Here is a 230,686-nt window from a genome sequence, read left to right as displayed (position 1 = left end):
GTGCTCCCGTTACCCTCGGCCGACTCGCCCTCGGCGGGCTTGCGCCGCCTGCGCCTGCGGCGTGCGGGCTTGTCGGCCGACTCGGCGTCGCCCTCGCCGCTGTCGTGCGGAGTGTCGGCCTCGTTGCCCTCCGCCGCATTGTCCGAGGAGCCGTTGTCCGTCGCGTCACCGGCGGCCTTGCGCCGCCTGCGCCTGCGGCGTGCGGGCTTGTCGGCCCCCTCGGCGTCGGCGGACGTCTCCGCTACCGGTCCGGCTTCGTTGCCGGTGGTCTCGTCGCCGGTGCCGTTCGGTTCGACGCCGTCGATCGGCTGACCGGCGCGCGTGCGCCTGCGGTTGCGCTTGCGCGGTGCGCGGTCGGGGCGCTCGACCACGACCCCGTCCGGGTCGCGTTCCGGCTTGGGCTTGCGGATCATGCCGCTCACGCCCTCCGGAATACCCAGGTCCGAGTACAAATGCGGCGACCGCGAATACGTCTCGACCGGATCGGGGATACCGAGGCCGAGTGCGGTGTTGATCGCCGACCAGCGGTTCAGCTCGTCCCAGTCGATCAGCGTCACCGCGACGCCGGTGCGGCCGGCCCGGCCGGTGCGGCCGATCCGGTGCACGTAGGTCTTCTCGTCCTCCGGGCACTGGTAGTTGACGACGTGCGTGACGTCGTCGATGTCGATGCCTCGGGCGGCGACGTCGGTCGCGACCAGCACGTCGATGGTGCCTTTGCGGAATTTGGTCAGCGCCTTCTCGCGGGCGATCTGACCGAGATCGCCGTGTACCGCGCCGACCGCGAAACCGCGCTCGGCCAGCTCGTCGGCTACCTTCTGCGCGGTGCGCTTGGTGCGTGTGAAGACCATCGTGGCGCCCCGGCTCTCGGCTTGCAGCACGCGGGCGATCAGCTCGCTCTTGTCCAGGGCGTGTGCGCGGTAGACGAACTGGGCGGTCCGGTCGTGCACGGCGGAGTCGTGCGGCTCCTCGGCCCGGATATGTGTCGGGCGCGTCAGGAAGGTGCGCGCCAGTGTGATGATCGGGCCGGGCATGGTCGCCGAGAACAGCATGGTCTGGCGTTTGTCCGGGACCATGCCGAGAATGCGCTCGATGTCGGGAAGGAAGCCGAGGTCGAGCATCTCGTCGGCCTCGTCGAGCACGAGCACGCCGATCTTGCCGAGGATCAGGTGTTGCTGGTCGGCGAGGTCGAGTAGTCGGCCCGGGGTGCCGACCACCACGTCGACGCCCGAGCGCAGTGCCGCGATCTGCGCCTCGTAGGGTCGGCCGCCGTAGATGGACGCGACGCGCAGCGGGCCCTGGTGATTGCTCAGGTATTTGCCCGCGTTCTCGAGGTCCTGCGTGACCTGGATGCACAGCTCCCGGGTCGGCACGATGACGAGCGCTCGCGGCGTGCCGTCCAGAGGTGTGGTGCCGGATTCGGCGGTCGCGATCCGGTGCAGCAGCGGCACACCGAATCCGAAGGTTTTTCCCATGCCGGTGCGGGCCTGACCGATGAGATCCTCACCGCCGAGCGCCAGTGGGAGGGTCAGTTCTTGAATCGCGAAAGTGCGTTCGATGCCGATCTCGCCGAGCGCGCGGACGATTTCCTCGCGAACTCCTAATTCGGCGAAAGTCGGGGCGGTATGCGTGGCGTCCAGTTCGGCCGTCAACAGGGTGTCCGCCAGTCCGGGTTCCTGATCGACTGTGATCTTGCTCAGGGTTCGTGCCTTCCTCGTAATCGCGTCACGCGCGCACGAGGTGGGGCGGGCCGGGCGGCCCGCGACAACCACGTCTCCGCCTGCGATACTCACCCGGCCACGCTCCGGATGTCGGCGCCTGCCATGAAAAACGGCGGCTACCTGGAAAGACATCGGCGCGGCGCATTGGTGACGCGGATCTGGTGCGCGCACATTTTCCTGTCCAACGAAAACCTCGCACCCGAAACCGGTCGGCGGTCGTAGCGGCGTCCCCGCGATGTGCGCGGGCGCGGCGTCCAGCAACTCTATCGAGCGAAACTTTCCGTTGTCCGCAGTGATTGTAGCGTGATAGTGTGCGCGGCTCGAATTGCCGTCACGGCCCGCCGTCGAATTTTCCGGAAACCGAAGTGCGCTTTCGTCGCGTCAGTCGCCGACGTACGCTGCGCCACATGGCAATTCATCCGGAGCGGCAAATCTGGACGCCCCTCGAACCGCTACACGATGTGGTGTATTTCGGTGCCGGTGTCAACGGGGCGGGCGTCGGGCTCGGGCTGCGCCTGATTCCGTCGCCGAACCCGATCGGCATGGGGGAGCTGTCGACGCAATCGGGAGTTGCCTGTAACCGTCGGTACCGACCTGTGGGAGATTCTTCGCTGTGACCCTTGCCGATACTGTCACCATCGCCGCACGTAACGCCTGGGCCCTGACGTTCGGCTCCGGAATCGAGCAGCCGGACCCGACGCCGTCCACGGTGCTGTGGGACCAGCCGCATCGCCGACTGCGCCGGTTCGAGGCCGCGGACGGCGGCGCGGCGGATGACGATGCGGCCGTCCTGCTGGTTCCGCCGCTCGCCAGAATGGAAACGATCGACCGCTTCATGGCCGAGATGCCGGGCTATCCCGGCCGTTTCTACGGTCAGCTGTGGGGCAGGCTGATCCTGAACAACGACATCGGCCGCGGCGTCGTCCGGCTTGGTACCCGCCGCATCGAGCTGGCGCAGGTGACCGCGCCCGTCCTGCTGGTCGGCGGGCCCGCCGACGTGATCACCCCCGCCGCCGCCGTCGAAGCGGGTATCGGCACCCTCACCGGCGCGGCCACGGTCCGTTACGAGACGGCGCCGGGCAGCCACCTCGGCATCCTGGCCGGACCGACCGCCCGCGACACGACATGGAGCTACCTCGAGAAGTTTCTGGCAGAGGCCGCATGATCCGCGCCAAGTATTAGGCTGGGGCGTATGGGAGCACAGTCACCTGCCGCGCTAGGTGTTACGTCGACCGACCCAGCAAACCTCTCCATCCCCGTGAGCCATCCCGGCGTGACCGATCTGTTCGCGGTCCTCGCCTACGGCGAGATCTCCGCGTTCTACCGGCTGGCCGAGGAGGCCAAGTTGTCGCCGACGCTGCGGGGCAAGGTGGCGGTGGCCACGATGGCCGCCGCCGAGATGGAGCACTTCAAGACGCTCCAGGCCGCGCTGGCCGAGCGCGGCGCCGACATCTTCGACGCCATGGCGCCGTTCGTGCGGGCGCTGGACGACTATCACGCCTCCACCGATCCCTCGACCTGGCTCGAGTCGATGGTGAAGTTCTACGTCGGCGACGGCATCGCCGCCGACTTCTACACCGAGATCGCGGGCGCGCTCACTCCCGACGTCGCCGCGGTGGTCCGCGATGTGCTCGCCGAGACGAGACATTCGGAGTTCGTAGTCGAAGAGGTGCGTCGCGCGGTCGTCCGCAATCGCTCCGAGCGTGACCGTCTCACACTGTGGGGCAGACGCCTGCTCGGTGAGGCGATCACCCAGGCCCAGTACGTGATGGCCCAGCGCGACGAACTCACCGAGCTGGTCCTCATCGCCACCGGCGACCTCAACGGCATCGCCGAACTCTTCGAGCGCATGCAGGCCAGCCACGCCGAACGAATGGCGGTGCTCGGTATTTGATTTGCAGCGCCTGCGGGGCTGCGTGTTCGCGGCCCCTTGATGGCTCGCGTCCGAGCGACCGCCGCTGGCGACTTCGTCGCGGACGCGTCGCCCGCTCGGACGCGAGCCGGGCCGCGAACGGGCAATGCTGGATCTCGAAGAATGCTTGGTCTCGCTATTCTGCTGCGGTCGTTGGGTTTTCGCTATGATCGCGTCGGCCCGAGGTCGGTGCCCCTGTGGCGCGCGGTGATGCCTATTCGTTCACCGCTCGGTTGGGGACCAGCCGCAGGCCGGGCGCGTGTGTGCTGGTGCGGTCGGCGAGCCAGACGATGAGGCTCTGGTCGCGGTCGGCCTCCAAGGTCTCGAACGGCACGTCGACCGGCCCGTGGACGGGATGGTCGAGGTGCAGCGTGCCGGAGATGTGGGCGCCGACCCGGTGTGGCTTCCAGCGCTGCGCGAAGTCCGGGTGGCGGTGCAGCGCATCGATCGTCTCCAGCAGCGAATCATCGCCCGGCCAACGGAGTTTCGCACGGGCGAGCGCGGCGGAGAAGATGTCGGCGGCCTCGTCCCAGTTGCGCAGGACGCGCCGCGCCGCCGGATGCATGAAGGTGTACCAGGCGAGGTTGGGCTGTTCGTCATGGTCCAGCAGGCCGAGCGGGGCGACGAAGTCGACCCATGCCTGATTCCAGCCGAGTACGTTCAGCCGACGGCCCACCACGAACGCGGGCGTGGGATGCAGGGCGCGCAGGATGGTCTCGATCGTCTCCGCGACCTTCTCATCGGCGGATTCGCTTCCAGGGCAGCGGGATTCATTGCCGGAGGCCAGGGCGAGCATGCTGAAGTGGTGGCGTTCGCCGCCGCGCAGCAGCAACGCGTCGGCCAACGCGTCGATGACCGCGACCGATGGGTTGGTGTCGCGACCCTGCTCCAGCCGGGCCAGATAGTCGGCGCTGACTCCCGCGCGGACAGCGACCTCTTCGCGGCGCAGGCCGGGTGTCCTGCGCCGTCCGCCCTCGGGCAACCCGACGTCCGACGGCCGCAGTTCGGCGCGCCGGGCGATGAGGAATTCCGCGAATCCGTTCCTATCCATGTGCCCCATCGTGCCTTTTCCTGGGATTGTTAGCCGCGCCCTGGCAAGTCCAGGATAACCGCGGTCTGGTTAACGGACCGCGGTCCGGCAATCGTCGAGAGTATGACAACTTCCTCGGAATCCCGCACGGCGACCCAGACGCTGAAAACCGGTTCGTGGGCGCTGGACGCCGCGCACTCCTCGGTCGCCTTCACCATTCGTCACCTCGGCATCTCCAAGGTGCGGGGTGGATTCACCCGGTTCGAGACCGAATTCGTGGTCGACGAGTCCGGCGCCGCCACCATCGGCGCGACCATCCACCTCGACTCGTTCGACACCGGGAATCCGGATCGGGACGCGCACATCCGCACCGCTGACTTCCTCGATGTCGCCAACCGTCCGACGCTCACCTTCCGCACCGCCCACCCCGTGGCCGTCGCGGAGACCTTCGAGGTCGAGGGCGAGGCAACGCTCGGCACGATCACCAAGCCGGTCACCCTGGAGGTCGAGTGGGGCGGGGTGCAGGACTTCGGGCCGACCGGCGACCGGCACGCGGGTTTCTCCGCGACCGGCACCATCAAGCGCACCGATTTCGGCGTCGGCGGCCTGATGCCCGGCATGCTCAGCGACACCGTGAAGATCGAGCTCGAGATTCAGCTCATCGAGCCGAAGTAGGACCTGCGGATCGTCTGCCGGGACGGTGTTCGCGAAAGGCGAACACCGTCCGGCCCAACCGGACAGACTGATCTTCGAACACCCGACGTCACGACTGATTTCGCAGGTACATGGGTAACTCGTCGGGTACGCCCGGAACTGGAGCGGTCCCAAACGCAGGACCTGAACGGGTCTCTGGCGGCACTCACCAGTACGGCCTGAATACTCGGGGAGGCGGACTGGCACTAGCCTGGGATCGACAACACAGGACTCTTAGTTCGGAGGTTGGCCGTGGAGGTCAAGATCGGTATTTCGGATAGCCCGCGTGAGCTGGTGATCAATAGCGCGCAGAGCCCGGACGAGGTCGAGGCGGTAGTGTCCGGTGCGCTGAGCGGTGAAGGCGGCGTCGTATCGCTCACCGACGAGAAGGGCCGGAAGTTCCTGATCCAGGCCGCGAAGGTCGCCTACGTCGAGATCGGCACCGCCACGGGCGGCCGCGTCGGTTTCGCCGCCGTCTGATCTTGGTCTCCGGCCGATACGCGTCGAGCCCCTGTTCCCGATTGGTGGGGAACAGGGGCTCGTTCGTCGCTGCGCAGGCTCAGCCGATCGGATGCAGCGGCACGTGCTTGAGGCCGCCCCAGGCGAGCGAGACGGTGGTGTCGACCGCCTCCTCCTTCGGGATCGGCCGATCGGCCTCCAGCCAGTAGCGCGCCGTGAACTGGCTCGCACCGACCAGCCCGACCGCCAGGATGCGCGCACGGTACGGGTCCAGACCCGAGTCGTGCGCCACCAGGTCGAAGACCGCGTCCACGCAGGCCTCGGTGGCCTGCTCGACCCGGCGCTGCACCTGCGGCTCGCTGGTCAGGTCGGACTCGAAGACCAGCCGGAAACCCTGCATCTCGTTGTCCACGAAGTCGAAGTAGGCCTGCACCGCCGCGCGGACGCGCTGTCGGTTGTCGGTGGTCGACCGCAGCGCCTGCCGCACGCTGGACACCAGCATGTCCACATAGTTCTGCAGCACCGCGAGGTACAGCTCCAGCTTGCTGCTGAAATGTTGGTACAGCACCGGTTTGCTCACGCCCGCGCACTGCGAGATCTCGTCCATGCCCGCGGCGTGGTAGCCGCGCTGAACGAAGACTTCGCTTGCCGCCGCGAGTAGTTGCAGACGTCGCTCGTCGCGCGGAAGCCGGGTACCGCGTTTGGCGGGTGCCGCTGCCCGGGACGACGATCGGCGGGACGTCATCCGGTCCACGAGGTCAGTCATGTCGGCTCTCCCAGTCGATTCCCCGGCAAAAGGGATGTGCACCGGGTTATCCCATGAACGATACCCGGTAGTTGCCCGCCCGCAGCTCGGGGTCGGGCAACTCATGCCACCCGGTGAGAATTGTCGCATCGAGCCGGCCGGCGAAATTCCTCGTCCGTGGGGACTCGTCCCCTGTGACACTCTGGTTTGTGTGTCCGACGGACCGGAGAGACCATCCGGCGGGAGGCGCGGAGCGCGCCGCCCCGCTGGCTCCGGCGCGTCCGGTTCCGTAGTGTCGGGCCCCATGGCGAGAACCGGGCCAGACGCGCGATCGGGTGAAGCGGCTCGACCCGACGTCGCGGCACGGTCCGGGACCGGTGGCGGATCACCAGGCCGGGGCGGTGGGTCCGGCAACCGGACGCGCTCGGCTCGAACCCCCGAACCCCCTGGGCAGCAGTCTGATTCGAACCCACTGCGGCGCGACGGCGACAACGTCGAGATCTACGATCCGCTCGGCCTCTACGACACAGACGACCGATCCCACCAACCGCTGCGTGCCCGCTGGGACCCCATCGCGTCGGACGACGGCAGAGTGCGGGGCCGCCCCGAGCGGGATGCGAAGAAGCAAAGCGCACTCGGCAGATTCGTCTCCACCTATGGCTGGCGGGCGTACGCGCTCCCGGTGCTTTTCGTAATCACCGTGCTTGTGGTCGCGGATGCGATCCGCAGCACCGACACCTCGGAAGGCGCGGGCGGGACTCCCGGACTCGGACAGCTCAGCCCGCACACCGCGACCGCGGGCATTATCGGCGCCCCGCCGGGGGACGGGCACTTTCCCACCGACCTGCCGACGGGGGCGCTGCCCGAGGGGGGCGCGTTCGCCGTCACCGGCGCGGGCACCTGGCGCGTGGTGCCGGGCATCACCGCCCAGGTCGGCACCGGAACGAACGTCTTCCGCTACACCGTCGAGATCGAAGACGGCGTGGACACCTCGGCTTTCGGCGGCGACGAGTCCTTCGCCACAATGGTGGACTCCACCCTCGCCAATCCGAAGAGCTGGGCGCACGACCGCAAGTTCGCGTTCCGCCGGGTCGGTCAGGGCGCCGCGGACTTCCGCATCTCGCTTACCTCGCGCGAATCCAGCCGCAAGGAATGCGGTTTCGATATTCCGATCGACACCTCCTGCTACAACGCCGACAGCCGCCGCGTGGTGCTCTCCCAGGTCCGCTGGGTCCGTGGGGCGCTGGCCTTCGAAGGCGACATCGGCTCTTATCGGCAGTACCAGATCAACCACGAGGTCGGCCACGCCATCGGCTACCACCACCATCAGCCGTGCGAGACCGATGGCGGACTGGCGCCGGTGATGATGCAGCAGACTTTCGGCACGTACAACGACGACATCGCCGCCCTCGACCCCGACGGCGTCGTGCCGATGGACGGCAAGCGCTGCCGCTTCAACCCTTGGCCCTATCCGCGCGGGTAGCTAGATGCTTGTTCGGCAGTGCCTTCGGCGCCGCGAACGGGGAATGGTTGGTCTCGCCGCGATCCCACATCGGCCCAACTCCCGCTGGGAATGCGTTCACAGCTCCGAGGGGCTCGTGCCGCCGGTGACCGCTCCGCGACGGCCAGGGCGGTTATCGCTGCGGGGTGGTGATGCGGGACGATGTGCGGGGAAGAACGGTTCGGTCGGCGGTGTTGCACAGGTGAGCAGCCCGTAAGGGGCCAATTGCCGCTGCGATCGGCCAATGCGATTCGAGGAGTCCTGGACGTGTCATCACCGAAGTCTCTGCCGCCACTTGTCGAGCCGGCCGTGGAGCTGACCAGGGACGAGGTCGCCCGCTACAGCCGTCACCTGATCATCCCCGATCTCGGGGTGGACGGGCAGAAACGTTTGAAGAACGCCAAGGTGCTGGTGATCGGTGCCGGTGGGCTCGGCTCGCCTGCCCTGCTGTATCTGGCGGCCGCGGGTGTCGGGACCCTGGGCATCGTCGAGTTCGACGAGGTGGACGCCTCGAATCTGCAGCGTCAGATCATCCACGGCGAATCCGATATCGGCCGCCCGAAGGCCGACAGCGCGCGTGACTCGATCCTGGAGATCAACTCCGGCATCGACGTGGTGCTGCACAAGATCCGCTTGGAGCCGGATAACGCGGTCGAGCTGTTCGGCGAGTACGACCTGATCGTCGACGGCACCGACAACTTCGCCACCCGCTACCTGGTCAACGACGCCGCGGTGCTGGCGGGCAAGCCTTATGTGTGGGGTTCGATCTACCGCTTCGAGGGCCAGGTCTCGGTGTTCTGGGAAGACGCGCCCGACGGCCGCGGCATCAACTACCGCGACCTGTACCCCGAGGCCCCGCCGCCGGGCATGGTCCCGTCCTGCGCCGAGGGCGGTGTACTCGGTGTGCTGTGCGCGTCGATCGGGTCGGTCATGGTGACCGAGGCGATCAAGCTGATCACCGGTATCGGCGAGCCACTGCTGGGCAGGCTGATGGTGTACGACGCACTGGACATGAACTACCGGACGATCACACTGCGCCGCGATCCGGAGCGCCGGCCGATCACCGAGCTGATCGATTACGAGGCGTTCTGCGGCGTCGTGTCCGAGGAGGGCCACGCGGCCGCGGCCGGGTCCACGATCACCGCCCGCGAGCTCGAGGAGTTGATCGACGCCGGCAAGGAGATCGAGCTGATCGACGTGCGCGAGCCGGTCGAGTGGGACATCGTGCACATCGAGGGCGCCAAGCTGATCCCGAAGGACCGCATCCTGTCCGGGGAAGCACTATCCGAGCTACCGCAGAACCGTCCGATCGTGTTGCACTGCAAAACCGGTATCCGCTCCGCCGAGGCGCTGGCCGCGTTGAAGAACGCCGGTTTCTCCGACGCCACGCATCTACAGGGCGGCATCATCGCCTGGGCCAACCAGATAGACAAGTCGCTGCCGGTGTACTGAGCGGTGTTTGTTACGCAGCGCCTCCGGCACTACGGCCCGACTCGGGTTCCAGGAGCCGGGGTTCCGCTGGTTAATGGAAGTGGAACAACCCGCCGGTGCCAGCGATATTCCCGCAAAAACCTGGTCTGACCAGCAGGCATATTGTTTTCGTAGGATGCTACGGCGACCCCGAGTTGTTGGCAATGCTCCGGCTTCCGAGCGTAGCGAGATCGAGCATTGTCTGTTCGCGGCCCGGCTCGCGTCCGAGTGGCCGCCGCGTCCGCGACGAAGTCGCCAGCGGCGGTCGCTCGGACGCGAGCCATCAAGGGGCCGCGAACACGGCGCGCCGAAGGCGCGCCAAAACCGACACAGCGTACGGTACGGCCGTGACTTCTGTGGAACCACCCGAGCACGTGCGTGCCACGTTCGGTCTGCGCGAAGTGACCCCGGTTGCGCTGGGTGACTGGGACGGTGGCTGGCGCTTAGGCGACGTGGTGCTCAGTCCGGTCGCCGATCACGCGCGCGCGGCGTGGTCGGCGAAGGTGCGTGAGACGCTGAAGGTGGACGGGCTGCGGGTGGCCCGTCCGGTACGCGCGACCGACGGTCGCTATGTCGTGTCGGGTTGGCGGGCGGATACCTATCTGGAGGGCACTCCTGAACCGCGCCACGACGAGGTGGTGTCGTTGTCGCTGCGACTGCACCAGGCCACGGCGACGCTGGAGCGGCCACGTTTCCTGGTGCAGCCGCCGGTCGCGCCGTGGGTGGATGTGGATGTTTTCGTCGCCGCGGACCGCGCCGCCTGGGAGGCGGTGCCGCTGCGCAGCCTCCGCGCGGGCGGTGTGCCGCTGTCTACCTCGCCGGACGGCCAACGCAGTATGGAGCTGATCGGTCAGCTCGCCACGCTGCGCAAGCCGGTGCGGGCGCCCGCGCAAGTGGTGCACGGCGACCTGTTCGGCACTGTGCTGTTCGCGGGCTCCCACCTGCCCGGCCTCACCGACATCACGCCGTATTGGCGGCCGGCGCCGTGGGCGGCGGGCGTGATCGTGGTGGACGCGCTGGCCTGGGGAGGCGCGGACGAAGGGTTGCTCGAGCGCTGGGCGGATCTGCCGGAGTGGTCGCAGATGTTGTTGCGGGCGGTCATGTTTCGGCTCGCGGTACATGCACTGCATCCGCGCTCGACTCCCGAGGCGTTCCCTGGTCTCGCGCGCACCGCCGACATGGTGCGCCTCATGCTCTGAATTCGGAATACCTGCTGTACGGAATGGTTGTGCGCGCAGCACGATATCGAATCGCGCGGAGCCCGACGCCGCGCCTGCCACCCGTGATAAGTTTTGCGCAGTATCGCCGCCGTGGGTCTCTGCTGGGCTGGAGACCAGCGCGGCCCGCGACGAGGGGTGAGGACGGCGGCAGGTGAGAATTCAACCGAGGCAACAGATTCTGGATCTGTGGCGATCCGTGCTGACCCAATCCTGGAACGGCGCCGAGTGGCACTGGGATGGTCGCGAGCCCGCCAACTCGATCAGTGATTCCGAGCAGTTGCTGTGCCTGCTCTATCCGGCGACCGAGATCGAAAGCCTGGCACTGGATCGTCCGGACAGCATGGCCGACGATGTCAGTTCGGTGCTCTCGCCGTTCGGCGGTCAGACGAAGATCGGCACCGTCATAGTCACGTTGCTGGAGGACTACATCCTCCGCAACACCCAACGCCTTGGACCGGACTTCGAACCGGACAGTGCCGGCGAACCGGACGGTGATCCCATCTTCGCCGCAGGCAGCTACCTGCGCTCCGCCGACGAGCGGGAACCCACTGCGGCGCAGCGGGATATCGAGGTCGTCGACTCGTACTCCATGTCGCTGACACTGTGTCTCGCGGGGCTGCGCTTCCTCCGGGTCTACGAGGGCTGGGTGCGCGCGGAGGCGCGCGGCAGCCTCGCCGAACGGATCGAGAAGCTCACCGCCAGGCTCAGCACCCGCCTCACCGCCGCGATGACCGGTCTGGTGCGCAGTTTCGTCGTCACGACCGTCGAGCCGAAATCCGATGCCGGACAAGTGATGCTCGGCATGCTCAATCAGAACGACCTGCCCGAGAAAACGGTCGCCGAGGGCATCACGCACAGCCTGCAGCGGGTCCGCGCGCGGCTGCGCAATGACATCACGCTCGGGCAGACGCCGGACACCGAGCTGGACGACGAGGATCTGCTGTTCGAATGCGGCTGGAGCTGGGGGCTGGTCCGCGAGGCCGCGCCGGTCGGCTTCGTGGACAGCGACATCGCCAGAAAGCCCGGCGTCGCCGATCCGCGCCCCTACCTGTATTTCACCGTCATCGCGCTCGACGGCATCAACGACCTGATCTCCCAGCGCACCAGGGAACTGGACCTGCTCGACGAGCAGCAGTACCGGCTGGCCGAGGCACTGCGCATCCGCTGGGACTTGACTCAGCGCTACTGGTCGACGGTCGCCCGATTCGGTTCCGGTTCGTGGCCGCTGGAAGATATCCCGTGGCGCACCTCCGACGGCGAGGAATCGGACTACTTCAGTCTCATCGTGTCCGCCGTGCTGATCCAGGACCTGGTCGCCCGAACCGCTTCCGACGACGACTTGACCAGAGCCGTCTCGATTTTCGACGAACTGGCCAGGCGCGGCCGGATCATCCGCAGGACCACACGCGACGATCCCGCGGTCGAGTTGCACGCGCCCGGCGTGCGATTGTCCTTGCGCGGCAGTGAAACCGTGGACAACGGGCCGCTGTTGCACTGGGAGGTCTCCGATTTCGCCGCAGTGCTGTTGAAGCGCACGTTGCAGGCTGCCCGTCTCTCCGGTGACATCACCGCCCGCGACCGGCTGATGGATCTGGCCAAATCGACGATGGATCATCTGGAAGCGCGAATGATCAGCTCCGGAAGGGCGTCCGGGCTCTGGGACGATCCCGCCGGAGTCTTCGGCAACGGGACGCAGCGGGAGAGCGATCCGTCCTGGTACATGACAGAACGCGTGATCGAATGCTTGGTCACCGCGGACCGGACGTTCCGCGAGCCACCGCTGACCTCCCGCGCGATGGTGGTGCGCGCGGTCGAACTGCTCAACGAGGCCGAGCACCTGCTCAACCAGGAAATGCTCGGCGTCAGTATCGAGGACTTCTCGGAGAACCGGATCACTCTGGACCGGGTGGAGGAGCACCTCGAGCAAGCCAGGCAACTGGTGGTTCGCAGACAGGCGGGCACCGCGTTCGTGCTCGCCGCCGACGCGCTACGCGAGCTGCACAAACTGGCCTATGCCCGCATGGACGCGACAAGGAGCACGTAATCGCATGATCGTGTTCGCGACCTCCGACAAGGGCGGCACCGGACGTTCGGTGACCAGCTGCAATCTCGCCTACCGCTTGTGCCTCAGCGGGATGAGCGTGGTCTATCTCGATTTCGACTTCGGTTCGCCGACCGCGGGCGCCCTGTTCGAAATCGGTTCCGTGGAGCGGGGAACTCCCGATGGGGACGGACTGCACGAGTATCTGCTCGGGAAGAACGGCATCGCCCGGCAGATCGACGTGCGCGCCAGGACCGATCGCAGTGGCCTCCGCAAGATGCGGACCAGGACGGGACGGCTCGTTCTGTTCCCTGGTGACGAAGGCGGCGCCGAGTTCGACAGCATCAACGACGGGGTGGTCAAGCGCTGCACGGAACTCCTCGTCGGCCTCGAACAGGAATTCAAGGTCTGTTTCGTAGACCTGAGCGCGGGCCGCTCGCTGGCGATGGAGCTGGTGCTGCGCGCGACAGCGGCGCCGCAGCTGGCCTCGAAGACGGTGCGGTGGCTGGTCTTCCACCGCTGGACTCGCCAGCACATCCTGGCGGCGAGCGGATTGGTGCACGGTCCGCACGGGTTGCTGGAGACCGGTGGACAGTGGAAACACGACCCGAAGAAGCTGCTCGCAAACATTCGCTACGTGCGCACCGCGGTGCCACAATTGAACGAGATGACCGGTGGTCCCGGTGCGGCCCAGGTCAAGTGGTTGCAAGAACAGAACGGAGCATTGGTCACGCTGGCCGGGAAGAATCGGCTCGGTGCGACATCGCTGCTCGGCAAGACACCGGTGGAGCCCGTGCTGCAATGGCGCGAGCAGATCATTCTCGACGCCGACGTGGCCAACAGCATCGCCAACGAGGACACCGCCGCCGCCTTCAACCAGCTCGCCGGTCGCCTGGTGCACGCGGCCACCTGGGAATAGAACCGAACTCGCCGCTGCTTCCGAAAGCGCCATCCTAGAAGGGTTTTCGATCCCCGTGGACTACGTAGCAGGCTATAGCGAGGCGACCGAGCGTACGCGGATCGCCCAGGTTCCGTTGTCCCACCTGTCCATCGAGGTGGGGCACTTCTACATGAACGATCTCAGCAACGGCGAGGATCGCATCCGCGCACAGTTCCGCAAGATCGCTCCACTGGTCACGGCCCTCACCGCTGCCGCTCAGGCCGAGTTCGGGCCGCGCGCACGGGTGAGCACCTGCTTCCTGATCGATGACTATTTTCGGCACGACACCGACCCCACCGAGATTCTCGGCAAGTTGCTCAGCGCCGCCACGCAGTGCGGGGTGACCATCGACTATCTGGCACGCGAGGCGGGCTGTTGGGAGACGCCGTCCGGCTCGACCGGTGAGCGCCGCATCCAATTGGCCGAAATGGTCGCCGCGCGCATCGTGGCCGAGCCGCCGGAGGGCTCGACCGGGCGTCGTCCGCCCACCGCGGAGTCCGGCTGGCTGTGCAACGGGCGCCGCGCTTCCGACGACGAGCCGGGCCAGGCCATGCATCGCCTGCCGTACGAGCCGCCAGAGGAGTTCGGCAGGCGCGAGCATTCGATCTTCCTCGACGTGCAGATGTGGACCAAGCAGACCAAGAAGGTGAACGGGCGGGCCGAGGTGCACACCAAATGGTCGTGCCCCTTCCTGGCCTCGATCTGGCAGCTGCTGCGGCTCGGGATGCTGCGCTACGACGGCGAACCCATCGTGGATCCGCAGCTGTGGCGGCCGGAGGACGGCTGGCCGCAGCAGTGGTGGGAGATGCCCGCCGTGGTGAAACTCAATCCGCAGGCCAAACCCTTCGCTGCCTACCGGTCGCTGTCGCTGCTGCCGCAGCGGTACCTGGGTATCGAACACGCGGTGCGGGTAATCCTGGATCACATCGATCTCGAGGAAGAAGTGGTCGATCAGGTCATCGCGCGGGGCACCGTCGAGGACGTCCCGATCACGGTGCCACGCAAGGTGACCGAGCGGATGAGCCACCTGCTGCTGGATGGATCCTGATATGGGCGAAGCATCGGACTTCGGTTCCGACCCCGATCGGCCCTCGCGCGGCAAGCGGCTGCGCCAGCGGCCTGCAGTGCCCCGTGGTCGGCGCGCGGCCCGGCAGCCACACCTGGCTGGAAGGACCACGCGCGCAGTCCCCGAAAGGTCACCGACGCCAGCACCTGCCGGTACCCGGCCGCTGATCCTGCTCGGTGAGGTCCGCACCTGCCTGGTGCCGGATTCGACGGCGCTGAGCCGCGACATGCTGGAGGAACTGCTCGCGCTGATTCCCGGCGAAAAGATGCCGTGGCGCGAGCGGCCGACGACCCTGGCCACCTCGCCGACCATCGCGGTCGGGGTCGATTGCCAGCTGGCCACCCGGCCGCGCGGCGGCGTCCGAGCGGTCGGGACGGTGGCCACCAATGCGGTGGTCGTCGGTGGACGGGTGCTGCAGAGTTCGGCGCACACCACGGTCGTTCCCGCCGAAACACGTCAGCGGCAGACCTGGTCGCACTATCTGACCCGGGTCGGGGTGATCGAGGTGATCTCCAAGGTCACCGACGCGACCAGCGGTGAGCTGGGCGACTGTTTTCTCGCCCCTGGCGAGCAGCCCGACGGCACCTTGGATCTCGCCTCGATCAGTCAGCGGCTGCTCGCCAGGATCCGGATGGACATGGGGCTCGATCAGCACGCGCCGATGCAGACGCGGACAGCGCGCCTGCGCTGGGCCGCGCGGATCGCCGACGTGCCGCAGCCGATCCTGAGGTTCCAGTTGCAGGACGAGCTGGTCCGCACCGTGCTGGTGACGGTGCGCGACGAGTCGGAACTCGCGGTGGCGCGCCGCTTCTGCGAGGATCTCGCGCTGCACGACTGGCTGCTGACTGTCGCCCGCGCGGTAGTCGAGGAGGCCGATCTCCACCCGCCGTCCAGCACGGAGTCGGCCGAAATCATCGCGCCGCTGCTCACGCATCTGGCGCACCTCTGGATGCCTGGTGCGCACACGCCCGGGGCGCTGCGCGGCCTATGGGAACAAGTGGAGCACAACCCCGGCTTCACCCGGGAATGGCAGGCGCAGGTGGGCCAGCTGCGCGACCGGATGTCGGCGGCGACCCTTGCTGCCATGCGCCCCTCCAAGATAAACACACCGGATTGAGCGCAGGTCCGCTCACAGCCGGAACCATCGACGGACGAGTAGCGCGAAAAAGACCGAGGTGGCGACGATCCCGGCGTACGACTCGATGATGAGCAAGACGTGCCCGGCCCGGCTGACCTTTTCGATATCGCCGAGACCGAGCGGATTGAGGAAGTTGATCAGGCACATGTGCAGTGATGTGGTGATCGAGATGGGTGTGCTCAGCCACAGCGCGACGGTGAACACGAGCAGTAGTGCGGCGATCCAGACGAGCAGCCGGAACGGCCGGTAGCCGTAGCCACACATCAGGTCCGAGGCCCAGCCTGCGCTCCGGCGCCAGGCCGGATGGATCGCCGTCCTGCGCGCTCTGGCCAGCGCGAGGCCGCAGCGGTCCTGCGCATCGATGTCTTCATTGAGCGCGTGCAGACCAGAGGCGCGCAGAAAGGCCATGGCCGCGTGCCCGGGGAGGAATGTCTTGGCTCTCTGACCGGGCAGCTCGGCCGAGAGGAGGCGATGGCCGAGCTGCTCGTAGGTGTCGGCCAGCCGCATGTTCTGGGTGCGGCTCAGGCGTAGCGGGCCGCGCAGCTCGACCTCCGCGGCCAGCAGCGCCATCAGCAGTTCGATATGCGCCCGCTGCAGGACCTCGTCCATTGCGGTGGTGGTGTCGTCGGCTGCCGCGTAGATGTCGGAGAAGAGCAGGCTGTCGCCACGATGCTTGATCTTCGAATGATCGAAGGCGGTGACCACCTTTTCGACGTGACTGTTGAACGAATCCAGGAGCGGCTTCTCGTCCGGCCGTCTGGTCCCGGCGGTCAACTCGTCCAGGTAGTCCGCGACTTCCTGGGCGTAGCCCGTGGCGTGCTGATCGATCCAGATGTCGGGTGAATTCCCGAACTGCACGTGGGTGACCGGGTCTTCGAATTCGGTCATCGATGTTCCTCCCCCGGGCCTGCGCGTCATTGTGACGTGATACCCACCATACAACGCTCTCCCAATCGAAAAAGGTTGGTAGACACCGGCCTTCTCGGACGTCCTCCACTCACGTCGATACTGCGTCCGTGTCGGTTCTCGCGTCATTCGGGCCGTTTCACCCACACGAGTGGGTCGCACCACATCAGCAGCATGCCACCAGCCACCGACGACAACGCCCGACATCAACCTCACCGCGGCATCGGCCCTAGTCCGAGCCTGGACTGCGCTTGCGCCAGATGCCCGAGGTCGGATCGGTGATCGACGGTGTACTGGGGCGGTGCTGGATTCGATGCACCAGAATGTCGCGCGGCTCGCCCGCTCCGAAGTAGCGTTCTTCGTGCCCGGCCCAGACGAATCCGGACTTCTTGTACAGATTCGACGCCGATTGATCAGTAGGCCGGACAGTGAGGAACACTTCTTCCACCTGGGCGGCCCGGCACCGGGCCAGCGCGCCGTTCATCAACGCCCGCCCGTAGCCGTGGCCACGGCATTGCGGTGCGACCGCGAGCCCGATCACCCAGGCGCACTGCGGCGAGCCGAGCGCCACCATCGCATAGCCGCAGACCGTGCCGTCGAGATCGGCGACCACCCACTGTGATCCGTGCAGATCGAAGAGCTGGCGCAGCGCGAAGTACGGGTACGCCAGTTCGGCGAACTCCATCTGCTCCAGCGCGGCGATTTCCGCCAGGTCATCCAGCTGAGTAGACCGGAACAGCGGCGCCCCAAGACCTTTCGTGATGTCCACATGCTCACCTCTCCCCGGCAGTGAGTCCAGCATTCAGAGTAGAGCGTTCACGTGGTTCTCGGGCAGAGACGGGGCGAAAGCCTCACTTGGTGAGATGAACTCACGCAGTGCGGCTTTCGGGTGCCAGGTGGGCTGGTACCGCAACGGCGCTGAGGTGAGTGGATCGCTCGTCGCCGGATGCGGGATAACCGGGGCCGAGTGCTGTAGCTGCGCTGTAGCGAAGCCGGCAAGGAGAACGTTGGAAGCGGCCGATCTCATTGACGATCAGAGCGGGCAGGACGAAATTCATTGCGGGCGGCGCAAATTGGGGGGTTGACAGCACCCCCTTAGGTATCTCACCGTTGTACACGTAAGTGTTGTGCACCTATATGGTGTGCACCTCTCTGATGGTAAGGAGTCGATTTCATGAAAAGGTCCAAAGACAAGGCATCCGCTCAGCCCACCAGTCAGAACCGCGTCGTGATCAAGATTCGGCGTTTGGACAAGAAGGAAACGACCGACGGCTGCCCGTCCGGCGGCGCGTAGACGTCACCACAGGCTGAAACCTCCAGGTCGACCTCGTCGAGCTGCTCGATTGCCGCCTGAAGCACGCGGGGCCGCGCTGCCACCATTCGATTCATCCAAGGAGATGCGGACAGTCTGGCTCCACATGCCTGAGCGTTGTACACCTGGATGTTGTGCACCTACAAAATCAAATGAGGAGCAAGATTTATGAAGTCTGAAGACAACGCACCCGCTCAGCCCACGACCCGTGATCGCGTTGCGATCAAGATTCGACGTCTGGACAAGAAGGAAACGACCGGCAGCAGCTCGATAGCGGGCGGCGATTAGCCATACCGCGGGGTGTGCCTCCATTCGGAGTGCCGTGTGGAGGTGCACCCTACGTGTGTTTGGTCAGTAAGAGAACCCGTACCTCGGCGAGTGAATTCATATCGGGAGTCCCTTGATGGATGGCAACATACGCTTCCTGGACATGCTGCGGCCGCGGGTCAAGCCGGAGCATGTCCCGTACGTCACCGTGGATGGCAATGTCAGGATCGGTGCTACGGTCCATGGTGTCGGGGCGGAGATCGAAGATCCTGACGGGTGGGTTCGGGTCCTGGTTGGCGGGCTGGACGGAACTCGGTCACCTGACGAGGTGCTCGCCTTGGTGAAGTCCAGTCATGGGGATGTGCCTGTGGCTGAGGCCGCCGACGCGATGCAGCAACTTCTCGACGCCGGTTTCGTGGAGGACGCTGGTGCCCCTGTCCCGGCGCAGCTGTCCGAGCGGGAGCGGGAACGCTATTCGCGCGGTATGGCGTTCTTCGACTGGATCGACCAGACACCCCGCTCGAGCCCTTGGGATATCCAGCTTCGGCTGAGCCGATCCCGGGTTCTCCTGATCGGCGTCGGCGGTACCGGCGGAGCTGTTGCGCAAGGGCTCGTCGCGTCCGGCGTCGGGTATCTGCACTGTGTCGACTCCGACACCGTCGAACTGTCCAACCTCAACCGGCAGGTCCTTTACCGTGAGGATGACATCGGTAAGCCCAAGGTCGACGCCGCGATGGGGCATCTGCGTGCCCTCAACTCTGATGTGGAGGTCACGGGTGAACGGCGGCAGGTCGATGGAGAGGCCGACATCGCCGATCTGCTTCGGCCCGGATACGATCTCGTCGCGCTCTGCGCGGACCAGCCGCGCCCGATCCGTAGATGGGCCAACCGGGTCTGCCTGGCCGCTGGCATGCCCTGGGTGACCGGCGGCTATCACGGCCCCCTCACCTCGGCTGGCCTCTATATCCCGGGGCGGGGGGCTTGCTGGGAGTGTCTGCACGATCAGGAAGTCGAGCAGGCGGATATGCGCCTCCCCGCGGGGGTGCCTTTGGAAAGCCTCGGGCCGCAACTGCCTTGGCAGCCTGTCAATGTCGTGTCTGCCGCTATTACCGGCAACCTTCTCACTCACTTCGCGCTGGCCGTGCTGACCGGTGCGCCGCCGATCGAGCCGGGCTTTCGGTACGGCGTGAACCTCGCCATTGCGGGTGAATCGGTCCTGGACCGATACGACCGTCGACCGGACTGCCCGACCTGCGGGGATACCCCGTGACCGAGCCGCGCGTGGCCGCCGATGTCCTGCCGGCGAGCCGGATCCGTCTGCATGATTTGGCGATCCGCCCGGATCGCGGGGAATGGATCGTGGGCCGATTCGAGACCCGCCAGTTCGTGGCGCTTCCGAAGCCAGGCGCGGTCGCGATCGACCTGCTCGGTGCAGGGCTGACCGTCGAGCAGGCCGAGGTACGGCTGGCTGACGAAGAGGGCTGCGAGTTCGATGTCCTGTTTTTCGTCCGAGAACTGATCGAGCTGGGATTCGTGGCCGAGATCGACCACCGCCCCGTGCCATTCGAGGTGCCGCGGCCCGCGTCCTTTCCGCGAGTGCGCCCCGAGCACGTCCGATTCGCGCTGAGTCCGGTTCTGCCGATGTTGTTCGGCTGCTTGCTGCTGGCCGCAGTGGTGGCACTCGCCTTGCGTCCCGACCTGCTGCCCAGCTTCCAGGACCTGCTCTGGAGTCCACAGGGCAGCCTCGTGCTGGCCCTCAGCTTCGTCGGCGGATGGTCGTTGATCTTCGTCCATGAGCTTGCGCACTTTGTCACCGCGCGGGCCACGGGTGTCCACGCCCGGATTCAACTGGGCACGCGGCTGCAATTTCTGGTGGCCGAGACCGATATCAGTGGGATCGAACTCGCCCCGCGCAGGCATCGACTGACCGCCTATTCGGCCGGCATGGCGGTGAATCTATCGGTCGCCGCGATAGCAGTCTTGCTGTTGGTGGTGACGGACGAGACCGCAATCATGCATAAGGTCCTGGCCGCGGTGATGTTGCTGGCGTTGCTGGGGTTGCCGTTCCAGCTCTTGGTGTTCATGCGTACGGACGTCTATTTCATCCTGCAAGACGTTACTGGCTGCCGCGACCTATTCGGCGACGGCACGGCGTATGCGCGTTACATTGGGAATCGATTGTGGGGTGCCATTACCGGGCGTGGGCAGCCTCCGAAAGACCCCAGCCGCCACCTGCCCGTACGCGAACGTCGCGTGGCGCGCGTCTACAGCGCTTTCCTGGTATTCGGAACGGCGCTCTGCCTGGCCGCGATGGCGGCGTTCTCCATACCCGCCGACGTGACACTGATCTTCCGTGCCGTGACCAGGCTCGGCCCCGACCAGCCGATGACGACCAACCTGGACAGCATCGTCGTCCTCCTCGTCCTCGGCACGGCGCACACGCTCTGGGCGGTGACATGGTGGCGAAGGCGCCGGTGAAGCTGGCGCCCGCCGAACGACATTTCGCCTACCCGGAATCGGCGACCTTCGGCCAGGCTGTCGACGCGGCTCGGGAGGCGCTCGACGCTATGTTCCGTGCAGATCGAAGAGCTGACGCAGCGCGAAGTGCGGGTACGCCGGTTCCGCGAACTCCGTCCGGGCGCGATTGTCGTCGGCCCGTCGCGGCACCGAGGCTTTCGGCCCCGGCGGGCGATCGCGGTGACGCGATGCCCGCGGGCCAGGGCCTGGGCGACGACGAGCCGTCCGGTGCGCCCGGCGGCGCCGACGACCGCAATGGCGGCCATCAGCGGGCGGGCCGGCTGGCCGGTTGGAACCTGAAGGAGATGGCCTCCATGAGCGGTTTGCGCTGGGTCTTCTGCACGGCCGCGATCCGCCACCGGCCGTCGATGCGGACGATGGTGTAGGTCGCGAGTTTGCCCAATTTCTTCGGCGTACCCTTCGCGGATTCGCCGCGGGTCACGACCACGGCGGTATCGGCGCCGTAGCGGCGGATCTCGACGATGTCGACGATGAGCTGCGTGCCCTTCAGGAAGCTGTCGAACAGCGCCTGGTGCGCGCTGCCGATCTCCCGGCCGCCGTGGTAGACGGTGCCGACGTAGGTGATGTCGGTGGCGTCCTCGGTGAAGCAGGCGCCGTAGGCGTCGCCGTCTGCCCGGTTCCAGGCGTCCTGGCTGCGTTCGATGAGTGCGCGGATGGCGGTGCGGTCAGTGTCGGTGGTCATGGCGGAGTCCTTTCGGGCTTTTCGAGTTCAGTCGGAACCGAGCAATGCGAGCCCAGTTCGTCGGGGAAGCAGTCAGGGCCCGCAGCGCTCGGGCCACCACCTGCTGTGGCGATTGCACCAGCCAGGACGGCACATCCGCAGCGGTCTGCGAAGCGGTGATCGTGACGACGGGGCACAGTGCCATCACCTGCGCGCCGCGTGACTTCTGTTCGTGCCAGAGCGTTTCCGAGAACGAGGCGACGAACGCCTTGGACGCGCTATACACGCCGGCGCCTGGTTTCGGGACGAGTCGAGCGTGGACGACACGTCATGGGGGTCTCCTGCTGTAGCCTTTTCTTCTCGGAAGAGACTTCTTCCTTGAAGAACTATCTTCACAAACGAAGAGATTAAGGATGGGAGCCGCCCGTGTCAACATCGCATCGCCAACCCGACCCAAATGAGGTCTACCGCCGCTATCTGAGCTCGGTGGTGCTGCATGCCCAGGCCGGCGCCAGGGCATGTGACCTCGGCGCCACCGATCTGTACGCGCTGAACATCCTGGAGCTGAGCGGCGCCATGACCCCTGGTGAACTCGGCGCCCGCGCCGGGCTCACGACGGGCCCGACCACCAGGCTTATCGACCGGTTGGAGGAGGCGGGTTACGTCCGGCGGGCCCCGGATCCGGGTGACCGCCGCAAGGTCATCGTCGAGCCGATCGGAAAACCGGCCGGTCTCGACACGGTGCTGGCACCGGCCCGCCGCAAGATCGGCGACATCATCACCGGCTACTCCGCCGAACAGCGCGAGGTGCTGTTCGACTACTTCGCCCGCGCCGCCGAGGCATTCCAGCAGGCCGCCGACGAGATGGAACGATAGCGGCGAGATCCGCGCCCGGATCGGCGGCGACGCTCATTCGAGTTGTCGCACGAAGAAGCCCTGAACGGCTGTGCGACAACAGGGCTGGGTGGAGTATCTCGAAGCTGGATAAATTATGTTGGTGTACGCGAGGATTCGTGGTTCAGGAAGCCGGGTGCTGTGCTGATTGCAGCCGCACAGAGCCGAGAGCGAGAGCGGTAGCGGTGGAAGGGCGGGGTCATGGCCCACATCTGGGTGACGGTATGTCTGCCACCCGCCCTGTTCCGCCCGGCGGCAATGAATCCTACCTGGAGGCACTCCCTGACAGCACTGTGCTCGTACGGGTGTACTGCCATGGTTAGCGTTCAGGGGCGGTGACGTGGACATCCGGTGTTCCGCTGCATCTGCTCTTGCCCGTTGCGTGGATTCGTGAAGGCTGGCGACACCGTTCCCAAACGCCCTGTACTACCGCTGATAGCGGAGCTCACCTCGGCACGCGCTGTTCTGCCGCTTCGGGGCAGATGAGGCACTTGGCGGCCCGTCAAGTTGGTCGACAGAAAAAGGGTTGGGCGAGATGTCGTCCGGTTGATAGTCTCCGTGAGTCCGCGACATCACGCGAGGAGGTGAGACCCATTAACGCAGTATCGATTGGGTGCTCCCCATCTTCTTCACGGTTGGGCGATTGACTTAGGTGTCGCCGGGAGCGCCTCAACAAGGCAATCCCGAAAGGCAACAATCTATGCATTCTGTGCATTTCACTGCGGAGACATCGTCGAACGGTGTCGTCGAACGCGACTTCACGGTGGGTGAGGTTCCCGGCGTGCTCTTCTCGCCCGCATCCGGCGCCGATCACGCGCCCCTGGTGCTGATGGCGCACGCTGGCGGCCAACACAAGAGGGCACCGGGAATCGTGGGCCGCGCACACCACTTCGTGACCGGCTGCGGTTTCCACGTCGCCGCTATCGACGCGCCCGGACACGGCGACCGGCCGCGAACAGCGGAGTTCGAGCAGCACGTCGCCGTCCTACGGCAGGCTCAGGCGGCGGGCGAGCCGATCGGCCCGATCGTCGTCGGTGTGCACACCTACCTGACCGAGCGTGCCGTGCCGGAATGGCGGGCGACCCTGGACGCTCTGCAGGAACTGCCGCAGATCGGCGCCGACGGCCCGATCGGCTTCTGGGGCATCATGCAGGGCACCGGGATCGGGGTGCCGTTGACGGCGGTCGAACCCAGGATCGCCGCGGCGGTTTTCGGTGTGCTGGGCCACGAGTCCCTCACCGAGGCGGCGGGACGAATCACCGTCCCGGTCGAGTTCCTGCTCCAGTGGGACGATGAGCTGGTCGACCGCCAATCCGGTCTCGCGTTGTTCGACGCCTTCGCCTCGAAGGAAAAGACGTTGCACGCCAACGCGGGCGGGCATGGCGAGATGCCCAGGTTCGAGGTCGACAGCGCGACCCGGTTCTTCGCCCGGCATTTCGGCCGGGTCGGCACGTCACCGGCCTGACGTGACAGGTATCGGCGTCCGGCTTCGAGCCGGTCGCCGATACCGCTGTCGCATCTCGTCTTACGTCAGACCCAACATGCACGCTCATTCGCATTATGGGATGTTCGAGAACGCCTGCATCCTGAGACGGGAAGCGCACCCTGATCTACTGCGCCGCTGGAGTATAGGCCCGGTTACAGCTCAATGTCGCCGATCTGTCACTATGGGCGGCTGTCCGATCCAGACGGCGCTGGTCTGACCGGGATGTCCTGCAGGAGGCATCACTATGGCCAGGACCGATTACGGCGAGGCGACCGCCGCAGTCTTTCGGAGGAGAGTCATGTCCTTTCCCAAGCTTCCCCAGCCGGAGCCCGGTGAAGTGCTCTTGGTCTGTACGTGCTACGAGGACGGCAAGGCACTGTGGGGCGGGCTGCTTGACGAGATCGCGGGCCGTCGGGAAGGCGATGTGCTCGTCGTCGGGGGCAGCGGGGTGCGGCTGCGACTGATCGAGGACTACGGGTGGGACTTCCTGCACGGCGGAAACGTCCCTGCACTTGTCGCGGACGACGGCCCGGTGCCGCCGGTCGTAGTCTTGGCAGACATTCCGGTGGTGTACGGCGGGGACGGGCCGTTGCTGGTGGACCTGGCGGCGATACCCGGGCGCGGCGTCCGGGTCCCGTCGGCCCGGCTCGGTGAGATCCTGGCCGACCTGCTGGGCGGCGCACTCGCGTTCGACCACCTGGTGCGCAACATGGACGTGTGCGGCATGTATCAGGGGGACGGCGGTCGGCCGGCCTTCCCCGCGCCGCCGGCTCCGGCGCAGCGGCCCTTCCCGGCACTGCCCTCCACCGCTGATGTACTGCTGGTCCGTACCTTCTTCGACGACGAGGAGGGCTGGCGCGCCCTGCTCGACGAGCTGGGCGGGGCCGACGAGGAGGGCTGGGTCGGCGCAGACCTGGACCCGGACGAGATCGACGTGGAGCACTATCCGCTGACGGCATTCGTCGTTGACGACCGAGCCTTCGAGGGCATGCTTCCGGGTCATGTCCCAGCGCTGGTCCCACCGCACAAAAAACACACCGAGGAGCACACCACGCTGGTCGTGCTCGCCGATGCCAGGACCTTTGCCGAGCCCGGCCGACCACTGACCGTTGTCGACCTTTACGACACCCCGGGGCAGCCCGCCGTCCTTCCCTGCCGCATGGTCGGATCGATGGCGTGCAACCTGGAGATCAGCAACATGGACTTCTACGAGTTCGTCGCCGTGGAGGACACGGAGCCGTGGTGGGAGGCCTCCTGAAAGGGCAGCGATGCTGCCCGCTACGGCGCGACTGATCGATCTGGCCTGGACCGCCGGGTCACGCTGGCACGTGGAAGAAGCGTCTCAACACAGGCCGCCGCTGGGTCTGCAATTCCGTCATCGAGCGGCGAATGAGGTCGTCCCGAGGCACGCCATGCGTATACGCCAGTTCTGGGGTACACGCCGGCACCAGACCCGGTGCGCCACCGGAAAGCGTCGGTTCAGGTCCTCATGGTGTCCGTAGCCGGGCTATGGTGGCGTAGTTGCCGTCCGGATCCAGCGTTATCGCCGCCGCCCACGCGTGCGCCGCGACGGCACGCCGATCGAACAGGGCGATCCAGGTGTCGGTGGACTGTCGTGTGTCGTTGACCCAGGTGGGGGTTGGGCCGAGTTCGGGTAGGTGGGTGTAGGTCAGTGCGGTGTACGAGTATGCGCGGGCATCGAAAATCGTTGCCGCGCACATCTCGTCGGCCCCGGCGCGTTCGTTCAGCCTGCCCGCCCTCGCCGCCTGTATCGCGTCCTCGGGTACGCCATCGGTTCCGGTGAACATCTCGCCGACCGTCCGGTACGCCAGCCCGAACCCCCACAGGCGGCCGGGGAGTCTTCGCATCAGCCATTCGGCCGAATCCAGGATCGGGGAGCGCTCGGCGTCAGGATCGAGGACTATCGTGGTGTGGGCCATCTCTTGTGTGATGAGGTTGTCCGCGCTGGCGAATCCCCAGAAGTGAATGGTGTCGATATTCGGGTCGGCCGTGTCGGCGTTGCGTTCGGCCATCATGGTCGTGAGTATCGCGTCGATCGTGGCACGGGGCGGGTATCGGATGGTGGAGCCTGTCTGCGTCGGTTTCCGCAGTGCTTTCGGATTGTGCCGCGGTCGATTGCGTCGCTTGGACATTATTCTCTTTCGAATAGGCGACCCGCATCAGGTCGCTGGTGCGTTCAGGCGAATTCGCCCGCCGCGCGCGGCGGGCGGGGCAGGACAGGGAGGTCTGCGGCTCTGACGAGTGACACACCACGGAGGGGCCTACTCGCGTTTCGGCGCAGTCATGTGCCACTCGTCGGGCTGCGGGCGCCGCTTGGGGGCAACAACGCCTCCCAGAATTGCGCGCGCACCGCGTCCCACAGCCGGAAGTGGCGCGGGAACCATTCCCGCACCTGCGCCAGATCCGGTAGCTCGCGCTCGTCGAATGCGACAAGCCCGCACCGCCCCAATGGAATCGGGACGGTGCCGCCGTTATTGCGCAGCCGGTAGGCGGGCGTGGGGTCGGCGTCGTCGCGCAAGAACAGGATTTCGATGCGATGACCCACCAGTCGCCAACCGGTGTGCGTGTTTCCGATCGTGGTCCGATGCAACCGTTTTCACCTCCGGCACGATTCCGGTGGTGTGGCCAACTCCGACAGTCGTTTCAGCACCTCTTGCAGCGTGTGCGCGACCAGGCTCCAGTCGGCGCGGCCGGGCTCATCCAGCGGCGGGAACTGCACGCCGCGCGCGGCGGCGCGTTCGCGCGGGCTCACCGTCTGCGGCGTGAGCCGTCCCGCCGATACCAGCGTGTGATACGCCGCCGCTTTCCACACACACCGTTCGACTCGGCAGCTGCGATGCACCCGCATCTGCTCGTGTGCCAGCCGCACATCAGCGCGGCCACAGACCTCGGGCGGGGTGAGCAGGGCATCCCGGTTCATCGCCCCGCTACCTTCGCGATGGTGTGAGTCGGTGCGGTGACCCGTGCCCACGTGCCCGGCGGGCACACTGTTTCCAGGTCGAAGTCCTCGCAGACCCGCGCGGGCTGGTCGTCGACGTGGGCCAGGTCGTAGACCACGATCGCGGCCACGTCCAGTCCGGCCGCGACAGCCAGCACGAACCCGATCGGGTCGGCATTGTCGCGCGGGGGAGTGACGGTGTACACGTACTGATAGCCCAGCGAGCGGGCGTGCTGTTGGACGGCGACCGCGTGTCGGGGCGCATGCAGCCCCGACACCTCGCCCCGCACAAACCCCACAGCCTTCGGCCGGGTGCAGGTATCGGGCGAATTCGGTTCTGCCAATTGCGTTTGCGAACGTTCGGAGTGCTCTTTCGTGTCGTTGGTCATGCCCCTATGCTGCGGAGAGTGCTCATGAAGGCGGACTCGAAATCGTCAGGGCACGGCAATCCATGCGTACACCCTGAGAGTTTCCCGAGTTCGGCGCACGATGACTCTCGCCGTGGGAAAAGCAGGTCACATCGTGAGAACAAGGGGAGGACACAGCGGAGTGGTGGGTACGAAGTCAGACCTCAGCAGGACGACGCTGCCGCGTCGCCAGTTGGGCCGGGCGCTGCGCGACGCGCGTCAGGCCAGCGGCCACACCCTCGAACAGGTAGCCGAAGTTCTGGAGATCAGCCGGTCCACGCTCAGTCGGCTGGAACTCGGCCAGAACGAGAAGGTCAAGGTTCGAGATGTCGAATTCATCTGTCAGTACTACGGGCTGCCGGAAGATCGGACAGAGTATCTGAAGTCGCTTGTGGCACACGCCAGTACGAAGGTGTGGTGGCAGGACTACCGGCACCTGATTCGACCGGGATTCAACACGTATCTCCAATTGGAGGTTGCGGCAACCGAATTGCACTTCTTCCAATCGCTTGTCATACCCGGACTATTGCAAACTGCCGACTACGCACGGAACGTCGAAGCGTATACGGCGAATGACACCGTGGACGAAGTGAATCGGCGTGTAGCTTTGCGAGTGCAACGATCGGCGATACTTACCCGTCGACATAAGCCAGTGCGAGCCGAATTTCTGCTTCATGAGACGGTGCTGCGTACGGTTGTCGGCTCTGATCGGACCATGGCTTCGCAACTTCGGCATGTTGCAGACATGGGGACCCGGGACAACGTCTCGATCCGAATCGTTCCGTTTACTGCTGGCTTCCCTGCAGGTTTGGCGATACCGCCGTACATCACGATCGACTTCCCGCATAGTGAGCCGCCTGTCGTCTACATCGAGGGTGCAATAGGAACAATGATTTTCGAGGAAGACGACGACATAAGACGCTTTCGGTCGATTCACGACAAGCTCCGGTGTGCTGCGCTGGAAGAGCAACCATCGAGAGACCTCCTCCGAAACATAGCAAGGAGATACGAACAGTGAGCATCCAACTATCCGGCGCGAAGTGGTTCAAGTCGAGCCGCAGTGGCGGCGGCGAGGCGTGTGTGGAAGTCGCGTGGCTCGACGCCGGTTCCGTCGGTGTCCGTGATTCGAAGAATCCGACCGGTCCGGCGTTGGTGTTCGCATCGGGCGAGTGGGATGCTTTCGCCGCTGGCGTGAAGGACGGAGAGTTCCACAGGCTCACTGGCTGATCCGAAGCGATTGGCCTCGGAAGTAGAGACGAAGTATGGCGGGTGCGGATCGACCTGTCCGACCGAGTATGACGCGCCGTTACCCAGAAACCCTCATTGAGGTGTCTGTCCTTCCGTCCTTCTATGAACCGCAGGCCCGGGACGCTGGCTTAGTCGCGGCCAAGCCAGATCAGCGAGTCGTCTGCTAGAGTTGCCGCAATCTGAGCCGTCACGGGTCGAGAGGGTGGGGATGGGGCGCCGAATTACGTTGATGCTGCTTGGTTTACTGCTTGCATCGGGTGTCGTTGGGTGTGGGGACACCACGAGTGGGTCACCCACCACAAACACCACTACCACTACAGCCAAGGCCCTGTTCAACCCGTGCACGGGGATTTCCGATGATGCGTTGCGGGCGGCGGGAGTCGATCCGGCGACCGAGGAGGCTGGTATCGGTGGAGTGCACCAGTCCGGTTGGGAGATCTGTAGCTGGAGGGGACCCAAGTACTTCGTCACGGTGTTTTCAACCAGTCGCACCGTATCGGAGTTCGAGCGCAAACCTGGGAACGTCGAATTCGAGGATGTGACAGTCGCGGGTCGTCAAGGTCGGCAATTCAGGGTTGAGGGCGCATCGAAGAATCTCGATTGTGACGTACTGTTCGCCGCGTCCCAGGGAGTCGTGCAGTTGAGGGTCCAGAATCGGGCTGGCCAGGATAATCTTGAAAACCCGTGTACGGTCCTGTATCGCGTTGGTGATTCGATTGTGCCTGCATTACCGCGTTGATCAGGGAGGGATCATATGAGTGAGGACAATGCATCGGTGTGGAGTCGACTCGCCAACCAAGCCCGCGCCGGAGAACTGTATTTGGACGACGAGAACGCCGCATACCTTTGTGCGACAGCGTGTGACAAGCGCATCGCCGATCTGGAGCTCGTGCGCAGTTTGGCTGGTAACACCCAGAACGTCTCCGGTTTCGGCGACTTCAAGATGGCCGACGATCTGAAAAAGAAGTTCCTGAAGCAGGCAACAGGCGAAGATAACTCGATTGACAGGGTCATTCTCGAACACATAGAGACCGTTAAGAACATGCGTGAGGTCATGGCGATCTCGTTCAAGCACATCACTGGTCGGGACATCGTGAACGCGGCCCAAATCGCGAATACCACCGAGCAGGTGGGCTGATGGGTAACCCGTTCAGTAACCCGGCGGTCGAGGACTTGGGTTTGACCGTGCTCCGAAATGTCACGGACTGGATCTTCCACGTGCAGCCCGATGCCGATCCGTACGCTGTCCAGGACACATACAACCAGCAGCGGGACGGCGTGCGCAGCAGGGCTGCCGGTCTCGGCTTCCAGGGCGAATTCCGGCCGAGGGAAGTTCTCGATGCGGACGAGTTCGAAAGGCACGATGTTGCCACGCTGCGCAGCAAGGTCGACCAGATCGATCTGCAGGCGGTAAGCGACCTGGTGTCCGCTTGGAACACCATCGCCGATCGGCATCAGACGTCGCTGGAAAGCTTCACTCAGGCGATGGCCCGGGCCACCGATGAGAGTGTGTGGCGGGGCGAAGCACGCGACGCGGCGGCGAGCGGGGTCCGCGACTACGCCGCCCAGGGCGGGCAGGTCACGAATGCGGCCCGGCTGACCAGTAGCAAGTTGGCCGAATTGCAGACCGGGTTGGAGCCGACCAAACAACTGGTCCCGCATGCACCGGAACATCGCAGCGGAGTGGATAACGCGATCGGCCTTCTGGCCGGGCGTAGCTGGCGCAACGATGATGTTGCCGAGCACAATTCGAAGACCGAGGCATTGCGGGTGCTGCGCACCGTGTACTCCCCGGTCGTGATGGAGTCCGATACAAATGTGCCCGTGATACCCCGTCCGGCACCTGCCACGAATCCGGGCGCGAATCCGGGCGGCACCAACAACGGTGGCACGAATGTCGGTAGCGGAAGCCCGTCGGGCACACCGTCACCCGGCTCGAATCCTCTCGGCACGGACTCCTCCGACGACTCGACCACTCCTTCGAGTACCCAGTCCACGGACGTCGGGACACCGCAGTCGACCAGCACCGATCCCGCGTCCACGACACCGGCTGCGACGACACCCGCCTCGACCACCGCGCCCAGCACCCCCGGCAGCCCGCATCTCGGAACGCCGGGCAGTCCAGGAAGTCCCATCGGCCCGGGCGCCCCGGTGCCAGGCCCGGGTCGTTCGATTCCGGGTACACCGAACAACTCCAGCGCGACCCCGGCCGCCGCGCGGTCAGGAGCCGCTACTGGCCGTTCCGGCATGGGTGGGATGCCGGGCGGGACGGCGCCTGGCGCGCGCGGCGGAAAAACCGATGACGAGTCAAGCAAGGGCATTCCGGACTACCTGATCACGCAGGAAAACGGAGATGAGCTCACCGGGCTGGATGATATGCCCAAGACGGTGCCGCCGGTCATCGGCGAATAACCCGACACGATAAGGACATCCCCATGCCCGGAGTGCGGAGCTTGCCGTTCACCTCGCTCGAATTCCGGACTATGAGGGAGTCGCCTGCCGCGAAGTGCTGCTCTATCCGTCGCAGTACACGACAGCCAGTTCATCGAAACTGCCCACATTCGGCATCGACTCGGTCGGCGCCTCGAATAGATTGGAAAGGAGTATGTATGGCCTCGAATCAATACCTCTATGGCGACGATCCGGATGATATGGATGACTATCAAGTTCCGAATGGAAACTCCAGCGAAGTTGTGTTCACGCCGCCACAAAGATCTTCTCTAGTTGACGTGGAAGTCGGTGACGATCGCCTACCGACAAACATCAAGTTGAGCCGTCGATGGAAAGACGCATTCGAGCCATCGCAGTACGGCAAGTCGATCATGGACGCCTATCACTATGCAGTCTATGAGCTGGCAGTTCGCCTTGTCGAGAACGGCATACGACCGCGTTCGAGTTGGCCATCCTTACGTGAAGTCGTACCACTGCTCTTACAGCAGCGCACCTATGACGAATTCCATGCAGTATGGAACAGCCTGTACCTCGATACTGCATACACGGTGCACGGCCCCGGATACAACCAATATGACGAGCCTGGTCTAACAGTCACCGCCACGCGGTCCACCCTTCTTTCGATCGCCATCGACACAAGCTGGGCAACGACTGTACACGGGACCGCCATTGCGCAAGACATCCTGGAATGCTGCGATCAGGTTCGAGCGAAGAAGGCAAAACTGGTCCGGGATATCTACCTGGATCAAGAGACCGACCAAGAGCTGACGGATCGCTTGGTCCGGCATGAACAACAATTAATGCGAAATGAAATCTGATGACCGAGCTAAAAGTAGAACTCCAGCTTCTCGAGAATGCGTCCAAGGCGTGGATCACTGATGTTGCCCCGGGATTGCGAAATGCGGCCACATCGATTAATGAGCTGAAATAATCGGCGATACAGTTCGGGCTTTTCGCTGGCGCATGGAGCTCGTATTCCCTGGCGGCCGCGTACATTCAGGACCGTCTGTGGGAAGGGGCTGCTGCGGCTGAGCAGGTTGGAAACGCCCTACACACTGTAGCAAGCACCTACGAACAACAGCAAACAGAACAAGAGCAAAGCACTCACAAGCTCGCTGGAGAAATGGATTTCACAATATAATGGGCGATACCACAACCAAAGAAGAACTGGATGGAATCGTCGAGAGCTTCAGGGCGAAGGTTGATGAGGTCAAAAAGCAACCGGCTAAGCTGAACGATAAGTTCGACAAGCTGAAATGGGCGTGGACGCAAGCCTACTGGATGTATACCGATGTCAGAGATGAGGCGCAAGAAAATCTTAAAACGCTGCTGGAGAAACTCGAAGAAGCTGCTGAAGGAATAGCCGCTCCGTTCTTGTTCATAGACTACGCGGCCAAGTGGCAGCAGGTGGGAAATAGCGTCTCTCAGGTCAATAATCGTCAAAACGATTCCAAAGTAAACATGGAAGGGCACTGGGACGGAACTGCGTATACAAAGTTCAAAGAATCACGCAACTATCAGGCGACCGCTATGACCAATATAGCGGAAATGTGCCAAAAAGTTCACGCGGAACTGCTTACTCTAGCAGCTGAAGGTCGGAATTTCTACAAGCAAATCATCGACAAATTGGCGACACTGCTTGCCCAACTGGGAATTGCCTTGGGGGGGATAGCATCCGTTGCCGGAGCCCCCTGGGGGATAGACAAGTTCAACGACGCCATAGTTACTGCCGTTGAACTTGTCGCCGGGGCTATCACAAGCTTCTTCGAACTTCAATCGAAGGTGTTTATATCGTCGAACGAACTCAAGAACATAGTCAACCATCCACCCGGATTTCCTACTGGAACGGACGGCAAGGATCACTGGCCGGATTCGGTTGCCGATGGATTCGATGATAAAGATGAATGGAAATTGGCCCAGTGACCGTGGACTCTACATCCAATTTTATTTATATAGATCCCGAAAGCGAGACAGTCAAGTGTGCCAAGAAAGCCACGTCACGCCGGTAGTTTTTTTCGCTCGATATTCTTTGTTGAGAATTGCCTCGATCGCCGTGGTTACTGCTGCCTCGGGCGCACTCATCGGCTGCAGTTCGGACAATAACCCGAGCGCGACGATGGTTCCGATTCCTAAGCCGCCGGTCGGAGCAGTCGAGTGCGTCGCTGTGCAGGACGCGGTGTCGCACGATCAGGATGAGAAGCAACTGACGGCGGTAATGGCGAAGATGCAATTTCCGGCTGGCACGTGCTTTTTTGCAGCGGACATGGACGACATTCATGATCAGCCCGGGAAAATATCCGTCCGTGTCGACCTCACCGTTCCCGGCTCAACCGGTCCTGACGATCTTCGCGCAGCCGCTACCGATATCGCTCATGCGCTGAAAGGCGCCGAAGTCGCACAGCGCACAGCCGAACTGTCTGTCACCAATTGGGGTTCCAACCATCCGCCGTATCGAGCTTTCCTCAGCGACAAGAACTTCCAGAGCCATCGGTGGGACGGAACTCCCTCTCGGCAGTCTGAGCTGGCGATATGGGAAGTCGACCTGTGCGCAGGATGCACGCGATGAGGGAGGCTCGCGGGCAAGGGAGAACAGCAGGTCGTCTGCCAGAGTGGGCTCATCCTGAGCAGTCTGTGACACCCCAGCGCGATAAGGACATCACCCATGCCTGAAGTGCAGAGCTGGCGGTTCAGCGCGCTCGAATTCCGGACCCTGTGGGAGTCCACCGGCCGGGACGTGTTGCCCTATCCGTTGCAGCACCAGCACACGACGGAGTTCCGGTCGGAAAGTCTGCGGTTGCGGCAGACGGCGGCGCAGTCGCTGCGCCCGCAAATCGGCGATGATCTGCTGCGCGCGGTCGAAGTGCTGCTGGCGCCGGAGGCTCGGGTGGAACTCGCAGGGTTCGTCGGAGCCCGCCGGGACCGCAAGCTGCGGGCGCATGCCGGGGTGTACTACCAGCACGGTGCGGTCGCGGTGCAGGAACCGGGTCCGGACCACGAGAACGGCGGTGATGTGATGTTGACGTTGCTGCCCACAGGTGAGGTAGCGCGGGCGGTGGTCGATGTGCTCCCCGGTTGCGCCGCGGGGCGGGGTAAGCAAGTGGAGGTTTCGGCTGAGGAGTTGGGGCGGCCACGGCCGCCGGTTCGAGATACCTGGCGGCCGACACCGCGGGAGGAGTTCGAGCAGTTCTTCACCCGCGCGATGACCTTGATCGGCCACGTCGGTGTCTACGCGATGGGCAGCGTGGACAATCGACATACACACGGTCGCAAGGATTTTCAGGTCAACGATGTCGAGAATGACGGCCGCTATGTCACGTTCGGCACCCACACGTTGACCATCAAACCCACCACCGCCGAACGGATCACCGCCACCTTGCAGCAGATGATCGCCCGGACAGTCACGGAAGTGCGCGACGGCGTTCACCTGCCGTACTGACCATCGTGCCGGGATGGTGATGACGGATGCGCTGGACTGGGGTGGCGCGGACGACCACAATCCTGGCCTTCGCTCGGCGACGATCTCAGCTGATGCCTGAATCCATTCCTGCCCGGGGTGATCCAAGCGATCGACCACGGCGGGGGAACAGCCGGGCACGACCTCGCCGGTGCTAGATTTCGGCGAATGTGCTCCAAGACAAGGCTCATCGGGGGTATCGGCCTTGCGGTGGCCGTCGGGGTTTCCGTCAGCAGCTGCGCTTCGGCCATTCAAATCTTCGGATGACGACCGTCGTTGGCCTCAGTCCGGGTCGGTCCATGCCCGAGTGATGTTCCAGGACCGTGTTACCTTTCGAGCCAGATCTCTTCCATGTTGCCGGTGGCGTCTTCGGTGTGCTTCACGCGGAAGACGGACACGGTGCGGCCGGTGTAGTCGAGGGGTGCGACCTTCCCGAGGGCGAGGTCGCACAAGCCTTCCCAGTCGAAGACGTCGACGGCGGCATTCATGTCGATATCCCCTTCGGACAGTTCCTCTGCGGTGATACCGAAGGCGGCGGCCACCTCGGTTGGGGATCCGTTGTAGTCCCAGTCGTCTTCTCCGTGCCAGCCGGCGGCGAACAGTCGTGTCCCATTGGGGTGGATGATCTTCCAGGCGCCGTAGGTCATGTTGTAGTCGATGGTGCACGAGGCGATGATCACAGCTCCGGGGAAGCGCTCAGCGAGAGATTCCGCTTCTTCCTCGACCGGGTAGATGCCGTTGCAGTGCACTAGGCCGGGGTCGGTGATCGCAGTGACGTTTCCCCAGCATCCGACCTGCACCAGTTCCAGGTCCGCGCGGGTGCCTGCGGATACGCCATCGGTCGCGGGGACAGTTCCCAGGTCTTCGAGGACAGTGTCGATGGTGCCGAAGGACTCAGCGAATCGGCGGGCCTCGGCCGGGACATGAGCAGGGAGATCGGTCGCGTCCGCCAGGAATTCGGGGTGGACGATGGTCAGGCCGTATTCGCCGTTGCGGACCACGTCCGCGTCCGAGGGGGCGTCCCAAAAAGAGGATTCCGTCATGTCCGCCACATTATCTTCCGCTTCCCCACCTGGAGATAGCACGAGGGGACTGCGGACACGTCGGGCGGTCCAGGCTGCATTGTTCCGGCATCGATCACCGCAGCCGTGGCCGAGACCGCCTTTCGTTCGTCCAGAGTGGCTGCTTCGCCCCTTCGGACCGGAGTCGAGCGATCTGGCCTTCGGGAACAAGTTTGATGATGTCGTTTCGTGAGGTGATGAATAGTTTTTGGAAGATCGCGGCCACCTGCGCGTCCCTCGATCCGTTCTCGGCGCTCGGCCGACATACCGTCCGAGCTTAGTCTTCCGGTACACCGCCAGCTATCCGGAGCAGGTCGGGTCATCTGTTGGCGCGAGCAAGCCATCTTGCTATCGGCCATTCTTCGCGATCAACGACACCGGTTGTCGCTACGGATCGCGCGCCACATCCTGGCCGGCTGTTTGCTCGTATTCGTGACCCTCTGCAAACTGGCGGCCCCAGCTCAGGAAGGCTGCCGCTGCCCGGGTACCTATGGACTACCGATGCGGCGCTGCCACGTAGTCGGCCATGCTGGCCTCGACTCGATTGACCGCTAGAGTCACCGAGTCGGCACGATGTGCGAGCCGACCGGTGACGATCTGTCAGAACGTTGCGAGGTTGAGACGAATGTTGCTCTACACGCTGTGCGAGGGGGCGGAGCGCTCGGGGTTGCGGATGGCGCCCATTCGGACCGGGGGCGGCAACTCATGAGTGTGAACCTGCCATTGGCGTACGGGTACATCCGGTTGGACCTTGCCGGACATGTGTTGACCACGTGCGAGCAGCGGATGCAGGCCTTCGCTCGCGAACAGGGATACCAACTCGCGGCTGTCTTCCACGAACGGGCGCCGCGAGACGCGACCTTGCCGCAAGCATTCATAGATCTGATAGATGAGTGTCGCCGCGCAGAGGCACACATGGTGTTCACGCTGTGCGGGCACCTGGCGGGGATGGCGACGCCGCGTACGTGCCTGCTCGACGTGATGGCCGCTCGCGGCCGCGCACACGTCTGTGAGTTGCCGGTGTGACGGTGCACCGAAGCTATCGGTATCGGGGTGCTCAACGAAACACTGCGGCGTTTTCCGTAACCCACTGACCGAATGGCCTGGCAGGTGAGCCGGTGATTCGTGCGACCGTATCGCGCACCTCGAGCAGTTCGTCGTTGACATCCCCGCCCGTTAGGTCGAGCACCGCATCAGCCGCCTCTTCCCCGAAGACCGCAATCATTTCCGTCCGGGCCTGCTTCCGGCTGATCTCGGCGAACGGTACTTGCCGGCCCAGTGCCGCAGCGATAGTCGCGACCTGCTGGCGGGCAGTCACGTGCTCAGGACCGGTCAGGGCATACCGTCGGCCGCGGTGACCGGACTCGGTGAGCGCCACCCGCGCCACCGAGGCGATATCCGCGGGATGGATCGTGGGCAGCCCGACATCGGCGTACGGCACCTGGACCGGGCGGCGCTCACGGATCGCGGCAGCCCACAACAAGGTGTTGGAGGCGAACTGCGTCGGACGCAGAATTGTCCAGTCCATACCGCTGGCCTCGAGCAACCGCTCGACAGCCAGGTTTTCGGCAGCGGGGCCGAGGTGGGGATGAGTCTGGACGGTAATGGACGACACCAGCACCACATGCTCGACACCTGCCCTGCGGGCGGCGTCGAGGATGTCGGCATCCGATCCGAGCCGCGACACCAGAAACATCGAGCGCACCCCCGCCAAGGATGACTTCAGCGAAGCGGCGTCGGTGAAGTCGCCCTCGGCGACCTCGACCCCCGCTGGGAACGAGGCCAGGGCACTGTCGCGAGTGAGACCTCTCAGCGGCCCTGCACCGCACTCGTCCAACTCCTTGAGTAGGGCACGTCCAATATTTCCGGTGGCTCCCGTTACGAGAATCATGAGCGACTTTCTCCCGTCCGCAGTGATCAACTGGCGGATACGTTAAAACCTCAATTGGGATCGAGGTCAAGGAGACGAGATCGGCGGGGGTGATCGTGGTGGACGCTCCGACACGCTCGGCGAGGCAAGACACGACGAAACCGAACGTCCGCCGTCGTCCCGGTGCAGGCCGGGACCCGTTGCCGGACCCGGGATTACACCCGGGCGACTCGGCGGACGTTCGGTCTCTGTGCGGTGGGCGCGTGCCTGCCGGAAGGTCTCGGCGGCCATTGCGCTCCGTGCCCCGCGGTATGTGGATCGCGAGACACACTGCGGCGGTTACACGTTCGCGTAGGCCAGCGAAGGGACGCGCTGGATGGCGAACGAGGACCGCAGGTAGAACCACCACGTGACGCCGGCCATCACCAGGAACGCCCCGGCGTAGGCCCAGAACGCGGGCGCCATGCTGTGGTAGTGCGTGTTGGACAGGCGAAGAGCCTGCTGCAACAGCCAGCCACCGGAGGCGCCGACCGCGCCGATGACGCCGATCGCGGCACCTGCCTGACGCTTGGCCGAGGCGGCGGATTCGGTCAGGTCGAGACCGTGCTCGGCGGCGTACTTCTTGGACTCCGCGCTGAAGATGGTCGGGATCATCCGGTAGGTCGAGCCGTTGCCGACGCCGGTCAGCACGAACAGCAGCAGGAACGCGATCAGGTACAGCGGGAAGCTCTTGATTTGCAGCGCGGCCATGATCAGCGCGACCGAAACCGCCATGCCACCGAACACATACAGGGTGATCCTGGCGCCGCCGACCTTGTCGGACACCCAGCCGCCGAACGGACGGCTGAACGAGCCGACCAGCGCGCCGAGGAAGGCGAGGTTGCCGAGCGTGGTGATCCAGCCGATCTTGGCCAGATCCGGGAAGTTGGCTTTGATCAGCGTCGGAAAGGCGAAGGAGAAGCCGATGAACGAGCCGAAGGTGCCGATATACAGGATCGCCATCACCCAGGTGTGCCGATTGGTGAGCGCGAGCCGGTAGGACCTACCGTCGGACTTGGCGGTGCTGATGCTGTCCATATAACGCAGCGCACCGAACGCGGCGGCGAGGATGAACGGCACCCAGACCAGCACCGACAGCGTGATGCCGAAGCGGTAGCCTGCGGGGTCCTTTGCCATGATGTGCGTGCCGAGGGTGATCACCAGTGGCAGCACCAGCTGGGTCTGCGCGACGCCGAGGTTGCCGCCCGCGGCGTTGATGCCGAGTGCCGCGCCCTTCTTCCCTTCCGGGAAGAAGAAATTGATGTTGGCCATCGAGGAGGAGAAATTGCCGCCACCGACGCCGGCAAGTGCGGCCAGCACCATGAACACCCACATCGGCGTCCCGGGCTGGTTGACGAAGTAGGCCAGTCCGAGGGTCGGCGCGAGCAGCATTCCCGCGCTGAACACGGTGAACGCCCGGCCGCCGAACCTGGGAATGGCGAACGTGTACGGGATCCGCAGGGCCGCGCCGACCAGGGTCGGCGTCGAGGTCAGCAGCAGCGCGTTGCTCACCGCGGTCGGGTTGCCCTTGCCGAGTCCGGCCAGGAAGTCGAAGCCCGCGGCGCCCATGCTGGTGACCACGGTGCCCCAGATGACCCAGACGCTGAAGCCGAGGTTTTCGGCGAACACCGAGAAGAGCAGATTCTTGCGGGCGGTCTTCGCGCCCCCGGATTCCCAGAATTCCGTGTTGTCCGGGTCCCAGTGGTCGAGCCAGCGTCCGCGTTTGCGGTACTCGAAAGTCGTTGTCGGCGACTGCTGGCCGGTGGCAGCTGCTACGGCGGTCATCGGCTTCCTCTCGATTCGGCTCGACCGGCCCTCATCGCGGCGAAAGCGCCGCCGGCGGCTGTCGAGTGCCTAGCTACGGTCGAGACAAAGGTATGAGCCGGTTGTTGCGTACCGGTGGCCCTCCGTGACGTTCCAGGCAAATCCGACTCACATCGGGAATATTCCGATGGTGACCACTTGGTTACCTGGTGTCCTCGCGAGCCTCGATTTCGCCGTTATCGCGCGTCCGGATACTCCGCGATCAAGGAGTTGAGAAAGCACCTTGCCGCCGACGCGGATCGCTCGGGATCGCCATCGATCACCGCGTGCACCAATTCGGCGTGCTCTTCCGGATAGGAGTCGCCGGACTTCAAAGTCCGTGCACGGATTACTTGTTCGATGATAGGCAGCAGCGAATCGTAGAACTCGAGGTACACCGTGTTGTGGCTCGCGACCACGATCGCGCGGTGCAGTTCGACATCCGCGGCGATCGCGGCGGTCGGGTCGTCCTCCCATACCTTGTCGCGTTCGCCGAGCAGGCGAAGCAGGTTCGCGATGTCGGTGTCGTCGCGGCGGCGCGCCGCCAGCCCGGCGGCGGTGGTGTCCAGTGCCAGGCGGAGCTCCAGGATGTCGCGTTCCTCGGCGTCGGCGAAGTATTTTCCCAGAGTGCCACCGAGATCGGAGGCTGCGATCACATAGGTGCCCGAGCCTTGCCGACGTTCCAGCATGCCCGCGTGCACGAGGGCCTGGACGGCTTCGCGCACGGTGTTTCGGCCGGTGCCGGTGAGCTCGGTGAGCTCTGGTTCGGTGGGAATTCGGGAGCCGATCGGCCAACGGCCGGAACGAATTTCGGCACGCAGCTGCTCGGTCACCTGAGCGATGAGGCTGGTTCGCCGGACGGGTTGCACTCCGACAGGGTACCGCCCGTCACAAACCGTTGCCGCTCATCATCCGGTCATCCTATGATTTGTCGGTGACTGCGACCCTTCCGGATACTCAGGCTCGCCAGGAATCCGTCCTGGTCGAGCGCCGTCGACGCGCGCTGACGGAGGGCCGCCTGCTGGTCCTCGCTGCCATTGTGATGTCGGCGCTCACCCTACGGGTCGCCGTCACCGCGTTCAGCCCGCTCGCCGAGCGGATCGGTGCCGAGATCGGTTACGGCACCGCCGTGGTCGGCGTCTTCGGGATGATCCCGACCGCCATGTTCGCGCTGTCCGGACTGCTGACCCCGGTGCTGGCCCGCCGTCTCGGGCTGGAGCGCACCGCGCTGACCGCCATGCTGATGGCGGGCGCGGGCATGCTGATCCGGGTGCTGGCGTCCGGCACCGGGGAACTGCTCGCCTTCTCCGCCCTTGCGCTCGCGGGCATGGGCATCGGCAATGTGGTGATCCCGCCGCTGCTGAAGCGGTACTTTCCGGATCGCCTCGCCGTCACCAGCTCGCTGTACATCATGATGGTGCAACTGGGCACCGTCGTGCCCGCGTTCACCGCGGTCCCCCTCGCCGACGCGCACGGGTGGCGGGTCTCCATCGGCGTGTGGTCGCTGCTCGGTTTCGCGGCGGCGGTGCCGTGGCTCGGGGTACTGCGCGACCGGCGCGGACGCGACCGCACGGACACGACGGCCGCGCCCGCACCGCGCACCGGACGGGTCTGGCGCTCGCCGATCGCCTGGGGCATGTCCGGCATGTTCGGTATGACCTCGCTGACCACCTACGCCATCTTCGCCTGGCTGCCGAAGATTCTGAGTGAGGCGGGCGCCGGTGCCGGGTTCGGCGGCGCGATGGTCGGGCTGTTCGCCGTGGTCGGTCTGGTCGCGGCGCTCACCGCGCCGACGGTGGTCGCCCGATTCCGCAATCCGTTCTTCGTCGTGGTGGCCTGCGCGGTGTTGTACTTCGTCGCTTTCGCGGGGCTGCTGATCGCGCCGATGGGCGCGACCATCCTGTGGGTCGTGCTGCTCGGCCTCGGCCCGAGCACCTTCCCGATGGCGCTGACGCTGATCAACCTGCGCACCCGCACGGCGGGCGGATCGGCCGCGCTGTCCGGTTTCACCCAGGGCGTCGGTTACGCCGTGGCGTGCGCCGGTCCGCTGCTGTTCGGCATCCTGCACACGGCGACCGGCGGCTGGCTCGCACCGTTCGCGCTGCTCGGTGTCGCGGTGCTTGTCCTGTTGGCGGGCGCCTGGCAGGCATGCAAACCGCGAATGCTCGAAGACACCTGGTGATATTCGACGGTGCGATTTCGGTGCGCCGCAATCTCACCGCTCGGGTTGCGTGGCTGTGCGAACCGGAGCATGCTCTGCGCGTCACATCTCACCGGCTGCCGAATTCGGAATCGGCCATTTGTTGACGCACGGAAATCGTTGTGTCACATGCCGGAAACATTCGCCGGAACTCACCCTGGGGCGCGGGTAATCGTGAGCAACCGTTGATTTGACGGTCATTTCGCGCAGCATTTCGGCAATACCCGTTTTCTACCGTGGGGGCCAACCGATTTTGGGAGGCCCTGTTGAGCACGCTGACGCGTAACCGCTTGGGAGCGCTGGGACGGACGACGATCCGGCGGCCGCACATCGAGCATTGGGATGCCGAGGATGTCGCGGCCTGGGAAGCGGGCGGCAAGGACATCGCCAAGCGCAACCTGATCTGGTCGGTCATCGCCGAGCATGTGGGATTCTCGGTCTGGTCGATCTGGTCGGTGATGGTGCTGTTCATGCCGGCCGACAAGTTCGGCATCGACGCCGCGGGCAAGTTCTTCCTGGTCGCGATGCCTACGCTGATCGGCGCGTTTCTGCGGATTCCCTACACCGTCGCGACCGCGCGGTTCGGCGGGCGCAACTGGACGGTCTTCAGTGCCGTCCTGCTGCTGATCCCGACGTTGCTCACGCTGTACTTCGTCAACCAGCCCGGTACGCCGTATGGGACGTTCCTCGTGGTCGCGGCGTTCGCGGGGTTCGGCGGCGGCAACTTCGCCTCTTCGATGACCAATATCAACGCCTTCTACCCGCAGCGGCTGAAGGGCTGGGCGCTCGGCCTGAACGCAGGCGGCGGCAATATCGGCGTTCCGGTGATCCAGCTGATCGGCCTGCTGGTCATCGCGACGCTCGGCAACGGCTACGCCTCGCTGATTTGCGCGGTCTACCTGGTGCTCGTCGCGCTCGCCGGTCTCGGCGCCGCGCTGTACATGGACAACCTGCCCAATCAGAAGGCTGATCTGTCGTACATGCTCACCGCGCTGAAGGTGCCACAGTCCTGGGCGATCGCGTTCCTCTACATCGGCACGTTCGGCTCGTTCATCGGCTACAGCTTCGCCTTCGGCCAGGTGCTGCAGATCAGCTTCAAGGCCGGCGGCGACACCGTCGCGCAGGCCACACTGCACGCCGCCCAGATCGCGTTCGTCGGTCCGCTGCTCGGTTCGCTGGCCCGGCCCTACGGCGGAAAGTTGGCCGACCGGATCGGCGGAAGCCGGGTCACCCTGTTCGTGTTCGGCGCCATGATGGCGGCCGCGGTGCTCGTCGCGACGGCCAGCACCATGGCCGACCGTAACGGCGGTGTGGCGAGCGGCCCGGTGATGACCGCTCTCGTCGTCGGATTCATCGCGCTGTTCGTGCTCTCGGGTATCGGCAACGGATCGGTCACCAAGATCATTCCGTCGGTGTTCGAGGCGAAGTCCAAGAGCCTGGACGGCACCACCGCCGCGCGGGCCGCGTGGTCGCAGAACACCTCCGGCGCGCTCATCGGTTTCGTCGGCGCCATCGGCGCGCTCGGCGGCGTCGCCATCAACCTCGTGCTGCGCTCCTCGTACGCCTCCACTGCCTCGGCGACCACGGCGTTCTGGGTGTTCACGGCCTTCTACGTGGCCTGCGCGCTGGTGGTCTGGGCGGTCTTCCTGCGCCGCCCCGGTGCGCGCGCCGTCGCCGCCGACCCTGATGTCGTGGTGCAGGCCGAGGCGTTCGTGCTCGACGCCGAGGCCGCCCGCTCGGCCCGGTCCGCCGGCTCGTCGCCCCGCGCCTGACCTTCGATCCAGTCCAGGAGGACCAACAGATGAACCCCACAGTCGATCGCAAGACCGCGGTGGTCGTCGGCCACGGCATGGTCGGGCACCGGTTCGTCGAGGCGCTGCGCTCGCGTGACACCGAAGGCAGGTGGCAGGTCGTCATCCTCAGCGAGGAGCAGCTGCCCGCTTACGACCGGGTCGGTCTGTCGTCCTACGTCGGCACCTGGGACGCGAGCGCGCTCGCGCTGCCCGGCAACGAATACGCCGGTGACGACCTGGTCGAGCTGCGACTCGGCCAGCGCGCCGAGTCGATCGACCGCGCGGCGCGCAAGGTGACCACGTCGGCGGGTGACATCCTCGCCTACGACGCGCTCGTGCTGGCCACTGGCTCCTACCCGTTCGTGCCGCCGGTGCCGGGCCACGACCACCCGCAGTGCTTCGTCTACCGGACCATCGAGGACTTGGACGGCATTCGCGCGGCCGCCGAAGCCGCAGGACCCGGCACGTCGGGCGTGGTGGTCGGCGGCGGGCTGCTCGGCCTGGAAGCCGCGAACGCGCTGCGACTGCTCGGGCTCACCCCGCACGTGGTCGAGTACAACACCAGACTGATGCCCGCCCAGGTGGATGAGGGGGGCGGCGCCATTCTGGAGCGGCTGATCACCGATCTCGGCTTGCGCGTGCACACCGGTGTCGGCACCTCCTCGATCGAGGCGGCCGGCCAGGGTGTGCAGGTCACGCTGTCGGACGAGTCGGTGATCGAAGCCGGGCTGGTGGTGTTCTCCGCCGGTGTCCGCCCGCGCGACCAGATCGCCCGCGACGCGGGCCTCGAGGTCGGCCCCCGCGGCGGCATCATCACCGACCTCGGGCTGCGGACCTCCGACCCGAACATCTGGGCCATCGGCGAATGCGCCGCCGTGGAGGGCGTGTGCTACGGGCTGGTCGCGCCGGGATACAGCACCGCCGAGATCGTCGCGGACCGACTGCTCGGCGGCGCGGGCGAATTCCCCGGCGCGGACATGTCGACCAAGCTCAAGCTGCTCGGTGTCGACGTGGCCAGCTTCGGCGACGCGCACGGCAGCACCGAGGGTGCGCTCTCGGTCGTGCTGCACGACGCGGCCAAAGGCACCTACGCCAAACTCGTCGTCTCCGACGACGCGAAGATCCTGCTCGGCGGCATCCTGGTCGGCGACGCCTCCGCCTACTCGGCGCTGCGCCCGCTGGTCGGCCGTCCGCTGCCCGCCGAACCGGCCGCGCTGATCTCACCTGCCGGCGCGGAGCTCGGTGCGGACGCGCTGCCGGACGACGCGCAGATCTGCTCCTGCAATAACGTGACGAAGGGCGCGATCTGCGGGGCGATCGCGGACGGCGCCTGCGACATCCCCGGCATCAAGCAGTGCACCACCGCCGGAACTTCCTGCGGCGGTTGCGTTCCCATGCTCAAGAAGCTGCTCGAGCAGTCCGGCGTGGAGATGTCCAAGGCGCTGTGCGAGCACTTCGAGCAGTCGCGTGCCGAGCTGTTCCAGATCGTCCAGGTTACCGGCATCCGCACCTTCTCGGCCCTGACCGCCAAGTACGGCAAGGGAACCGGCTGCGACATCTGCAAGCCGACCGTCGCCTCCATCCTCGCCTCCACCTCGAGCGACCACATCCTCGACGGGGAGCAGGCCGCGCTGCAGGACACCAACGACCACTTCCTGGCCAACCTGCAGAAGAACGGCACCTATTCGGTGGTGCCCCGGATGCCGGGCGGCGAGGTCACCGCCGAGCAGCTGATCACCATCGGCGAGGTGGCCAAGGAGTTCGGCCTGTATGTCAAGGTCACCGGCGGCCAGCGCATCGACCTGTTCGGCGCGCGCGTGGAGCAGCTGCCGCTGATCTGGAAGCGGCTGGTCGACGCGGGCATGGAATCCGGCCACGCGTACGGCAAGTCGCTGCGCACCGTGAAAAGCTGCGTCGGCTCCACCTGGTGCCGCTACGGCCAGCAGGATTCGGTCGGCATGGCCGTGCTGTTGGAGAAGCGCTACCGAGGCCTGCGCTCGCCGCACAAACTGAAGCTTGCTGTCTCCGGCTGTGCGCGCGAATGCGCCGAGGCACGCGGCAAGGATGTCGGTGTGATCGCCACCGAGAACGGCTGGAACCTGTACGTCGGCGGCAACGGCGGACTCACCCCGAAGCACGCGGTGCTGCTCGCGGGCGACCTCGACGACGAGACGCTGATCAAGTACATCGACCGCTACCTGATGTTCTACATCCGTACCGCCGATCGTCTGCAGCGCACCGCGCCGTGGCAGGAGGCGCTCGAAGGCGGTATCGAATTCCTCCAGCAGGTGATCTGCGAGGACAGCCTCGGCATCGCCGAGGATCTGGAGGTGGCGATGGCCCAGCATGTCGCGGGCTACCGCGACGAGTGGGCCGCGGTGCTGGAAGACGAAGAGAAGCTGTCTCGCTTCGTCTCGTTCGTCAACGCCCCGGAGGAGGCCGATCCGACGATTTCCTTCGACGAAACCGGGGAGCGGAAGGTTCCCGTCCTGCTTGGACTTCCGGAAGTGCCTGTTGCCACGCCGGGGAAATGACCGCTTAACCGCACGGAAACAGAACGTCGCTACGAATGAGTATGGCGTTTGGAGGATGACACCGATGACCGTGATCGATACCCCTGGCATCGCTGCAGCAACCACCACTGGGTGGACGCAGGCATGCCGGCTCGACTACCTGATTCCCGGCCGCGGCGTTGCGGTGTTGCTGAGAGGCGGCCGACAGGCCGCGCTGTTCCTGCTGAACGACGGCATGCTCTACGCCGTCGGCAATATCGACCCGATCGGGCGGGCCGCGGTCATGTCGCGCGGTATCGTCGGGGATCGCGGTGGCGTGCCCGTCGTGGCCTCGCCCTTGTTGAAGCAAGGGTTCTCGTTGGTCGACGGGCGCTGCCTGGACGACGAATCGGCGATGCTGCCGGTGTACGCGGTGCGCGTGGACGACGGCATTGTTTCGATTTCCAACGAGCCGGTGCCATCCGGGCTCGTCTCCTCGGATGGATGACGGCATGACAACTCTTGACACGGGCGCCTGCCTGGCCGGGTTCACGGTCGGCATCACAGCCGCCAGACGGGCCGAAGAATTCGCCACGCTGCTCGAACGGCGAGGGGCGGGCACCGTGTCCGCACCGGCCATCCGGATCATCCCGCTGGCCGACGACACCGAGCTGGAGCGAGTCACCAGGCAGCTCGTCGCCGATCCACCTCGGATCACCGTGGCCACCACCGGCATCGGTTTCCGCGGGTGGATGGAGGCGGCAGAAGGCTGGGGACTGGCCGAGGATCTGCGTGGCACGCTCGGCGTCACCCGGCTGCTCGCGCGCGGCCCGAAGGCGAAGGGTGCCATCCGCGCCGCTGAACTGCGTGAGGAATGGTCGCCCGCCTCGGAGTCCTCCGCGGAGGTGCTCGACCACCTGCTCGCCGAGGGCGTGGAGGGCGTCCGGATCGCGGTGCAGCTGCACGGCGCGACCACCGAGTGGGAGCCGGTGCCCGACTTCTGTGAGGTACTGCGTTGCGCTGGTGCGGATGTCGTGCCGGTCCCGGTGTATCGCTGGGTTCCGCCGGACAACCGGGGGCCGATGGATCAGCTGATCGAGTCCATCGTCACTTCCAGCCTGGACTGCGTCACCTTCACCAGCGCGCCCGCGGTCGCGTCGATGTTGATGCGCGCCAAGGAGACCGGGCTACTCGAAGGTCTGCTGTACGCGCTGCGCGGCCGGGTGCTGCCCGCGTGCGTCGGGCCGATCACGGCGGCGCCGCTGGAAGAGCTCGGGGTGCCCACCTCGATGCCGGGCCGGGCTCGGCTCGGTGCGCTGGCCCGCCACGTCGCCGAGGAACTACCGAGGCGCGCCAACCGAATCCACGCCGCGGGTCACAACATCAGCGTGCGGGGCGCCTGCGTGGTGGTCGATGGTCAGGTGCGCCAGCTCGCGCCCGCGCCGATGGCTTTGATGCGCTCGTTGGCCAGGCAGCCCGGCCGGGTCGTCTCCCGCGAGGACCTGCTCGCCGCGCTGCCCGGCGGCGGCGACGACACGCACGCGGTGGAGACCGCCATCGCCCGCCTCCGAGCCGGGCTCGGCACGCCGAAAGCGATTCAGACCGTGGTCAAACGCGGATACCGGCTCGCGCTCGACCCCGCGGAGTGCATCGACAACAACCCACGGCCTCAGGCGGCAGGAGGCCCGCAGGTGCCCGGTGTCGGAATCCCGACCCGGGCACCGCGGTACATCCAGGCTGCGGGGAGCTGGTGACCTCGCCCGCCCTGGTGCTGGTGGCCCACGGCACCCGAAGCACCAAGGGTGTGCAGATGATCGCGTCGCTGGCCGAAGCCGTGTCGAAGGAACTCGGTGCCGGGATTCCGGGGCCTGGCACCGACACAGGCGAAGCACCATGGGTGCGTACCGCTTTCGTCGACGTGCTCGGCCCTTCACCGTCGGAGGTGCTGCGCGATCTGGTGACGCCCGCCGGGGAAGCCGTTCCCGCGGTGGTGGTTCCGGCGTTCCTGGCTTCCGGTTACCACGTCTACCAGGACGTGCCACGCGAAGTGGCCGAGAGCGCCCATCCCGCGGTGGTGGTCACGCCGGCCATGGGACCCGATCCGGCGCTGGCGCGGATCATGAGAATGCGCCTGCACGCCGCGGGCCGGCAGCCGGGTGACGCGGTGGTCTTCGCCGCGGCGGGCTCGTCGGATGCCCGTGCCCGCCAGGACGTTCGGCGTGCGGCCGGGTTGCTGGCCGAACGCCTCGGCGTCCCGGTCCGCATCGGCTATGTCGCGACCGGTGCGCCCCGCATACCGGAGGTGGTCGCCGACTTGCGTGCCTCGGGGGCGCGACGGGTGTTCATCGCCTCGTACCTGCTGGCACACGGCCTGTTTCAACAGCGTCTGCACGAAGCGGGCGCCGATGGCGTCGCCGAACCCATCGGCGTGCACCCGGCCGTTGTCCGGCTCATCGCCGACCGCTACCGGGCCGCCGCCCGCGAGGTCGTCCGGATACGCGCTCGCTGAGTTCGCACAGCCAGTCTTTCCGGGCAGATGGTCACGTGGGCGCGGCGGTCTTCGCATCGAGAGCCGGCACAGTCCAGGAGGCGCGAGTATTCAGCGTCGAGGCGTCGCTGGTGCTGGTGCTCCGGTAGGCATCGCCGATCGCAGCGAGTTCTTGTTCGGACAGCACGTCTTCGATCCGGGCGAATCCGTTCGGGGCCCGCTGCGCCACCGTCCGCAAGATGCGCTCCGGCCCCAATTCCCGGTTGGCCAGCACGATCGCGTTGACCGTCTTCCGCCGCGCACGTTCGTAGTCGGCCAGCGCGGTCGGCGTGTCCAGCGCGGTCGCCAGGTGATACGCCAGCACCCGCGCGTCCAGGATGGCCTGTGATCCGCCGTTCGACCCGATCGGATACATCGGATGTGCCGCGTCGCCGGCCAAGGTGACCCGGCCGGTACCCCAGTACGCCAGTGGATCCCGGTCCACCATCGGATATTCCAAGATCGAATCGGCGCCCCGGATCAGCTCCGGCACATCCAGCCAGTCGAACTGCCAGTCGGCGAAGTGCGGCAGCACGTCGTCGAGTCGACCCCGCGCCGTCCAGTCCGCGGCGAACCCCTCGTCGGGCCGACGGACCTCCGCCACCCAATTGATAGTCACCAGACCGTCGACAGTCGGCGAAATCGGGTACGCGACGAACTTCGCCACCGTATTGCACCCGGCCATGATCATGGTCCGTCCATTGAGGAACGGCCGGCGTATCGCGGTACCCCGCCACATCCGGATCCCGGAGCCGATCGGCGGGCCCTCGCCGGGATGCAGCTGAGCGCGGACCACCGAGTGCAGCCCGTCCGCGCCGATCAGCGCGTCGCCATGCCACGATCCCAGTTCGCCGGTACGGCGGTCGAGCAAGTGCACCCGCACCTCTTCTCCGGTGTCGGCGAAGTGGCTGAGCGCGACTCCGGTCCGTACCGCGTCGACGCCGAGCCGCTCGGTCACCGCACGCAAGAGCATCAGCTGCAATTCGCCGCGGTGAATGGAGTACTGCGGCCATTGGTAACCCGCCGAGGCGCCTCTCGGCTCAGACCAGACCTGGTTGCCGAACCGGTCGTAATGAATCATCTCGGCCGTGGGCACGCCGAGTGCGGCCAACTCGTCGCCGAAACCGAGTTCGGTCAGTTCACGCACGGCGTGCGGCAGCAAGTTGATGCCGACGCCCGCGGTGGTGAGTTCCCGCGCCTTGTCCACCACAACGCATTCGACGCCGGCCGCGTGCAGGCTGAGCGCGGTGGTCAGCCCCGCGATCCCGGCACCGGCGATCAACACGCCCGCGTCGGTCCCGCTCATCACAGCAGCACCTGCGGCAGGTATCGCTCGCGCACGAACGCGACCGGGCTGCCGCCCACATCCAGCCGGGCGGTGATGTCGAACAGCGGGCTGTCGGGCTGGTCGCCGGAGCCGCGTACCACGCTGAGCGTGTGCCGCTTGGGATGCAACGGAGCGAGTAGTAATCCCAACGGCATGTCGCCGTCCCGGAGCGCGAGGGCCGTACGATACGGCACCCGGCCGAGCACGACGGTGGCCGTAGCCTCGGAAAGCACGCGATCACGGTTGTCCAGCAAGCGTATTTTCCGCCGCTGCACCGGTTCCGGCCGCCAGAGATCGAGATCGGCGAACTCGGTGGCGGAAAGCCGGTCATCGTGCCGGTCCACCACCTCCAGCAGCACCGGACCACCGGTCCACGCCGCGAGCGTCCTGGTCGCGCTATCGCTCTCCCGCAACAGCCTGATCAGCCGCTCGGAATCCGGGTGGATCGCCCGTTCGGTCACCGCGACATGACGGGCAGGAACAGACTCTGCCGAGCCGTTAAACGACATGAGCGCTCCACGGAGAAATCATTGGTAGCTGAATGGGTAGGAACGTTGCGCCCCCGGCCAGGATCGACACCGCTCGAAAGCTATTGTAACCATTGATCTTTGCGATTTGCGGTTCGAGCGGTGTGGCGGCTTGATCGTGAAAGTGGCCACTGGTCTATTTACAAGTTTTCGATGCCGTGCCGACCGCGGAGTAGTTGCTCATGGCATCGGCCTGCGGGGCCGGTTGATTCTCGAGATGAAAGCCCGAATGAAGGTCGAATCGTCCAGCTGGAGCGACGGTTTGGGCCAGAACTCGACGAACATGTCTACGCCTCGGTCGGGGGATCGGTTGCAGCGCAGTTCTTCTCGGTCACCGGCAGGCACGGCGATGTGACTGTGGGGCATGTCACTTCGCTCTGTGTCGGTGGGGTTATCGCACCGATCCGGTACGGGCGGCGGTTGCGCGCGTTGGTGGGGTATCCGGTGGTGTGTCAGCACGTCCGGTCGGGCGTGCTGCGGAGTTGATTGCTGATGTGACCGACGCGGAAGTGTCCACTCGGTGGATCATTTCGTTGATCCGAGTCCGAATTGACCCATGAAACTGAGCCCTGAATGCACCATGCAGCGGGTCTTTTGGTTCCGTAGATTTTCCTTGTCAGCATGGACGAGCGGCTCACGAGGCCGCTTGCCAGCCTCTAGGGAGTTCTCGATGACCAGTTCCGCACACCTCGCCGCCCCAGTTATCGTCCGTTCCGAGACCGCCGCAACGCTCCAGGACGGCGCGCTCAGCCTCATCACACTGCTCGCCGACGCTGGTGACACGGGCGGTGCGCTTACCGCCAACAAGGCGACGTTGGCGAAGGGCTCGCCCGGGGCGCCCGCGCACTTCCACACCAAAGCCACCGAGATGTTTCTGGTGCTCGAGGGTTCTATGCGCTTCCTCCTCGACGACAAGATCATCCGCCTCGATCAGGGCGACTTCCTGACCGTGCCGCCGGCCGTGCCGCATGCGTTCGCCCCGGCACCCGGCGCTGAGGCCGAACTGCTCGTGGTGTTCACGCCCGGCCTGCACCGCTTCGACTACTACCGGCTGCTGGAGCGTGTGTACCGGGGGGAGGCGACCGTTCAGGAGATCCGCGACAGCTCCGAGTTGTACGACAACCACTACTGCGACAGCCCGGTGTGGCATGAGGAACTCGCACGCGGCTGAGCCCCGGCCCTGCCCGTCACGTATAAGCAAGTCCCGTCATGCCCTCGACCACCGCTCTTACGTCGCCGCATCGGCCTTTCCCTCGCGCTGCTGGCGTTCGCCCAGCTGATCAGCTCCGTCGACTACAACATCGTGTACGTCGCGCTCCCCGAAGTCGGCTCGGGCCTTGGTTTCTCGGCGCAGGACCGCCAGTCCGGTCGCTGCCCTTACACCGGATCATCTCTGCTGGGCGGGCGCGCCGGCTCGCCAGGCCTGTTGATCATCGCAATCGCGACGACGGCGCTGGTGGCGCTGGGCTTGCGCCGACCAGCGACTACAGCCGCCGACGGGCCCGACACCGGGGACAGCCGTCCGATCGCGCACATCTGACGGAGTCTCGTACTCGCAAGGGGAACGCCCGCGATGGGTTCCGTCTCCACGTTCGTGCCGCCCTGCGTCCGGCGCCACCGTACTTTCTCCGGTGTCTGTACCCCGGAGCCCGGCGGGTGGCCGTCCGCCTACTAGGCGCGGGGCAGGGGCAGTACACCGCACAAGGCGTCGAGGGCGGCGGAGTAGCGGTGCTCCGCCGGTGTCGCGTACCCGATGACCAGTCCGTCGCGATGTGGCACGTCGGTGTCCGGGTGACGGAATGTCGCGAGCCCGTCCACCGCGATACCGTTCCCGGTGGCAGCCCCGAGGGTGGACGCCTCGGTACCGGTCGGTAGACGCAGAAGCGCGTGCAGTCCAGCCGCGATACCGGTGATGTCGATGTGCGGGGCACGTTCGGCGAGCACCTCTACAAGGCGGTTGCGGCGTACCCGATAGCGCTGCCGCATGCGCCGAATGTGCTTGTCGTAGTTGCCGGATGCGACGAACTCGGCGAACGTGAGCTGGTCGGTGACCCCCACCCACGCCTCGCGTTCGCCCTTCGCGGCCAGCATGGCGTCGACCAGGTGCGGGGGCAGAACCATCCAGCCCAGGCGCAGCGCCGGGGAGAGGCTCTTGCTTACCGAGCCGAGGTAGACGACGTGGTGGGGGTCGAGCCCTTGCACGGCTCCGACCGGTTCACGGTCGTAACGGAATTCGCCGTCGTAGTCGTCCTCCAGCACCACACCGCCGCGTGTTCGCGCCCAGTCGACGGCTGTCGTGCGGCGACTCGCGTGCAGTGGTCCGCCGGTAGGGAACTGGTGTGCGGGCGTGAGCAGTACAGCCCGTGCGCCGGAACCGCCGGTGGTAGCCGGATTCGTGCCGAGGGCGTCCGTGCGGGTGCCTTGGTCGTCGAGTCCGAGTGGCACGGTGCGTACGCCCGCGGTGGCCAACAAGCTGCGGTGGAACGGCAGCCCGTAGGATTCGACGGCGACCGGACCAGACAGAACACCGCCGCCGAACAGTAGGCGCAGCGCGTGGGCGAAGCCAGAGCAGACGATGATGTGGTCGGGTGTTGTGCGGACACCTCGTACGCGCCCAAGGTAGTCAGCGAGCGCGTGGCGCAGTTCGGGACGGCCGCGCGAGTCGCCTGGTCCGAACGCGTCGTGCGGTGCGGCGGTAATGGCCCGCCGGGCGGCCGCAGCCCATGCTGTACGTGGGAACGACGTGGCGTCGGGGCGACCTTGCCGCAGGTCGTGGGTGGGCCTGGCGGGCTCGACCTGAGCCTTCTTCGGCCCGTGTGGGGTCTTTGCGGCAATGCGCTCGGCGACCCTGGTGCCGGAGCCTTGACGGGCTGTGAGCCACCCCTCCGCGACCAGTTCCGCATAGGCGTCGGCGACGGTGTTGCGGGCAACGCCCAAGTCGACCGCGAGTGTGCGGTAAGGCGGGAGCCGAGTGCCGGGCGTCAGCCGTCCGGTCCGTACGGCCTCGCGCAGCGCGTCGGCGAGCGCGGCCCGTCTGCTGCCGGTCTGCCGCAAGTCCAAGTGCAGGTCGGAGCCTTTCCTCGAGGCTTCAGTCACCGAATTGACCCGCGGATCCGACATCGGAAAGCACCTTTCTGTCGGGTCTATCGGGTCCGAAGAATAACGCTCGCGGCGCTCGCGGCGCATGCGTAGGGCCGCGGACACGGCCCACAGGACCGGCGCCAGTCCGGGCCGGGAAGCCAGCACCAGGTCATACCGCAGGCTCAAGAAGACGTCGCCAGTCTCGGCCCAGGCGCCGGTGTTGATGAAGCTGTCGGGACATACCTCGGTACGCAGCCTCGCGAAGTACGCGCGGGTCTCCGACGAGGGGCTGCGACGCTATCAGGCCGACAGCGACCCGGCGACGCGGCGGCGGCCGGGTCGCTGATCGGTGCGTCGGTCACCCCGGATGCCGGTACCGGTCCACAGCGATCTCGGCCCACACGGTCTTGTGTTCGTGGTGGCGGATGTAGGCCCATGCTGTGGCGAGTCGGTGTCGTCATGACCATCACCCCCTCCTGCCTCGCTAGCCGAGTGCACCGGATCTACCCCGGTCGCAATGATCCGAAACCCTCTACCTCATGCGAAATAATCCCCTGCACCAGTAGACAGAAATCTGTTGTGTCGGGTGTAGACATTCTGCGAGGGCCGGTATACAGTCGCTGTCGTTGGAATTGATGAGTCCAGAGGCCGGGCAGGTGAACTGTCCGGAACATGAAGTTCCACCGTCCCCTCCGGCGGAGAAGAGAATCCGGTGCAGTCGGCCGGACCGCCGGAGGGGGACGAAGAAGCACGGCCGAGAAGTAACGGCGAACAAGCAAGACCGAGAAGGTACGCGGATAAGACCCGGCAACCAGGAGGTGGTGCTCACTGAGTAGTCATTTATCAGTTCCGCGTCCCGGGAAGTATCGGGTGCGGTGTAGTGCATCGGCCCGCTCGGCCGGTGAACAGAGTTGATATCAATCCCCCCTTCGTAGATCCCAGGCCCCGGCGCACATGCGCCGGGGCCTGTCGATGTTGAACCCGAGAGGTGCTGTGCAGCAACCAAACACCAATCCCGCCGACGGTCCCAGCGCCGCGGACAAACTCGATGACGAGGACTACCCGGCCTACAGCATGGGGCGCGCCGCGGAGATCCTCGGTGTCACTCAAGCGTTTCTACGCGGCCTCGACGCCGCGCAACTGCTGACCCCGCAACGATCAGCCGGTGGGCACCGCCGCTACTCCCGCTACCAGCTGCGTATCGCCGGGCGCGTGCGCGAACTCGTCGACGCCGGTAACCCCCTCGAGGCGGCGTGCCGCATCGTCATCCTGCAAGACCAGCTCGCCGAGGCCCAACGCCTCAACACCGACCTGCAGCACACCCTCGACCAGCGCACCGACCCTGACTGAAACCGAGAAGTGAACGTGACGAAACACGCACCGGCCAGCGACGTGGTCCGCTCGGCCCTGCGGCTACTCGAAGACCGCGAAACCCACCTCCGCGCACTGCGCGACGCCTTGATCGACGGCGAGCGCAGCGGGCCCTCCACGCCGTTCGACTTCGACGCCTTCCTCGCCCGCAAGCGCGCTGGTGAGCCAAACCGCCGGTGAGCCGATACCTTCTCGCACCAGCCGCCCAAGCCGACCTCGTACACATCGGGGACTACACCGCCGACCGATGGGACGCCGACCAGGCCGAGGGGTACCTGCGCGAACTCCAACGCTATCGAGCGCGTCGCGGCGAACCCGCGTATCGGCCGGGCCTGCGATGAGATCCGCGCTGGCGAACTCGCCGCCGGATCGCACACGCTGTTTCACCGACTAGCCGATGGTGTCGTCGATGTCGTGCGTACCATGCACCAACGCATGGACATCGACCTGCGCCTCTGACCTATCCGATCCGCTATTACCTTGCGCTGCGGGTCGGCCAGGCGCCGCTCGAAAGGTTCGCGCGGAACGGGCATCGGCGGCGGCCAGGCCGATACACCCGCGCGGCCCGGTCAGCCGGTCGGGGCGAGGTTGGGTGTGGGTCGAGCAAACTCGAGCTGCTCGGCGGGGGCTCTGCTGGAGGGCAAGCGATTCCAGACGAAACCGCGCCATCACGTACCGCCGGTGTCCGTATCCGCCGCGACGAGCTCGGACACACGTGCGCTCCATCGGAAGAAGAAGGTAGCCCGATTCAGGGTCGGACCTGGCGGCGGAAGGTCACCCGGTCGAACTCGCGGCCGTACTCGTCCACCGCGACCACGTCCATCTCACTGGCGAAGATGCCGGGGCGGACGTCGACACGGAGGAACGAGTAGTTCCGGAACCGGACCCGTGACCACGGTGCCTCCTCCTCCTGCTTGCCGCCGCCGGGCGTCCAGACGTAGCTGTTCGGCACGGTGGTGTCCGGTAGTTCGTTGCCGCGGAAGGACTCTCGCGAATCCGGCTGGAAGTCGTAGCGTGGACGCCCGCCGCCGCCGACGGTGTAGTAGACGGTCCCGTCGGTCTCCGGGTAGACGATCGCGTTGTCGCCCGCGACCTTCGTCGCGCTGCCGCCGCGGATCGGATCGGTGCGCTCGTAGACGTGGTTGTGGCCCTGCAGCACCAGGTCGACCTGGTGGCGGTCGAACAGCTCGACCCAGGCGTCGCGCACGCCGCCGTCGCTGGCGTGCGCCTCGGTGGTCGAGTACGCGCAGTGATGGAAGAAACAGACTATGAAATCGATGTCGCGGTCGGCGCGGTAGGCGGCCAGCGTGCGCTGCACCCAACTCGTCTGCGTGCCGTCGGAATAGCCGGAATTGGCGCGGATCTCGTAGGAGACGTCGTTGGCGTCCAACGAGAGCACCGCGACGTTGCCGTAGGTGAACGAGTACGCCGAGGGGCAGCCCGCCGGGCCGTTGCCGGGGAAGTCGAGCCGCGCCAGATGCCCCCCGTAGCCGAGTTTTCCGTAGGTCGCCTCCATGTCGTGGTTGCCGGTGGTGAACAGCCACGGCGTCTGCGCGGCGCTGACCTCGATGGCGCCGAAGTAGACATCCCACACGTAGGGGTTGTACTTGTCGAACCCGCTCGCCGGTTGCGCTCCGCGTGCGACGAATTGACCCGGCTTACCGGCGCCGGAGGGGTCGGCGTAGGCGATATCGCCGGCCAGGATGTGGAAATCCGGTCGGGACGCGGCGATCTGGCGCAGCACGTTGCTCGCATGCGGTGCGGCCGGATCGTTGTCGGCCCTGTAGTACTTGTCGTCGTAGTCGCCGGGCGCGACGCCGTCCGGCAGCGCCGGGGTCCCGTCGGTGCCCTGGTCGCCCATCATGGTGAAACGGAACGGCAGGACCCCGGCTCGTCCGGTGGGCATCGCGGGCGCGGCGGTGCGGATGTCGCCGACGAACCCGTCGGAGGTCCGCCAGCGGTAGAAGTGCGGTACCCGGCCGGGTAGGCCGTCCACCGGAGCATGGACATAGAACTGTTCCGTGGCCAGGACCCCACCGTCGGCGGTGGGCACCTGGGTGAGCAGATCGCGCACTTCGGCCTCGACCGTCGCGCCCAGCGACGGGGTGGGGCCGTGATCGAGGTACACCGTGGTGCCCGCCGGACGCCGCGACAGCTGGCCCGCGAAGCGCAGCTGGCTCGCGGCATCGGGCCCGTATCCGACGTGTCGTCCGCCCACCGCGAGCTGGGCCTCCTCGGCATAGGCGCGCCGGCCGAACGGCGAGACGCCGACCGCGGCGACGGCCGCGGCCGCCGCGGTGCCCCGGAGGATATTGCGCCGGGACACCGGATGGCGGCGCAGGTAGGCGCGGTGCCATTCGTGTTGTTCCGTCATGGTCATATCGGCGGCGAGACGGCCTGGAATTCCGGTGTCCGGAATGTCGCCTGCTGGATTCAGCGGAGTGGACGGCATACCGCTGATGGTGTACCGGCCGGACATTCTGGGCAACTCGACCGTGCACCGCGTGCGGGAACAACGGGTGAATGTTCACCTGTGTGACCGCCTGGGAGATCCGGACAATTTACTCAAACCGAGCGAATTGCCTGGCGTCGTTCCGATTTTCGCTCGCATAACGGGTCTGGTGCGGCGCCGTCGTGGCTAGGCTGCCGTGATGGGGACCTTCACCTGCACCGCGGTCGCGGCGGTCGTGCTCGTCGGCGCACTGGCGGGGGCGGCGACCGCGCACGCGACGCCCGGCATCGACATCACCGCGGTCACCCTCGGTCAGGCGCAGATTCCCGCCGGACTGCTGCCCTTCGTCGCCGGCACCGATCTCGTAGTCCGCGAAATCACCATCGGCCCTGGTGGTTCCACCGGCTGGCACTACCATGACGGTCCCGTCTTCGGCTTCGTCCGTGCGGGCACGCTCACCCATCCTGGGTCCGAGTGTGACGCTCCGGTCTACCGCACGGGCGATTTCATCTACGAGCCCGCCGGCGAATGGAACGTCCACATCGGCCGCAACCTGGGCATCGAACCGCTGATTCTCGACGTGGTCTACGCCCCACCGATCGGCAAGCCGCTGTTCGTGGATGCCCCGGCGCCGTCCTGCGCATAGCTCGAGTTCGCGCGCGTTCCACCGCCGCGAAAACCGAGCGCGGGTCGGTGCGCTGGTTCGTGGCCAGGTGGCCGAGCCCTGTGATCATGTGGATACGTGGTCGTCCGAAGCGGCCGCTGGCGCTCGCTATCGCTTAGCTTGTTAGGATGCTAGCATCGTCGGGTGGGTGACGAGGAAGTCAAGCAGTTCAACGTGTACCTGCCGATCGGGCTGATCAAGCAGGTGAAGCATCACGCCATCGAGTCGGGCACATCCCTCTCGGCGTTGGTCGCCGACGCGCTGCGTTCATACCTTGCCGATCCGCACGACCAGCAGCGATCGTCCGACAAGGAGACCTGACATGACGACCGACGGCATCGAGGGCGTATTCGTGGAAACCCATAACTGGGGCAAAGCGGCCAAATTCTTCCAAGACCTCGGCTTCGAACTGGATTTCGCGACCGACCATGGCTCCGGCATGCTTCGCAACGGCGACGGCCCGTACGTCTTCGTCGCCGAGATTCCCGAGCACCGCGAACCGCAGGTGCAACTGGTGCTGACGGTGGCCGACGCGGATGCCTTTCAGCCGGGCCCCACGGTCGACGTGGTCACGCCGTTCGAAGAAACCCATTACGGGACAAAGGAAATGACTGTCCGCGACCCCGACGGGCGGATCTGGAGCCTCCAGTCGGGAAACTGAACCAGCCTCCGAGACCGCATCGGACGCAGACGAAGGAGAGCATCATGCCGGTCGAGCAGACCGCGGCACCGGAGAGCACGGCCCTGCGGGTGGCCCTGTGGCGGGCCTTGCACGTCCAGGTCGACCCGCCCCCGCACGTGCTCGACGACGAGATCGGCTTGCGGCTTGCGGCTCCCGGAGACGACTGGCGTGAACGTCCCGACATGGACCCCCGGACCACCAGCCGTTCGAGGGCCACCGTCGTCGCTCGTGCCCGCTTCATCGAAGATCTCGTCGTGCGGCAGGCGGGACGCGGCGTCGACCAGTACGTCATCCTCGGGGCAGGTTTGGACACCTTCACCCAGCGGCGACCGGAAATTGCGGCCCACTTCACGGTTTTCGAGGTCGATCAGCCCGGACCGCAGGAATGGAAGCGCCGACGCCTGCTCGAGCTCGGCTACGGACTTCCGGAGTGGCTCAGACTTGTGCCGGTCGACTTCGAGGCGGGATGGTGGGACCGATTGGTCGAGGCGGGATTCGATCCGGAACGACCCGCGGTGGTGGTCTCCACCGGCGTCTCCATGTATCTGACGAAGGACGCGACCGCCGGCACGCTACGCCACCTCGCCGCGCTGGCGCCGGGCTCCACGCTGGCCATGACGTTCATCGTGCCATTCGAGCTCGTCGAACCGGATGAGCGGCCCCAACGCGAGCTGACCGAGTACGCCGCGCGCGCAGCAGGCACGCCGTTCATCAGCTTCTTCACCCCGTCGGAGATCGCGGCGTCGGCCCGGGAAGCCGGTTTCGTCGCCACCGAGCACGTGTCGGCAGCCGAACTCGCCCGGCGCTACTTCGCCGACCGCGTCGATGGCCTGCGCCCCTCGACTTCGGAGGAGTTGCTCGTGGCAACCACGTAGTGGTTGTGCTTCATGATCGACGGCACATGGCCGCGGACCTCACGTGAGATCCAGCGGCCATGTGCCGGGGCGTGCGGACGGGGAACGGTTGGCGGCGAGGACTGGAAAATATCTCGAAAAAGTTCGAGAGTTGTGTCGAATGGGTGGGAATGGCTCCGACCAAGGGTGACAGCAGGTCATACACGACAAGGGAGCCGTCGGCACCGCCCTGCGCTCGATGTCCAAGCTCGACGTCAAGGTCTTGCAGGACGCATACGACAACGCCTGACATACCCGAAGACCCGCCCTCCTCGGCGGGTCTTCGCGGGTGCGACGGCGTCGTCGGGGACAGCGTTGCGGCGCCACCTCGTGGACGAACGCGGACTTGTTCAGCCCGACCCCGACACCACACATAGCGAACGTTGTCAGTATTTCGCCATCAGGTAGGAGCCGACGATGATCATCGCGCACGCGGCGACTCGTCGGGAATTGATGCGGCGCCGCGGGAAACCCATCACTCCGTAATGGTCCATCGCTGCGGCGAGAAACATCTGGCCGGCGATGATCAAGGCGTTGAACGTGCCGACTCCGACGCTGGAAGCGACGGTGATCATCGCGAAGATCGCGGCGCCGCCGGTGAGCCCGCCGACGGGCGCCCACTTGGGCATAGCCGCGAGGTCGGCGCGGGTCGGCCACTCCCGACGGCGCGAAATGAGAAGCCAGACAACGAGAATCACGCCAACGCCGATGAGGGCCACGGCATAGGAGATCACGCCGCACAGCCACACGTTTCTCAGGGCTAGCTTCAGCGTGTTCTGGCACCCGGCCTCTACGGACCGCAACGCGCCGCCGACCAGCATGAACACGAAGATAAGGACCATCGCCCAGCGCGGGAGCGTCATCCGGGGCTGGGTGGTGGTGTCGGTCGTCGTCATCGGGAAACCCTTTCGGCCGACTCAGCGGTGCGTGGGGCAGGTTCTTGCTTCGTCGAGTCGCTGGCCATCAGGTAGACCGCCGCCGTGATCAACCCGGCGGCCAGCAGTCGGGGCAGGGTCATTTCCCTGGTGGCGAACCCCATGAGGCCCAGGTCGTCCATCACCAGCGCGACCAGCATCTCGCTCACGATGACGACCGCGTTGAAGGTTGCCACGCCGACGTACTTGGCGACGGTGATCATGCCGACCACCGCCACACCGCCGATCAGGCCGCCGAACGGCGCCCACCACGGCATCTGCCGCACATCCTCGAGGGTCGGCAACGGCGACTCCGAGACCAATCTCGATACCGCCAGGAAAATCAGAAATCCGGCGAGTGCAACGGCATACGAGAACACCGCGCACAGCCACGTGTTCTGCACATAGATCTTTTGAGTGTTCTGGCAACCTACCTCGATGGACCGCAGCCCACCGGAGACGAGGATGAACAGAAATACAAGCCCAAGGCTGACGACGGCCACGACGAGACGTCCTTCGGTTCAGGGAGTAAACGCCATCACGAACCCAGCTATGCGGCTCAACCGGCCCCACGGGAGGAACCACGTCTCGTTCTGCTAGCGACACCAGCTGGTGTGACTTGTGCAACGTAACGTTAATTAACGGCACAGTCAATAGCGGCAGATCGCTCTGCGGCCGCATTCATTATGGAGGAATCCCGCTGTCTGCCACGTCATCTCGGATCGTCGGCCCGTGCGGCGAAGCTGGACCTCGAAGCCGCGGCGGAGAACGCACACAGTGCAGCATCACGGCACGCGCCCGGACATCCGATGAATCCAGTTGGCACTGTTCGGCGCTGCTTGAACTTCAGCACGGAGCACTTCGGATGTCAGTGCGGACGGCTTGGGGGCTCGACATGCGCGACGACGGGTTCGTAAACCTCGAGGAAGTTCGCGAAGTCGCGGTCACGGAGGCCCGGACCACTCGCCCACCGAGGCGGCCGCGCTACTGGTCGTCTTGTGGACACCCAGGGCGAGGTCGGCCGCCTGTGGGACGGCGTTACCGAGGGCGGGGGGATCCCCGCGAACGCGCGCGCCAGCGGGAAATCATCGGACAGACCGGCGCCGCCGTGCAATTGGATCGCCATGTCGAGCACCAAGTTCCAGCCTGTCCCGTCGCTGCTCTGCGGCGAGGCTGCGCGCTGCACTGAAACGACACCAGCTCCAGTCGGGCCGGAGCCACCGTTCGGATTCGTTCAGCTATCCCGAAAAGTAACGTCACTGACACAGGCACAAGCTCCGTTGGCCGACCCCCCACGTCGTTCATCAGCCTGAATAAGTAGTTCACGCTGCGCCGATAGCGCACTGCAACAGCGGGACCGATACGACTCACCCTCGTCGCCGCTCGTGCCGTTGGCGCGGAAAACCCCGGCCTGACTTTCAGTCGGTCAGCGCCAGCGCTCGGGCGTCACCGGCGCGTCCCACGCGCGGGCGTAGCGGCGCTTGTCGGGCGCGTCGAACTCTTTGCTGCGGTAGACCACATAGGGCCGCGCCAGATAGCCGACAGGGGCGCTGAACATGTGCACCAGCCGGGTATAGGGCCAGAAACCGATCAACGCGAGAACGATCAGGCCGTGCGCCTGGAAGGTCCACGGGGTGTCCACCATGAGCTCGGGTTCGGGGCCGAGCGTGAACAGGCTGCGGAACCAGGGGGAGACCGTCTCGCGGTAGTTGTAGGTGCCCCAGAGCAGGTTGCTGCCCCAGGTGTTGAGCAGGCCGGTGACCAGCGCCGCGGCCAGCAGGCCGTACATCAGCCGGTCGTTGCCGGTGGTGGCTTTGCGGACGGCGGGAACGGTGATCCGCCGGTAGACCAGGATGGCGACGCCCGCGAGCACGGCGAGACCGGCCACCGAGCCCGCCGAAACGGCGATCAGGTGGTAGGCGTGCTCCGAGATGCCGACCGCGGCGGTCCACGACTCCGGGATCAGCACACCGAGCACGTGCCCGCCGATCACGCCGAGCATGCCGAAATGGAACAGCGGGCTGCCCAGGCGCAGCAGGCGGCTCTCGTAGATCTGTGACGAGCGGGTGGTCCAGCCGAACTGATCGTTGCGGTAGCGCCACAGGTGGCCGAGTACGAACGAGGTGAACGCGATATACGGCAGGATCAGCCACAGTGCGGTCGGCAGATGCGGCGTTGCGTTCATCGTCGGCTTTCCGATCCGTCGAACAGGGAGGGGTCCATCGCGAAGGGTTCCAACCCGACCTCTTCCTCGGGCGGGCCCTGCGCGGCGAGTTCGGCGATGCGCCGCCGGTCGGCGGTGGTCGGCGGCGGCAGTGTCGCCCTGACCGCGGCGAGCACCCCGGCGTACGGAGAGCCGTTGTCGGACAGCGAAAGCCGCAGCAGCTCCAGCACGGGAACATGCTCGCCGAGCAGCCGCTCACCGCCGATCGGGTCGACGGTGGCGGCGAACTCCAGCAGCACCGGAAGATGGTCGGGCAGCTCTTCGTCGCCGAGTTCGACACCGGCGTGCCGGTAAGCGTGTTTGAACCGCAGCAGCGCCATGCCGCGCTTGCGGGTGTCGCCGTAGGCGTAGAAGGTCAGGTGCAGGCTGGCGCGGCGGCGCATGTCGAAGGTCTCGACGTAGGAGGCCGCCAGCTCCAACGGCGCGGTCACCCGAAGGTACTGGAGGCAATCGCTCAAGTGCTCGCGGATCGCATCCGGCAATCCGATTGCGGCAGTGGTCAACTGGTCGATCATGGCCAGCGTTTGCTCGGTCGGGTAGTCCAGCAGCAGTGCGGCGATCCGCCAGACCAGCTGACGGTCGCGCTGGGCGAGTCGCACCACGGATTCCGGGCGGCGGCGCAACTTCAGCAGGCTCATCGCTCTGCTCCGCCCGGCGCCGAGGTCGGCCCACCGGTCCTGGCACCGTTGCTGCCCCCGCCCGTGGCGTGCGCTCCGTTGCTGTCGCCGTTCTCGGACTCGTTGACCTGCGCTCTGTCGCTCCCGCCGTTCGCGTATACCCTGCTGCTCTGGCCGTTCCTGGTGCCGTTCGCAGGTGTACCGCTCGTGGTGCCGTTGGTCGGCACCAGACCCTCGGTGCTCTTGCCGTCCCAGTTCAGCAGATTGACCCGGGACGACTTCTCCTGCGGCGCCGCGCCGTTGGTGTCGGTGAGGTGGAATTTGTCCACCATCTGGTCGAACGCGGTCATGCCTGGACCGCCGTCGGTGTCGAGGCTGCATCCGGTGGCGAGCGAATCCAGTTCGTGGGCACGGGCTCCCGCACCGGTCGGGATGACGTAGCGGTGCTCGTACTTGGCGATGGCCAGCAGCCGGTACATCGCCTCGATCTCTTCGGGTTCGAGGCGTACCGACGGCGCGATGGCGGGATCGGGCTCCTCGCCGAGATTCACCGACCGCATGAACGCGCGCATCGCCGCCAGGCGTTGCAGCGCCGCGCGCACCGGCCCGACATCGCCCGCGGTGAACAGTTCGGCCAGGTATTCCACCGGGATGCGCAGCGCGTCGATGGCGCCGAACAGGTTCGACGCGTTCTCACCGTCGTGTCCGGTCCCGGCGAGCACGTCGACCACCGGTGACAGCGGCGGCACGTACCAGACCATCGGCATGGTGCGGTACTCCGGGTGCAGCGGCAGCGCGATCTGATAGTCCACGATCAGCTGGTAGACCGGCGAATCCTGGGCCGCCTGAATCCACTCCGGGGAGATCCCGGCGCGTTCGGCCTCGGCGACCACCCGCGGGTCGTGCGGGTTGAGGAACACCCCGAGCTGCGCCGGATACAGGTCCTTGTCCTCGATGACCGACGCGGCCTTCGACACGGCGTCGGCGTCGTAGAGCAGCACGCCGATGTAGCGGAGCCGCCCGACACAGGTCTCCGAGCACACCGTCGGGATGCCGACTTCCACACGCGGGTAGCAGAAAGTGCACTTCTCCGCCTTGCCCGTTTTGTGATTGAAGTAGATCTTCTTGTACGGGCAGCCCGACACGCACTGCCGCCAGCCGCGGCACTTGTCCTGGTCCACCAGGACGATGCCGTCTTCGGCGCGCTTGTAGATCGCGCCGGACGGGCACGACGCCGCACACGACGGGTTGAGGCAATGCTCGCAGATGCGCGGCAGGTAGAACATGAAGGTCTCTTCGAACTCCAGCTTCACCTGATCGGACAGCTTCGCCAGCAGCGGGTCCTTACCGACCTGCTCGGGACCGGAGCCAAGGTCGTCGTCCCAGTTCGCGCCCCAGGTGATATTCGTATCCGCGCCGGTGATCAGCGATTTGGGACGGGCGACGGGCGTGGTGTCCATCGGCGGCGAGGACAGCAGGTTGTCGTAGTCGTAGCTCCACGGCTCGTAGTAGTCGTCCACCGTGGGCAGGTCCGGATTGGCGAAGATGTTGAGCAGCCGCTTGACTCGGGAACCGGACTTCAGGGTGAGCTTGCCGCGCTTGTTCAGCGTCCAGCCACCCTTCCACTTCTCCTGATCCTGGTACCGGCGCGGATAGCCCTGCCCGGGACGGGTTTCCACATTGTTGAACCAGACATACTCGGTGCCGCCACGGTTGGTCCACGCTTGCTTGCAGGTGACGCTGCAGGTGTGGCAGCCGATGCACTTGTCCAGGTTCATCACCATGGCCAGCTGTGCCATGACTCGCATGTCAGTACTCCACTTTCTGCGAGCGTTCACGGACGCAGTGTGGTGACCTCGTCGGGCTCATGTCAGTACTCCACCTTCTGCGAGCGTTCACGGACGCAGTGTGGTGACCTCGTCGGGCTCATGTCAGTACTCCACCTTCTGCGAGCGTTCACGGACGCAGTGTGGTGACCTCGTCGGGCTCATGTCAGTACTCCACCTTCTGCGAGCGTTTGCGGATCGTGGTGACCTCGTCGCGCTGATTTCCGGTGGGGCCGTGGTAGTTCAGCGCGAAGGATTGCTGTGCGTAGCCGCCGATGAGGTGCGAGGGTTTGATCATGATGCGGGTGAGTGCGTTGTGGATGCCGCCGCGTTTGCCGCGGCCTTTGGTGTCCTCGCCGATGCCTTCGATGCGCGGCACGTCCACCGCCCGGTCCTGGGCGTGATACATGAATACCGTGCCCTCCGGCATTCGATGGCTGACGATGGCGCGGGCGACCACGATGCCGTTGCGGTTGATCGCCTCGATCCAATCGTTATCGGCGACACCGATCTTCGCGGCGTCTCGGTCGGACATCCAGATCGTCTGTCCGCCACGGGAGAGCGTCAGCATGTGCAGGTTGTCCTGGTAGGCGGAGTGGATGGACCACTTCGAGTGCGGTGTCAGGTAGCGCACGGTGACACCCCGGTCGTCGACCGCGCCGATGGACGGCTCGCGGAACAGCGCCGTCATGTCGAGCGGAGGGCGGAAGATCGGCAGCTGCTCGCCGAGTTCGATCATCCAGTCGTGGTCGAGGTAGAAGTGCTGCCGCCCGGTCAGCGTGTGCCACGGCTTGAGGCGCTCGGTGTTGATGGTGAACGGCGAGTACCTGCGCCCGCCGGTTTCGCTGCCCGACCACTCCGGGGAGGTGATCACCGGCACCGGGCGAGCCTGGGTGTCGGCGAACGAGATTCGCTTGCCCTCGTGCTCGGCGGCCAGGTCAGCCAGCTCGGTGCCGGTGCGGCGCTCCAGCGCGTGGAAGCCCGCCACGGCGAGTCTGCCGTTGGTGGTGCCTGAGAGCGCGAGAACGGCCTCGGCCGCGTGCGTGTCCTTGGCCAGCGACGGACGCCCTCGGGCCACACCGGAAACCACAGTGCCGTTCATTCCGGCGAGGTACTCGACCTCTTGGTCGGGATAGGTGGTGACACCCTTGGTGGTGACGCCGAGCGTATCGATCAGCGGCCCGAGCGCGGCCATCTTCTCGGCCAGCTTCGGGTAGTCGCGTTCGACGACCACCAGCTTCGGCATGGTCTTGCCCGGGATCGGTTCGCACTCACCGGCCTTCCAGTCCAGCACCCGGCCACCCGCCTGCGCGGTCGCGTCCGGCGAATCGTGCTGCAGCGGCACGGCCACCAGGTCCTTGCGCGTGCCCAGGTGCTTTTCGGCCATCCAGGAGAAGCCACGCGCGATCCGGTGGAAGGCGTCGAAGTCGGTCTTCGCCTCCCACGGCGGCGAGATGGCTGGGGAGAAGGCGTGCACGAACGGGTGCATGTCGGTCGAGGAGAGGTCGTGTTTCTCGTACCAGGTGGCCGCGGGCAGCACGATGTCGGAGAACAGCGTGGTGCTGGTCATTCGGAAGTCCAGTGACAGCAGCAGATCCAGCTTTCCGGTGGCGGCGGTCTCGCGCCAGGTCAGCTCCTGCGGTCGTACACCGGTGGCGTCGGTGGCCTGCAGGTTGGAATCGGCGCCGAGCAGGTGGCGCTGGAAGTACTCGTTGCCCTTGCCGGAGGAGCCGAGCAGGTTCGCCCGCCACACGGTCAGACAGCGCGGGAAGTTCTCCGGCGCGTCCGGGTCCTCGCAGGCGAACCGCAGATCTCCGGACTTCAGCCCGTCCACCACGTGCTCCGGCGCGGTCTTGCCCGCGGCCTCGGCCTCGTCCACGAGGTCGAGGGGATTGCGGTCGAACGTCGGGTAGCTCGGCATCCAGCCGAGCCGGGTCGCCAGCGCGATGTTGTCGGCGGCGGTACGACCGGCGAACTTCCCCGTGCCCAGCGGTGAGGCGAACGACTCCGCGGTGAACGGGTCGTAGCGCCACTGGTCATTGGTCAGATACCAGAACACCGTGCCCTGCATCTGCCGCGGCGGACGTTGCCAGTCCAACCCGAAGGCGAGCGTGGACCACCCGGTGACCGGTCGGCACTTCTCCTGGCCGACGTAGTGCGCCCAGCCGCCGCCGTTCACGCCTTGGCAGCCGGTCAGCAGGGTCAGGGTGAAGAAGGCGCGGTAGATCTGGTCGGAATGGAACCAGTGGTTGGTGCCCGCGCCCATCAGGATCATCGACCGGCCGCCGGAGCGATCGGCGTTGTCCGCGAACTCCCGCGCGATGCGCTCCGCCTGCGCGGCGGGCACTCCGGTGATGGTCTCCTGCCAGGCCGGGGTGTAGGGCTCGGCTGGATCGTCGTAGCCACCAGGCCAGGAGCCCGGCAAACCGTCGCGGCCGATGCCGTACTGGGCGAGCAGCAGATCGAAGACCGTCGTCACCCGCTTGCCCGCGACGGTCGTCGTCGGGACGCCGCGGGTGAGCACCCCGGGCGCGTCGCTGTCGAAGCGGGGAATCTGCACGGCCGCAGCATCATCGGTGCGGCCGTACAGAGTCAGCAGGGGATCGACATCCCCGAGATCGAGATTCCAGCGTCCAATGCCTGCTTCGCCGAACCGGTAGCCCAGCGACCCGTTGGGCACCACCGGCCGTGCTTGCGCGTCCAGTAGCACCGTCTGGAACTCGACCCCTTCGCCGACCTGACCGAGATCGGCGGCGGTGAGGAACTTGCCCGGCACGAACGCGCCGTCGCGCTCGTCCAGGGTGATCAGGAACGGCAGGTCGGTGTAGCGCTTGACGTAGTCGAGGAAGCGTGAGGTCGTCTTGTCGACGAAGAATTCCTTCAGTACCACGTGTCCCATCGCCATGGCCAGGGCGGAGTCGGTGCCCGGACGCGCGGGCACCCATTCGTCGGCGAACTTGGTGTTGTCCGCGTAGTCGGGAGAGACCACGACGACCTTCTGGCCGCGGTAGCGGGCCTCGGTCATGTAGTGCGCGTCCGGCGTCCTGGTCACCGGCACGTTCGAGCCCCACATGATGAGGTAGCCCGCGTCGAACCAGTCCGCCGACTCCGGCACGTCGGTCTGGTCGCCGAACACCTGGGGTGAGGCCACCGGCAGGTCGGCGTACCAGTCGTAGAACGACAGCATCGATCCGCCGAGCAGCGAGATGAACCGGGCGCCGACGGCGTGGCTGACCATCGACATGGCCGGAATCGGGGAGAACCCGGCCACCCGGTCCGGTCCGTACTGCTTGATCGTGTAAACATGTGCGGCGGCGGCGATTTCGGCCGCCTCCCACCACTCGGCGCGCACGAATCCGCCCTTGCCGCGGGCGGCCTTGTAGCTGCGTGCCTTCTCCGGGTCTTCGACGATCTCGCCCCAGGCGAGCACCGGGTCCTTCAACCGAGTCTTGGCCTCCCGGTACAGCTCGAGCAGCGCGCCGCGCACATAGGGATAGCGCACCCGGGCCGGCGAGTAGGTGTACCAGGAGAAGGACGCGCCACGCGGGCAGCCGCGCGGCTCGTACTCGGGCTTGTCGGCCCCGACCGACGGATAGTCGGTCTGCTGCGACTCCCAGGTGATCACGCCGTCCTTGACGTAGATCTTCCACGAGCAGGACCCGGTGCAGTTCACGCCGTGCGTGGAGCGCACAACTTTGTCGTGCGACCACCGGTCCCGGTAGAACTCGTCGGCGCTGCGGCCGCCGATCTTGTGCAGCGTGCGATGGTCGGAGGACACCTCACCGCGGTGGAAGTATTTCCCCAGCCGAAGGAGCGCGTCACCGGCGTCCGTGGCCGGGGTGGAGGGCACGCGATTCTGGCTACGCGAATTAACCACGACGTCCCCTTCGAGCTGTGAAATCGGTGTGATGTTCCGACTGTAGGGAGCGGGGCGTGGCGGACCAAACGTGTCTCTCACAGCCCATTCAGGGTCGAGGTGAGTTGTGAGATCGGCGCAACGTGGCGGTCACGGTCGTGCGGAGTGTCTGTGGTGTCCGGCGCAATGTGACCAGGGGAGTCGCGCTGCGACCTGGCCGAAAGCGTACCCAGGGGGCCGATCCGCGCGGATGTCGGTGATGCTTTGGAAACGACTGGTTCTCCCGCGCTTTACATTTGTTAACACAACCGCACGGTCGTCGGCGGTGTCCGTTCTACGTGATTTCGCGGGCTTCGGTGTCGGTTCCACAGACACATCTCACCGAGCGGGATTCAATTCGCTGAAGGTTTGCACAGCGTCAGGAAATGGCATCCGACCGGGAAGGGGCGATTCGGAGCGGTGCTGGGATACAGCCATGGTGGAGGGGTGGGCATCGTGGTCGGCGCTCGCGGATGCCTGCCGGTGCCGGCCGCTTTCGACGGCGTCTAGGTCCTTGGTGACCCCAACCTCATACCCGGGCTCTGCGCTCTTACTTTGTACCACCACGACTTTCGTCTTTTCTGCATCTCACACCGCCAGGCGATCCGCTACCTGGAAAGGCCCACTGAAGCTCAAAGCGTTGTAAATACCGCAGGGAATTCTGGCCTGCTGCTCCGTGTCGCTGTTAGATGAAACGGATTGCAGCCGCCGACGTCGAACGAGGCTACATCGTGCCGAAAAGAAGCAGGACCCACAAAGGCTGATCGACTGGACACGCGGCGAGCGGCCTTGCTCGACGATCTCGGCTACATCGCGGCCTTCGGGAATGGAGAACCACTTGCGCAGATCAACACGAGACTTGAAGGCCCGATGACCCGAACCACCCCGCCCCGACCTTATGACATCGTGGACCTCTTCCCGGAGATCGCCGAGTATGCCAAGCCCGCGGTACGACTTCATCCACGGCGAGGCACGCCGACCGTGCACGAGAGCTCCATCGGTGGCCCGCTTCTCTGGCCCGAGGACGAACCGTGGCCGATGTGCGATCTGGAGCATGATTACGACCAGCCCACTGATTATCTCGACTACATTCTTGCGATGCGCCGGTACCGCGAGGACTGGGATCGTCGCGAGAGCGAAGGGGAGAAGCTCGACAGGGAGAGATCGTGCCCGAATACCCTCTCATCGAGGATCTGCCGGACCATCTTCGCCGAATGATCAAATCTTGGACCGAGCGAATCGGCGAGAGCGCTGCATACGACTGGGACACCGCTCACGCTCCTGGATGGAAGGCCATGGGCTACGGCGGCTGCTGGGGCATCACCGACCCGGTTCCGATCGAATGCGAATGCGGGGAACAACAGCTTCCCCTGCTCACGGCTGCTTCCGGGGAATTCGACGGCGGGACCGTGAGCTGGCGTCCGCTCGAGGAAGCCGATGCCGGGTGGAAGTACTCCGATCCGGTAGGGGTTATCATCGGCAGAGGCTACACACTCCAGCTCTATTACTGCCCGGTATCCGAACTCCACACTCCTCGTACCGTGATGTTCTGAGCCCCTGCCCGGCTGGAAGTAAGTTGGATTCGGATTGCTGCGGTAAATCGCTGTCACTTGTATTCCACCACCGGGCATCGCACGTGAGCCGTACTTCGCCACGCAGAACCTCATCGGCGGAGTGTGCTCGGCCTCGGCCGGAGTCGAGGCCTGATGTCGAGTGGCGCGGCACCGCGGCCACCGCCACGGTTCAAGCGACCGCGGGGCAGTCGGCACCTTTGCCACTCAGCTGCTCAACGGCGAAGTGATCCGTCCCGACGAGGGTGCCCCGTTGTCGGCCCCGAAAGTCCCAGCCGATCCTATGCCGGCTCCCAGCTGGAGTTCACCTGCGGAAGAAACCGTAGGCGACGTTCGCCGACGTTCGAGCAGAAGGATTGATCAGGTTGGTTGCTGGGTTCGGCCTATTGCCCGTCGGCGTCGGCGTCGGCGCGGGGCTCGCGGTATTACTGCTCGGATACGATGTGGCGCAGGCCGATACGGTGGTGTCGTTGCCCGACGGTCAACAGGCTTTCACGACGGCGACGGGTGTGCAGATCGATCTGAGCCGCACGGGGGAGAGCGCGGTGGTCTCCCCGTCGCTCGCCTACAACGGTCTGTCGCGCACTGCGAGCATGTCGGGCACCGTGTACGCCACGGTCGCCGGTGCGACCGGCGGCACTCTCGTCTCCGGGTACCTGATCGGTTGCCAAGTCGATCTGTCCGGTGGAGTGACAGTGGGCGGTGACGTGTACGTGGCCCCGGGTTCGGTTTCACCGGAAGTGGGCCCAAGATCCAACCTGGTGCCGGGTGGTGTCGCGCAGGTGAAGTTCGACACCAAGCAGATCGATCCTCGAGCCGGTGCCGTCGGCTTCGAGTATCACGATCGAGGTGTCCAGGTCGATGGGTGCGCTGGATATGCGCAGGCTCGTGCGTTCACCACACTGACGGTGACCAAATAGGCGCGGTTCCGCCGAGGTGACGTTGTACGGCGATCCGTTCAGCATCGGGTGAGTTCCATACGCTCCGGTGCCGGCCGGGTCTCCCGAATTCCGGTGCCGCAACGAGATCGGTGATCGTCGATCGGGAGAGAGAGGATACGTGCCGTGCGAGGTCCGCTGTGCACTGCGATCGTGGCGTGTGCCTGCGTGCCCGTCATGCTGGTCGGGACGGGTTCGGCGGATGCCGACACACAGGTGGTGCTGCCGGACGGGCACGGCCAGTTCACCACTCGCGACGGGGTGGCCGTCCAGGTCGACCGCAGTGCGGAGCACGTGACGGTCTCCCCGTCGATAGCGTCGAGTCCGCTCTCCCGCAACGTGTGGGTTTCCGGCGTCACCTCGGTGAGTGTCGATGCGCCAGCCGGTGTCACGGTCACCGGGGGCCGCATTCAGACCGGTTATCTGGTCGGCTGCCAGGTCGATCTGGGCTCTGGCGTGCACGCCGACGCCAGCGGTGATGCGGCGGACAAGCCGAAAAGTGAGGGACCGGACAAAACCGGTGGTGATGCCCAGTCTGGTGGGGGTGGAAACACCTCCAACTCGGGCGGTGGCGGAAATGGGGGTGGCGGCCTGACCGTGGGAACCTACGACTTGGGCGGGAGTGCCAACAGCTCGGGGATCACGCCGTACGCGGATCCCGATATGTCGCTGCAGTTGAAACCGGGCAAGGTCGCCACCAAGCAGATCGAGACCTACAACTTCACCGGCACCTCGGGTACTACGCAGTACGTGGACCACACATTGTCGATCGACGGCTGCGCGGGCTACGCCGAGGCGCGTTCGTATATGACGATCGTCGTGCTGGACAATGTCATGGACGCTTCGCAAACCCTCTGGGGACAGCCCTTCAGCATCGGGTGATCGGCGTACCCCGTCGGCTCGTTCGGGATATCCGTTGTGCTTCACTAGCTTCAGCGGTAACCACGCGCCGTGGCCAGGCTATTGCGTTGCGACACGGCCGCGGTAGGCCCCTGTTGACCACGCGGTTCAACGCTTTCGTCGGGATAGCTACCGGATTACCGGCCGGGCTGTCGGTAACTAGGGATCATCAAGGTGCTGTGGTTCGGGTTGCTGGTCGGGATCACGTTCGCACACCGAGCCGATCGCTTCGCCGGCGCGGTGTGTTTGGCGTTGCGTGGTCAACGCGTTGCAGCAAGCAAGCTGTGGTGGGAGTTGTTGGGACACCTACTATCTAGGACAGAGCCGTGTGTGGTTCTTGGTGCGTCCAACGTTCCGAGACCACCGCCGAACCGAGGAGAGTTCTCCCGTGACCGATTCCGCCGCCCCTGCGGCATCCCCCACGGCGTTTGTCGTGGTGCCCGAGCAGGTCTCCGATGCCGGGCGCTACGTGCAGCAGACCGCGCAAAACTTGATCAGCGGGTTGCGCTCGGCATCGGCCGAAGTCGACGGTCTGATGACGAGCTGGCGCGGCATGGCGGCCACCGCCTATGCCGGGGCGTGGGACGAGACGCACACCGCAGCCCTTGGTGTGTTCGAGGCCCTGGCGGACATGGCCGACTTATTGGGCGTAGTGGTCGACCGCACCGCCGCTACCGACACCGCCAGCGCGGGCAACTACGGCTCGCTGAGCCTGCCCCCGATCTGATCTGACATCCGGACCGAACTCGCTGGGGGGACACCATCAATGACTGAATATCGCGTAGACCTCGCGCACCTGGAAGCCGTGACTGCCCGCATAGAAGGGCTGAACGGGTTTGCCGAGGATGCCTTGCGTGAAGTGGAAGAGCGCATGGCCACCCTCCAGAGCAATTGGACCGGTGCGGCCGCCGACGCGCACGCCACCGCGCACGCCGAATGGACTACTTCCGCCGCCGAAATCCGCGACGGCCTGCAGAAGATGCGCGCCGCGGCCACCGCGGCGCGCAAGCAGTACCAGGCCGCATCGGCGGCCAATACGGCCATGCTCGGACGTGGCACCGGCGTCGCCGAGTGACCGTCATCGACGTAGCGGTGCCGACCTATTACGACACCGCGACCAAGCTCGCGGACTCCGCCGCCGGGTTCTGGGCCGCCGTCGATGCCGAGTGGCCGAACATGGCCAAGGCCACCGATATGGCGGGAAGTTACTCGGATGCGAAGAAGTGGGGCGAGTCCTACGACAACCGCGCCGCTGAGATCCTGCGCATGGTCTCCGAAGTCGCCACTGCCGCCCACGGGTACGCGCTGATCCTGCAAGAAATCGGCTACAACCACGACGTCGCCGAACATGTCGCCACCATCGGCACCGATGCCTTACCCACCCGGCCGACCATGCCGCTCCCCCCCGGTGATCTTGTGCCACATCCCGCTACCGTCCGCGGGCGGCCCCGGCAACGGCCTGGTCGATGAGGGTATCGGTCTGGCTGAAATGATCGGCATCATCGTGCCGGACGGAAACGCGGCCACCATTTCGAACGCGGGTGACACCTGGGAGCGGACAGCTCGTGCCGGGGCGGTAGCCGGGTTCCCGGCCGCGCTGGAGGCGGCCGCCGTCGCGTTCGAGGCGATCACCGCGCCCGAAGTCGCGCTCATCGACGGGGTTGGTGTATACCCCCGAGGAATATGCGCGCGATCAAGCGATATTCGAACAGTTCGACAAGGACCGCGCCGCGGCCGGACCTGCACCCGAAGGAACTACACCTGGTTTCGGTGGCCGGTTCTCCGACGACCTGGAGGGCACCGAATTCGAGGGCTGGACCCGAGACCCGAAAACGGGCCAGTGGTTCGACAAAGACGGTCAACCAGTCAGCGGAGGAGAGAAGGCGTGACCACCCACCTGAGACAGCCGCGCGCAGGGACCAGCGAGGAGCGGCAGCGGCGCGGCGAGTACTGGCGGGTGACCGGCAACCTGTAGCCGCGGCCGCCCCACACGCACGAAGCCCGGAGAGCCTCGAGTCCAACCGTTGGCGGCTAGCTACCACGCCGATACCGGGCCTCGAACACCATCCCGCCGCGATCGGTGGGATCGATGTCGGCGAACGTGTCGACCCAACGGTGCGGGGGCCGTGGGGGGTTGGGCTCGCCGAGGCGGGCCAGGCCGACGACTCGCCAGTTCGCGGCGACGGCCGCGTCGAGCTCATCCGGGTGGTCGGACAGGAACAGGATGCGCTCGGCCGGGAGGCCGATGGCGCCCGCGATCGTCGTGTAGGAGGAGGATTCGCGTTTGCCGCCTGCTGTTGTCAGATCGAAGTATCCGCTGATCAGCTCGGAGAGGCTGCCGCCTCGCGCGAAGGCGAACCAATCCTGTTGGTTGCGGACCGATCCCGAGGAGTAGACGTACAGGGCGAAGCCCGCGGCGTGCCAGGCAGTGAGCGCGGGCGGGACATCCGGAAAGAACTCGCCGTGCAGCGCGCCACCACGGAAGCCCTCGGCGCAGATCAGGCCCTGGGCGGTCTTGAGCGGCTCGGCCTTCACGTCCGAGTCGAGCCAGGTGCGCAGGATCTCGGCGACCTCAGCAGGGTCGGCGTCCGCCCGCCCGGTCAGCTCCCTGGTCGCGGCGAGCACGGGTTCCGCTGCCGTAGAGCTGTTTTCGGCCAGCCAATTCGGAAGCCGTTCGCGGGTATAGCCATACAGGTCCTCGCGGACCGAACGGGTGGGGCTGGTGGTGCCCTCGATGTCGACGACGACGGCCCTGATCACGACGCGGTGAGCAGCTCGTCGAGGGTGGGAAAGCCCGCGCTGATCTTGTCGCCGGTGAAATCGCCGACCCAGCCGTCCTCCTCCTCGAAGAAGCGGATGGCGATGAAGTCCGGGCGCGCGCCCATGTCGAACCAGTGCAGCGTTCCGGCGGGCACCGAGAGCAGGTCGCCGCCACCGCAGACCACAGCAAGCACCTCGTCATCCAGGTGCAGGTAGAAGCAGCCGCGCCCGGCGGCGAAGAAACGCACCTCGTCCTCGGCGTGCCGGTGCTCGTCGAGGAACTTCGCGCGCGCACCCCTGGCGACCTGTGACCACTGCGGGTCGGCGTCGTCGGGATGGATACGGGCGATGTCGATGTGCCGGTAGCGCCCCGACCCGTTCAGCTCCGCCACCTCGGCCGCGTACTGGGCCAACAGATCGTCGGAGGAGCGGGACGCGGCGTTCTCGACCACCGGCCAACGGCCGAAAGTGATGCCGTGCCTGGCCAATTCGGTGCCGATCAGCTCGTCGTCGGTGGTACGTACGCGCACGTCGGCCGCGTTGTCCGCGGCCATCACCTGGAGCAGGGTCATGCCAGTCCAATCTCGAGAATGTTGTCACGCGCACCGAAGGCGGCCGGGCTACCTGTCCGCGACACCAGCTCGCACAGCGCTTCCAGGCATTCGGCACGATCACGCGCCTGGGCGAGATTATCCCCCCACGCGGTGATCCCATGGCCCGCGATGAACAGGACCGGGGGAGTATCGGGGTGGTCGAGAAGGTAGCGCTCGATGTCCGCGCCGATGCGCGGCACGTCCGGCCAGTTCGGGAACACCGGGATGGCGACGGCGGCCGGATCGCTGCCGCCGAGCCCTTTGATGAGCTCGTAGTCGGTGATCTGAATCGTGGTCACCACGTCGCGAACGGCCGACCGCGTGGCCAGCGCCGTGGCGTGCGGCGGGTGGATGTGCACCACGGCTCGAGCCGAGCCGGTCCGGTAGACGGCGGTGTGAATCGTGGTCTCCGCCGAGGGTTTACGACCGCGGCCGGACACCACGGTCGAGTCCGCGACGCGGACGGTGACCATGTCGTGCTCGGTGAGTTCGCCTTTGGCCAGACCGCTTCCGGTGACGACGGCGGTCTCGCCGGTGCGCACCGAGATGTTGCCCGCCGTGCCGGGCATCCAGCCGCGCTGGTACAGCTCACGTGCGATGTCCGCGATCGCCGTGCCGTGCGACGGGTCCGAGCGATGCACCACGCCGCGCTCGGTGACCACCGCCGTCACCAGGTCGCCCGGCGTCACGTCGAAAGCCGGATTGAAGACCTCGGTGTCCGCGGGAGCCGTTGCCACGCCGCCGAATCCGGTCACCTCGGCCGCCGCGCGCTCCTCGACGACGATCTCGCGGCCGGTGGTCATCTGCGGATCGCGGGTCGACTCCGGGGCGACCACCAGGAACGGGATGCCGTGGTGGCGGGCCGCCAGCGCGAGGGAGTACGTGCCGATCTTGTTGGCGACGTCGCCGTTCGCGGTCACGCGGTCGGCGCCGACGAGCACGCAGTCGACCTGCCCGGTGGCCATCGCCCAGGCGGCGGCGGAGTCGACAGTCAGTCGGTGCGGGATGCGTGCCTCGGCCAGTTCCCAGGTGGTCAGGCGGGCGCCCTGCAGCAGCGGGCGGGTCTCGCCGACCAGAACGCGCTCGAGCGCGCCGCGCTCGGACAGCACCCGCAACGCGCCGATGGCGCTGCCGAACGCGCTGGTCGCAAGCCTGCCGGTGTTGCAGTGGGTCAGTACACGCAGCGGTCGGTCGGGGCAGAGTTCCTGCACCAGGTCCGCGGCGTTGGCCGCGGCGGCCCGGTTCACCCTGCCGTCTTCGGCCAATATGTCGAGCGTTTCGGCGAGCACGGCCTCCGCGCCCTGCGCCACCCTGGCCCGTACCCGCTCGACAGCCCAGGCCAGGTTGACCGCGGTCGGCCGGGCCGCCGCGATCCGATTCGCCTCGGCTTGCACCGCCTGCTCGTCCACCACCCCGTCGACGGTGTGCGCCGCCGTGGCGATGACCACACCGAACGCACCCGCGATGCCGATGGCAGGCGCGCCGCGGATGGCAAGAACTTTGATGGCGTCGATCACCTGGTCGACCGTGCGCAATCGCAGCTCGCGCGCCTCGTGCGGCAGTCCGCGCTGGTCGATGGTGACGAGCGCACCGTCGTCCCAGAGCAGAGAACTGTCGTCCATCAGGCAACATCCTTCGTCGCGTCGAGCGGTGTCGTGCCTGGTCGACGGTATCGGACGCCGGTCGACGGCCGACACCCGCGTCAGGCTGCTCCGGCCGCCTCGGCGCGCAGCTTCGCGGCTCGTTCGCGCGGGTCGTAGTTCGAGCCGACCCCCTCGATCAGCAGCAGGTCGCCCTCGATGTGGTCGGCGCGCAGCGGCAGAATCGCCTGATAGGCGGGCGAGCGGTACCACTCGCGGGCCTCGGTCATGCCGGGGAATTCGATCAGCACCATGCTGCCTGGCCAACTGCCCTCCACGACCTCGGTAGGCGGTCCGTGGATGACGAAGCGGCCGCCGAACGGATCGAGGGTGGCCTGGATGCGCTCCAGGTACTCGAGGATATCGACGTGCGGCGTGCGGCCGCGCAGATGGGCGAAGCCATAGGCGGACATGATCGGCTCCTCGAGTTCGGTGCGGCCGCCGGAATGCGACGCCGAGTCGAACGTAGGTCGCCCCGCTGAGCCGGGCAATTACTTCGCGGGTAAGCGTGGTGCGCGCCGATTCGCCTGTTTCGCAATGAATTCCGCTTCGCGCTCGACGGCTTCGATCCTGAATCGGTCCTGCGCTGTGGGGTGGTGCCGGTCGGCGTGTGGTCGCGCAGGGTGTCCACACGACCGCCGCCGCCGGTCCCGGAGGAGGGAACCGGCGGCGCGGTGTGGTACAGATCAGTTAGTAGCGGCGGTCCTGCTCGCCGCGCCGGTCGGGTGTCTCCGACTGGCGCTGGTTGCCCGACCGGCGGCCTTCGGGATTCGCGCTCTCGGGCATGCCCTGCTCCTGGCGCTGTTGTTGCTGCTGCCTCGGCATCTGCTTCGGCATTTTCTTAGGCGCTTTCTTAGACTTTTCAGCCATCTCCACTCGGTCCTTTCCGGGTGATTGATATTCGCCTAACCACACACACGATAGCCATCAGATTTCGCTTCCGGAAGGGGACCGGAAAAATATGGGATTTAGCGGCCGTAACGTGATATTTCCGCAGGTAGAGAGCCTATTGGGAGTGGTTTCGATAAGGAATACGGTCGTCTGGGCGGCGAATAGACCATTTTCTTCGATCGTGCCCGCGGCGTGTACCGAAATCTGGACACCGTCAAGTCGGGCACCCGTTCTGAGCGCCTTGCGCAAGAAGTGCACGGCCGCGCTGATTTTTCCGAACGCTCATATCGGGACTAGAAACAGGATGCGGTCGCGACGCCGCAATCCCCAGCGGCGAATCTTTCGTCTACGCCTCGAAGATCAAGCGCCACAGCAACTTTCGAGAGCCGCTTCGATCTCAGCCGCGCAGGGGGAGGAATTCGACGATCGCGTCGTCGACGGCATCGACGGGAACGATGACGAGGCCGTCGCGGTCGACCAAGCCGCCGAGGTGGGCGGTGCGGATGGCCGGGTCGCCGAGCCAGCCGCCCCCGGCGGCGGCGCGGGCGGGAACGACGCGCGCGACCGGGCCCGCGATCGCGGCCGCGTTGCGCAGCGGACCGCGCAGTGGACGTGCCGGGGCTGCGCCGGTCCGGCCCGCGACAATCGCGGGAGCCAATGCCATGAGCGTCGCGACGGCCGCGAACGGGTTACCAGGAAGGCCGAGAACGGTGGTGCCGGAGGCGAGTTCGGCGACGATGGTGGAGCCACCGGGGCGCAGGCGGAGGCGCCGCACCAGAATCCGGGCCTCGGCACGGGTCACCGCGGCCCGCAGTTGGTCGGCGGCGCCGCTGCCGGTCGCGCCGACGATCACCAGCAGGTCGCAATCCGCTGCGGCGGCGAGGACTTCGTCGAAGCCGTGTGGGGTGTCGCGCAGGTGCACGCGGTCGGTGGTGCGGATGCCGTACCAGGACAGCAGTTCCGGCAGGATCGGTCCGATCGAGTCGCGTGTCTGGCCCCGTTGCAGCGGACCCTCGCTGCGGATTTCGTCACCGGTCATGGTGATGCGCGCGCGCACCGGACCGCGCACCGGCGCCGCGGTGACCTCGACGCTCGCTGCCGCGGAGACCAGCGCCGCGGTGACCGGAGTCCCGTCCGGCGCAACGAGATCGCCGAGTTCGCGGTCTTCGCCGCGGCGGCGGATGTCGTCGCGGAGCGGAGTGTCGGGCAGCCGGTAAAGGGTGTCGTCGGCGACGCGGACGAACTCGTCGCGGAGCACGCCGGTGGTGTCGTCCGGTACGTGCGCGCCGGTGGCGATCCGCAGCGCCTCGCCGGACAGCAGCCCGACCGGACGCCGTCCGCCTGCGAAGCCGACATCGCGCCGCAGGCGCCACGGCCCGTCGCCCGACACGGCGTAGCCGTCCATCGCGGACACGTCGAAGCGGGGCAGCGGCCCGGCCGCCGTCAGCGGGCTCGCGAGTGCGGCGCCGCGCACCGACCGCAGGTCGGCCTCGTAGGCAGTGAGCCGGGTGAGCGTGCCGCGCAGGATGTTTCGCGCCTCGTCGAGGTCCACCGGTGGCTGCTGGCGCGGCGTACCGACCGCGGCCCTTGCTTGCCGCACCTGCTCCTCGGTGTCGCAGTCGGCGACCCCGGGCAGCGCGATGATCGCCGAGTCGTCCGGAACCAACGCCTTCATCGGCTGGTTGATCAGCGAGCCCAGCCTGTCCAAAGCGGCCGCCAGCGCGGACCTCCGCCACACGCCGATCAGGTACTGCGGGCGCCCCGACTCGTCGGCCGCGAACACCGCGTCCGCGCCGGATTCCATGGTGTGCCTTGCGAGTTCGCCGATCGTCCACTCCGAAAGGAACGGCAGATCGGCCGCGAGCACCACCACAAGCGGCGCGGCCGACCCGAGGGCGCGCAGCCCCGCGCCGATCGCCGACACCGGCCCCGACCCCGGCGGCACCTCCCTGACCTGCCTGATCTCGGGGGGAAGCTCGGGACGGTGCGGTCCGACCACCACGGTGTGCGTGCAGGAGGCTACCGCGGCCAGCGCCGCCTCGAGCATGGAGCGACCGCCGATGATGATGGCGGGTTTGTCCACGCCACCCATCCGGCTGGCCCGGCCGCCCGCGAGCACGATCGCGTCGGCGGCCGTCACACGCCACGACCTCGAGCTAGGTGCACCATGGCGGACATGCTAATTCGTCGCTACCGGAAAGCCGGGCAGCGGACGGCGTGGATCACGCGGTCGACCAGTCGCGGACCGGCCGACGCAGACGGAACTCGTTGCTTTCCGGATCAGCGAGCGCAAGGCAGTCGGCACGGCCGGAATCCGCGGCGCTCGGCATGCGCGGTGTCGCACCGGCGGCGCGGAGCCTGGCCACCTCCGCGGCCTGGTCATCGGCCGGAAACGAGGTGAGATCCAGGTGCAGCCTGGTTCGGCCGGACCTGTGGTCAGCTGTGTGCACGAACTCCAGCCAGGAGCCGAGGCCGGTTGCCGAACGCAGACCGGTCACCCGCGCATCGCGGTGCGTGACCGGCCAGCCGGAGGCGGCTGTCCAGAATTCGGCGAGACGCGCCGGGTCGCGCGTGTCGACCACCATGGCCGCCACGGCGCCCGTGTCCACGTACTCGTCCCTCGGCTCCAGCACGCAGAACTCGTTGCCCTCGGGATCGGCGAGTACCACCCATGGCACCGCGCCCTGGCCGATGTCGACGGGGTGCGCACCGAGCGCAAGTGCCCGGTCCACCTGGGTGCGCTGATGGTCGATCGAGCGGCTGGCCAGATCGAGGTGCATGCGGTTCTTGCCGCTCTTCGCCCACGCGGCAGGCAGGAAGGCGAGGGCGATGTCGAGGCCGTCGGGATCGGGCGCCGCGACGTTCACTTCGTCGGAGCGGTCGAGGGTTACGGGCCAGCCGAGCAGTTCGGCCCAGAAGTCCGCGACGAACCGCGGCTGGTCCGCGTCGAACACGACACATACCAGGCGGGTGGACATGAAATCAACGGTACTGGGCGCGTGCCCGGCCCGGAAGTCTTTCGAATCAGCGCGTGGAAAGGAACGGAAAGCGTGCGGCGCGCAGGTCCACTCGCCCGTCCCGGATCGGCACGCCCTCCTCGGCGAGCAGCCGCAGCTGGCGGCCGGCCACATGCGCGGCGGGCTTGCCGCCCGCGCCGATCACCCGATGCCAGGGCAGGTCGGCGGCGTCTGTGCGCATGATCCAGCCCACTGTGCGCGGGGTGGACAGCCCCGCCGCCGCGGCGATGTCACCGTAGGTAGCCACCCGGCCCACCGGGATCGAGGCCACCAGAGCGCGCACCTGCTCGACCTGAGCATCGGTGGTGGGCATCGAATCAGAGTACCGAGCGGACGAGTTCGGCGGTCTCGGCCGGATGCGCCTGGGTGACCATGTGATCGCAATTCCAATCGTGCACGGCCAGGCTCTCGCCCATGCGCGCGGTGAGCGCCGCGCGGAACTCCGGCGTGACGAAAGGCGGGTCGACCTTCATCGCCTGCACCAGCACCGTCGGCAGGTCGGCGGGAGGCAACACCCAGTGGCGCGCCAGCTGGCCCCAGTAGGAGGTGATCGCGGGCAGGCTCATCCGCCACCCGAAACGTCCGTCCGCGGTGGGCATCAGATGTTCGGTGAGTTCGGCCTCGAGCAGGCGTGGCTCCACGTCGCCCCAGCCGGTGCCGAGCTTGTCCTGACGGGCCTCCTCGGTGCTGTCGTAGTCGGCCGAGACAAGCGTGGACAGCGCGATCTCGTTGAGCAACTCCGGTTCCAGCGCGATGGCCGGGTCGAGCAGCACGAGCGAGCGCACCAGCTCCGGATGGCTGTGGGCGAGATGCAGTGCACACGCACCGCCGAACGAGTGCGCGACCACCACCACCGGTCCGTCGGCCTCCGCGGCGAGCAGCTCGATCAGGTCCGCGACGACGGTCTCGAAGTTCCACGGCGGCAGCGGCGTCGAGCGACCGTGTCCGCGCAGGTCTGGGGCGAGGACGCGGACGTCGGGCAGGTGCCGGTTTGCCAGGTCTTCCCAGCGTTTGCCATGGCCGGTCACGCCGTGCAGGGCGAGCACCACCGGTCCCGACGCGGGACCGAACCGGTGGACATTCAATACAGACACCGGTCCATTTTGACCTGCGCGGGAATCGGGCGCAGGGCGAGTCGTGCGGAGGGGTGTGACGGCGTGTCGGTCGTGTCTGTTGCAATAGCCCGCGTGGTGCGATCGGATGGCGCGGTGCGACTTGTTCGCCGGAATGTGGTGGCGCCCCCGGCGCGGGTGTGGGGCGCCGACGTTCGCGCGCTGGTGGACGCCTCGGCCGAGGCGGGGCCGACCCGTTCGGGTTGGCGGCCCTGGCAGGTGCTCGGCGGACCGGGTACGGGCAAGACGGCCCTGCTGGTCGACGTCGCCGCTGCGCGCATCGCGGACGGGGCCGACCCCGAATCGGTGCTGGTGCTCGCCCATTCGAAGCAGGCGGCAAGTGCCGTGCGCGATGCCGTTACGGCGCGGTTGTCCGGGCCGGAACCCGGCGCCGAGGGCGGAGTGCCCGGCGCTACCCGTGAGCCGCTGGTGCGCACGCTGCACTCGTATGCCTTCTCGGTCCTGCGCAGGCACGCCACGGCGCACGGCAATCCGCCGCCGCGGTTGCTGACCGGTGCGGAGCAGGACGCGGTGCTGCGCGAGATGCTGCGCGGTGACCTGGCCGATATTGCCGAGGGCGCGCCAGGACAGTGGCCGGAGCGGTTGCGGCCCGCGCTCGCGCTCGGCGGGTTCGCCGAGCAGTTGCGTGACCTCATGCTCCGGGCCACCGAGCGCGGTATCGGGCCGGAGGATCTGGTGCGGCTCGGGCGCGAGCGCGCCAAGCCGGAATGGGTGGCGGCGGGCAGGTTCGCCATCCGCTACGAGCAGACGATGCTGCTGCGCTGGTCGGTCGGCGTGGAGGCGCCGGAGGCGACGGCGCCCGCGCTGGATGCCGCCGAACTGGTCGGCGCGGCGCTGGACGCGCTGGCCGCCGACCCGAATCTGCTTGCCGCGGAACGAACCAGAATTCGATACCTCTTCGTCGACGACGCACAGCACCTCGACCCGCAGGCGGCGATCCTGGTCAAGGCGATCGGGCACAGCGCGCGGACCACGGTGATCGCGGGCGATCCCGATCAGGCTGTCTTCGCCTTCCGCGGCGCCGACGCTCGCTTCCTCGCCGACCTGGACGCGCCGGACAGCCAGCGCGTCGTCCTGCGAGAAAACCATCGTTTCAGCGGCCAGGTGCGGCTCGCGGTCGCGCGCATCGCGGCGCGCCTGCCCGGCGCGGCGCCGCAGCGCCTTCCCCTGCCGCGCGGCGCGACCGAACCGGACGACGACGGCACCGAGGTGCGGGTCCGCGTGCTCGCCACCCCGGCGAAGGAGGCCGCGCTCATCGCCGACCATTTGCGCCGCTCGCACCTCACCGCCGGGGTGCCGTGGTCGCGGATGGCGGTGATCGTCCGTTCGGTGCCGCTGTCGCTGGCGCCGCTGCGGCGCGCGCTGCTGGCGGCGGGCGTGCCGGTGCAGCAGCCCGCGCTCGACACTCCGCTGGCGCGCAGGCGCGGCGCGGCCTGGATGTTGCTGTCGCTTCGCGCGGTGCTGGCCGGGGAGGCGTCGCGCGAGCACGGCGCGGAACCGGACTTCGAGCCGGAGGACGCTCTCGATCTGCTGGCAGGGCCGCTCGGCGGCGCGGACCAGATCGCGTTGCGCAGATTGCGGCGCGGCGTCCGGCGCGCGGTGCTGGAGTTGGCACGCAACGGGTCCGAGGAGGCACCGACCTCCGGCGGGGCCCGATCCACGAGCGACGAACAGCCGCCGGGTCGCAGCGGCGAGATCGACCTCCCCTCCGCGCAGGTGCTGCGTGACCTGCTGATCGGGTCCGGCGACCTGGCGATCCTGGACGGGCTCACCCCGGTCGAGGCGGCACCGCTGCGCCGGGTGCTCGACGCGCTGGACCGGGCGCGCAAGGCGCGCAGGCGCGGCGCGGGCCTGGAGGACGTGCTGTGGGCGCTGTGGACCGGCTCCCGGCTCGAGCGGCGCTGGGTGGCGCAATCCGAGCGCGGCGGCGCGGTCGGCATGCAGGCCGACCGCGATCTGGACGCGGCAGTCGGACTGTTCGACGCAGCCGCCGCCTATGTCGACCGGTTGCCGCGGGCGAGTATCGAAGGTTTCGTCGATTACCTGCTCCAGCAGGAGATCCCGAACGACGCCGCACCGCGCACCGCGCCGGGTGCGGCGGTGGCACTGCTGAGCGCGCACGCCGCCGCGGGCCGGGAGTGGGATGTGGTCGCGGTCGCGGCGGTGCAGGAAGGGATCTGGCCCAACCCGCGGTCGCGCGGCACCCTGCTGCACACCGAGGACCTGGTCGACCTCACCGCGGGCGTGGTCGATGCGGGGGAGCGGGTGAGCCGCGCGGCTCCGATCCTCGCCGAGGAGCGCAGGTTGCTGCTCGTCGCGTGCAGCCGGGCCCGCCGATCCCTGCTCGTGACCGCCGTGGAGTCGGTGTCCGGCGAACGGGATCTGGTGCCGTCGCGGTTCCTCACCGAGTTGCTCGGACACGACGACGACAGTGAGTCCGGCGCGCTTCCGGTCGTCGATCCCGGCCGTGCCCTGGTGATGCACTCGCTAGTGGCCGAATTGCGCGGCGTGGTGTGCGATCCCGACGCCGACCCGCGGCGCAGGCGGCGTGCCGCGCATCAGCTGGCGCGCCTCGCGGACGCGGGCGTGCGTGGCACCCATCCCGACGACTGGTACGGCACAGCCGAACTGAGCTCGCAGCGTCCGCTGTGGGCTGAAGACGAAGGCACGGTGGGCCTTTCGCCTTCCACCGTCGAGCTGCTGCGCACCTGCCCGCTGCGCTGGGCGCTGGAACGCCACGGCGGCACCGACGGCGACAATCCGCATGCCGTGAAGGGCAACCTGGTGCACACGCTGGTGCAGGCGCTTGCGGGCAAAGTACCCGAGGCGCAGGTGCGAGCGGCGCTGGACCGCGCATGGCGGGCGGTGGATCCCGGTTCGGGCTGGCACTCCCGGCAGGAGCTGCGCCGCACCGAGGCCATGCTGGAGACGTTCATGGCCTGGGTGCGCAACACCCGCAGCGAACTCACCCAGGCCGGGGTCGAGGTTCCGGTCGACTGTGTGCTGCCTGCCCGGACCGAAGACGAACCCGCCGTGCGAATCCGGGGCCGCGTCGACCGGCTGGAGCGAGATGCACTGGGGCGCTTCGTGATCGTGGATGTGAAGACCGGAAAGTCGCCGGTCACGAAGCAGGCCGCCGTCGACCATGCCCAGTTGGCGACCTACCAGGTGGCGGCCGCCACCGGAGCCCTCGACGCGGCGGTCGAATCCGAAGCCACGGGCGGAACCGAACCGATCGGCGAGCCCGGCGGGGCCCGCCTGGTCTACGTCGCCAAACCGAGCAGCAAGGAGGGCGCGACTCAGCGTATGCAGCCCGCGCTGGATGCCGAGGCACTCGACAAGTGGCGCACGACGATTCACGAAGCCGCCGCGGCCACTCAGGGCCCGAGCTACATCGCCATGCGCAACGACGGCTGCCGCCACTGCGCGGTGGCCGGCAGCTGCCCTGTGCAGGATCGCGGAAGACAGGTGACCGACGAGTGAGCGAGCGAACCACGGGCACAGGCGAGCGCACCGAGCGAACCACGGGCACAGCCGAGCGCAGCGAGCGAACCACGGGAACAGCCGAGTTCTCGGTCATGTCGGAGCCGAGCGTCGGCGAGGCGCGGACATGACCGAGCCGACCGTGGGCGCCGCACACTCGGACCCGGCGCGGCGGATCGTCGGCGAGGCGCGGCCATGACCGACCGGGTGACACCGCACCGGCTGGCGGAAGCGCTCGGTCTGCCCCCGCCGACCGATGAGCAGGCCGCCGTGATCGCGGCTCCGCCGGGCCCGACCCTGGTGGTCGCGGGCGCGGGCGCGGGCAAGACCGAGACGATGGCCGCACGCGTGGTGTGGATGGTCGCGAACCGGCTCGTGCTGCCCGACGAGGTGCTCGGGCTGACCTTCACGCGTAAGGCCGCGCAGCAGTTGACCGCCCGCATCCGCACCAGACTCGCCCGGCTCGCCGGTGCGCCGCTGCTGCGCGAACTCGACCCGACCGGACAGTTGCGAGCCCAGCTGGCCGGAGCGGAACCGGAGATCAGCACCTATCACTCGTATGCGGGCAGGCTGCTCACCGAGCACGGGCTGCTGCTTCCGGTGGAACCCTCCGCGACGCTGCTCACCGAGACCCAGCTCTGGCAGCTGGCTCACCGAGTCGTCCGCGGTTGGGATGGTGACCTGGATACCGATCGCACGCCGGTGTCGGTCACCGAGGCGGTGCTCGCGTTGTCCGGGCAGCTGGCCGAGCACCTGGTGGAGGCCGAGGAGTTGGCTGAGGCGCACACCGAGCTGGCGAAGCTGGTGCACACGCTGCCCGCGGGTCCGCGCCAGCGCGGCGGGCCCAGCCAGGCACTGTTGAACATTCTGCAGGTGCAGCGCGAACGGGTCGCCCTGCTTCCGCTGGTGCAGCAGCTCGCCGATGCGCTGCACCGCCGCGGCGCGCTGGATTTCGGCGCGCAGATGTCGCTCGCGGCGCGGCTGGCCGCCGAGCATCCTGAAGTCGCCGCCGTCGAGCGTGCCCGTTTTCGGCTGGTCCTGCTCGACGAATACCAGGACACCGGCCATGCCCAGCGTGTTCTGCTGGCCGCGCTGTTCGGCGGAGCCCCCGAGTCGGTGACGGACCCCGAGCCAGGACCCACGTCGCGGGAGTCCATGCCCGAGAACGGGCCCACCCGCCCCGGCGGCCACGACCGGTACACGGCCCCGTCGTCGCAGCGCGTCGCAAAGCACCCGGATTCGCCGATGGGGGACTCGCCATCGCTGCGTGCCGGTGCGGGCGACCCGATCCCTGGTTCGTCGAGACGGGGTCGGCTCCTCGATGCACAGCGTCTCGCGGTGACCGCCGTCGGCGACCCGATGCAGTCGATCTACGGCTGGCGCGGCGCGTCGGCGGCGAACCTGCCCCGCTTCGCCACCGACTTCCCCAGCGCGCCCGGTGTTCCCGCTCCGACGCTGCCGCTGCTGACCAGCTGGCGTAACCCGCCCGAGGCGCTGACGTTGGCGAACTTCGTCGCGGAACCATTGCGCCGCATCGCGATCGAGGCGGGCGGCGTGATCGTCGACGCGTTGCGCGCCAAACCCGACGCGGGACCGGGTGTCGTGGCCTTGGCGCTGACCGGAACTGTTGCCGAGGAACGTGAGTGGGTGGCCGAGCGGATTGCCGCGGAATGGTCGGCCCGGCGCAGGGCGGGACAGGAGCCGCCGACGTCGGCGGTGCTGGTGCGCCGCAATGCCGATGCCGCGCCGCTCGCGGAAGCACTTCGCGAGCAGGGACTTCCGGTGGAGATCGTCGGACTCGGCGGTCTGCTGGCCACGCCGGAGGTCGCCGACATCGTCGCAACCCTGCGTTTGGTCGCCGAGCCCGGTGCGGGCAGCGCCGCCATGCGCGTGCTGACCGGTGCTCGCTGGCGCATCGGCGTCGCCGACGTCGCCGCGCTCGCCCGACGGGCCCGAGACTTGTCGATCAGGCGCCCCGCACAGGAGAACGCGGCCGAGATCGCCGACAGCGCCGCACTCGACGCCGCGCTGCGTGAGGTGGCTCCCGAACCCGCGGAACAGGCGGGGCTGGCGGACGCGATCGCCGATCCCGGCCCGGCGGAGCAGTATTCGGCGGCCGGCTTCGCCCGACTCGAAGCGCTGGGGCGTGAGTTGGCCGCGCTGCGTGAGCGTAGCGGGCAATCGTTGGCGGAGTTGGTCGCGGATGTCGAACGCACCATCGGTGTGGGTGTGGAGACTCAGGCGCGCCGAGCGATGGTGGGTACGGGCGCCGGGCGTGAGCATCTGGACGCGTTCGCCGAGGTGGTTGCCGGATACGCCGCCGATAGCGGCGCCTCGCTGGGTGGGTTGCTCGCGTTCCTCGCCGCCGCGGAGGAGGTCGAGAACGGGCTGCAGCCGGGGGAAGTGGAGGTCGCCCGGGATCGGGTGCAGGTGCTGACCGTACACGCTGCCAAGGGCCTGGAATGGGCGGTCGTCGCGGTTCCGCATGTGGTGGACGGTGTGTTCCCGTCGAAAGTAGGTTCCGGCACGTGGCTCGGTGCGCTCGCCGAGCTACCGACGACGCTGCGTGGCGACCGCAAGCAGGACGACGCGGCCGAGGGCGTCCCGGTTCTCGATCTCACCGACCTGTACGACCGCGCCGACCTCGAACGGGCGATCAAAGCGCATAAGGAGGCGCTGGAGCGTCGCCGGATCGACGAGGAGCGCCGACTGTTCTATGTCGCGCTCACCAGAACCGAACGCGTCCTTCTCGTTTCGGCCCACCACTGGGCCGAAACCGGAACCTCGCCCAAGGGGCCTTCGGACTTTCTACTGGAGCTGAAGCGCGCGAGCGAAGATCCCGACAGTCCGGCGAACGGCGCCCTGGCGATCGACCGCTGGGACGACCCGCCCGCTGCCGACGCGGTCAACCCCTTCACCGACAACCCGGCCACCGCGCACTGGCCACGCGATCCGCTCGGCGTCCGGCGCGACCCCATCGAGCAGGGCGCCGCGCTGGTCCGCACTGCCCTTGCCGAGCTTCGGGCCCGCCCGGCCTCCGTGACGCAAGCCACGGCACACGAACCGGATGCGCACAGCACCGCCGCGGCCCGCCGCGCCGAGGAGCTCACCCTCGCTTTCGACCCGATCCCGACGTCGACCACTGACGACGTAACGGCAGACCAGGACGATCACGGTCGCATCGGCGACCCCGAGTACTACCCGCCCGACGACGAGCTCCCCCCGGACCTGATGGAAGAGTTCGCGGACGATCCCGATTTCGACTCCGCCACAAGGGAATACATCGACCCGTACGCGGATCTCGAGCTCGGCTACGGCGAGGCTGTGCCGCCGGATCCGGTCGAGGAATACCTGTCGGCCGACGATCACGCGTTCGACCCACGCTTCACGCACCCGCCCGAGGACCCGGACGATCCCGAGGGCTGGGCCGCCGACGTCGACGCTCTGCTCGCCGAACACCAGGCGGCCGCTGCCGCCGCCGAAGCGGTCGAGCTTCCCGGCCAGATCGCGGCGACGGCACTGGTCGAACTGCGCGCCGACCCGGCGAAACTCGCCGCGCGCCTTCGCCGTCCGCTGCCTTATCCGCCGAATCCGCTGGCTCGCCGCGGCACCGCGTTCCATGCCTGGGTGCAGCGGTGGTTCGGCGCCACCCATCTGCTGGGCCTGGACGAACTGCCCGGCGCGGCCGACGGCGGCGCGGCCGACGCGGGCCTGGATGCCGAGCTGACCGCGATGCAGGACACGTTCCTCAATTCGCCATGGGCGAACCGCAGCCCGATCGAGGTCGAGGTCCCGTTCGAGACCTCGATCGCGGGAACCGTGATCCGAGGGCGGATGGACGCGGTGTTCGCCGAACCGGGCGGCGGCTGGGTCGTGGTCGACTGGAAGACCGGCGCCGAGCCGACCGCCGCCGAGGAACCCGCGGTCGCCATGCAGCTGGCCGTCTACCGCCTGGCCTGGGCCCGGCTGATGGCCGCGCAGGAGGGCCGGTCCGAGCAGGAGATGCTGCACCGGATCGGGGCCGCGTTCCACTATGTGCGCACCGGGCGCACCATCGCGCCCGCGACGCTGGCTGGTCCGGGCGAACTGGCCGAGCTGATCAGGAGCGTGGGTGCTGTTTGATCTGCCGCGCGAACACCGCCGCGCCCGCGCGGCCGAAAACACAGCCCGCGAACACGCAGTGCCGCGGGCGCTGCAAAAATAGACACTGCGCCGGAGGGACGAGGAGTGCATGACCGACACGAGCAACGATAAGACGGGTGGGTCAGGTGTTCGGTGACCGATCACGCGGCCTCGAGCTGTCGAGCCGCCCGCACTTCGCTTTGGTCGGCGTACTGCGCATCCCGGAAGTCCGGACCAGTCCATGGATTTCGCTGACCCGGCGGGTGCTGTTCGCGGTCAGTCTGCTGTTTCTGGCCGCGCTGGTGGTGTATCTCGGTCGCCACGGATACCACGACAACTCGGGCGACGAACTGTCGTTCCTGGACGCGATCTACTACGCGACAGTGTCGCTGTCGACCACCGGGTACGGCGATATCGCCCCGGTGACGGCCGAAGCACGGCTGGTGAACATCGTCATCATCACCCCGCTGCGCATCCTGTTCCTCATCGTGCTCGTCGGAACCACGCTCGGCGTGCTGACGGAGCGTTCCCGGCAGGCTTTCAAGATTCAGCGATGGAGGCACAGCGTGCGCAATCACACCGTGGTCGTCGGATACGGCACCAAAGGACGGACCGCGATCGACGCCATGCTCGGTGACGGTGTGCATCCCGCCGATGTCGTCGTGGTCGACACCGACGTCGTCGTGTTGGAGGCGGCCGCGAACGCCGGACTGGTCACAGTGCACGGGTCGGCCACCCAGTCCGACGTGCAGCGGCTGGCCGGTGTGCAGAACGCCGCCGCGGTCGTGGTCGCCACCAACCGCGACGACACCGCCGTGCTGGTCACGCTGACCGCCCGCGAGCTGAACAAGGCCGCCAAGATCGTGGTCGCGATCCGGGAGGCGGAGAACACCCACCTGGTGCGGCAGTCCGGCGCCGACTCGGTGGTGGTGTCCTCCGAGACCGCGGGCCGGTTGCTCGGGATCGCGACGACCACGCCGACCGTGGTGGAGGTGATGGAGGACCTGCTCACGCCCGAGCACGGCTTCGCGGTCGCCGAACGCGAGGTGGAGCCGTCCGAGATCGGCGGCTCGCCACGGCATCTCAGCGACATCGTGCTCGGGGTGGTGCGCGACGGGGTGTTGGTGCGTGTCGGCGAGCCCGAGGTCGATGCGATCGAGGCGGGCGACAAACTGTTGTACATCCGCAGGGTGGGCAAGTGACAGCGGCGCGAGCGGGCCGGTAACTCGGGCGCGATAGTCTCGAAGCGTGCCGGCATTTCAACTCAATGGTGTTCCTTTGCTGTCCCGTTCCGTGATCGACCGGGCCGAGGAGATCCGGGGCGACGCCCAGGCTCTGAAGGAAGGCTGGGGCCAGGCGAGATTGCTGCGGGTCAACCGGCGCGGGCAGGTGCGCTTCGACAACGGCGCCTTGGTCATGGAAACGGCTGTCGAGCTGTCCGCCGAGCCAAGCCCCACCGCGGTGTTCCTGGGTGTCGAGGACGGCATTCACCTGTGGGCGGTGCGCGATCCGGAGCTCGAGGGCACGCTGACCGATCTGCGCGCGCTGGCGGGCGGCAGTATCGACGACCGTACCGCCGGGTTGCTCTCCACTGCGATCGCACTGCTGAACTGGCATGACAAGGCTGGGTTCAACGGCGCGGACGGCGCGCTGACGGCCTCGTCCAAGGCCGGATGGTCGCGGATCACCGAGGGCGGCTACGAGGAGTTCCCGCGCATCGATCCCGCGGTGATCTGCCTGATCCACGACGGCGGCGAGCGGGTGCTACTCGCCCGGCAGCACAGCTGGCCGAAGTCGCTGTTCTCGCTGCTCGCCGGGTTCGTCGAGGCGGGCGAGTCGCTGGAACGCTGCGTCGAGCGGGAGATGCGCGAGGAAGTCGGCCTCGACGTGCGCGAGATCAGCTACCTGGGCAGCCAGCCGTGGCCGTTCCCGCGGTCGCTGATGGTCGGCTTCGCCGCGGTCGCCGATCCCGATCAGCCGCTGGCCTTCTCCGACGGGGAGATCGCCGAGGCGCACTGGTTCACCCGCGCCGAGGTGCGCGAAGCCCTGGCGGTGGGGGACTGGTCGGCGCGGGGCGAAGGCCAGCGGCTGCTGCTGCCGGGCTCGATCTCCATCGCGCGCACCATCGTCGAATCCTGGGCAGCGATCGACTGAGCCCTCGCACGGGCTGTTCGGGTCCGCGCGGGATGATCAGGACAGCGTGGCGAGCGTCTGCTTGACGGTCGCCAGCGACGGGTTCGTCGCGGTGGAACCGTCGGTGAACTTCACCGTGGGCACCACATGGTTGCCGCCGTTGACGCTGCCGACGAACTCGGCCGACGCCGGATCTTGCTCGATATCGATCTCGACATAGCTGATACCGGCCTCGTCCAGCTGCTTCTTCAGCCTGCGGCAGTAGCCGCACCAGGTGGTCGAGTACATCGTCAGGTCATGGTTCGCGTCAGTCACGCACCGTGCAACGTTGGACGACCGCTCACTGTTCCAACTCGAACTTTCTCTCTGCTTGCGGCAATTTTAGTATGCGCGCATACTAAATTTATGACGATCATCGCCACCGCGCGCACCACCTCGACCGCGCCGCCCGACCTCGACGCACTGGTCGCCGAGGGGGTGGTGGCGTGAGGTACTGGTTGGGTGTCGTGTCCCGCGAACACGTCTTGCGCGGTGTGCGGCTCGGCATCGCGCAGGCCAACCACGGCAAACGCTCGGCGGTGGAGCGGATGCGTCCCGGCGACGGACTGGTCTACTACTCGCCGCGCGAAGGCATGCGGGCAGGTGCGCCGGTGCGCTCGTTCACCGCGATCGGCACTGTCGACGACCGGCCGGTATGGCAGGCCGACCCGCAGGACAACGGCTGCTTCCAGCCGTGGCGTCGGTCGGTCAGCTATCGCGCCGGGGCACGGGAGATCCCGATCGAGGCGCTGCGCGCGGATCTGGACCTCACCAGCGTGCCGAACTGGGGCATGGTGCTGCGTCGCGGCCTGGTAGAACTCAGCGCGCACGACTACGCGGTGATCGAGCGGGCGATGCGGGACGAGTGAGGGAGGCCGATGCACGAGGAAGCGCTGGATGCCGGACTGCGCAGCAGATTTCGCGAGGCCGACGAGAGTCCCGGCCTGTTGCTGTGGCAGGTGACCAACCGGTGGCAGGCCGCGCAGCGGGCGGCGCTGGCCCCGTTCGACCTGACGCACGTGCAGTTCGTGCTGCTCGCCTCGCTGACCTACCTCGCGGACCGGCGCGACGATCCGGTGCGGCAGCGTGACCTTGCCGCGCACGCCGCCACCGACCCGATGATGACTTCCCAGGTGTTGCGCACACTCGAACAGAAGGGCCTGATCGAGCGCCGCGACCATCCGGGCGATCGTCGGGCGAAAGCGCTGGTTCCCACCGAAGCCGGTGCGGTCCTGGTGAATCGGGCGATAGTCGCAGTCGAGTCCTGCGATCAGGAATTCTTCGGCCCGCTCGGCCCGAACGGCGGCGCATTCTCCGATGCGCTGCGGTTGCTGCGCGACCGCGGCGCGCGCTGAACCGACCGCCGCTGAGCGAGCGCGCAAGGCCACGGTCCGGCGTAGGGAGCAGGCAGCAGGCCGCTCGCCACGGCGGCACGGCGTGTGTCGGTGGGCGCTGTCATGATGGACCGCGTGCCCGCACCCGACCTCGCCGACCTCGATCCCGAGCAGGCCGCCGCCGTGCGCGCGCCGCGCGGTCCGGTGTGCGTGCTCGCCGGCGCGGGCACGGGCAAGACCAGGACCATCACCCACCGCATCGCCCATCTGGTGTCGGAAGGGCATGTCAAGGCCGACCAGGTGCTCGCGGTGACCTTCACCGCGCGCGCGGCGGGGGAGTTGCGCGGTCGCCTGCGCGCGCTCGGTCTGGGTGGCGACGCGACTCAGGTGCAGGCGCGGACCTTCCACGCGGCCGCGCTGCGGCAGCTCAAATACTTCTGGCCGCAGATCGTCGGCGACGTGCCGTGGCGGCTGATCGACGGCAAGTTCCCGATCGTCGCGCAGGCGGCGAACCTGGCTGGTCTCTCCAGCGGCACCGACAGCGTCCGCGACCTGCTGAGCGAAATCGAATGGGCGAAGGGCTCGCTCATCGCGCCGGAGGACTACGCGGCCGCGGTCGCCAAGCGCCGCCGCGAAACTCCGTACGACGCGATGCGAGTGGCCGACGTCTACGCGGGCTACGAGAAGCTCAAGGCGACGCCGGACGGGCTGCTGCTCGATTTCGACGATCTGCTGTTGCACACCGCCGCCGCGCTGGAGGACTATCCGGCCGTTGCCGACGAATTCCGCGGCCGCTACCGCAGTTTCGTGGTCGACGAGTACCAGGACGTTACGCCGCTGCAGCAGCGAGTGCTCGACGCTTGGCTCGGTGACCGCGACGATCTCACCGTGGTCGGCGATGCCAACCAGACCATCTATTCGTTCACCGGCGCCACTCCCCACTATCTGCTCGATTTCTCCCGCCGCTTCCCCGAGGCCACCGTGGTCCGGCTGGAACGCGACTATCGCTCGACCCCGCAGGTGGTGTCACTGGCCAATCGCGTGATCGGAGTGGCGCGCGGCCGCATCGCGGGCACCAGGCTGCAGCTGATCGGCCGCCGAGCCGACGGACCGGAGCCGACGTTCGCCGAGTACGACGACGGTCCCGCCGAGGCCGCCGCGGCGGCGAAGGCGATCGAGCGGTTGATCGACGGCGGCACGCCCGCCGCGGAGATCGCCGTGCTGTATCGCATCAACGCCCAATCGGAGGGCTACGAGCAGGCGCTCACCGAACGCGGCATCCCATACCAGGTGCGCGGCGGCGAGGGTTTCTTCGCACGTGCCGAGGTCAGGCAGGCTGTGCAGGCGTTGCGGCAGGCCACGGCCCGCGACGATCTGCCGGACCAGGCGCGCAGCGGCACCGCTCTGGTCTCGCTGGTGCGGGCGGTACTGGCCCCGCTCGGCCTCACCGCCACCGAGCCCGCGGGCGCCCAGGCGCGGGAACGCTGGTCCTCGCTGGTTGCCCTGGTGCGCCTGACCGAGGAGTTGGTCGGCCACGACGACCGGCTCGATCTGACCGGGCTGCTGCGCGAACTCGCCGCCCGCGCAGAGGCCAGGCACGCACCTACGGTGCAGGGTGTCACGCTGGCCTCGTTGCACGCCGCCAAGGGCTTGGAGTGGGACGCGGTGTTCCTCGTCGGCCTGTCCGACGGCACCCTGCCGATCGCGCACGTCCTCGCGGACGACGGCTCGGTCGCCGACGAGGGAGCGCTGGAGGAGGAGCGGCGCCTGCTCTATGTCGGCGTCACCAGGGCCCGTGAGCATCTGCGGCTGTCCTGGGCACTGGCGAGGAACGAGGGCGGCAGGCGCACCCGGCGGCGTTCGCGGTTCCTCAACGGCCTTGTTCCCGACGACTCGCCCGCCTCACGCGTCGCGGCGCCGGTCACCACGTCGAACGGCATCCGCCCGACCTGTCGCGTATGCGCCAAACCGCTGATCGGCACCTACGCGACCATGCTCGGCCGCTGCCGCCGCTGCCCGGCGGAGCTGGACGCCGAACTGCTTGTCGCACTGCAGGAGTGGCGTGCGGAGAAGGCGGAAGCGTTGCGGGTGCGTGAGTTCGTGGTGTTCACCGACACCACGCTCACCGCGATCGCCGAACAACTACCCGCCGATGACGCCGCGCTGGCCGCGATTCCGGGCATCGGTGCGAAGAAGCTCGATCAGTACGGCGCCGAGGTTCTCGCGATCGTCGTGTCCCGGCTTCGATCTAGATCACAAAACCGCAGGTAGAAAATAGCTTGTCGCCGTAGACGAACTTGCATATGGTGGGAGTCACGCACTGGGAGGTCATCTCGGCGCGCACCGTTACCGACACACCACGAGTACAGGAGGGAGGCAGAGCAATGGACAACATCGTGAACTTCAACGCCTATGGCGTTGCGGTCAATGCGCCCATGGCGGCCTCCCGGGGGATCCTCGCCTTGCAGGGGATCGGTCTGTCCTGCATCGGTGCGTTCGGCGCCTTTGGGACGCAGGTGAATTCTGCCTCCACGCATGCGCCTATTCGCACTGTCATCCAGGACAAGCCCAGCGTGGGTTGGCACCCGGCAGTTGCCCAGGCAGCAGTCGGCGTCGTCGCGGATGAAGCCGGACTCGAGCCGGCGGATCCGCAGGCAGCACGCCTCCGCACCGCACACCCAGCGACCGTGATCAGGACTCGACACAGATGTCGACCTAGGTAGGGACCTCCTTCCCGACCTCCTGGCCACGGATCGCACGAAGCGAAACCGTGGCCAATATTTTTCGGCCCTTCAGCCACCGGCACCGGTTTCGCGACACAACGAAACGAACCGCTGCAAACGAGCTGAAGGAGAACGACGTGTTCACCGCACAGAGTTGGCCGCAGGCCGCTACTGACGTGACATGCCGAACCGTGGCGTCGACTACTCGGCCCCGAGAGGTCACCAAGGTCCTGCCTTGCCACGCTGGCGATCCGGACCTCTGGTTCGCCGAGAGCCCGGTCCAGTTGGAGCAGGCCAAGGCGCTGTGCGCGACCTGCCCGATCCGCAAGGGCTGCCTGAGCGCGGCCATGGATCGGCGTGAGCCGTGGGGTGTTTGGGGCGGTGAGATCTTCGACCAGGGTGTCGTGATCGCCCGCAAGCGCCCGCGTGGCCGTCCGCGCAAGGTCGCGGTCCCGGCGTGAGCGTCCGGCCCGGACTCGGCAGCTGGCGTAACCACGCAGGGCCCAGCTCATGCCGTATGGACACAGCGTGAGCTGGGAAGTGACTTCCCTCCCTCCGGTCGATGTGCTCGAGTCGGTCGGTCCCGACGCGGGCCGAGCCAACGAACGAGAAAGCAGACCAGCCGCTCACCGCTACCAGGTGAGCGGCTCGGCTGCGTTACCCCTCAGCCCCGTCAGGCGCAAACCCCATGAGCACCGCCTGAATTCCGCCCCAACCACAAACCGCCTCCCCCGTCGAGTGAGAGTCTTACAAGAGCCGTCCGCGGCCCGGCTCGCGTTCGAACGTCAGACGTGCACGGGACGCAGTCGCTAGTCTCCGCCGCTCGGACGCGAGAATTCCCGGGCCGTAAACATGCTTGACCTGACCCCGTGGGTTCGGCCCGGGACCGATCTCCGGGCCCCCGTCAATACAGCGCCGCAAAAACAACACAGCTATCGGTCAAGTTGTGGTTGATCCACAACGACGATTCACGCACCGCGACCCACAGGGTGCAAGCCTTATGGGTGTCGCGAACATTCACTGCCGAACCTCTACCCGCTCGCCACCCGACGCGACCACATCGGCCCAACCCCCACTTCCGAGCGAAGCGAGACCGAGCATTCCCCTGTTCGCGGCCCGGCTCGCGTCCGAGCGGCCGACGCGTCCGCGACGAAGTCGCCAGCGTCGGCCGCTCGGACGCGAGCCAAAAGGGGGCCGCGAACCCGCCGCGCCGGCGCGGCCAAAAACACAGCTCAGGAGGCGGTGCGTTCCTCACGGAATCCCGGCATCCAGGTGCGTACGAGTTGCATGAACGGCAGCTCGGCGTCGAGTTGGGCCAGGATGCCGACGGAGCCGCCGAGGACCCGGAAGATCATTACGAACTCGGCCGGAAGCTGGAGTGCCCGTGCAGTTTTCATCTCAGCGCTGGAGATGTCGGATGCCCTGCCCGCCACCCGCTGCATCCACTTTCGGGTGAAATGGAACGAGTCGGTTTGGATCGGGTCGGTGAACGGTCGCAGATAGTCGGCGATCTCCTGATGGGTGACGACCCGCCCGGGAATTACCCAGCCGTGGTCGTACATCAGCTCGGTGAGTTCGGCGAAGCGCTCCTCGACCGCCAGGGCCAGCATCCGGCCGAGCACCGGCGGGAAGCCGCCGGGCATCGGCGCGCATGCTCCGAAGTCGATTACGGCGAGCTTGCCGTCGGGCAGCATCATGAAGTTGCCCGGGTGCGGATCGGTGTGCAAGAGTTCGACGATCTCCGGGGCGGAGAAGTGGAACCGGCCCATCAGACCCGCGACGCGATTGCGCAGCGCGCGGGTGCCTACCGGATCCTCGGCGCCCCGCGCGATGATCATGGAAACAGCGGTGCCATCCAACCATTCGGTGACGATTACCTTCGGAGCGCTCGCCACCACCTTCGGCACCACGATTTCGCCGTGCCCATCGAAACCCTTGGCGAAGGCGCGCTGGTTGGCCGCCTCGTTGCGATAGTCCAGCTCTTCCTCGGTGCGCTCGGTGATCTCGGCGATGATCGGCTTCACATCCGAGCCGGGGATCACCGACGCGATCAGACCGGTCATTCGCGACAGCGTCTTGAGATCCGCGCGCAGCGCCTCGTCCGCGCCCGGGTACTGGACTTTCACCGCGACTGTTCGCCCGTCCGCCCACACCGCCCTGTGCACCTGTCCGATGCTGGCCGACGCGGCCGGAGTATCGTCGAATTCGCGGAAGCGCCGCCGCCACTGGGTGCCGAGCTGCTGGTCGAGCACGCGGTGGACGGTCGCGGCTGGCATCGGCGGCGCGGCGGACTGCAGCTTGGTGAGCGCCTCGCGGTAGTGTTCGCCGAACTCCTCCGGGACCGCGGCCTCCATCACGCTGAGCGCCTGCCCGAACTTCATCGCGCCGCCCTTGAGTTCACCCAATATGGTGAACAACTGCTGGGCGGCCTTCTGGTTGAGTTGGGCGTTGATCGCGGACTTGTCGCCTCCGGCGAGCTTCTTGCCGAACCCCACGGCGGCCCGCCCGGCGATGCCCAGCGGAATCTTGGCCAGCTTGGCATTTCGGGACGCGGGACGGCGCACTATCTCAGACACGTACCCATCATGGCGGACGGACCCGTGGATTTGCCATGGCAATCTTGATCACTCGCTACTTCCGGCGGTGAGACCAGCGGAAACCTGAGCACAGGCACACGTTCACGAAGTCGGCGGCGCACCGACACCCCGTCCGACGGTTCAAGGTCCGACTTCGTGCACTTCGGCATCTGCTCGCACTTCGAGGACCGCCAGCAGGACCATCCGGCACACGGACATGTTCGACATGTGTCCGTGCAGTGTTATCACAGCGTGTGCTGCGGCTCGCCGGCATTCCCGGACGAGATCGACGAACACCGGGGGAAGTGTTCCGTTCTGTGGTGTCGGCTCGCGGAATACGGTGACCAGCTCGTAGCCGAGTGACCTGGCAGCGGCACGCAGCCTGTCTTCACTCGAATCGGAGTCGCGGTCACGAAGCAAGTCATCGCGCAAGTACCCGTATGCAAGAGGCAATAGTGTAGTCATCGGATGAACCGGTTCTCGATCGGTCGGCCACGAGAGATAACACCTCTGTCAGCCGGATGGATCTGCCATCACAGGGCGGCATATCGCACCTGTCTGCCGTCGACCCGGCATGAAGTCGAGCTCGGCCGTCGCATTATCGCTTATTGAATTTTCCGGCTGTGAATTCAATCCGGCAGCCCTCGTCGACGCCGGGACTCAACTACCGCAGGGCGCGTGGAGAACGGTCAGCTCGGGATGGCTGCGACCCCACCGAGCGTCGTTGCTCGAACTCGGCGTCACTCCGTTGTGCGCCGCAGGGGTCGTGATCGTCCTTGGCGGGTAGGGCCCTGTGGTTGAACAATCACCTCCGGACGGGTCGACACATACTGTCCGCCGACACTTCCGATTCTCATCGTCTAGGTATAGGGCTCACATCGGTGAAACACCGTATTTGCTGCGACACCACCTACGTAGCTCGGATGTGCTGTGGTGTGATGGAGATCGCAGACCCGCCCACCGCAGCGTTCCCATGCAGCGCCAACGCGCATCTTCGCATCGCCTGCTCTCACCGCGAGCGTCGACATCCGGTGTTCGGGGTTGCGTCCGACAGAGTGTGGTGTGCAGGTCGGTGGTGGTGGTCGGAGCGCCGGAGCGCCACCTCGGGCGGCCGGTTTGATGTGCAGCCGCAGAATCATGGCGTCGAGGTCGGGGTCGTCGCCGCTGGTGGCGGCCTGGCAGACCTCGGCCCGCTGGCCCAGAAAATCGGCGCCACCACCGTCATTGCGATCGGGTTCCTCAGCATCACTGCGGGCACGGTCATCGCCGGCCGGGCTCGCCGCGCGCAGTTGGCCTGGTCGGGAGGATCCTTGGGGCTCGGCATCAGGCGTTCGCACCAGCGGAAGTCGCGCGGCATCCGCAGGCGGGATGCGGTGCCCATCGCCGTCGCTCGACCAGATGCGAATCAAGATCCAATTCGAGCGTGGTGTCCAGGGTTGCGGGTGCCCGGCGCGCCGAGCACGCCAGGATCGCCTCGAGTTCGCCGAGCGCCAGCGCCGCCGTGGCCGCGATCCCGGCCGGCGAGGCGTGTCCGACCCGCCCGAGCAGTTGGGCGGCCAGGTGCGGCCACTCGGGATCGTAGTCGCAGCGGGTCAGGTCCAGGCAGCGCAGGCAGCTGGTTTCGCCGGGCAGCACGAACGGGCCGACCACGCCGATGCCATCGCGGATGCGCAGTTGTAGATGCGGAATCCGTTGCAGCACAAGGTCATTGACCAACCGTGGGTCGGGCATCAGAGCATCGGCGAGTATCACGAGGTCGGACCGCCACGTGCGCACCGCCGCCGCGTCGGGCGAATGATCGCGCGAGTGGGTCGGGCGTATGCCGAGTGTGCGCAGTCCGGCCGACACCGCGTCCGACAGCGGGCCGAGCCCGTGCACACGTACCGCCCGGACCTGCCCGGCCCGGTCCTCGGGGTGGTCGAGCAGCCCGGCTTCGTCGATCAGAGTGAGCAGCGCCACAGCGCGCTCTGGATCGATACCGCATTCCCCGGCGCGCCAGATGATCTGCGGCCGGGTCCGCAAGCCGTCCAGTAGGCGCAGGAACGCGAGCACGGTTTCGGCGTCCATGTCCTCGGGGCCGAGCACCAAGGCGGTCTCCGGGGCCCACCCGAGCTGGACGACGCCGGCAGGGCGCACCAGGACGGTCACCCTCGGCCGTAACCTCGGACCGCGACACATCATTGTCATGGTCAGAAGTATGCAAACCACGCACTGCGCGACTCGCCCCAAAACCCGTGGTTATCCACAGGTTTTCGGTTATCAACAGGGCGGCTCAGGCGGACGCGCCGCCGTCCTTGCCCAGATCGGGTCCGCTGTTCCGCTGCTCGCGCTCGGCCTGCTCGCGCGCCTCGGTCTCGGCGAGTTGCGTGAGCGGGTCATCGAACGCCGTGGTCCCGCCGCCGATCACCGAGTCGATGAAGCTGGCGGGTGAGTCCAGGTCGTTCGTATCCGGCAGCAGATCGGGGTGCGCCCATACGCCGTCGCGCGCGGTCATGCCCGCGTCGGTGGTGAGCCTGCGCCACAGCGCCGCCGCCTCGCGCAGCTTGCGCGGACGCAACTCCAGGCCGACCAGGGTCACGAAAGTCTGCTCGGCCGGGCCGCCGGTGGCGCGGCGCCGGCGCAGCGTCTCGGCCAGCGCGCCCGCGCCGGGCAGCCGATCACCAACGGCGTCGGTGACCACGACCTGCACCCAGCCCTCGATCAACGCGAGCAGCGTCTCCAGGCGCTCGAGCGCCTGCTTCTGCTCCGGCGTGTTCTGCGGCTCGAACGTGCCCTGCGCCAGGATCTCCTCGAGCTTCGACGGATCGGCCAGCGCCATCGGGTCGATGCCCTGCGCGGCCTGCTCCAGCGCGGAGAAGTCCATGCGGATGCCGCGCGCGTAGTCCTCAACCGCGCCGAGCACCTGCTGGCGGAGCCACGGCACGTGCGCGAACAGTCGCTGATGGGCCGCTTCACGCGCGGCGAGGAACACCAGGATCTCGCTCTCCGGCTGTTCCAGGCCCGCACTGAACTCCGAGATCGCCGCGGGCAGCAGCGCCGCGGTGCCGGTGGGCCCCAGCGGGAGACCGATGTCGGTGGAGGTCAGTACCTCCTTGGCGAGCTGGCCGAGCGCCTGACCGAGCTGCGAGCCGAAGGCAAGACCGCCCATCTGACCGAGCATGCCGACCATCGGCGCGGCGAACTCCCTGGCCTCCTCTGGCAGGGACGCCGTCCACATCCCGGAGATCTGCTCGGCCACCGGGTCGCACAGCCGCTGCCAGGTGGACAGGGTCTGCTCGATCCAGTCGTTGGCGGTCCACGCGACCGTCCTGACGGCGCCCGCGGGCAGGGTGGTCGCGCCGTCCAGCCATAGTTCGGCCAGGTGCGCGGCGTCGGTCACCGCCCGCGTCGTGCTCGACGACACCGGCGCGACGGTCGAGCCGAGCTGCTGGCGGGCCAGTCGCTTCGCGACGTCGTAGTTCACCGGCCCGGCCTGCCCCGAACTCGGCTGCCCCATGCCGCTGAACATCTGCCCCAGCGAGGTCAGCATCTGTCCGAGCTGTGCAGGGTCGAACCCGCCCGCACCGGACGCACCGATCCCGAAGCCGAGCGGATCGTTCGGACCCGGACCGCTCGGCTCGTCGCCGCGCTTGCGATCGTCGTCGTCGCGGTTCGAGAATCCGAAGGGGAGGTCACTCATAGCCCTTACGTTACGCGTGAAGCACGGTGCCCCGATGTTCGCGCGGCGCGAAATCGGAGGACGCGCGCGATGGCGAAATGGCCGCCTCCGCCGCCAGCGCCGGTGACGATCACTACTGTGGTCCAGGTGAATCGTCGGATCCTCACTCTCGTGGCCGCTCTGATCCCGGTGCTCGTGCTGGGTGTCGTCGGCAGCGTGCTCACTGTGCCGTTCGTCGCACTCGGCCCCGGTCCTACTTTCAACACGCTCGGCGAGGTGGACGGCAAGGAGGTCGTGGACGTCGAGGGCGCGCAGGAGGATCCGACCACCGGGCATCTCAACATGACCACGGTGTCGGTGCGCGACGGGCTGAGCATCTTCGAGGCGTTCGGCTTCTGGGCCAGCGGCAAGCACGGTCTGGTGCCGCGCGCGGAGGTCTACCCGCCCGGCGTGTCGCGTGACGAGATCGACAAGTCCAACCAGCAGGACTTCAAGGACTCCGAGGGCAATGCCGAGGTCGCGGCGCTGCACTACCTGAACCTGCCGACCGTGGTGCTGCTGCGCAAGGTCTCCGACGACGGCCCGGCCAAGGGGGTGCTGCGCGCCGGCGACGAGCTGGTCAGCATCAACAGCGCGCCCATGCCCGAGCCAGAGGACGTCGTCACCGCGGTGTCGTCGCAGGCGCCCGGTAGCACGCTGACCGTGGTGTACCGGCGGAACAGCGCCGAGCAGACCGCGACGCTCACCCTCGGCGCCCGCCCGGACGACGCGACCAAGGGCTACCTCGGCGTGACGCCGGGCGAAGGCGCGCGCCCGCCCATGCAGGTCGCCTTCAACCTCGCCGACATCGGCGGGCCTTCGGCAGGCCTGATGTTCAGCCTCGCGCTGATCGACAAGCTCTCGCCCGGCGAGCTGGACGGTGGCAAGTTCGTGGCAGGCACCGGGACCATCGATCAGGACGGCAAGGTCGGTCCGATCGGCGGCATCCAGTACAAGATGATGGCCGCGCGTGCGGCGGGCGCGGAGACCTTCCTGGTCCCCGCCGCCAACTGCAACGAAGCCGAGCAGCGGAGCCCGGACGGCCTGCGGCTGGTGAAGGTCGAGAACCTCACCGGCGCAGTGCAGTCGCTCAACGACATCAACGCGGGCAGGGACACCGTCAGCTGCGGGTGAGCCTCACTCCAGCGTGTGGTGCAGCGCCTCGATGAGGTTCGGCGCCAGGTTCGGATAGGTGCGCAGGTCGAGGTCGCCGAAGTCGTCGGCGTCGTCTTCGTCGTCCTCGGGGCGCAGCTGCAGCAGGCACAGCGAGGCGCCGTCGCGCAGCACCGCGGCGAACAGCCGCGCTTCCCTGCGTTCCGGATGTGCCTCGGCGGCCGCCCGGGCGGCCGCGTCGGCTGCCTCGTGGTCGGCGAGCAGCGGAGCAAACGCGTCATCGAGCGTGGACTCGGCGTCAGGCGGCAGCACCACGATCTCCTGGACCAGCACACAGCCCCGAACGGCGGGGGGCCAGCTCGTGGTGGCCAGGAACTCGTCCAGCGCCATCGACCCGCCGGTCACATCGTCCGGGAACGCCTCCTGAGCGACCGGGGTGAGCTCGTCCCCGGCGTCGACCTGATCTATCAGCTCGGGCTGGGCCGCGACCAGATCGGCGGTGGGCACCAGCGCGAACATCTGCGGCGGCCGACTCCAACCCTCGGCGTCGACGAAGTCCGCCACCTCCCGGACGGAACGGGCGAGGACGAGTTCGGCGTGCAGGTCTGAGGTCACGGAAACATCCAATCAAACCGGCGTCGCGGACAATCGCGAACCCGGGTGATCGACCGTCACGAGCGGCAAGCGCAACCCTGGCAGCCGCACCGTGTCCGATTTCCGTAGAGTGGGCCGGGACGGTCCGGAAGGACCACCCGCAACATCGGACTGCGGCGCATCGGCCGGGCGTATCGGTGCGAGTGCCGTCTGACCTTGGAGAGTGGCATCGTGGGCATGCGGCCCCCCACCGGCTTACCTTCGCTGTCCCGACGCAGCCGTGTGCTGCTTTTGGCGGCCATCGTCCTCGCGGCGTTGCTGCTACTGGGTCCGCGGCTGACGGACACCTATACGAACTGGTTGTGGTTCGGCGAGGTCGGCTTCCGCAACGTGTATCTCACCGTGCTGCGGACCCGAATCCTGCTGTTCCTCGTCGTGGCGATCTTCGTCGGCCTCGTCGTCTGGTTGGCGTTGCTGCTCGCCTACCGGTCCAGGCCGGTGTTCGCGCCGGTGGCGGGCCCGAATGATCCGATCGCGCGTTACCGCACCACCGTGATGAGCAGGCTGCGGCTGTTCGGCGTAGGCATTCCCGTGCTGCTCGGCCTGTTGTCCGGCCTGGTGGCACAGTCGAATTGGGTGACGGTGCAGTTGTTCCTGAACGGTGGCTCGTTCGGCGAGAAGGACCCCCAGTTCCATCTGGATGTCGGCTTCTACGCCTTCGACCTTCCGTTCTATCGGATGGTGCTGAACTGGTTGTTCGTCGCGGTGGTCATCGCGTTCTTCGCCAGCCTGGTCACCCACTACGTCTTCGGCGGCCTGCGGCTGAGCGGGCGCGAGGGCACGCTCACCCGGCCCGCCCGCATCCAATTGGCCGTGCTCGCCGGGCTTTTCGTGCTGCTCAAGGCGATCGCGTACTGGTTCGACCGGTACGAGCTGCTCTCCAGCAGCCGCAAGGAGCCCACCTTCACCGGCGGTTCCTTCACCGACATCAATGCGGTGCTGCCCGCCAAGCTCATCCTGTTGTCCATCGCCGTCATCTGCGCGATCGCGTTCTTCGCCGGCATCGTGTTGCGTGATCTGCGGGTGCCCGCGATGGCCGCGGCGCTGCTTGTGCTGTCCTCGATCCTGGTCGGCGCGGTGTGGCCGCTGGTGGTCGAACAGTTCTCGGTGCGCCCCAACGCCGCCGACAAGGAGAGCGAGTACATCGAACGCAACATCGCTGCGACCAGGCAGGCGTTCGGTATCACCGACGACAAGATCGATTACAAGGACTTCAAGGGCGAGAGCAACAAGAACCCGCTCACCGTTCCGGTGGACGCCGCGACCATCGGCAACGCTCGGCTGCTCGACCCGAACATCCTCGCGCCCACCTTTACCCAGCTGCGTCAGCTGAAGAACTTCTACGGCTTCCCGGAGTCGCTGGACATCGACCGTTACAACCTCGACGGCGACGTGCAGGACTACATCGTCGCCGCGCGTGAGCTGTCGCCCGCGGCGCTGAGCGGAAACCAGACCGACTGGATCAACAAGCACACCGTCTACACCCACGGCAACGGCTTCGTCGCCGCCCCCGCAAACCGGGTGAACAAACCGCAGTCCGAAGATCCCAACGTGGCCGGGGGCAGCAGCGACAGCGGCTACCCGATCTTCATGGTCAGTGACCTGTTCACGCCGTCGGACAAGCAGCGGATCAAGGTCGACCAGCCGCGCGTCTACTTCGGTGAGCTGATCTCGCAGTCCGATCCGGATTACGCGATCGTCGGCGCGATGGACGGCCAGCGTCCGCGCGAGTACGACTCCGACACCGCGCAGTACACCTATACCGGCACGGGCGGCGTGCCGATCGGCAACTGGTTCAACCGCCTCGCCTTCGCGGCCAAGTACGCCGAGCGCAACATCCTGTTCTCCTCGGCCATTGCCGACGACTCCAAGATCATCTACAACCGCAGCCCTCGCGAGCGGGTGCAGAAGGTCGCACCGTGGCTGACCACCGACGGCAACGCCTACCCTGCGGTCGTCGGCGGTCGAATCGTCTGGATCGTGGACGCCTACACCACTCTGGACAACTACCCGTACGCGCAGTCCACCTCGCTGGAGGGTGCCGTCGAGGACAGCATCGACAAGAAGACCGGCAGGCTGCTGCCGCGCAAGTCGGTCAGCTACATCAGCAACTCGGTCAAAGCCACGGTCGACGCTTACGACGGCAGTGTCACGCTGTACGAGACCGACTCGTCGGATCCGGTGTTGAAGGCGTGGCGCGGGGTGTTCCCCGGCGCGGTGAAGCCGGAGAGCGAGATCTCGCCGGAACTGCGGGCGCACTTCCGCTACCCGGAGGACCTGTTCAAGGTCCAGCGCGAGATGCTGACCAAGTATCACGTGGACGATCCGCGCGAATTCTTCACCAACAACGCATTCTGGTCGGTGCCCGCCGACCCGACCACCGAAGGCGGGACGACCGCGAATCAGCCGCCGTACTACGTGCTGCTCGGCGACCCGCAAACGAACAAGCCGACGTTCAACTTGACCAGCGCCATGGTCGGTTACAACCGGCAGTTCCTTTCGGCCTACATCTCGGTGCGGTCGGACCCGGACGGGTACGGCAAGTTCACTATTCTGCGATTGCCCACCGACACACAGACATTGGGTCCGCAGCAGACGCAGAACCGAATGACGACGGCGCCGGAGGTCTCGCGCGAGAAGACCCTGCTATCCAACTCGAACAAGATCAAGTACGGCAATCTGCTGACATTGCCGATCGCAGACGGAGGAATCCTTTACGTCGAGCCGTTCTACAACGAGCGCAATACGGGTCCGAACACCGCGACCTTCCCGCAACTGTTGCGGGTCCTGGTGAGCTATCGGGACGCGGCGGGCAGCGTCAAGGTGGGCTATGCCTCGACCCTGGCCGAGGCCTTGAACCAAGTGATCCCAGGCGCTGGTGCACTGGCGACGCCGTTCGGCGGTGATTCGGGCACCAGGCCGAAACCCGGCACAGTTCCGCCGCCGGTCGATCAAAGCAGCGGGACCGCCAACGGCGTAGCCCCACCGCCCGCGGTCACCCCACCGCCGTCGACGGGATCGTCCTCCGGCAAGGATGCCGCGGCGGCCGAGTTGAACCGAAGGATCGAGAACGTGCGCAACGCCATGCGCAGCGGAAACTTCCAGGACTTCGGCAGGGCGCTGGACGACCTCGAAGCCGCCGTCAAGGCGTATCAGGACGCTGGACGCTGAGGGTGGGACGCTGCGCGTGAAGTAGCGCGGCGGCGAGCTGGGCGGACGGAAATGGGGCTGCAATCCGGAAGGATTGCAGCCCCATTCTTGCTCGTGGATCGCTGGTGTCAGCGGCCGAGCGAGTCGACGATCGCGCTGTTCTGCTGCAGGAGCAGCTGGTAAGGGCCTTCCAGGCCATACTGCTTTGCCAGCTCGCCCGCGGCCGACTTGGCCTGCTCGACCACGGACTCGGCGTCCTCTTGGGAAGGCGCGGCGAGGGTCTGCTCCGGCACCGCAGCGGGCTCGGGCTCGGAGGTGTCAGGACGCAGGTACTGACCGCACACCGGCCACGCGCCGGGGCCCTGCGTGTCGAGCACGTTCTCCGCGACGCGGATCTGCTCGTCCTTGCTTGCGGTGTGCGCGGAGCCGTGACCACCGTTAGCGGCCCAGGTGCTCTGGGAGAACTGCAGACCGCCGTAGTAGCCGTTTCCGGTGTTGATTCCCCAGTTGCCACCGCTCTCGCACTGCGCGACGCCGTCCCAGTTGTGGGTCGGCGCGGCGGAGGCTGTAGCGGTGGAGAGTGTGAACGGGACGGCAACAAGAGCGCCGGTGACGGCGGCGAAGCCGAGGGCGCGGGTGCTGAACTTCCGGTTCTCAGTCATGGTGGTTTCCCTCCCTGCGCCCGCCGGCACGGCGATGGAGCATGCCGCGTCCCTGTCCCCAGGTCGTCGGGGATCCTCGAACCGCGGGACAGGGTCACCGGTGTTCGGCGGTTCGAGTTCGAGCCCATCACGGTTGATCCGGGCCGTGGACTGAAGGTAACGAAGAAATCTCAGCAGATCACATCTCGATAACGCCTGAATTGCATGAAGCGAATAACTCGAATATCGGCGTTTCGGCAGGTGAAAACGGCACCAACACGCCGATGTGACGGTAAGTTATCGCATCGTTATGTGATTGAGATCACCTTGAAATAGTGACGCCCATCACGTTTGAAGTGCTCACCTGGTGTCAAAAGCGCGCGGGCGCCGCCGGGTACTGGGGTTTGCGGTCATCGCTCACCGCTGTGATCTGGGCCTCCTTGGCTGTCGATCGCGACCGCCTGCGTGCGTTCTCCGGCTGGAAAACCAGGTAAATTTCCATCTGACCTGGCGATTTGCAGAGCAAGTGAACCCGTGTGTAATGTTGTGTTCACCGACGCGGGGTGGAGCAGCTCGGTAGCTCGCTGGGCTCATAACCCAGAGGTCGCAGGTTCAAATCCTGTCCCCGCTACAAGCGAGAGGCCCTCGGAGGATATCTCCGGGGGCCTTCTTCGTACCCATCTCTCGGTTGTCTAGCCGAGGTTACCCCGTGCCCTGGACAGTTCTCGATCGGTGAGCCATCGAATTGCACCCGTGGAATTCGGGATCTGGCGTGGATGCCGCATCGGCTCCTCGACTCCCCAGGGGATCGCCGAGATGCTCCGCATGCCTCTGACCCGATTCGAATCAGTCGATCGAATTCGTGTCCAGAACGGTCGGCGAATTATGCGTATTACTGAGCGAATTCGGCGGAATGGGATTCCGTACTTTTCCGAAAGAGATTGTGGCATAACGGGACATCCACCACCAGCGATGTCGCTGCGATCTCGTTGTCGCCGGGTCATGCGTAGGCGAAGAGGTAGGTCGGCTGGGCGCCCGGTGAATTCGGCGGCCGCCACGGTGGGCGGCGGTGCCTACGCCCGAGGCGCAGCGTGTCACTCTTTAGTTGCTGAAGGTGCTGGAGCTGTCGTCTCCTCGATCGTCGGCCTGCGCGACCTTCGTGCCGGCGCTGATCTGCCTGTGGGTCGTCGAACTGGTGATTTGTCTGCTGGATCGGTCGAGAACGGTCGGTCGATTCGGGCCATCCGGAGGGGATGCTGGTGGTTGACTATGCGTGTGCTGGCTGTCCCGGCCGCACTTCAGCAATCCATGTCAGGAGGCACCGGAATGCCCACTCATGACGGAAGATGGCCGCAGGGAACACCATGTTGGGTCGACTGCCAGGTCGACGACACCACACGTGCTCGCGAGTTCTATGGCGAACTCTTCGGCTGGGAGATCGAAGACAGCTCGCCCGAGGCGGGCGGATATCTGATGGCCATGCGCGGCGGCCGTCCGGCCGCGGGCATCGGACCCAAACCCGAGGGCATGCCGATGCCCTCGGTCTGGACCACTTACATCGCCGTCGACAGCGCCGACGCGGTCGCCGAAAAGGTCACCGCCGCGAGCGGTTCCCTGATGATGCCGCCGTTCGATGTGCTCGACGCCGGCCGGATGTTCGTCGCCGCGGACCCCACCGGTGCGGTCTTCGGAGTGTGGGAAGCCAAAGCCCACGGCGGGGCGGGCGTCTACAACGAGCACGGCGCCTACTGCTGGAACGAACTGCATACCGGCGACTACAAGCAGGCCCAGGAGTTCTATGCCGAGGTCTTCGGCTGGCACTACACCGAGATCGGCGACGGGCAGAACTTCGTCTACTCCACCTTGAGCCTGGCCGCGGACGGCGATCCCGTCGGCGGTATGAACGATTCGACCAAGACGCCAGGCGACGACCCGGCGTACTGGCTGGCGTGGTTCCAGGTCGGCAACACCGATGGCGCGCTGGCCAAGGCGGGCGAGTTGGGCGCCACCGTCATGATGGGGCCCGACGACAGCCCGTTCGGTCGCATGGGCGTCGTGCAGGGCCCGCAAGGCGAGGTCTTCGGCGTCATCGATCCGACGACCACTGTCGGCGAAACGCCGACCGGTTCCTAACGGACTGCGGCGGGGTGGTGCGAGCCGCCACTCCGCCGTTGGACGAACGGCTATCCCGCGGCCCGAGCCGCGGGATAGGTCGACCGGGCCGAGTCGACCGGCGCGGTCAGTCCGAAGGCGGCGGTCCGTGGGTGACCAAACCGTGCTGGTGAGCGTAGACGACCGCATGGATGCGGTCACGGACGCCGAGCTTCGCCAGGATCCTCGAGACGTGGGTTTTCACCGTCTCCTCGCCGACGCCGAGCATCGCGGCGATCTCGGCGTTGCTGCGCGCATCGGCGAGCAGCAGCAGCACCTCCAGCTCGCGGGCGGTGAGCTGCCGCACCTCCGGCGGTGTGCGCGGCGGCGTGAGACTGCTCGCGAAGCGGGATGCCAGGCGGCGGGTCATCGAGGGGTCGATCAGCGCGTCGCCGCGCGCCGCGATGCGGATGGCGGCGACCAGTTCCTCCGGCGGAAGGCTCTTCAGCAAGAAGCCGCTCGCTCCGGCCTGCAACGCGCGATAGAGGTTGGCATCGCTGTCGTAGGTGGTGAGCACCAGGACGTGGGTGCCACCTGCGGCGACGATCGCGGCCGTGGCCGCAAGCCCGTCCAGCTTCGGCATGCGGACGTCGAGGATCGCGACATCCGGTCGTAGCCGGGCGGTTTCGGCGATGGCGGTGCGCCCGTCGCTCGCTTCGGCGATACAGTCCAGGTCGGCCTGGCTGTCGACGACGGCGCGCAGACCGGAGCGGAACATGCTGTGGTCGTCAGCGATCAGGACACGGATGGGGGTGTTCACGATCCTCCGATCGGCAGCGAAACCGTGGTGTGCCAGTGGGTTCCGTTCTGCCCGTAGTCCAGTTCGCCGTCGAAGAGCTCGGCGCGGCGGCGGATCCCGGCGAGGCCGCGCGGTACCGAGGGCTCGGCGGTGGCAGGTTCGGGGGCGAGGGGATTGGTGGCGCGGAGGACCACCCGCTTCGGCAGGTACTCCACCTCCAGCCGCGCGTGCGTGCCGTCGCCGTGGCGCAGCGCGTTGGTCAGCATCTCCTGCACGATGCGATACAGCGTGATGTTCAGTGATTCCGGCAGCTCGACTGCCGTGCCGCGCTCGATCACCTCGACGTCGAGTCCGGCCGCGCGCACATGCTCGATCAAACCGTCGATCTCGGCGAGCCCAGGCTGGCGCTGCCCCTCGTCCTCGCGGCCGTGCAACAGATCGAGCTGGCGGCGCAGATCGACCATCGCCGCCCTGCTGCTGGATTCCACGGCGGCCAGCGACCTGGTGGCCGCGGTACCCGCGTCGTCGCCCATGGCGAGCCGCGCCGCCCCCGCGTGGATGCCGATCGCGCTGACGTGATGGGAGATCACGTCGTGTAGGTCCCGCGCGATCGCGGCCCGCTCGTCGGTCACGGCCCGCTCCAACGCGGCCCTGTGCTCTTGCTGGCGCAGCTGGGCTTGCTGCTCGAGATCGGCGATGTAGGCGCCGCGTGCCGTGGTGTAGCGGCCGACGAGCCACGGTACGCACCCCGCGGACACGGTCGAGGCGAGCAGCAGCCGCCAGTCGTGCGCCGCGCTGCTGTCGGTGAGCAGGTGCGCCGATGCGACGCCGCCGCACAGTGCGAGCATGGTCAGCACGGATTTCGGGCCGCTGAGCCATGCCCCTGCGCGATATCCCGCGACGAGAAATCCCACGTCCGCGAAGCGCGCCGGGAAACCGTGCCGATGCAGTAGCAGTGCGGCCAGCAACCGCACCGCTACCTGCACCACGGCCACCACCCCGGCCGTCCGCGGCGGCGCGGCCAGCGCCAAGTCGGCGGCGACGATCCCGGCAAGGGCCGCGACCGTCTGCCACGGGGCCACGGCGAACACGCCGCACAGACCGAGCACCACCGCGTCGATCAGCGCGGCCACCACCGCGACCACCACCGACTGGCGCGCCAGCGACCTGCTCACATCCAACAGTTCGCCACCGCCTTCTGCTCGTCCCAGCGTCGAAGCCCGCGGGCGATCCTAGTGAATCCGCTCCCGTGCCCGCGGACGCCGCGCGACAACTCTGCCCGCGCACCGGGGCGACCGCGTCCCTCGCGCGAGGGATGTCGAATCCCTCGTCGGCGCGATGTTCGCGCGGGCCCGTCCCCGTAGCGTCGAATTCCGACAGCAGACGGTGAAGGAGATCTCATGGGCCGTGTGGAGTTGTTGAGCTATGCCATTCCGGCGTTCGCGGTATTGATGCTCGTGGAGTGGATCGCCTACCGCCGCGATCCCGACCGATCCCGCAACAGCGGGTCGGTCCGCGACACCGCCGCGAACGTGGCGACGTTCACGCTGGGCAGGCTGGTGAAGCCGCTGATGCAGTACCTGATTCCGTTCTCAGCGGTGGTGGGCGCCGCGGCGATCACGCCGCTACACCTCTCGCCGAGGTCGTGGTGGGTCTGGGTACTCGGCCTCGTCGTGACCGACTTCTGCTATTACTGGGCGCACCGCGCCGACCACCGGGTCCGCCTGCTCTGGACCGCGCACAGCGTGCACCACTCCAGCGAGCACTTCAATCTGTCTACCGCGATCCGCCTGCCCTGGCTGCATCCGGTCGCCAACGTCCTGCGCGGGCTGGCCTGGGTGCCCGCGGCGCTGCTCGGCTTCCCGGCCTGGATGATCTTCCTGCTGCAGAGCATCGGACTGCTCTACCAGTTCCCGATCCACACCCAGCGCGTTACGACGCTGCCGGGCCCGATCGAGTTCCTGTTCAACACCCCGGCGCACCACCGCATCCACCACGGCTCGAACCAGCCCTACATCGACAAGAACTACGGCGGCGTCTTCATTGTCTGGGATCGTATGTTCGGCAGCTTCGCCGCCGAATCCGAACCGATCCGCTATGGCCTCACCAAGAACATCGGCACCGACAATCCGCTGAAGCTCAACTACCACGAGCTCGCCGGCCTGGTCCGCGATGTGCGAGCGGCCGGCACCTGGCGCGGCCGTCTCGGATACGTTTTCGGTCCGCCCGGATGGACCGAGCAGCCCGCGCCCGATTCGGTCGAGAAGCAAGCCCCCGAATCCGTGCAGCTGACATCCTGAATCGCTCGAGGATCCTGCGTGAGTGCCCTCAGCGCATCCCAGGTCAGGAGCACTAGGAGTAGGGGTTTCGGTGCATCCGACTACCGGACAGGCACTTTCACACCGCGTCGAGGTAGAAGCGGAGGATGGTGATGTGGGTAGCCCCGGTGGCGAACTCGGCGACCGCGACCCCGTGCGTGTCGCCGAGCCGGACGCTCGCCGTGACGGTGCGACCGGCGGCGATCACCTTGCTCCAGCGCATGTTCCGCACCCGGTTGGTGAATTCCTCCACCGAAACCGGTGTGCCCGCGGGTAATTCGATCTCGGCCCGGTTGCCGAGCAGGCCACGCACCCGGAGCAGGTTCGTGCTCGCGGCGGCGGCGAAGACCCTTGTCGTCATGCGCTTCCCGGTACGACCGACGCCGCGGAGCGCCGACAGCATCCCGATCATCCCGCCGAAACCTTGGTTGGCGATCAGCTGTGGTCCGAGTTTCAGCGCGGCGCCGAGTCCGGGCGCTCCGGTGCGCAGCAGCTGCCAGATCATCGCGGCCAGCTCCCAGAATGCGGCGAGGTCGGCGATCTTCCAGGCCCCGTCCTCCTCGACGAGGCGGTAGCGCAGATGCATCGGGACGTACACGGTGGCGCCGGTCGACATGGTGGTCACTATGGTGAGGTCGCGCAGCACCGTTGGTGGGTCCACCAGGTCGCGTTCGACCCGGAAAGCGATGGTGTTCGGACCGATGAAGGTGTCGTAGAAGCGTTCGATGGCGCCGCGGCCGATGTGCGGGCGAGCGCCGACCGGGTCGTTGACTTCGGCGTCTGCGGCGAACAGGTCGACCCACGCCGACTTGTCGTGCGCGGCGACCGCGCGCGGTGAAGCCTCGACGACAGTCAGCAGCGCTGCGGCCGAGGGGGCCAGCGGCATGGCAGTACCTCCGTTGTCGCGGGTCGTGACTCGACACATGGTAGAACATGTTCTAGTTTGACGCCGCATTCCAGCGGATTTCTGCGCCATCGCGCCGCAAAGCGATGCATGAACGTTTCAATGGCTGCATCCCGGACTACAGTCGAGTCATGGGCATCGAGTATTCGAGCGTCATCGATCTTCCTCGGTCCGAGGTGTTCGCCTGGCACGCCCGCCCCGGGGCGCTCACCCGGCTCGCCCCGCCCTGGCAGCCGGTATCGCCACGGGTCGAAGCGGACTCGCTGTCCGACGGGCAGGCCGTGCTCGGGCTGCCGGGCGGGCTGCGCTGGGTGGCGCGGCACGATCCCCACGAGTACGACCCGCCGCACCGGTTCGTCGACGCGGTCACCGTCGACGGCCTCGGCTCGCTGCCCGCCGGTCTGGTGCCCTGGCGTCATACCCACGATTTCGAGGTTGTCGACGAGACGCACACGCGGGTCGTGGATCGGGTCGACGCGCCGGCGCCCGCCGCGGTGCTACGGCCCATGCTCGCCTACCGTCATCGTCAGCTCGCCGACGACTTGGCCGCGCACGCGCGGGCGGCGCGGTCCGGCTTCGAGGCCGCGACCATCGCGGTGACCGGGGCCTCCGGCCTGGTCGGCTCGGCGCTGACGGCGTTCCTGACCACCGGAGGGCACACCGTGCTCAGGCTGGTCCGTCACCCGCCGCGCGCCGCGGACGAAAGGCAGTGGGACACCGATAATCCCGCGCCGGACCTGCTGTACGGCGTGGACGCGGTCGTGCATCTGGCGGGCGCGTCGATCGCGGGCCGGTTCACCGAGAAGCACAAACGTGCGGTGGCCGACAGCCGGATCGGGCCGACTCGCAGGCTCGCCGAGGTCGCGGCGCGGGCAGCGGTGCCGGTCTTCGTCAGCGCCTCCGCGATCGGCTACTACGGATACGGCCGCGGCGACGAAACGCTGACGGAGAACGCCGCGCGCGGAGACGGTTTCCTTGCCGACCTGGTCGACGACTGGGAAGCCGCATCGCGCCCGGCCGCCGAGTCCGGCGTCCGGGTGGTGCGGGTGCGCACCGGGATCGTGCAGTCCCCGCGCGGTGGCACCCTGCACCTGCTGCGCCCGCTGTTCGCCGCCGGGCTGGGCGGACGCATCGGCGATGGTCGTCAATGGCTGTCCTGGATCGGGCTCGATGACCTGATCGACGTCTACCACCGTGCACTGTGGGACGGGCGTCTGTCCGGCCCGGTCAATGCGGTTGCCCCGCATCCCGTCCGCAACGCGGAGTACACGAAGGTCCTGGCGGGGGTCCTGCACCGGCCCGCGCTGCTCCCGGTGCCGGGATTCGGCCCGGCCCTGCTCCTCGGTCGCGAAGGTAACCGGGAACTGGCCTCTGCCGGCCAGCGCGCGGTTCCCGCACGGCTGGAGCAGGTCGGTCACGAATTCCGTTCGCCAGGATTGGAACCGGCGCTGCGGCACCTGCTCGGCAAGTCCGCGGGCTGAGCCGAGTTGCCTCGCGCCGCGGCTGCTGCCGTCCCGCGTCGAGGTTGCGACGCATCAGCTGAGCATCGTTACGCGTCGGATCGGTATCTGACCGGCAACTGGAGGGCGTAGCTCGGCACAGGAGAATCGCACCACAGCCGGATGCTCCCGGCGAGCAATCGCCGACCGATCGCGGCAGCGGTCATGCGAGCCGGTCGGCGGCGTCGACCAGGCTCTGGATTCGCTCGACGCCCTCGGGTAGGAAGACCCCCTCCCACCCCGGCCCGCCGACGAGGACCCGGGCGCCCGCGTCGACGCAGGTGCGCACCGCGGAGGTCAACGCGGTGGATTCCTGCTGCGACCACAGCAGTACCGCGGCGGGACGGTCGAACCGGGCAAGGGTGTCGGCGAGCGCGCCTGTGGGCACGTCTGCGCCGAGCATCCGCGCTCCGATCCCGCGTTCGGCGAGGGCCGCGCGCAGAACCTCCAGCGGAAGCGAATGTGTCTCGCCGCTGGTGCAGGCCAGCACCACCGGCGTTGGGCTCGGCAATTCCGGCGGCGGATCGGTGCGGTGCAGCACCGCGATGATGCACCAGGAGAGCAGGTGCTCGACATCGATGCATCGCTCGCCGCCGAGTTGGCGGCCGACGATGTCGGTGAAGGCGGGGCGGCATAGCAGGTTCCACGTGTCCACTACGCCGAAGGCGCGGACGTGTGCCGCCAACTGAATCGACACCGACCTGGTGTCCAGTGCGAAGGCCGCGGCCAGCAGCGACGCGCACTCCCCGAGCATGGGAGCCGGTCCGCGCACCGCCGCCGCGGCTCCCGCCGGACTCGCTCCCGTGCGGATCAGAGTCAGCATGCGCTCGAGCATGGCGATGTCGGCTTCGGTGTACAGGCGGTGCTTGCCGGGGCGGTGCTGTGGCGGTCCGATGTTGTAACGACGATTCCAGCTGCGCAAGGTCGCCGTCGGGATGCCGAGGCGTTCGGCCACCACGCGCACCGTGTATCCGGCCGCGTCGGACACGGGGACGGAACCGGAGGGCATCGCACTATTCTGCCCGCTCCGGTCGGTCGGATTCGCTCCGCCTGGGTGGCTGTGGCTCGGGGGAGGGGCAGCGCGGTAGGGCTACGTCGTCACGTCCGCGGGGTCGAAGCGCAGATCGGGCCACGGTTGCATCAATAATGCATCGTTTTCTGGTACGGTGGAAAACGTCGCCGGTTTTCTAGGAGTTCGCGTGACCCGTTGCCGAACACCACGCTTGTCCGCTCGCCTCCTTGCTGGGCTCGCCGCCGTATTCGCCGCGGCGACCCTGGTCACAGTCGGGGCTGCCGCGGTGCCGATACCGACCCCGGTCGCAGGCCCCGCGCCGGTGCCGAGTCTGGATCTGGACCGGTACCTCGGCACCTGGCGTCAGCTCGCCGCCGTGCCGCAGTACTTCAATGTGATCTGCGCGCGCGACACGCAAGCGCACTACTCGCTCGACCCGCAAGGCAACGTCGCGGTGCGCAACACCTGCACCACATGGGCGAACACGCGCACCGAAATCGCAGGCACCGCAACGGTGAACGACCGGGAGACCGGTGCACAGCTGCATGTCAGCTTCCCCGGGGTGCCAACCCAGGAACGTCTGGAGGGCCCGACCAACTACATCGTCACCGCCCTCGGCCCGGAGTACTCGTGGGCAGTCGTCACCGACCCGAGCGGGCTGTCCGGGTTCGTCCTCGCCCGCGCGGCCGCGCTGGACGAGGCGTCCTGGCAGCAGGTACGCGCGGCGATCACGGCGGCGGGCCAGAATCCGTGCTGGTATCTGACGTCGCCGACGACGGGTGGCGGATCCGACATCGTGCCGTTGTGCGGGTAGGTGAGTCGAGTGCTCGACGCCCATGAGGGCCGCATCGTCGTCGGTATGGCTGCTGCCCGATGCGGGCGTCGGCGCGACCCGCACGAGCGCCGAGCACGCTCGACACCTGCGGCGGCCCTGCGCGACCCGACGAGAGTGCGAACAGTGATCGGCTGTCTCCCTAGCCAGGTATGCGGCCGATGACCGTCACGATCGCCCTCTTCACCCGCGACCTTCGAGTCCGCGACAATCCGGTGCTGACCGCCGCGCACCGGGAAGGCGCCGCAGTCGTCCCGCTGTTCGTCCTCGACGACGCCATCCTGTCCGGTCGATTCGCCGCCCCGAACCGGGCGCGATTCCTGGCCGCCGCCCTCGCGGAGTTGGACGCCGAACTACGGGCCATCGGCGGCAGGCTGGTGCTGCGCCGCGGCGACGTGGTCGCCGAAGTCGACCGGGTGGTCGCCCAGGTGCATGCCGAGAGCGTGCACGTCGCCGCGGACGTGAGCGGTTACAGCAGGCGGCGCGAACGCGCGCTCCGCGAGCGGCTGGCGACGCGCGACTGTCTGGTGTACACCCACGCCGCAACGATCACGGCCTCCGATCCGGGGGCGCTCATGCCTTCCACCGGGCGCGACCACTTCACCGTCTTCACCCCGTACTTTCGCCGCTGGTGCGCGGCACACTGGCGCACGAGGCTCGGCAAGCCATGTGACCTCACGCTGCCGAGGGTGGTGAGTTTGCCGCTGCCGGGCGCGGGCGAGCTGTGCTCGGGCCGCGCCTCGCCGCAGCTCGCAGTCGGCGGCGAGACGACAGGGCGAAAGATGATGTGGGACTGGCTGTCCGGGCCGATCGCGGACTACGCGCGGCGCAGCGACGACCTCGGCGCCAACGCCACCTCGCGGCTGTCGCCGTATCTGCATTTCGGGTGTGTGTCCCCGGTGGAGCTGATGCATCGGATCGACATGTCCACCGAGGGCGGGCACGCGTTCGCTAGGCAGCTGGCCTGGCGGGACTTCCATCACCAGCTGCTGGCCGCTCGCCCGGCGGCCGCGTGGTCGGACTACCGTGACCGCTCGAACCGGTGGCGCGACGATCCGCAGGCCGTCGACGCATGGTGCGACGGCCACACCGGGCACCCGATCGTGGACGCCGGGATGCGCCAGCTGCGCGCAGAGGGCTGGATGCCGGGCCGGGCCAGGCTGATCGCCGCCAGCTTCCTGGCCAAGTCGCTGCGGGTGGACTGGCGCGTCGGCGCGGAGCACTTCCGGTATTGGCTGGTCGATGCGGATCTGGCGAACAACCAGCTGAACTGGCAGTGGATCGCGGGAACCGGGACCGACACCAGGCCGAACCGGGTGCTCAACCCGCTGCGCCAAGCTGAGCGCTACGACCCGGATGGTGCGTACGTGCGGCGGTGGATACCCGAGCTGGCGCATCTACCCGGCGCCCGCATACACCGGCCGTGGCGGGGGAACGTCGATCCGGCCGACTATCCCGCGCCGATCATCGACTGCGTCGGCATGTAGCGTCGGCGTGCGGTCCGAGCACAGGTATGGTGCAGAGATTCTCTTCTGCCGTCGCGCGAACGAGTAGTCGCGCCCTTCGTCGACCGGCAGGTCGTCGACCGTTGCCGCGGGAGTCCGGCGATCAGTCGCCGTGCACCGCGAGATGGAAATCCCAGGCGTCGCCGATGATGTCGACCAGATCAGGGCGCTGTGGCTTCCAGCCGAGTCGGGTGCCCGCCTTGTCGCTCGCCGCGACGCAGACGGCCGGGTCACCAGGCCTTCGGTCGGCGTACGAGACCGGGAAGTCGCGTCCGGTGACCTCGCGCACGGTGTCGAGCACCTGCCGGTTGGAGTAGCCGCTGCCGTTGCCGAGGTTGTACACCTCGTACTCGCCGGGCCGGATGGCCTGGAGCGCGAGCAGGTGGGCGGTGGCCAGATCAGCAACGTGGATGTAGTCGCGGATGCAGCTGCCATCCGGCGTGGGATAGTCGGTGCCGAACAGTGTGAACGAATCCCGTTGTCCGGCAGCGGCTTGCAGCAGAATCGGAATCAGGTGGGATTCCGGCTCGTGGCGCTCGCCCAGTCGCGCCCCGTGCGACACGACGGCGCCCGAAGCGTTGAAGTAGCGCAGCGACGCGGCGCCGAGTTCGCTCGCGCCGCACTCGCCCGCGATCATCATGTCCACCGTTGCCTTGGTGGCCGCGTACGGGTTCTTCGGCCGCACCTCGGCGTGCTCGTCGAAGGGGGTGCTGCCGTCACCGGTGTACATCGATCCGGTGCTGGAGAAGATCAGTCGCGGTGTCCGGGCGGCGCGCGCGGCCCGCAACAGGGCGAGTGAGCCCTCGATGTTGTGGTGCCAGTACTTCTCCGGATCCGCGACCGACTCGGCGACCTCGATCTTGGCGGCGAAGTGCAGCACACCGTCGAATCCGGCCGCCGGGGTGAGAACGTCGGCGACCCGGTGGATCGAGAGGTGGTGGAAGACCGCCCGCTCCGGCAGATTCGACGCGAAGCCGGTGGACAGGTCGTCGAGAATCGCCACGTCGTGGCCTGCGTCGACGAGTTGGTGTGCGACGACGCTGCCGATGTAGCCGGCGCCGCCGGTGACGAGAAGTTTCACGTGTGACTTTCCTCCTGGGCTGTGGCTGTATCGCGGAAGACCCCAGGGTAGGCCGACGCGGTGGGCATCAGCTCGCCGCCCGGCCGGCAACGGCGGATCCCAACGGCGCGCGGCCGATCGCGCGGCGCCGTCGCGGACCAACAGTGGATTCGCCGGCCCGCGAAAAGCCGCTCTGGCCGCGCATCGTTCGATCGTCGAGGGCTCCAGCCGCTTCGCGACCATCGCCGGTGTGCTGCTACGCCTGCCCACACCGATCCTTGGACGCGTGATGCGCTGGGAATGGTTCGTCGAGGAAGGCGCCGCCCCGACTACCGGCGGCCTACTCGACGACGTCTTGCAGCCCGCGCACCGCCCGCATAGGGCGACGTCCTGATCAGAGGCACACGGCTATGGCGTTCACGAGTAGGGGGGGCGCCACCATGTGCCGTTGATCTCGACGTGAGCTGGAGTTGTCTTTTTCGACTAGGTCACCCGACCTGCCGTGCCGTGACTGCCTCGTGAACGTTGCCGACCGGCGGGCTGAGCGCGATTGCCGCTCGCCGCCTCGGGTTCGCGGGGCAGGACGACCGTGAAGGTCGCGCCGCGGCCCGGTTCGGTGTGCACCGACACCCGCCCGCCGTGGGCGGCGACGAGCGCCTGCACGATGGACAAACCGAGGCCGCTGCCGCCGCTGGCACGGGTACGTGACGTGTCGGTGCGGTAGAAGCGTTCGAAGACTCGTGCGGCTGCTTCGGGGGACAGGCCGGGACCGGAGTCGATCACGTCGATGAGGACGCGGTCGGGAAGTGGGCTGAGCCGCACTGTGATCGGTGCCTCCGGCGGGGTGTGGGTGAGTGCGTTGCCGAGCAGGTTGGCCAGCACCTGGCGGAGGCGGGCCTCGTCGCCGATCACGTCCATGGTTCCTTCGCCGTCGCCGATCATCAGCGTGATCGGCCGGTCCGGCGCGGTGGGCGTCGTCTTCTGGCGGGCGGCCATGGCTTGCGCGCTGTGCACGGCGTCCCCGGTGAGGGCGAGCAGATCGACAGGTTCGCGCGCCAGCGGGCGCTTCTCGTCCAGCCGGGCCAGCAGCAGCAGATCCTCGACGAGCAGGCCCATCCGCTCGGCCTCCGCCTCGATCCGGCCGACCACCATTCGCGCGTCGGTGCTGGCGCCCTGCCGATACAGCTCGGCGAAACCGCGAATCGTGGTGAGTGGCGTGCGTAATTCGTGACTGGCGTCGGCGACGAAGCGGCGCATCCGTGCCTCCGAGCGTCTGGCAGCCTCCTCGGACGCCTCGGTCGCGGCCACACCGTGCTGGATCTGCGCGAGCATCTCGTTCAACGACCTGGCCAGATGATCGACCTCGGTGTCGACTCCGCGCACCGGAACTCGCCGGTGCAGGTCGCCGCCCGCGATCGCCGCCGCGGTCTCCTCCACCTCGCGTAACGGCCGCAGGCTGCGCCGGATGACGAGGTACCCGATGGCACCCAGCGCGAGCAGAGCCGTCGCGCCGGTGCCGATCTCGATATAGATCAGCCTCGAAACCGTCTCCTGGTTGTCGGTCAGCGGCAGGCCGATGGTGGTCGAACCGTACTTGTTGGTGGTGGTGAGCACCCGCCAGCGCACCGACGAGTCGCCCGTGGACCCGACCGTCACCGGGGTGACGGCCCGCTGGTCGCCGAGATCCGGTGTGTCGGCCGAACCGTTGCTGCCGGGCACTTCCAGGTACACCTGTCCGTCGGCGCCCTTGCGTAACTCGAAGAACCGGCGCGGCTGTTCGCCCGGCGATCGGGGCTGCACAGGCGCGGCGGGCAGGTCGGCCGGAACCCATTGCACGCGACCGTCTTGGGTGGTCACCTGCTTCATCGGGCGTGGTTCCGCCCACGACCGGGCCGAGTCGTAGAGCTGCTCGTCGGTGCGTTGGGTCAGCGACCGGCTCAGCGCCGAGGTCACCGCGGTCCCCGACGCGAACAACGCCGCCGCCGTCAGCAGCAACAGGACGATGACCAGCCCCACCCGCAGCGGGACCGCCGACACCCGCCGCGACAGACTCGCTCGCGCGTTCACCTTCGGCTCGATTGTGGTTCGCGCAGTACGTATCCCACACCACGCAGCGTGTGCAGCAGCTTCGGTTCGCTGGTGTCGATCTTGCGCCGCAGATACGAGATCGCGGTCGCCACGTCGAAGCCCTGGAAACGCAGGCTCACCGCGAGCAACTCGACGATCATCGGTTCGTCGTCGATGACGAGGACGCGGGCTTCGGTTTCGGTACTGGTCATGAGCCCATGATCGCGCCGAAGGCAGCGCGCAACCTCTGAGGAACCTGGGTGTTTTCTGTGAGCACCGGCGTCCCGAACCGGGAATGGCCGCGTCGCTCGATCGCGACGCGGCCATCCTGGCTCGACCAGCTCAGCCGCCGGTCGGCACGGTCAGGTCGTATACCGTGACCCCGCCCACTGTCGTGGCCGTGTAGTGGGCCTCGACCCACTCGGTAATCTGGTCGGCCGCCGACTTCGTGCCATCGGTGCCTGGCCGCGAGCCGCGCTGTCCCGGTGCGATGAAGTAGTGCACCTCGCCGTCGGCGACGTATTGCTGGAACTGTGCCAGTGTCGGCGAGTTGTCGCCACCGCTGAACCCGCCGATCGCGATCACCGACGTGCCTGTGCGCAGCTCGAGGCTCGACGCGGTAAAGGAGCCGATGCTCGCCGCCGACCATCGGTTGTCGGTGTTCGCCAGGAGAGCGTTCAGTTCCGCGTTGTTCGCGCTGCCGCCGCCGGGGCCGCCGAACCCGCCGTCGCCAGCCGGTGCCCCGTTGGCGGGACCTTCGCCATTGGTGGGAGCTCCGTCGGCGGGGATAGCCTCCTCGCTGGTGGGAGCCTCGCCGCTGGGGGAAACGCCGTCTCCGGTCGGTGAGCCGCTGCCGGTGGTCCTTCCGTTGTCGGCAGTCGCCCCACCTGACGTCCCTGTCCCGTTCGCGCCGTCGCCGGTGGCCGTTGCGCCGTCCGACCCCGCGTCGTCCCGCCCATCCGGACGTGGTCCGCCCATCGCGTTCGCCTGCGCCGGTCCAGAGGAGGGCACGCCGCCGCTGTGCGAGTGCGCGGCCGTCTCGATCGCGTATGCCGTCGACCCGGCGAACCCGGCGATCAGCCCCGCTGCGGCAAGAGCGACCGCGACTTTGCGGGAGCGATGCGCGCCGAGCACCAGGGCCACCGCCACGGCCAGCGCGGCGACGAGGACCGTCCAGCGCAGCCAGGGTAGCCAGTCCGGTGTGCGGTCCAGCAGCACGAACGCCCAGACCCCGGTCACCGCGGACAACACGGCGAGGGTGATCCTGGCCGCCACGTGCCCGCGCCGCCGCCACAGCTGTGCGACGGAGATGCCTGCGACACCGGCGATGCCGGGGGCCAGCGCCACGGTGTAGTACGGGTGGATGATTCCGCTCATGTAGCTGAACACCAGGCCGGTGCCAAGCAGCCAGCCGCCCCACAGGATCATGCCTGCTCGCAGCGGATCGGTGCGCGGGGCACGGCGGCTGAGCCACAGTCCGGCGAGCAGCCCGATCAGCGCGGCCGGAAGCAGCCAGGACGCCTCGGTGGCCATGGTGCCGCTGAACAGTCGGGTGAGTCCGGTGTCGCCGCCGAATGCGCCACCCATGCCCCCGCCGCCCTCGCCGCCGGGGCCGCCGGAGTTTCCGCTCGGATTGCCGCTGCCTCCTAGCAGTCGGCCCATCCCGTTGTAGCCGAGTGCCAGTTCCCACAGGCTGTTGTCGGTAGACCCGCCGATGTAGGGACGGGAATCCGCGGGCCACAGCTCGACCAACAGCACATACCAGCCGCCTGTGACAACCATGGCAGCGCACGCGGTCACCAATTTGCCGACCCGAGACCAGAATCCACCTGTCGCGGCGACCAGGAACACCAGCCCCAGCGCGGGCAGGACGAGGAACGCCTGCATCATCTTGGTCAGGAACCCGAACCCGACAGCGACACCGGCCAGCGCCAGCCAGCCCGTGCTCGCGGAACGCCAGCGCGCGTCGCGCGCGTCGATGGCCCGCACCGTGCAGTAGGCCGCCGCGACCAATACCAGCGTCAGCAGCGCGTCCGGGTTGTCGAAGCGGAACATCAACACCGCCACCGGGGTCGCGGCCAACGCCGCGCCGGCCAGTAATCCCGCGCCTGGGCCACTCCATCGGCGCACCGCCGCCGTCAGCAGCGCGACCGACTCCACGCCCATCAGCGCCTGCGGCAGCAGCAGCGACCACGAGCCGAACCCGAGCAGCCGCCCCGACAAGCCCATCATCCACAGCGACGCGGGCGGTTTGTCCACCGTGATCGAGTTCCCCGCGTCGTGCGAGCCGAACAGCAGCGCCTTCCAGCTCTGGGTGCCCGCCTGCGCCGCCGCGGCGTAATACTCGTTGCCCCAACCGGACACGGTCAGATTCCACAGATACAACACCGCCGTGGCGGCGAGCAGCGCGGACAGCGCGGGCCGCGCCCAGCGTGGTTGCGTGACCGGACCGAAGAACACTCGATCCGCCCACGATCGTCCGGTCACGGGGGCGCAGTGGGCGCCGACGGGTCTCGCGGCGGCCTCCACGCCCTCCGGGAAGCTCGTTATCGACGCCATGACCTGCCTTCCCTTTTCTCGTCGAACTCTTCGACTATTCGAAGGCTAGGAAGGCAGGCTGCACGCAACCTCGGGCAAACCTGGGAGTGCGCTGTGAGCCCGATTACAGCGTGCGGTAAGAACGCGTCTTACATGGGCTCCTGGCACTCGTCAGTGGAACAGCCCAATTGCTGATGGATCGACGTGACGACTGGGACCGGTCTTCACGGCGAAGCGGATGGGAAGCCGAACAACGCCGCCCAGCCCCGCCGCGATGGCTCGCTGACGGCGGGTCCGGGAGGTTCTGCCATCAGTGGGAATGACTGATCTTCAACCGATACTCGACCGGCCAGTAGGTTGAGCCCGTGAACGACGTTGTGAAGACGGTGCGAGTAATTGCCGCGGCCGAGCGCGCAGAGACCATCGGCCCGCACGGACAGCACCTGGTGCCGTGCGTAACGAAGGAAACCTGTGGGGCCGAGGGTATTTCGGCGGCAATGGTGAATATGGCGCCGGGTAAAGTAGCGAAAGCTCACTTCCACGCGCACAGCGAGACCATAGTGGTGTGCCTGCGCGGACGGGCCGCGACGCTGATCGGGCCGGAATTGACGCCGCACGTGCATGGGCCTGGCGAGTTCCTCTACGTCCCCGAGGGCGTAGTGCATGTAGCCGTGAATCTCAGTGACACCGAGGATTTGGTGGCAGTGGACATCCGCACCGATCCGCTGTTCAGCGACGATCTGGTGTTGGTGCCCGAATATGATGCTGCGGCTGCGGATATCGCCGTGCGTTTGCGGCGTGAGCTCGCCGTGAAATGAGTGTGGAATCAACGGGTCAGTGCTCCTCGGGCAGGACGGAGCCGGGCGTCGGCGAGGTGGAGTCATGAGTGTCGATATCGCATTCAGTCGCGGAGCGGCGGTGAGCAGCGGGCCGATCGATGACATCTACGCGACACTGCAGCGCCGTCCTGCGGCGATCTCGTTCGCAGTCGGCGCTCCGGACCCGGCGCTGCTACCAGGCGATCTGGTCGCATCACTGGCCGCTGGTGCGATCGCGAAGTATGGGAACGCCGCATTGCAGTACGGACTGACCCGGGGGTTTCCACCGCTGCTGGAACAGGCGCAGATCCTGTTGTCCCACCGAGGAATCGGATGTTCGCCGCACCGGCTGCACATCGCGACGGGAGGATCCGGCGCATTGCACAACGTGTGCATGGCGCTGCTCGACCCAGGTGACGTGGTGCTGGTGGAAACCCCGACCTACGGCCCCGCAGTGAAGGTATTCCGCAGTCACGGCGCGACGGTGATCGATGTCGAGTCCGACGAACACGGCATCGTGCCGGAGGCGCTGGATGCCGCGCTGGCACAACACGACACGGCGTTCGTCTACCTGTTGCCGACCTTCCACAACCCGACCGGGCGGACGATGTCCGCGGCGCGGCGCCTACGCGTAGCCGAGGTGGTCACAAGGCATGGTGAGCTGGTGGTAGAGGATGACGTATACACCGACCTGCGGTATCGGGGCGAGCCACTGCCGGCATTCTGGTCCTTCGCGCCGGACAACACCGTCTACATCACGTCGCTGTCGAAAACCGTTGCACCGGCACTGCGAATCGGCATCACGGTGCTGCCCGAATATCTGTTGGAGCCGGTGCTCGCGCTGAAACAGGGAATCGACATGCAGACCTCGGTACTCAACCAGGCCATCGCCGCCGAATTCCTCGGCAGCGCAGTAGCATCCACGCACCTGGCTCGTATCGTGGAAACCTATGCTGCCAAGTTGGATACGGTGGTGGAAGCGTTGGGAAAGCACTTTCCGACCGGATTCTCCTGGAGCGAGCCCGATGGCGGCATGTTCGTGTGGGTCGAAGGCCCGGCCGATTTCGACGCTGATGCGCTGATGCTGCCTGCGCTGGAGGCCGGGGTTGCGTTCATGCCAGGGAGCGTGTTCTTCGCCGCGGCCGATGCGTCGCACAACGCGATGCGATTGAGCTTTGCCAGCGTGCCCGAAGCCGAGATCGACCGCGGCATCGAACTGTTGGCCGCATTGTGCGAGTCATCATGAGCGAGCGTTCACCGCAGTAGACGTGCGACACCGGAATCGCCGCCGATACGGGTCATCGCCTGCTGGAAGGTCTTCAGTGCCCGCGGGAGACACGGCGAATTCGTAAGATGTTGTCTTTGCGGGTACCCGGCTGCCTCTCCGGTCCGCGGTGCTCGAAATCGACGACTTCCTCGAGTTCCACCTGCCATTCGGCCGGGTCGAGATCCAGTCTGTCGCGTACCTCGGCGGTGGTCGGGAAGTGCACGTCCATCGGTGGCTCCTCCACCCAGGTCGGCCATTCCGCGTGGCCGACGATCAGCAGCAGCCCACCGGGCGCCACCGCCTCCGCTGCTCTGCACAGGATCTTCGTCCGCTCATCGGCCTGGGCGGGCGGTGAGTGCAGGTAGTGCGCCGAAACGAGGTCGAAGCGTCCCGAAGGGAAGGTCTCGTCGAGATCATGCTGCTGCCAGTCGATTTCGACGGTCAGTCCTTGTTTCGCCGCCTGCGCCCTTGCGCGGGCGAGAGCGGTGTCCGACACATCGGTCGCGGTGACCCGCCAGCCGCGTTCGGCAAGCCAAATCGCGTCGGCGCCCTCAGCGCAGCCCAGATCCAGCGCGGAACCCGCTGCGACCGAGTCGATTTCACGAACAAGGAGGAAGTTCGGCCGTCCCGACCAGACCTGCTCGCGTTCCTGATAGAAGGCCTCCCAGTACTCGACCGTCGTCCGCGTGGTCCCATTGTGGTGTTGATGTGTGGCGGTCATGACTCCACCTCGCTAGCGCTCGCCTCCGTCATGACCGCCATGGCGGCTGCGCTTGTTGTTCGCTCGCTACGCTCGCTCATGACTCCACCTCGCTAGCGCTCGCCTCCGTCATGACCGCCATGGCGGCTGCGCTTGTTGTTCGCTCGCTCATGAATCACACAATCCGCCTGTGCGGACAAATTGGCAAACATTGTTGCCGGTTCGGCAACAATGTCCTGCTGGGCGTTGTCTGTCCGGGCGCGTCGCCGGGGGTTCGGCGAGGCCACTGCTGACCCGGGTCTGACGCCGGACCGGGTGGCGAAGGCGCTGTTCGTCGTGTGCCTCGTGCGTTCGGCGGACCTGTCAGTAGTCGTCGAGCGGGTCGCACAAGATCATGCCCTCGGCGGCCCGCAGGCGGCCGCTCATCGTTGTCAGCAGGTCGACGGAGTCGTCGGAAAGACCTACGGCCGTGTGGATCAGCCTGCGCAGCGGCGAGCTGGTGATCAGGTCGGCCACGGCGGCATCGTGGTCGCTCGGTGTGGTGCGGAACTGTCGGTCGAGATCCACGGCTAGGTACTCACAATCGGTCATCGGGCCCCCAGGAACCATTGCGGGTGCGCCGGACCGCGCACCGGAAGGATGTGGAGACACGGGCGGGATTCCTCCGGCGCGCAGCGTACATCGCGCTCACCTCGTCGCTGTACGGGTCGCAACGGTTCGTGCGGTGTTCGTTGCCACGATCGGGTCGGCTCGTCCGTGCCGCGGACATGTCCGATCCGGCGCCGAGCCGGTGCGGACGGTGCCCATTGTGCCACTGTCCCTGTGGATTTCGACGAGCCGCGCCGTCAGTGTGGTCTGTCGTCGGGGACCGGGCGCTGCCCGGAGGGCGCAGAGTGCAGGTCGCCCGGCACCGGTTCCCATGGGCGGGAAATCGCGTCGACACTCGTCCGGAAACCTGGAATCGGCCGCACCTGCGCGTGACACGATGGGTGCGGCCGAAGCACATGCCCAACCGGAGGAGCCCGACGTGGGGAATCTCGACGACAAGGTAGCCGTGATCACCGGTGGTGCCAGGGGACAGGGCCGGGCGCACGCGCTGGCTCTGGCGGGAGCGGGCGCCGACATCGTGGTGTGTGATATCGCCGAACCACTGGCCGGATTGCCATACGAGCTGAGCACCGAGGACGACCTGGTCGAGACCGTCGAGCTGGTCGAAGCGACCGGCCGCCGATGCGTTCCGATGAAGGCGGACGTGCGCAGCCAGGAGCAGATGTACTCCGTCGCCGAGCGCGCGATCGAGGAGTTCGGCCGCATCGACATCCTGATCGCCAACGCGGGCATCGCGTCCAACTCGCCCATCGCCGAGATGGACGAGCAGCTGTGGCGGGACATGATCGATATCAACTTGACCGGCGTCTTCCACAGCTTCCGTGCGATGGTGCCGCACATGATCGAGCGCCGGTGGGGGCGCGTTGTCGCCACCTCGTCCATCGTGGCCAAGATGGGCGTGCGCAACGCCGGGCACTACGCCGCGGCGAAATGGGGCGTGCTCGGTCTGGTGAAATCGCTGTCGCTAGAGGTGGCGGACTACGGCATCACGGTCAACGCCCTGCTGCCCTCCGGTGTGGACACCGACATGATCCAGAACCCGGCCGTTTGGCGACTCATGGTGCCGGACAAGGAAAATCCCACCCGGGAGGACTGGATGGCGATCATCGAATCCGGGCCGCCGAACGGTGATCTGATCCAGCCCGCCGAGGTGGCGGACGCCGCGCTGCTGCTGGTTTCCGAGCACGGCCGTCACTTCAACGGCGAGGCCGTGACGATCTCCGGTGGGCTCAGCGCGAATACGGCTTGACGGTCAGCGGCGCAGGCCCAGCGGACGAGATCGGCTAGCGGAAGAGGTGACGCCCGGTCAGCGGCGTCCGCGCTTCGACCTTGTCGCGTGCGGTGTGCGCGGTCTTTGCCGCGCGTTCCCGTGCGGCATCGGCTATTTCGGGTCCGCGTTGCTTGGCGCGCTCGGCCAGCTCCGCGCTGCGCTCCTTGGCGATCTCCGTCCACTCCGCACCGCGGTGCTTTGCCAGGTCGGCCCACTCCGCGCTGCGCTCTTTGGCGATCTCGGCCCACTCCGCGCTGCGCTCTTTGGCGATCTCGGCCCAGTCGGCACCGTGTTCTTTTGCGAACTCCGCCCAGTCGGCGCCATGCTCTTTGGCGGCCTCGGCCCAGTCCGCTCCGTGTTCTTTGGCGGCCTCGGTCCAGTCTGCTCCGTGTTCTTTGGCGGCCTCGGTCCAGTCTGCTCCGTGTTCTTTGGCGGCCTCGGCCCAGTTCGGGCCGTGTCGCTGGGCAGTCTCGGCCAGCTCGGCACCCCTGCTCGCGGCGACAGCGCCCAGCGTGCGCGCACGCCCCGCCGCGTCGTGTGCGTGCTTGCGCAGCGCGGCACCGGTCGCGCCGTTCGAGCTCGCGCCGAACGGTAGCGACGCCGACACCGCGGCGGCGGCGTCGCGCGCGGCCCGGCGTCCACGCCAGCCCAGCGAGGGCTTGCCCTCGGTGTCGGCCGCGGCGATCATCAGGCCGCCGAGCAGCCCGAGGTCCTTCAGGAACGCGGTGCGCTTCGCCGACTTGCGCGCCGGGTCCTGCTCGTTCCAGAAATCCTGCTCGGTGACGGTCGCGGGCACGACGGTTGCCGCGAGCACCAGGGCGGCCAGGCGCGGTGTCCTCCCCAGCGCGAGTAACACGCCGCCACCGACCTGGGCGGCCGCGTTGATTCGCACCACGGTCGCTGGATCGGCAGGCAGCTTTGCGGCAACCTCATCGGGGAGCTGCCGCTGCCCCCGCTGCACCAGTTCGGTCGCCACCTTGACCCGCTCCTCCGGACGCCGCAGCGTATCTACCCCATCCACGACGAATGCGGTGGCGAGCAGCGGCCGGGCGAGTCGGCGCAACAACATGTCATAACCCCTTCCCTAGATGTCCGTACGGACCGGATTCCCGGAAGACTCCCGGTCAAACACGCTCACCCGAACGCGGAGAGGCGACGGTCTGGCCAACTAGCAGCTAATTGGTGGACAACTATCAAGGGGTGATTCAGACTTCGCCGACCACCGCCGATGAACACAACGTTGCGGTTCAGTAAGCGAAACGGTTGTCGAAGGGGGCGTACTCGGGTTTCACACCTCGATGGCGGTACGCACGACCTTGCCGGTCGCGTTGCGCGGGAGAGCGGCGGTGGTGAGCCGCCAGCGGGCGGGGACCTTGTAGTAGGCGAGCCGGTCGGCGGTGAACACGCGCAGTTCTTCCTCCGTTATCGCCGTGGCGCTTTCGACGACGACGAGGGCGGCGACCTGCTGTCCGAGGTCGGCGTCCGGCACGCCGACCACCGCGCATTCGCGCACCGCCGGATGGTCCTCCAGGCACTGTTCGATTTCGGTGGGGTAGACGTTCTCCCCGCCGCGCAGGATGAGATCCGAACGCCGTCCGGACAATCGCAGCCTGCCGTCATCCAGGACGCCGATGTCGCCGGTGCGGAGCCAGCGGTCGGTCGTGATCGCGGCGGCGGTGGCCGCCTCGTCCTGCCAGTAGCCGAGCATCACGTACGGGCTGCGCACGCAGATCTCGCCTTCGGTGCCGTCGGGGACGGTATTGCCCGCGCTGTCGCGGATCTCCAGCGTGACGCCGACGACCGGTCGCCCCACGGTGTCCGGAAAGGCGGCGAGTTCGGCCGGACCGGCCAGCGTCGCCGCAGTGCTGCATTCGGTGAGCCCGTAGCTCGTCACCAGGGCGTTCCGTGCGACAGGGAGGTGATTGCGCAGTTGCTGTTGCAGGGCGGCAGATGAGGGCGCCGAGTTCAGCGAGAACGCGGTCAGCGAGGACAGGTCGTAGTGCGACAGGTCGAGTTCGAGCATCCTGGTGGCCATGGTCGGCATGGCGCCCCAATTGCTGATTCGTTCCCGCTCGATCAGTCGCAGTACCCGGTCGGCGTCGAAGGAGCCCTGGTGGATGACGGCCGCGTCGCCGGTGACCAGGCGGGGCACCACCAGGTTGTGCAGGCTGGCGATGTGGAACAGCGGCGAAGTGAGCAGATAGCGTCGCCCGCTCGGCAACTCGGTCGCGCCGGTGAACGCGGCGGCCAGCGCGTCGTTGAACACGTGATAGTCGATGACCGCCACCAGGTTTCGGTGCGAGTGCACCGCGCCCTTGGGGCGCCCGCTGGTGCCGCTGGTGTAGAGGATCACCGCGGGGTCGTCCTCGTCCATCTCGGTGCGCGGCAGCGTGGCGCTCGGGAAGTCGGCCAGCAGCGTGGGCAGGTCGTGCTCCATGGTGAGCACCGGAACTCGGATGTCCAGCTCGGCCAGTGGTGCGGCGCGCTTCGCGTCGACGACGAGCACGGTAGGGCTCGTGTGTTCGACGCCGTAGGCGATCTCGCGCGGGGCCCACCACGCGTTGTATCCGACCGCGATCGCGCCGAGCGCTTGCGCTGCCCAGAACGTCATGACCCACTCGGGTGTGTTCGCCGCGAGAATGCCGACGCGGTCGCCCTTTCCCACGCCGTAGCGCGCACGCAGGGCCGCGGCAAGCGCCGCGACGGCGGACGCGTGCTCGGTGAAGGACATCCGCCGGTCTTCGGTGACCAGATAGTCCCGATCGCCGTGCGCGGTCGACGCGGCGAGCACCTCGCCCAGGGAGGTGCTGCGGTGGCGCATCACCGGCATCGGCGCGCCGAGCACATCTTCGACCACCAGCTCGAACCGTCCGCCGGGGCCGGTGAGCCGGGCCGCTGCCTCGGCCGCGAACGCCTGCGGATCGAAAGGCTTCGTCATATCTTCCTCATCGCTACGCAGGCGCGGGGGATTCCGGTCGCCGTCATTCACTTGTCCTTGCGCTGGGAAAGGCCGCCACCTGCCCACAGTGACGCGCGATATGGCGTCGAACCGCCCGGCGCTATGGTGCCCCGGAGTGACGTAGGCAACAAGCTAACATTCGCTAGATGCGGTGTCTAGTGAGTGACGTATTGTCTAGCGAGAGCGCTCGCTCCGCTGCGCGTTATCGACTCTCTCCTCGAAAGTCGCACGTCAGCACCTCTTTTCGACGCACACGAGGGACACGTTCACCATGCGAACGAACGCGAACACCAGCCTGCGGGAGGAGCAGAAGCGGCACACCAGGGCCCGGCTCATGACGGGTGCCAAGAAGCTGTTCAGCACTCGCGGCTACGCGGCGGTCCGGGTGGACGACATCGCGGCGGCGGTCGGCTGCAGCCGCGCGACCTTCTATCTGCACTTCGCGGGCAAGGTGGAGATCCTGAGCGCCATCGCCGCGCAGAGCACCGTGCCCAGCACGCTGCGCTTCTACGAGGACCTGGATCGCGTGCTCGAGGCCGGGTCGCGCGCCGAATTCGTCGGCTGGGTCACCCGCGCGATCGAGTGGTTCCACGAGTACAAAGAACTGCTGCCCGCCTGGGACGAGGCGACGGCGCTGGAGCCCGAATTCCGCGAACTCGCACGCGACGGCATTCGCGCGCTGCCGAACGCGATGACCTCCTACCTCGCGGGCTGGCCCGCCGACCGGCAGGACGAGGCGCGGTTGCGCGTGGAGCTGCTTGTGGCGCAACTGGAACGGTTCTTCACCCGGTGGGCCATGCAGGGCACCATCGACGTCTCCGCGGAGCAGGCCGCCGAGGTACTCGCCGACATCTGGTTTCCGGCACTGCGGGCGCCCTCCGGCGCGAGTTGAACGACCGGGCAGGCCGGCGGCCCCGCGGAAGTCGGTGGGCGCGATCGCGAGGGCGCGAAATGGGGACGGCGTGGGCTCGCCTCGAATGTAGCGCGACATTCGCTGGGTGCTCGAACCCGCGTGCGCACGAACTCGATTCGGCAGTGGTTTGGGTATCTGTCGGAGCAGTGCGGCATCATCTGTGCACGCAGCCATCCACGAACACCGCTCGGAGTGCACCATGCCGTCGCCAAGAACCAAGCCACAACCATTGTCGGACAGTGAGATTCAGCAGATCGCCACGGACATCGCCGGTGGCAGCCCGCCCATGGTGTGGTTCACCGCGGCCGCGGTCGGCGTGCCAGAGGGACGGTCGGGAAAGGTGGTCGCGCTGGGTGACCCAGCCGACGGAGACTTCCTGCAGGTCCGGCCGACCGGCTCGAAAGATGTACTGTCCTTCTCCCCGACGGAGGTGACGTTGACCAAGCCGCCGCGAGGGGCCGCCGTCTCCGCTGCCCAGCCGAAGCCGACAACAAGAAAGGAATCCGCTGTGACCCAGACGCCGACCTTTACGAGCACCGCGACACCGCCCGGACGGGGGAGCGCCCCGACGCCGCCGGTCACCCCGAAACCGCTGGGGAGCACACCGGAATCAGGTGAACGGGACAGTGTGGCCAAGGGCCAGGCCAAGCAGACAACGGCGGCGAACGCGGCCAAGCCTGCCAAGGCGCCCGCCGCACGCAAGACGAAGGCCCCCGAGGTCACGGTGACGCTGACCGGCACTGCCGACGGCGAGTGGTCGGTCGATGTGGTCAGCGGTAAGAAGCGGACGGTGCGCGGCCTTCCGGTGAACAGTTCGGCGGTGGCGCAGGCGGCCAAGGTCCTGCATCCCGAGGTTGCCGATGTGGTGGCCGGGATCCTGGACGCGGCGCGCGGCGTACAGGAAGCCAAGGTTCAGCAGCTACAGGCCGAGCTCGAGGAGGCCAAGCGCCTGCTGGAAGACCTGCGCGACTGATTCACACCGCGTTGCTGGTGGATCTATCGGCTGGGCGGCAGATCCGGCGCCCGGCGTTTGTGAGCGGATGCCTCGCATCGTCGTGGAACGTGTAGCCGAGCGAGTTCTCCTTCGCGTGGTACATGGCCGCATCCGCGTCGCGGATCAGGTTGTGGACGCCGGTGTCCGAGCTGCGCGGACCGACGCACGCGATGCCGATGCTCGCGGTGATCGGAATCTCGCCCGCACTCAGCTCGAACGGCCGGACGAACGCGCCGATCAGCCGTTCGGCCAGCACCGCGGCCTCCTGCCTGGCCAACGGGGACAGCACGACGAACTCGTCGCCGCCGTACCGGGACACCGCGTCCTCGCGGCGCACCACACGCCGAATCCGGGCGGCCGCGGTCGCGATCAGCTCGTCGCCGACCGCGTGCCCGTAACTGTCGTTGACGTTCTTGAAGCCGTCCAGGTCGATGAACAGCAGGCAGATCGGCTGCTCGCCCCACTGCTCGCGATTGCCGTCGAGCGAGCGCAGCAGCGCGGCCCGGTTCAGCAGGCCGGTGAGCATGTCGTGGTCGGCCTGGTACTGGGCGCGTCGTTCGCTGCGTGCACTACGCACGATGGCGCGCTCGCTCCGCACCAGCACTCCGACCAGTAGTAGCGCGAACAGCGACGACACCACCACGCGGTCGAGGGTGTCCAAGCTGGACCCGACTACCGGGACCAGTGAAGCCACGATCAGCGCGACCGCGATGACGCTGGCCCGCTGCCTGGAGTGGTGCGGATGGATCCGGCGCGGTGTCCCGAGCGCGGCCATGGTCGGGTGCAGCGCCGCGACACCCACGGTGGCGTAGGCGGCCAGCAGTGGAGCGAGCAGGACGTCGCGCCCGATGGGGGTGCCCACGGTCTCCAGGCTGTAGCCCAGATCGCCGAGCAGCAGCGCGATCAGCCCGGCGTGCAGCAGCCGTAGCGAGGTCTCCGAGCGCGTCGCGGTGGCCACCGAGTGCGCGACCAGGGTGAGCAGCAGCGCGTCGAGCACCGGGTAGATCGCCGCCACCAGCGTGTCCAGCGTGGTGGCGTGTAACTGCAGGATCGGCGAGATGAGAAATGCCCAGGAGGCCAGCAGCGCGCCGAGGCCGATCAGGGCGGAGTCCAGCAGCAGGTCGTGGTTGCCGCGAACCTGGCGCGGGTACAACCAGATCAGCGCGGCGAGGCCGACCCCGACGTAGCCGAGCAGGGTGAACGCGTCGTCGACCGGATGGATCGAGTGGTGGGTCGCCTCGCGCAGCGCGGTCCCCGTCGCGAACAGCACGGCGGAGGCGGACAGCAGATACCAGGGCAGCGGATGGACGGGCCGGTGGATGTGCAGCCCGATGCCCATCATCGCGAGCGTTCCGGCGAGGACGACCGCCATCGTCACCAACGACACCGCATGCGAGTCGATCGCGACATTCGTCGCGATCACAACCGCACTTCCCCCTAAAAGTACTGCATACCAGCGAAATCCGAGCCGATGCCGCAGGCCCCTCGATTGCTCTGCGCTGGGTGTCATCAGTCCCCCCTGGTCGCTCCATCCCCTGTGAACTGGGCCACGTAGTAGATCTGAGAATCCTCAACCGCGACTTCGACGTTCGCCTGTTCGTCGAGCATCGCCCGAATACTGTCGGCGAACGAGAACCGAGTGTTGTTGTACGAGCAGATGTCCCAACCGACCGCCGCGCGTTCGGCAACCAAAACCTGGACAATGGAGTCGATCATGGCATGGAAAGCGGCCCCTTGTCGTGCACTTGGCGCAACAAGGGTCAAACCGGCGTAGTAGATCGCGTCGCGCGCCGCGTGTTCGGGGTAGCGCGCCGCGAAGTAGTCCGGACTGATCCATGGGACCGTGTCGAGATGCCTGGTCAGCGTCGTCACGCCGATGGGCTCGCCCGAGCCGAGCCGCGCGACGTGCTTGTGCACGCGAGGATCGACCATCTCCGCATGGAACTCGTCGCGCCGCAGCACCTGCCGTGCGATGGCCTTGGCCCGCAGCGGGCCGAACGCGTCCTCGTAGAGGCGGTGGAACAGGTCGATCCGATCGTCCGGAATCGTCGTCTCGACGGTGACGTAGAGGCCGCTCACCGTGGGCTCCACGGGGTGGTGTGGTAGGCGGCGAGAACAAGCGCGCAGGCCGGATCGCCGTCGGAGGTGGTCTCGGTGGTGCACAGGTGGACAGGGCCGAAGCGCTCCGGCCGGTGCCGCGTCATGTCGGTCAAACTGGACCGGATCAGGTCGGACACCTTCTCGGTGGTCTCGGCTTCGTGCTCCACGAAAAGCCCTGCGCCGGAATGGTCGTCGCGCAGCACCCAGCCGATACCCGCGGCGGCGCTCGCACCGGGTTCGTTCGCGTGCTGGACCGCATACACGCAGTAGAGGCGATCGCCCCAGGAGATCGGCTTGCGCACCCGGCTGGTGCGTTCCAGGGTCGCGCGTGGTGGAATGACCGACGACAAGCGGATCAAATTGGCCTCACCAACTCCCAGACCGCGAAGCGCCGCATCGAACGCCGCCATGGCGGTCGGCCCCACGCCGGTTGCGGCTCCTATCTCGATCGTCAGCGATCGACCTGGCATCGGCCCACTCATCGGCGTGCGTAAGCGATCGATCCACTGCCATCCCCTGAGGTCGCCACCTGGGGTGTTATGCATCATCTTGCCTCCGGAAACAGTTCGACCCCAATTTGCAGGCTTGAATTGCGTCAAAATCGACTGTGCGTCAGGAATAGGCATCGCGCATCTTGTATGCCGAAAGCAGTGCTCATGCGGCGTGTCTCCTAGTCTGAAAGGAGGGACGACGACAGCGAGGGACCAGGTTGCGGACATGGGCGGCGCCGGGGCGGGTCAACATCATCGGTGAGCACACCGATTACAACGAGGGTTTCGTTCTGCCGATCGCGCTGCCGCTGGTGGTGCGGTGCGGGGCCGCGGTGCGCGACGACGGGCAGGTGCGGGTCGTCTCGCGGCAGCGGCCCGGCGAGCCGGTGCTCGCCGCGGTATCCGCGCTCGCCGCACAGCGGGAGCGGGTGCCGGGATGGTCGCGTTATCCGCTCGGGGTCGTCGCCGCATTCGAGCGGCGCGGAAACCAGATCCCTGGCGTGGACCTCGACCTGGACGGCGCGGTGCCGATCGGCGCCGGGCTGTCGTCCTCGGCGGCGCTGTCCTGCGCGGTGGCCCTCGCGCTGCGGGATCTCTTCGCGCCCAGCCTGACCGACCGTGCGCTGATCGACCTGGCCCGCGCCGCCGAGAACGACTACGTCGGTGCGCCGACCGGGCTGCTCGACCAGTCGGCCGCGATCCTGTGCACGGCCGGGCACGCGCTGTTCCTGGACGTTCGCGGTTTCGCCGCCGACACCGGGACGTCGCCGCGCGGCGTCGGGCACGAGCAGATCCCGTTCGACCTGGACAGGTTCGGCCTCGAGCTGCTGGTTATCGATACCGGGCAGCCGCACGACCTGGTCGACGGCGGCTACGCCGAGCGGCGCGCCCAATGTGTGGCGGCGGCCGGGGAACTTGGCGTCGACGCTTTGCGTGACGTCGCGTCCGCGGCGTCCGTCGAGCGGATCGCCGATGACGCGCTGCGTCGCCGGGCCCGGCATGTAGTGACCGAGAACGCCAGAGTGCTCGCGATTGCCAAAAGATTGCGGGACGGCGCCGATCCGCGCGGGATCGGCTCGACCCTCACCGAGGGGCACGCCTCGTTGCGCGATGATTTCGAGGTCTCCACCTCGGCTCTGGACACGGCCGTGAGCGCCGCGCTCGCGGCGGGGGCGCATGGCGCGCGCATGGTCGGCGGCGGGTTCGGCGGGAGTGTGATCGCCCTGGTCGATCGCGAGCGGACCGTGGCCGTGGCGGAGATGGCGCGGAGACGCTTCGCCGACGCGGGTCTTGCCGATCCGCGCACGTTCGTGGTTGTTCCCGCGGCAGGCGCGCACCGCATCGACTGAGCGGTCGTCCAGGTTTTGTGCGTGATTGTGCCCCGCGAGTGGGGCACAATCACGCAGTATGTGTCAGCCGACACCAATCGGCGGGCGACGAGAAAGTCGCGCGCGCCGGGCAGCACCAGCACGACGCACGATCTCGCTCGACGCCCGGTTTCACCGCCAGGAGGAAAGCAGTGCCGCTTGCCTATTCACCCGTTCTCGCTTCCGCGCTGACCGCCGCCGACGTACGCCGGGCAGCTGCGACCACACATCTCGACGCCGCCACCACGCTCCAGCTGGACGCGGGCGCCGTCGATTACGTGCTGGTCGCCCTGTATTTCGTGTTCGTGCTCGGCATCGGCCTTCTGGCCAGGCAGCGCGTCTCCTCCAGCATCGACTTCTTCCTGTCCGGGCGTTCGCTGCCCGCCTGGGTGACCGGTCTGGCATTCATCTCCGCGAACCTGGGCGCGGTGGAGATCATGGGCATGTCCGCCAACGGCGCCCAATACGGTTTCCCGACCTTCCACTACTTCTGGATCGGCGCGGTGCCCGCCATGCTGTTCCTCGGCGTGGTGATGATGCCGTTCTACTACGGCTCCAAAGTGCGCAGCGTGCCGGAGTTCATGCGCAGGCGTTTCGGCACCGGCGCGCACCTGGTGAACGCGCTGAGCTTCGCGGTAGCGCAGATCCTCATCGCGGGTGTCAACCTGTACCTGCTCGGCTCCATCGTGAACGTGCTGCTGGGTTGGCCGCTGTGGGTGTCGGTGATCGTGGCCGCCGCGATCGTGCTCTCCTACATCACCCTCGGCGGCTTGTCCGCCGCGATCTACAACGAGGTGCTGCAGTTTTTCGTCATCGTGGCCGCGCTGCTGCCGCTCACCCTGGTCGGCCTGCACAAGGTCGGCGGCTGGAGCGGACTGAAGGAGAAGATCACCGCCTCGCCGGGCGGGCCGCAACAGCTGGATTCCTGGCCGGGCAATGCGCTGAGCGGGTTCAGCGACAACTTCCTGTCGGTGGTCGGCATCGTGTTCGGGCTCGGGTTCGTCCTCTCCTTCGGATACTGGACCACGAACTTCGTCGAGGTACAGCGCGCGATGGCGACGCACTCCATCTCGGCGGCGCGACGCACCCCGATCATCGGCGCCTACCCGAAGATGTTCATCCCGCTGATCGTGGTGATCCCGGGGATGATCAGCGCCGTGCTGGTGCCGCAGATGGCCGAGTACAAAACGGCGGTGACGGCGAATCCGGATTTCGAGAGCGACACCACCTACAACCAGGCGCTGCTGTACCTGATGAAGGATGTGCTGCCCAACGGTCTGCTCGGCGTGGGCCTCGCCGGTCTGCTCGCGGCGTTCATGGCGGGCATGGCGGCCAACATCTCCGCGTTCAACACCGTGTTCAGCTATGACCTGTGGCAGCAGTACGTGCGGCGCGAGCGGCCGGACGGCTACTACCTCGGCGTGGGCCGGCTGGCCACCGTCGGCGCGACCGTGGCCGCGATCTTCACCGCGTTCATCGCGTCCGGCTTCAGCAACATGATGGATTATCTGCAGACCCTGTTCAGCTTCTTCAACGCGCCGCTGTTCGCCACGTTCATCCTCGGCATGTTCTGGAAACGGATGACGCCGACCGCGGGTTGGATGGGCCTGGTCTGCGGAACCGGTTCGGCGATTCTCGTTTTCATCCTGCACGAGACGAAGGTGTTCGAATTGTCCGGCCAAGGCGCGAGCTTCGTCGCGGCGGGGGTCGCGTTCGTGGTCGACATCGTGGTGAGCGTCGCGGTCAGCCAGGTGACACAGCCCAAACCCGCGGCCGAGCTGATCGGGCTGGTGTATTCGGAGACGCCGAAGGATGTACGCACCGACCCCGAGGCCGACACGCTGCCCTGGTATCAGCGCCCGGTCTTGCTGGCAAGCATCGCCCTCGTGCTCGTCATCGCCCTCAACATCGTCGTCGGATAGGGAGCTGACTCGATGCTTTTCGACATCCGTACCATCGTCGGGGCCCTGCTCGGCTGCTACGCGGTCATCCTCGTCATCACGGGCCTGGTGCACGACACCGCGGCCGACGAGGCCAAAACCGGTGGCATCAACGTCAATCTCTGGTCGGGGATCGGCATGGGAGTGGTAGCACTGGCCTTCCTGGCCTGGGTGCTGCTTCGTCCGGTCCAAGTGCCGCCCGAACCGCAGGCACCTGCGGACGAGATCGCCGAGAGCCCAGACTCCGTCGCCTGAACACCAGACGGCCCGCCCCGGGTAACCCGAGGCGCCTGGGGTCGTCGCACCGATCAGGCGTCCGGGCGCGGAATATCGCCCCGCCAGGCGCCGGTCTCATGGCCCTGGCACTCGAGGAATTCCTTGAAGCGCTGCATGTCTTTCTGCACGCGGTCCGTCAGAATGTCGAGTTTGTCCGCGGCGGTCTCCACGAAGCCTTCCGGGTCGACGTCCATCTGGGCAGTCACTCTGGTGTGCGTGTCGTCCAGCCGGTGGAAGGTGATCACACCCGCGTGGCGGGGTCCGCTCACGGACTTCCAGGCCACCCGCTCGTCGGGGTGCTGTTCGGTGATGGTTGCGTCGAATTCCCGCGTCGACGGGCCGACACGGATGCGCCAATGCATATGTCTGTCATCGAGCTGCCGCACTGCCTCGACACCCTCCATGAACTGCGGAAACGACTCGAATTGCGTCCACTGGTTGTAAGCGGTGCGCACCGGCACCTCGACGTCTACGGTGGCGATCATCCTGCTCACTTGCTGCCTCTTTCCGCACTCGCGCCCATGGCCGGCCGCCTTCGGCCGGCAATCGCGCCCTTGATGCGATTCAGATATTGGGCCGCGTACCCGGGCAGCTCGATGACAAACAGTGGGATGACCCAGGCAGTCCCGGGTGGGTGCTGCGGTGGATCGCGCGGAATGACGGGTGGTCGAGGTGGGAAGGTCGTCCTGCCCGTCGCTTTCCGGCGACGGGCGGGACGACCTGGACAACCGTGCTCAGAGGAAGCAGCCGGCAGCCCTGAGTCGGGCATAAACGTCGTCGGAGACAGTGACAGTGCCATTAGGGCCGACAATCGCCAGCACACCCAAGTCCACCCGGGATCGGATGGAGCAGTCCAGCAGTTTCGCGGTGACCGTGACGGATTGGTCTGCGTGGGCCGCACCGGCCCCAATGACGGTTGAACAGGCGAGTGCCAGAGCGATAGCACCTGTTTTGACGAGTCGCACGGATGTCCTCCTTGGAATCGCAGTCGGGTACAGCTTGCGGATCTCTCGTCCGGGTGATCGTGCTGAGTGCGGAAGGCGTCTGTCGTCCCGGGCCGACCTACCGCCGGCTCCCTGTGCAGGCCCCAACGATAAGGGCAGTCACCCAGAGGGGCGTGTCGTCAGCACCGGCGATTCGTCAACATCGTGCCAATGCCCGAACAGAACTGCTACGCGTGCTCGTCGGCAGCGAAATGAAATGTGGGCGGGAGTCTTCAGGTGACACCGCCCCACTCACCAAAGCTCGTGTTCGCCAGCTCCATGTTGACGACAAAGGAACCGGCCGCCGCGAGGGTGATCCGGAAGGGATCATCGTCATCGTCGGGCAGGTTGTTCACGGCCAGCAACGGGAACTCTGCGGAGGCCAGTGCCCACTCGTCGGCGATGAGGACGAGAGTGCTGTCGGGCCATTCCTCGTCATCGCGCCCGATCCGCGCCCGGATCTGATCCGCCGTGAAGCCCGCGTAGGCGCGGTTGTCGATGACGGTGATCGACTCGTAGTGCTCCGAGCCTCCTTCGAGGGCATGGAGCAGGCGTGCCCACTCATCTGGCTGCTCGAAGGACGTCCGCACCAGGAGCGGACCGGCGGCCTCCTCGATCGTGGAGGAGGGCGGCTCGGGCTCGGCCCCCGTACGCTCGCCGGGGATGACCTGGATGAGGAAGCGGGGCTTCTTGCCGTCCGACGACCGGTCACTGGAATGGACGCGGATCAGGTAGGGGCCGACTCCTGCGATGGCGAGATTCTCTTTGCGCAGAGGCTCGTATCCGCTGTCGCACAGGGCGAGGAAGCCGGTCGTGGAGATCACGGTGATCTCTTCGACCTCGTCCCAGCCGTTCTCTGCTCCCGGGTCATCTCCGGCGTAGAGGGTGACGATGGGGTTCTCCAGGGCAAGACCGGCGTCGATGTGCAGCCAGTCTTTCTCGGCCGCAAGGAACCCGCGTCCGCGCGGCCGCTTGCCGGCGTCGGGGTCCATGACGGCCAGGTCGCCCCACTCCTTCATCGCGAGCGGGCGGGTGCGGCCGTCAAGGAGTGGCCAGTTGGAACGCTGCATGGAGAACCCCAGATCTTCGCGCACGGTCGGTAGGGCGTGATTATCCTCCGGGCCCCTCCGCCCGGCGGATCATGCGAGGTCTACGAGGCGGCGCGCACTCGCCCGGTGAGGCCGATCAGGACGTCGACGGCGAGGAAAATGAGCAGGCTCGAGCCGACCAGTGGGGCGAACCAGCCGACCACGAGCGCGGCGGCCAGCAGCGGCACGACCAGCCAGGGTGAGGTCTTGCGCAGCGCGCCTCGCCGCGGCACACGGCCCAGTGCCAACCCACCCTCACCGCGGGTTGGTCGCCGACGCCACCACATGAGGTAGCCGCGGACGATCACGGTGATCAGGCCGAGCATCGCCGCGAGCAGCAACAGCTGGTTGAGCAGCCCGAACATGAGACCCATGTGGAACTGGATGCCCCAGTTGGTGAGCTCGGCCATCAGCGGCCAGTCGGCGTAGGCCAAGCGGTCGGTGACCGCGCCGGTGGCTCCGTCGACGGCGACCGCGTCGACGGTGTAGATGCCGGGTATCCGTCGTTCCTTCACCGCGAACGCCTTGCCCGGCGCGCCCGGGACCGCGATCTCGGCGGCCTGGGTGACCCCGTTGGCGCGGGCGGTCTCATACACCCGATCCAGCTGGCTGATCCGGTCGACCGGGTCGGCGGACGCGGGCGCTCCATGGTCGCCGCCGTGGTGATCGCCACCCGAATCATGGACGGGTGCAGCGGTTCCGGGCAACGCGGTGCTGACCGCGGGCGTGGTCCAATTGAGCTGCTGACGTAGCTCGGTGACGTTCGCGCCCGCGTAGGTCGACCAGGTCAAGCCGGTCGCCGACAGCAGAAGCAGCAGCGGAAGCACCCACATGCCGACCGCGCCGTGCCAGTTCGAGGCATTGATCGCAAGTGGGGAGATCAGCGGGCGCGGCAGCGAGCGGGCTGCGCCCGGTGCGGCTTGGCGCGGGCCGGTCAGCTCGCGTCGACGTCCATCTCGATCAGCGGCTTGCGCAATAGTTTGCCCGTGGCATTGCGGGGTAGCTCGTCGAGGAAGATCACCTCGCGCGGCACTTTGTAGCGCGCCAGATTCGCCTTGACGTAGTCCTTGATCTCCTGCGGATTCCGCGTGGAGTCCGGGCCGGGAACGACGAAGGCGCGCAGCCGCTTTCCGAATTCGCGGTCGTCCACGCCGACCACCGCGGCCTCGAAGATGTCGTCGCGGCCCGCGATGAGGTTCTCCACCTCTAGCGGGAAGACGTTCTCGCCGCCGGAGACGATCATGTCGTCGTCGCGGCCGTCGATGAAGAGCAGGCCGTCGGCGTCGAAATGCCCGACGTCGCCACTGGACATCATGCCGTCCACGATCTCCTTGGTGCGGCCGTCGGTGTAGCCGGTGAACGCGAAGCCGTTGTCCACGAAGACGGTTCCGATGACATTCGGCTCGGTGATCGGCTTTCGGTTCTCGTCCAGCAGCACGATCCGGATGCCGACCGGGGCGCGGCCCGCGGTGGCCGGCGCCTTGCGCAGGTCCTCGGGGGTGGCGACGGTCATGACGGCGCACTCGGTCGAGCCGTACAGGTTGTAGAGGCTGTCGTTGAAGTAGTCCAGTGTGCGGGTCACGACGTCGGGCGCGATGGCCGAGCCTGCCGCGAAGATCACCTTGATGGTGCTCGAGTCGTACTTCGCCAGCACCTCGTCGCCCAAGTCCAGGATGCGCTGCAGCATGGTCGGCACCAAGACCAGCGAGTCCGCGCGGTAGGTGGTGATGTTCGCTAGCGTCTTCTCCGGGTCGAAGCGGCGCTGCTGGAAGACCACCCGGTTGCCGAGCGCGAGACCGAGGGTGAACTGGGATAGGCCGGTGCCGTGGAAGATCGGCGCCGCCATGAGCATGGTGCCGTTGTTGGGCAGCGGCACCCGGTCGAGGAACTGGGCCGAAGCGAACGGGCTCACCCGGTCGCGTGGCGCGCCTTTCGGGGTGCCGGTGGTACCGCTGGTGAGGACGACCACGCCGCCCGGCTTCGCCGGTGCGGGCAGCGGCGCGGTGGAGCGCCGCACAACCAGCGACTCGATGGTCGGAATCGACGGGTCGGCGTTGTCCTTCTCGTCCACCCAGGTGAGCACGCGTGGGATGTCGGCGGGGATCGCGCTCATCAGTTCGAGGAACTCGCTGTCGTGCAGCACGGCCTTCACGTGCTCGCGCTCGGCCACGTCCGCGAACTGCGGCTTGGCGAAGCTGGTGTTCATCAGCACGGTGCGTACGCCGAGTTTGCCGGTCGCCAGCAGGCTCAGCACCATGCCGCGGTGGTCACGCGCCAATACGGCAACCACGTCACCGGGCTGGAGTCCCTGGTCCGCGAGGCCGCGGGCCAAGGCGTTGGACTGCTCGTCGAGCTGGCCGAAGGTCAGTTCCCCGCGTTCGTCGACGATAGCGCCCGCGCTGGGCCCGGTCTGCGCGGCGTGCATGACCACACCGGCGAACGGGCCGAACCTGAGCACGTTGAACGCCGACCGCACGACGTGATCCGGGCGCAGCGGATTGAACAGCCGCCGTCTGACCATCACATTCACGCTGAGGGCGAGATCGCCCACCTTGCGCACGGTGCCGCTGAGCGCGGGGAAGGACAGAGACATCGACGACAACCTTCCGGCGGTCCCACCCGATAAGCCCCAAGTGGTGCGGACCGCAACCTCGAGATCCAGTGCTGCTGCTAACAGTAGCAAGCGACTGTAACCGCGTGTGTCAGGTATCTCGATGAAACCGTACCGGCAGGTAGCCGAACGGGCCGGGCGTGACCCGGCCCGTCCATGTTCAGGCCTGGACCTCGTAATCCACCAGCACGCGGCGCAGCAGCTTGCCGGTCGGGTTGCGGGGGAGGTCGTCGAGGAAGACCACTTCGCGGGGCACCTTGTAGCGGGCCAGGTTGTTCTTGACGTAGGTCTTGATCTCCTCGCCGTCCGGCGTGTGGCCCGGCTCGGGAACGACGAAGGCCCGCAACCGCTTGCCGAACTCCACGTCGTCCACGCCGACCACCGCGACGTCGAAGATGTCGGGGCGCTCCAGCAGCAAGTTCTCCACCTCTTGCGGGAAGACGTTCTCGCCGCCGGAGACGATCATGTCGTCGTCGCGTCCGTCCACCATGAGCAGGCCGTGCTCATCGAAGTGGCCGACATCGCCACTGGACATGTAACCGTCGATGATCTGCTTTTTCCTGCCGTCGGTGTAGCCCTCGAACGGTGCGCCGCTGCGGACGAAGATGCGCGCGGTCGTGTTGATCGCGGTGACATGTTTGTCGTTATCGTCGTAGAGCCGCACCTCGCAGGTGATGGGCGCGCGGCCGACGGTTCCGGGCGCGAGGGCGAGGTCCTCCGGTTTGGCCACGGTCGCGACCGCGCATTCGGTCGAACCATAGAGGTTGTGGAGCACGGGCCCGAACACCTCGGTGGCCTTGATCGTGAGCTCGGGGGACAGCGCCGAACCGGCAAGCACGATCGCCTTCAGCGAGGACGTGTCGTACTTCGCACGGATTGCCGGGTCGAGTTCGACCATCCGGTGCAGCATGGTCGGCACCGCCACCAGCATTTCCGCCTTGTGGTCGGCCACCATCTTCAATGTCGCCTCGGCGTCGAAGCGACGGCGCACCACCACCTTGTTGCCAAGGGCCGCGCCGATCAGCCAGGTGGCCAGGCCGGTGCTGTGGAAGATCGGCGACACGATCACCTGGGTGCCGCCTGGCGGGAACGGGATGCGGTCGACCAGCTGCGCGGTGGACAGCGGCGTGACCTTGCTGCGCGGAGCGCCCTTCGGCAGGCCGGTGGTGCCGCTGGTCAGGATGATGAAGCCGCCGGGCTTGCTCGGCGCTGGCATCGGTTCGGTCGAGTTGGCCGCGACCAGGTCGTCGAGCGTTTGCGCGCCTTCGGGCAGTTGGGCGCCCTCATCGGCCCAGGTGATGTAGCGCGGCAGGTCGGCGGGCAGCGCGTCGAGCAGGCCGAGGAACTCGCTGTCGTGCAGCACCGCCTTCACCTTCTCGCGCTCGCACACCTCGGCGAACTGCGGTTTGGCGAACCCCGTGTTCATCAGGGCCGCCCGCACGCCGAGCTTGCCCGCTGCGGCCATGGACAGGATCAGGCCGCGGTGGTCGCGCGCCAGCACACCGATCACCATGCCCTCGGTGATGCCCGCCGTCTGCATGCCGCGCGCGATCGCGGTCGACTGTTCATCCAGCTCGCGGTAGGTCAGCGTGCCTGCCTCGTCGACGATGCCCGGCGCGTCCGGCTTGATCCGCGCGGAGTGCCGGATCAACGCGGCCTGCGGGCCGAGGGTCCGCGAGTCCTTCATCGTCCGCAGCGTCTCCATCGGCCTGCGGGGATCGCTGATGCCACGGGTGCGCAGCACCCCAAGCGCTTGTAGAACTTCCAGCGCGTGCGCCACCTTCATGTCGAAAAACCTCCACAAAACCCTCGCTTCGGTACTCGACCTAGCGAACCGGCATGGCCTGTCGAGTTGTCACCGTAGCAGTGCGGCGTGGGGCAGGTCACAAATAAACCAGACAATTCAGACGTGATCGGATTCGGCTGAGCGTGGTGACAGCTGCCGCTCCAGCTCGGCAACTCGCTCTTCCGGACTCGACAAGACGAACACGTCGGCCCCGAAGCCGTTGGGGCCGGAGCCGCTGCGCCCGTGCGAACGAGGCGCCTCAGTCCCCGGGAAGTCCCCAGACGAATCCGGCGGCGATCAACAAGCAACTGATAACGGCGACGACGACAATGCTCCACATGGGTGCGAGGCTACGGAGCCCACGTTGCATGGTCCACAGCCGCGGTATCGCCAAAACTGGTGGTGCTCTTCGAATTCGGACTGCAACACAATCCCATCGAGGGCGGCATCAACCACTTCGAGCAAAATCACATCGCGGAAAACCGACAGGACGGATAGATCCGACAACGGCACACCGAGCCGGAACCAGAAAACCGGCGCGAGTCGTGGAGTCGACCCGCACCGGTTTTCCGTTGTCCTGCTTACTATTTCAGCTCGGTACTGGTCTTCCCGAGCACCCGGCGGGCCACGATCAACTGCTGGATCTGCTGGGTACCTTCGAAGATGTCCAGAATCTTCGAGTCTCTGCCCCACTTCTCCAACAGGGTGCGCTGCGAGTAGCCGATGGCGCCGGCCAATTCGACTGCCTTGAGGGTGACATCGGTGCCGGTGCGGCCCGCCTTGGCCTTGGACATGGAGGCCTCGAGCGAGTTGGGCTTCTTGTTGTCGGCCATCCACGCCGCGCGCAGGGCGAGCAGGTAGGCGGCCTCGTAATCGGCTTCCATCCGCAGGAATTCGGCGGCGGCCGCGTGCTGATTGTTGGCCGGGATGTCGTAGGAGATCTCGACACCCGCGTCGGTCAGGATGATACGCAACTCCTCGAGTGCGGCGCGGGCGACACCGACCGCCATCGCGGCGACAAGGGGGCGGGTGTTGTCGAAGGTCTGCATGACCCCGGCAAAACCCTTCTCCACGTTGACTTCCGGGCTGCCGAGGATATTGTCCTTCGGAATCCGGCAGTCTTGCAGCAGTAGCACCGCCGTGTCGGATGCTTTGATGCCGAGCTTGTGCTCGAGCCGCGCCACCGACAGGCCCGGAGCGTCCCGCGGCACGACGAACGACTTGATCGCCGCGCGGCCGAGGCTCTTGTCGACTGTCGCCCACACCACGATGTGGGTGGAGCGCTGGCCCGCGGTGACAAAGATCTTCTCGCCGTTGAGCACCCATTCGTCGCCGTCGAGCACGGCGGTGGTGGACACGGCCGCGGAGTCGGAGCCGAAGGACGGCTCCGTGATGGCCATCGAGGCCCACACCTTGCCGAAGCGTTTCAGTTGCTCGTCGGTGGCGACGGCGGCGATCGCCGCGTTGCCCAGACCCTGGTAGGGGATCGACAGCATCAGGCCGACGTCGCCCCACGAGGTCTCCAGCGCGTTCAGCAGCGCGGACATATTGCCGCCGTTGCTGTTTCCGAGCAGCTCGGTGGCGTGACTGTTCGTCTCGCTGTCATCCGCACGGCCACCGGCGGCGCCGCCGATCTTCTGGGTGCCGGAGTCGGCGAGGCCTTCCACCATGGCGGCCATGGTGTCCAGCTCGACCGGGTAGTCGTGCTCGGCGAGGTCGTACTTGCGTGAGATCGGGCGGAAGATCTCCTGCGCGACCTGGTGGGCCTGGTTGGCACTGGCCCGCAGCTTCTTGGGGAGTTCGAGGTTGATCATGGTGAAGTCTCCTGGAATAACGAACAGGCCGATCAGATGAGCACGATGCCTTCGGCGACGCCGATGGCCCGCAGGTCGCGGTACCAGCGTTCGACCGGGTGTTCCTTGGTGAAGCCGTGACCACCGAGCAGCTGAACGCCGTCGAGGCCGATTCGCATGCCTTTGTCGGTGGCCAGCTTCCTGGCAAGCGCTGCTTCCCGGGCGAAGGACAGGCCCTGCTCCGCGCGAGAGGCGCCGCGCAGGGTCACCAGGCGCAGGCCGTCGAGCTCGATCGCGATATCGGCGACCATAAAGGCGACCGCCTGCCGGTGCGAGATCGGCTCGCCGAACGCCTCCCGCTCGTTCACATACGGAATCACGTAGTCAAGCACCGCCTGGCCGGTGCCTGCGGCGAGCGAGGCCCAGCCGAGACGCGCCAAGCGCACGGCGTCGGCGTAGTCCTCGGCGCGGGTCTTGGCGTCGCCGTCGCCCAGGATCGCGTCGATGCCGACGGCGACGTTGTCCAGGATCAGGCGGCCGAGGCCTGCGGCACGCAGACCCATGCTCGGATCGGCCTCCACGACCAGGCCGGGGGTGTCCGACTCGATGATGAACAGGGCGGGACGGCCGTCGAGCTCGGCGGCGACGAGGAACAGCTCCGCGTCGGCAGCGGCAGGTACCAGGCTCTTGACGCCCGAGATGCGGTAGCCGCTCGGCGAGCGCACCGCCTTGGTCCGCAGCGTGAACGGGTCGAACAGGGCGCGCGGCTCGCTGATCACGACCGAGGCCTGCGGCACGTTCTTGCCGGTGAAGGACGGCAGATAGGTCTTCTGCTGCGCGTCGGTGCCCCACTGCGACAGTGCGACCGCGACGCCGCTCGGCGCCAGGATGGGCAGGGCCAGCCCCATGTCTCCGTGCGCCAGCGCCTCGGCGACCAGCGAATTCGTGACCGCGCCGCGCTCCGAGGCGACGCCGTCGAGTTCCTCGGGAACGTTGATCACGGTGATACCGAGTTCGGCGGCCCGCTCGAGCAGGTCGCGCGGCGCCTTGGCGGCGTGGTCGGCGTCGAAGGCCGCCGGGCGCAGGATCTCGGCGGCGAACTCGCGGACCGTCGCCACGATCATCTGCTGGTCGTCGCTCGGTGTCAGGTCGAAGAAGCCCTTGCTTCTCGACTCGTTGTCCGCGAGGCGCTTGGGCGTGCCATTGCCCGCGACCTTGGCGAACGCGCGGGTGGCGGCACCGAGGGTGCGGAAGCCGGTCTTGGTGCCCTCGTAGGTGACTCGCTCGATCGGCTTACGCAGGTTGTACTTGTGGGCGAGTTCCGACCCGGTCAGTGTCGTCATGACCCGCATCGCCGCGCCCATCCAATCCCGCTTGGGTTGGTTCAAGCCGACCGCGGAGGTGTCCGGACGCCGCGTCGTTGCGCTGTCTCGAGTACTCATCATCACCATGTTTTCTCGGATGGGCGGGGTGAGGTCTGTCCCAGCTATCTTACTCCTGAGTAAGTCCACCTTACTTCAGAGTAAGAATGGCGTCGAGGTGCAGTCGACGCCGACTCCGCTGCTGACCACGGTGATGTATGCGGGGCTGAACGCCGTCGCGAGGGCGAACCGGGCGAAGGTGTGGGTGTCGCCACGCTCGAGGAGACCCTGCCAGGTCTGCGTGCGGCACCATAGTGCGGCCGACGAAATATCCGGCCGGGGTGCTTACTCGCGGACGTAATACCGCAGTGTCGCGTATGCCGTGAGGGCGGCGAACACCACGCCGACGGGCGCGATGACCAGCGCGGTCATCGCGATGTCGTCGCCGGTGATGCGCGGGAACACCTTGCTGGAAAACAGGTCGCCCAGGGCGCGGTCCATCACCAGCGGCCGCGCGGTGAGCAGGCCGAGCATCGCGAGCAGCGATCCGGCCAGCGCGGCGACCACCGCCTCCAGCAGGAACGGCAGCTGGGTGTACCACCGCGTCGCGCCCACCAACCGCATGATGCCCACTTCGGTGCGCCTGGTGAACGCGGCGATCTGTACCATGTTCGCGATCAGCAGCAGCGCTGCCAGCGCCTGCAGCACAGCCATACCGAACGCCGCGTTGCGCAACCCGTCGAACAGGCTGACCAGCCGGTCCACGATGTCCTTGTCATTGCGCACCATCCCGACGCCCGGCCGGTCGTAGAAGTTCTCGTAGATCGTCGGATACAGCTCCGCATTCTCCATCTTCACGCGCAGCGACGCGGGCAGCGGCGTCTCGCTGACGTACTTGGCCAGCTCGGGCTGGTCCTTGAACGTCTTCTCCTTGGCCTCGCGCACCGCGTCGTCGCGGTTGAGGAACTGAACCGACTGCACGCCGCTGGTTGCCTTCAGATCGGCCATGAGCGATCGGCACGGGTCCTGCGAACAGTCCGGGTCGTTGGCCGAGACGTCCTCGGTGAGATACAGCCGCACCTCGAGCCGGTCGAGGAAGTACTGCTCGGTCTTGTCCGCGATGCGCACCGCGAGCAGACCGCCACCGAGCATGGTGAGCGAGACCGCGGTGGTCAGGATCATCGCGATGGTCATCGTGACGTTGCGGCGCAGGCCCGCGAAGACCTCGCTGAACAGGAAGCTCGCGCGCATTATCGGCCCACCCCGTAGACGCCGGTCGCGTCGTCGCGCACCAGACGCCCGTTGTCGAGTTCGACCACCCGCCTGCGCATCGCGTCGACGATGTGGTTGTCGTGCGTCGCCATCAGCACCGTGGTGCCGATGCGGTTGATCCGTTCCAGCAACATCATGATGTCGCCACTGGTGTCGGGGTCGAGGTTGCCGGTCGGTTCGTCGGCCAGCAACACCAGCGGCCGGTTCACGAAGGCTCGTGCGATGGCCACGCGCTGCTGTTCGCCACCGGATAGCTCCGTTGGCAGTCGATCGGCCTTGCCGCCGAGTCCCACCATGTCCAGCACCTCTGGGACGGTGCGGTCGATGAACTGGCGCCGTTTGCCGATCACCTCCAGCGCGAACGCGACGTTTTGGTACACCGTCTTCTGCTGCAACAGCCGGAAGTCCTGGAACACGCACCCCATCCGCTGGCGCAACTTCGGCACCCTGCGGTTGGGCAGCCGGTCGACCCGGAAGTCGGCAACCTGGATCTCGCCCGCTGTGGGGGATTCCTCTTTGAGCAGCAGCCGCATGAAGGTCGACTTGCCCGAGCCGGACGGTCCGATGATGAAGACGAACTCGCCCTTGCCCACATCGACGGTGATGTTGTCCAGCGCGGGCCGCGTCGAGGTCTTGTACGACTTGGTGACGTTCCGCATGGTGATCACGGGGAGCCAGTGTAGCCAGCAGCCGCGCGTACCTTGCGTCGTCAACCACGGGTGACGGGCTGGTGGCGGCGCATCCCGCGCCGCTCAGCGGATCGGCGGCTCCGTAATCACCGCTGCGGGAATGGTGTTCACCGGGGTCGGCGCGGAGGTGGTCTCATCCGGTCTGATTATGACGTACAGCACAAAGGTGGCGACCCAGGTTGCCATCAGGATCGCCGTGGATCTACGTGGTCTCACTGATTCCCTCCCGGCGCAATGCCGCGGCTACCCGCACCCGCAGTTCGCGTCCGACTTCGAATTGTTTGCCTGGCAACGTGCGGGCAACCATTCGGATGTTCATCTGGTCGACGGTCAGGTCTTCCACACCCATGACGGTGGGCTCGTCGAGCAGCAATGGCTTGAGGCGAGCGTCTTCGTACGCCTTTGTACCGACCTCGTGCAGGATCTCGTTGACCCTGGTGATGTCGGCGCTCGCGGCCACCGGCACGTCGATCGCGGCCCGCGCCCAATCCTTCGACAGATTCGTGACTTTCACAATCTGGCCATTGGGCACGGTGATCACCTCACCGTCCGCGTTGCGCAAGGTGGTGATCCGCAACGTGACGTCCTCGACCGTACCTTCGGCATGCTCCGCGGATCCAGTAACCGCGATGCGGACCACATCGCCGAATCCGTACTGCCGCTCGGCGATCAGGAAGAACCCGGCGAGAATGTCCTGCACGATGCGCTGCGCGCCGAAACCGAGCGCGGCGCCGAGCACGGCGGCGGGCGCGACCAATCCGGTCACGGCGAAACCGAGCCGCCGCAGCACCTCCATGGTGATCAGCACATAGACGATGGTCAGCACGACCCATGTGAGCACCTGGGCCAGCGCATGCCGGTGCTTGGCCGCCTCGGTCCGAACCAGCGCGTCGCTGCTGCGGAATCCGGCGTCGATCTTGCGAGTGACCCGGTCTCGGGCGAACGTGGCGAACCGGCTGAACAGCACCGCTCCGAGAATGAGCAGCACGATCTCGAGCCCCGCACCGCGCAGCCAGGTGGTGAAACCGGTGGAGGCGACCGCCTGGATTCCCGCGATATTCATCTAGCTCGCCTGCTCTCGCATCCGCCAGCGGATACCGGACTCGATGAACCCGTCGATGTCACCGTCGAGTACCGACGACGGGTTGTTGACCTCGAAATTCGTCCGTAGGTCCTTGACCATCTGATACGGGTGCAGCACGTAGGAGCGCATCTGGTTGCCCCAGGACGCGCCCTCGTTGGTCTTCAGCGCGTCCATTTCGGCGCGCTCCTCCTGTCGCTTGCGCTCCAGCAGTTTGGCCTGCAGCACCCGCATGGCAGAGATCTTGTTCTGTAGCTGAGATTTCTCGTTTTGGCAGGTCACCACGATGCCGGTGGGTAGATGGGTGATGCGGACCGCGGAGTCGGTGGTGTTGACGCTCTGGCCGCCGGGGCCCGACGAGCGGTACACGTCAACGCGGATCTCCGTCTCGGGAATCTCGATGTGGTCGGTGGTCTCGACTACGGGCAGCACCTCTACCTCGGCAAAAGAGGTCTGGCGGCGGCCCTGGTTGTCGAACGGGCTGATCCGCACCAGTCGGTGCGTGCCCATCTCGACCGACAGGGTGCCGTAGGCGTACGGGGTCTTCACCGCGAAGGTGGCGCTCTTGATACCCGCTTCTTCGGCGTAGGAGGTGTCGTACACCTCGACTGCGTACTTGTGGCGGTCGGCCCACCGGATGTACATGCGCATCAGCATCTCGGCCCAGTCGGCGGCATCCACGCCACCGGCGCCGGAACGGATGTTGACCAGCGCGTCACGCTTGTCGTATTCACCCGACAGCAGGGTGCGGACCTCCATCGCCTCCACGTCACCGTGCAGCGCGGCCCGCTCGGCGTCGGCCTCCGCCAGCGCGGTGACCTTGCCCTCGCCGTCTTCCTCCTCGGCGAGCTCGTAGAGGACGGGCAGGTCTTCGAGTCGCTGGCGCAGTTCCTCGACCCGGCGCAGCTCGCCCTGCGCGTGCGAGAGTTCGCTGGTCACCTGCTGGGCGTGGTCCTGGTCGTTCCACAGATCGGGATCCGCCGCCTGGTGCTCGAGCTCGTCGATTCGCCGGCGCAGCTCCTCGATGTCGAGGACCGATTCGACTGTCTTGAGAGTGGCGTCGAGTTCGGCGAGATCAGCGGAAACGTCAGGATGCACGATCGTCAAGCCTAGCTGCCTCTCGGAGGCCGCAGCACACTAGTGCGCGCGGCGGGGTTCGGCACGGCGTCGGTCCGTGTGCGCAGCGCGGCGGAGGGCTGAGACGGGCGGGCTGCGTCGGCGGTCCGCGCTCGGTGACCGCCCGATTCCGGGAGGGTGCGGTGCGGTGGACGCCTCATGTTTCTACCCTAAGCGGCCACCGTCGTTGGCGCAGTTGATGTTTTGTCAGTCGCCGGGGTTGCGCGGCGTGACCCGTGCAGGAACGTGGCAGATATCGCCGGTGGAATGAGAGCGGCCCAGGGCCGGTGGATCGCCTGAATGGGCGTTTCGTGAAGGCGAGCCGAGTGTGTTGGGATCGAGGGCATCGGGCCTGCGATTGTCGAGGGATCAGGCGCGGTCAGCCGGAGACCGCGTGCAACGCGCCGGGGCGGCGGCCGGTGAGTCTGTCGAGGGCGGCGGCGGTCGCTTCATCGGCCGGGAGGTGGACGATCAGGTGCTGATCGTCGTCGGCGGAGAGGTCGAGGATCTCGTAGGCGAGGCGGAGGGGACCGGCCTCGGGGTGGGCGAACCGGGTGATGCCCGTGGCGGCGGCCAGGCTGGGGACGGTGTCTACGCGGTCGGCGAACGCGGGGCCAACGGTGACGGTGAGCTCGTCGGCGAGGGCGGCGATGTGCGGGTCCGCGCGGAACGGGCCTTGCTTCAGCCTGGCGACCATCTCGTCGGCGGCGTGCTCCCAGTCCGGGTAGAGGGCGCGGGCGCCGGGACTGGTGAAAACGAAACGGGACAGGTTCGCCGGGGTGGCGGGGCCGGTGAACAGGCCGGTCGGCGCCATCAGCCGGTGGTAGCCGTCGGTGTAGGCGAGAACCTCGGTCAGGCTGTTCACCACCACGGCGGGCGCGGGTTCGAGACGGTCCAGGATCGCCCGGATGGTGGAGCGAATGCCGCGCTGCGGCTGCGCGCCGCCCATGCAGCTGAACCCGGTGTCCGCGGCCTTGCTCAGGCGGTGCAGGTGGATGCGCTCGGACGGACTCAGGCGCAGCGCGTCGGCCAGTGCGGACAGCACCTGCGGCGAGGGGTGGCGGTCGCGGCCCTGCTCGAGGCGGGTCACGTACTCGACGCTCACTCCGGCCAGCGTCGCCAGTTCCGCGCGGCGCAGCCCGGGGGTGCGGCGACGGGGCCCGGTGGGCAGGCCGACCTGGGCGGGCGTCACCGCTTCGCGGCGAGTGCGCAGGAACAGACCTAGCTCGTTGTCGCTCACCCCTCGAACGGTAACAAGGAGAAACCGTCGGAGCGTGTCCCTGTCACTACCACTCTTGTGGCGGTCTTCCTCGCCTTCCTGCCGGGCAGCAGATTGGGACCTGCGGCCCGACCAGGCCGTTCTGTGATCCGAGGAGGAACAGCATGTCCAACGCCCCACTGAAGCTCGCGGTGATCATCGGCAGCGTCCGGGATGGCCGCTTCGGACCCGTCGTGGCCTCGTGGTTCACCGAGCAGGCACGGCGGCACGATGCGTTCGACGTGGACGTCATCGATCTGGCCGAGGCGCACCTGCCGCTCGAACTACCCGCCGTTTCCCCGGCGCTGGAGCCGAACCCCCAGCGACCAGAGGGCATGATCGAGCTCACCCGTCGGCTCACGGCGGCTGACGCGTTCGTCATCGTCACGCCCGACTACAACCGCAGCATCCCGGCCGCGCTGAAGGCCGCCATCGACTGGCACTACACCCAGTGGGACGCCAAGGCGATCGGGTTTGTCGGCTACAGCGGCGCCAGTGGCGGCCTGCTCGCCATCGAGCACCTGCGCCAGATCTTCAACGAACTGAACGCGCACACCGTCCGCGATTACGTTTCGTTCCCGCGCTACTACCTGCTCTTCGACGCCGAGGGCCGGCTGCTGGAACCCGATGAGCCCGCCGCGGCCGCAGCGGCGATGCTGGACCAATTGTTGTGGTGGGCGGGCGCACTGAACACCGCTCGCGCAGTTCAGGCGGCGGCGTGAGTGCCGGGGCGGGTGGGTAGTTGTCTCCACGTGGCGCCGCAGCTTCGCGGAACTGCGTCGAAGGGCCCGGCACAGCGGGCCCCTCGATAAAGTGCGAGCTGGGGCGTGGGTGCGCCGTTGATGCGGGTGGAGCATCGAGGGTCCGGACAGAAGCGTCGAAAGCTCGCGTCCGCCGTCACCGCGCGTCGCGGTGCCGTATCGGTGCGGCACGGTCGGCTGCCCCGCACTCGGACGTCGGTGAGCGCGGTCGGCCTGCACTGGACCGATAGGGTGCGGGGCGTGGCTGTGTACTCCTCGTACTCCTCCGATCTCGAACTCGCCCTGCGACTGGCCGATGCGGCCGACGCCATCACCCGGGCCCGCTTCGGTGCGCTGGATCTGAAAGTCGACGCGAAGCCGGATCTGACGCCGGTCTCGGATGCCGACCTGGCCGTGGAGAAGGCGATCCGGCAGGTGCTGTCCGAGACGCGGCAGGCCGACGCGGTGCTCGGTGAGGAGTTCGGCGGCGCCGCCGAGTTCAGCGGAAGGCAGTGGGTGGTCGATCCGATCGACGGCACGAAGAACTTCGTGCGGCGGGTGCCGATCTGGGCGACGCTGATCGCGCTGCTGGAGGACGGCGAGCCGGTCGTCGGTGTGGTGAGCGCGCCCGCGCTGGCCCGGCGGTGGTGGGCCGCCGCCGGTTCGGGTGCGTGGTCGAGCTTCGAATCGGGGGCGGCCAAGGAGATTTCGGTCTCCGCCGTCGGCGAGTTGAGCTCGGCGAGTCTGGCGTTTTCCAGCCTGTCCGGCTGGCGCGACCGCGGTCTGCGCGACGACTTCATCACACTGACCGACGACGTCTGGCGGGTGCGCGGCTACGGCGATTTCCTCAGCTACTGCCTGGTCGCCGAGGGCGCCGTCGACATCGCCACCGAACCCGAAGTGTCCCTGTGGGATCTGGCCGCTCTGGACATCCTCGTCCGGGAAGCGGGCGGCCGCTTCACCTCTCTCGACGGCAAACCGGGCCCGCACGGCGGCGACGCCATCGCCACCAACGGGCTCCTGCACGACGAGGTCCGCGACCGTTTCCGGGGCTGAGCGACCTCGGACACCGGGTTAGTAGCTGTGTAGTTACTCCATCAGGATGAGGTGCGTGGTTCCGTGGAATTGGGGCGGCAGCGTTGTCTCCCAGTGGTCGATGAACCTTGTGCGGTGTAATTCTTTCGGAGAATCTGGTTATCGGCGGCACTGTCCAGGCGTTGCCGGGTGACGCCGCCGGCGAGGGTGCGGTCGCACTGGCGGATCATTGGTAGCCCACTTCGGTGTCGTCGTCCGCGCCCCAGAACTCCGGATCCTGCCAGTTGAGACAAACCGAGGCGACGAGCGTGGCGGACTCGTCGCGCCACATGAACCATTCACCACCGGACTCGCGGCTCGCCTGCTGTCAGAAGCAGTGCCCGCCCGTTATCTAGCCCCGTACAGCTCACGTCAGTTGTTGTCAGCAGTGTTGCTGGTCGCTTGGACCTGACGCATTAGCTGTGTGGCTGTCAGCGCTTTGCCGTAGCGTGCGGTGGCGCGGGAAGCGGCAGAAGAGTGCATTCCGTGTCAGGCTTGCCGCACCGAGTCGTTGGCAGCTGTGAATCGACGCTCCGGGCAAGATCTGGGATGGTCGATTGGCCGAACACTAAACGGCGGAAGTGCCGAAGAGGGCGGTGTCGGCGAGTACCTCGTCGATGAGGGTCGGCGACAGGCCGAACGTGCGCTGGGTCAGGCTCGAGTCGAGCACGTCGGGGTGCTCGAATTGGTAGAGCATTTCGATCAGTTCGGCGGAGATCGGGTCGGTCGCACCCGCCCAGGCCAGATCCACTCTGGACATCGGAACCAGCTGTGGCTCGGGCGCACCCGCGACCTTCGCCAGCCGGGCCACCAGATCGCGCAGCGACATCACCGTCGACGGCACATGCCAGGCCCGGCCCCAGGCGCGGTCGTCGCGGGCGACGGTCGCCAGGGTACGTGCGACATCGTCGACATACGACCAACTCTTGAGCGCGTCCGGATCGCCGGGGTACGAGGCCGGTTGTCCCGCGATCACTTTCAGCGTCACCAGGAAGTTGAATACCGATCCGGCGTCCCGGCCCAGATAGCTCGCCGCGCGCACCTCGGTGACGCGCACCCGACCGGCGTCGTGCGCGGCGAGCGCGTCGAGCCACATCCGCGCCCGAACAGCGCCTTTTGCCGCGATTGGGGACATAGGTAACCCCTCTGTCATCGGTCCGTCCACCAGACCGTAGCCGTAGGAATTGCTCAACGACACATAATTGGCGTCCGCAAGTTCGGCCGCGGCCAGGAGGCTCGTGGCGATCGGCGGGAAGTCCGTGGGCCAGCGGTCGTAGGCGGGCCAGGTGGTGTTGATCAGGGTCCGGGCGCCCTCGGTCAGGGCGGCGAGCCCGTCGGCGTCGGTGGTGTCGCCGACAACCCGTTCGATCGACGGATGCTCCGGACCGAGCCCGCGCCGGCTGACCAGACGGACCCGGTCGCCCGCCTCGGCCAGCAGCAAGGCGGTGCGGCTTCCGGTACTTCCGGCGCCTGCGACGACATGTAGGGACATCGAATTCCTCCTCGATTCGAGCCGCCCCGCAGCGACCCGTTCCCACTGTGCCGAGCAACGTTCGACTAGGGTAGTGGCCAGAATGCCACATATCCCAAGGATCGAGCCATGCATCGTGTCGTCGTTCTCGCCGTGCCGCCGGTGACCACCTTCGACCTGGCGATCCCCGAGATGGTATTCCCCGCGGCACGAGTCGACGGCGAGCCTGTCTACGAAGTGGTCGTATGCACCCCCGACCCCGGCGCGGTCGCCGCATACACCGGGCGTGCCGTGGTGGTCGACCACGGCCTGGAGCAGATCGCGACGGCCGACACCGTTATCGTCACCGGAACCGGAGCACGCATCGAGGGCGACCCTCGCGTGCTCGATACCCTGCGCGCGGCCGCTGCCGCAGGCACGCGCATCGCCTCCATCTGCACCGGTGCGTTCGTCCTGGCCCAGGCTGGCCTCCTGACCGGGCGCCCGGCCACCACCTACTGGCTGTATTCGGCCGAGATGCGCGAGCGCTTCCCCGACGTCGACCTGCAACCGGACGTGCTGTTCGTGGACGACGGCCAGATCCTCACCTCGGCCGGACTGGCCGCCGGACTCGACCTATGCGTGTACATCGTGCGCCGCGACCACGGCGCTACGGTGGCCAACGCTGTGGCCCGCCTCGCCGTCGTCGCGCCTCTGCGTCCCGGGGGCCAGGCGCAGTTCATCGAGACGCCACTGCCGCCGGAAACCGGAACCTCACTGGCCGAAACCCGCGCCTGGGCGCTGCAACGACTCGACCAACCACTCACTCTCCACGAGCTGGCCGCCCACGCCCACGTCAGTACCCGCACCCTCACCCGCCGGTTCCGCGCCGAAACGGGATCCAGCCCCCTGCAATGGCTCCTGCACCAGCGCGTCGACCGCGCACGCGAACTGCTGGAAGCCACCGACCTGCCCGTGCCGGAGATCGCCCGCCAGTCCGGACTGGGCACAGCGGAATCACTACGCCTGCACCTGATGCGGCGACACGGCCTCACCCCCAGCGCGTACCGCAGCACCTTCAACCGCCGCTGAACAACTCGTATCGGACCGCTGCCGCCAGCAGGCTCGTCCGGGCCGTCGACAAGCCGTCCGGACAGCCGGCTCGCGGCGACTGGTCGGACTGTCCTGCGGCGACCATCGTTGCGGGCTTTCCAGCAGCTGGCCAACGCACACTCATCGGCATGAGCGTGCATTCGACGGGCATGCTCAGCCAGCGAGACACGCTCGTCAGTGACGCCAGATTTCACTGACGCCAACGGACCTCAGCCTCGTCGGCCGACGTAGTAGTCCACCGATAACCGACGTCGGAATTCACCAGCGTAGCCAGCAAACGCTGACAACAGCTGACGGCAGAAACCATCAAACATGCAGTTCAGAGCCTGTCGGGGCTCGATAACCAACGACCAGGAGATCGGTGGCGCAATGCCTTGCGGCCGATATGCGTAAGCCCGGCTTATCCGGTTTTGCCCGGTGTCGCAGGGGTGATGTCGAACCCTGCCGGTGGGCGCAGGCGGCGAAGGGTGCCGTCCATACTGGTGACGAACAGCGACCACGAATCTCCGTCGCGAGCGATGCGGACGGAGGTGGCGCCGTCCGGTGGGTTGCGTACGGGGCCGGGCTTGATCAGGCCGGTGATAATCGCGCAGGTCGCGCCGGTGGCCATGTCCACCTGGTAGACGGCGCCGAGAATGTGATCGGCGACGAACAGGGCTCCGGCGCGGGTGGCCTCCATATCGTCGGGTACTGCGATCAAGTCGGGGATACCCGAGACGAGGGTCGGGTGACTGGGGTCGTGCAGCGGGACGCGGTAGATCTGCAGGGTCATCGTGTCGACGTAGATCGACTCGCCGTCGGCGGCGAGCGCGATGCCGTTGGCCGGCGGCAGGCTCGCCCAATCCCGCTCGTACTCGTTTGTCGCGGGCCAGTAGCGAGAGATGCCGGTCGGACCGCCGAGGCCGATGGTGGTGAACAGCAGGCTGCCGTCCGGCAGCAACAGCAGTCCATTCGGACCGTTCAGCCCGGTGAGCAGGATTTGCACCGTGCCGGTCGTGGTGTCGTAGCGCTGTAGCGTGCCTGGCGGTTCGCTGAGTCCGTCACCGGTGAGGAAGTAGACGTACGGTCCCGCGACGCGCACTCCTGCCGGACGCCACAACCCCGTTACCAGCTTCTCCATCCGGGCGGCGCTGTCGACGTGCGCGAGGTACCCGTCCATGATCCCGGTGACGTAGAAGCCGCCACGCCCGTCGGAGTCGAGGTTCTCCAGATTGCCGACACCCTCTACCACCGTGGTGGCTTCCCACCCCTCTGAGCACATGGTGGGGATTGTCCCCGCCTGCGACGTCGGCATGGCCGCCGCGATCCCCGCGAATACGGCTGCGGTGAGCACCGCCGCCCGAACTCGATTGCTGCCCGTTCCTGTTGCCATGAAAGTGAACGTAACAGCGTCGAACGATGCGGCCGACTCGACGGATTACCACGGATGGATGAATCCGCATGTCAACGGATCGGGGTCGGGCAGGCGACGTTCGGTTATCCACATGTGGAGAACTAGTGGGTCGAGCACGGTGAACGACGAGACGTACCCGTACCGCCGCGGGCGAGCGCTCGTAGGATGGGCCGGGTGAATTCCCCCGATGACTTCGCGGCTGTGGCGATGGACGGCGAGCCCGGTGTGGACGCCGGATCCGGTGCGGCGCAACAGGTTCTACGCCGAGTCTTCGGCTACGACAGCTTCCGCGGCGACCAGCACGAGATCGTCGAGCACGTGGTCGCGGGCGGCGACGCACTGGTCCTCATGCCGACCGGCGGCGGCAAGTCACTCTGCTACCAGGTGCCCGCCCTGGTGCGTCCCGGCGTCGGGGTGGTGGTCTCGCCGCTGATCGCGCTGATGCAGGATCAGGTGGACGCGCTCAGTGCCCTCGGCGTGCGCGCGGGCTTCCTGAACTCTACCCAGTACCCCGACGAGCGCCGGATGGTGGAAGCGCAATTCGTGGCGGGGGAACTCGACCTGCTGTATCTGGCGCCGGAGCGGCTGCGCCTGGAATCGACCGCAAAGCTGCTCAATCGGGGCAAGGTCGCCTTGTTCGCCATCGATGAGGCGCACTGCGTCTCCCAGTGGGGTCACGACTTCCGCCCCGATTACCTGGGCCTTTCCATGCTGCACGAGCGGTGGCCGGACGTGCCGCGGATCGCGTTGACCGCGACCGCCACCGAGAAGACGCGCGACGAGATCATCCAGCGCCTCGACCTCGGTTCGGCCCGTCGCTTCGTCGCCAGTTTCGATCGACCCAATATCCAGTACCGGATCGAGCCGAAGAACCGGCCCGAGCGTCAGCTGCTGGAATTCATCCGAACCGAGCACCCGGGGGACGCGGGCATCGTCTACTGCCTCTCGCGCAACTCGGTGGAGAAGACCGCCGCTTTTCTCACCGAAAACGGCATCACTGCCGTGCCGTATCACGCTGGCCTGGACAATCGCACGCGTGCCGTGAATCAGTCGCGGTTCCTGCGCGAAGACGGTCTGGTCGTCGTGGCGACTATTGCGTTCGGGATGGGCATCGACAAACCCGACGTGCGCTTCGTCGCACACCTCGACCTGCCGAAGTCTGTCGAGGGCTACTACCAGGAGACCGGTCGCGCGGGCCGAGATGGGTTGCCGTCCACCGCGTGGATGGTCTATGGCCTCAGCGATGTGGTGCAGCAACGCAAACTGATCGAGGCCTCCGACGGTGACGCCGCCCACCGCCGCCAGCTCCAACTGCACCTGGAGGCGATGCTCGCGTTGTGTGAGACGGTGAGTTGCCGCCGCACCCAGCTGCTGGCGTACTTCGGCCAGCCCGGCCTGCCATGCGGCAACTGCGACACCTGCCTGTTGCCACCGCAATCCTGGGACGGCACCGTGGCCGCGCAGAAGCTGTTGTCCACGGTTCTGCGGCTCGAGCGGGAACGGGGCCAGCGTTTCGGCGCGGGCCATATCGTCGACATTCTGCTCGGTAAGAAGAACCAGAAGGTACTGCAATACGACCATCACGAGCTGAAGGTCTTCGGCATCGGCACCGATCTGCGCGATACGGAATGGCGCGGCGTGGTCCGGCAACTGCTCGCCTGTGGCCTGCTCGCGGTGCACGGTGACTACGGTGTCCTGACGCTCACCGAGGCCAGCAGCGAGGTGCTGTTCGACGGGCGCCAAGTGCTGCTGCGTCGGGAACCCGAACGAGCAGCCAAACCCGCGCGCGCCGCAAAAGTGGGTAAATCCGCAGCCGCCGAGCTGCCGTCCGCCGACGTGCCGCTGTTCGAGAAGCTGCGCGAATGGCGCGCGGCCACCGCCAAGGAACAGGGCGTCCCGGCATACGTCGTCTTCCACGACGCCACCTTGCGCGAGATCGCGGCCCGCAAACCCGCGAGTCTCGCTGATCTCGGCGGAGTCGGCGGCGTCGGCGAGAACAAGCTCGCGAAGTACGGAGAGCAGGTTCTCGAGGTGCTCGCCGCGGGGTGAGCCGTCCACGGGTCACCGCACGTCCGGTTACCGATGGGCGCGGTCGGGTCCGCGAACGACTGTGGAGGACAGCGTCAGTGGCAGCGACACGCCCATGAGTTCCCACTGTGTTGCGGCGCGCGAGAATTGCAGCGTGTCGCCGTCGGTGCGGCTACCGTTCCGGTTATGGCACCGGGTGATGGTCCCAGCGACGACGGGGCCGACATTTCTACCGGCTCTCCGGGAGGCGAACCCATGGACGCGCCGCCGTACGTTCCCAGCAGGAGCGATCCATCCGTGGAGGGTGTGTGGCTGCGACATGGGGCCGCGCCGCTGCCGCACAGCCGCGGTGGGCCGAGGCTGTCCACGGTGGTCTTGGTCGGCGCGTTCGTCGCGGTCCTCGCGCTCTACATCGTGCTGCACCAGGGCGGTTAGCGGTGTGCGACCTGCGGGAATATTCCGGTTGCCGCGTCACTTAGAGTTGACCGTTATGAAGGAGAAGGGGCGTAAGGTCATCGCGACCAACCGCCGGGCGCGGCACAACTACACGATCCTGGATATTTACGAGGCCGGGATCGCGCTGGTCGGCACCGAGGTGAAGAGCCTGCGTGAGGGCAAGGCCTCGCTCGTTGACGCCTTCGCGACGGTGGACAACGGCGAGGTGTGGCTGCGCGGGCTGCATATTCCCGAGTTCAGCCACGGCACTTGGACCAACCACTCGCCGCGCAGGGTACGCAAATTGCTCCTGCACAAGCGCGAGATCGAGCGGCTGGTCGGCAAGTCGCGCGAGGGCAACCAGACCTTGGTGCCGCTGTCGATGTACTTCTCTGACGGCAAAGTGAAGGTCGAGCTGGCCCTGGCCAAAGGTAAGCAGGACTACGACAAGCGTCAGGACCTGGCCCGGCGCACCGCGGAGCGCGAGGTCACCCGCGAGCTGGGACGGCGGATCAAAGGCATGAGGTGACCGCCGGACTCCGGGCTGTGGCCACTGTTCATGCAGCGCGCCGCCGCCGGAGTCGTATGGTTGGCCATAGGGGAGTTCCGGCGGCTGCGCGAACCGCTGTGGTCGGCCAGGTACTTCGGCGTGCTGGCCACGATCGGCAAAGTGGTGCTGCTATACGAGGTCTACGGCTTGCTGTCGCTGGTGAGCGTGATCGGCTCGCGGTACCCGCCGACCGTGCTGCTGGTGATGGTGCCGCTCGGTGAGCAGGTCCATCGCCAGCGGCAGGTCGGCTCGGTCCTTGTGTCGGCCGCGGTCGCGCTCATCGCCGCGGCCTGGTAGGCGGATCACCGGGTACACGGTTCGTGGATAGCGATCCGCTTCAGTGTGGGACTCTGGTAGTCGGCGACCACCGTGTGCGAACCGAGCGACGTACTCGGATCGGGCACGTTGACCATCGCACGCTGCACCGTGACGTCGGGTTCATCGCGCCCGTAGATCTGGGTCGCCGCCATGCCTTCGGAATCCACGGTGAGCCCGTCGAGCATCTTGCGCAGGGTCGGCCGGTCGAGTGCGCCCGACTCGGCGGCCTTGGTCAGCAGCGTCTTCAGCGGATAGGAGAAGCCCCAGCCGAGGTTATAGCCGAAGTTGGTCGGTTCGCTTGGTGCGGCGTTCCTGGCGCGTTGGGCCCCGATGCTGTTCCCGTCCCAGCCGTCGAACGGCGAGGTGTAGTTGTACAGCGTGGTGAGTGCCTGTGCGGCAGGTGTTTTGAGCAACGCGCTGTTCCAAGTCGGTGTGGAGCCGAGGAAACGGCCGGTGTAGCCGTCCTTCGCGAGTTTGCTGACGATCTCGGCGGTTTCAGCCGGCCCGGTGGCCAGCAGGACGAGATCGGGTGGGTTGGCCATGATCTCGGCAACCGGGAAGTCCTGGTTACCGACCTCGCTGTTGGGACCGGTGTCGATCCGTGAGGCAATCGTCGCGCCGTTGTCCAACGCCCACTTGAGTGCCCCGCTGGCGTAGTCGCCGCCGTAGTTGCCGCGGTAGGCGACCACTCCGAGCGTGCGCGGTTGGTAGTGGTTCTGCGCGAACCAATCCAAACCGAGAACGGCTTCGGTGCAGTACGAAAAGCCGCCGTCCAGCACGAGGTCATGGTCGGTGGAGCGATATTGCCAGCCCGACCAGAGCGTGCCCGCCGCCGTCACCAGGTTTGCCTCGTCCATATCGTGGAGAACCGCGAGCGTCTGCGCGGTACCGAAACTCATCGCGAGCGCGAGCACGTGCGGTGCTACGTTCTCGAATTCCGTGACGTGTTTGCGTGGGTCGTAGGCGGTGTCGCGGGTGTAGGTCGCGATGTCGATCTCGTAGCCGCCGATACCGCCCTTCTTGTTCACCTCGTTCCAGAACGCGAGTTGCCCGTCCTGCATGGACCTTCCGAGCGGTGCGAAGGGGCCGTTGTTCAGATCGGACAGAACGCCGAGGTAGATGCAGCCCTTGTCCTTGTGGATAGCTTGCGGGCACGGCGCGCGGGTAATGCCGGGCGTCGCGGCGGGCGCCGACGTCGAACAGGCGCCCGTCAACATGAGCCCGAACGCGAGGGGCGCGGCTACGATACGAAATAGTCGGCGACGGTTGCTGGTGAATCCCATGTCTGGCTCTCTTACGGCTGCACGCAGGGCTCGGTGAGGGAGATGCGGTCCTGGGTCGGGCCGTGATAGTCGGACGCCAAGGTCTTGGCGCCCAGCGGCGCGGTCTGGTCGGGTATCTCGATGATCGCCCGCTGTCGGGAAAGGTCGGGTTTCGCTGCGCCATAGGTATATTCGGGAATCGCTCCCTCGTAGTCGACGCGCAGGCCGGGTACCGACTCGCGGACGCCCTTGCGGCTGAGTTTGCCTTCGACCGCGGCCCTCGTCAGCAGTGCCTTCATCGGGTAGGAGAACATCCAGCCAGCGCTGTAACCCCAGGTCGAGGGCTCCACTGTCGCCGAGGCGCGCGCCTTCTTGGCGCCAACGCTTGTGCCGTCCCAGCCGTCCAGCGGCGAGGTCATGTTGTACCGTGCCGTGATCGCGGTCGCCGCAGGGCTTTTCAGCAGGCCGCCGCTCCAGGTCGGGCCGGAGCCGAGGAACCCGCCACGGTAGCCCGCCAGCGCCGCCTTGCCCATGATCTCGCCCGCCTCCGCTGGACCCGTGGCCAGCAGCACGAGATCCGCTCCCGCGGCGAGGATCTTGGCGACCGCGGCGTCCTGATTGCCGATCCGCGTGTTCGGTTCGGTATCAATCTGCGCCACCACGTCGACGCGGTTGGCGGAGGCCCACTTCTTCGCGCCGGTCGAGTAATCACCGCCATAATCGCCCTGGTAGCTGACAGTAGCGATCGAGTTCGGCTTCGCCTTTTGCTCCGCGACCCAGTCCAGGGCGATGATCGCCTCGGAGCAGTAGGAGTAACCGGACTCCAGCAACAGCCCCTTGTCGCTGTTCTCGAACTGCCAGCCCGACCATAGGGTTCCGCCGATGGCGACCATATCCTCCGAGTCCATCCGGTCGAGCATCTTCTGCGTCTGCAAGGTGCCGAGACTCATCGAGAGCGCGAGCACATGCGGTTCGATCCGCTGATACGCCTCGGAGTGCTTCTGCAGATCATAGGAGGTGTCCTCGGTGTAGGTGGCGATGTCGACCTCGTACTTGCCGCCGATCCCGCCCGCCGCGTTCACCGCCCGCCAGAACGCCAACTGGCCGTTGTTGATGTCCTTGCCCAGCGCGGCGAACGGTCCGCTCGTCAGGTCGGACAGCACGCCGAGATAGATGCAGCCTTTGCTGGTGTCGACGGCGTTCGGGCAGGGATCGGCGGTGACACCCGGTTCGACGGCTCGCGCCGAGTTGCCTCGCAGATAGGAGCAACCGGAAAGGACGAGCCCGGCGATGATGGTGAGGGCGGACAGGCGCAGCAACCTGTCCCGAATTGTCGGTACTGCCAAAGTGTTTCCTTAGTCTGAAATCGAGACCCGCTGCCCAGGGCCGAGCGGACGGCTCGTGCAGTGTAAGTCGCTTCGGCATCGGGCCGGGGCAATCGTGTGCCAGCACTCGGGAAGGCCGGGCGTGTCCGCGTCCGGCGGGGCACCGACCGTCGCCTGCTGCGCTGCGAGATGGGGCTCGTCGACGCCCGGCCCACTGGGTGCGGAGGTCAGGTTCACAGTCTGAAGCCGTCCAGATGTTGGGGTCGTGTACCCGCGAAACCGCACTGTCCGCGACTCATGCCGGGCGCGCGTCCTGGCCATCGGCCGAGACGGTCTATGCGTACCGAGCGCGCCTATTGGGCCACCGTCCAGATTGTCGGCGGCGGATCTGAGACGGTGCTCATCCTCTGAAACGCGGTTCGGCACCGCGCCTCGAGCGGTCAGGGGTTGCGCGGTGTCGATCCGGGGCGGGCCGCGATCCGGGCCGGAATCAGCGCACGAGTCAGGGTGATGGTCATGACGCCCGAGCTCGCCTCGGTGGACGCCGAGGGCACCCGAGACGGTAGGAGCGAGCTTTACGACTGGCGCGGCGGCCGCGATGTGCGACAGCGGGAGTGTGGCGCCCGCCACTGCCAAATAATGGGATGATCCGTGATCTGGGCGGTGTTAAGATGAACAGCCCGGCAAGGAGCCGGGACGTACGGGGCTGAACGGTTTCGACTTTGTACGTAGATTCAGGGGAAGCGTGTCGGTGCAGGCAAGAGACCACCGTAAGCGTCGCTGCAACCAATTAAGCGCCGATTCTCATCAGCGCGAGTACGCTCTCGCTGCCTAACCAGCAGAGCGTCTCTGTCGGCCCGGGGCATGCCCTCGGCTCCGGTGCCGGCATCAGCTAGAGGGCTCACCGTCCTACTCGGTCGCGGAGTAGTGCGGGACAACAAACAGCGACTGGGATCGTCATCCGAGCTTGTTCGCGAGACCCGGAGATCCGAGTAGAGACCTAGCGGACTGCACACGGAGAAGCCCTGGAGACGCGGCGGAGGACCCGGGTTCGATTCCCGGCAGCTCCACTCGAGGGAGACCCACGCTCATGGAGAGCGTGGGTCTTTCTCGTTTCCCAGCACAGGGGATGGTTGATGCTTGAATAGGGCAGTTACGGAAGGGGTCACACGGTGGCCTGTTAGTCCTGTAGTGAGTTGAGGATGCGATGGCGGTACCCGAGAAGCGGAGCCTCCGATGACCGGCGAGCGTTACAAGGTGATGCCCCTGAAGCATCCCGATGGATCATCGCGGGCGCTGAAGAACTTTATCGATTGGGGCGGGAGAGCGATCGAGGATTGTCTGGAGGTGCTCGGCTCGGGGGACACCACTGTGCCCGATTACTCGCAGCGATTGGAAGGCGATGGCAAGGTCATCGACATCGACGAGAAAAGCGGCGGTGTGATGGTCAAGAACTACGGCGATTTGGGGAAGGTGGTCGGCGCCGCCAAAGAGGCGATACATGTCACCGATGAAGGCGTAGACACCTCCACCTTTGCGACATCCGGAATCGCTGCGAGCGCGTTTTCCGACATCCAGGTTTATGTCACCGAGCTCAAGGATGCATTGGACAAGGCACCTGATCCGGTTCAGGATACGCCGACAAAAGAAAATCCGAACCCTCCGAAACATTTGACAGTGAGTGCCGAGCTAGGTCTCATGTCGGCCGTGGCCAAGGCTGTCGTCAACACCCATGACAAGGTCGTGGACGCCCAGGCGAAGATCACGCAACAGGCTGACGGGATCGGCGGCTCCACTCCCACCTACAACGGGAGTACTCCCTCTTACGCCGGAAACAGCTATCCGACAACTAGTGGCTACAGCGGCTCCGGCGCAGGTAGTCCGGTCTCGTACTCAGGTTCCGCCGGGAATGCCCAGCCGATATCCAGCGGCCAGAAAGCGAAGGCAGAGGAAATCTATCGGTACCTCAGGGACAAATACGGCCTGACGCACAATGAGGCGACTGCCATCCTCGGTAATATGCAGACCGAATCCAGCTTCAACACCGCCGCACACAATGCGGCTGAAGGCGCCATAGGTCTGATCCAGTGGGAAGGGGGACGGGATGACGCGCTGCGGGCTTACGCGGGCAGCCGGGTCGGTGATTGGAAGGCGCAGGTCGATTTCATGATGCATGAAGCTGCAACCTCCGAAAAGGGCAATTGGGCGAAATTTAGAAGTCGGGCCGCAATATCGCCTGCGGAAGGCGCGGCGGCCTTCGACCAATACTACGAAAGAAGCGCTGGCACCAGTCGGCAAGAGCGTGTCAACAATGCGACAGCCTTCGCGGCGTCCATTCCGAATACCACGAAAGACGTCTCCATGATGGCGTAGTTTCGTGCCGGCCGAGGCCGCTCACTCCACAGGCCGAGATCGAACCATTGCTGCCGAGGTCGATGTACCACCGCATGCCTGGGTTCGCCTGGAAGGTGCCATCGACCCTGGCTCGCAGCTGGTCGCGCATCGGCGCATCAGTCGGGACGGGTCGATGAAGGTCGGCGTGTACACGGGCGTAGTCCTGGCGCACCAGCCCATCCTCATCCACGACGCCGCCGCGAACGGCGTCGACCTGCGACTGCCTGGTCACACGCACGGCGACCAGCTGTGTCCGGGCCTTTTGCGGAAGCCGACGGGGGAATCGGTGTTGCGCTCGAGCCCGGAAGGTGCGTCGGTTGAGCAGTTCAGGGTGCGGAAAGTTCGCTGGCTGCATAGGCTCACGGGGCTTGTTGTTCTAACGCTTGGAGTTTCTCGCCTATGTCGATGCCCTCCTCCCCAGCGCACAGCCGATCCGGTCGTGCCCCGCTGGATTCGCCGATCGACACCGATGGCCCACGGGTATCGCTGTTTTCACCGGAGTTCGCGGCGGATCCGCACCGCGCCTATCGGGAGATGCGGGAACAGTACGGGTCGTTGGTGCCGGTGGAATTGGTACCGGGTGTGCCCGCAACCTTGGTGATCGGGTATTACGCCGCGGTTCGGATCCTCAACGACCCAGACCATTTCCCGGCGGATCCGCGCGCCTGGCAGAAGAACGTTCCCACCGACTGCCCCGTGCTGCCGATGATGCAGTGGCGGCCGAACGCCTTGCGCAGTGCAGGTGCCGAACATGCCCGCTATCGGCGAACCAATGTGGCGGGTCTCGACAAAGTCGATCAGTACAGCTTGCACGACACCGTGGCGCAGATCGCGATACCGCTGATCAATTCGTTCTGCGCGGACGGGTCCGCGGATCTGGTCCGCCAGTACGCGTTTCCGCTCGCCTTCGCGGTGCTGAACGCCATGCTCGGTTGTCCCGCCGAGATCGCACAGCAGGCCGCTCAGGGTATGGCCGCGATCTTCGAGGGCGTCGATGCGGAAAAGGGAAACAAGACGCTCGCCGACGCGATGCTGCAATTGACTCTGCTCAAGCGAGCCGAACCCGGCGACGATGTCGCCACACGGATGCTGTGGCACCCGGACGGGCTGAGCGATACGGAGATGGTGCATCAGCTGGGCACGCTGTACGGCGCTGGCATTGAACCGCAGCTGAATCTGATCGTCAACACCCTGCTGCTGATCCTCACCGACGAGCGGTTGGGCGACAGTGTGCTGGCGGGGAGCCAGTCGACCCGGGACGCCCTCGACGAGGTGTTGTTCAACAATCCGCCGATGGCGAATTTCTGCTTCAGCTTTCCGAGGCAGCCGATCCTGATCGATGGTGTCTGGCTACCCGCTCACCAACCGGTCGTCATCAGCATCGCCGGCTGCAACAACGATCCCGCGATCGGTGCCGACCAGTACGCGGGAAATCGCTCCCATCTGGCTTGGGGTGCCGGACCGCATGTCTGCCCCGCCAGGTCGATTGCCTACCTGGTCGCTCAGGACGCCATCGACCAACTACTCGACGCCCTACCGGAGATACGCCTTGCGGTAGCGCCTGGCGACCTGACCTGGCGGCCGGGCCCGTTCCACCGAGCATTGACCGCGCTGCCGGTCATATTCCCGAAATCCCCGCCGCTACCTGAGGCGTAGCAGGCGGAATCACGGAGCTACGGGTTCGCTGCGGTGCGGCGGGGCCGGACGGTGAGCAAGGCGTCGGGAACGTAGCCCAGGTGCGCGTCACGCCAGCCGTGGTGCCAGACCTCGGCTATCGCCGAGGCGTCCTCGGGTCGGCGTGGCGCAGAACCGGGGCAATGTCCGTCATCCGCCGGATCGACCACCCGAAACCGTGATCAGCCTTGCTGGGTCGGTACCACGATCAGCTCGGCGATGTTGACGTGCTTCGGTGCCGCGACGGCGTACGCGATGACATTCGCGATGTCGCCGGGTTCGAGGATCTCGATCTCGGTGCGCCACTGCTCCAGCCCGGCACGCTGCTGCTCGTCCTGCATGCCCGAACCGAGTTCGGTGCCGACGAAGCCGGGTTCGACATTCTTCACCCGCACGCCACGTGGGCCGAATTCGGCGCGCAGGTTCCGGGTCAGATGCGCGACCGCGGCCTTCGTGGCGCTGTACACGGCGTAGTTGGGGAACACCATGTGTCCGCCGACCGATCCGACCAGCACTAGATCGGACTGCCTGCCCGCGGTCGCCGCCGCGAGCAGGTCGTCGATGAAAGCCCTTCCGGTGTAGAGCAATCCGTTGATGTTGGTGCCGACCATCTGGTCCCACTCATCGGTGGGCGCGGACTCGAACGGTGCGGCGAGCATTACGCCGGCGTTCGCGACGACGAGGTCGACGGCACCGAATGCCGCACGCACTGTGGCGGCGGCGTCCCGTACGGACTGCTGGTCGCCGACGTCGGTGGCGACGGCGAGCGCGTCACCACCGATTTCGGCGGCGAGTTCCTCGATACGATCCTTGCGCCTGCCGAGCAGGGCAACTTTGGCGCCGCTGTGCGCGAGCTGCCGTGCGGTGGCGGCGCCGATTCCACTCGATGCTCCGGTGACGACCGCGACGCGGCCTGCGATGTTGTTTGTCATGCCTACTACGTTCGTCTCCAGCGCCCTCGCCTGCCAGGTCGCGGACTTCCTGGTAGTCGCGGGACCACCCAGGAGCGGCACGGCTCACCTAGGCTCGGGATATGGACTCCGACAATCAACTGGGCGCTTTCTTGCGGGCGCGCCGCGAGCTGGCCCGACCGGAGGACTTCGGGATGTTCGGCGGCGGTCAGCGGCGCGTCGCCGGCCTGCGCCGCGAAGAGGTCGCCCTGCTCGCGGGGGTGAGATGTCAGTTACACACTCCTTGAGTGCTGTTGTCGGACATCGGTTCATCCGTCAGGTTCGAGGGGGTCAGTTGACGTAGCCCGAACTGGATTATTCACCGACGCGAAACTGGGGCTGCAGTGTGTGCCTTTGTACCTGGAGTGCACGTCAAACCACTGCTGTGCTGATCCCATGATGTTTCGCAACCGCCTCAGCCCAGTCGATGACCTCAACACCGCGCTCCGCACCGTCGCCGAGTTCAACCGCGTCATACTGGCCGCTGACACCAAGGCGGGACTGTTGTTGACCGCCAACGGATTCGTACTGACGGGACTGGTCACCACCACACGCATATCCATGAGCACCGCTCTGGTCGTGATGGCGATCGGACTCGCAGTGAGCCTGATCGTGTGCATGGGCTACCTCGCCGCGACGCTGCGGCCGCGGCTGGGTAGCGCCGGTCCCGGGAACTGGTTCTGCTTTCCGAGCTTTCCTACCGACGTGAGCGGTCGGCCGACAGCTCCGACGCTGGCCGATCAGGCGTGGCAGCAGGCTGGCACTCTCGCCGAGATCGCCCAGCACAAGTACCGCCGCTTCGGTGTGGCACTGCGCTGGACGGCGATCAGTCTCGTCGTCTTTCTGGCCTGGTTCACCGCGGCACTACTCAGCGCACCGGTCTGACCAGCGGTCCTTCGAATTGCGTGGTCCAGTGCTGAACCGGAGACACGCAGGGCAGGCTATCGCCCACGCATGAATTGCTGTTCCACGACAGAAGTCCCAGCACGAGCAGCACACCCGCGATCGGTCGGCCATACTTGCCGACCGATCCGAGTAGTCGCAGGACAGCCGCCAACACCGCCTGCAACCAATCGACCAGCACGAGCACACTCTCACCGTAGCCATGCACGAAGGACCCTGGTATGCGCCCAGCCTTCACCAGAGCCTTGGTAATCACCCATTCCGGCGCCAGCAACACGGCCGGAACAGGAGCCGTGAGACGTTCTTCGTGTCCGGCCAGTTTGCCGCTCACCCACGGCACCAACTTGCCCACAGCAAGGGTCAGCACGGCGAACACGACCCCCACGATCATCAAGAATTCGACAGTCTCGGCCCACCTCGCTGTGAATCCCAGGTCGAGCAGAAACTTGTCGAACTGCCTGATCAGTCCGCCGCCGAAAGGAAGCTCGGTCAACGGGTTCACCGTGATGCCGGGGTTAGTCATCGTCATCGTCATTTTCGTCGGACCGGTCGAGCACCTCGGCATTCTGCATGAGCGCCGCCATCGGCGACACGACCAGCTCGGCCTTCGGCGGCGCCACTGAACCAGACCCCACGGACGCCGGATTCACCTGGTCGGCGATCGCCGCGGACGCGTGCGCCAGGATGTCCTGGACATCACGTTTGTTGACCAGGTTCTGGTTGAGCAGCGCCTTCAACATGGCGTGCGCGGCATCGAACTCCACCTGCTTCTGCTGCATCATCAGCCCGATGACCTCGTTGACATCGCTGCGGTTGGATGCCAGCCGGTGCGCGAGAGGGCTGAGGTCACCGCGCTCAATCGCCTCCGCGTAGAAGCTCATCCGCTGCTGCTCCAGCTCGAGGCTGCGCTGCTGGGCGAACTTGGTGAGCTCATAGCTCTGGTGGGACGTCTGCAGCTGCAACCCGTGCTGGGTTTCGTTCTCACTCGACTGCAAATGCGCAGTGTGCATGCGGGCACCGTGTTCGGCTTCACGACGCTGAGCTTTCCGGTGATCGAATGTGGCCTCTTGGAGATACGCGTGCGTGCCGGCTTCGGGAGACAGCTTCACCGAGCAGCTCAATAGCGATATGCCGCAATCCAACGCGATCGGTTTGTCGAAGTGATCATTGATCTCACGCTCTGCTACCGCGAAGTGCTCCACCTGGTATTCGCGACTCAGCCGGCGAAGTTGCTGTTCGAGGTAGGGCCGATACACCAGTTCACCGGTGGCCGGTCGGTCTTTGACCGCCTTCTCTGGATCGACTACCCGCCAGGTCACATCGACTTCGGCTGTGAAGGTGAATACGCCCTCAGCCGTGGGCAGATCGAATCTGCACGAGTTGTGGTGGACGGCGACGTCCACCCAGTACACGCCCATTGGCGGCCGGAAGAATATCTCCCCTGCCGATGGTTGGCGCGTCAGCAGCGTCAGGCTCCCTGCCCGGTCTACCGATACGGCCGCATGCCCGTCTGTCGGAGGGCGGAAGGCGCGCCATGCGGACCTCTGCACTTCCGCGTATTGGATGAGTTGCCGTGTCCGGTCGATTGTCATGTCAAACCCCCTGTTTCGCGTCGAGCATTGTCAGCAGTTCGTCGACGGCCGCCCTCGGACCGCCGTCCTCGCCAGCCCATTCACGGAGGTGAAACGGCACCATTCCGTCGTTCTGATCTACCGTTTCCAGGTCGACGAGCAGTCGTCCCAGCGGCCCGCGGAACTGCGGGTCGCGTTCGGCGATTTGAACCCATCGCTTGATTTCGGCATAGGCGGCGGGCGGGAAGTACGGCGCTTGCATGAGGCGGGCGAACAGCACGACGATGTGATCGCGGTGCTCGTCGGATTGGTCGGCCAGCCAGACCAGCCTCGGCCACGGCTCAACACCGCCGACTGTCTCGGCTACCAGATCGAAACTCAGTTGCAGGATGCACAAGAATCCGGTGTAGCGCACGCCCCTCCGTCGCGACACGGTCCACCTCCGCAGATCACGCAACACACGGACATCCAGCTCACGGCTACTGAAGAGTTCGATCATGCTGTAACACACAGCATCTCGCAGATCCGGATCGGAGCTACGAGCTGAGCGCCGTAACAGCCGGAGTGCACGGTCCGGCATGAGTTGCCCCACGGTGCTGCCCAGAGCAGCCGTCGCTGTGACCCGCCGAGCCATCGGTTGCGTCGGCTGGACCCATGCCTCGAGCATCTCCGCGACCAGCGGCGCGAGCTCGGGTTGCAGACTGGAAAACTGCAGCGCGCCGATCGCGGCGTACTGGTCGTGCCGCTGACCGCTGTCAGCCCATGGTTCGATCACCAACCGTCTGGCGTATTCGAACTCGAAGGTGGACAACAAGCCGACGGCGACGCCCGCACGCGTGCTCGCTCTGAGGTCGTCTGAACCGCCGAGTTCACGCAGCCAGTCACGAACCAACTGGTGCGCGGCCGGATACTCCTGCCATGCGTACTCAAGCAGCCGCTGCGGAAAACGTTCGTCCACGAAACGCACTGCATAGACGGTGATTCGGCCGTACAACGTGTCCTCATGGGACCGATACAACTGCGCCTGAGCTCTACTCAGCAATTCGGTGCTCCGCACGCCGAACACCGTCTGACCTGACCCGGCGCCGTCGAGAGCCTCCGCATCGACGATCGAACTCGCCAGTGCTCGGCCCGCTTCGGACACGATGTGCAGCGGCATGTTGTTGAACACCGCCAAGGCGATCGCGAATGGGCGAGTATCGGTGTCGAGCTCGTCGAACCACTGCCGGAACCGATTGTCCTCGGCGGCCGCATACCGACCGACCATCTCGTCGATGTCGATTCGACCTACGGCAACATCGACCAGTCGCGCAGCCAGGTTGACGAGTTCGTGGGCGGACGGACGGTGCTCTTCCACCATGCTCAGCAGCGCCGCGACCTCGAGGCGCGAGAGCACGCCGAGATCGTCCTCGGCGAGCTGCCGGAGCAGGTGCTTCCTCAGTATCGCCGTGACGTCGGCCGGCTCACCGACGTCCAGCACGAATGGCCCAGCGTCGGGGCTGAGCTCGGCCTGATCATCGACAACGACGATCAATCGACTCTCGACCTCGACCAGCCGCCGCCCTAGTTGTTCGAGGTGGAATTCACTCAGCGTGCGTAGTTGCTGGCTGTGCGGTGTATCGAACAAGTAGCCCGTGCAGCGATCGAACTCGATGTCCAGCGATCTCAACTCCGCATCAGGGCTGAGCTTGTGCACACCTGACGCGCATTGCCGACTCAGCGCTCGCAGTGCGGTGGCGGTTCGTCCCCACCCTTTCGGAGCGCGCAGCAGCAGTACCGACTGCGACCCCAGCCGATCGCACAACTGCTCGAACTTCGGCGGCGGTACGAAAATCTGCTCGAGATCGCGGAGCTTGCGTGGTTCCACTTGACCGCTTCGTTCGAAACCCGCCCCGGACCCGCCCCCGTAGTTGTCGCGGCCGATCAGAGTGCCGACCTGTGTGCTACCGAAGATCACCGTATTTGCGGTGAGCGAGAGCCGCCCGTCCATCGAACCTAGCGCTTCGAACCTAGCGCTCGCTACAGCACGCGATTCGCGTCTACGCTCAGCATCAGTGGCTCGTTCGCGAATCTTGTTCGCCTCCGCCTCAGCGTCTTCGATCGGCTCCGGATCTGCTGCCGGCGTCTCACCTGCGACCGACTCCTCCGAATCACTCACGCGGCGCCCCCTCGGTTGTCGCCGCCGATAATGGTGCGGGCCCGGACATCTCCGATGATCATGTTGTTGGCCTTGATCGACCCGAACTCATCCGCCCGGACGGCTTGCTTCGTCCTTGTCCTCGTCAGTTCGGCGGCGTCGACGGGAAGCGGCGGCTCGGGGTAGCCAGGCACCCGAAGCCATGCCCTGACCTCGCCTTCGGACGTCCTGATGTCAGCGGCGCGATACTCAGCGGCAGTCACCGTCGGCCGGTAGTTGTGCCGCACAACCCCCTGATACACGACATCGGAGACGACGACGACCCCGACGGCCCTGCTCGCGTTCTTCAGAGTGCCCTTGACTACCGAGGTTTCGTTGAGCCGGAACGTGGCAGTCAGTGCATCACTCGACCAACCTCGATGGTCCCTGTTCACGTAGCCCTCGTGCACGGCGACGCGTACTCGGATCCACTCGAGCGGGCCAACGGTCTGGTTGTGGGCACGAACCCCCTCGACGACCGACTCGACAACCTTGTCGAGCACCTCCAGCACAGGAAGCTCGAGGACGAGCATGCAACCATCGCCCCGATCATCATTGGCGACAACGGATCCGGTGCGATCGGTCACCTCATCGAGAATTCGGTACAGGTTCGAACGCATCCCCGTGATTTCCGGGTTGCTCAGCCGACTCGAGTTCTCGACATCGACGACGACAAATGTGCAGTGCACCGGTCCGTTCATGGTCTACCTCCATACGGTTTGGGTCGGCTCATGTCTATCGGAGGTATCCCGCCGCGTCTGCGTCCAAATGCACACTCGGCAGGCCCTCTACGATGTCGGCGAGGAGATCTGGTCGCAGCAACTCCACTCGCCGTCTCCCGGTCCGCACCGCGCCCAGGTCGCGGAGCCGCTTCAACGCCTTAGAGACTGCTTCTCTGGACGCTCCCGCGGCGTGGGCCAGTTCCTCCTGCGACAACGCCAGAGCGATGATCACTCGGTCATCACCGCGCTCCCCGTAGCGCCGGGCATAGTCGATCAGCAAACGCGCGATCCGCTCGGTGACGCTATAGGCACCGAACTCGAGGCGCTGACCATCGGCTTCGCGCAGGCGATTGACCACCACCTGCAGGAGCGTGAACGCGATCTTGCCGTCGCCGACGAGCAAGTCCCGGAAGGCCGAGCCTGACACCGACGTCGCGGTGACCGACGACAAAGCGGTCACTGTCGCCGAGCGCGCTCGGCCATCGATAGCCGAGAACTCGCCGATCAAGTCACCGGGTCCGCGAATTGCCAGCAAAGCCTGTTTGCCGCTGGCCGCCGCCGAGGTCACCTTAACGCGGCCGACCTCGATGACCACGACGTGCTCTGACCGTTCGCCTTCGTGCATCAGCACGGTCCCAACCGGCCATTGACGTCGTATGCCAACTTCTAGCAGGGCATTTCGGCTGAGTCTCCACACTTCGTCGACGTTCAGATCTCCCCCTCCGCGACGCAAACGCTGCGCCGATACTCATCGGCTGATATCGAATTATCAAGCGCAACAACATACTTGACGAGCAGTTAGTGCCGCGTCAAGCGACGTTGGGTAGATGATCCGGACGCCGGATCGTGGAACGAGGGTTGTCATACAAATCCAGGACCCGGTTCATCTTGGGCATTCGGGGTCGTTGCTGGTCTTCCATGTTTTCGTCGCTTGCCACGGACTCCCCACCAGCCTTGAGGATCTGCCGCAGTGCCTCTCGGCTGATGTCGGCGATCTCGTTGTTCAGCAACACTTCTACCAGCTTCGACAAGCTCCACGTACTGAATGGCCATCCCAAGTCTCAAATGAGTCCATCCGGTTTTAGAGTCCTTGTTGGCCCTGGTCAGGGCTGGAAGGGACACTGAAGACCATGGCAGGACGTAAGCGGCACTCCGCAGAGGACATCGTGCGTAAACTCCGCCGTGCCGACGAGCTCGCCGCGACAGGTCAGACCGGCGAGCAGATCGCCGCCGATCTCGGAGTGTCGGCCGCGACGCTCTACAACTGGCGCCGTCAGTTTGGCGGCGTGGACACCGACGCCGCCAAAGAGCTCAAAGAGCTGCGCGAACAGAACGCCCGACTCGAGCGGCTGTTGGCCGACGCCGAGCTGGAGAAGGACGTCCTGCGGGAGATCGCCAAGGGAAAATGGTGAGCCCAGCGGCCAAGCGACGAGCCGCGGTCATGCTCCAACAGGTCAAAGGCATGTCGGAACGGTTCGCGTGCAAGGTAGTTGGGCTGCACAGATCCACGTATCGGCGACTGCCGCCCGCGCAAACACCCACCGATCCCGACGCCTGGCTGCGGTCGTATGCGACGAAGAACCCGTGCCACGGGTTCCGGCGGGCATGGGCGGCGTTGCGGTTCGACGAAGGCAGCGGCGTGAACAAGAAACGAGTCCACCGGCTCTGGCGTGAAGAAGGCCTGCAGGTCCGGGCGCATTCGCCACGGAAACGGGCCGGGCAGTCATCGGTCCCATTGATCGACGCTGACGCACCGAAGGTGGTGTGGGCATTGGATTTCCAGTTCGACTCGACTGTCGATGGGCGGGCGGTGAAGATCGCGTCGATGGTCGATGAACACACCCGCGAATCGTTGCTGCACCTGACCGAACGCTCGATCACTGCGCAGCGCCTGGTCGCCGAGCTGGAGCAGGTGTTCACCGCGGCTGGCGGGCCGCCGAAGGTGCTGCGGATGGACAACGGCCCGGAGCTGATTTCCCATGCGCTGCAACAGTTCTGCGCCGACCGGGTCGGGATCTCCTACATTCCGCCCGGAACGCCGTGGAACAACGGCTACATCGAGCCGTTCAACCGGCGGTTGCGCCATGAGTGTTTGAACCGCAACCACTGGACTGGCCTGTCCGAGGATCTGATCCCGAGCTGGTGGCGCACCCGGCCCGAAGGGACAAGAGGTTGCCGAGCTGACCGGGCTCAGTCTCACATTGATTAGCGCCTAGATTACGTCCCAAGCGGGCGAGTGTGGTTCGGCGCCTCGATCTGGACGACCGAAGTTTCGAGGTTCGAATCTTGCCAGTCCGACCAGGACGGGAGCGTAGGACAGAACCTCTTGAACCAAGCATCTGCTGGGCTTCGTCGTAGGGCTGAATCACAGATTGATCGGTGACCGACGAGATCGAAGCACGATCATTGCGGCCAAGCGCGGCCTGTCCCGGTTAAAATCCTACCGGAGTAATGCAATCTCGTTCCATGAACTACATGCGTCCCTAGAAATGCCTGATCCATCTGGATGGCGTCCCGAATCAGTGGATGATTCACCCAGTAAATTCGGCTGATATGAGCCGGCTCGACAGAGTTGAACCTAGCCACAGGTGGAGGGCCGGGGTCCATCTCAATATCCCGCGCCTCCGACAGGACTGACGGTCGGCCAAATGCTATTAATTGTGAGAAAACGTCTACAGCCACAAGGTTGATTAGATCGTCAACCGCTGAGAAAGCGTCGGCAAAATTCCTGGCGTTACCAGGGAGTTCTTCAATTACCTCTCGGGTGACGGACTTTCGTAGGTTGAGTGTAATTCTCGGATCGTCCGACGGAAGTCCACCACCTTCCATTTCTTGGACCTTGTTAGCGAGCTTTTTTCTAGCATTCAGCAATTCGCGCCGTTCTCCAGAATCGACCTTAGCAAATGCTTCACTAAATTTTGTCCATTCAGGTGTATGTGCAAGCTGGTCGGCTAATTCGACGACCTCCGGTATCACAGAAATTCCCAAGGCGGAATTTAGTTGCACCGGGGCGCTTTGGAACTGAAATCCAGCGGCAAGGGCTTCCTTCGACCATGGGACATTGAAGTTTAGGCCAGCCGCCATATGAAAGCTTTTGTTGGCCAACTGCGGTGCAGGAATGTTGGGATAGTGCGGCAGGCGCGACCGTATCCAGCAGACGGTTGTAACGAGTGATCGCTCCACCTGCTCGGAATCAGACATGAATTTCGCGGTAGCGGTATCGATGGGTAGACCCATATGCGGGAACGCTTTATAGATTTGCAATGGATTTGATTCCGCTTCATGTCCCCGCTCCTCAAACTTAGCCAGTGCTGGAAGGAGCCGTCCCGAGCGACGATTCGGTGGCAATTCTGCTGCCATATCGGCTACACGTCGCGAACGTCGCCAGGCGATGGCCATGGCGTCAAGCGACTCCCAAACTGCGGCTGTTGTCATCGCGTCCTCCTATGGAATCTAGTCAATCCAAGGTATATCAACCAATTCGTTAATCGCGGCCTTGACGAGGTCTCGCGCTGTATCACGAGGCGACTTTCGAAGGATTGAGTCAATACTGCCCCAACCGGAGCGCTGTCCCGCTTCCTCCCACTCCTCAACGCGACCTATATGAACGTCGTGTCTTTCTGTTTCAGCTTTTCGGTAAGAGATGGGCCAGTACGGTGTACTGACCTGAGGTTCAGGTGGTACTACTATCGAAAGCGGGGCTGGTGTCGCCATGCCAAGAACAAGTTCCTGCCAGCGCTCGCCAATTAGGCTGATAACTAATTCGGTGACAGCGTCTTTCGTGCATTCCGTATGCCGAACCATGGCTTTGACGGCTGAATCAGAGGTGGTGGGCACTGCCCATCCGGAGTCCGTATGGGCAAGCGCGCACTTCAGGATCATCTTCCAGACTGCTACGGCAGCCGAAAACGGACCGCCTTGGAATTCGAGCACGCGATGAGACGCAGCACGTTCGAGTCCCTCGTCAGCGGAAATCCACTTAGACTCGGAACCGCTATTGAGAACTAGATATCTTGCCTGGTTGGCTCCTTCCCACATGCAAATGGATTCGATATCATGAGAAGGTGCGAAGGTGTTGACTAGATGAAGGGCATACGACGGACCGTCCTCAACGTGGATGTCTTTATCGTTTTCGGCTACGGATATCGAGACGAACGGTAGGTTGCGAGCAATCTTGTTGCCCAAATCAGAACTAACACCCGACATCTCAGACAAGAATATCGCGCGCAACGTGTCATTCACGGTCAAATCTGCGGGAAGTTTGGAAATTTTTTTGGAGTGTGCTAATGCCGCGAAGAAATCCGCAAGCGAGTCGTGGGCTGGAAATATGATTTGAAAGTAGTTCTCGGCGGCAACAAAACCACCACGGAAAGCAGCATACTCGATACATTCGGGGCTGATCGAAATATGGGCCTCTGCCATTGTCTCGGAAGCGCGGAATAGTAGCTGCTTCCACTCGAACTGCTCACATTGACGCTGTCCCATGTCGAGAAGCTCAGCGAATGCCACACCTAGGCTTATCAATGACAACTGAAGGTCGACCACGCCGGCGCGGCGAGCCATCTCTTCAATAAAGATTTGATACATCTGAGCACGACTATTGAAAGGAAAGCCGCGTCCGAGAAGCTGTGCAGCCATATTAAGCAGGTACGGAATGCTTGCTGCTTCTCTTAAGGCATACTCGGCTTGCGCCGCAACCTCCTGGACTCGTCGATCATTTGTCTCACCTAACGTGGACAAAACCGCCCTTACAAGCTGTTCGCGCCCCGGGCGAGCGATCCCGCGGAGTACAAAGGCCGATCTGGGAGATGACGCGGGCGGGACTGAGTTGAGGATAGCCGCATCGCGTCCGATTAGAATGATCTTTGATCCGCCACCGGAGGCGATAAGTACTCGCAAGTCATCCGATAGTTCATGCCTGAGTGGCGCAGGAAGTTCAGCAACACCATCAAGAATGACGGTGGCAGTAACGTCGCCAAGTATCGCACGGCCAACCGATCCCGAAACAGGTGTATTCATTAGTTGTGCTAGCCCATCTGCAACCAATGCTCCTAATCTGTTCGGCAGGTAAGCAGCCGTGTTCGCGACTATAATTACTGATCCTTGCGCAGCCGCGAGGCGTCGGAGAGTCTCAGCCGCAGTGGATTTGCCGGTTCCAGATTGTCCGGCCAGAAGAATACAGCCTTCCACTTGGAGCAGGTCCACCAGCCTTGGGTTGCCGGTATACGTCGATCCGATTGCACGTTCCAGGGGGCTTGGCAGCAGCCTGATATCTTCTTCAACGCTTTCTATGAATGGCAATTCCAATATGGCAGAATGATACCGCTGGCGTAGCTCTGGCCCCCAACGCCAATCACTGACGTATTTGGGATCCAAACCAAATAATTCGGCGACATCTCGACGAGTAACTACTCTTTGATCTTCGCTGGATAATCCTGCGCGAGACATCAGAAGCATATACAGCCGGTGAACGATGTCATCGGCTTCAGATTCAGCATCGGGTCCGGTGCGAGGATTCACAAGCATTGACATGGCCTGCCGTACTGCGTGTGAGAGAATACCCTCCATCGGAGTAGCATCGACGACCATCCGAACGTGGCGGCATGCCGAGATCTCAGCAGCGGTTAGATTTTCACCCGCGAGTTGGATCAAATCCGCTGTGCTGCCGTTTGCGGCCTCCGTGATGGCACTGCGCAAAGTGGCGCCAGCATCCCCCAGTCGACCGCCAAGAACTAAATCGAATTGCGTGTCAGGTTCGCGGTCCGAAGCAGCCCAACCATGCAAGATGGGGTAAATATCGCTGGGTGCCCACGTATCTTTCAACTGCCGGTTCTTGATCTGCTTCGCCAACAGGATCTCGCCTGATGCGGATCGCAGTTCCAGGTCGAATGCGTCTTGGCCGCTTTCCACCTGCACTTCAGCAACAAGCGGATCGTCAAGCATACTGAGACAGGTCAGGACCGCCTGCGCCTGCTGATACGCGACTCCGGAGACGTTCGCCCACCCCGACACCCTCAGCTACCTCGCATTCGATGCCCTGCCCGGCAACAGATTCGGACCGTACCTTACGGCAACTCGCGAGCACATCGCATGGCTACCTGATAGTCATGTCTCGTTGGGCCAATCTGAACTTGCGTTCGCACCGACCACTGCGCTCCCGACCTCGCCTTTGCCGATCCGCAGCCCGATCTCGGCGGGCTCCTAGTGAAGCCCTGACCGCGAGTTCGATCTGCTCGTTTGCCATCGCCTGCTTGCGGATTCCCACGCCAGCTTCATGAAGGAACTTCAGGACACCGCCTGTCGACAGGCTGTATCGCCTGAAATAGTTTGCCGATGCGATCGAGGTGACAGTGGGCGCTCAGGAAGGCACTCCCGACTCCGGCCCGGCGTGTGGCCCACATCTGGTGCTGCAAAGGTCTTGCAGGCGCGAGATCATGTCGGTCCGGCGCGGCTCACCATCGTCCACAGCTCATGCAATGAGGAGTGCAGAGGTGGTATGACTCGACGGGGTCACATGTTGGTTACGCATTCCTTGTGCCGCGACGGCGTATGACCCGCGAAGTCCTGAACTGTGAAGTGTGGCAAGCCCCGAAGGGGTGCGGCAGCTCGTGTGCCATCGCAGCCCCCTCCTCGATGCCGATGCCGATGCCGATGTCGTCGTGGTTGCGTGGGTGGTAGGAGACCCCGGCCGCGAGCCTTCGTTTCAGGGTGCAACCCACCTCCATGGCCGCAAGCCCTGGTCCCCGCGTAGGCAGGCCAGCCGGTAGTCGGCCTGGTGGCGGGCGTGGTCGGAGACACTGGCGTGGCGTAGCGCGAACAGGCACAACTCGAAGGATCGGACGTCGCGGATCACCGGGTAGCCCTGCCAGTCGGTGACGTCGGAGCCGTAGGCGTCGGCAAACTGTTCCCACCGCGTTGGTGGGTCCGAGAGGGTGTCGGACTGGAATGCGACGGTGGCTTGATCCCACTGCGGGGGTCCAATGCAGCAGCGTTCCAGGTCCACGACGTGTCCACCAGTGGCTGCGGCCATGGTGTTGGCCGGGGACGGGTCGCCATGGATGACACACCACGGACTCGGCCACTCCAGCACGTGCCACCGTGCCGCGAGGTTTTCGGCGTAGCCGCGCAGCCACTGTTTGTCCGTATCGTCGGTGAGGCATTGGTCGATGCGGTCGGTGAAATCAGGCAGGGTGAAGCGGGGCAGCCCGAGGTGGCTGGGCACGCGCAATGTGTGTAGCCGGGCGAGCATCGCCCCGGTTTCGGCGGCCTCGGCCGGACCGCCCGATCCGAGGTCTTCCCAGAAGGTGACAGGTCGCCCAGCCACCACGACCGGGTCGGGCACCAGCGGCTCTGGTGCGCGAACGTGATGGGAACGCAACCAGTCCGCCGCTCGTAGCTCCCGGACCGCCGTTGCCAGTTCCCCGCGCTGATGGATGCGGATGATGGTCGCGGTGTCGGTGCGCAGCATGGCGTTGTCGCGCAATCGAATCGGGTCAATCCGGGCAGCGGGGACCTGGGCTTGGGTGCAGGCCGCTCGGGCCAGTGCCACGATGTCTTTGCTTCTCATGGTGTTTCGTTTCTTCGGTCAATGGCTGGTGGCGAGTGCTGCGGCGGTCTCGAACAGGCCAGCGGAGTTGGCGCCCTTGATCAGGACCACGTCGCGACCGCGCAGACCTTCGTTGAGTAGGTCCAGCACTTGGTCTTTGGATTCGACGTGGGTGACCTGTGCGGAGCCTGCGTCGCGGGCGGCGGTGGCCATGAGCTCGGCGTGATGGCCGCCGACAGTGATCAGGGTGCCGATGCCCAGATCAGCGACCTGACGTCCGATCGTTGCGTGCAAGGCCGGTGCGGTGTCGCCGAGTTCACGCATCTCCCCGAGCACCGCGACGGTGGGCCGGAGGTCGGCGGCGATCGTGGCCAGCGACCGCAGTGCGGCTTCGACGCTTTCGGGCGAGGCGTTGAACGCATCGTTGATCACGGTGACCCCGTCAGGGCGTTCGGTGACCTCCATCCGGCTGCCCGACACCAACCCCGTGCCGTTGAGCCCTTCTGCGACAGTGGCGAATTCGACACCGGCGCTCAATGCCAGCGCGGCCGCTGCGAGTGCGTTGGTTAGATGGTGCTCACCGACCACTCCGAGGGTGACCGGCGCGGCATCGTCACCGTGGCGCAGGGTGAACTGTGGGCGGGCGCTGGCGTCGAGGGTGATGTCGGTGGCACGCACATCGGCATCGGCAGCGGTGCCGAATCGCAGGACCTGGGCGCGGGTGTGGTCGGCCATCCCCGCAACCAACGGGTCATCGGCGTTGAGGACCGCGATACCTGAGGGGTCGAGGGCTTCGACGAGTTCGCGTTTGGCGACCGCGATTGCCTCGCGGCTGCCGAATTCGCCGATGTGGGCCGAGCCGATGCCCAGGACCGCGCCGATCTGCGGGCGGGCGATGGCGGCGAGGTGGCTGATGTGGCCGCGCCCGCGCGCACCCATCTCCAACACGAGGAAGTCGGTGTCGGCCTCGACTCTCAGCACGGTGTGCGGGAAACCGATCTCGTTGTTGAACGACCGCTGGGTGGCCACGACACTGCCGTGGCGGGCCAGAATCTGGGTGAGCAGATCCTTGGTGGAGGTCTTGCCCGCCGAACCGGTGATCGCCAGCACCCGGCCGGTGTAGCGGGCGGCCACGGCGCGGGCCAGATCGCTCATCGCAGTCACCACGTCATCAACGATGACCGCCGGGGTGCCGGTCGGGCGGGATGCCAGGACCGCGACCGCGCCCTTCGCTATGGCGGCGCTTGCGAAGTCGTGGCCATCGACGCGGTTGCCGCCCAGCGCGGCAAACAGTCCGCCAGCCTCGACCTGTCGGGAGTCGAATGCCGTCGCTGCGGTGACGGTCACCTGTGCGTCGTTGACGGCGTCGAGCCGACCGCCGACCGCTTGGGCGACCTCGGTGAGGGTCATGTGGATCATGGGTTCCAACCTTTCGATTTCAGTAACCACTGTGGTGCTAGGAGCCTGGGACTAGCCCCTGCGCGGGCGGCGAGATCGGCTGTGCGCCACGATCATGCTCGCCACCGGACCGGCCTGATCGTCCGGATTACCTCGAGCCCTTTCCTCAGAGTCGGTTGCGCACGCGGGCGGTGTTGGGGCTGGCTCAAGTCCGGCACCGTTGGCCGATAGCGGCGTAAGCGCTCAGGTCCCATACGGCGGCGTGTAGCGGTTCGATGGCGTGGTCGTAGCGGCCGGGGCAGATGAGTTCGGGTCGCCATCGGTGTGGTGCGATCAGGCCGGGGGTGTGCAGTTGGTACCCGGTGAGCATCGAGGCGATGTCGTTGTGGGTGCGTGGGTGGTAGGCGATTCCGGCCGCGCGCAGGGTCTCGGTGGCTGCGTCGATGTGTTTGCCGTGCATGTCGGCGGTGATGTGGGTGAACACCAGCCATGTTCCGGTTGGTAGTGCGTGGGTCAACGCCGCGATCATCGCCGGGGCGTCCTCGATGAGTTCGGCGGTGCCAGACAGACATAGCGCTATCGGTGCTGTCGTGTCGAGGGCGGTGGTGATGGCGTCGAGTACTGCGGTGGTGTCGGTGAGGTCGATTTCGGCGGTGTGGGTGGTGTGTCCGGTCATGAGGGCGCGGGCGTGGGTGGCCGCAATCGGGTCGTTGTCGATGTACAACGTGCGTGCGGTGTAGTTGCGGTCTGCGGCGATATCGCCGATGTTGGGTGTGTGCGGGAACCCGCACCCCAGTTCCACGAACTGAGTGACCTGGTGGTGGTCGATGAGGTATCCGACCGCGCGCAGGGCGAACCGACGCGATTCGGTGATCGCGGGGCCGATCTTGCTCCGGGTCAGTTTCTCGGCGATCACATGATCGGCGGTGTAGTAGTCCTTGCCGCCCAGGATGGCGGTGTGGATGCGCGCGCTGTTGGGGCGGGACTGGTCCAAGACCGTAGCGCGGTCGGGGTCGCTCACGTGATGTCGTTTCCTCCTGTGCTGGTCGGTGGTTCTGGGTGTTTTTGGTCGTCGCGCTCTTGGGGGTCGCCATGTTGTCATGTCCGGGGTTGTTGTGGTGAAAACTGTTGTGGCGTACCAGCTATGTGGTGTCAGTCGGCAGTCGTGGCCACTGCCGGGGCCACCTTCGCACGGGCCGGGGTGAGGTGTCTCGGGACTCACCGGGGCGCGTCGACGGCCATTCAATTGGTCGAAAGTGCCTGCTGGTCGCGCAGGTCAGGGCAGTAGGTAAAGGCGCTCGTTCGGGAGTCTCGGGAGCCCGACACAGTGGCCGGAATCGACGGCGACGGTGCAGGGTCGGTGGGCGGCCATGTCTTGCACGAACACCAGAGCGGCGGTCAAGCACGCGGCGAAATCCATTCGAACACTCGGGAATTGGATTGTGAGGTGGATATCGGGTTCGTCGGGACAGGGTGAGCGACCGCCGGGGTTCATCGGGGGTGCTGCCTCGGTAAGCAAGCCAGGGCGCATTCGAGGACAACCGTTCCTGACGGCCGGAACTTGCTGATGGCCGGAGATATCCACGTGCGGGCCATCAGGGCGTCCAGCACCGGAGAGGGCAATGCGATATCGCCCTCGCGGATCACCACCACCCGCGCTCGCCACAGCCGCGCCACTTCGGCAGGGTCACCGTTCGGCCGGATATCTGAGCGGACCAAGAACGTCCACATGTTGGAGCGGGGGTGGCCGATGATCGGCAACGGCGCAACCCCGCGCACATCGAGGGCGGTTCTGACCCGTTGTGCCAGGTAGATGGGCATCATCACCGCACCGACGAACCCGGCCTTCATCGTGATCCGCCCGGTGTTGGGGTCGACCACAGTGGGCAGCGAGCACTCGTGCCGGTAGAACTCACAGCGTGATCGGGGAGTTTCGGCGTAGGCCGAGACGGGTGGGCCGGTTCTGGTCATCAGTGGGCCCCGGTAGACGCGGCCAACGGGGCGCACGGAGTGGTCGGGCTGGCCACGTCGAGCGATGTTGGTTCCGTTGTAGCGGTGACCCATCCGGCTTCACGCATCGCTTCCAGCGTTGCCACCAGATCGGCCAGTGACGGTCGGGGCGCGGAGGTCGGCGGGGTGAGGTGGCTCATCGCGCCGCCTGCCGTTGTGGGCGATGCTGTCCGACCGTAATCTGCCACTTCGCTTGCCGGTTCTGGAAGGCGTCGCCGTTGTCGCGCAATGCGTGCAGGACACGCACCACACGCCACCTCGGCGCGTTCAGGTTGAGGGCGATCGTGTCGGCGGTCAGCAGCCCGCCGGGTCTCAGGAGAGCGAAAACATCGGCTTCGAGGGTGGTTGTCATCGGTCACCTCGGTAGGCTCGGCGATATTTTGGGGTCGTTCGGTGGCGGCGATGGCTTGGCAAACCCGGCTATCGGTCGGCATCGCCTGAGCCCCGTCGGTGGGGCACGTTGGTGCCGCGTCCGCTGAGGGAACGCTGTGTCGAACAGTGGTTGCCATCGTTCGGTCTCTCCGCTCGATCCGGGCCGGGTCTTCCCGTTACCCACATCCAGGAAACGGGCTGCCTACACTGTTCGGAAAGGTGGCAAATAGTGGGGCACGCGATTTGCCATACCTGCGCGGTAGGCCCGAACCGACCCGCAAAGTGGAGGGGCGCTCATGACAGATCCGACGACCGAACCCGAGCGGACGCCGGGCGACATCGCGAATCACCTTGCGCGGGAAATCAAACGCCGACGCCTTGATGCGGGCCTCAGCCAGCGCGGACTGGCGGCCGCGACGGGCTACACACGTCAGTACGTCTCAATGACGGAATGGGAAGACGCCAATCTGCCGTCTCAGGAACTGATCGCCGCAATTGACACCGCAGTCGGCGCGAACGGTGACCTCGTTGCCATCCGCGTCGAAGCGAAAAGCACTAGACACCAATCCCGCCGACGATCGGATCCGGTGGCGGCCGAGCCGGAAACCGGTTCGGCCGGTTCGGCCCGATTGCCGGTCCTCATCTCTACCGAGTTGGGTTCGGACCGAGCGTTCGATTCCGGCTCGACCACATCGCTGATGCGATCGCGCGCTGTATCGGAGAGGTCCATCGGGAGTTTCGCGGCCGTCACCGATCTATTGGCTAGCCAGCGTCAAAGCATCGCCCCTGATGCTCTGATCGGACCGATCGAAGCTCATCGAGACGCGGTGGCCGCCCTGTTCCGTGCTGCGACCGACGATCGCAGCAAGCAACGCGCGGGGGCGCTTCTAGGGGAAACATCGGTTGTGGCGAGCCGGGTTTGGAGCGCCATCGGTGACAGGTCGATGGCTCTCACGCACTGCGCATTCGCCCGAAGGCTTGCAGACCAGTTGCAAGACAAGACGATGGGTGGGATCGCGCGCATATTCGAGAGCAACCTGAGGTCTGATGCTGCAACGTTGATCAGCTCGGATGGTGATGTGGTTATCGGGCTCCGGATACTGAAGGAGGCCGCCAACGTCTCCGATTTTCTGCCACCCGCCGCGCGAGCGCGGATCGGGGCTGAGCAAGCGCAAGCCTATGCAGTGCTGGAACTTCGGGAGGAATGCGAGGCAGCGCTAATTCGTGCCCAACGTGCTGCCGAGGACATTGACGAGAACGATCGTGCGGGACTGTTCAGCGACTGGAACACCACCCGCATTCAGGTCTATGTCGGCACATGCCAACTCCTCCTCGGCCAACCGAAGCGCGCGATTGCAGCACTCACCGAAGCGTTGAACACACCCGCAGGGGACAGCCCAAGCGTCGACCTCGCCGCGAGGGTAGACCTCGCCAGTGCCTATGCACTGTCCGGCGAGCTGGAAGAGGGCTGCCGAATTCTCGGCGACACCTACGACGCGCTGGCGACCATGGGCAACCAACGCGGACTCGAACGCGCACAAAGAGCTATCGAAAGGATGGCTTCATGGCATGACGAACGACCCGTCCTCGCGATGCGGGAACGGGTCGACAGCATCAACGGCTACTGATCGACCCCATGGTCGCGCGGATCGCCTGCAAAACCGTGTCAGGCTCTAGCCGATCGACAATCGCATCGGGTGAATGCTCCGACAACTCCTCGGATGTCAGTCTGTGCGCTACGGCGACAACGCCGAATCCCGCGTGGCGAGCGGTCGCGATATCGTTCGGCGCATCGCCGATGATGACCGTACGTGCCGGGTCGAGCGGGTACCCGAACCTCGCTTGGAATCGGTCGGCAACGAAGGCGGGCAGGTCGAACCTGTCTCGCGCATCCGAGCCGAAAGCGCCGATGTCCAGGTCGAGGTGTGAGTCGAGGCCCGCAACCGCAAGTTTGAATTCGGCTGAGACCCGCAGGTTTCCGGTGAGCGCGGTCTGAACGTACCCGTGTTCTGCCAAGGCTGCGATGGTGCGAGCAGCACCGGGGTATGCGGCCTGGTCGCGGGCAAGTTCGGCCTCACCGTGTGACATGACGTCCATCAGTACGTCGGCGTAGCGGCTGAATCCTTCTTCTGCTGCCTCGTCGGTGACCCCTGAGGCGATGGCGGTGTCGACGACGATTGATTCGTCGGTGTAGCCGTGCACGCGCGAAGTGGGGAAAACGACGGCGGACTCGTCAAGGTTGTATGTGCTGGCCACGGCCCGCCGTAGCCAGCGCAAGTCCGCGGGGATCAGTGTTCCGTCGACATCCCAGACAACGAGTCCCGCATGTGTCTCACCCATGCTCACGGATTCTTGCAGACTGTGTTGTCTCCCGCTGTGCGCACCCAATCACTGCGGGGGCGCTCGCATCTGCCCGGTGGGTGCCGATGGGCGAGACCTACGACGGCCTACCAGTCGATTCCGTGACCAGGGTCGGGTCCCTGGCTGCCGTAGGGGTCGAATTCATCGACGCAGTGGTCATATGTGGAGTATTCGGCGTTGTCGCCGGGTGTGGCGGCGTCGATTGCGTTCGCGATGGCCGATCCGATCGGGTCTGGTTCGTCGGCTTGTTCGACTGCGCCGGACGGTATGGGTGCAGGCGGGTTGTGGTGGTCGGTTGTGTGGTCGGTGTCGGGACCATGGATGTCGGTGTCGGCGATTTCCAGGCGTGCCCAGAGTGCGGCGGCGGGCATCTCGTCGGGTAGTGGCCGAGCGCCGGCGGCGTCGGTGAGCTGGCGTTCTATGTCGATGCCGGCTCGGGCGGCGGCGTCGATGTGGGAGGCGATGACTGGCCAGGTCGGGTCGGTGCTGATGCGGGGGTCGATGCGGTCGACCGTGGCGGCCCACCGGTGTTGGGGTAGGCGAGTGTTGCTGGTTATCTCGAGGATGCGGCGGTGCAAGTGTTGTTGGTGAGCGCGTTCGATCGCGGTGTGCCGGGTGGGTCCGGTCGGGCGGTGGTCAGAGTCGGGGACGTGGAGACTTGCGCGCCAGATCGCGAGGTCGGCCACGAGTTCGGAGTCAGTTCCGAGTAGTCCTCGCGCCCATCGCGGGGCGGTGGCGGGGGTCCAAGCGCGGGCGGTGTCGCTGATCTGTCCAGCGAGTTCGGCCACGATCCGTTCCCGCGCTTGCACGGGCGCGATGTCGGCGTCGGTGGTGTGGGCATCACTGGGGAGTCCTGGCGTCCAGGCCAGCGGGCCGGGCCCGGCGGAATGGTTGCCGGTGGGGTCGAGCCGCCAGTCCAGTACGGCGGCGGGGTCGCTCACGGTGTCGAGTTCGCGGGCGGCGATGGCGGTGCGTAGTTCGGTGATCGGGTCAGCCCCGCCAAGGGCGAGCATGGCCAGGTGTTGACGCAGGACCGGGTAGGCGGGGCTCTCGGTCAACCCCGGTACGAGTTGGTCGGCTATCCGGTCGATGGTGTCGAGTCGTGTTGTGCCGATGGCATTTTCGGCGGTCATGCCGAGTGTATCGAGGTAGATGTCGACGGCGCGCCCGATGCGGCGTGAGGGGTCGAGCGCGTCGCGTAGTTCGGTGTGGGCTGATTTGCGGGCTCCGTCGCGGTCGAGAACGTGGTGGAGGTGTTCGACGGCGGTTCGAGGGTAGTGGGCGGGCAGGGTGTAGATGTCGCCTTCTTCGCCGTCGAGCGCGGTGGCGATATAGGCGTGGTTGGCATGGCGCCCGCGCGTCATCGCCACGTAGAACTGTTGGCGTGATTCACGCCCGGACAGCGCGACGTGGCAGGTATCGGCGGTGATGCCTTGGGCGGAATCGATGGTGGCGGCGTAGCCCAGGTGCAGGTGTTCGCGCACGTACTCACCTGGCAAACGCACGACGGTCCTGGTGTCGCGGCCGCGCACGCGCCGGATGACGGTTACCGCGTCGTCGGGGTGGACCTGCTGAATGGTCCAGGTGTAGCCGTTACGCACCCAGTCGCGGGCACCCAAACGTAGGCGGGGGTCGTTGCGGCGGGTGCGGACGGTGTCACCGGTAGAGGCCACCAACCCGTCAGCGAGGAATACGTGCGCATCGGCGGGCGTGCCGGTAGGTGCGCCTGTCGCTGTATTGGTGCGGGAGTGGCCCGTTCCCAATGAATGAGACCACTCGGTATTAGAGTCCCGTTGGCCCTGGTGAGGGCTGGAAGGGACACTGAGGGACATGGCAGGACGTAAGCGGCATTCCGCGGAGGACATCGTGCGGAAGCTGCGCCGTGCCGACGAGCTCGCTGCCGCTGGGCAGACGGGTGAGCAGATCGCTGCTGATCTGGGAGTGTCGGCGGCGACGTTGTATAACTGGCGCCGCCAGTACGGCGGGGTGGACACCGATGCCGCGAAGGAGCTCAAGGAACTGCGTGAGCAGAACGCGAGGTTGAAGCGGCTGCTGGCGGACGCGGAGCTGGAGAAGGACGCGCTGCGGGAGATCGCGAGGGGAAAATTTTAGGCCCGGCCAGCAAGCGGCGGGCTGTTGACATGCTCAAACAGGTGATGGGCATGTCGGAACGGTTCGCGTGCAAGGTGGTTGGGCTGCATCGGTCCACGTATCGGCAGCTGCCAGCTGCGCAGACCCCCGCCGATCCGGATGTCGGGTTGCGGGTCTGGCTGCGTTCCTATGCCACGAAACATCAAGGGCACGGGTTCCGGCGTGCGTGGGCGGCGCTGCGGTTCGATGAGGGCTCGCAGGTGAACAAGAAGAGGGTGCACCGGCTCTGGCGGGAGGAAGGCTTGCAGGTGCGGGCGCACTCGCCACGCAAGCGGGCGGGGTGCTCGACTACGCCGCTGGTTGATGCGGATGCACCGAAGGTGGTGTGGGCGTTGGACTTTCAGTTCGACTCCACCACGGATGGGCGCGCGGTGAAGATCGCTTCGATGATCGACGAGCACACCCGTGAATCGCTGCTTCACCTGGTGGAGCGCTCGATCACCGCCGAGCGGCTGGTGGCCGAGTTGCAGGAGGTGTTCACCGCGCGCGCTGGGCCACCGAAGGTGCTGCGTATGGACAACGGTCCTGAAATGATTTCCCATGCGCTGCAACAGTTCTGCGCCGACCGGGTAGGGATCGTCTATATCCCGCCCGGCACGCCGTGGAACAACGGCCATATCGAATCGTTCAACCGGCGGTTACGCAGCGAGTGCCTCAACCGCAACCACTGGACGAGCCTGCTCGAGGCCCGCGTCGTGATCGGCGACTTCAAGGACGAACACAACCGACGGCATCGGCATTCGGCGCTGGGCTATCTGACCCCTGCCGAGTACGCTGCCCGCTGCAGCCACACCCACCACCCCGTGGCCTGCAGCATCAACTGAATCCGGACGAAACAACCCGGACTCCAATGCCGGGTGGTCGCCTTATCGGGGACTGGTCAGGAGATTCGGTCGGCGCGGGCGCGCAAGTTCAGGGCGGTCACGATGTCGTGGGTAGGGGCCAACATCACCGCATCTGCCCCGTTGTCGATGTCGTCGGCCCAGGCTCGGTAGGTGCCTTCGTAGACAGTGCCCAGGTGCCCGGCGTGGATGCGGCCGTTGTCCAGATACCAAGCCAACGCTGTCGGATCACCGTCGCGTATCCCTTTCGACGCCAACGCTTCGCCTCGGCTGGCGAACCGCACCACATCGGAAAGGGTCGGTGCTTGCTGTGGTGAAGCGTGGGCCATGTCGGTGTGCACGCCACCGGCATCGATGGCCGAGAGTTGCTGGTCGTCGCCGATGCATCGCACGGTCGCCCCGCGTCCGGTCAGATACCGGAGCAGTTGCAGGCGTTTGGTGGTCGGCAAGGTGACGTGTTCATCGATGATCACCAACGTGGTGTCGTTGATGTCGAGTACCCATTGCGGCAGGACCGGCGGGTACTCGCAGGTCATTGCGGCCGGGTGGTGGCGGTCGATGACGGTCAAGAGTTTGTCCACGGTTTCGGCGCGCGTGCCGATCGACTCCCCGAGGACGGACGCGGCGGCGGCTGTGGGTGCCATGCCCAGCACGGTTCCGCCGCCGGATTCCCATGCGGCGGTGAGTACTTGCATTGCGGTGGTCTTGCCGGTTCCGGCGGGGGCGTTGGCGGTGTGGACACGCATTCCGGCGGTCGCGAACGATTCGATGACACGGATTTGGCCGGGGTTCAAGGGTTGGTCGGGGTGTGCGGTGTTGTAGTCATTCACCGCGTTGAATACCCATCCGGGGCCCAGGATGTGTCCGCCGGGCTCGACTGAGAGCGCGATGAGTTCGGCTTCGCCAGCCAACGTGGATTCGGTGGTGTAGGTCTGGGAGTTCGCGCGGGTGTGCATCGGGGTGCCGTCGTGGCGGCGTAACCATGCCGGGACCGCGCGCAGGTCGGGTTGCTCGGTGAGGTCGGGGTCACCGCGTGCGACCACCGAGGACGACGGCAGTGCCTGCGCGACAACCTCGCTCGCGAGTCGGGACCAGTCCGCGGGAGCGACGTTCCCGCGGATTTGGCGTTCTACTTCGGCCCGGAGGTTGAACTCCCGCCAGGTGGTGTGTTTGTCCGAGACCGCCGCTAACGCTTGGTCGGCGAGGTGGGTGATGAACGCACGGTCCGGTGCCGGACGTGGGATCTGTGGGGCTGCCATGGCACGCGGAACGATGTCGGCCACGACGTCGGGGCTGCCGAGGAGTGCTTCGGCTTGGGCACGCCAGGTCGCGCGTTGCTCGGAACGCGAACCCGGAACATGCTTGCCGGGGCGGGTTTCCAGGGTGGCGCGCTGGGCGAGGTCGTGCACTTCGTCGGGGGCGGGTTCGCGCCCGAACGTGGTGTGAAACGCAGCGGTAAGGGTGTCGAGTCGGGCGATGATCACGGCCCCACGCCGCGACCAATGGTGGATCAGCGACAGGGGAACGCCGACGATTTCGCGGACACGGACTTGATCGGCGCTGCGGTCGGGGCGGGTTTCGAACTGCACTCCCAGCGTGGTTTCCAAGTGGTGTTCGATGCGGGTGTCATAGATTTCTGACACCGTGACCACCGCTTCGTGGATGAGGGAGCCGTAAATGGTGCGCCACTTGCCGTCCACTGTTCGGACGCGGTTGGCGATCAGGACGTGGGTGTGCAGGTCGGGATCGCCCGCGCGTGAGTCGCGGTGGGTGAACGTCGCGGCGATCGTGCCTTGCACGTCGACTTGTCGAATCCCGTTGCGGCCCAACCGGGTGAACAGCGCATTGTCTTCCAACCAGGTCAATGCCTCGGTCAAGGCGTCGCGGTGAGCGGTCTCGATCACCTGCGCCAACTCCGGTGTAGCGATCGCCCAGAGTGCTGAAATGCTCTTGACGGGGCTGAAGGTGAAGTCGAAACCGGCCACCGCTGTGCGGTCGGCGCGCGAGTTTTTCGCGACCCACCCTGACAGTTCGCGGGAGTCCAGCGGTGCGCGCCCGTACTCGGTGGTGAACATTTCGGTGGCTACTTCGGTGCGGATACGCGCGCGTTCGGAGTCGGGGATACGGGCGGTGACGCACGCGCCTTGGCTGGTGTTGTGGTCGCGGTATGCCTGGGCCTTGGCCTCGCGAAACCCCGAGGTCGTGGTGTAGACCGCATACCGGTTGCCGAGTTTGGTTGCTTTGTCGGCCAGTCGGGCAGCGTGGGCGGGCCTTACACCGGCATTGCGGTGGCGGGCCTCGACGCGTTCGCGGACCTGATCGGCGTTCGGGTGCATCCCAGCTCCGAACAAATTCTTCATCTGGTCTTCGGTGACCTCGGTGCCCGGAGTGATGTCGAGGGCGGTAAGCCCTGTGCCATGCCAGGTTCCGGGGGCTTCGCCGTGCTCGTTGTAGTACTCGGACAAGGATGATCGCCCGCGCGCTGTGGTGTCGTTGGCGGCGGTGTTGCGCAGGTAGTACTCGTAGCCGTTGCCTGCGGCGACCTTGTGCATGGTCGCGACCATGCCTCCATGAGGCACCGACAATCCCACCAGTTCAAGCCCCTTATCCTGTGAATCTGCTTGGCGTGTGGGCATTCCCGTTGGTCATTACCGAATCGTTACCCTCGGATGAAAGACGTCTGAATGTGAAGGAGGGGAAAATAGGGGTAGGGGGTATATGGGGGTGAGGGTGAGAGTTGTGGTGTTCGGGGATAGTTGGCGAAGTTCAGATGTAGTTGGCGAGGGAGTGGCGAAGTTCAGGTTTAGTTGGCGAGGCGTGGGTGAGCTCCCCGCAGGGCAAGTGGCATGGAGCCGCGAGTAGGCCTCGTCCTGCGAGGGTGCGCTGGCTGGGGAAGGGGCGCACGTCATCCCGCCGAAGGGGTGAGGTACGAGCGCTCCGCCGGGTTCAGTCGATCCCGTTTTCGGGTGGTCGGCGGCGGTTTCCTTCGGGGGTGAAGACGAAGGAATCTACAAACGGGCCGGAGCCGCAGCGGATCGCAAGCAGGATCGGGTCGGCGTACATCGGTGGCCAAGTTGGTTGCGTGTCCGAATCGACACCGTTCCACAGATGGAAGATCGCCATCGGATCGGACTTGTCTGCGGTTGCGTAGGCCAGCGTCTTCTCATACAGGGGGTTGGTTCCGCCGAACAGCACACTGGGTTGACCGAATGCGTCGACAACATCGCTCCAGGTGTGGTCTTGTTCGGCAAACGGTTCGATCGAGGCGCGCAACCTGGCGTATTCGTCTGGTGTCAATGTCCGATCCAATCTGAGCCAGCCGCGGTTCCGGGCGGCTTCGGCATACATCGACGGCAAAGCCGATTTCAGGTTGTCCGGTAGCAGGCGCCCGAGGGCACCCTGGGCACCGGTTGGGGTGAAAGCGTCCCGATCGCGCCATGACTCATAGATGTCTCCTACCCCGTGGCCTTCGCCCTCGAGGTAGAAGAGGTGATCGAATAGTGTCCACAGGGAAGGCTCCCCGCCGAACATGCCCAGTCGTCGCAGCATGTTGTTGACCTGGTCGATCAGGTACATGTGCATTTCGTGCGCCGAGCGGACCATCAGATTGTTCCGTCCTCCTCGCGGCTGCCGTGGCTGGCCTGGCACATCAAATCGTATGTTCTGCGCGGATCATGTTCCCATGCATGGATCGTTGGGGTTTGAGCAAGACATGTTGCACGCTACGGCTGGAGGCGGCGTCGCCGGTTCGCCGGTTCGCGGCCTATCGAGGGCAACGGCACCTATCGGGGCGCTGATGGTCGGCTACCGACGAGCGGCATGTCGGGTTCGAGTCGTGGTTGGAGCGCGACCATCTGATGGGGGTGACCGGCCCGTTCGCCGATACGTCTGAACAACATCGGACTCGAATCGTTCACCACTACAGGCGAACTCCAGCACATAGAACTCAGCGCTCGCCAACGAAATCCGGAACGGACAAGCGTTGTGCCCTGTCCAGGTTTAGTCGGCGAAGTCCAGATGTAATTGGCGAGTTGTTGGCGAAGTCCAGGTGTGGTTGGCGAGGAGGGGCGCGTGAGGTCGCCGGCGGGCTGGTCGTGAACCCGACCTGAAGTCTCGGTCCTGGAGCGCGCGCCCATCGGCCGCGAGCTGAGGCAGCACCGGCGTGGGTGGTGCTAGCGGACTTCGGACATGTGTGATCGAACTCGGTTGTGTCCGTGGCGTAGTGGTTGAGCAACCACCGCGCGTGAGGTTTGGCGGGGCCGAGTGAGTCCGGGGAGGATGCTCGATATGTCGAGCATCCTCACGCCTACGCGCTGGGCCGCCATCGCCAACCGAACCGGCACGCTCATCGGCCGCACGGTGAAGGCGGGCGGCAACGGGCGGGACCGGGAAGAACATGCGTGGCCGTCAGCACATGCACCTGGTGCGGACCAGGTGGGCAGAATGGCCGGGACAAGAAGCCGATTGGTGCGGGCCGTTGCCATCACCGTTGCCTTGCCGGGGCTGATCGTCGGCTGTGGTGCGGATCTCGAGCAGTCGCCGCGTTCGGAGAAGATCGTGTTCGATGGTGACCGGTACTCGATCTTCACGATGAATCCCGACGGCACCGAGGTCACCCGGATCGCCGAGGGCACGTGTCCGAGCTTTGCCCCTGACGGTTCGAAAATCGTCGTCGGTGGGTATTCGATCTCGGTAATGGATCCCGACGGCGGCAATGTCACTAAACTCGCCCGCGGCGGGGACCCTGCGCTCTCTCCCAACGGCAGCGATGTCACGAAACTCGCCCACGGTGGGTACGGGTGCCCTACGTTCTCTGCCGACGGCACCAGGATCGCGTTCACTCGTGGCCGCGTCGTCTATGTGATGAATGCCGATGGCGCCGCGCTGAAGCAACTCATCGTCAACCCCGATCCGTCCGGCCCCTTCCCCGGCAACGTCATCCCCGACATCGTCATCCCCGGCATCGGCGCCCCCGACATCGTCATCCCCGGCGCCAGCATCCCCGTTCCGTCCGGTGGCTTCCCCGTCGAGGACCCTGACGGTGTGGCCTCGACGGACCGTCCCGCATTCTCACCGGACGGTTCGAAGATCCTGTTCGCCAGACCCTCCGGAATTATCTGGGTGATGGCATCCGACGGGACCGGCGCACGGCCGCTGCTGCCGGATGAACCGTATGTCAATTCCACACCGGTCTTCACCCCGGACGGAGCCGGGATCGTCTTCGCCAGCAACCGCGCTTGGAATGGCCGGGGCGGGATCTACGTGATGGATGTCGATGGTCAGAACATCCGACTGCTCACCGACGACGCAACAAACCCGTCGTTCTCGCCGGACGGCACGAAGATCATCTACCACCGTCGCACCCGTGATCCAGCATCCACACAAGGAGCCATGTTCTCGGAGATGTGGGTGATGAACCGCGACGGCAGCAACCCGCACCGTCTCATCGATCCGAAACAATCTGTGCAGCACGCCGATTGGTCCAGTTGGGGCAGAAGAACCGGTTCGTGACCGAGGACGAAAATCCACCGACAAGTGGGTAAGAGATCAGCGATATCGCAACCGGGCCACGGAAGCCGCCACCTATCTCTGGACGGTTGGAGCTCAGTCTGTCCGGACTTGGTTGGCGAACCACAGCTCGCCAGCGCGACCACTCGCCACGTTTCTGCGGAACGGACAGAGGGTGAGAGTAGCTGTGTGGGTGGGGCATTGATGGGGTGGGGTGAGATGTTTTGCGGGGGTGTGGGTGTGAGGGGGATGTGTTGGGTGCGGGTGGGGTGGGTCGGTCAGGCTGGGGCGGTGAATCCGGTGCGCCTGGCGAACGGGCGCGCGCCGGACGGACCCGCGCGCCCGACGACGGCGGGTCGGGCTCGCGCGGCGACCGCGAACGCGCCGACCGGGACCACTGTTGATCAACAGGCATACTCGAAGAGGGAGGATCAGCAGGCTGGCCGGGACAAGACGAAAGGACACCAATGTCCAGCCACAACAGAAAATCTCGTCCACACACCGGCCGGTCCGGTGTCTCTCAGTCCGGCCGACCTGACGGGCAGGCCCCACCTCCGGCCGACAACCCGGCAACCTCGGCACCGGCGGATAGTGCGGCCACCGATGGCGCGGACTCCGATCACACCGGTACCGCAGCGACGCCACAGCAACCCGCAGCGCACAACAACACCGCCGGGCAAAGGCTCGCCCTGATCGGACCGACCAGCGAAGCCACACGCCGCTGGGTCGCCGAAAGCAGGACGCGGCAAGGGCTCACACCCCACATCACCGACCCCATCGTCCTCGAATCACTCGCGCTGTTCCTGCGCAACGCACTCGACACCCTCGACCGGGACCGCCGACGCGACGACACGTGAGGCACTCACAACTTCCGCCACACGATCTCGACCGAGGACCTATCGAACCGCCACACGCGCCCGTTCTGGTCTTCCCACTTCGCGGCGTAGATGTTCGCGGACCGCACGATCACTTTCTCGATCACACGGGCGGCGGCCTCGTGGCGCCACCGCGAACCCTTGCTCGCCCATGCCTTGCGCAATTCGCCGGGCGTGGAGCCGATATCGGCCAACACCGCCAACGCCTGACTACTGCGCAACGAATCCTGTTCGGCACGTAGCGTCTTCAAACTGGCTTTGAGTCCGGTGATCGTGCGATCGATAACCCGCAAGTCGAACTCGTCGCCCGCACCGCTCAACACCTCGGTCCGCCGGTCGGCCTCGGCATCAAGATTGCCTGCGGTGGTCTCGATCCGTTGCTGCAGCGCCGCGATCCGCTCGGCATTGTCGTTGCCGCGATCCAGACGCGCGAGAATGTCGGGGTTCTCGTACTCGGCGATCACCGCTTGCGCCACGAACGTCTCCAACGCGTTCGCGTCGCGGAACACCCGCCCACACGCACACGCGACGTTGAACCCGTCCTTGGACCGGCACCCGTAGCGACGCTGAACCGTGGTCCCGTTCTTGCGCTTGCGTTCCAGCGCCGAACCGACCAACCAACCCCCGCAATACTCACCCGCGCGGTCGGTGTCTTCTTTCCACGTACCGCCACACTCGGCGAACCCGGTCAACCAATACTCACCGTTGCGTTGCCGGGGCCGCTCGGGATTCTTGGACCGGCGGTGCGCGGTCACCGCCGCACGCATCGCGTCATGCTCGGCGCGAGTGAAGATCGCGGGCCACTGCCCACGATGCCGGGTACCGCTGCGCTCGTGGAACCGAATACCGTTGCCTTCGGGATTGTTCAGGCATTCGCAACGGTCACCGTTGGCGTCGGTATGCTCGCCCAGGTCGTAGGCTACATACGCTTCCAACAGCAATTGCTTGGACAGCTTGCCCACCCGCCACCGATCACCCTCGGACGTGGTCACACCCCGCGTGTTCCAGTCGGTAATGATCGTGGTCTGCGTCTCACCGTTGATCAAACGGTCACGGCCTTCCCGCAACACCGCGACTTCCTCTTCACGCAACGCGCACCGGTCCAGGATCTCGGCACCGGTGATCGGATGCGTCCCCGCCACTTTCCCGTAGCCGAAGCGGCGCGAACCGCCCTGCATGACTCCCTTCGCGGCTTCCTCGCTCATCCGCTCCAACAAATTCTCGGTGTTGACCTCGCGGTACTCGACCGCCTCGGCCACCGCCACCATGAAATTCTTCCGACCCGCACCGGTGGTCAGGTCGTAGTCGGTGGCGTTGACGAAGCAGTACCGCACACCCTCATCACGGCCCAGCTTCATCAACTCGTTGCCCAGGTCGTAGTCACGGGTCAACCGGGACACATCGCGAGCAAGAACGACTTTGGCCGGACCACCGGTGGCCAACCCCAACACTTCCCGCAGGGCGGGCCGGTCCGGGTCGGCCCCGGACATGTCGTTGTCACAGAAGATCCGCGCCAACGGAAACTTCTTGCGGTTGGCGTGCTTTACCTGGTTTTTCGCTTGCAGGTGCACGCCCTCGGCGCGGTCCTTCTCGTCACGGGAAATCCGCACATAGCCATACACCCACTGAGCAGGATCGATATCGGCGACAGCACCAGCCAAAACGGTGTTGATCTCGGTGAGCCAAGCAGGTTCGGTCTGGGTCCTTGTCTTCGATCGCGTCATGTACCAATTTTATGAGAAGGAGTGCATAGTGGGTACCTTTCTGGCGTGAGCGCCGACTATTACGTGCGCCTGGAGCAGGGCCGCGACAAGCACCCCTCCGAGCAGGTCATCACGGCGCTGGCGCTGGTGTTCGCTCTCGACGAGGAAGGCACGGCGCATCTGCGAGAGCTTGCGCGACCGGCGGTCAAGCGTCCGCGGGCGCCGCGCCGACCGGAACGTGTCGCGCCCGGACTGCTGCGGCTGATGAATGCGTGGCCGAACACGCCCGCGCTGGTACTCGGCAGATATCTGGACGTGCTCGCGGCGAACCCGCTGGCCGTGGCGGTCAACGCGTGCTCGGTCCCCGGCGTCAACCAGGTGCGCATGGTTTTCCTCGATCCCGAGGCGTGCAATGTCTACGCGGATTGGCCGACCATCGCGGCAGACACGGTGGCGAGCCTCCGGGCAACCGCGGGCACCGACCTGGACGACCCTCGATTGACCGAACTGGTCGGGGAGCTGTCGTTGAAGAGCGAGGAGTTCCGTCGGCTGTGGGCGCGCCACGACGTCCGGGTGAAGACGGCGGGGGTCAAACGTTTTCGTAACCCGATGGTCGGTGAGCTGACCCTGTCCTACGAGACGCTCAGTGTGAACGGCGCGCCGGGCCAGCTGCTCATCGCCTACCACGCCGAGCCGGGGTCGGCGTCCGAGCGGTCGCTCGCCTTGCTCGGCAGTCTGATCGCGGCGGACACAACTCCGGACGACCGACGCGACGTAGCGCGGCCGAGTGCGGCGCGGCGAATCAGCTGAGCCGCAGGACGACCGTGCTGGGAGGGTGGCGCACCCGCGGTTGCTCGAGGAGTGGATACGCTGCGCCCGATCCGTGCCTACCGGAGTGGACTATCCGTGTCACCTCGGCCGTGCGGCGTCCGAGCGCAAGCAGGCGACGGCGGCCTCCGGCGACAGTGTCGCGGTCGGCGCGGATGAGCGCGGCTACTGCCGCGGTCGACTCGCCACCGCCCAGGCTGTGCTCGGCGATCAGCCGTAGCGTGGCGGAGCAGCCGAAGCGGTCGCCCGCTGCCTCGAATTCCATTCTTGCCTCGGCTGATTCGTCATCATTCGCGGCCGAGAGCAGCAGGCTTATGGCGCACTCCCAGCCGTGCAGTTCATGGGCGGTGTCCGCGAATTCGCTGCCGCCTGCGACGGACCGATTCGCGTTCGCCCGCCTTCCTTGGGTGTTCGGCGGTTTGCGCCCCGTCGAGACTCTGCTGGAGTGAGGATCTAGATATCTCGCCGGTGCGTATGCCCGGCGTCGTGATCACAACAGACAGGACCGACATGACGATGCGAGTGGGTGCGGTAGCGGCAGTGTTCGGGGCCGCGGCGATGTGGGCTGTGCCGTCGGCTGGAGCCACGGTGACGCAGGTCGGGATGCATCCCCGCCTCGATTTCGGGTTGGCGACGAATTACGGGACGGGTTGCACCTATACCGCGCGTGCCACAGTCACCGATGTCGTCGCGCCGGTTGTCTTCTACGACAATGGGGTTCCGTTCGGCGTGGTTCGCCCCTCCGGCGGCGTCGCACTGATCGACTGGGTGCCCGCGACCCCCGGCATACACACCGTCAGCGCGGTTCAGGAGCCGGACGCACCGTTCGTCGCGAGCATCGATATCCGGGTCGGCAACGGGGTCCATCTGGGTCACGCCTGCACCGTTTTCGGCGGCTGACGGCGCCGCGGGGTTACCGTTCGGCAACGACTTGTCGCCAGGTGGGCGGCATGACATCGGTCCGGCCGCAACCGTCGACGACCATCGGCGCTCCGATCCTGTTCATTGTCCGCACGCCGGTACTGTCGGTTGCGGCGGAGTGCTGAGCTCGACCTTCATCCTGGGAGGAAGTGATCATGCGAAGCAGCGGACCGATCGTGGTCGGTGTGGAGGGGTCCGCCGGATCGGCGGCGGCGGTCGCGTGGGGCGCGCAGACGGCGGCACTGCACAACGCATCACTGCATCTCGTTCACGTCGTCGATCCGACCGCCGACTATGGGCCCGGGATCACCGAGCCGCTCACCAGCACCGACTATGCCCGGCTCGAGGGGCATGGGCGCTGGGTGCTCGACACCGCCAACCAGGAGGCACTCCTCGCGGTTCGTGCTCTGCACGACATCGACGTCACCACCGAGCTGGTGCATCAGGTCGTCGGTCCGGCGCTGCTGGACCGTACCGCTGAGGCGCGCACGATGGTGGTCGGCACCCGCGAGCGGGGTACCGTGCGGCGAGCGCTGCTCGGTTCCGTCAGCGCGGCGCTGGCGCGGCGGGCGCACTGCCCGGTGGTCGTAGTCCGGGAGGGCGCGCCGCTCACGGCGAAAGCCAGGAAGCAACCGGTCGTGGTCGGCGTGGACGGCACTCGAATCAGCGAACCCGCGATCGAGGCGGCGCTGATCGAGGCGTCGGCGCGGAGAGTGCGGCTCATCGCGTTGCACGCGTGGACCGGCATCGGGCTGCCTGTCGCGCAGGACGCCGACATCGCCACCGACCCTGAGAAGCAGATCGTGCTCGCGGAGAGCCTGGCTGGATGGCAGGAGCGCTTCCCCGATGTCGAGATCCACCGCGAGATCGTGACGGATCGGCCTGAGCATTATCTGCTCGAACAGTCCGAGCGCGCGCAGCTGCTCGTAGTCGGCAGCCGAGGCCGCGGCGGGTTCGCCAGCATGCTCTTCGGCTCGACCAGCCAGGCGCTGCTGCTGTCGGTGGAGTGTCCGATCATGATTGTCCGCGACCCTCAGTGACCGGATTCGTGCCGAGGGCGGCGAGCCGATCCGCCACCTGAGCCTCACGCCCCCGTCGTCGACCCGGGCCGGACGATCATCAGGACGGTGACCACCACCCACAGCAGGTTGAACACCCCGGTGTCCATGGCGAGGCGACGGATCAGCGCCGGGGTTGTTCCGGTGAGGTCGGCGAGAATCTTCTGCTGGCCGGGCAGGACGAGCAGCGCTAGCACGCCCGCCGCGGCGGCGGTCACACCGATCGACGCCACCAGCCATGCGTCACCGAGCACGCCGAGGCTGAGCGCGGTGAGCAGGCCGAAAGCCGGAACGAGGAGACCGAGGAAGGCGTAGACCCGGCAGATGCGGTGCAACGTGCCGAGGACGGCCGGGCCGCGGTCGGTCGCCGGTGCGGTGCGGGCACGGCGCGTGGCCGCGGGAAACATGCTCGCCGCCACCGTCACCGGGCCGACGGCGATGATCACGGCCAGCACATGGACCGAGAGCAAGAACTTTGTCACAGCGCTCGACGCTAGCCAGCGCTATGAGCCGGAGGAATAGGCAGAATTGCCATATGCCGGTCGATTCTCGCCATCCAGCTGCTGCCGGTGGTTCGATCCACATTCGCAGCTCGATATTATTGGCTGGAATTGACTGCTGAACTACTCTTTTGCCATGCAGACAGTGGCCGTACTCGCCTTGGACCAGGTGGTCGCATTCGATCTGGCCACGCCCGCCGAGGTATTCGGCCGCGCGCGGCTGCCCGATGGCCGTCCCGCGTATCGGGTGCGGGTCTGCGGCGCCGCACCGACGGTCGACGCCGGAGTGTTCACACTGCGACCGCCTTGGGGGCTCGAAGCACTGGCCGACGCGGACACGATCGTCGTGCCCGGCTGCTCGGATCCGAGCCTGCGGGTGCCGGACGAGGCGATCGCCGCCCTGCGCCGGGCCGCCGCGGCGGGCACCCGCATCGCGTCCATCTGTTCCGGCGCGTTCATCCTCGCCGCCACCGGATTGCTGGATGGGTACCGCGCGACCACGCACTGGCTTGCCGCGGCCGAACTCGCCGCCCGCTATCCGGCCGTCGAGGTGGACCCGGACGTGCTGTACGTAGACAACGGGCAGCTGCTCACCTCGGCGGGCGCGGCATCCGGAATCGACCTGTGCCTGCACATGATTCGCCGTGACTACGGCTCGGCCGTCGCCGCCGACGCGGCCAGGCTGTCGGTCGTCCCGCTCGAAAGGGAAGGCGGACAGGCGCAATTCATCGTGCATGACCAGCCGCCCACCCCGCGCGGCTCGACACTGGAACCGGTCCTGCTGTGGATACAGGACAATGCCGCGAAGGATCTGACCCTGGACGACATCGCCGCGCATGCCGGGATGAGCACCCGCACGCTCAACCGTCGCTTCCGCGAGCACACCGGGACCACGCCGTTGCAGTGGCTGCTCCGTGCGCGTGTCCGGCAGGCCCAACACCTGCTCGAGTCCACGGGTCACCCGGTCGACCGGATTGCGGGTCAGGTGGGATTCGGCTCGCCCACCGCGTTCCGCGACCGGTTCAAGCGGGTGGTCGGCACCAGTCCGCACAGCTACCGGGCGGCTTTCCACGGCTCCAGCGGAGCGGTCTGACGGGCGCGGTGGGTTGACGTCAAACCGGAGTAGCATTCTCCGTTTCTCGGTAGGATGCGGTGGTCGAAATCCCCCTACGATCCACCATCGAAACGAGGGACAGCTCCGATATGACCGAGAGTGACGCAACACCCCAGCTCGACCCCGCCGCCATCGACTTCGAACAGGCCTATCGCAGCGGCGCGGTCGCCGAAGGCGTCGTCATGGACCGTTTGCCATGGGAAATCGGCAGGCCGCAGCCGCTGCTCGTCGAGTTCGAACGTGCGGGCCGAATCGGCGGTGATGTGCTCGACGTCGGCTGCGGCCCAGGCGATTCGTCGATCTATCTGGCTGGACTCGGCTATCGGGTGACGGGGCTGGACCTGGCTCCCACCGCCGTCGAGCGCGCCCGCGCCCGCGCCGCCGAGTGTGAGGTAGCGGTGTCGTTCGCCGTAGCCGACGCCACCGAGCTCGCCGGCTACGAAGACCGATTCGACACCGTGGTCAGCAGCGCCCTGCTGCACTGCCTGGACCAGGCGCAGCGCGCGGCACATGTAGCGGCGCTGCGACGGGTGATGCGGCCGGGCGCCCGGCTGATCCAGTTCTGCTTCGCCCGGACCGAACACAGCGACGCCTACGCGCCACACTCGATCGAGGAAGCCGAGCTGTCGGGCACGTTCGACCTGCCGAACTGGCGGCGGACGACGCTGCGGCCCGACGTGCTGACCGCGATCACGCCGCCCCCGCCGATATCGGAGATGCTTGCCGGACGAGGGGTTCCGCTGGAGTTCGACGAGGAGGGCGCACTGTTGCTGCCGGTCTGGGTGCTCGAAGCCGAGCGGATCTGATTGCTTGCGGCGACCGATGAGTTTCCGCCCGGCGCACCGTCGGATCAGGCAACACACCCCACTGATCCAGGAGTAATGCGATGCGGAAAGTCACCGCAGGTCTGTTCATCGCCCTCGACGGCGTCGTCGAGAACCCGCAGGACTGGCATTTCCCGTACTTCGACGACGAGATGGGCGCGGCCGTCGACGCCCAACTCGGCAGCGCGGATACCTTGCTGCTCGGCCGCAAGACCTACGACAGCTTCGCGGGCGCGTGGCCGGAGCGGGAGACCGCGGGCGGGCCGGACGCGTCCATGGCGAAGGCGCTCGGTGACGCACGCAAGATCGTGGTGTCGAACCAGGATCACGAATTCACCTGGCGCAACTCGGAAGTGCTGAAGGGTGAGCTGATCGAGGCGGTGACGGTGCTGAAGAACGAGCGGGGCGGCGATATCGCGATGAGTGGCTCGGTCTCGGTCGTGCGCCAGCTGCTGGACGCGGGCCTGCTCGACGAGCTGCACCTGCTCGTGCACCCGATTGCCGTCGGCAAGGGCATGCGCCTGTTCGAGGACGGCGCGCCCACGATCCCGCTGCGCCTATTGTCGTCGAAGACCTTCCGGACGGGCGTGCTCAACTCGGTCTACGCCGGGCGGCGGTCACGCCCCACCGCAATAATTTCTGCGGCGCGGTGAAAACCAAACTGCGCCATTCTGATCGGGTATTCCGTTGTGACGCATGCAGTTACACTGTCGATCGCGACATCAACGCCGCCCGCAACCTCGCCGCTGTAGTAGCGACGGTGACCGGTGGTGGGTCCTCCCCGAGTTGCGGGGCGACGGTAAACGAGCCCGCTGGAAACCCATGTAAGACCAGCCCTGCTGGCAGCGGGTACCGCCACGGGAAGCCCCACGAGGGCAACGCGATGTGAGCGATCACGCGGCTACCGAACGAGTGCGCAACTCATACACACTCAACGGCAACGGTTTCAGGCGTCTCGCCATTTGATCGAGCAGCCCATGCTGGGCCGCTGCGGTTCCGGCGCGGGTCGTCGTGCCAGTACGGCCTCGATGGCGTCGCGCAAGTCGCCGCCGGTCACAGGTTTTCCATTGCCCGGCGTCGATTCGTCGAAGGCGCCGCGGTAGGCGAGTTCGAAATTTGCGTCGTAGAGGAAGAAATCCGGGGTGCACGCGGCGCGGAACGCCCGCCCGACCTGCTGGGACTCGTCGACGAGATAGGGAAAGGTCCAGCCGGCCCGGATCGCCTGGTCGCGCAGCCGTAGTGGTGCGTCCTCCGGGTAGGCGCCCGCGTCGTTGGTGCAGATCGCCACCGTCGGCAGGGACGGCAGCGAGTCGACCAGTTCGCCGAGCGCGGCCTCGATGTGTTTGACATAGGGGCAGTGGTTGCAGGCGAAGACGACCAGCAGTCCCGGTCCGGCCTCGAAATCGGTCCGGGAGTATATCCGCTGGTCGAGGTCGGGAAGGGAGAACTCGGGCAACGGGGTACCGAGGGTAACCATGAGGGATTCGAACGCCACGGTGTGCCTTCCGTCGGGATCGAGGACGACACACCGAGCCTAACCCCGTACCGCCCGGTTTGTCGGTAATCGGCCGACGCGCCGTCCATCGGCGTGGCGCGGCGTGGCGCGGCGTCTACCTGGCCAGATCCGAGGGATCGGTGTTCGCGCCGCACAGCACCACGCACACCCTCTCGCCCGGGGTGGGCCGGAACGCGGGGGTGTCGCCGAGCATCGCCGCCAAGGCGGTCGACGCACCGTGTTCGACGGCCACCCGGCGATCCGCCCATATCGCGCGGCGCGCCGCGATGATCTCGGCGTCGTCGACCAGCACCGAGTCCACGTCATACCGCTGTGCGGCCGCAAGCGCCATCTCCGAGGCCCGGCGCGCGCCTAGCGAGTCGGCGGCGAGCGAGTCGACCTCTACGTCGACGACCCGCCCCGCCGTGATCGCGGCGTTGAGCGCACGGCAGCGCGCGGGCTCGACAGCGACCACCCGGATGCCGTAATGGTCAGCGGCGGTGGCGATTCCGGAGAACAGCCCGCCACCGCCGACCGCGACCACGACGGTGCCGAGGTCTGGGATCTGCCGATGAATCTCCTCCATCAGCGTGCCGGCACCAGCCGCGATGAGCGGGTTGTCGTAGGCGTGGGAGAGCAGGGCGCCGGTGGCGTCGGCGAATTCGTGGCTGGATCCGAGCGCATCGGCGTACTGCGTGCCGACCAGCCGCACGTCGGCTCCGTAGGAGACGAGCCGGTCCACCTTGACCTTCGGCGCGGTGGTCGGCACGAACACCGTCGCCCGAACCCGCTGACTGCGCGCTGCCCATGCGCAGGCCAGCCCGGCGTTGCCGCCCGAGGCGATCGTTACGCCCACCGCGGGCAACGCGCCGTTCTCCCGGTGGGTGAGCAGAAAGTTCTGCGCGCCACGGGCTTTGAAGCTTCCGGTGTGCTGCATGAACTCCAGTGCGAACCACAGCTCACCGGCAGTGTCCGCCCGCGCGACGGTGACAGGCCGCACCTGACCTGCGACCCTCTCGACCGCTGCCTTCACGTCGCTGTGGGTCAGTTCCATGGCGCTCCTCGGGGCATGGTCGGGTGGTACCGCTCAGTGCTCATGGCGGTGCGGGGCGAACTCCAGGGTAAGGAGCGCGGCGGCGGCCACGACCACCTCCCGCCAGCGGATCAACACATAGCGCTGATCGGCCAGCGCGTGGAACTTGCGGAGGAAACGGTAGAGCGATTCCAGCCGGATCAGCGGATCGCCCAGATGCACCAGCAGGGCGACCAACCGGGCCGTTCGCGACTTGTGCTTGTCGGCGAACAGTTCGGGAAACGGCGCGAAGGAAAGCGAGATCCGTTGGATGTCATGGGTTTTCGCGTAATCGACTAGGTCGATGATCATGCGTTCGTCCAAGCCGTTCGGTGCGTCACCGCGCCGCCACGGTACGTCGAGGCTGAGTTCGCGACCGCGCCCGGACATGCCGTAGCGCTGGAAGCCGGCCGGGCTGCCGTTCGCGTCGTTGGCGACGACGACCAGCATGTTCGGGTTACGTGCGTCCAGCAGGTGGTCGAGGATCATCGAGAAGCCACGGGTCTGCCTGCCACGGCCCCCTTCGTCGACGATGGCGAGCAGTTCCGCGCGCCGCGCCTCGGGCAGCGCCGACTCGTACAACACCTCGGTGGTGACACCGAAGTTCCTGGTGCGGCTCACGGCCTGGCGCAGGTTGCGGAACTTGCGCCCGACCAGGTCGAACTCGTTCACATCGAGCACCACGTCACGGCCGATCGGCACCGCGTGCAGCCCGCGGTGGTCCAGCGCCCGCAGCCGCCACAGATCCGCCAGCTCCGGGCTCGCGCCGAGCACGGCGATACGCCAGCCGTGGTCGACCGCGAATTCGGAGAATCGGGTGAGCAGTTCGGGGAAGGCGGCACGGTCGCCGAGCGGATCGCCCGCCACGACGGCGATTCCGAAGCGGGTGCGGTAGCCGATCGCCGCGGTCGAGTGCTCGTTGAAGAAGTAGGTCTTGGACGAATGCAATGCGAACGGCGCCAGCGGGTCGCCTTGGGTGCGGCCGACCAGTTCGGCCACCCGGTACAGCTGGTCGGGCTGCGGTTTGCTGGACTGCGGCAAGACCAGGATGAAGCCCGTAGCGGTGAGCAGGACGAAGCCGACGCCGGGGTGCTGGGCGCGGTAGGCGAGGTGGGCAATGGCCAGCACCAGCACGGCGGCCGTGAAATGCGGGAGGGTGATCGGACGGCGCAGGTGCAGCCCGCGGGCCACGAAGAGTCCGGCCAGCGCGAGGGCCACGAACCAGCCGTGGTCGACGCCGTCATGCGAGGTGACGTCGGCCTCGTAGGTCAGTATCGCGGCGATCAGGATCGCCGCCGTGATCAGTGCTATGCGCGTCGCGGGCGTGGTGGTGAAGGAGGCTTCCCGGTAGCCGGTAAGCGTGGCGGCGCGTAGCGTGCGCGATTCTGTGGCTTCCTGTTCGTCAGACACGCCGATGCTCCGCCCCGTTGTTGCGTTTCCCCAGCCACAACAGTCTCGCCATGGTGGTCCTCCCGATGATCGCCTACCGACACACTAAGCGGAACCGGCGGTTCCATGGGCAATGTCTTATCGGAACCGGGCCCCACAGCCGACGCCTGGCCCTGACGTCCACCCCATGCGAAACATCGGATGAATCCGAGTCTATTCCGCCGACGCGGGCAAGGCGCGATCGAGCAGTGCGAACAGGTCCCGCAGGTGCCGTTCGTAGGCGTCTTCTCGGAACACCGCCGTGTCGCGCATGGTGAAGCCGTGCCGGGCGTCCGGGTAGACCGTCGAGGTGTAGCGCACGTTCGCAGTGTCCAGCGCCGCTTCCAGCCGCTCGATCTGGTCGGGCGGCATGGAACCGTCCTGGTCGGCGTGGGCGATGAACAGTTCCGCGGTGATGCTCGCCGCGTCGTGGTGCGGACTGTCGGGGCGGTCGTCGGCGGCCAGATAGCCGCCGTGGAAGCTCGCCGCGGCGGCCACCTGATCGCCGAAGGCCGCCGCGGTGCGCAACGCCAGCCTGCCGCCCATGCAGTAGCCGGTCGTGGCGAGCGCGCCCGGGGTGACGAACTCGGAGGCGGCGAGCCAGTCGAGGTAGGCGTTCGCGTCCTCGATCGCCTTCTCCGGGGTCAGCGCCGCGCGCATGGGACCGAGCGCCGCGAAGAACGCCGCGTGGGCGTCGGGGTCGCTCCGATCGGGCATGGGCAGGACCGGGGCTCGGCCGGAGCGGTAGAAGATGTTGGGCGCGAGCACGGTGTAGCCGTGCGCGGCGATCGTCTCCACCATTTCCCGCAACCACGGGCGCAGACCGTAGGCGTCCATGAAGAACAGCACGCCGGGATGGCGAGCGCCGTCGTCGGGATGGGCCGAGTAGCAATCGACTGTGCCGTCGGGCAGCGATAGATCGATCTGTTCGAACATGACGGGCGAAGTCACCAGGCCTCCGTGAGAATAAAAACGACCAGTACGATCCTATCCGCCGCGCGGTGGCGCAATCCGGGTGCCCAACGCCAACATGGCGAGAACCCTTCGGCGGCAAACCGATTACCCGAAGTCGGTGTCGGAGATCGCCGAATGGGCCGCCGATTCAACAAGGAGTTTCGGTGACATCGGGCCGATTCTTCCCATTGCCGTCGAATTGCCGATTTTCTACGGCGTGTAGCCAACATTTTTCACTTCGACGTTGTCATGCTCAGTTGGATCGCTGATCCGTACCGATCGCCTTGTGATGGGCGCGACGAGAGGTCTGAACTGTGAAACTGATCTGGATGGCGGTTCCCGCGCTGGTCGCCGCCACCGTGTCGGGGTGTTCCGACGATACGTCGGCGAGCAGGGAATCGACATCGACGAGTGCCGCCGCTGTGGCCGTGAGTTCCGTGCGCGCGACGCCGGATGTGCGTGACGACGACAAAGCGGAGAGTATTGTCCGGATTTTGCTGGGTGAGATGAAGACAGTCTCGGTGCCCGCCGACGCGGTGCTGGATATCAGAGTGCCGGTCGCATGGGGTGAGGCGGCCAACGCTATTCGCTGTACGGTGACCGAAAGTTCGGGACGGAACGAAGATCTGCGGTCTTCGGACGTGAAGAAGACCGAGACCGTCGGCGACACGGAGTGGATGACGCTGTGGACGTTTTCCTCCGCGCCGACCGGCGACGTAACCGTCGGTTGTAAAGATCCGGAATCGAGAATCGCCGCAGCGCACCCCGATCCGTACATTCGCGTCGCCCCGCGCGGTGTCGTTCCCGTCACGCCGCACACTCCCCGCTGACCGCGGCGGAGCCGCTCGCCGAGATCGAAACGCACCGCTCGGTAGACGTGCGATGCTCAGACCACCCGCGCACCGGAGTAAGCCTGTACATGCGGGACTCGGGTGCCTGCAGCACCATCCGGCGGGTCAGTTGGTTGCGTGACCAGACGTGCCTCCGTATGGCGTTGCTCGCGGTTTCGAGACGGAAAGGGTCTCGATCGGTTGTCGGGAGTAGCGTCGGCGAGGTGAACGAGGTCGGTGGCGCGGGGCAGTATCGCGAGCGACCGTCGCGGTTCGCGGGGGCCGTGCTGTGGACCAGGACCGTCGACGGTATGGACCCGGTGCTGCCCGTGCTGCCCGACGGCTGCATGGATCTGATCTGGAGGGCCGGGCGACTCGTGGTCGCCGGGCCGGACACTCGCGCCCACCATCCGCCGGCGTCGGACGGCGTCCGGTACGTCGGCGTCCGGTTCTCGCCCGGCACGGCGCCCGCGCTGCTCGGCGTCCCCGCGCATGAGGTGCGCGATCAGCGGGTCGATCTCGCGGATCTATGGCCCTCGTCGGCGGTCCGGTCGCTCGTCGGACAGCTCGAGGCCGCCGACGATACGGCCACGGCGTTGGAAGAGGTCGTACTGCGCCGCGCGGCCGTGGCCGATCAGGCTGATCCGCTCGTGTCGCGGATGACCGCCGCGTTGGACGCCGGTTGGTCGGTGGCGGCGATCGCCGCCGGCGCAGGCATCGGCGAGCGGACCCTGCATCGCAGGTCGTTGGCCGCGTTCGGCTACGGCCCCAAAACCCTTGCCAGGGTGCTGCGTCTGCAACGCGCCCTGGCGGCGGCTCGCCGCGGCGTGCCGCTCGCCGAGACCGCGGCGTTGGCGGGGTTTGCCGACCAAGCGCACCTGTCCCGTGATGTGCGCGCACTGGCAGGGATTCCGTTGACGGAGTTGCTCGCCAGGTCGTAGCGCTGAGTGTGGCCTCGTGGTGACCCGGTCGAATTCGGCGCATGGTCCAGTGCCGAGGTGGGCGCGACGTGTAGGTCGCGAACGGTGCGTCGGCGGCCTGGCTATCCGGTGGTGGTCGGGAGGGCGGCGTAGAGGTCGATCCCGTTGCCGTCGGGGTCGTGGACCACCGCGTAGCGCTGGCCCCAGAAGGCGTCCCATGGTTTCAGCTCACCGTGGTAACCGGCGTCCACCAGGTCGGTATAGAGGGCGTCGACCTCGGTGGGGTCGGCGCAGCGGAAGGCGATGGCAAGGCGGCCGCCGCCCTGCGGAGGCGTCCAGTCGGTGTGGAACGACTGGATGATGGCCTCGGTGTCGAGCGCGATCCGCAGGCCGTTGGGGAGGGCCGCCTCAGCGTGCGCTTCCTGCTCGGAACCCGCGGGAAAGTCCAGGCCGAGACGGCGATAGAAGGCCACCGCTGCTGCCATATCGGTGACAATGATGCCGATGACGTCGAGTTGTGGAGTCATATCGGCCAGCGTAGGCAGCGCCGGGCGCTCGGTCTTGAATGAATCGGACAACCGGGTCAGCGCGCGGGTGCGGGGACGAGTTCGGCGATCAGGTTCTCCACCAGGATGCGGACGCGGTCGCGGATGGTGCGGACCACGTCGAGGGTCTGCTCGGAGGGATCCGGGAGCACCCAGTCGCGATAGCTGATGCCGGGGAAGTACGGGCATGCGTCGCCGCAGCCCATCGTGACCACGACATCGGAGATGCCGATGGCATCCATCGTGAGTGGCTTGGGGGTGCGGCCGGAGATGTCGATGCCGATCTCGGCCATGGCTTCGACCACGGTCGGGTTGAGCGTCTCGGCAGGCGCGCTGCCCGCCGACCGCACATCGATACGGTCATCGGCGAGCGCGGTGAGCAACCCGGCGGCCATCTGCGATCTGCCCGCGTTGTGCACGCAGACGAACAGCACACTGGGTTTGTGGGCCATGATGAGAACGCCTTTCGGTGAGCAGAGCAGGGAGTGTGCTGGCCGCTGGGCCCGCTGCCCGGCGTGGTTGGAGCCGAAACGCTTTCGTAGCGTATGAGATACGTATACCAGCGCGCCGCGAATCGTTACCGCGCAGCGTTCGTTCGCTTGCGGATGAGTGCACACGCCGCGGACCGATCCCCGGTCACAGGCTCGAAGCGGTTGCCACGCAGCGTTTGCCGGAGCGTGGCCTTCGCCTGGATAGACCGGACTGGACGGTGATTCAGATGCTCGTGCCGAGGTCGATCCGTGGCGTTCGGCCATCCGGTGTCGTCGGTCGGCGCCTGTCCGGGTTCTTCTCGAAGTTGATTGCCGCACCGGAAGCTCAGCGCCTTGGACGGGGCCGTCCAGGGCCACGTCGTCTCATGGTCGGCGGAACAGCGCCGGCTGATCGGTCAGAGCGGACGCAGATCGATCATCTTGCGCAGCCGCTGACGGTCGCGCTCGAGGCGGCGGGCTTCGTAGGCGATCGGGAAGTAGCGCAACCGTTCCGGCAGCAGTGGGACGGTCCTAGTGATCTCTCATCGTCTATCCGTCGCTGTCGGCTCGCCGCCACCCCTGGGCTTTACCAGCATGACGGGGGACAGTGGCATGCGCTGGTCACTGTCGATGCCGACCCTGCTATGACGTCATAGTGACCGAGGTTGTCCGCGAATCCCATCGGCACGGCCGTGCCCCGCCTGGTCGCGGAGATCCTCGCTGCCTGACCGATCGACTGTGCCCCACCGTCCTTCGAGCGGAGTCGGTTCAGCCGACCGGGCCGAGCACTCGGTCGAGGTAGGCGTTGGCGAAGCGCCCCTTCGGGTCGAGGCGCCGACGTACCTCGGCGAAACGGTCCCAGTCGGGATAGCGGTCGCGCAGGGTTTCGGCGGTCTGGAAGTGGCGCTTGCCCCAGTGCGGGCGTCCGTCGTAGCGGTCGAACACCGCTTCGCAGGCACGGAAGTACGGCTCGAATTCCATGCCGCGGTATTGGTGCACCGCGATGTAGCAGGTCTCGCGGCCACCCGCGGGGGAGAGGAAGGCGTCGTCGGGCGCGACCCACCGCACCTCGATGGGCATCGGTGTGTCGAATTTCGCGGTCACTTCTGTGATCTCGCGGATAGCGTCGACGGAGTGCTCGCGCGGAACGGCGTACTCCATCTCGATGAAGCGGATCAGGCGCGGCGAGGCGAACACTCGATAGGAACGGTCCACTTGGCGCCGGTAGCTGCCCGCATAAGCGGCGCCGCGCTGGATCAACGGCACCAGGCGCGGCTGCCGTCGGCTCAGCTTGCACATCCCATCGAACAGGTAGTTGGACATCAGGATGTCCGCGAACCAGTCCACGGCCTTGCCACGCGGCTGCTCCGGCAGTGCCACGCGGTTGTTTCGTTTGGTCATGGCCAGGGGGCTGTGCGCGAACATGTAGAACTCGAAGTGCTCGTTGCCGTCGACGAACGAATCCAGGTCGGCGAGCACGTCGTCCACGTGCACCGGTCGCTCGATCCCTTCCAGCACGAAGGAGGGCACCATCCGCACCGTCACGGCGGTGACGACGCCGAGGGCGCCGACGCTGACCCGCGCCGCGCGCCAGCCGTCGGGGTCGGTCCGCGCGTTCAGCTCGGCCCTGCTGCCGTCGGCGAGCATCAGCTCGACCGAATCCAGTGCGGCGGAAAGGTTTTGCAATGTGGCACCGGTGCCGTGGGTGCCGGTGGCGGTCGCGCCCGCCACGGTCTGCGCGTCGATGTCGCCCAGGTTCGGGAAGGCGAGGCCGTGCTCATGCAGCGCATTGCTCGCGGCGTTCAGGGTGATGCCCGCCTCGAGCCGGACGAGCCCGGTGGCGTGGTCGACATCGAGGACGCGGTTCAGGTTTGCCAGGTTCAGCAGGATGCCGTCGGTGAGAACGGTGTCGGTGAACGAATGACCCGCGCCCGCGACGCGCACGGTCTGTCCCTTGGCCTCGGCGCTGCCGAGTAGATCGGCCACTTCGTCGGGGGAGCACGGAGTGGCGAAGGTCGCAGGCGCGCACTGCTGATCGCCTGCCCAGTTCACCCACAAATTGGTCATGTGACCAATTTACTGGAGCGATTGTGATGCGCGCTACTTACGCCGGAATGTGCTACCTCCTGCGATTCGCGCAGGTGAGGTGCTTGGCCTTCTCGACTTCCTCCTCGGCCAGCGGCGGGACTTCGAGATGCTGGCGCGGGATGCCGTCTGCGCGCACGCCGTTGAGTGCGATGGCCATATATCGCTGCCAGACGTCGGGATTGACCGGCTTCGCGAACTCGGCGATACCGTCGACCATGTGCACGAGCGCGAAGAAGTCCGAAGGCTCGATCCCCTCGGCGAGGGCTCCCGCGGTGCGTGCGCGCTCGCAGATGGCGGTCACGGTGGGCTTGATCCGATCGCGGACGACGATGAATCGGTTCGTCTGGTCTTCCTCGAGCTCGAGCATGACCTCGCTGAATCCGCGGTTGGTGGCCATATGCCTGCACGCGTATTCGAAGAATTCGACAAGTCCGAACCATGGGTCCGGGTGTCGGTAGGCGGCGTCCGCCGCGTCGGCGAAATCGCTCAGGTTCTGGTCGAAGACTTCAACGATCAGTTCCCTCTTGTTCGCGAAGCGGCGGTAGACCGTGCCGACGCCGACGCCCGCGCGTTCGGCCACGTCGTCGAGGGTGATCTCGAGTCCGTGGTCGGCGAACAGCTCGCGCGCCGCGGCGATGATCCGTTGCTGATTTCGCGCGGCATCGGCACGTAGGCGCCGGGGCGGGGAGGCGACCGTGGCGTGATTCACAAGTTCATTCTATCAACTACCCGGGATTAAACGGAGGCAGTATCTCCGTTATCGTGATAACGTCTACCGGTAAGCGGAGGTGACGTCTCCGCATCAATACTCGAGACAAAAGGGTACACATGACTACCACGATCGAGCGCGGGGCATCCGCCACCGACAAAACAGGAACTGGGGGACGCGGATCACACGCGCTGCGCTGGTGGGTGCTCGCCGTGCTCGGTGTCGCACAGCTCATGGTGGTCCTCGACGCGACCGTAGTGAACATCGCGCTTCCCGCGGCCCAGCAGGACCTCGGCTTCAGCGACGGCGACCGCTCCTGGGTGGTCACAGGTTACGCGCTGGCCTTCGGCAGCCTACTGTTGCTCGGCGGACGCCTCAGTGACCTGTTCGGCAGGCGCAACACCTTCATCATCGGCCTGATCGGCTTCGCGGTCGCCTCGGCCGTCGGTGGCGCGGCCACCAGTTTCGAAATGCTCGTGGCGGCGCGCGTCGGGCAAGGCGTCTTCGGCGCGCTGCTCGCACCGGCCGCGCTGTCCCTGCTCACGGTGACCTTCACCGAGCCGTCCGAGCGGGCGAAGGCGTTCGGCATCTTCGGCGCGGTCGCCGGTACCGGCGGCGCGATCGGCCTGTTGCTCGGCGGCGCGCTTACCGAATGGGCGTCCTGGCGCTGGGTGATGTTCGTGAACCTGGCCTTCGCGGCGGTCGCTCTGGTCGGCGCGGTGCTGCTGCTGGCCAAGCATGCGGGCACCGATCGGCCCAAGCTCGATATCCCGGGCACCGTCGTGGTGACCGCGGCCCTGTTCGGCATCGTCTACGGGTTTTCGCACGCGGAGTCGCACGGCTGGACCGACAGTGTCACTCTCGCCTTCCTGATCGGCGGCGCGGTGTTGCTTGCGGCGTTCGCCTGGCTGGAGACCCGGGTCGCACACCCACTGCTCCCGATGCGGATCGTGCTCGACCGCATGCGCGGCACCTCGTACCTGACGGTGTTCGTCATGGGCATCGGAATGTTTGCGATCTTCCTGTTCCTCACCTACTACATGCAGCTGACGCTGGGGTACTCGCCGATCATGACCGGCGTGGCGTTCCTGCCGATGGTCGCCGCGATGGTGGTCTCCTCGACCACCGCGCCCTCGTTCCTGCTGCCGAAGGTCGGACCGAAGATCGTGGTCAGCGGCGGCTTCCTGGTCGCCGCGGGCGGAATGGCCTGGCTGACCAGGATCGGTCTGGACACCGGCTACGCCACGCACATCCTGCCCGCCCTGGTCCTGCTGGGTCTCGGTCTCGGTGGCGCGATGGCGACCGCCTTCCAGGGCGCGACCTCGGGTGTGCAGCATGAGGACGCGGGCGTGGCCTCGGCCATGATCAACACCAGCCAGCAGGTCGGTGGCTCGATCGGCACAGCGCTGCTCAGCACCATCGCCGCCTCGGCGGCGGGCGACTACCTGTCCACCCGCAAGCCGGACCCGCTGACCGTCGCCCAGTCCGCGATCGAGAGCTACACCACCAGCTTCTGGTGGGCCACCGCGATCTTCGTGGCAGGCGCGGCGCTGACCGCGGTGCTGATGCCGAGCACGGCGCCCGCACCGGCCGAGGGGGAGCCGGTGCTCGCGCACTGAGAGGTGGGCAGCGCCCGTGGCGCTGCACATTCCCGGGCCTGACGGCTCACGGTCGAGCGGCCGCCGCACACGCGACATAGTCGTGAGCGGCGGCCGCTCGGCCGTCAGCGATGCATATAGGCCGAGGATTCGACGGGCCGTGCGGTGAACGATCTTGGTGAGACTTGTCTTCGGCTGGGTGGGTACGCCACGTGCGGGCAACCGCGCGATGGTACATTTCCGCGCTTGGCGAGGTGTGCAGCGAGGCTCCCCTGGCTGATCGGCGCCGTAATTGTCATGCGATGCTTGGCGATCGGAATTCCGATGATTCCGCGGACCGTGGCATGGGTAGCCAACAGTCTGCTACCTCCCCTTCTCGGCATCGGCGGGCACCACCTTCTCCACCCGCGTGCTCGAGGTTCGTAGACTCCTCGGATCGGGCGGTCCACGCGCTCGGCTGCCTCGCGGGAGCGGCAATGGCATCGCCGGGACGGCTGTGCCCGCGTGGGCATGGCACCGTGGACAACTGGCACGGCTCGGCGATCAACCGGAATGGGATGCGACGGAAGGGGGTCAGGCAATGAGCGGTTCAGCGGCGGGTTCGACGCCGACAGGACAGTGGCGGCCCGCGGCGCGGCTCACCGTGCTGCTCGACGAGGACGACAAGTGGCGGCACACGCCCCTTTACCACGAGATCGTGCGGCGTGCCAGGGACACCGGCTTGGCGGGCGCCAGCGTATGGCGCGGCATCGAAGGCTACGGCTCGTCCTCGCGGATCCACACCACCCGGCTCCTGGACATCGCCGACCATCTGCCGCTGGTGCTGATGTTTGTCGACGAGCTCGACCGGCTGCGCGCCTTCGTCGAGCAGAACGCCGAACTGTTCACCTCGATCAACACCACGCTCGCGCCGGTCGAGTTGTGGCAGGGAGCCGCCCGATGACAGTGCTGCCCGTCGTGCCCCGCGGAAAGCTCGGTGCATCCGCCCGATATCCGGCAGAGCCGGTGGTGCCAGTGCGTTTCGATTCTCCCCTGCCGCCACGCACGCCGACCGTTACCATTGTCGGTTCGGCACGGCTCGGTGGTCTGGGCGGCGCGGGGGCGGGCGATCGGCTGCTCGCCACCGCGGGAACGGACTTCCGCGGTGTGCCGACCACGTTCCGCACGTTCGGCTTCGAAACGATCCGGCCGGTGGCCGTCGGCGCTCGCGCCTGCGCCGCGGGCACCGCCGCGATCGACGTAGCCGCGGTCGCCATGACCGGGCGGTCGTGGCCATGATCCTGATGACGAGCCGGGCGCAGCCGATAAGGAAGGGAGACCCGAGCATGGCCCATGATCGAGCCGGGCGTCCCGCGCGTCCCACCGATCTGGAAGACATCGCACATCTGGTGACGGCGTACTACAGCCGTGTCCCCGATCCGGAGAATCCGGCCCAGCGGGTAGCGTTCGGTACTTCGGGACATCGCGGCTCCAGCCTGGACAGCGCGTTCAACGAGGCGCACATCCTTGCGATCACCCAGTCGATCGTGGAGTATCGCGCCACCCGCGGCATCACCGGACCGGTCTATCTGGCCAGGGACACGCACGCACTGTCCGAGCCTGCCTGGACCACCGCGCTGGAGGTACTCGCCGCCAACGAGGTGACCGCCGTGATCGACGCGCGCGACCGCTACACCCCGACACCAGCGTTGAGCCACGCCGTGCTGCGCCACAATCGGGGCGGCGCCAAGCACCAAGCCGACGGAATCGTGGTCACCCCGTCGCACAACCCGCCGCGCGACGGCGGCTTCAAATACAACCCTCCGCACGGTGGCCCGGCCGACAACACGGCGACCGACGCCATCGCCGCCCGCGCCAACGAACTGCTGCGCGGCGGCCTCGCCGAGGTCAAGCGCACCACGCTGCGGCAGGCGCTGGAAACCAGCGTCGAACGCTACGACTACCTCGACCACTACATCGCCGATCTGCCGAACGTGCTGAACCTGGACGCGATCCGCGGCGCGGGCATCCGGCTCGGCGCCGACCCGATGGGCGGCGCCAGCGTCGACTACTGGGAGGAGATCGGCCAGCGCTACGACCTCGAGCTCGAGGTGGTCAACCCGTTCGTCGACCCGACCTGGCGATTCATGACCCTCGACAGCGACGGCAAGATCCGGATGGACCCGTCCTCGCGCTACGCGATGGCTTCGCTGATCGCGATCAAGGACGATTACGACATCTCCACCGGCAACGACGCCGACGCCGACCGGCACGGCATCGTCACCCCCGACGGCGGACTGATGAACCCCAACCATTTCCTCGCGGTGGCCATCGAATACCTCGTCGCCAACCGGATGGGCTGGGACGCGCTGACCAAGATCGGCAAGACCGTGGTGACCTCGTCCATGATCGACCGGGTGGTTTCGGTGCTCGGCCGCGACGTGCACGAGGTGCCGGTCGGGTTCAAGTTCTTCGTGCCCGGATTGTTCAGCGGCAGTCTCGCTTTCGGAGGTGAGGAGAGCGCGGGCGCATCGTTCCTGCGGATGGATGGCACCGTGTGGACCACCGATAAGGACGGCATCCTGCTCGCGCTGCTGGCCGCCGAGATCGCCGCGGTCACTGGGCAAAGCCCCTCGGCGCGCTACGTCGAACTCGAACGGCGCTACGGCAGCCCCGCCTACGCCAGGATCGACGCGCCCGCGACGGTGGAACAGAAAGAGCTGCTCGCGAAGTTGACTCCGGACATGATCACCACCAAGGAGATCGCCGGAGAACCGGTCACCTCCGTGCTCACCAGAGCGCGTGGCAACGGCGCACCGCTGGGTGGGCTCAAGGTGACCACCGAGAACGCGTGGTTCGCCGCCCGCCCCTCCGGCACCGAGGACAAGTACAAGATCTATGCGGAGTCGTTCCACGGCGCCGAGCACCTGACCGAGGTGCAGGCGGCCGCGGAGGAACTGGTGGGGCAGGCGTTATCCGGTGAGCAGTAGATCCAAGCCCCTGCCCACCGAGATCTGGGTGCTGGTCGGGGGCGCGTTCGTCATCGCCATCGGGTTCGGCCTGGTCGCTCCGGTACTGCCCCAGTTCGCGCGCGGGTTCGGCGTGGGCGTGGCCGCGGCCTCGGCGATCGTCTCCGCATTCGCGTTGATGCGATTGCTGTTCGCGCCATTGAGCGGGCGGCTGGTACAGCGGCTGGGGGAGCGGTCGGTCTACCTCAGCGGGCTCTTGATCGTCGCGCTGTCCACCGGCGCCAGCGCGCTGGCTCAGAGTTATTGGCAGCTGATGGTGTTGCGGTCGCTCGGCGGGATCGGGTCCACCATGTTCACCGTGTCGTCGCTGGCGCTGGTCATCCGGATATCGCCGCCCGAACAGCGCGGGCGGGTGTCCGGCCTTTGGTCGACCAGCTTTCTGGTCGGCTCGGTGAGCGGACCGCTGGTGGGCGGTGTCCTGTCGGGGCTCGGGCTGCGGTGGCCGTTCGTGATCTACGCGGTGGCGCTGCTCGGCGTCAGCATCGTCGTGCACCTGAGCCTGCGGAACTCGGAGTTGGCGGCGCCCGAGCCGGTCGGCGGGGTCCGCATGATGTCGTTCCGGGAGGGGTTGACGCGGCCGGAATACCGGGCCGTGCTGGTATCCAACTTCGCCAACGGTGCGGCCGTATTCGGTGTGCGGATGGCGCTGGTGCCGCTGCTCGTAGTGGAGGTGCTGCACCAAGCGCCGGGAATGGCCGGTGTCGCGCTGACCGTGTTCGCGGCAGGCAATGTCGTTGTCCTGTTCGCCTCCGGACGGTTGTCCGACCAGTGGGGACGCAAACCGTTCGTGATCGTCGGCTCCCTCGTGTGCGCGGCGGGCACCGCGGGGCTCGGCATGGCGACCAGTGTGCCGTGGCTGCTGGCGACCTCCTTCCTCGCCGGGCTCGGCTCCGGTCTGTTCACCCCGACCCAGCAGGCCGCGGTCGCTGACATCATCGGCCCCAAGGCACGCGGCGGGCCCGTCCTGGCCGGCTTCCAGATGGCCGCCGACCTCGGCACCGTCATCGGCCCCGTCGCTGTCGGTGCCCTCGCCGAACAGCTGTCTTACGGCCTGGCCCTCGGCGTGACCGGCGGTCTCCTTGCCCTCGCCGCGGCCGTCTGGGTCGTCGTCCCCGAACCTTTGCGCCGCGGTTCCACCCATCCGGAATGCCCTCCTGATCACCTTTGCGGCGCGGATGGTGCCGAACATCAGGTGACGCAGGTCGACCACGCGGCCAGCGATGTGGTCGGCGCGCCGGTGGCGGACAGCCCGGTACCGATGGTGGTCGAGAAGGACGTCATTTCCGGTGTGGGTGACCGCCACTGACGGGTGGAGGCGTGGCCCGGAGGGGGATGGGGTGGTTGGTTGGGGCAAAGTGTCGGTGTGAGCGAATCGCGTTCGAACTACACCCCGCGGCCGATGTCCAGCGTGACCACCTATGCGCTGGGCGGGGTCGCTCTCGCGTTGATCGTGCTGATCGTCATCGCGGCGATCCGGTGGGGACGGGATGAAGCGACCGTACGCAACGACGGTTACGGTCCGGTGCGCGATCCCGGGCTGCACGCGGTGCTGGAGCAGGACGGCTCCATTCTGCTCGGTCGCCCCGATGCGAAGAAGACCATCGATATTTTCGAGGACCCGCTCTGCCCGGGCTGCGGCAACCTGGAGCACATCTACGGCCAGGAGATCGCGCAGCAGATCGATGAGGGCGAGCTTAAGGTGCGCTACCGCCTGGTGAACTTCCTCGACGCGCGTTCCCGCAGCAAGGACTACTCCACCCGTGCGGTGGCCGCGAATCAATGTGTTGCCGAGGGCGGTTCCGGCCCGGTCTATTCCAAGTTCCACATGGAGTTGTTCACCACCAAGCGGCCGAGCGAAGGCGGCGCCGACCTGACCAACGAAGAGCTGGCCGCGATAGCCAGGGATGCCGGAGCGGTGGAATCGGTTCTGCGGTGCGTCTCCACCGGCGCCGAGGTCGACTCCGCACGCACCACCGCCAAGGCGCAGACCGACGCTCTGGGCGCGGCGCTCGGCGGCTCTGCGGCCACGCCTGCGGTCTTCGACGGCACGACCAAGGTCGATGTCAACAACGAGGACTGGGTGGTCTCGCTCACCAACTGATCACAGGCCCCGTAGGGCCACGTGCGGGCTTTTTCACGACTGTCATACCGTGATCGGCTGCTGGCGCTACACGCCACCTTCGCGCCGACCTCACCCTTCGCCGAGAACCCCTGCGAACGGGAGGACCGAGTCGCCGACTCCACCATCGACGATCCGGCCCACTCGGCGGCGCGATCCCACATCCAGCCCCCGAAATCGCCGCGCGCCGAGTGTGCTGCTCCTCGGCGGCATGGGCTTCGCCCTAGCCGAACGGCGTGGGGTATGACTCATCCGACAAACGGACTCGACGACGTCGTTCACCAGCGCGTCCGACTGGGCATCCTCGCCGTCGCCCACGAGGCCCGGCGAGTGGAGTTCGGCTTTCTGCGGACCATGTTGGATCTGACCACAGGCAACCTCTCCCAGCATCTGACCGTATTGGAGAAGGCCGGGCTGGTGGAGATCGAGAAAGGCTACGAGGGCAAACGCGGCCGTACCTGGATCCACCTGACCGCGGCCGGGAAGAGAGCCCTGCACGACGAGATCTCCCAGCTGAAGCGAATCATCCGCCAAGTATGCACAGCAGTCTTCCACGCGCTATGCGCGAAGTCGTTGTCATCAGGAACCATTGCGGCGGCGCGTTCCACCGAGGCGAAGGAAACGATCCCCGTCGGCTCCCTACCGGCCGATCTGACGCGGAACCGCCACCGTGACGAGTTTGTCCGGGTTGCGCATGGCGTAGAAGTTGGTGATCTTGCTGTCGATGATCTCGATCAGAAAGACGCCTTCCAAGTGGTCGTCGTTGTAGATGACCATCGCGGGGGCGTTGTTGTAGTTGACCGTCTCGATTCGCAGTTTCGGCCTCCTCCTCGCGCTGTGGAACAGGTCCGTGAGGCACCGGGCTACCTTCTGCGCGCCCACCACCGGCCGGCGCGCCGCGATGGCCTTGCCGCCACTGTCGGCGGTCCAGGTGGCGTCCGGAGCGAGTAGCGAAAGGAGCCCCTCCGTGTCACCGGTGGTCGCCGCTGTCATGAACTGCTCGGTGATCTGCGTGATCTGCGCCGCGTCGACGGGCTCGAAGCGTTTGCGCCGTGCCTGCACGTGCGCGCGGGCGCGGTGCGCCACCTGGCGTGCCGTCATCACGGATTTGCCCACCGCCGCGGCGATGTCGTCGTAGTCGAAGCCGAACACCTCGCGCAGCACGAACACCGCTCGCTCGTCGGGGGTGAGCGTTTCGAGCAGCACGAGCATCGCCATCGACACCGACTCGGCGAGCACCATGTCAGCCGACGCGTCGTGCTCGTCGAGCAGCAGCGGCTCGGGCAGCCACGGACCGATGTAGTCCTCGCGACGGCGAGCGCCGGCCCGCAAGGCGTTGAGCGCCTGACGGGTCACCAGCCGTGCCAGATACGACTTGGTGTCGCGCACCGTCGCCAGGTCCACCTCGGCCCACCGCAGATAGCTGTCCTGCAGCACGTCGTCGGATTCGGTTGCCGAGCCGAGGATTTCGTAGACGATCGTGAACAGCAGCGGCCGCAGCACGGTGAACTGCTCGGCATGCTCGTCGGTCGTCACGGGAACGAGACCACCGGCGCAGCGGAGGCCGGCCGCTCGGGACGCGGGCCGCCCTTGGGCCAGGCCAGCGAGCCCGGTTTGCTGGCCTCGCGGCGGATTTTCCATACCGCGACCTTGCAGGTGACCTCCTTGATCCTGGCGCCCATGCGGCCGCCGATGTAGACGTTCACTGCGGTGTCGTCCTTGCGAGCGAGCTGTCGCACGCCGACGCGTCGGCCGAGGCTGACGCACGACCCCATGAGGGCCAGGTTGATCACCGCCGGTTCGGTCCCCGCGACACGGCTCAGCACGGTGTCGGCGGCCTGTGCCCCGAGCGCCCCGGCGGCCTGGCAGCTCATCCGCAGCGGCTGGCCCGACGGTGCGGCGGCGTCGCCGGTCGCGACGATGCGGTCATCGTCGACACTGGTCAGCGTCTCGTCGGTGAGCAGACGACCGAGCGCGTCGGTGCGCAGCCCGCTCGCAGCCGCCAACTCCGGCACGCCGAAACCTGTCGTCCAGATGGTGAGTGCGCTCGGACGCACCGCGCCATTGGCAAAGACGACCGCATCCGGCCGGACCTCGGCCACCGTGTCGGCCTCGAGCACGGCGACACCGTGGCGGGACAGCCACTTGGCGACGTATCGGCGACCCGGGGCACTCAATGACGGCATCAGAGATCCGCCACACACCAGTGTGACCGAGCGTCCTTGTTCGGCCAGTTCGGAGGCCGTCTCGATGCCGGTCGGTCCGCCGCCGACCACGGTGGCCGGAGCATCGAGGGACAACTCGTCCAGCCTGGCGCGCAGCCGCTGCGCGGACTCGAATTCAGCGATGGGGAAAGCGAACTCGGCCGCGCCAGGCACAGACGGTATCGCCGCGGTGCTGCCGACCGCGTAGATGACGTGGTCGTAGTCCAGCGCGCGACCCGACGCCAGCCGCACCACACGGGCGGCAGTGTCGATGCGAGTGGCGCTGTCGACAACCAACTCGATGCCCTCGCCGAGCAGCGTGCCGTAGTCAACCGTCGCATCGCCGGTGCCGGCCACCAACTGGTGCAGCCGGACTCGATCCACGAACATCGGGCGGGGATTGACCAGCGTGATATCGACATCGGTGCGCATCCGCAGATGATTGGCCGCGACTATCCCGGCATAACCGCCGCCGATGACGACGACCTTGTGGCGTGTGTTGTGTTCAGTCATGCCCTCAGGACACCGAGGATCGCCGAAACATGACACGATTAAGACGTGATGTGCGTCACTTCACTCGGGAGCGTGAGCACGCCGACCGGGCGCATCCCTGGATTGTGGAGTCGGGCAAGGCCGATCTGACAGATCCGTGCGGCAGCCGGACCGGACATCCTGAATTCGGCAACGCGGCTCAGTTGTGCCGACTATTGCCAGCACTGGGGATGCGGGCTATGGCATGAACCTCGCGGCCACTCAGATTCTGCCAAGATCTTGACGCAAGACATGCTTCGAGCCGTCTCCGCACCCCGGAATCGGGGCGATTTGGTGGCCGACACACCGTTGGTGTAACTTCATTCAGGCGCACGGGGAAGCTCGGAGCGCAACCCATCAGGGGCTATGGCGCAGCTGGTAGCGCACCACACTGGCAGTGTGGGGGTCAGGGGTTCGAGTCCCCTTAGCTCCACAATTTGGTACAAATTGTGGTCTTGAACTGGGGCATTGTGTCAAGTTCGGGCGTAGGAGCCTGAACTTGACTTCTGTGTTGTCCCTGTTCAAGGCCATCTTTTGTGTTCTATTACCGCAGGGTGTTCCTGCTTTGGCCGTGGTTTTGATCAGGTCAAGAGTGGTGGCGTTCGGCTGACTGGCTGATTACGCGGACTACTGGCCATTCTGTGGAATATCAGGATCGGTTCCGTCCGTGGGTGTCGCGAGTACGGATGCCGCGTTCACGCAACCGGTTCAGGACAGTGACCGGATCGACGGCGAGGTGTCGGGCGACTTGGGCGAGTGACCAGCCGAGGCTGTAAAGGTCGATAGCCTCGTCAACTTGTTCGGGGGACAGGCCGCGGCGTCGCATCGGAATCTTGTGCCGATGCAGGATCGCGCTGACGGTGCGGCGGTGGATATTGAACCTGTCGCCGAGCTCGTATGTCGTTTCGCCGGCAACGTATCGCTGGATCAAGGTTCGGATTTGGTCCTGATCGAGTTGGTGTGCCCGCCGTGGTGGGGGCCGGCCGGCGGGCACCGGCGCCAGCGGTGAACTCTTGTTGCCGATCGCCGCTGGATCGTCATCGGTACCTCGGTCGTTGGCTGTCTGCTGTCGGGCGAGTTCAATGAGTACCGCCGCGATCTTCTCGGCATCGTGCGGGTCGCGACGGACGTCGTGCACATGAAGCTCGCCCCATCGAGTAGTGGCGTTATTCGGAGTTGTCATACGACTATCCTCGGCTCGCACCCCATTGGGCGCCAACACCCCAACTGCCGCCCGCCGGGGGACTGCGGTTGAGTCATGACAAATGTAAGCAGTCAGGGCGCATCGATGATCTCGTCAAGCGCTGTTCGGGCGGTGTCGGGATCACGTGTGGCGGTTTCGCGCCGCGCGGGCTCGGTCCCAGAGCCGATCAACGACGAGCCTCGAGCGAGGAGACCTCCGCCACACCGGAGGTCTCCTCGTCTCGACAGGTCAATCGTCGTCGTCTTCGTTACGGTCGGCCGCGTCGGCGGCTCGCTCGTCGAACCCTGACTGCGCGGTGGGGCTTTTATGTAGGCGGAGCGTGTGTCAGGGCCTGCACGGTCGTCGGCTTTGTCTCATATTCGGAAACCTGGATTGCCTCGTTTCGGATTGTTGAATGACTCTGTGGCAGTTGATATTTCGGTATGGCTGACCTTGGGCACTGTGGGCCAGTCCGGAGGACTTGTCACCACCGCATGTGGGTCCGAGCCGAAAAGTGGGACGGAGCCTGAGGCTGGACAGGCCCGGTAAGGATCTGCGATCTGGTCGGCTACGTGCGGCTCGGTGTGTACGTATCGATGGCGTCGTCCAGCAGGCGACGCAGGGGTGTGGCTGTCGGAGCGAGGGCCGTGGCCAGCAGGGCGGGGCCGGGCAGGGGCGTGACGATGCCCTGGCCGTCGGCGGGGTCGTTGCCGAGCAAACGGGTGGCGGGTGGGGCGTTGGCGAAGGCTGGGTCGACGATGAGGACGTGGCCGGTGGCGCGGTGTCCGGCCAGGACGGCGGGGCCGTCCCAGCCGGGGGCTGCGGGGCCGAAGGCGGTGTGCTGGGCGAGCAGAGGACGCCCGTCGCGGTGCACGGTGAGGTGGCTGGTGAGGTTGCCGGGGGTTTCGTGGGCTCGTCCGAGGATCAGTTCTTCGCGCAGGACGAGCCGGGCGGTGGGGGCGAGGTCCACGGTGTAGGTCTGGCGTAGGTTGCTGCCGTGGGTGCTGATCAGCGGGTGGGGCAGCCAGGACAGGGTCGCTTGTTCTTCCACGGTGAGAGTCACGTCGTAGGTGGCGTGGTCGGTGGTGGCGCCGCGCAGGGCGAGGGTGGCGGCGGCGGTGGTGATCTCCAGTTCGGCGCCGGTTTCGGCGGTGACGTGGATAGCCAGTCTGTCCCCGCCCAGCGGCGCGCTCATCGCGCCGACGATGCGGACACGTGCTTGGGTGCCGCGGTGGCTGAGCTGGCACAGGTGAAAGGGGCCGTCGTTGTGCAGGTAGGGCACGGCGGTCGGGCCGTCGATGCCGACCGCCCGGATGCGGGCGGTGGCGTGGACACCTCTGCCTGCGCGCGGTGCGGCCTGGGTGTGTGGCGAGGTGCTGGTCATGCCGCGGTCCAGGTGGCCAGGCGTGCGCATATCCAGTCGGCTACCGGCCGAACGCCGTCATCGGCGGTGAGGGAGGTGAAGGCGACGGGTCGTTCGCCGCGCTGACGTTTGGCGTCGGTGGCCATGGTTTCCAGGTCCGAGCCGACGTGGGGAGCCAGATCGGTCTTGTTGATCACCAGGAGGTCGGCGGTGGTGATGCCGGGGCCGCCCTTGCGGGGGATGTCGTCGCCGCCGGCCACATCGATGATGAAGATCTGGGCGTCGACCAGCCCCCGGGAGAAGATGGCGGTGAGGTTGTCGCCACCGGATTCGACCAGCATGAGGTCGAGCGGTCCGGCGGTCGCCTCCAGGTGCTCGACGGCTTCGAGGTTGGCGGAGATGTCGTCACGGATCGCGGTGTGTGGGCAGGCTCCTGTCTCCACGGCCTGGATGCGCTCGGCGGGCAGGACCGCACTGCGCAGCAGGAAGTCGGCGTCCTCGCGGGTGTAGATGTCGTTGGTGACCACGGCGATGGACAGCTGGTCGCGCAGGGCCCGACAAAGCGCGGCGACCGTGGCGGTTTTTCCGGAGCCGACCGGACCGCCCAAACCGATCCGCAGTGCCCGGCGGGAACCGTCGGGTCCGGTGGGATCGGCGGGTCGGTCGGCGTAGGCGCTGTGCGAGTGGGGGATGCTGTCGTCGAGGTGCACGGAGGTCTCCTCAGCGGTGTGAACGGGTGTGGTCAGGAAGCGAACAGGCGGACCGGCCACTGGGCGTGTTGCGCGGCGGTGACGTCGAGCAGTGGCGCGGAGTTGGCGGGCAGCACGGCGG

209 protein-coding genes, 2 tRNA genes, 1 other RNA gene and 5 pseudogenes (2 of these 217 only partly in view) are annotated in these 230,686 nt (G+C 66.5%); 109 read left to right on the top strand and 108 right to left on the bottom strand.

The features are described from left to right. Positions 1-1,718 carry the 5' portion of a DEAD/DEAH box helicase gene (locus OHB12_RS18245; RefSeq protein WP_327121211.1) on the bottom strand. Its footprint begins 31 nt before the window's first position, so 1,718 of the gene's 1,749 nt are visible here — the first part of the coding sequence; it begins with the start codon at positions 1,716-1,718; the stop codon falls past the left edge of the window. 613 nt (positions 1,719-2,331) lie between these two features. Between OHB12_RS18245 and OHB12_RS18240 the strand changes: the two genes are divergently transcribed. Continuing rightward, positions 2,332-2,883 (top strand): hypothetical protein, encoded by a 552-nt coding sequence (locus OHB12_RS18240; protein WP_327109818.1) that lies wholly within the window; start codon positions 2,332-2,334, stop codon positions 2,881-2,883. A gap of 27 nt (positions 2,884-2,910) precedes the next feature. Next, positions 2,911-3,612: a ferritin-like fold-containing protein gene (locus OHB12_RS18235; protein ID WP_327109817.1), complete on the top strand. Its 702-nt coding sequence runs from the start codon at positions 2,911-2,913 to the stop codon at positions 3,610-3,612. Positions 3,613-3,844: 232 nt separating this feature from the next. Here OHB12_RS18235 and OHB12_RS18230 read toward each other — a convergent pair whose 3' ends face one another. Beyond that, the gene (locus OHB12_RS18230; protein WP_327109816.1) at positions 3,845-4,681 is read right to left on the bottom strand and encodes a helix-turn-helix transcriptional regulator; all 837 of its coding nucleotides are present in this window, start codon (positions 4,679-4,681) and stop codon (positions 3,845-3,847) included. A gap of 102 nt (positions 4,682-4,783) precedes the next feature. Here OHB12_RS18230 and OHB12_RS18225 point away from each other — a divergent pair, with 102 nt between their 5' ends. Both OHB12_RS18225 and OHB12_RS18220 read left to right on the top strand, forming a co-directional pair. Continuing rightward, positions 4,784-5,335 (top strand): YceI family protein, encoded by a 552-nt coding sequence (locus tag OHB12_RS18225; RefSeq protein WP_327109815.1) that lies wholly within the window; start codon positions 4,784-4,786, stop codon positions 5,333-5,335. 270 nt (positions 5,336-5,605) lie between these two features. Beyond that, positions 5,606-5,833: a DUF3107 domain-containing protein gene (locus OHB12_RS18220; protein ID WP_327109814.1), complete on the top strand. Its 228-nt coding sequence runs from the start codon at positions 5,606-5,608 to the stop codon at positions 5,831-5,833. Between the two features lie 79 nt (positions 5,834-5,912). Here the strand turns inward: OHB12_RS18220 and OHB12_RS18215 are convergent, their stop codons facing one another. Then, entirely contained in the window at positions 5,913-6,578 is a 666-nt protein-coding gene (locus tag OHB12_RS18215) for a TetR/AcrR family transcriptional regulator (protein ID WP_327109813.1), read from the bottom strand. Positions 6,579-6,861: 283 nt separating this feature from the next. Between OHB12_RS18215 and OHB12_RS18210 the strand changes: the two genes are divergently transcribed. The 7 genes from OHB12_RS18210 to OHB12_RS18180 all read left to right on the top strand — a co-directional run bounded on the left by OHB12_RS18210 (position 6,862) and on the right by OHB12_RS18180 (position 15,912). Beyond that, complete coding sequence (locus OHB12_RS18210; protein ID WP_327109812.1) at positions 6,862-8,040, top strand: DUF3152 domain-containing protein; 1,179 nt, start codon at positions 6,862-6,864, stop codon at positions 8,038-8,040. A gap of 285 nt (positions 8,041-8,325) precedes the next feature. Further along, on the top strand, positions 8,326-9,510 hold the full coding sequence (moeZ, locus tag OHB12_RS18205) for an adenylyltransferase/sulfurtransferase MoeZ (RefSeq protein WP_327109811.1): 1,185 nt from the start codon (positions 8,326-8,328) through the stop codon (positions 9,508-9,510). A 365-nt stretch (positions 9,511-9,875) separates the two neighbouring features. Beyond that, entirely contained in the window at positions 9,876-10,727 is an 852-nt protein-coding gene (locus OHB12_RS18200; protein WP_327109810.1) for a TIGR02569 family protein, read from the top strand. 172 nt (positions 10,728-10,899) lie between these two features. Continuing rightward, positions 10,900-12,792: an SCO2524 family protein gene (locus OHB12_RS18195; protein WP_327109809.1), complete on the top strand. Its 1,893-nt coding sequence runs from the start codon at positions 10,900-10,902 to the stop codon at positions 12,790-12,792. A 4-nt stretch (positions 12,793-12,796) separates the two neighbouring features. Further along, positions 12,797-13,708 (top strand): SCO2523 family variant P-loop protein, encoded by a 912-nt coding sequence (locus OHB12_RS18190; protein WP_327109808.1) that lies wholly within the window; start codon positions 12,797-12,799, stop codon positions 13,706-13,708. A 55-nt stretch (positions 13,709-13,763) separates the two neighbouring features. Continuing rightward, positions 13,764-14,777 (top strand): SCO2522 family protein, encoded by a 1,014-nt coding sequence (locus OHB12_RS18185; RefSeq protein ID WP_327109807.1) that lies wholly within the window; start codon positions 13,764-13,766, stop codon positions 14,775-14,777. 1 nt (position 14,778) lies between these two features. Beyond that, positions 14,779-15,912, top strand: coding sequence for an SCO2521 family protein (locus tag OHB12_RS18180; protein WP_327109806.1), 1,134 nt, complete (start codon positions 14,779-14,781; stop codon positions 15,910-15,912). Between the two features lie 12 nt (positions 15,913-15,924). Here the strand turns inward: OHB12_RS18180 and OHB12_RS18175 are convergent, their stop codons facing one another. Beyond that, positions 15,925-16,821 carry a hypothetical protein gene (locus tag OHB12_RS18175; protein WP_327109805.1) on the bottom strand — a complete coding sequence of 299 codons (897 nt, stop codon included), beginning with the start codon at positions 16,819-16,821 and terminating at the stop codon, positions 15,925-15,927. Between the two features lie 247 nt (positions 16,822-17,068). Next, the gene (locus OHB12_RS18170; protein WP_327109804.1) at positions 17,069-17,608 is read right to left on the bottom strand and encodes a GNAT family N-acetyltransferase; all 540 of its coding nucleotides are present in this window, start codon (positions 17,606-17,608) and stop codon (positions 17,069-17,071) included. 946 nt (positions 17,609-18,554) lie between these two features. On the opposite strand from OHB12_RS18170, the gene OHB12_RS18165 reads away from it, so the two are divergent. Together OHB12_RS18165 and OHB12_RS18160 are read left to right on the top strand one after the other, a co-directional pair. After that, on the top strand, positions 18,555-19,688 hold the full coding sequence (locus tag OHB12_RS18165) for a HesA/MoeB/ThiF family protein (protein WP_327109803.1): 1,134 nt from the start codon (positions 18,555-18,557) through the stop codon (positions 19,686-19,688). After that, positions 19,685-20,896: a site-2 protease family protein gene (locus OHB12_RS18160; protein WP_327109802.1), complete on the top strand. Its 1,212-nt coding sequence runs from the start codon at positions 19,685-19,687 to the stop codon at positions 20,894-20,896. Before OHB12_RS18165 ends, OHB12_RS18160 begins: the two co-directional genes overlap by 4 nt. A 304-nt stretch (positions 20,897-21,200) precedes the next feature. On the opposite strand, the gene OHB12_RS18155 is transcribed toward OHB12_RS18160, so the two are convergent. Both OHB12_RS18155 and OHB12_RS36380 read right to left on the bottom strand, forming a co-directional pair. Continuing rightward, a complete protein-coding gene (locus tag OHB12_RS18155; RefSeq protein ID WP_327109801.1) occupies positions 21,201-21,638 on the bottom strand; it encodes an SgcJ/EcaC family oxidoreductase in 438 nt (145 codons plus the stop codon). Then, positions 21,622-21,915, bottom strand: a pseudogene (locus OHB12_RS36380) (SDR family NAD(P)-dependent oxidoreductase); the annotation flags it as partial. The pseudogene OHB12_RS36380 and the gene OHB12_RS18155, both read right to left, overlap by 17 nt. Before the next feature lie 128 nt (positions 21,916-22,043). On the opposite strand from OHB12_RS36380, the gene OHB12_RS18150 reads away from it, so the two are divergent. The 3 genes from OHB12_RS18150 (at position 22,044) to OHB12_RS18140 (ending at position 25,255) form a co-directional block, all read left to right on the top strand. Continuing rightward, positions 22,044-22,493 (top strand): MarR family winged helix-turn-helix transcriptional regulator, encoded by a 450-nt coding sequence (locus OHB12_RS18150; RefSeq protein WP_327109800.1) that lies wholly within the window; start codon positions 22,044-22,046, stop codon positions 22,491-22,493. A gap of 727 nt (positions 22,494-23,220) precedes the next feature. Beyond that, on the top strand, positions 23,221-23,976 hold the full coding sequence (locus OHB12_RS18145; protein WP_327121209.1) for an alpha/beta hydrolase family protein: 756 nt from the start codon (positions 23,221-23,223) through the stop codon (positions 23,974-23,976). 319 nt (positions 23,977-24,295) lie between these two features. Beyond that, on the top strand, positions 24,296-25,255 hold the full coding sequence (locus OHB12_RS18140; RefSeq protein WP_327109799.1) for a DUF6924 domain-containing protein: 960 nt from the start codon (positions 24,296-24,298) through the stop codon (positions 25,253-25,255). Between the two features lie 229 nt (positions 25,256-25,484). Here OHB12_RS18140 and OHB12_RS18135 read toward each other — a convergent pair whose 3' ends face one another. The 4 genes from OHB12_RS18135 to OHB12_RS18120 form a co-directional block, all read right to left on the bottom strand. Next, positions 25,485-26,150: a hypothetical protein gene (locus tag OHB12_RS18135; RefSeq protein ID WP_327109798.1), complete on the bottom strand. Its 666-nt coding sequence runs from the start codon at positions 26,148-26,150 to the stop codon at positions 25,485-25,487. 149 nt (positions 26,151-26,299) lie between these two features. Continuing rightward, positions 26,300-26,608 (bottom strand): hypothetical protein, encoded by a 309-nt coding sequence (locus OHB12_RS18130; protein WP_327109797.1) that lies wholly within the window; start codon positions 26,606-26,608, stop codon positions 26,300-26,302. A gap of 6 nt (positions 26,609-26,614) precedes the next feature. Then, on the bottom strand, positions 26,615-26,938 hold the full coding sequence (locus tag OHB12_RS18125; RefSeq protein ID WP_327109796.1) for a hypothetical protein: 324 nt from the start codon (positions 26,936-26,938) through the stop codon (positions 26,615-26,617). Further along, positions 26,935-27,345 carry a hypothetical protein gene (locus OHB12_RS18120; RefSeq protein ID WP_327109795.1) on the bottom strand — a complete coding sequence of 137 codons (411 nt, stop codon included), beginning with the start codon at positions 27,343-27,345 and terminating at the stop codon, positions 26,935-26,937. Before OHB12_RS18120 ends, OHB12_RS18125 begins: the two co-directional genes overlap by 4 nt. A gap of 160 nt (positions 27,346-27,505) precedes the next feature. Between OHB12_RS18120 and OHB12_RS18115 the strand changes: the two genes are divergently transcribed. From OHB12_RS18115 to OHB12_RS18075, 9 genes are all read left to right on the top strand, one after another. Further along, positions 27,506-28,381, top strand: a complete 876-nt coding sequence (locus OHB12_RS18115) for a helix-turn-helix domain-containing protein (protein WP_327109794.1) — start codon at positions 27,506-27,508, stop codon at positions 28,379-28,381. Continuing rightward, a complete protein-coding gene (locus OHB12_RS18110) occupies positions 28,378-28,590 on the top strand; it encodes a DUF397 domain-containing protein (RefSeq protein ID WP_327109793.1) in 213 nt (70 codons plus the stop codon). The genes OHB12_RS18115 and OHB12_RS18110 overlap by 4 nt, the downstream gene beginning before the upstream one ends. Positions 28,591-28,819: 229 nt before the next feature. After that, positions 28,820-29,350 carry a DUF3558 domain-containing protein gene (locus OHB12_RS18105; protein ID WP_327109792.1) on the top strand — a complete coding sequence of 177 codons (531 nt, stop codon included), beginning with the start codon at positions 28,820-28,822 and terminating at the stop codon, positions 29,348-29,350. Positions 29,351-29,365: 15 nt separating this feature from the next. Further along, complete coding sequence (locus OHB12_RS18100) at positions 29,366-29,749, top strand: hypothetical protein (RefSeq protein ID WP_327109791.1); 384 nt, start codon at positions 29,366-29,368, stop codon at positions 29,747-29,749. Beyond that, positions 29,749-31,023 (top strand): hypothetical protein, encoded by a 1,275-nt coding sequence (locus OHB12_RS18095; protein WP_327109790.1) that lies wholly within the window; start codon positions 29,749-29,751, stop codon positions 31,021-31,023. The genes OHB12_RS18100 and OHB12_RS18095 overlap by 1 nt, the downstream gene beginning before the upstream one ends. A gap of 197 nt (positions 31,024-31,220) precedes the next feature. Continuing rightward, positions 31,221-31,880: a hypothetical protein gene (locus OHB12_RS18090; RefSeq protein ID WP_327109789.1), complete on the top strand. Its 660-nt coding sequence runs from the start codon at positions 31,221-31,223 to the stop codon at positions 31,878-31,880. A 322-nt stretch (positions 31,881-32,202) separates the two neighbouring features. Next, on the top strand, positions 32,203-32,985 hold the full coding sequence (locus OHB12_RS18085) for a hypothetical protein (protein WP_327109788.1): 783 nt from the start codon (positions 32,203-32,205) through the stop codon (positions 32,983-32,985). Positions 32,986-33,040: 55 nt separating this feature from the next. Further along, a complete protein-coding gene (locus tag OHB12_RS18080) occupies positions 33,041-33,628 on the top strand; it encodes a hypothetical protein (protein ID WP_327109787.1) in 588 nt (195 codons plus the stop codon). Between the two features lie 96 nt (positions 33,629-33,724). Beyond that, entirely contained in the window at positions 33,725-34,498 is a 774-nt protein-coding gene (locus OHB12_RS18075) for an ESX secretion-associated protein EspG (RefSeq protein ID WP_327109786.1), read from the top strand. Between the two features lie 344 nt (positions 34,499-34,842). Here OHB12_RS18075 and OHB12_RS18070 read toward each other — a convergent pair whose 3' ends face one another. Then, positions 34,843-35,559 (bottom strand): DUF6333 family protein, encoded by a 717-nt coding sequence (locus OHB12_RS18070; protein WP_327109785.1) that lies wholly within the window; start codon positions 35,557-35,559, stop codon positions 34,843-34,845. Positions 35,560-36,282: 723 nt separating this feature from the next. On the opposite strand from OHB12_RS18070, the gene OHB12_RS18065 reads away from it, so the two are divergent. After that, the gene (locus tag OHB12_RS18065) at positions 36,283-36,603 is read left to right on the top strand and encodes a hypothetical protein (protein ID WP_327109784.1); all 321 of its coding nucleotides are present in this window, start codon (positions 36,283-36,285) and stop codon (positions 36,601-36,603) included. 31 nt (positions 36,604-36,634) lie between these two features. On the opposite strand, the gene OHB12_RS18060 is transcribed toward OHB12_RS18065, so the two are convergent. From OHB12_RS18060 to OHB12_RS18050, 3 genes are all read right to left on the bottom strand, one after another. Next, positions 36,635-37,468 carry an NAD(P)H-binding protein gene (locus tag OHB12_RS18060; protein ID WP_327109783.1) on the bottom strand — a complete coding sequence of 278 codons (834 nt, stop codon included), beginning with the start codon at positions 37,466-37,468 and terminating at the stop codon, positions 36,635-36,637. 318 nt (positions 37,469-37,786) lie between these two features. After that, a complete protein-coding gene (locus tag OHB12_RS18055) occupies positions 37,787-39,271 on the bottom strand; it encodes a nitrate/nitrite transporter (RefSeq protein ID WP_327109782.1) in 1,485 nt (494 codons plus the stop codon). Positions 39,272-39,486: 215 nt separating this feature from the next. Further along, positions 39,487-40,158: a FadR/GntR family transcriptional regulator gene (locus OHB12_RS18050; protein WP_327109781.1), complete on the bottom strand. Its 672-nt coding sequence runs from the start codon at positions 40,156-40,158 to the stop codon at positions 39,487-39,489. Between the two features lie 65 nt (positions 40,159-40,223). Here OHB12_RS18050 and OHB12_RS18045 point away from each other — a divergent pair, with 65 nt between their 5' ends. The 6 genes from OHB12_RS18045 to OHB12_RS18020 all read left to right on the top strand — a co-directional run bounded on the left by OHB12_RS18045 (position 40,224) and on the right by OHB12_RS18020 (position 48,283). Continuing rightward, positions 40,224-41,471, top strand: coding sequence for an MFS transporter (locus tag OHB12_RS18045; protein ID WP_442799811.1), 1,248 nt, complete (start codon positions 40,224-40,226; stop codon positions 41,469-41,471). Between the two features lie 281 nt (positions 41,472-41,752). Continuing rightward, positions 41,753-43,261, top strand: coding sequence for a nitrate/nitrite transporter (locus tag OHB12_RS18040; RefSeq protein WP_442800111.1), 1,509 nt, complete (start codon positions 41,753-41,755; stop codon positions 43,259-43,261). A 29-nt stretch (positions 43,262-43,290) separates the two neighbouring features. Continuing rightward, positions 43,291-45,816: a nitrite reductase large subunit NirB gene (nirB, locus tag OHB12_RS18035; protein ID WP_327109780.1), complete on the top strand. Its 2,526-nt coding sequence runs from the start codon at positions 43,291-43,293 to the stop codon at positions 45,814-45,816. Positions 45,817-45,880: 64 nt separating this feature from the next. Further along, on the top strand, positions 45,881-46,282 hold the full coding sequence (gene nirD / locus OHB12_RS18030) for a nitrite reductase small subunit NirD (RefSeq protein WP_327109779.1): 402 nt from the start codon (positions 45,881-45,883) through the stop codon (positions 46,280-46,282). Between the two features lie 4 nt (positions 46,283-46,286). Continuing rightward, entirely contained in the window at positions 46,287-47,528 is a 1,242-nt protein-coding gene (locus tag OHB12_RS18025; protein WP_327109778.1) for a uroporphyrinogen-III synthase, read from the top strand. After that, positions 47,525-48,283: a sirohydrochlorin chelatase gene (locus tag OHB12_RS18020; RefSeq protein WP_327109777.1), complete on the top strand. Its 759-nt coding sequence runs from the start codon at positions 47,525-47,527 to the stop codon at positions 48,281-48,283. The genes OHB12_RS18025 and OHB12_RS18020 overlap by 4 nt, the downstream gene beginning before the upstream one ends. A 31-nt stretch (positions 48,284-48,314) precedes the next feature. On the opposite strand, the gene OHB12_RS18015 is transcribed toward OHB12_RS18020, so the two are convergent. Together OHB12_RS18015 and OHB12_RS18010 are read right to left on the bottom strand one after the other, a co-directional pair. Further along, a complete protein-coding gene (locus tag OHB12_RS18015; RefSeq protein WP_327109776.1) occupies positions 48,315-49,607 on the bottom strand; it encodes a flavin-dependent oxidoreductase in 1,293 nt (430 codons plus the stop codon). Next, positions 49,607-50,137 (bottom strand): hypothetical protein, encoded by a 531-nt coding sequence (locus OHB12_RS18010; protein ID WP_327109775.1) that lies wholly within the window; start codon positions 50,135-50,137, stop codon positions 49,607-49,609. Before OHB12_RS18010 ends, OHB12_RS18015 begins: the two co-directional genes overlap by 1 nt. 688 nt (positions 50,138-50,825) lie before the next feature. Here OHB12_RS18010 and OHB12_RS18005 point away from each other — a divergent pair. Then, positions 50,826-51,326 carry a cupin domain-containing protein gene (locus OHB12_RS18005; protein WP_327109774.1) on the top strand — a complete coding sequence of 167 codons (501 nt, stop codon included), beginning with the start codon at positions 50,826-50,828 and terminating at the stop codon, positions 51,324-51,326. 500 nt (positions 51,327-51,826) lie between these two features. On the opposite strand, the gene pdxR is transcribed toward OHB12_RS18005, so the two are convergent. Beyond that, the gene (gene pdxR, locus OHB12_RS18000) at positions 51,827-53,275 is read right to left on the bottom strand and encodes a MocR-like pyridoxine biosynthesis transcription factor PdxR (RefSeq protein ID WP_327109773.1); all 1,449 of its coding nucleotides are present in this window, start codon (positions 53,273-53,275) and stop codon (positions 51,827-51,829) included. 64 nt (positions 53,276-53,339) lie between these two features. Between pdxR and OHB12_RS17995 the strand changes: the two genes are divergently transcribed. The 4 genes and pseudogenes from OHB12_RS17995 (at position 53,340) to OHB12_RS17980 (ending at position 55,066) form a co-directional block, all read left to right on the top strand. Further along, entirely contained in the window at positions 53,340-53,582 is a 243-nt protein-coding gene (locus tag OHB12_RS17995; protein ID WP_327109772.1) for a hypothetical protein, read from the top strand. Positions 53,583-54,208: 626 nt separating this feature from the next. Next, the gene (locus OHB12_RS17990) at positions 54,209-54,586 is read left to right on the top strand and encodes a helix-turn-helix domain-containing protein (protein ID WP_327109771.1); all 378 of its coding nucleotides are present in this window, start codon (positions 54,209-54,211) and stop codon (positions 54,584-54,586) included. A 9-nt stretch (positions 54,587-54,595) separates the two neighbouring features. After that, positions 54,596-54,787, top strand: coding sequence for a type II toxin-antitoxin system ParD family antitoxin (locus OHB12_RS17985; protein ID WP_327109770.1), 192 nt, complete (start codon positions 54,596-54,598; stop codon positions 54,785-54,787). Then, positions 54,784-55,066 (top strand): annotated as a pseudogene (locus OHB12_RS17980) (type II toxin-antitoxin system RelE/ParE family toxin). The gene OHB12_RS17985 and the pseudogene OHB12_RS17980 overlap by 4 nt, the downstream one beginning before the upstream one ends. 289 nt (positions 55,067-55,355) lie before the next feature. On the opposite strand, the gene OHB12_RS17975 reads toward OHB12_RS17980, so the two are convergent. Beyond that, entirely contained in the window at positions 55,356-57,059 is a 1,704-nt protein-coding gene (locus OHB12_RS17975) for a metallophosphoesterase (protein ID WP_327121203.1), read from the bottom strand. A gap of 199 nt (positions 57,060-57,258) precedes the next feature. On the opposite strand from OHB12_RS17975, the gene OHB12_RS17970 reads away from it, so the two are divergent. The 4 genes from OHB12_RS17970 to OHB12_RS17955 all read left to right on the top strand — a co-directional run bounded on the left by OHB12_RS17970 (position 57,259) and on the right by OHB12_RS17955 (position 59,280). Next, a complete protein-coding gene (locus tag OHB12_RS17970; RefSeq protein WP_327109769.1) occupies positions 57,259-57,705 on the top strand; it encodes a cupin domain-containing protein in 447 nt (148 codons plus the stop codon). A 162-nt stretch (positions 57,706-57,867) separates the two neighbouring features. Beyond that, entirely contained in the window at positions 57,868-58,044 is a 177-nt protein-coding gene (locus tag OHB12_RS17965) for a CopG family transcriptional regulator (RefSeq protein WP_327109768.1), read from the top strand. Position 58,045: 1 nt separating this feature from the next. Next, positions 58,046-58,384, top strand: coding sequence for a VOC family protein (locus tag OHB12_RS17960; protein WP_327109767.1), 339 nt, complete (start codon positions 58,046-58,048; stop codon positions 58,382-58,384). A 44-nt stretch (positions 58,385-58,428) separates the two neighbouring features. Continuing rightward, positions 58,429-59,280 (top strand): class I SAM-dependent methyltransferase, encoded by an 852-nt coding sequence (locus OHB12_RS17955; RefSeq protein ID WP_327109766.1) that lies wholly within the window; start codon positions 58,429-58,431, stop codon positions 59,278-59,280. A 404-nt stretch (positions 59,281-59,684) separates the two neighbouring features. Here OHB12_RS17955 and OHB12_RS17950 read toward each other — a convergent pair whose 3' ends face one another. From OHB12_RS17950 to OHB12_RS17925, 6 genes are all read right to left on the bottom strand, one after another. Further along, positions 59,685-60,194: a DMT family transporter gene (locus OHB12_RS17950; protein WP_327109765.1), complete on the bottom strand. Its 510-nt coding sequence runs from the start codon at positions 60,192-60,194 to the stop codon at positions 59,685-59,687. Then, on the bottom strand, positions 60,191-60,715 hold the full coding sequence (locus OHB12_RS17945) for a DMT family transporter (protein WP_327109764.1): 525 nt from the start codon (positions 60,713-60,715) through the stop codon (positions 60,191-60,193). Before OHB12_RS17945 ends, OHB12_RS17950 begins: the two co-directional genes overlap by 4 nt. Positions 60,716-61,638: 923 nt before the next feature. After that, a complete protein-coding gene (gene narI / locus OHB12_RS17940) occupies positions 61,639-62,397 on the bottom strand; it encodes a respiratory nitrate reductase subunit gamma (protein WP_327109763.1) in 759 nt (252 codons plus the stop codon). Beyond that, positions 62,394-63,074, bottom strand: coding sequence for a nitrate reductase molybdenum cofactor assembly chaperone (narJ, locus tag OHB12_RS17935; RefSeq protein ID WP_327109762.1), 681 nt, complete (start codon positions 63,072-63,074; stop codon positions 62,394-62,396). The genes narI and narJ overlap by 4 nt, the downstream gene beginning before the upstream one ends. Further along, positions 63,071-64,852 carry a nitrate reductase subunit beta gene (gene narH / locus OHB12_RS17930; protein ID WP_442800110.1) on the bottom strand — a complete coding sequence of 594 codons (1,782 nt, stop codon included), beginning with the start codon at positions 64,850-64,852 and terminating at the stop codon, positions 63,071-63,073. Before narH ends, narJ begins: the two co-directional genes overlap by 4 nt. A 193-nt stretch (positions 64,853-65,045) precedes the next feature. After that, the gene (locus tag OHB12_RS17925; protein ID WP_327109760.1) at positions 65,046-68,729 is read right to left on the bottom strand and encodes a nitrate reductase subunit alpha; all 3,684 of its coding nucleotides are present in this window, start codon (positions 68,727-68,729) and stop codon (positions 65,046-65,048) included. Between the two features lie 834 nt (positions 68,730-69,563). On the opposite strand from OHB12_RS17925, the gene OHB12_RS17920 reads away from it, so the two are divergent. The 8 genes from OHB12_RS17920 (at position 69,564) to OHB12_RS17885 (ending at position 74,072) form a co-directional block, all read left to right on the top strand. Continuing rightward, positions 69,564-69,992 (top strand): hypothetical protein, encoded by a 429-nt coding sequence (locus tag OHB12_RS17920; protein ID WP_327109759.1) that lies wholly within the window; start codon positions 69,564-69,566, stop codon positions 69,990-69,992. Then, complete coding sequence (locus OHB12_RS17915) at positions 69,989-70,327, top strand: hypothetical protein (RefSeq protein WP_327109758.1); 339 nt, start codon at positions 69,989-69,991, stop codon at positions 70,325-70,327. The genes OHB12_RS17920 and OHB12_RS17915 overlap by 4 nt, the downstream gene beginning before the upstream one ends. A 383-nt stretch (positions 70,328-70,710) precedes the next feature. Further along, entirely contained in the window at positions 70,711-71,265 is a 555-nt protein-coding gene (locus tag OHB12_RS17910) for an MspA family porin (RefSeq protein ID WP_327109757.1), read from the top strand. 144 nt (positions 71,266-71,409) lie between these two features. After that, positions 71,410-72,165, top strand: a complete 756-nt coding sequence (locus OHB12_RS17905; RefSeq protein WP_327109756.1) for an MspA family porin — start codon at positions 71,410-71,412, stop codon at positions 72,163-72,165. A gap of 406 nt (positions 72,166-72,571) precedes the next feature. Further along, positions 72,572-72,910 (top strand): WXG100 family type VII secretion target, encoded by a 339-nt coding sequence (locus OHB12_RS17900; RefSeq protein WP_327109755.1) that lies wholly within the window; start codon positions 72,572-72,574, stop codon positions 72,908-72,910. Positions 72,911-72,949: 39 nt separating this feature from the next. Continuing rightward, positions 72,950-73,258: a WXG100 family type VII secretion target gene (locus OHB12_RS17895; RefSeq protein WP_327109754.1), complete on the top strand. Its 309-nt coding sequence runs from the start codon at positions 72,950-72,952 to the stop codon at positions 73,256-73,258. Further along, entirely contained in the window at positions 73,255-73,653 is a 399-nt protein-coding gene (locus OHB12_RS17890) for a hypothetical protein (protein ID WP_327109753.1), read from the top strand. The genes OHB12_RS17895 and OHB12_RS17890 overlap by 4 nt, the downstream gene beginning before the upstream one ends. 194 nt (positions 73,654-73,847) lie before the next feature. Further along, positions 73,848-74,072: a hypothetical protein gene (locus tag OHB12_RS17885; RefSeq protein WP_327109752.1), complete on the top strand. Its 225-nt coding sequence runs from the start codon at positions 73,848-73,850 to the stop codon at positions 74,070-74,072. Between the two features lie 142 nt (positions 74,073-74,214). Here the strand turns inward: OHB12_RS17885 and mtnC are convergent, their stop codons facing one another. The 8 genes from mtnC to OHB12_RS17840 form a co-directional block, all read right to left on the bottom strand. Further along, positions 74,215-74,943, bottom strand: coding sequence for an acireductone synthase (gene mtnC, locus OHB12_RS17880; protein ID WP_327109751.1), 729 nt, complete (start codon positions 74,941-74,943; stop codon positions 74,215-74,217). After that, on the bottom strand, positions 74,940-75,515 hold the full coding sequence (locus OHB12_RS17875; RefSeq protein ID WP_327109750.1) for a 1,2-dihydroxy-3-keto-5-methylthiopentene dioxygenase: 576 nt from the start codon (positions 75,513-75,515) through the stop codon (positions 74,940-74,942). Before OHB12_RS17875 ends, mtnC begins: the two co-directional genes overlap by 4 nt. Next, positions 75,512-77,158 carry an S-methyl-5-thioribose-1-phosphate isomerase gene (mtnA, locus tag OHB12_RS17870; RefSeq protein ID WP_327109749.1) on the bottom strand — a complete coding sequence of 549 codons (1,647 nt, stop codon included), beginning with the start codon at positions 77,156-77,158 and terminating at the stop codon, positions 75,512-75,514. Before mtnA ends, OHB12_RS17875 begins: the two co-directional genes overlap by 4 nt. An 80-nt stretch (positions 77,159-77,238) precedes the next feature. Further along, entirely contained in the window at positions 77,239-77,589 is a 351-nt protein-coding gene (locus OHB12_RS17865; RefSeq protein WP_327109748.1) for a DUF1330 domain-containing protein, read from the bottom strand. Between the two features lie 875 nt (positions 77,590-78,464). Then, positions 78,465-80,207 (bottom strand): NTP transferase domain-containing protein, encoded by a 1,743-nt coding sequence (locus OHB12_RS17860; protein WP_327109747.1) that lies wholly within the window; start codon positions 80,205-80,207, stop codon positions 78,465-78,467. Between the two features lie 82 nt (positions 80,208-80,289). Beyond that, a complete protein-coding gene (locus OHB12_RS36375; protein ID WP_442799810.1) occupies positions 80,290-81,045 on the bottom strand; it encodes a VOC family protein in 756 nt (251 codons plus the stop codon). 46 nt (positions 81,046-81,091) lie between these two features. Next, a complete protein-coding gene (locus OHB12_RS17845; protein WP_327109746.1) occupies positions 81,092-81,397 on the bottom strand; it encodes an MGMT family protein in 306 nt (101 codons plus the stop codon). 4 nt (positions 81,398-81,401) lie between these two features. After that, a complete protein-coding gene (locus OHB12_RS17840) occupies positions 81,402-82,178 on the bottom strand; it encodes an alpha/beta fold hydrolase (protein WP_327109745.1) in 777 nt (258 codons plus the stop codon). Positions 82,179-82,250: 72 nt separating this feature from the next. Between OHB12_RS17840 and OHB12_RS17835 the strand changes: the two genes are divergently transcribed. The 4 genes from OHB12_RS17835 (at position 82,251) to nudC (ending at position 91,976) form a co-directional block, all read left to right on the top strand. Continuing rightward, entirely contained in the window at positions 82,251-85,700 is a 3,450-nt protein-coding gene (locus OHB12_RS17835; protein ID WP_442799809.1) for an ATP-dependent helicase, read from the top strand. A 195-nt stretch (positions 85,701-85,895) separates the two neighbouring features. After that, positions 85,896-89,822: an ATP-dependent helicase gene (locus tag OHB12_RS17830; RefSeq protein WP_327109743.1), complete on the top strand. Its 3,927-nt coding sequence runs from the start codon at positions 85,896-85,898 to the stop codon at positions 89,820-89,822. Between the two features lie 146 nt (positions 89,823-89,968). Continuing rightward, complete coding sequence (locus tag OHB12_RS17825) at positions 89,969-91,024, top strand: potassium channel family protein (protein ID WP_327121199.1); 1,056 nt, start codon at positions 89,969-89,971, stop codon at positions 91,022-91,024. 46 nt (positions 91,025-91,070) lie between these two features. Next, complete coding sequence (gene nudC, locus OHB12_RS17820; protein ID WP_327109742.1) at positions 91,071-91,976, top strand: NAD(+) diphosphatase; 906 nt, start codon at positions 91,071-91,073, stop codon at positions 91,974-91,976. Positions 91,977-92,012: 36 nt separating this feature from the next. Here nudC and OHB12_RS17815 read toward each other — a convergent pair whose 3' ends face one another. Next, complete coding sequence (locus OHB12_RS17815) at positions 92,013-92,243, bottom strand: mycoredoxin (protein ID WP_327121197.1); 231 nt, start codon at positions 92,241-92,243, stop codon at positions 92,013-92,015. Positions 92,244-92,440: 197 nt separating this feature from the next. On the opposite strand from OHB12_RS17815, the gene OHB12_RS17810 reads away from it, so the two are divergent. From OHB12_RS17810 to OHB12_RS17795, 4 genes are all read left to right on the top strand, one after another. After that, the gene (locus OHB12_RS17810) at positions 92,441-92,863 is read left to right on the top strand and encodes an EVE domain-containing protein (protein WP_327109741.1); all 423 of its coding nucleotides are present in this window, start codon (positions 92,441-92,443) and stop codon (positions 92,861-92,863) included. Positions 92,864-92,872: 9 nt separating this feature from the next. Beyond that, positions 92,873-93,349, top strand: a complete 477-nt coding sequence (locus tag OHB12_RS17805; RefSeq protein WP_327109740.1) for a MarR family winged helix-turn-helix transcriptional regulator — start codon at positions 92,873-92,875, stop codon at positions 93,347-93,349. Between the two features lie 102 nt (positions 93,350-93,451). Beyond that, positions 93,452-95,599 carry an ATP-dependent DNA helicase UvrD2 gene (locus tag OHB12_RS17800; protein ID WP_327109739.1) on the top strand — a complete coding sequence of 716 codons (2,148 nt, stop codon included), beginning with the start codon at positions 93,452-93,454 and terminating at the stop codon, positions 95,597-95,599. Positions 95,600-96,188: 589 nt separating this feature from the next. Beyond that, on the top strand, positions 96,189-96,512 hold the full coding sequence (locus OHB12_RS17795; protein ID WP_442799808.1) for a WhiB family transcriptional regulator: 324 nt from the start codon (positions 96,189-96,191) through the stop codon (positions 96,510-96,512). Positions 96,513-97,283: 771 nt separating this feature from the next. Here OHB12_RS17795 and OHB12_RS17790 read toward each other — a convergent pair. From OHB12_RS17790 to OHB12_RS17780, 3 genes are all read right to left on the bottom strand, one after another. Next, the gene (locus OHB12_RS17790; RefSeq protein WP_327109738.1) at positions 97,284-98,627 is read right to left on the bottom strand and encodes an ABC1 kinase family protein; all 1,344 of its coding nucleotides are present in this window, start codon (positions 98,625-98,627) and stop codon (positions 97,284-97,286) included. 1,323 nt (positions 98,628-99,950) lie between these two features. Then, positions 99,951-100,814, bottom strand: coding sequence for a hypothetical protein (locus tag OHB12_RS17785; RefSeq protein ID WP_327109737.1), 864 nt, complete (start codon positions 100,812-100,814; stop codon positions 99,951-99,953). An 85-nt stretch (positions 100,815-100,899) separates the two neighbouring features. After that, the gene (locus OHB12_RS17780; RefSeq protein ID WP_327109736.1) at positions 100,900-102,306 is read right to left on the bottom strand and encodes a zinc-dependent metalloprotease; all 1,407 of its coding nucleotides are present in this window, start codon (positions 102,304-102,306) and stop codon (positions 100,900-100,902) included. Between the two features lie 126 nt (positions 102,307-102,432). Here OHB12_RS17780 and OHB12_RS17775 point away from each other — a divergent pair, with 126 nt between their 5' ends. Further along, positions 102,433-103,458: a YlbL family protein gene (locus tag OHB12_RS17775; RefSeq protein ID WP_327121193.1), complete on the top strand. Its 1,026-nt coding sequence runs from the start codon at positions 102,433-102,435 to the stop codon at positions 103,456-103,458. Positions 103,459-103,461: 3 nt separating this feature from the next. Here the strand turns inward: OHB12_RS17775 and OHB12_RS17770 are convergent, their stop codons facing one another. Beyond that, positions 103,462-104,052 (bottom strand): PPA1309 family protein, encoded by a 591-nt coding sequence (locus OHB12_RS17770; RefSeq protein WP_327109735.1) that lies wholly within the window; start codon positions 104,050-104,052, stop codon positions 103,462-103,464. Between the two features lie 210 nt (positions 104,053-104,262). On the opposite strand from OHB12_RS17770, the gene OHB12_RS17765 reads away from it, so the two are divergent. Next, a complete protein-coding gene (locus tag OHB12_RS17765) occupies positions 104,263-107,262 on the top strand; it encodes a UPF0182 family protein (RefSeq protein WP_327109734.1) in 3,000 nt (999 codons plus the stop codon). Between the two features lie 107 nt (positions 107,263-107,369). On the opposite strand, the gene OHB12_RS17760 is transcribed toward OHB12_RS17765, so the two are convergent. Continuing rightward, entirely contained in the window at positions 107,370-107,903 is a 534-nt protein-coding gene (locus tag OHB12_RS17760) for a transglycosylase family protein (RefSeq protein ID WP_327109733.1), read from the bottom strand. A 536-nt stretch (positions 107,904-108,439) separates the two neighbouring features. Between OHB12_RS17760 and OHB12_RS17755 the strand changes: the two genes are divergently transcribed. Beyond that, positions 108,440-108,513 (top strand) — tRNA-Met (locus tag OHB12_RS17755). A gap of 695 nt (positions 108,514-109,208) precedes the next feature. Next, positions 109,209-110,015, top strand: coding sequence for a VOC family protein (locus OHB12_RS17750; protein WP_327109732.1), 807 nt, complete (start codon positions 109,209-109,211; stop codon positions 110,013-110,015). Between the two features lie 106 nt (positions 110,016-110,121). On the opposite strand, the gene OHB12_RS17745 is transcribed toward OHB12_RS17750, so the two are convergent. Both OHB12_RS17745 and OHB12_RS17740 read right to left on the bottom strand, forming a co-directional pair. Further along, positions 110,122-110,793, bottom strand: coding sequence for a response regulator transcription factor (locus tag OHB12_RS17745; RefSeq protein WP_327109731.1), 672 nt, complete (start codon positions 110,791-110,793; stop codon positions 110,122-110,124). Beyond that, the gene (locus tag OHB12_RS17740) at positions 110,790-111,947 is read right to left on the bottom strand and encodes a sensor histidine kinase (RefSeq protein WP_327109730.1); all 1,158 of its coding nucleotides are present in this window, start codon (positions 111,945-111,947) and stop codon (positions 110,790-110,792) included. The genes OHB12_RS17745 and OHB12_RS17740 overlap by 4 nt, the downstream gene beginning before the upstream one ends. Positions 111,948-112,172: 225 nt before the next feature. Between OHB12_RS17740 and OHB12_RS17735 the strand changes: the two genes are divergently transcribed. Beyond that, complete coding sequence (locus OHB12_RS17735; protein WP_327109729.1) at positions 112,173-113,072, top strand: sterol desaturase family protein; 900 nt, start codon at positions 112,173-112,175, stop codon at positions 113,070-113,072. A gap of 97 nt (positions 113,073-113,169) precedes the next feature. On the opposite strand, the gene OHB12_RS17730 is transcribed toward OHB12_RS17735, so the two are convergent. Next, the gene (locus OHB12_RS17730) at positions 113,170-113,976 is read right to left on the bottom strand and encodes a nuclear transport factor 2 family protein (protein ID WP_327109728.1); all 807 of its coding nucleotides are present in this window, start codon (positions 113,974-113,976) and stop codon (positions 113,170-113,172) included. A 149-nt stretch (positions 113,977-114,125) separates the two neighbouring features. Between OHB12_RS17730 and OHB12_RS17725 the strand changes: the two genes are divergently transcribed. After that, complete coding sequence (locus tag OHB12_RS17725; RefSeq protein WP_327109727.1) at positions 114,126-115,475, top strand: TIGR01777 family oxidoreductase; 1,350 nt, start codon at positions 114,126-114,128, stop codon at positions 115,473-115,475. Between the two features lie 181 nt (positions 115,476-115,656). Here OHB12_RS17725 and OHB12_RS17720 read toward each other — a convergent pair whose 3' ends face one another. After that, positions 115,657-116,502 (bottom strand): MerR family transcriptional regulator, encoded by an 846-nt coding sequence (locus tag OHB12_RS17720; RefSeq protein ID WP_327109726.1) that lies wholly within the window; start codon positions 116,500-116,502, stop codon positions 115,657-115,659. A 190-nt stretch (positions 116,503-116,692) separates the two neighbouring features. On the opposite strand from OHB12_RS17720, the gene OHB12_RS17715 reads away from it, so the two are divergent. Together OHB12_RS17715 and OHB12_RS17710 are read left to right on the top strand one after the other, a co-directional pair. Next, the gene (locus OHB12_RS17715) at positions 116,693-117,319 is read left to right on the top strand and encodes a lipocalin family protein (RefSeq protein ID WP_327109725.1); all 627 of its coding nucleotides are present in this window, start codon (positions 116,693-116,695) and stop codon (positions 117,317-117,319) included. 179 nt (positions 117,320-117,498) lie between these two features. Next, complete coding sequence (locus tag OHB12_RS17710; protein WP_327109724.1) at positions 117,499-118,824, top strand: cryptochrome/photolyase family protein; 1,326 nt, start codon at positions 117,499-117,501, stop codon at positions 118,822-118,824. Between the two features lie 121 nt (positions 118,825-118,945). Here the strand turns inward: OHB12_RS17710 and galE are convergent, their stop codons facing one another. Beyond that, on the bottom strand, positions 118,946-119,923 hold the full coding sequence (gene galE / locus OHB12_RS17705; protein WP_327109723.1) for a UDP-glucose 4-epimerase GalE: 978 nt from the start codon (positions 119,921-119,923) through the stop codon (positions 118,946-118,948). A 229-nt stretch (positions 119,924-120,152) separates the two neighbouring features. On the opposite strand from galE, the gene OHB12_RS17700 reads away from it, so the two are divergent. Then, on the top strand, positions 120,153-120,296 hold the full coding sequence (locus tag OHB12_RS17700) for a hypothetical protein (RefSeq protein WP_327109722.1): 144 nt from the start codon (positions 120,153-120,155) through the stop codon (positions 120,294-120,296). 89 nt (positions 120,297-120,385) lie between these two features. Here OHB12_RS17700 and OHB12_RS17695 read toward each other — a convergent pair whose 3' ends face one another. From OHB12_RS17695 to OHB12_RS17685, 4 genes and pseudogenes are all read right to left on the bottom strand, one after another. Beyond that, a complete protein-coding gene (locus OHB12_RS17695; protein ID WP_327109721.1) occupies positions 120,386-121,969 on the bottom strand; it encodes a sensor histidine kinase in 1,584 nt (527 codons plus the stop codon). Continuing rightward, positions 121,966-122,082 (bottom strand): annotated as a pseudogene (locus OHB12_RS17690) (winged helix-turn-helix domain-containing protein); the annotation flags it as partial. The pseudogene OHB12_RS17690 and the gene OHB12_RS17695, both read right to left, overlap by 4 nt. After that, positions 122,071-122,181: pseudogene (locus OHB12_RS36370) on the bottom strand (DNA-binding response regulator); the annotation flags it as partial. The pseudogenes OHB12_RS17690 and OHB12_RS36370, both read right to left, overlap by 12 nt. Positions 122,182-122,311: 130 nt before the next feature. Further along, entirely contained in the window at positions 122,312-124,528 is a 2,217-nt protein-coding gene (locus OHB12_RS17685) for a glycosyltransferase family 39 protein (RefSeq protein ID WP_327109720.1), read from the bottom strand. Positions 124,529-124,872: 344 nt separating this feature from the next. Here OHB12_RS17685 and OHB12_RS17680 point away from each other — a divergent pair, with 344 nt between their 5' ends. Together OHB12_RS17680 and OHB12_RS17675 are read left to right on the top strand one after the other, a co-directional pair. Further along, the gene (locus tag OHB12_RS17680; RefSeq protein ID WP_327109719.1) at positions 124,873-125,325 is read left to right on the top strand and encodes a cupin domain-containing protein; all 453 of its coding nucleotides are present in this window, start codon (positions 124,873-124,875) and stop codon (positions 125,323-125,325) included. A gap of 64 nt (positions 125,326-125,389) precedes the next feature. Further along, positions 125,390-126,571, top strand: a complete 1,182-nt coding sequence (locus tag OHB12_RS17675) for an aminotransferase-like domain-containing protein (RefSeq protein WP_327109718.1) — start codon at positions 125,390-125,392, stop codon at positions 126,569-126,571. A gap of 73 nt (positions 126,572-126,644) precedes the next feature. Here the strand turns inward: OHB12_RS17675 and OHB12_RS17670 are convergent, their stop codons facing one another. Together OHB12_RS17670 and OHB12_RS17665 are read right to left on the bottom strand one after the other, a co-directional pair. Continuing rightward, complete coding sequence (locus tag OHB12_RS17670) at positions 126,645-127,313, bottom strand: class I SAM-dependent methyltransferase (RefSeq protein ID WP_327109717.1); 669 nt, start codon at positions 127,311-127,313, stop codon at positions 126,645-126,647. 342 nt (positions 127,314-127,655) lie between these two features. Further along, on the bottom strand, positions 127,656-127,883 hold the full coding sequence (locus tag OHB12_RS17665; RefSeq protein WP_327109716.1) for a hypothetical protein: 228 nt from the start codon (positions 127,881-127,883) through the stop codon (positions 127,656-127,658). A gap of 436 nt (positions 127,884-128,319) precedes the next feature. Here OHB12_RS17665 and OHB12_RS17660 point away from each other — a divergent pair, with 436 nt between their 5' ends. Then, on the top strand, positions 128,320-129,150 hold the full coding sequence (locus OHB12_RS17660) for a mycofactocin-coupled SDR family oxidoreductase (RefSeq protein ID WP_327109715.1): 831 nt from the start codon (positions 128,320-128,322) through the stop codon (positions 129,148-129,150). A 34-nt stretch (positions 129,151-129,184) separates the two neighbouring features. On the opposite strand, the gene OHB12_RS17655 is transcribed toward OHB12_RS17660, so the two are convergent. Beyond that, on the bottom strand, positions 129,185-130,240 hold the full coding sequence (locus tag OHB12_RS17655) for a DoxX family protein (protein WP_327109714.1): 1,056 nt from the start codon (positions 130,238-130,240) through the stop codon (positions 129,185-129,187). 219 nt (positions 130,241-130,459) lie between these two features. After that, positions 130,460-132,109: a class I adenylate-forming enzyme family protein gene (locus OHB12_RS17650; protein ID WP_327109713.1), complete on the bottom strand. Its 1,650-nt coding sequence runs from the start codon at positions 132,107-132,109 to the stop codon at positions 130,460-130,462. 292 nt (positions 132,110-132,401) lie between these two features. Here OHB12_RS17650 and OHB12_RS17645 point away from each other — a divergent pair, with 292 nt between their 5' ends. Beyond that, the gene (locus OHB12_RS17645) at positions 132,402-133,022 is read left to right on the top strand and encodes a TetR/AcrR family transcriptional regulator (RefSeq protein WP_327109712.1); all 621 of its coding nucleotides are present in this window, start codon (positions 132,402-132,404) and stop codon (positions 133,020-133,022) included. A gap of 220 nt (positions 133,023-133,242) precedes the next feature. Beyond that, a complete protein-coding gene (locus OHB12_RS17640; protein ID WP_327109711.1) occupies positions 133,243-134,016 on the top strand; it encodes a DUF6319 family protein in 774 nt (257 codons plus the stop codon). A gap of 1 nt (position 134,017) precedes the next feature. Here OHB12_RS17640 and OHB12_RS17635 read toward each other — a convergent pair whose 3' ends face one another. The 3 genes from OHB12_RS17635 to OHB12_RS17625 form a co-directional block, all read right to left on the bottom strand. Then, positions 134,018-135,460, bottom strand: a complete 1,443-nt coding sequence (locus OHB12_RS17635) for a GGDEF domain-containing protein (protein ID WP_327109710.1) — start codon at positions 135,458-135,460, stop codon at positions 134,018-134,020. Between the two features lie 86 nt (positions 135,461-135,546). Further along, on the bottom strand, positions 135,547-136,116 hold the full coding sequence (locus OHB12_RS17630; protein ID WP_327109709.1) for a hypothetical protein: 570 nt from the start codon (positions 136,114-136,116) through the stop codon (positions 135,547-135,549). Next, on the bottom strand, positions 136,113-136,607 hold the full coding sequence (locus tag OHB12_RS17625) for a pyruvoyl-dependent arginine decarboxylase (protein ID WP_327109708.1): 495 nt from the start codon (positions 136,605-136,607) through the stop codon (positions 136,113-136,115). Before OHB12_RS17625 ends, OHB12_RS17630 begins: the two co-directional genes overlap by 4 nt. A gap of 239 nt (positions 136,608-136,846) precedes the next feature. On the opposite strand from OHB12_RS17625, the gene galK reads away from it, so the two are divergent. From galK to OHB12_RS17610, 3 genes are all read left to right on the top strand, one after another. Then, entirely contained in the window at positions 136,847-137,977 is a 1,131-nt protein-coding gene (galK, locus tag OHB12_RS17620) for a galactokinase (protein ID WP_327109707.1), read from the top strand. A gap of 206 nt (positions 137,978-138,183) precedes the next feature. Further along, positions 138,184-139,917, top strand: coding sequence for a sodium:solute symporter family protein (locus OHB12_RS17615; RefSeq protein ID WP_327121191.1), 1,734 nt, complete (start codon positions 138,184-138,186; stop codon positions 139,915-139,917). A 12-nt stretch (positions 139,918-139,929) separates the two neighbouring features. Next, positions 139,930-140,190, top strand: coding sequence for a hypothetical protein (locus OHB12_RS17610; protein ID WP_327109706.1), 261 nt, complete (start codon positions 139,930-139,932; stop codon positions 140,188-140,190). Between the two features lie 53 nt (positions 140,191-140,243). Here OHB12_RS17610 and OHB12_RS17605 read toward each other — a convergent pair whose 3' ends face one another. From OHB12_RS17605 to OHB12_RS17545, 13 genes are all read right to left on the bottom strand, one after another. Beyond that, on the bottom strand, positions 140,244-140,696 hold the full coding sequence (locus OHB12_RS17605) for an SRPBCC family protein (RefSeq protein WP_442800108.1): 453 nt from the start codon (positions 140,694-140,696) through the stop codon (positions 140,244-140,246). A gap of 731 nt (positions 140,697-141,427) precedes the next feature. Then, complete coding sequence (locus OHB12_RS17600; RefSeq protein WP_327109704.1) at positions 141,428-142,264, bottom strand: DUF6924 domain-containing protein; 837 nt, start codon at positions 142,262-142,264, stop codon at positions 141,428-141,430. A gap of 80 nt (positions 142,265-142,344) precedes the next feature. Further along, a complete protein-coding gene (locus tag OHB12_RS17595; RefSeq protein ID WP_327121189.1) occupies positions 142,345-143,163 on the bottom strand; it encodes a PepSY domain-containing protein in 819 nt (272 codons plus the stop codon). Between the two features lie 53 nt (positions 143,164-143,216). Continuing rightward, a complete protein-coding gene (locus OHB12_RS17590; RefSeq protein ID WP_327109703.1) occupies positions 143,217-144,875 on the bottom strand; it encodes an acyl-CoA synthetase in 1,659 nt (552 codons plus the stop codon). 178 nt (positions 144,876-145,053) lie between these two features. Further along, positions 145,054-146,679 carry an acyl-CoA synthetase gene (locus OHB12_RS17585; protein ID WP_327109702.1) on the bottom strand — a complete coding sequence of 542 codons (1,626 nt, stop codon included), beginning with the start codon at positions 146,677-146,679 and terminating at the stop codon, positions 145,054-145,056. 584 nt (positions 146,680-147,263) lie between these two features. Continuing rightward, positions 147,264-148,493, bottom strand: coding sequence for an acyl-CoA dehydrogenase family protein (locus OHB12_RS17580; protein WP_327109701.1), 1,230 nt, complete (start codon positions 148,491-148,493; stop codon positions 147,264-147,266). A 32-nt stretch (positions 148,494-148,525) separates the two neighbouring features. Next, positions 148,526-149,920, bottom strand: a complete 1,395-nt coding sequence (locus OHB12_RS17575; RefSeq protein WP_442800107.1) for an acyl-CoA dehydrogenase family protein — start codon at positions 149,918-149,920, stop codon at positions 148,526-148,528. Between the two features lie 258 nt (positions 149,921-150,178). Continuing rightward, positions 150,179-151,084, bottom strand: coding sequence for a permease-like cell division protein FtsX (ftsX, locus tag OHB12_RS17570; protein ID WP_327109699.1), 906 nt, complete (start codon positions 151,082-151,084; stop codon positions 150,179-150,181). Further along, complete coding sequence (gene ftsE, locus OHB12_RS17565) at positions 151,084-151,773, bottom strand: cell division ATP-binding protein FtsE (RefSeq protein WP_327109698.1); 690 nt, start codon at positions 151,771-151,773, stop codon at positions 151,084-151,086. The genes ftsX and ftsE overlap by 1 nt, the downstream gene beginning before the upstream one ends. Before the next feature lie 84 nt (positions 151,774-151,857). After that, positions 151,858-151,980, bottom strand: a complete 123-nt coding sequence (locus OHB12_RS17560) for a hypothetical protein (protein ID WP_327109697.1) — start codon at positions 151,978-151,980, stop codon at positions 151,858-151,860. A gap of 16 nt (positions 151,981-151,996) precedes the next feature. Next, positions 151,997-152,857, bottom strand: coding sequence for a mechanosensitive ion channel family protein (locus OHB12_RS17555; RefSeq protein WP_327109696.1), 861 nt, complete (start codon positions 152,855-152,857; stop codon positions 151,997-151,999). Further along, on the bottom strand, positions 152,858-153,973 hold the full coding sequence (prfB, locus tag OHB12_RS17550) for a peptide chain release factor 2 (protein ID WP_327109695.1): 1,116 nt from the start codon (positions 153,971-153,973) through the stop codon (positions 152,858-152,860). Between the two features lie 397 nt (positions 153,974-154,370). Further along, positions 154,371-155,231 carry a helix-turn-helix transcriptional regulator gene (locus OHB12_RS17545; RefSeq protein WP_327109694.1) on the bottom strand — a complete coding sequence of 287 codons (861 nt, stop codon included), beginning with the start codon at positions 155,229-155,231 and terminating at the stop codon, positions 154,371-154,373. Positions 155,232-155,374: 143 nt separating this feature from the next. Between OHB12_RS17545 and OHB12_RS17540 the strand changes: the two genes are divergently transcribed. After that, positions 155,375-155,971: an NADPH-dependent FMN reductase gene (locus OHB12_RS17540; protein WP_327109693.1), complete on the top strand. Its 597-nt coding sequence runs from the start codon at positions 155,375-155,377 to the stop codon at positions 155,969-155,971. A 279-nt stretch (positions 155,972-156,250) separates the two neighbouring features. Then, complete coding sequence (gene hisN / locus OHB12_RS17535; RefSeq protein ID WP_442799807.1) at positions 156,251-157,045, top strand: histidinol-phosphatase; 795 nt, start codon at positions 156,251-156,253, stop codon at positions 157,043-157,045. Positions 157,046-157,631: 586 nt separating this feature from the next. On the opposite strand, the gene OHB12_RS17530 is transcribed toward hisN, so the two are convergent. Next, positions 157,632-158,555: an NAD-dependent epimerase/dehydratase family protein gene (locus OHB12_RS17530; protein WP_327109692.1), complete on the bottom strand. Its 924-nt coding sequence runs from the start codon at positions 158,553-158,555 to the stop codon at positions 157,632-157,634. Positions 158,556-158,663: 108 nt separating this feature from the next. Between OHB12_RS17530 and OHB12_RS17525 the strand changes: the two genes are divergently transcribed. Further along, positions 158,664-159,605: a GlxA family transcriptional regulator gene (locus OHB12_RS17525; protein ID WP_327109691.1), complete on the top strand. Its 942-nt coding sequence runs from the start codon at positions 158,664-158,666 to the stop codon at positions 159,603-159,605. Between the two features lie 421 nt (positions 159,606-160,026). On the opposite strand, the gene OHB12_RS17520 is transcribed toward OHB12_RS17525, so the two are convergent. Beyond that, complete coding sequence (locus OHB12_RS17520) at positions 160,027-160,998, bottom strand: hypothetical protein (RefSeq protein WP_327109690.1); 972 nt, start codon at positions 160,996-160,998, stop codon at positions 160,027-160,029. A 228-nt stretch (positions 160,999-161,226) separates the two neighbouring features. Here OHB12_RS17520 and recQ point away from each other — a divergent pair, with 228 nt between their 5' ends. The 4 genes from recQ to OHB12_RS17500 all read left to right on the top strand — a co-directional run bounded on the left by recQ (position 161,227) and on the right by OHB12_RS17500 (position 164,329). After that, positions 161,227-163,068 (top strand): DNA helicase RecQ, encoded by a 1,842-nt coding sequence (gene recQ / locus OHB12_RS17515; protein WP_327121185.1) that lies wholly within the window; start codon positions 161,227-161,229, stop codon positions 163,066-163,068. 234 nt (positions 163,069-163,302) lie between these two features. After that, on the top strand, positions 163,303-163,482 hold the full coding sequence (locus OHB12_RS17510; protein ID WP_327109689.1) for a hypothetical protein: 180 nt from the start codon (positions 163,303-163,305) through the stop codon (positions 163,480-163,482). Between the two features lie 55 nt (positions 163,483-163,537). Further along, positions 163,538-164,011: an SsrA-binding protein SmpB gene (smpB, locus tag OHB12_RS17505; protein WP_327109688.1), complete on the top strand. Its 474-nt coding sequence runs from the start codon at positions 163,538-163,540 to the stop codon at positions 164,009-164,011. A 30-nt stretch (positions 164,012-164,041) separates the two neighbouring features. Next, entirely contained in the window at positions 164,042-164,329 is a 288-nt protein-coding gene (locus OHB12_RS17500) for a hypothetical protein (RefSeq protein WP_327109687.1), read from the top strand. Between the two features lie 5 nt (positions 164,330-164,334). On the opposite strand, the gene OHB12_RS17495 is transcribed toward OHB12_RS17500, so the two are convergent. Then, positions 164,335-165,633: an ABC transporter substrate-binding protein gene (locus OHB12_RS17495; protein ID WP_327109686.1), complete on the bottom strand. Its 1,299-nt coding sequence runs from the start codon at positions 165,631-165,633 to the stop codon at positions 164,335-164,337. A gap of 11 nt (positions 165,634-165,644) precedes the next feature. Next, positions 165,645-166,958: an ABC transporter substrate-binding protein gene (locus OHB12_RS17490; RefSeq protein ID WP_327109685.1), complete on the bottom strand. Its 1,314-nt coding sequence runs from the start codon at positions 166,956-166,958 to the stop codon at positions 165,645-165,647. Between the two features lie 681 nt (positions 166,959-167,639). Between OHB12_RS17490 and ssrA the strand changes: the two genes are divergently transcribed. The 3 genes from ssrA (at position 167,640) to OHB12_RS17475 (ending at position 170,987) form a co-directional block, all read left to right on the top strand. Beyond that, positions 167,640-168,010: a transfer-messenger RNA gene (gene ssrA / locus OHB12_RS17485) on the top strand. Positions 168,011-168,173: 163 nt separating this feature from the next. Continuing rightward, positions 168,174-169,310, top strand: coding sequence for a phage tail tip lysozyme (locus tag OHB12_RS17480; RefSeq protein WP_327109684.1), 1,137 nt, complete (start codon positions 168,174-168,176; stop codon positions 169,308-169,310). Positions 169,311-169,730: 420 nt separating this feature from the next. After that, on the top strand, positions 169,731-170,987 hold the full coding sequence (locus OHB12_RS17475) for a cytochrome P450 (protein WP_327109683.1): 1,257 nt from the start codon (positions 169,731-169,733) through the stop codon (positions 170,985-170,987). Between the two features lie 17 nt (positions 170,988-171,004). Here OHB12_RS17475 and OHB12_RS17470 read toward each other — a convergent pair whose 3' ends face one another. Further along, complete coding sequence (locus OHB12_RS17470) at positions 171,005-171,175, bottom strand: hypothetical protein (protein ID WP_327109682.1); 171 nt, start codon at positions 171,173-171,175, stop codon at positions 171,005-171,007. A gap of 12 nt (positions 171,176-171,187) precedes the next feature. Continuing rightward, positions 171,188-171,937, bottom strand: a complete 750-nt coding sequence (locus OHB12_RS17465) for an SDR family oxidoreductase (RefSeq protein ID WP_327109681.1) — start codon at positions 171,935-171,937, stop codon at positions 171,188-171,190. Positions 171,938-172,038: 101 nt separating this feature from the next. Between OHB12_RS17465 and OHB12_RS17460 the strand changes: the two genes are divergently transcribed. Together OHB12_RS17460 and OHB12_RS17455 are read left to right on the top strand one after the other, a co-directional pair. Then, on the top strand, positions 172,039-172,203 hold the full coding sequence (locus OHB12_RS17460) for a hypothetical protein (RefSeq protein ID WP_442799806.1): 165 nt from the start codon (positions 172,039-172,041) through the stop codon (positions 172,201-172,203). A 148-nt stretch (positions 172,204-172,351) separates the two neighbouring features. Continuing rightward, positions 172,352-172,840 (top strand): hypothetical protein, encoded by a 489-nt coding sequence (locus OHB12_RS17455; RefSeq protein ID WP_327109680.1) that lies wholly within the window; start codon positions 172,352-172,354, stop codon positions 172,838-172,840. On the opposite strand, the gene OHB12_RS17450 is transcribed toward OHB12_RS17455, so the two are convergent. The 6 genes from OHB12_RS17450 to OHB12_RS17425 all read right to left on the bottom strand — a co-directional run bounded on the left by OHB12_RS17450 (position 172,824) and on the right by OHB12_RS17425 (position 178,358). Beyond that, positions 172,824-173,387 carry a hypothetical protein gene (locus tag OHB12_RS17450; protein ID WP_327109679.1) on the bottom strand — a complete coding sequence of 188 codons (564 nt, stop codon included), beginning with the start codon at positions 173,385-173,387 and terminating at the stop codon, positions 172,824-172,826. The genes OHB12_RS17455 and OHB12_RS17450 overlap by 17 nt on opposite strands. Next, positions 173,374-174,450: a hypothetical protein gene (locus OHB12_RS17445; RefSeq protein ID WP_327109678.1), complete on the bottom strand. Its 1,077-nt coding sequence runs from the start codon at positions 174,448-174,450 to the stop codon at positions 173,374-173,376. The genes OHB12_RS17450 and OHB12_RS17445 overlap by 14 nt, the downstream gene beginning before the upstream one ends. Before the next feature lies 1 nt (position 174,451). Beyond that, positions 174,452-176,587 carry a hypothetical protein gene (locus OHB12_RS17440; protein WP_327109677.1) on the bottom strand — a complete coding sequence of 712 codons (2,136 nt, stop codon included), beginning with the start codon at positions 176,585-176,587 and terminating at the stop codon, positions 174,452-174,454. Then, the gene (locus tag OHB12_RS17435; RefSeq protein ID WP_327109676.1) at positions 176,584-177,306 is read right to left on the bottom strand and encodes a hypothetical protein; all 723 of its coding nucleotides are present in this window, start codon (positions 177,304-177,306) and stop codon (positions 176,584-176,586) included. The genes OHB12_RS17440 and OHB12_RS17435 overlap by 4 nt, the downstream gene beginning before the upstream one ends. Before the next feature lie 34 nt (positions 177,307-177,340). Then, positions 177,341-178,024: a Crp/Fnr family transcriptional regulator gene (locus OHB12_RS17430; RefSeq protein WP_327121183.1), complete on the bottom strand. Its 684-nt coding sequence runs from the start codon at positions 178,022-178,024 to the stop codon at positions 177,341-177,343. Positions 178,025-178,136: 112 nt separating this feature from the next. After that, positions 178,137-178,358, bottom strand: a complete 222-nt coding sequence (locus OHB12_RS17425) for a hypothetical protein (RefSeq protein WP_327109675.1) — start codon at positions 178,356-178,358, stop codon at positions 178,137-178,139. Positions 178,359-178,457: 99 nt separating this feature from the next. Between OHB12_RS17425 and OHB12_RS17420 the strand changes: the two genes are divergently transcribed. Beyond that, positions 178,458-178,739 carry a transposase gene (locus OHB12_RS17420; protein ID WP_327109674.1) on the top strand — a complete coding sequence of 94 codons (282 nt, stop codon included), beginning with the start codon at positions 178,458-178,460 and terminating at the stop codon, positions 178,737-178,739. A 29-nt stretch (positions 178,740-178,768) separates the two neighbouring features. Then, entirely contained in the window at positions 178,769-179,536 is a 768-nt protein-coding gene (locus OHB12_RS17415; RefSeq protein WP_327109673.1) for a DDE-type integrase/transposase/recombinase, read from the top strand. A 194-nt stretch (positions 179,537-179,730) separates the two neighbouring features. Here the strand turns inward: OHB12_RS17415 and OHB12_RS17410 are convergent, their stop codons facing one another. The 7 genes from OHB12_RS17410 to OHB12_RS17380 all read right to left on the bottom strand — a co-directional run bounded on the left by OHB12_RS17410 (position 179,731) and on the right by OHB12_RS17380 (position 188,633). Beyond that, positions 179,731-180,762, bottom strand: a complete 1,032-nt coding sequence (locus OHB12_RS17410; RefSeq protein ID WP_327109672.1) for a hypothetical protein — start codon at positions 180,760-180,762, stop codon at positions 179,731-179,733. An 18-nt stretch (positions 180,763-180,780) separates the two neighbouring features. After that, the gene (locus OHB12_RS17405) at positions 180,781-183,339 is read right to left on the bottom strand and encodes a hypothetical protein (protein WP_327109671.1); all 2,559 of its coding nucleotides are present in this window, start codon (positions 183,337-183,339) and stop codon (positions 180,781-180,783) included. Between the two features lie 691 nt (positions 183,340-184,030). Continuing rightward, positions 184,031-184,894, bottom strand: a complete 864-nt coding sequence (locus tag OHB12_RS17400; protein WP_327109670.1) for a phosphotransferase enzyme family protein — start codon at positions 184,892-184,894, stop codon at positions 184,031-184,033. 18 nt (positions 184,895-184,912) lie between these two features. Beyond that, a complete protein-coding gene (locus tag OHB12_RS17395; RefSeq protein WP_327109669.1) occupies positions 184,913-186,292 on the bottom strand; it encodes a UDP-N-acetylmuramoyl-tripeptide--D-alanyl-D-alanine ligase in 1,380 nt (459 codons plus the stop codon). Between the two features lie 184 nt (positions 186,293-186,476). Next, positions 186,477-187,292 carry an SAM-dependent methyltransferase gene (locus tag OHB12_RS17390; RefSeq protein ID WP_327109668.1) on the bottom strand — a complete coding sequence of 272 codons (816 nt, stop codon included), beginning with the start codon at positions 187,290-187,292 and terminating at the stop codon, positions 186,477-186,479. A gap of 470 nt (positions 187,293-187,762) precedes the next feature. After that, positions 187,763-188,242 carry a DNA-directed RNA polymerase subunit beta gene (locus OHB12_RS17385; protein ID WP_327109667.1) on the bottom strand — a complete coding sequence of 160 codons (480 nt, stop codon included), beginning with the start codon at positions 188,240-188,242 and terminating at the stop codon, positions 187,763-187,765. A 175-nt stretch (positions 188,243-188,417) separates the two neighbouring features. Then, positions 188,418-188,633 carry a hypothetical protein gene (locus OHB12_RS17380; RefSeq protein ID WP_327109666.1) on the bottom strand — a complete coding sequence of 72 codons (216 nt, stop codon included), beginning with the start codon at positions 188,631-188,633 and terminating at the stop codon, positions 188,418-188,420. Between the two features lie 316 nt (positions 188,634-188,949). Between OHB12_RS17380 and OHB12_RS17375 the strand changes: the two genes are divergently transcribed. Then, positions 188,950-190,281 (top strand): helix-turn-helix domain-containing protein, encoded by a 1,332-nt coding sequence (locus OHB12_RS17375; RefSeq protein ID WP_327109665.1) that lies wholly within the window; start codon positions 188,950-188,952, stop codon positions 190,279-190,281. On the opposite strand, the gene OHB12_RS17370 is transcribed toward OHB12_RS17375, so the two are convergent. Together OHB12_RS17370 and OHB12_RS17365 are read right to left on the bottom strand one after the other, a co-directional pair. Continuing rightward, on the bottom strand, positions 190,268-190,993 hold the full coding sequence (locus tag OHB12_RS17370) for an HAD family hydrolase (protein ID WP_327109664.1): 726 nt from the start codon (positions 190,991-190,993) through the stop codon (positions 190,268-190,270). The two genes, OHB12_RS17375 and OHB12_RS17370, sit on opposite strands and share 14 nt — an antisense overlap. Before the next feature lie 107 nt (positions 190,994-191,100). Beyond that, entirely contained in the window at positions 191,101-192,687 is a 1,587-nt protein-coding gene (locus tag OHB12_RS17365) for a hypothetical protein (protein ID WP_327109663.1), read from the bottom strand. A gap of 157 nt (positions 192,688-192,844) precedes the next feature. Here OHB12_RS17365 and OHB12_RS17360 point away from each other — a divergent pair. Further along, positions 192,845-193,989 (top strand): IS3 family transposase gene (locus OHB12_RS17360; protein ID WP_327109662.1). Its coding sequence is split into 2 segments (ribosomal slippage): positions 192,845-193,121 and positions 193,121-193,989, totalling 1,146 coding nucleotides; the frame shifts between segments, so codons are not numbered across the junction. A 56-nt stretch (positions 193,990-194,045) separates the two neighbouring features. Here the strand turns inward: OHB12_RS17360 and mobF are convergent. Together mobF and OHB12_RS17350 are read right to left on the bottom strand one after the other, a co-directional pair. After that, a complete protein-coding gene (mobF, locus tag OHB12_RS17355; RefSeq protein ID WP_327109661.1) occupies positions 194,046-196,586 on the bottom strand; it encodes a MobF family relaxase in 2,541 nt (846 codons plus the stop codon). Between the two features lie 367 nt (positions 196,587-196,953). Further along, positions 196,954-197,583: a hypothetical protein gene (locus OHB12_RS17350; protein ID WP_327109660.1), complete on the bottom strand. Its 630-nt coding sequence runs from the start codon at positions 197,581-197,583 to the stop codon at positions 196,954-196,956. 711 nt (positions 197,584-198,294) lie between these two features. Here OHB12_RS17350 and OHB12_RS17345 point away from each other — a divergent pair. Both OHB12_RS17345 and OHB12_RS17340 read left to right on the top strand, forming a co-directional pair. After that, the gene (locus OHB12_RS17345; protein ID WP_327109659.1) at positions 198,295-199,518 is read left to right on the top strand and encodes a hypothetical protein; all 1,224 of its coding nucleotides are present in this window, start codon (positions 198,295-198,297) and stop codon (positions 199,516-199,518) included. Between the two features lie 464 nt (positions 199,519-199,982). Beyond that, positions 199,983-200,372 (top strand): hypothetical protein, encoded by a 390-nt coding sequence (locus tag OHB12_RS17340; RefSeq protein ID WP_327109658.1) that lies wholly within the window; start codon positions 199,983-199,985, stop codon positions 200,370-200,372. 5 nt (positions 200,373-200,377) lie between these two features. Here OHB12_RS17340 and OHB12_RS17335 read toward each other — a convergent pair whose 3' ends face one another. Then, positions 200,378-202,114, bottom strand: coding sequence for a recombinase family protein (locus OHB12_RS17335; protein WP_327109657.1), 1,737 nt, complete (start codon positions 202,112-202,114; stop codon positions 200,378-200,380). A 45-nt stretch (positions 202,115-202,159) separates the two neighbouring features. Here OHB12_RS17335 and OHB12_RS17330 point away from each other — a divergent pair, with 45 nt between their 5' ends. Next, complete coding sequence (locus OHB12_RS17330; RefSeq protein ID WP_327109656.1) at positions 202,160-202,903, top strand: MmyB family transcriptional regulator; 744 nt, start codon at positions 202,160-202,162, stop codon at positions 202,901-202,903. Here the strand turns inward: OHB12_RS17330 and OHB12_RS17325 are convergent. Then, positions 202,896-203,186, bottom strand: a complete 291-nt coding sequence (locus OHB12_RS17325) for a hypothetical protein (protein WP_327109655.1) — start codon at positions 203,184-203,186, stop codon at positions 202,896-202,898. The genes OHB12_RS17330 and OHB12_RS17325 overlap by 8 nt on opposite strands. Positions 203,187-203,431: 245 nt before the next feature. Between OHB12_RS17325 and OHB12_RS17320 the strand changes: the two genes are divergently transcribed. Further along, positions 203,432-203,821 (top strand): hypothetical protein, encoded by a 390-nt coding sequence (locus OHB12_RS17320; RefSeq protein WP_327120795.1) that lies wholly within the window; start codon positions 203,432-203,434, stop codon positions 203,819-203,821. Between the two features lie 176 nt (positions 203,822-203,997). Next, a complete protein-coding gene (locus tag OHB12_RS17315) occupies positions 203,998-204,882 on the top strand; it encodes a universal stress protein (RefSeq protein WP_327120793.1) in 885 nt (294 codons plus the stop codon). Between the two features lie 44 nt (positions 204,883-204,926). On the opposite strand, the gene OHB12_RS17310 is transcribed toward OHB12_RS17315, so the two are convergent. After that, positions 204,927-205,382: a hypothetical protein gene (locus OHB12_RS17310; protein ID WP_327120791.1), complete on the bottom strand. Its 456-nt coding sequence runs from the start codon at positions 205,380-205,382 to the stop codon at positions 204,927-204,929. A gap of 154 nt (positions 205,383-205,536) precedes the next feature. Here OHB12_RS17310 and OHB12_RS17305 point away from each other — a divergent pair, with 154 nt between their 5' ends. From OHB12_RS17305 to OHB12_RS17290, 4 genes are all read left to right on the top strand, one after another. After that, entirely contained in the window at positions 205,537-206,493 is a 957-nt protein-coding gene (locus OHB12_RS17305; protein ID WP_327120789.1) for a GlxA family transcriptional regulator, read from the top strand. A 110-nt stretch (positions 206,494-206,603) separates the two neighbouring features. Continuing rightward, entirely contained in the window at positions 206,604-207,320 is a 717-nt protein-coding gene (locus OHB12_RS17300) for a class I SAM-dependent methyltransferase (protein WP_327120788.1), read from the top strand. Between the two features lie 80 nt (positions 207,321-207,400). Beyond that, on the top strand, positions 207,401-207,991 hold the full coding sequence (locus OHB12_RS17295; RefSeq protein WP_327120786.1) for a dihydrofolate reductase family protein: 591 nt from the start codon (positions 207,401-207,403) through the stop codon (positions 207,989-207,991). After that, entirely contained in the window at positions 207,988-208,227 is a 240-nt protein-coding gene (locus OHB12_RS17290; protein ID WP_327120784.1) for a zinc ribbon domain-containing protein, read from the top strand. Before OHB12_RS17295 ends, OHB12_RS17290 begins: the two co-directional genes overlap by 4 nt. 57 nt (positions 208,228-208,284) lie before the next feature. On the opposite strand, the gene OHB12_RS17285 is transcribed toward OHB12_RS17290, so the two are convergent. The 4 genes from OHB12_RS17285 to OHB12_RS17270 form a co-directional block, all read right to left on the bottom strand. Beyond that, complete coding sequence (locus tag OHB12_RS17285; RefSeq protein WP_327120782.1) at positions 208,285-208,833, bottom strand: thioredoxin family protein; 549 nt, start codon at positions 208,831-208,833, stop codon at positions 208,285-208,287. A 115-nt stretch (positions 208,834-208,948) separates the two neighbouring features. Beyond that, positions 208,949-209,887 carry a threonine/serine dehydratase gene (locus tag OHB12_RS17280; RefSeq protein ID WP_327120780.1) on the bottom strand — a complete coding sequence of 313 codons (939 nt, stop codon included), beginning with the start codon at positions 209,885-209,887 and terminating at the stop codon, positions 208,949-208,951. A 33-nt stretch (positions 209,888-209,920) separates the two neighbouring features. Beyond that, the gene (locus OHB12_RS17275; RefSeq protein WP_327120777.1) at positions 209,921-211,315 is read right to left on the bottom strand and encodes a bifunctional lysylphosphatidylglycerol flippase/synthetase MprF; all 1,395 of its coding nucleotides are present in this window, start codon (positions 211,313-211,315) and stop codon (positions 209,921-209,923) included. Positions 211,316-211,507: 192 nt separating this feature from the next. Beyond that, on the bottom strand, positions 211,508-212,284 hold the full coding sequence (locus OHB12_RS17270; RefSeq protein ID WP_327120775.1) for a dienelactone hydrolase family protein: 777 nt from the start codon (positions 212,282-212,284) through the stop codon (positions 211,508-211,510). 317 nt (positions 212,285-212,601) lie between these two features. On the opposite strand from OHB12_RS17270, the gene OHB12_RS17265 reads away from it, so the two are divergent. Beyond that, positions 212,602-213,117, top strand: a complete 516-nt coding sequence (locus tag OHB12_RS17265; protein WP_327120773.1) for a hypothetical protein — start codon at positions 212,602-212,604, stop codon at positions 213,115-213,117. Positions 213,118-213,341: 224 nt separating this feature from the next. Continuing rightward, complete coding sequence (locus OHB12_RS17260; RefSeq protein ID WP_327120771.1) at positions 213,342-214,058, top strand: helix-turn-helix domain-containing protein; 717 nt, start codon at positions 213,342-213,344, stop codon at positions 214,056-214,058. A gap of 101 nt (positions 214,059-214,159) precedes the next feature. On the opposite strand, the gene OHB12_RS17255 is transcribed toward OHB12_RS17260, so the two are convergent. The 4 genes from OHB12_RS17255 to OHB12_RS17240 all read right to left on the bottom strand — a co-directional run bounded on the left by OHB12_RS17255 (position 214,160) and on the right by OHB12_RS17240 (position 217,849). Then, positions 214,160-214,564: a VOC family protein gene (locus OHB12_RS17255; protein ID WP_327120769.1), complete on the bottom strand. Its 405-nt coding sequence runs from the start codon at positions 214,562-214,564 to the stop codon at positions 214,160-214,162. Between the two features lie 56 nt (positions 214,565-214,620). Then, positions 214,621-215,034, bottom strand: a complete 414-nt coding sequence (locus tag OHB12_RS17250) for an arsenate reductase ArsC (protein WP_327120767.1) — start codon at positions 215,032-215,034, stop codon at positions 214,621-214,623. Positions 215,035-215,820: 786 nt separating this feature from the next. After that, complete coding sequence (locus tag OHB12_RS17245; protein WP_327120766.1) at positions 215,821-217,119, bottom strand: D-arabinono-1,4-lactone oxidase; 1,299 nt, start codon at positions 217,117-217,119, stop codon at positions 215,821-215,823. A 52-nt stretch (positions 217,120-217,171) separates the two neighbouring features. Further along, positions 217,172-217,849 carry a TetR/AcrR family transcriptional regulator gene (locus OHB12_RS17240; RefSeq protein ID WP_327120764.1) on the bottom strand — a complete coding sequence of 226 codons (678 nt, stop codon included), beginning with the start codon at positions 217,847-217,849 and terminating at the stop codon, positions 217,172-217,174. 119 nt (positions 217,850-217,968) lie between these two features. Here OHB12_RS17240 and OHB12_RS17235 point away from each other — a divergent pair, with 119 nt between their 5' ends. The 7 genes and pseudogenes from OHB12_RS17235 to OHB12_RS17205 all read left to right on the top strand — a co-directional run. Beyond that, positions 217,969-219,468, top strand: a complete 1,500-nt coding sequence (locus tag OHB12_RS17235; protein WP_327120761.1) for an MFS transporter — start codon at positions 217,969-217,971, stop codon at positions 219,466-219,468. Between the two features lie 559 nt (positions 219,469-220,027). Next, positions 220,028-220,390, top strand: coding sequence for a DUF190 domain-containing protein (locus OHB12_RS17230; RefSeq protein ID WP_327120759.1), 363 nt, complete (start codon positions 220,028-220,030; stop codon positions 220,388-220,390). Further along, positions 220,387-220,725 carry a fluoride efflux transporter CrcB gene (locus OHB12_RS17225; protein WP_327120757.1) on the top strand — a complete coding sequence of 113 codons (339 nt, stop codon included), beginning with the start codon at positions 220,387-220,389 and terminating at the stop codon, positions 220,723-220,725. The genes OHB12_RS17230 and OHB12_RS17225 overlap by 4 nt, the downstream gene beginning before the upstream one ends. 47 nt (positions 220,726-220,772) lie before the next feature. Then, positions 220,773-222,416, top strand: coding sequence for a phosphoglucomutase (alpha-D-glucose-1,6-bisphosphate-dependent) (pgm, locus tag OHB12_RS17220; RefSeq protein WP_327120755.1), 1,644 nt, complete (start codon positions 220,773-220,775; stop codon positions 222,414-222,416). Next, the gene (locus OHB12_RS17215; RefSeq protein ID WP_327120753.1) at positions 222,406-223,761 is read left to right on the top strand and encodes an MFS transporter; all 1,356 of its coding nucleotides are present in this window, start codon (positions 222,406-222,408) and stop codon (positions 223,759-223,761) included. Before pgm ends, OHB12_RS17215 begins: the two co-directional genes overlap by 11 nt. Before the next feature lie 57 nt (positions 223,762-223,818). Next, positions 223,819-224,556 carry a DsbA family protein gene (locus OHB12_RS17210; RefSeq protein ID WP_327120751.1) on the top strand — a complete coding sequence of 246 codons (738 nt, stop codon included), beginning with the start codon at positions 223,819-223,821 and terminating at the stop codon, positions 224,554-224,556. Between the two features lie 261 nt (positions 224,557-224,817). Further along, positions 224,818-225,090, top strand: a pseudogene (locus OHB12_RS17205) (transcriptional regulator); the annotation flags it as partial. 123 nt (positions 225,091-225,213) lie between these two features. On the opposite strand, the gene sigJ reads toward OHB12_RS17205, so the two are convergent. Together sigJ and OHB12_RS17195 are read right to left on the bottom strand one after the other, a co-directional pair. Then, on the bottom strand, positions 225,214-226,110 hold the full coding sequence (gene sigJ / locus OHB12_RS17200) for an RNA polymerase sigma factor SigJ (RefSeq protein ID WP_327120749.1): 897 nt from the start codon (positions 226,108-226,110) through the stop codon (positions 225,214-225,216). Next, the gene (locus OHB12_RS17195; protein ID WP_327120747.1) at positions 226,107-227,291 is read right to left on the bottom strand and encodes an NAD(P)/FAD-dependent oxidoreductase; all 1,185 of its coding nucleotides are present in this window, start codon (positions 227,289-227,291) and stop codon (positions 226,107-226,109) included. The genes sigJ and OHB12_RS17195 overlap by 4 nt, the downstream gene beginning before the upstream one ends. A gap of 378 nt (positions 227,292-227,669) precedes the next feature. Here OHB12_RS17195 and OHB12_RS17190 point away from each other — a divergent pair. Then, positions 227,670-227,742: transfer RNA gene (locus OHB12_RS17190), tRNA-Ala, on the top strand. Between the two features lie 216 nt (positions 227,743-227,958). On the opposite strand, the gene OHB12_RS17185 is transcribed toward OHB12_RS17190, so the two are convergent. The 4 genes from OHB12_RS17185 to OHB12_RS17170 all read right to left on the bottom strand — a co-directional run. Next, a complete protein-coding gene (locus tag OHB12_RS17185) occupies positions 227,959-228,492 on the bottom strand; it encodes a hypothetical protein (RefSeq protein ID WP_327120745.1) in 534 nt (177 codons plus the stop codon). Between the two features lie 568 nt (positions 228,493-229,060). Then, positions 229,061-229,906: an urease accessory protein UreD gene (locus tag OHB12_RS17180; protein ID WP_327120743.1), complete on the bottom strand. Its 846-nt coding sequence runs from the start codon at positions 229,904-229,906 to the stop codon at positions 229,061-229,063. Beyond that, positions 229,873-230,565 (bottom strand): urease accessory protein UreG, encoded by a 693-nt coding sequence (ureG, locus tag OHB12_RS17175; protein WP_327120741.1) that lies wholly within the window; start codon positions 230,563-230,565, stop codon positions 229,873-229,875. The genes OHB12_RS17180 and ureG overlap by 34 nt, the downstream gene beginning before the upstream one ends. A gap of 32 nt (positions 230,566-230,597) precedes the next feature. Beyond that, a protein-coding gene (locus OHB12_RS17170; RefSeq protein ID WP_327120739.1) for an urease accessory protein UreF crosses the window boundary here: on the bottom strand, positions 230,598-230,686 show its final stretch. 586 nt of this gene lie beyond the right edge of the window; 89 of the gene's 675 nt are visible here — the last part of the coding sequence; its start codon lies beyond the right edge, outside the window — the gene reads right to left on this strand; the stop codon is at positions 230,598-230,600.

Source organism: Nocardia sp. NBC_01730, assembly GCF_035920445.1.
Taxonomy (GTDB): domain Bacteria; phylum Actinomycetota; class Actinomycetes; order Mycobacteriales; family Mycobacteriaceae; genus Nocardia.
This window is presented reverse-complemented; position numbering and strand designations above follow the sequence as displayed.

Coding starts and splice junctions, on each gene's coding strand:
- OHB12_RS18235 (WP_327109817.1), top strand. CDS start 2,911: ATGGGAGCACAGTCACCTGCCGCGCTAGGTGTTACGTCGACCGACCCA.
- OHB12_RS18230 (WP_327109816.1), bottom strand. CDS start 4,681: ATGGATAGGAACGGATTCGCGGAATTCCTCATCGCCCGGCGCGCCGAA.
- OHB12_RS18225 (WP_327109815.1), top strand. CDS start 4,784: ATGACAACTTCCTCGGAATCCCGCACGGCGACCCAGACGCTGAAAACC.
- OHB12_RS18215 (WP_327109813.1), bottom strand. CDS start 6,578: ATGACTGACCTCGTGGACCGGATGACGTCCCGCCGATCGTCGTCCCGG.
- OHB12_RS18210 (WP_327109812.1), top strand. CDS start 6,862: ATGGCGAGAACCGGGCCAGACGCGCGATCGGGTGAAGCGGCTCGACCC.
- OHB12_RS18190 (WP_327109808.1), top strand. CDS start 12,797: ATGATCGTGTTCGCGACCTCCGACAAGGGCGGCACCGGACGTTCGGTG.
- OHB12_RS18180 (WP_327109806.1), top strand. CDS start 14,779: ATGGGCGAAGCATCGGACTTCGGTTCCGACCCCGATCGGCCCTCGCGC.
- OHB12_RS18175 (WP_327109805.1), bottom strand. CDS start 16,821: ATGACCGAATTCGAAGACCCGGTCACCCACGTGCAGTTCGGGAATTCA.
- OHB12_RS18165 (WP_327109803.1), top strand. CDS start 18,555: ATGGATGGCAACATACGCTTCCTGGACATGCTGCGGCCGCGGGTCAAG.
- OHB12_RS18155 (WP_327109801.1), bottom strand. CDS start 21,638: ATGACCACCGACACTGACCGCACCGCCATCCGCGCACTCATCGAACGC.
- OHB12_RS18140 (WP_327109799.1), top strand. CDS start 24,296: ATGTCCTTTCCCAAGCTTCCCCAGCCGGAGCCCGGTGAAGTGCTCTTG.
- OHB12_RS18135 (WP_327109798.1), bottom strand. CDS start 26,150: ATGTCCAAGCGACGCAATCGACCGCGGCACAATCCGAAAGCACTGCGG.
- OHB12_RS18125 (WP_327109796.1), bottom strand. CDS start 26,938: ATGAACCGGGATGCCCTGCTCACCCCGCCCGAGGTCTGTGGCCGCGCT.
- OHB12_RS18120 (WP_327109795.1), bottom strand. CDS start 27,345: ATGACCAACGACACGAAAGAGCACTCCGAACGTTCGCAAACGCAATTG.
- OHB12_RS18105 (WP_327109792.1), top strand. CDS start 28,820: ATGGGGCGCCGAATTACGTTGATGCTGCTTGGTTTACTGCTTGCATCG.
- OHB12_RS18100 (WP_327109791.1), top strand. CDS start 29,366: ATGAGTGAGGACAATGCATCGGTGTGGAGTCGACTCGCCAACCAAGCC.
- OHB12_RS18095 (WP_327109790.1), top strand. CDS start 29,749: ATGGGTAACCCGTTCAGTAACCCGGCGGTCGAGGACTTGGGTTTGACC.
- OHB12_RS18090 (WP_327109789.1), top strand. CDS start 31,221: ATGGCCTCGAATCAATACCTCTATGGCGACGATCCGGATGATATGGAT.
- OHB12_RS18085 (WP_327109788.1), top strand. CDS start 32,203: ATGGGCGATACCACAACCAAAGAAGAACTGGATGGAATCGTCGAGAGC.
- OHB12_RS18075 (WP_327109786.1), top strand. CDS start 33,725: ATGCCTGAAGTGCAGAGCTGGCGGTTCAGCGCGCTCGAATTCCGGACC.
- OHB12_RS18070 (WP_327109785.1), bottom strand. CDS start 35,559: ATGACGGAATCCTCTTTTTGGGACGCCCCCTCGGACGCGGACGTGGTC.
- OHB12_RS18065 (WP_327109784.1), top strand. CDS start 36,283: ATGAGTGTGAACCTGCCATTGGCGTACGGGTACATCCGGTTGGACCTT.
- OHB12_RS18060 (WP_327109783.1), bottom strand. CDS start 37,468: ATGATTCTCGTAACGGGAGCCACCGGAAATATTGGACGTGCCCTACTC.
- OHB12_RS18055 (WP_327109782.1), bottom strand. CDS start 39,271: ATGACCGCCGTAGCAGCTGCCACCGGCCAGCAGTCGCCGACAACGACT.
- nirB (WP_327109780.1), top strand. CDS start 43,291: ATGAACCCCACAGTCGATCGCAAGACCGCGGTGGTCGTCGGCCACGGC.
- nirD (WP_327109779.1), top strand. CDS start 45,881: ATGACCGTGATCGATACCCCTGGCATCGCTGCAGCAACCACCACTGGG.
- OHB12_RS18025 (WP_327109778.1), top strand. CDS start 46,287: ATGACAACTCTTGACACGGGCGCCTGCCTGGCCGGGTTCACGGTCGGC.
- OHB12_RS18015 (WP_327109776.1), bottom strand. CDS start 49,607: ATGAGCGGGACCGACGCGGGCGTGTTGATCGCCGGTGCCGGGATCGCG.
- OHB12_RS18010 (WP_327109775.1), bottom strand. CDS start 50,137: ATGTCGTTTAACGGCTCGGCAGAGTCTGTTCCTGCCCGTCATGTCGCG.
- OHB12_RS18005 (WP_327109774.1), top strand. CDS start 50,826: ATGACCAGTTCCGCACACCTCGCCGCCCCAGTTATCGTCCGTTCCGAG.
- pdxR (WP_327109773.1), bottom strand. CDS start 53,275: ATGTCGGATCCGCGGGTCAATTCGGTGACTGAAGCCTCGAGGAAAGGC.
- OHB12_RS17995 (WP_327109772.1), top strand. CDS start 53,340: ATGCGTAGGGCCGCGGACACGGCCCACAGGACCGGCGCCAGTCCGGGC.
- OHB12_RS17990 (WP_327109771.1), top strand. CDS start 54,209: ATGTTGAACCCGAGAGGTGCTGTGCAGCAACCAAACACCAATCCCGCC.
- OHB12_RS17975 (WP_327121203.1), bottom strand. CDS start 57,059: ATGCCGTCCACTCCGCTGAATCCAGCAGGCGACATTCCGGACACCGGA.
- OHB12_RS17970 (WP_327109769.1), top strand. CDS start 57,259: ATGGGGACCTTCACCTGCACCGCGGTCGCGGCGGTCGTGCTCGTCGGC.
- OHB12_RS17960 (WP_327109767.1), top strand. CDS start 58,046: ATGACGACCGACGGCATCGAGGGCGTATTCGTGGAAACCCATAACTGG.
- OHB12_RS17955 (WP_327109766.1), top strand. CDS start 58,429: ATGCCGGTCGAGCAGACCGCGGCACCGGAGAGCACGGCCCTGCGGGTG.
- OHB12_RS17950 (WP_327109765.1), bottom strand. CDS start 60,194: ATGACGACGACCGACACCACCACCCAGCCCCGGATGACGCTCCCGCGC.
- narI (WP_327109763.1), bottom strand. CDS start 62,397: ATGAACGCAACGCCGCATCTGCCGACCGCACTGTGGCTGATCCTGCCG.
- narJ (WP_327109762.1), bottom strand. CDS start 63,074: ATGAGCCTGCTGAAGTTGCGCCGCCGCCCGGAATCCGTGGTGCGACTC.
- narH (WP_442800110.1), bottom strand. CDS start 64,852: ATGGCACAGCTGGCCATGGTGATGAACCTGGACAAGTGCATCGGCTGC.
- OHB12_RS17915 (WP_327109758.1), top strand. CDS start 69,989: ATGATCAAATCTTGGACCGAGCGAATCGGCGAGAGCGCTGCATACGAC.
- OHB12_RS17895 (WP_327109754.1), top strand. CDS start 72,950: ATGACTGAATATCGCGTAGACCTCGCGCACCTGGAAGCCGTGACTGCC.
- OHB12_RS17875 (WP_327109750.1), bottom strand. CDS start 75,515: ATGACCCTGCTCCAGGTGATGGCCGCGGACAACGCGGCCGACGTGCGC.
- mtnA (WP_327109749.1), bottom strand. CDS start 77,158: ATGGACGACAGTTCTCTGCTCTGGGACGACGGTGCGCTCGTCACCATC.
- OHB12_RS17865 (WP_327109748.1), bottom strand. CDS start 77,589: ATGTCCGCCTATGGCTTCGCCCATCTGCGCGGCCGCACGCCGCACGTC.
- OHB12_RS36375 (WP_442799810.1), bottom strand. CDS start 81,045: ATGTCCACCCGCCTGGTATGTGTCGTGTTCGACGCGGACCAGCCGCGG.
- OHB12_RS17845 (WP_327109746.1), bottom strand. CDS start 81,397: ATGCCCACCACCGATGCTCAGGTCGAGCAGGTGCGCGCTCTGGTGGCC.
- OHB12_RS17830 (WP_327109743.1), top strand. CDS start 85,896: ATGACCGACCGGGTGACACCGCACCGGCTGGCGGAAGCGCTCGGTCTG.
- OHB12_RS17815 (WP_327121197.1), bottom strand. CDS start 92,243: ATGTACTCGACCACCTGGTGCGGCTACTGCCGCAGGCTGAAGAAGCAG.
- OHB12_RS17805 (WP_327109740.1), top strand. CDS start 92,873: ATGCACGAGGAAGCGCTGGATGCCGGACTGCGCAGCAGATTTCGCGAG.
- OHB12_RS17800 (WP_327109739.1), top strand. CDS start 93,452: ATGATGGACCGCGTGCCCGCACCCGACCTCGCCGACCTCGATCCCGAG.
- OHB12_RS17785 (WP_327109737.1), bottom strand. CDS start 100,814: ATGACAATGATGTGTCGCGGTCCGAGGTTACGGCCGAGGGTGACCGTC.
- OHB12_RS17780 (WP_327109736.1), bottom strand. CDS start 102,306: ATGAGTGACCTCCCCTTCGGATTCTCGAACCGCGACGACGACGATCGC.
- OHB12_RS17760 (WP_327109733.1), bottom strand. CDS start 107,903: ATGACTGAGAACCGGAAGTTCAGCACCCGCGCCCTCGGCTTCGCCGCC.
- OHB12_RS17750 (WP_327109732.1), top strand. CDS start 109,209: ATGCCCACTCATGACGGAAGATGGCCGCAGGGAACACCATGTTGGGTC.
- OHB12_RS17735 (WP_327109729.1), top strand. CDS start 112,173: ATGGGCCGTGTGGAGTTGTTGAGCTATGCCATTCCGGCGTTCGCGGTA.
- OHB12_RS17730 (WP_327109728.1), bottom strand. CDS start 113,976: ATGCCGCTGGCCCCCTCGGCCGCAGCGCTGCTGACTGTCGTCGAGGCT.
- OHB12_RS17725 (WP_327109727.1), top strand. CDS start 114,126: ATGGGCATCGAGTATTCGAGCGTCATCGATCTTCCTCGGTCCGAGGTG.
- OHB12_RS17720 (WP_327109726.1), bottom strand. CDS start 116,502: ATGCCCTCCGGTTCCGTCCCCGTGTCCGACGCGGCCGGATACACGGTG.
- OHB12_RS17710 (WP_327109724.1), top strand. CDS start 117,499: ATGACCGTCACGATCGCCCTCTTCACCCGCGACCTTCGAGTCCGCGAC.
- OHB12_RS17685 (WP_327109720.1), bottom strand. CDS start 124,528: ATGGCGTCGATAACGAGCTTCCCGGAGGGCGTGGAGGCCGCCGCGAGA.
- OHB12_RS17675 (WP_327109718.1), top strand. CDS start 125,390: ATGAGTGTCGATATCGCATTCAGTCGCGGAGCGGCGGTGAGCAGCGGG.
- OHB12_RS17670 (WP_327109717.1), bottom strand. CDS start 127,313: ATGACCGCCACACATCAACACCACAATGGGACCACGCGGACGACGGTC.
- OHB12_RS17665 (WP_327109716.1), bottom strand. CDS start 127,883: ATGACCGATTGTGAGTACCTAGCCGTGGATCTCGACCGACAGTTCCGC.
- OHB12_RS17655 (WP_327109714.1), bottom strand. CDS start 130,240: ATGTTGTTGCGCCGACTCGCCCGGCCGCTGCTCGCCACCGCATTCGTC.
- OHB12_RS17650 (WP_327109713.1), bottom strand. CDS start 132,109: ATGACGAAGCCTTTCGATCCGCAGGCGTTCGCGGCCGAGGCAGCGGCC.
- OHB12_RS17645 (WP_327109712.1), top strand. CDS start 132,402: ATGCGAACGAACGCGAACACCAGCCTGCGGGAGGAGCAGAAGCGGCAC.
- OHB12_RS17640 (WP_327109711.1), top strand. CDS start 133,243: ATGCCGTCGCCAAGAACCAAGCCACAACCATTGTCGGACAGTGAGATT.
- OHB12_RS17625 (WP_327109708.1), bottom strand. CDS start 136,607: ATGCCAGGTCGATCGCTGACGATCGAGATAGGAGCCGCAACCGGCGTG.
- OHB12_RS17610 (WP_327109706.1), top strand. CDS start 139,930: ATGCTTTTCGACATCCGTACCATCGTCGGGGCCCTGCTCGGCTGCTAC.
- OHB12_RS17605 (WP_442800108.1), bottom strand. CDS start 140,696: ATGATCGCCACCGTAGACGTCGAGGTGCCGGTGCGCACCGCTTACAAC.
- OHB12_RS17600 (WP_327109704.1), bottom strand. CDS start 142,264: ATGCAGCGTTCCAACTGGCCACTCCTTGACGGCCGCACCCGCCCGCTC.
- OHB12_RS17590 (WP_327109703.1), bottom strand. CDS start 144,875: ATGTCTCTGTCCTTCCCCGCGCTCAGCGGCACCGTGCGCAAGGTGGGC.
- OHB12_RS17585 (WP_327109702.1), bottom strand. CDS start 146,679: ATGAAGGTGGCGCACGCGCTGGAAGTTCTACAAGCGCTTGGGGTGCTG.
- OHB12_RS17580 (WP_327109701.1), bottom strand. CDS start 148,493: ATGATCAACCTCGAACTCCCCAAGAAGCTGCGGGCCAGTGCCAACCAG.
- ftsX (WP_327109699.1), bottom strand. CDS start 151,084: ATGCGCGCGAGCTTCCTGTTCAGCGAGGTCTTCGCGGGCCTGCGCCGC.
- OHB12_RS17560 (WP_327109697.1), bottom strand. CDS start 151,980: ATGGCAACCTGGGTCGCCACCTTTGTGCTGTACGTCATAATCAGACCG.
- OHB12_RS17555 (WP_327109696.1), bottom strand. CDS start 152,857: ATGAATATCGCGGGAATCCAGGCGGTCGCCTCCACCGGTTTCACCACC.
- OHB12_RS17540 (WP_327109693.1), top strand. CDS start 155,375: ATGTCCAACGCCCCACTGAAGCTCGCGGTGATCATCGGCAGCGTCCGG.
- OHB12_RS17530 (WP_327109692.1), bottom strand. CDS start 158,555: ATGTCCCTACATGTCGTCGCAGGCGCCGGAAGTACCGGAAGCCGCACC.
- OHB12_RS17525 (WP_327109691.1), top strand. CDS start 158,664: ATGCATCGTGTCGTCGTTCTCGCCGTGCCGCCGGTGACCACCTTCGAC.
- OHB12_RS17520 (WP_327109690.1), bottom strand. CDS start 160,998: ATGGCAACAGGAACGGGCAGCAATCGAGTTCGGGCGGCGGTGCTCACC.
- recQ (WP_327121185.1), top strand. CDS start 161,227: ATGGACGGCGAGCCCGGTGTGGACGCCGGATCCGGTGCGGCGCAACAG.
- OHB12_RS17510 (WP_327109689.1), top strand. CDS start 163,303: ATGGACGCGCCGCCGTACGTTCCCAGCAGGAGCGATCCATCCGTGGAG.
- smpB (WP_327109688.1), top strand. CDS start 163,538: ATGAAGGAGAAGGGGCGTAAGGTCATCGCGACCAACCGCCGGGCGCGG.
- OHB12_RS17500 (WP_327109687.1), top strand. CDS start 164,042: ATGCAGCGCGCCGCCGCCGGAGTCGTATGGTTGGCCATAGGGGAGTTC.
- OHB12_RS17495 (WP_327109686.1), bottom strand. CDS start 165,633: ATGGGATTCACCAGCAACCGTCGCCGACTATTTCGTATCGTAGCCGCG.
- OHB12_RS17480 (WP_327109684.1), top strand. CDS start 168,174: ATGACCGGCGAGCGTTACAAGGTGATGCCCCTGAAGCATCCCGATGGA.
- OHB12_RS17475 (WP_327109683.1), top strand. CDS start 169,731: ATGTCGATGCCCTCCTCCCCAGCGCACAGCCGATCCGGTCGTGCCCCG.
- OHB12_RS17465 (WP_327109681.1), bottom strand. CDS start 171,937: ATGACAAACAACATCGCAGGCCGCGTCGCGGTCGTCACCGGAGCATCG.
- OHB12_RS17460 (WP_442799806.1), top strand. CDS start 172,039: ATGGACTCCGACAATCAACTGGGCGCTTTCTTGCGGGCGCGCCGCGAG.
- OHB12_RS17455 (WP_327109680.1), top strand. CDS start 172,352: ATGATGTTTCGCAACCGCCTCAGCCCAGTCGATGACCTCAACACCGCG.
- OHB12_RS17450 (WP_327109679.1), bottom strand. CDS start 173,387: ATGACGATGACTAACCCCGGCATCACGGTGAACCCGTTGACCGAGCTT.
- OHB12_RS17445 (WP_327109678.1), bottom strand. CDS start 174,450: ATGACAATCGACCGGACACGGCAACTCATCCAATACGCGGAAGTGCAG.
- OHB12_RS17435 (WP_327109676.1), bottom strand. CDS start 177,306: ATGAACGGACCGGTGCACTGCACATTTGTCGTCGTCGATGTCGAGAAC.
- OHB12_RS17420 (WP_327109674.1), top strand. CDS start 178,458: ATGGCAGGACGTAAGCGGCACTCCGCAGAGGACATCGTGCGTAAACTC.
- OHB12_RS17415 (WP_327109673.1), top strand. CDS start 178,769: ATGCTCCAACAGGTCAAAGGCATGTCGGAACGGTTCGCGTGCAAGGTA.
- OHB12_RS17410 (WP_327109672.1), bottom strand. CDS start 180,762: ATGACAACAGCCGCAGTTTGGGAGTCGCTTGACGCCATGGCCATCGCC.
- OHB12_RS17400 (WP_327109670.1), bottom strand. CDS start 184,894: ATGAGAAGCAAAGACATCGTGGCACTGGCCCGAGCGGCCTGCACCCAA.
- OHB12_RS17395 (WP_327109669.1), bottom strand. CDS start 186,292: ATGATCCACATGACCCTCACCGAGGTCGCCCAAGCGGTCGGCGGTCGG.
- OHB12_RS17385 (WP_327109667.1), bottom strand. CDS start 188,242: ATGACCAGAACCGGCCCACCCGTCTCGGCCTACGCCGAAACTCCCCGA.
- OHB12_RS17380 (WP_327109666.1), bottom strand. CDS start 188,633: ATGACAACCACCCTCGAAGCCGATGTTTTCGCTCTCCTGAGACCCGGC.
- OHB12_RS17375 (WP_327109665.1), top strand. CDS start 188,950: ATGACAGATCCGACGACCGAACCCGAGCGGACGCCGGGCGACATCGCG.
- OHB12_RS17370 (WP_327109664.1), bottom strand. CDS start 190,993: ATGGGTGAGACACATGCGGGACTCGTTGTCTGGGATGTCGACGGAACA.
- OHB12_RS17350 (WP_327109660.1), bottom strand. CDS start 197,583: ATGTACCTGATCGACCAGGTCAACAACATGCTGCGACGACTGGGCATG.
- OHB12_RS17345 (WP_327109659.1), top strand. CDS start 198,295: ATGTCGAGCATCCTCACGCCTACGCGCTGGGCCGCCATCGCCAACCGA.
- OHB12_RS17340 (WP_327109658.1), top strand. CDS start 199,983: ATGTCCAGCCACAACAGAAAATCTCGTCCACACACCGGCCGGTCCGGT.
- OHB12_RS17335 (WP_327109657.1), bottom strand. CDS start 202,114: ATGACGCGATCGAAGACAAGGACCCAGACCGAACCTGCTTGGCTCACC.
- OHB12_RS17325 (WP_327109655.1), bottom strand. CDS start 203,186: ATGGAATTCGAGGCAGCGGGCGACCGCTTCGGCTGCTCCGCCACGCTA.
- OHB12_RS17320 (WP_327120795.1), top strand. CDS start 203,432: ATGACGATGCGAGTGGGTGCGGTAGCGGCAGTGTTCGGGGCCGCGGCG.
- OHB12_RS17315 (WP_327120793.1), top strand. CDS start 203,998: ATGCGAAGCAGCGGACCGATCGTGGTCGGTGTGGAGGGGTCCGCCGGA.
- OHB12_RS17305 (WP_327120789.1), top strand. CDS start 205,537: ATGCAGACAGTGGCCGTACTCGCCTTGGACCAGGTGGTCGCATTCGAT.
- OHB12_RS17300 (WP_327120788.1), top strand. CDS start 206,604: ATGACCGAGAGTGACGCAACACCCCAGCTCGACCCCGCCGCCATCGAC.
- OHB12_RS17295 (WP_327120786.1), top strand. CDS start 207,401: ATGCGGAAAGTCACCGCAGGTCTGTTCATCGCCCTCGACGGCGTCGTC.
- OHB12_RS17280 (WP_327120780.1), bottom strand. CDS start 209,887: ATGGAACTGACCCACAGCGACGTGAAGGCAGCGGTCGAGAGGGTCGCA.
- OHB12_RS17255 (WP_327120769.1), bottom strand. CDS start 214,564: ATGACTCCACAACTCGACGTCATCGGCATCATTGTCACCGATATGGCA.
- OHB12_RS17250 (WP_327120767.1), bottom strand. CDS start 215,034: ATGGCCCACAAACCCAGTGTGCTGTTCGTCTGCGTGCACAACGCGGGC.
- OHB12_RS17245 (WP_327120766.1), bottom strand. CDS start 217,119: ATGACCAATTTGTGGGTGAACTGGGCAGGCGATCAGCAGTGCGCGCCT.
- OHB12_RS17235 (WP_327120761.1), top strand. CDS start 217,969: ATGACTACCACGATCGAGCGCGGGGCATCCGCCACCGACAAAACAGGA.
- OHB12_RS17230 (WP_327120759.1), top strand. CDS start 220,028: ATGAGCGGTTCAGCGGCGGGTTCGACGCCGACAGGACAGTGGCGGCCC.
- OHB12_RS17225 (WP_327120757.1), top strand. CDS start 220,387: ATGACAGTGCTGCCCGTCGTGCCCCGCGGAAAGCTCGGTGCATCCGCC.
- pgm (WP_327120755.1), top strand. CDS start 220,773: ATGGCCCATGATCGAGCCGGGCGTCCCGCGCGTCCCACCGATCTGGAA.
- OHB12_RS17195 (WP_327120747.1), bottom strand. CDS start 227,291: ATGACTGAACACAACACACGCCACAAGGTCGTCGTCATCGGCGGCGGT.
- OHB12_RS17185 (WP_327120745.1), bottom strand. CDS start 228,492: ATGACAACTCCGAATAACGCCACTACTCGATGGGGCGAGCTTCATGTG.
- OHB12_RS17180 (WP_327120743.1), bottom strand. CDS start 229,906: ATGCGCACGCCTGGCCACCTGGACCGCGGCATGACCAGCACCTCGCCA.